Annotated in this window: 209 protein-coding genes and 2 pseudogenes (1 of these 211 running past the window's edge); 138 read left to right on the plus strand and 73 right to left on the minus strand. The window is 42.0% G+C overall.

Features of this window, described 5'->3' with window-relative positions; all coding sequences use genetic code 11:
* The 4 genes from C6348_RS10875 to C6348_RS10890 all read left to right on the plus strand — a co-directional run.
* Positions 1-791 carry the 3' portion of a sucrose-6-phosphate hydrolase gene (locus tag C6348_RS10875; RefSeq protein ID WP_106043032.1) on the plus strand. It extends 667 nt beyond the left edge of the window, so the window shows 791 of its 1,458 coding nt (coding positions 668-1,458); the start codon falls outside the window, past its left edge; its stop codon occupies positions 789-791.
* A gap of 187 nt (positions 792-978) precedes the next feature.
* Positions 979-1,233 (plus strand): hypothetical protein, encoded by a 255-nt coding sequence (locus C6348_RS10880; protein ID WP_008359596.1) that lies wholly within the window; start codon positions 979-981, stop codon positions 1,231-1,233.
* A gap of 247 nt (positions 1,234-1,480) precedes the next feature.
* Positions 1,481-2,071, plus strand: a complete 591-nt coding sequence (locus tag C6348_RS10885; RefSeq protein WP_106030641.1) for a hypothetical protein — start codon at positions 1,481-1,483, stop codon at positions 2,069-2,071.
* A gap of 19 nt (positions 2,072-2,090) precedes the next feature.
* The gene (locus C6348_RS10890; RefSeq protein WP_106043034.1) at positions 2,091-2,573 is read left to right on the plus strand and encodes a hypothetical protein; all 483 of its coding nucleotides are present in this window, start codon (positions 2,091-2,093) and stop codon (positions 2,571-2,573) included.
* 49 nt (positions 2,574-2,622) lie between these two features.
* Here C6348_RS10890 and C6348_RS10895 read toward each other — a convergent pair whose 3' ends face one another.
* Positions 2,623-3,432: a bifunctional hydroxymethylpyrimidine kinase/phosphomethylpyrimidine kinase gene (locus C6348_RS10895; protein ID WP_034660396.1), complete on the minus strand. Its 810-nt coding sequence runs from the start codon at positions 3,430-3,432 to the stop codon at positions 2,623-2,625.
* Between the two features lie 126 nt (positions 3,433-3,558).
* Positions 3,559-3,864 carry a YflT domain-containing protein gene (locus C6348_RS10900; protein ID WP_106043036.1) on the minus strand — a complete coding sequence of 102 codons (306 nt, stop codon included), beginning with the start codon at positions 3,862-3,864 and terminating at the stop codon, positions 3,559-3,561.
* Positions 3,865-3,992: 128 nt separating this feature from the next.
* On the opposite strand from C6348_RS10900, the gene C6348_RS10905 reads away from it, so the two are divergent.
* Together C6348_RS10905 and C6348_RS10910 are read left to right on the plus strand one after the other, a co-directional pair.
* Positions 3,993-4,820, plus strand: coding sequence for a glycosyltransferase family 2 protein (locus C6348_RS10905; RefSeq protein WP_034660394.1), 828 nt, complete (start codon positions 3,993-3,995; stop codon positions 4,818-4,820).
* Positions 4,817-5,497, plus strand: coding sequence for a uracil-DNA glycosylase (locus tag C6348_RS10910; protein ID WP_034660393.1), 681 nt, complete (start codon positions 4,817-4,819; stop codon positions 5,495-5,497). Before C6348_RS10905 ends, C6348_RS10910 begins: the two co-directional genes overlap by 4 nt.
* A 33-nt stretch (positions 5,498-5,530) precedes the next feature.
* Here the strand turns inward: C6348_RS10910 and C6348_RS10915 are convergent, their stop codons facing one another.
* Positions 5,531-6,889: an aldehyde dehydrogenase gene (locus C6348_RS10915; protein WP_106043038.1), complete on the minus strand. Its 1,359-nt coding sequence runs from the start codon at positions 6,887-6,889 to the stop codon at positions 5,531-5,533.
* Positions 6,890-7,059: 170 nt separating this feature from the next.
* Here C6348_RS10915 and C6348_RS10920 point away from each other — a divergent pair, with 170 nt between their 5' ends.
* The 3 genes from C6348_RS10920 (at position 7,060) to C6348_RS10930 (ending at position 9,175) form a co-directional block, all read left to right on the plus strand.
* Positions 7,060-7,392: a YwdI family protein gene (locus C6348_RS10920; RefSeq protein ID WP_034660391.1), complete on the plus strand. Its 333-nt coding sequence runs from the start codon at positions 7,060-7,062 to the stop codon at positions 7,390-7,392.
* 33 nt (positions 7,393-7,425) lie between these two features.
* Positions 7,426-8,733 carry a purine/pyrimidine permease gene (locus C6348_RS10925; protein ID WP_034660390.1) on the plus strand — a complete coding sequence of 436 codons (1,308 nt, stop codon included), beginning with the start codon at positions 7,426-7,428 and terminating at the stop codon, positions 8,731-8,733.
* Between the two features lie 70 nt (positions 8,734-8,803).
* Positions 8,804-9,175 carry a DUF423 domain-containing protein gene (locus C6348_RS10930; RefSeq protein WP_106043040.1) on the plus strand — a complete coding sequence of 124 codons (372 nt, stop codon included), beginning with the start codon at positions 8,804-8,806 and terminating at the stop codon, positions 9,173-9,175.
* Positions 9,176-9,216: 41 nt separating this feature from the next.
* Here C6348_RS10930 and C6348_RS10935 read toward each other — a convergent pair whose 3' ends face one another.
* The 3 genes from C6348_RS10935 to C6348_RS10945 form a co-directional block, all read right to left on the minus strand.
* Positions 9,217-9,834 carry a cupin domain-containing protein gene (locus C6348_RS10935; protein WP_106043042.1) on the minus strand — a complete coding sequence of 206 codons (618 nt, stop codon included), beginning with the start codon at positions 9,832-9,834 and terminating at the stop codon, positions 9,217-9,219.
* A gap of 133 nt (positions 9,835-9,967) precedes the next feature.
* Complete coding sequence (gerQ, locus tag C6348_RS10940; protein ID WP_034660388.1) at positions 9,968-10,510, minus strand: spore coat protein GerQ; 543 nt, start codon at positions 10,508-10,510, stop codon at positions 9,968-9,970.
* Between the two features lie 223 nt (positions 10,511-10,733).
* Entirely contained in the window at positions 10,734-11,399 is a 666-nt protein-coding gene (locus C6348_RS10945) for a YIP1 family protein (RefSeq protein ID WP_223251560.1), read from the minus strand.
* 184 nt (positions 11,400-11,583) lie between these two features.
* Here C6348_RS10945 and C6348_RS10950 point away from each other — a divergent pair, with 184 nt between their 5' ends.
* The 12 genes from C6348_RS10950 (at position 11,584) to C6348_RS11005 (ending at position 22,632) form a co-directional block, all read left to right on the plus strand.
* Entirely contained in the window at positions 11,584-12,354 is a 771-nt protein-coding gene (locus C6348_RS10950) for a glycosyltransferase family 2 protein (protein ID WP_189293916.1), read from the plus strand.
* A gap of 6 nt (positions 12,355-12,360) precedes the next feature.
* A complete protein-coding gene (locus tag C6348_RS10955; protein ID WP_034660386.1) occupies positions 12,361-13,773 on the plus strand; it encodes a capsular polysaccharide export protein, LipB/KpsS family in 1,413 nt (470 codons plus the stop codon).
* A 21-nt stretch (positions 13,774-13,794) separates the two neighbouring features.
* Positions 13,795-14,973 carry a DegT/DnrJ/EryC1/StrS family aminotransferase gene (locus C6348_RS10960; protein WP_106043045.1) on the plus strand — a complete coding sequence of 393 codons (1,179 nt, stop codon included), beginning with the start codon at positions 13,795-13,797 and terminating at the stop codon, positions 14,971-14,973.
* A complete protein-coding gene (locus C6348_RS10965; RefSeq protein WP_106043047.1) occupies positions 14,970-15,845 on the plus strand; it encodes a GNAT family N-acetyltransferase in 876 nt (291 codons plus the stop codon). The genes C6348_RS10960 and C6348_RS10965 overlap by 4 nt, the downstream gene beginning before the upstream one ends.
* A 1-nt stretch (position 15,846) precedes the next feature.
* Complete coding sequence (locus C6348_RS10970) at positions 15,847-16,971, plus strand: N-acetylneuraminate synthase family protein (RefSeq protein WP_106043049.1); 1,125 nt, start codon at positions 15,847-15,849, stop codon at positions 16,969-16,971.
* A complete protein-coding gene (locus C6348_RS10975; protein ID WP_106043051.1) occupies positions 16,961-17,701 on the plus strand; it encodes a cytidylyltransferase domain-containing protein in 741 nt (246 codons plus the stop codon). Before C6348_RS10970 ends, C6348_RS10975 begins: the two co-directional genes overlap by 11 nt.
* Positions 17,698-18,726, plus strand: coding sequence for a PseG/SpsG family protein (locus C6348_RS10980; RefSeq protein WP_106043053.1), 1,029 nt, complete (start codon positions 17,698-17,700; stop codon positions 18,724-18,726). The genes C6348_RS10975 and C6348_RS10980 overlap by 4 nt, the downstream gene beginning before the upstream one ends.
* Positions 18,727-18,728: 2 nt before the next feature.
* A complete protein-coding gene (locus C6348_RS10985) occupies positions 18,729-19,469 on the plus strand; it encodes a sugar phosphate nucleotidyltransferase (protein ID WP_106043055.1) in 741 nt (246 codons plus the stop codon).
* On the plus strand, positions 19,466-20,431 hold the full coding sequence (rfbB, locus tag C6348_RS10990) for a dTDP-glucose 4,6-dehydratase (RefSeq protein WP_106043057.1): 966 nt from the start codon (positions 19,466-19,468) through the stop codon (positions 20,429-20,431). Before C6348_RS10985 ends, rfbB begins: the two co-directional genes overlap by 4 nt.
* Positions 20,432-20,434: 3 nt before the next feature.
* The gene (gene rfbD, locus C6348_RS10995; protein WP_060597528.1) at positions 20,435-21,289 is read left to right on the plus strand and encodes a dTDP-4-dehydrorhamnose reductase; all 855 of its coding nucleotides are present in this window, start codon (positions 20,435-20,437) and stop codon (positions 21,287-21,289) included.
* Complete coding sequence (locus C6348_RS11000) at positions 21,282-21,737, plus strand: dTDP-4-dehydrorhamnose 3,5-epimerase family protein (protein ID WP_106043059.1); 456 nt, start codon at positions 21,282-21,284, stop codon at positions 21,735-21,737. The genes rfbD and C6348_RS11000 overlap by 8 nt, the downstream gene beginning before the upstream one ends.
* Positions 21,738-21,840: 103 nt before the next feature.
* On the plus strand, positions 21,841-22,632 hold the full coding sequence (locus tag C6348_RS11005; RefSeq protein ID WP_317615466.1) for an SDR family oxidoreductase: 792 nt from the start codon (positions 21,841-21,843) through the stop codon (positions 22,630-22,632).
* Between the two features lie 14 nt (positions 22,633-22,646).
* Here C6348_RS11005 and C6348_RS11010 read toward each other — a convergent pair whose 3' ends face one another.
* From C6348_RS11010 to C6348_RS11035, 6 genes are all read right to left on the minus strand, one after another.
* Positions 22,647-23,840 (minus strand): aminotransferase class I/II-fold pyridoxal phosphate-dependent enzyme, encoded by a 1,194-nt coding sequence (locus C6348_RS11010; RefSeq protein ID WP_189293917.1) that lies wholly within the window; start codon positions 23,838-23,840, stop codon positions 22,647-22,649.
* A gap of 17 nt (positions 23,841-23,857) precedes the next feature.
* Positions 23,858-25,279, minus strand: coding sequence for an alanine--anticapsin ligase (bacD, locus tag C6348_RS11015; protein WP_106043065.1), 1,422 nt, complete (start codon positions 25,277-25,279; stop codon positions 23,858-23,860).
* A gap of 15 nt (positions 25,280-25,294) precedes the next feature.
* Entirely contained in the window at positions 25,295-26,056 is a 762-nt protein-coding gene (locus C6348_RS11020) for an SDR family NAD(P)-dependent oxidoreductase (protein WP_060597523.1), read from the minus strand.
* Entirely contained in the window at positions 26,053-26,760 is a 708-nt protein-coding gene (gene bacB / locus C6348_RS11025) for a 3-((4R)-4-hydroxycyclohexa-1,5-dien-1-yl)-2-oxopropanoate isomerase (protein ID WP_060597522.1), read from the minus strand. The genes C6348_RS11020 and bacB overlap by 4 nt, the downstream gene beginning before the upstream one ends.
* A 1-nt stretch (position 26,761) precedes the next feature.
* On the minus strand, positions 26,762-27,364 hold the full coding sequence (locus tag C6348_RS11030; RefSeq protein WP_034660365.1) for a type 2 periplasmic-binding domain-containing protein: 603 nt from the start codon (positions 27,362-27,364) through the stop codon (positions 26,762-26,764).
* A gap of 149 nt (positions 27,365-27,513) precedes the next feature.
* Complete coding sequence (locus C6348_RS11035) at positions 27,514-28,746, minus strand: MFS transporter (protein WP_106043067.1); 1,233 nt, start codon at positions 28,744-28,746, stop codon at positions 27,514-27,516.
* A gap of 145 nt (positions 28,747-28,891) precedes the next feature.
* Between C6348_RS11035 and C6348_RS11040 the strand changes: the two genes are divergently transcribed.
* Both C6348_RS11040 and C6348_RS11050 read left to right on the plus strand, forming a co-directional pair.
* Positions 28,892-29,371, plus strand: coding sequence for an Lrp/AsnC family transcriptional regulator (locus tag C6348_RS11040; protein WP_041816025.1), 480 nt, complete (start codon positions 28,892-28,894; stop codon positions 29,369-29,371).
* A gap of 555 nt (positions 29,372-29,926) precedes the next feature.
* Complete coding sequence (locus C6348_RS11050) at positions 29,927-30,895, plus strand: alpha/beta hydrolase family protein (RefSeq protein ID WP_106043069.1); 969 nt, start codon at positions 29,927-29,929, stop codon at positions 30,893-30,895.
* Positions 30,896-31,127: 232 nt separating this feature from the next.
* On the opposite strand, the gene C6348_RS11055 is transcribed toward C6348_RS11050, so the two are convergent.
* The 3 genes from C6348_RS11055 to C6348_RS11065 all read right to left on the minus strand — a co-directional run bounded on the left by C6348_RS11055 (position 31,128) and on the right by C6348_RS11065 (position 32,319).
* Positions 31,128-31,379, minus strand: a complete 252-nt coding sequence (locus C6348_RS11055; RefSeq protein WP_106043071.1) for a hypothetical protein — start codon at positions 31,377-31,379, stop codon at positions 31,128-31,130.
* Positions 31,380-31,629: 250 nt separating this feature from the next.
* Positions 31,630-31,845 (minus strand): hypothetical protein, encoded by a 216-nt coding sequence (locus tag C6348_RS11060; protein ID WP_106043073.1) that lies wholly within the window; start codon positions 31,843-31,845, stop codon positions 31,630-31,632.
* A gap of 198 nt (positions 31,846-32,043) precedes the next feature.
* Positions 32,044-32,319 carry a hypothetical protein gene (locus C6348_RS11065; protein ID WP_106043075.1) on the minus strand — a complete coding sequence of 92 codons (276 nt, stop codon included), beginning with the start codon at positions 32,317-32,319 and terminating at the stop codon, positions 32,044-32,046.
* A 303-nt stretch (positions 32,320-32,622) separates the two neighbouring features.
* Between C6348_RS11065 and C6348_RS11070 the strand changes: the two genes are divergently transcribed.
* Positions 32,623-33,201 (plus strand): YiiX/YebB-like N1pC/P60 family cysteine hydrolase, encoded by a 579-nt coding sequence (locus C6348_RS11070; protein WP_106043077.1) that lies wholly within the window; start codon positions 32,623-32,625, stop codon positions 33,199-33,201.
* 21 nt (positions 33,202-33,222) lie between these two features.
* Here C6348_RS11070 and C6348_RS11075 read toward each other — a convergent pair whose 3' ends face one another.
* The 4 genes and pseudogenes from C6348_RS11075 to hemQ form a co-directional block, all read right to left on the minus strand.
* Entirely contained in the window at positions 33,223-33,537 is a 315-nt protein-coding gene (locus C6348_RS11075) for a DUF3139 domain-containing protein (RefSeq protein WP_106043079.1), read from the minus strand.
* Between the two features lie 346 nt (positions 33,538-33,883).
* Positions 33,884-34,471: pseudogene (locus tag C6348_RS11080) on the minus strand (recombinase family protein).
* 66 nt (positions 34,472-34,537) lie between these two features.
* Entirely contained in the window at positions 34,538-35,023 is a 486-nt protein-coding gene (locus C6348_RS11085) for an MFS transporter (protein ID WP_223251555.1), read from the minus strand.
* 201 nt (positions 35,024-35,224) lie between these two features.
* Positions 35,225-35,995, minus strand: coding sequence for a hydrogen peroxide-dependent heme synthase (gene hemQ, locus C6348_RS11090; RefSeq protein ID WP_106043081.1), 771 nt, complete (start codon positions 35,993-35,995; stop codon positions 35,225-35,227).
* Positions 35,996-36,235: 240 nt separating this feature from the next.
* On the opposite strand from hemQ, the gene pta reads away from it, so the two are divergent.
* The 8 genes from pta (at position 36,236) to C6348_RS11135 (ending at position 42,574) form a co-directional block, all read left to right on the plus strand.
* Positions 36,236-37,207: a phosphate acetyltransferase gene (gene pta / locus C6348_RS11095; protein ID WP_106043083.1), complete on the plus strand. Its 972-nt coding sequence runs from the start codon at positions 36,236-36,238 to the stop codon at positions 37,205-37,207.
* A 165-nt stretch (positions 37,208-37,372) separates the two neighbouring features.
* Positions 37,373-37,774: a YwqH-like family protein gene (locus C6348_RS11100; protein WP_106043085.1), complete on the plus strand. Its 402-nt coding sequence runs from the start codon at positions 37,373-37,375 to the stop codon at positions 37,772-37,774.
* Between the two features lies 1 nt (position 37,775).
* Positions 37,776-38,054, plus strand: coding sequence for a YwqI/YxiC family protein (locus C6348_RS11105; protein WP_095285665.1), 279 nt, complete (start codon positions 37,776-37,778; stop codon positions 38,052-38,054).
* Between the two features lie 11 nt (positions 38,055-38,065).
* Positions 38,066-39,853 (plus strand): T7SS effector LXG polymorphic toxin, encoded by a 1,788-nt coding sequence (locus C6348_RS11110; protein WP_106043087.1) that lies wholly within the window; start codon positions 38,066-38,068, stop codon positions 39,851-39,853.
* An 8-nt stretch (positions 39,854-39,861) separates the two neighbouring features.
* Positions 39,862-40,299: an SMI1/KNR4 family protein gene (locus tag C6348_RS11115; protein WP_060597516.1), complete on the plus strand. Its 438-nt coding sequence runs from the start codon at positions 39,862-39,864 to the stop codon at positions 40,297-40,299.
* Between the two features lie 544 nt (positions 40,300-40,843).
* On the plus strand, positions 40,844-41,239 hold the full coding sequence (locus C6348_RS11125; RefSeq protein ID WP_106043089.1) for an SMI1/KNR4 family protein: 396 nt from the start codon (positions 40,844-40,846) through the stop codon (positions 41,237-41,239).
* Between the two features lie 236 nt (positions 41,240-41,475).
* Complete coding sequence (gene lipL, locus C6348_RS11130; RefSeq protein ID WP_106043227.1) at positions 41,476-42,321, plus strand: octanoyl-[GcvH]:protein N-octanoyltransferase; 846 nt, start codon at positions 41,476-41,478, stop codon at positions 42,319-42,321.
* Between the two features lie 19 nt (positions 42,322-42,340).
* Positions 42,341-42,574, plus strand: a complete 234-nt coding sequence (locus C6348_RS11135; protein WP_034660341.1) for a DUF5970 family protein — start codon at positions 42,341-42,343, stop codon at positions 42,572-42,574.
* 34 nt (positions 42,575-42,608) lie between these two features.
* Here the strand turns inward: C6348_RS11135 and C6348_RS11140 are convergent, their stop codons facing one another.
* On the minus strand, positions 42,609-43,409 hold the full coding sequence (locus C6348_RS11140) for an RsfA family transcriptional regulator (protein WP_034660339.1): 801 nt from the start codon (positions 43,407-43,409) through the stop codon (positions 42,609-42,611).
* Between the two features lie 238 nt (positions 43,410-43,647).
* Between C6348_RS11140 and C6348_RS11145 the strand changes: the two genes are divergently transcribed.
* The 4 genes from C6348_RS11145 (at position 43,648) to C6348_RS11160 (ending at position 46,908) form a co-directional block, all read left to right on the plus strand.
* Positions 43,648-43,869 carry a YuzB family protein gene (locus C6348_RS11145; RefSeq protein ID WP_003215259.1) on the plus strand — a complete coding sequence of 74 codons (222 nt, stop codon included), beginning with the start codon at positions 43,648-43,650 and terminating at the stop codon, positions 43,867-43,869.
* A gap of 169 nt (positions 43,870-44,038) precedes the next feature.
* Positions 44,039-45,340: an HD domain-containing protein gene (locus C6348_RS11150; RefSeq protein ID WP_007497716.1), complete on the plus strand. Its 1,302-nt coding sequence runs from the start codon at positions 44,039-44,041 to the stop codon at positions 45,338-45,340.
* A gap of 30 nt (positions 45,341-45,370) precedes the next feature.
* Positions 45,371-45,871, plus strand: coding sequence for a YwgA family protein (locus C6348_RS11155; RefSeq protein ID WP_012011603.1), 501 nt, complete (start codon positions 45,371-45,373; stop codon positions 45,869-45,871).
* 224 nt (positions 45,872-46,095) lie between these two features.
* Positions 46,096-46,908 (plus strand): zinc-dependent metalloprotease, encoded by an 813-nt coding sequence (locus tag C6348_RS11160; protein ID WP_106043091.1) that lies wholly within the window; start codon positions 46,096-46,098, stop codon positions 46,906-46,908.
* A gap of 48 nt (positions 46,909-46,956) precedes the next feature.
* Here the strand turns inward: C6348_RS11160 and C6348_RS11165 are convergent, their stop codons facing one another.
* The gene (locus C6348_RS11165) at positions 46,957-47,142 is read right to left on the minus strand and encodes a 2-hydroxymuconate tautomerase (RefSeq protein ID WP_012011601.1); all 186 of its coding nucleotides are present in this window, start codon (positions 47,140-47,142) and stop codon (positions 46,957-46,959) included.
* A gap of 114 nt (positions 47,143-47,256) precedes the next feature.
* On the opposite strand from C6348_RS11165, the gene C6348_RS11170 reads away from it, so the two are divergent.
* Both C6348_RS11170 and C6348_RS11175 read left to right on the plus strand, forming a co-directional pair.
* Complete coding sequence (locus tag C6348_RS11170) at positions 47,257-47,913, plus strand: site-2 protease family protein (RefSeq protein ID WP_223251561.1); 657 nt, start codon at positions 47,257-47,259, stop codon at positions 47,911-47,913.
* A 12-nt stretch (positions 47,914-47,925) separates the two neighbouring features.
* Complete coding sequence (locus tag C6348_RS11175) at positions 47,926-48,444, plus strand: YwhD family protein (protein WP_106043095.1); 519 nt, start codon at positions 47,926-47,928, stop codon at positions 48,442-48,444.
* A 125-nt stretch (positions 48,445-48,569) separates the two neighbouring features.
* Here the strand turns inward: C6348_RS11175 and C6348_RS11180 are convergent, their stop codons facing one another.
* Positions 48,570-50,639, minus strand: a complete 2,070-nt coding sequence (locus tag C6348_RS11180; RefSeq protein WP_106043097.1) for a transglycosylase domain-containing protein — start codon at positions 50,637-50,639, stop codon at positions 48,570-48,572.
* 224 nt (positions 50,640-50,863) lie between these two features.
* On the opposite strand from C6348_RS11180, the gene speE reads away from it, so the two are divergent.
* The 5 genes from speE to argS all read left to right on the plus strand — a co-directional run bounded on the left by speE (position 50,864) and on the right by argS (position 55,270).
* A complete protein-coding gene (gene speE, locus C6348_RS11185) occupies positions 50,864-51,694 on the plus strand; it encodes a spermidine synthase (protein WP_012011597.1) in 831 nt (276 codons plus the stop codon).
* A gap of 69 nt (positions 51,695-51,763) precedes the next feature.
* Positions 51,764-52,636, plus strand: coding sequence for an agmatinase (speB, locus tag C6348_RS11190; protein WP_106043099.1), 873 nt, complete (start codon positions 51,764-51,766; stop codon positions 52,634-52,636).
* A 69-nt stretch (positions 52,637-52,705) separates the two neighbouring features.
* Positions 52,706-53,053 (plus strand): hypothetical protein, encoded by a 348-nt coding sequence (locus C6348_RS11195; protein WP_106043101.1) that lies wholly within the window; start codon positions 52,706-52,708, stop codon positions 53,051-53,053.
* A 124-nt stretch (positions 53,054-53,177) separates the two neighbouring features.
* A complete protein-coding gene (locus C6348_RS11200) occupies positions 53,178-53,600 on the plus strand; it encodes a YwiB family protein (protein WP_106043103.1) in 423 nt (140 codons plus the stop codon).
* Positions 53,597-55,270: an arginine--tRNA ligase gene (argS, locus tag C6348_RS11205; RefSeq protein WP_106043105.1), complete on the plus strand. Its 1,674-nt coding sequence runs from the start codon at positions 53,597-53,599 to the stop codon at positions 55,268-55,270. The genes C6348_RS11200 and argS overlap by 4 nt, the downstream gene beginning before the upstream one ends.
* Positions 55,271-55,795: 525 nt before the next feature.
* Here argS and C6348_RS11215 read toward each other — a convergent pair.
* On the minus strand, positions 55,796-56,767 hold the full coding sequence (locus C6348_RS11215) for a S66 family peptidase (RefSeq protein ID WP_106043107.1): 972 nt from the start codon (positions 56,765-56,767) through the stop codon (positions 55,796-55,798).
* A gap of 157 nt (positions 56,768-56,924) precedes the next feature.
* Between C6348_RS11215 and cls (C6348_RS11220) the strand changes: the two genes are divergently transcribed.
* The 3 genes from cls (C6348_RS11220) (at position 56,925) to C6348_RS11230 (ending at position 61,522) form a co-directional block, all read left to right on the plus strand.
* Entirely contained in the window at positions 56,925-58,427 is a 1,503-nt protein-coding gene (gene cls, locus C6348_RS11220) for a cardiolipin synthase (RefSeq protein WP_223251556.1), read from the plus strand.
* Positions 58,428-58,531: 104 nt separating this feature from the next.
* On the plus strand, positions 58,532-60,247 hold the full coding sequence (locus C6348_RS11225; protein WP_106043109.1) for an ABC transporter ATP-binding protein: 1,716 nt from the start codon (positions 58,532-58,534) through the stop codon (positions 60,245-60,247).
* Between the two features lie 276 nt (positions 60,248-60,523).
* A complete protein-coding gene (locus C6348_RS11230) occupies positions 60,524-61,522 on the plus strand; it encodes a S66 family peptidase (protein ID WP_106043111.1) in 999 nt (332 codons plus the stop codon).
* A gap of 29 nt (positions 61,523-61,551) precedes the next feature.
* Here C6348_RS11230 and C6348_RS11235 read toward each other — a convergent pair whose 3' ends face one another.
* The 3 genes from C6348_RS11235 to cls (C6348_RS11245) form a co-directional block, all read right to left on the minus strand.
* The gene (locus tag C6348_RS11235) at positions 61,552-61,806 is read right to left on the minus strand and encodes a general stress protein (RefSeq protein ID WP_106043113.1); all 255 of its coding nucleotides are present in this window, start codon (positions 61,804-61,806) and stop codon (positions 61,552-61,554) included.
* A gap of 73 nt (positions 61,807-61,879) precedes the next feature.
* Positions 61,880-62,842 carry a UV DNA damage repair endonuclease UvsE gene (gene uvsE / locus C6348_RS11240; protein WP_106038966.1) on the minus strand — a complete coding sequence of 321 codons (963 nt, stop codon included), beginning with the start codon at positions 62,840-62,842 and terminating at the stop codon, positions 61,880-61,882.
* Between the two features lie 12 nt (positions 62,843-62,854).
* Positions 62,855-64,051 (minus strand): cardiolipin synthase, encoded by a 1,197-nt coding sequence (gene cls, locus C6348_RS11245; protein WP_106043115.1) that lies wholly within the window; start codon positions 64,049-64,051, stop codon positions 62,855-62,857.
* A 143-nt stretch (positions 64,052-64,194) separates the two neighbouring features.
* On the opposite strand from cls (C6348_RS11245), the gene C6348_RS11250 reads away from it, so the two are divergent.
* The 8 genes from C6348_RS11250 (at position 64,195) to pyrG (ending at position 73,719) form a co-directional block, all read left to right on the plus strand.
* Entirely contained in the window at positions 64,195-66,306 is a 2,112-nt protein-coding gene (locus C6348_RS11250) for a (Fe-S)-binding protein (protein WP_106043117.1), read from the plus strand.
* A 102-nt stretch (positions 66,307-66,408) separates the two neighbouring features.
* The gene (locus tag C6348_RS11255; RefSeq protein ID WP_106043119.1) at positions 66,409-67,584 is read left to right on the plus strand and encodes an acetyl-CoA C-acetyltransferase; all 1,176 of its coding nucleotides are present in this window, start codon (positions 66,409-66,411) and stop codon (positions 67,582-67,584) included.
* 19 nt (positions 67,585-67,603) lie between these two features.
* Positions 67,604-68,467, plus strand: coding sequence for a 3-hydroxybutyryl-CoA dehydrogenase (locus tag C6348_RS11260; protein ID WP_106038968.1), 864 nt, complete (start codon positions 67,604-67,606; stop codon positions 68,465-68,467).
* Between the two features lie 11 nt (positions 68,468-68,478).
* Positions 68,479-69,591 carry an acyl-CoA dehydrogenase family protein gene (locus C6348_RS11265; protein WP_106043121.1) on the plus strand — a complete coding sequence of 371 codons (1,113 nt, stop codon included), beginning with the start codon at positions 68,479-68,481 and terminating at the stop codon, positions 69,589-69,591.
* 16 nt (positions 69,592-69,607) lie between these two features.
* Positions 69,608-70,750, plus strand: coding sequence for an acyl-CoA dehydrogenase (locus C6348_RS11270; RefSeq protein WP_106043123.1), 1,143 nt, complete (start codon positions 69,608-69,610; stop codon positions 70,748-70,750).
* 145 nt (positions 70,751-70,895) lie between these two features.
* Positions 70,896-71,093, plus strand: coding sequence for a hypothetical protein (locus C6348_RS11275; protein ID WP_034660309.1), 198 nt, complete (start codon positions 70,896-70,898; stop codon positions 71,091-71,093).
* A 237-nt stretch (positions 71,094-71,330) separates the two neighbouring features.
* Positions 71,331-71,873: a DNA-directed RNA polymerase subunit delta gene (gene rpoE / locus C6348_RS11280; protein WP_106043125.1), complete on the plus strand. Its 543-nt coding sequence runs from the start codon at positions 71,331-71,333 to the stop codon at positions 71,871-71,873.
* Positions 71,874-72,111: 238 nt separating this feature from the next.
* The gene (gene pyrG, locus C6348_RS11285; protein ID WP_003215143.1) at positions 72,112-73,719 is read left to right on the plus strand and encodes a glutamine hydrolyzing CTP synthase; all 1,608 of its coding nucleotides are present in this window, start codon (positions 72,112-72,114) and stop codon (positions 73,717-73,719) included.
* Positions 73,720-73,759: 40 nt separating this feature from the next.
* Here pyrG and C6348_RS11290 read toward each other — a convergent pair whose 3' ends face one another.
* The gene (locus tag C6348_RS11290; protein WP_106043127.1) at positions 73,760-74,290 is read right to left on the minus strand and encodes a DUF2529 domain-containing protein; all 531 of its coding nucleotides are present in this window, start codon (positions 74,288-74,290) and stop codon (positions 73,760-73,762) included.
* Between the two features lie 180 nt (positions 74,291-74,470).
* Here C6348_RS11290 and C6348_RS11295 point away from each other — a divergent pair, with 180 nt between their 5' ends.
* From C6348_RS11295 to C6348_RS11340, 10 genes are all read left to right on the plus strand, one after another.
* Positions 74,471-74,845: a response regulator gene (locus C6348_RS11295; RefSeq protein ID WP_003214681.1), complete on the plus strand. Its 375-nt coding sequence runs from the start codon at positions 74,471-74,473 to the stop codon at positions 74,843-74,845.
* Positions 74,846-75,023: 178 nt separating this feature from the next.
* On the plus strand, positions 75,024-75,881 hold the full coding sequence (locus tag C6348_RS11300) for a class II fructose-bisphosphate aldolase (protein ID WP_034660304.1): 858 nt from the start codon (positions 75,024-75,026) through the stop codon (positions 75,879-75,881).
* A 111-nt stretch (positions 75,882-75,992) separates the two neighbouring features.
* Complete coding sequence (fsa, locus tag C6348_RS11305; protein WP_106043129.1) at positions 75,993-76,631, plus strand: fructose-6-phosphate aldolase; 639 nt, start codon at positions 75,993-75,995, stop codon at positions 76,629-76,631.
* 247 nt (positions 76,632-76,878) lie between these two features.
* On the plus strand, positions 76,879-78,168 hold the full coding sequence (locus C6348_RS11310; RefSeq protein WP_034660302.1) for a UDP-N-acetylglucosamine 1-carboxyvinyltransferase: 1,290 nt from the start codon (positions 76,879-76,881) through the stop codon (positions 78,166-78,168).
* Positions 78,169-78,200: 32 nt separating this feature from the next.
* Positions 78,201-79,166: a class II fructose-bisphosphatase gene (glpX, locus tag C6348_RS11315; RefSeq protein ID WP_012011567.1), complete on the plus strand. Its 966-nt coding sequence runs from the start codon at positions 78,201-78,203 to the stop codon at positions 79,164-79,166.
* Positions 79,167-79,530: 364 nt separating this feature from the next.
* Positions 79,531-80,814, plus strand: a complete 1,284-nt coding sequence (gene rho, locus C6348_RS11320) for a transcription termination factor Rho (RefSeq protein WP_003215202.1) — start codon at positions 79,531-79,533, stop codon at positions 80,812-80,814.
* A 130-nt stretch (positions 80,815-80,944) separates the two neighbouring features.
* Entirely contained in the window at positions 80,945-81,145 is a 201-nt protein-coding gene (rpmE, locus tag C6348_RS11325) for a 50S ribosomal protein L31 (protein WP_003215407.1), read from the plus strand.
* An 87-nt stretch (positions 81,146-81,232) separates the two neighbouring features.
* A complete protein-coding gene (locus C6348_RS11330) occupies positions 81,233-81,835 on the plus strand; it encodes a thymidine kinase (protein ID WP_106043131.1) in 603 nt (200 codons plus the stop codon).
* A gap of 279 nt (positions 81,836-82,114) precedes the next feature.
* Entirely contained in the window at positions 82,115-83,815 is a 1,701-nt protein-coding gene (malS, locus tag C6348_RS11335) for an oxaloacetate-decarboxylating malate dehydrogenase (RefSeq protein ID WP_066031615.1), read from the plus strand.
* Between the two features lie 91 nt (positions 83,816-83,906).
* Positions 83,907-84,863, plus strand: coding sequence for an AEC family transporter (locus C6348_RS11340; RefSeq protein WP_060597492.1), 957 nt, complete (start codon positions 83,907-83,909; stop codon positions 84,861-84,863).
* 34 nt (positions 84,864-84,897) lie between these two features.
* Here C6348_RS11340 and racA read toward each other — a convergent pair whose 3' ends face one another.
* Positions 84,898-85,449 carry a chromosome-anchoring protein RacA gene (racA, locus tag C6348_RS11345; RefSeq protein WP_066031616.1) on the minus strand — a complete coding sequence of 184 codons (552 nt, stop codon included), beginning with the start codon at positions 85,447-85,449 and terminating at the stop codon, positions 84,898-84,900.
* Between the two features lie 210 nt (positions 85,450-85,659).
* Between racA and prfA the strand changes: the two genes are divergently transcribed.
* From prfA to C6348_RS11450, 21 genes are all read left to right on the plus strand, one after another.
* Positions 85,660-86,727, plus strand: coding sequence for a peptide chain release factor 1 (gene prfA / locus C6348_RS11350; RefSeq protein ID WP_095285677.1), 1,068 nt, complete (start codon positions 85,660-85,662; stop codon positions 86,725-86,727).
* Positions 86,717-87,601, plus strand: coding sequence for a peptide chain release factor N(5)-glutamine methyltransferase (gene prmC, locus C6348_RS11355; protein ID WP_106043133.1), 885 nt, complete (start codon positions 86,717-86,719; stop codon positions 87,599-87,601). Before prfA ends, prmC begins: the two co-directional genes overlap by 11 nt.
* Before the next feature lie 142 nt (positions 87,602-87,743).
* Positions 87,744-88,223, plus strand: coding sequence for a hypothetical protein (locus C6348_RS11360; RefSeq protein ID WP_034660296.1), 480 nt, complete (start codon positions 87,744-87,746; stop codon positions 88,221-88,223).
* Positions 88,224-88,341: 118 nt separating this feature from the next.
* Positions 88,342-88,998 carry a stage II sporulation protein R gene (spoIIR, locus tag C6348_RS11365; RefSeq protein WP_034660295.1) on the plus strand — a complete coding sequence of 219 codons (657 nt, stop codon included), beginning with the start codon at positions 88,342-88,344 and terminating at the stop codon, positions 88,996-88,998.
* 63 nt (positions 88,999-89,061) lie between these two features.
* On the plus strand, positions 89,062-89,505 hold the full coding sequence (locus C6348_RS11370; RefSeq protein ID WP_034660294.1) for a GNAT family N-acetyltransferase: 444 nt from the start codon (positions 89,062-89,064) through the stop codon (positions 89,503-89,505).
* Between the two features lie 161 nt (positions 89,506-89,666).
* Positions 89,667-90,719 carry an L-threonylcarbamoyladenylate synthase gene (locus C6348_RS11375; protein WP_095285680.1) on the plus strand — a complete coding sequence of 351 codons (1,053 nt, stop codon included), beginning with the start codon at positions 89,667-89,669 and terminating at the stop codon, positions 90,717-90,719.
* Between the two features lie 60 nt (positions 90,720-90,779).
* A complete protein-coding gene (locus C6348_RS11380) occupies positions 90,780-91,334 on the plus strand; it encodes a manganese efflux pump MntP (protein ID WP_034660292.1) in 555 nt (184 codons plus the stop codon).
* Between the two features lie 63 nt (positions 91,335-91,397).
* Positions 91,398-91,856: a low molecular weight protein arginine phosphatase gene (locus C6348_RS11385; protein ID WP_106030612.1), complete on the plus strand. Its 459-nt coding sequence runs from the start codon at positions 91,398-91,400 to the stop codon at positions 91,854-91,856.
* Positions 91,857-91,996: 140 nt separating this feature from the next.
* Entirely contained in the window at positions 91,997-92,446 is a 450-nt protein-coding gene (gene rpiB / locus C6348_RS11390; RefSeq protein WP_106043135.1) for a ribose 5-phosphate isomerase B, read from the plus strand.
* 12 nt (positions 92,447-92,458) lie between these two features.
* Positions 92,459-92,998: a TIGR01440 family protein gene (locus tag C6348_RS11395; protein ID WP_058013477.1), complete on the plus strand. Its 540-nt coding sequence runs from the start codon at positions 92,459-92,461 to the stop codon at positions 92,996-92,998.
* Between the two features lie 177 nt (positions 92,999-93,175).
* Positions 93,176-94,423 (plus strand): serine hydroxymethyltransferase, encoded by a 1,248-nt coding sequence (gene glyA, locus C6348_RS11400; protein WP_012011552.1) that lies wholly within the window; start codon positions 93,176-93,178, stop codon positions 94,421-94,423.
* Between the two features lie 147 nt (positions 94,424-94,570).
* Complete coding sequence (gene upp / locus C6348_RS11405; RefSeq protein WP_003214553.1) at positions 94,571-95,200, plus strand: uracil phosphoribosyltransferase; 630 nt, start codon at positions 94,571-94,573, stop codon at positions 95,198-95,200.
* A 496-nt stretch (positions 95,201-95,696) separates the two neighbouring features.
* The gene (locus tag C6348_RS11410; RefSeq protein WP_024423731.1) at positions 95,697-96,080 is read left to right on the plus strand and encodes an ATP synthase subunit I; all 384 of its coding nucleotides are present in this window, start codon (positions 95,697-95,699) and stop codon (positions 96,078-96,080) included.
* 7 nt (positions 96,081-96,087) lie between these two features.
* Positions 96,088-96,822, plus strand: a complete 735-nt coding sequence (atpB, locus tag C6348_RS11415) for a F0F1 ATP synthase subunit A (RefSeq protein WP_003215198.1) — start codon at positions 96,088-96,090, stop codon at positions 96,820-96,822.
* 48 nt (positions 96,823-96,870) lie between these two features.
* Positions 96,871-97,083, plus strand: a complete 213-nt coding sequence (gene atpE, locus C6348_RS11420) for a F0F1 ATP synthase subunit C (protein WP_003214968.1) — start codon at positions 96,871-96,873, stop codon at positions 97,081-97,083.
* Between the two features lie 120 nt (positions 97,084-97,203).
* Entirely contained in the window at positions 97,204-97,725 is a 522-nt protein-coding gene (gene atpF, locus C6348_RS11425; RefSeq protein ID WP_034660288.1) for a F0F1 ATP synthase subunit B, read from the plus strand.
* The gene (locus tag C6348_RS11430) at positions 97,722-98,267 is read left to right on the plus strand and encodes a F0F1 ATP synthase subunit delta (protein WP_034660287.1); all 546 of its coding nucleotides are present in this window, start codon (positions 97,722-97,724) and stop codon (positions 98,265-98,267) included. The genes atpF and C6348_RS11430 overlap by 4 nt, the downstream gene beginning before the upstream one ends.
* A gap of 16 nt (positions 98,268-98,283) precedes the next feature.
* Positions 98,284-99,792: a F0F1 ATP synthase subunit alpha gene (gene atpA / locus C6348_RS11435; RefSeq protein WP_034660286.1), complete on the plus strand. Its 1,509-nt coding sequence runs from the start codon at positions 98,284-98,286 to the stop codon at positions 99,790-99,792.
* 88 nt (positions 99,793-99,880) lie between these two features.
* Complete coding sequence (locus C6348_RS11440) at positions 99,881-100,747, plus strand: F0F1 ATP synthase subunit gamma (RefSeq protein ID WP_034660284.1); 867 nt, start codon at positions 99,881-99,883, stop codon at positions 100,745-100,747.
* Positions 100,748-100,771: 24 nt separating this feature from the next.
* Positions 100,772-102,193 carry a F0F1 ATP synthase subunit beta gene (gene atpD / locus C6348_RS11445; RefSeq protein WP_106043137.1) on the plus strand — a complete coding sequence of 474 codons (1,422 nt, stop codon included), beginning with the start codon at positions 100,772-100,774 and terminating at the stop codon, positions 102,191-102,193.
* A gap of 24 nt (positions 102,194-102,217) precedes the next feature.
* Positions 102,218-102,613 carry a F0F1 ATP synthase subunit epsilon gene (locus C6348_RS11450; protein WP_034660282.1) on the plus strand — a complete coding sequence of 132 codons (396 nt, stop codon included), beginning with the start codon at positions 102,218-102,220 and terminating at the stop codon, positions 102,611-102,613.
* Between the two features lie 41 nt (positions 102,614-102,654).
* Here C6348_RS11450 and C6348_RS11455 read toward each other — a convergent pair whose 3' ends face one another.
* Positions 102,655-103,161: a hypothetical protein gene (locus tag C6348_RS11455; protein ID WP_374955720.1), complete on the minus strand. Its 507-nt coding sequence runs from the start codon at positions 103,159-103,161 to the stop codon at positions 102,655-102,657.
* A 137-nt stretch (positions 103,162-103,298) separates the two neighbouring features.
* Here C6348_RS11455 and C6348_RS11460 point away from each other — a divergent pair, with 137 nt between their 5' ends.
* From C6348_RS11460 to C6348_RS11485, 6 genes are all read left to right on the plus strand, one after another.
* The gene (locus tag C6348_RS11460; RefSeq protein WP_034660280.1) at positions 103,299-103,529 is read left to right on the plus strand and encodes a DUF1146 family protein; all 231 of its coding nucleotides are present in this window, start codon (positions 103,299-103,301) and stop codon (positions 103,527-103,529) included.
* 128 nt (positions 103,530-103,657) lie between these two features.
* Positions 103,658-104,392 carry a YwmB family TATA-box binding protein gene (locus C6348_RS11465; protein WP_034660279.1) on the plus strand — a complete coding sequence of 245 codons (735 nt, stop codon included), beginning with the start codon at positions 103,658-103,660 and terminating at the stop codon, positions 104,390-104,392.
* Between the two features lie 32 nt (positions 104,393-104,424).
* A complete protein-coding gene (gene murA / locus C6348_RS11470; protein ID WP_034660278.1) occupies positions 104,425-105,732 on the plus strand; it encodes a UDP-N-acetylglucosamine 1-carboxyvinyltransferase in 1,308 nt (435 codons plus the stop codon).
* Between the two features lie 254 nt (positions 105,733-105,986).
* Positions 105,987-107,012: a stage II sporulation protein D gene (spoIID, locus tag C6348_RS11475; protein ID WP_106043139.1), complete on the plus strand. Its 1,026-nt coding sequence runs from the start codon at positions 105,987-105,989 to the stop codon at positions 107,010-107,012.
* A gap of 324 nt (positions 107,013-107,336) precedes the next feature.
* Positions 107,337-108,035: a VWA domain-containing protein gene (locus C6348_RS11480; RefSeq protein WP_080869567.1), complete on the plus strand. Its 699-nt coding sequence runs from the start codon at positions 107,337-107,339 to the stop codon at positions 108,033-108,035.
* 82 nt (positions 108,036-108,117) lie between these two features.
* Positions 108,118-108,792: a VWA domain-containing protein gene (locus C6348_RS11485; RefSeq protein WP_034660275.1), complete on the plus strand. Its 675-nt coding sequence runs from the start codon at positions 108,118-108,120 to the stop codon at positions 108,790-108,792.
* A 52-nt stretch (positions 108,793-108,844) separates the two neighbouring features.
* On the opposite strand, the gene C6348_RS11490 is transcribed toward C6348_RS11485, so the two are convergent.
* Both C6348_RS11490 and C6348_RS11495 read right to left on the minus strand, forming a co-directional pair.
* Entirely contained in the window at positions 108,845-111,193 is a 2,349-nt protein-coding gene (locus C6348_RS11490) for an FdhF/YdeP family oxidoreductase (protein ID WP_106043141.1), read from the minus strand.
* Positions 111,194-111,275: 82 nt separating this feature from the next.
* Positions 111,276-112,541: an L-lactate MFS transporter gene (locus C6348_RS11495; RefSeq protein ID WP_106043143.1), complete on the minus strand. Its 1,266-nt coding sequence runs from the start codon at positions 112,539-112,541 to the stop codon at positions 111,276-111,278.
* A gap of 134 nt (positions 112,542-112,675) precedes the next feature.
* Here C6348_RS11495 and fdhD point away from each other — a divergent pair, with 134 nt between their 5' ends.
* The gene (gene fdhD, locus C6348_RS11500; RefSeq protein ID WP_106030610.1) at positions 112,676-113,464 is read left to right on the plus strand and encodes a formate dehydrogenase accessory sulfurtransferase FdhD; all 789 of its coding nucleotides are present in this window, start codon (positions 112,676-112,678) and stop codon (positions 113,462-113,464) included.
* Between the two features lie 10 nt (positions 113,465-113,474).
* A complete protein-coding gene (gene moaA, locus C6348_RS11505) occupies positions 113,475-114,482 on the plus strand; it encodes a GTP 3',8-cyclase MoaA (protein WP_034660268.1) in 1,008 nt (335 codons plus the stop codon).
* Positions 114,483-114,735: 253 nt separating this feature from the next.
* On the opposite strand, the gene rpsN is transcribed toward moaA, so the two are convergent.
* The 4 genes from rpsN to C6348_RS11525 all read right to left on the minus strand — a co-directional run bounded on the left by rpsN (position 114,736) and on the right by C6348_RS11525 (position 117,015).
* A complete protein-coding gene (gene rpsN, locus C6348_RS11510; protein ID WP_106043145.1) occupies positions 114,736-115,005 on the minus strand; it encodes a 30S ribosomal protein S14 in 270 nt (89 codons plus the stop codon).
* Positions 115,006-115,021: 16 nt separating this feature from the next.
* The gene (locus C6348_RS11515; protein WP_106030733.1) at positions 115,022-116,218 is read right to left on the minus strand and encodes a GTP-binding protein; all 1,197 of its coding nucleotides are present in this window, start codon (positions 116,216-116,218) and stop codon (positions 115,022-115,024) included.
* An 81-nt stretch (positions 116,219-116,299) separates the two neighbouring features.
* Positions 116,300-116,449 carry a 50S ribosomal protein L33 gene (rpmG, locus tag C6348_RS11520; protein WP_003214771.1) on the minus strand — a complete coding sequence of 50 codons (150 nt, stop codon included), beginning with the start codon at positions 116,447-116,449 and terminating at the stop codon, positions 116,300-116,302.
* Positions 116,450-116,592: 143 nt separating this feature from the next.
* Positions 116,593-117,015 (minus strand): DUF5362 family protein, encoded by a 423-nt coding sequence (locus C6348_RS11525; RefSeq protein ID WP_034660265.1) that lies wholly within the window; start codon positions 117,013-117,015, stop codon positions 116,593-116,595.
* Positions 117,016-117,542: 527 nt separating this feature from the next.
* On the opposite strand from C6348_RS11525, the gene C6348_RS11535 reads away from it, so the two are divergent.
* On the plus strand, positions 117,543-117,947 hold the full coding sequence (locus C6348_RS11535) for a hypothetical protein (RefSeq protein ID WP_060597481.1): 405 nt from the start codon (positions 117,543-117,545) through the stop codon (positions 117,945-117,947).
* A 45-nt stretch (positions 117,948-117,992) separates the two neighbouring features.
* Here C6348_RS11535 and C6348_RS11540 read toward each other — a convergent pair whose 3' ends face one another.
* Positions 117,993-118,502, minus strand: a complete 510-nt coding sequence (locus C6348_RS11540; RefSeq protein WP_106030608.1) for a thioredoxin domain-containing protein — start codon at positions 118,500-118,502, stop codon at positions 117,993-117,995.
* A 97-nt stretch (positions 118,503-118,599) separates the two neighbouring features.
* Between C6348_RS11540 and C6348_RS11545 the strand changes: the two genes are divergently transcribed.
* Genes C6348_RS11545 through C6348_RS11555 form a run of 3 tightly spaced genes read left to right on the plus strand, consistent with a single transcriptional unit; the run spans position 118,600 to position 121,482 of the window.
* On the plus strand, positions 118,600-120,399 hold the full coding sequence (locus C6348_RS11545; RefSeq protein WP_106043147.1) for an ABC transporter ATP-binding protein: 1,800 nt from the start codon (positions 118,600-118,602) through the stop codon (positions 120,397-120,399).
* 1 nt (position 120,400) lies between these two features.
* Positions 120,401-120,955, plus strand: a complete 555-nt coding sequence (locus C6348_RS11550) for a MauE/DoxX family redox-associated membrane protein (RefSeq protein ID WP_060597478.1) — start codon at positions 120,401-120,403, stop codon at positions 120,953-120,955.
* Positions 120,952-121,482, plus strand: a complete 531-nt coding sequence (locus C6348_RS11555) for a TlpA family protein disulfide reductase (RefSeq protein WP_060597477.1) — start codon at positions 120,952-120,954, stop codon at positions 121,480-121,482. Before C6348_RS11550 ends, C6348_RS11555 begins: the two co-directional genes overlap by 4 nt.
* Before the next feature lie 32 nt (positions 121,483-121,514).
* Here C6348_RS11555 and C6348_RS11560 read toward each other — a convergent pair whose 3' ends face one another.
* Positions 121,515-122,024, minus strand: coding sequence for a GNAT family N-acetyltransferase (locus C6348_RS11560; protein WP_189288291.1), 510 nt, complete (start codon positions 122,022-122,024; stop codon positions 121,515-121,517).
* A gap of 116 nt (positions 122,025-122,140) precedes the next feature.
* On the opposite strand from C6348_RS11560, the gene spoIIQ reads away from it, so the two are divergent.
* Positions 122,141-123,037 carry a stage II sporulation protein SpoIIQ gene (gene spoIIQ / locus C6348_RS11565; protein WP_003214850.1) on the plus strand — a complete coding sequence of 299 codons (897 nt, stop codon included), beginning with the start codon at positions 122,141-122,143 and terminating at the stop codon, positions 123,035-123,037.
* Between the two features lie 80 nt (positions 123,038-123,117).
* Here the strand turns inward: spoIIQ and C6348_RS11570 are convergent, their stop codons facing one another.
* The 5 genes from C6348_RS11570 to C6348_RS11595 all read right to left on the minus strand — a co-directional run bounded on the left by C6348_RS11570 (position 123,118) and on the right by C6348_RS11595 (position 127,242).
* A complete protein-coding gene (locus C6348_RS11570) occupies positions 123,118-123,465 on the minus strand; it encodes a P-II family nitrogen regulator (protein WP_034660252.1) in 348 nt (115 codons plus the stop codon).
* 18 nt (positions 123,466-123,483) lie between these two features.
* Positions 123,484-124,692 carry an ammonium transporter gene (locus tag C6348_RS11575; protein ID WP_060597474.1) on the minus strand — a complete coding sequence of 403 codons (1,209 nt, stop codon included), beginning with the start codon at positions 124,690-124,692 and terminating at the stop codon, positions 123,484-123,486.
* Between the two features lie 193 nt (positions 124,693-124,885).
* A complete protein-coding gene (locus tag C6348_RS11585) occupies positions 124,886-125,626 on the minus strand; it encodes an amino acid ABC transporter ATP-binding protein (protein WP_060597473.1) in 741 nt (246 codons plus the stop codon).
* A gap of 10 nt (positions 125,627-125,636) precedes the next feature.
* Positions 125,637-126,314, minus strand: a complete 678-nt coding sequence (locus tag C6348_RS11590; protein WP_106038985.1) for an amino acid ABC transporter permease — start codon at positions 126,312-126,314, stop codon at positions 125,637-125,639.
* Positions 126,315-126,354: 40 nt separating this feature from the next.
* A complete protein-coding gene (locus tag C6348_RS11595) occupies positions 126,355-127,242 on the minus strand; it encodes a transporter substrate-binding domain-containing protein (RefSeq protein WP_106043149.1) in 888 nt (295 codons plus the stop codon).
* Between the two features lie 177 nt (positions 127,243-127,419).
* Here C6348_RS11595 and C6348_RS11600 point away from each other — a divergent pair, with 177 nt between their 5' ends.
* Positions 127,420-128,808 (plus strand): MFS transporter, encoded by a 1,389-nt coding sequence (locus tag C6348_RS11600; RefSeq protein ID WP_034660246.1) that lies wholly within the window; start codon positions 127,420-127,422, stop codon positions 128,806-128,808.
* 37 nt (positions 128,809-128,845) lie between these two features.
* Here C6348_RS11600 and C6348_RS11605 read toward each other — a convergent pair whose 3' ends face one another.
* From C6348_RS11605 to C6348_RS11615, 3 genes are all read right to left on the minus strand, one after another.
* On the minus strand, positions 128,846-129,445 hold the full coding sequence (locus tag C6348_RS11605) for an undecaprenyl-diphosphatase (protein ID WP_034660243.1): 600 nt from the start codon (positions 129,443-129,445) through the stop codon (positions 128,846-128,848).
* Positions 129,446-129,549: 104 nt separating this feature from the next.
* The gene (locus C6348_RS11610) at positions 129,550-130,737 is read right to left on the minus strand and encodes an MFS transporter (RefSeq protein ID WP_106043151.1); all 1,188 of its coding nucleotides are present in this window, start codon (positions 130,735-130,737) and stop codon (positions 129,550-129,552) included.
* A 15-nt stretch (positions 130,738-130,752) separates the two neighbouring features.
* The gene (locus C6348_RS11615) at positions 130,753-131,166 is read right to left on the minus strand and encodes a MarR family winged helix-turn-helix transcriptional regulator (RefSeq protein WP_060597470.1); all 414 of its coding nucleotides are present in this window, start codon (positions 131,164-131,166) and stop codon (positions 130,753-130,755) included.
* 339 nt (positions 131,167-131,505) lie between these two features.
* Here C6348_RS11615 and spoIIID point away from each other — a divergent pair, with 339 nt between their 5' ends.
* The 4 genes from spoIIID to C6348_RS11635 all read left to right on the plus strand — a co-directional run bounded on the left by spoIIID (position 131,506) and on the right by C6348_RS11635 (position 134,783).
* Positions 131,506-131,784, plus strand: coding sequence for a sporulation transcriptional regulator SpoIIID (gene spoIIID / locus C6348_RS11620; RefSeq protein WP_008343327.1), 279 nt, complete (start codon positions 131,506-131,508; stop codon positions 131,782-131,784).
* Positions 131,785-131,968: 184 nt separating this feature from the next.
* Positions 131,969-132,970: a cell shape-determining protein Mbl gene (gene mbl, locus C6348_RS11625; protein WP_012011515.1), complete on the plus strand. Its 1,002-nt coding sequence runs from the start codon at positions 131,969-131,971 to the stop codon at positions 132,968-132,970.
* A gap of 124 nt (positions 132,971-133,094) precedes the next feature.
* Positions 133,095-133,934: a flagellar hook-basal body protein gene (locus C6348_RS11630; protein ID WP_003215293.1), complete on the plus strand. Its 840-nt coding sequence runs from the start codon at positions 133,095-133,097 to the stop codon at positions 133,932-133,934.
* Between the two features lie 30 nt (positions 133,935-133,964).
* Positions 133,965-134,783: a flagellar hook-basal body protein gene (locus C6348_RS11635; protein ID WP_003215031.1), complete on the plus strand. Its 819-nt coding sequence runs from the start codon at positions 133,965-133,967 to the stop codon at positions 134,781-134,783.
* 14 nt (positions 134,784-134,797) lie between these two features.
* On the opposite strand, the gene C6348_RS11640 is transcribed toward C6348_RS11635, so the two are convergent.
* Positions 134,798-135,853, minus strand: coding sequence for a tetratricopeptide repeat protein (locus tag C6348_RS11640; protein WP_060597469.1), 1,056 nt, complete (start codon positions 135,851-135,853; stop codon positions 134,798-134,800).
* Between the two features lie 218 nt (positions 135,854-136,071).
* Between C6348_RS11640 and fabZ the strand changes: the two genes are divergently transcribed.
* On the plus strand, positions 136,072-136,506 hold the full coding sequence (gene fabZ, locus C6348_RS11645; protein WP_012011512.1) for a 3-hydroxyacyl-ACP dehydratase FabZ: 435 nt from the start codon (positions 136,072-136,074) through the stop codon (positions 136,504-136,506).
* Between the two features lie 126 nt (positions 136,507-136,632).
* Entirely contained in the window at positions 136,633-137,028 is a 396-nt protein-coding gene (mscL, locus tag C6348_RS11650; protein ID WP_034660234.1) for a large conductance mechanosensitive channel protein MscL, read from the plus strand.
* A 26-nt stretch (positions 137,029-137,054) separates the two neighbouring features.
* Here mscL and C6348_RS11655 read toward each other — a convergent pair whose 3' ends face one another.
* A complete protein-coding gene (locus tag C6348_RS11655; RefSeq protein WP_003215215.1) occupies positions 137,055-137,465 on the minus strand; it encodes a YwpF-like family protein in 411 nt (136 codons plus the stop codon).
* Between the two features lie 117 nt (positions 137,466-137,582).
* On the opposite strand from C6348_RS11655, the gene C6348_RS11660 reads away from it, so the two are divergent.
* From C6348_RS11660 to ytvA, 3 genes and pseudogenes are all read left to right on the plus strand, one after another.
* A complete protein-coding gene (locus C6348_RS11660; protein ID WP_034660233.1) occupies positions 137,583-137,939 on the plus strand; it encodes a hypothetical protein in 357 nt (118 codons plus the stop codon).
* 401 nt (positions 137,940-138,340) lie between these two features.
* A pseudogene (locus tag C6348_RS11665) lies at positions 138,341-139,201 on the plus strand (Cof-type HAD-IIB family hydrolase).
* A 152-nt stretch (positions 139,202-139,353) separates the two neighbouring features.
* Positions 139,354-140,142 carry a YtvA family blue-light photoreceptor gene (ytvA, locus tag C6348_RS11670; protein ID WP_106043153.1) on the plus strand — a complete coding sequence of 263 codons (789 nt, stop codon included), beginning with the start codon at positions 139,354-139,356 and terminating at the stop codon, positions 140,140-140,142.
* A gap of 70 nt (positions 140,143-140,212) precedes the next feature.
* Here the strand turns inward: ytvA and C6348_RS11675 are convergent, their stop codons facing one another.
* Together C6348_RS11675 and C6348_RS11680 are read right to left on the minus strand one after the other, a co-directional pair.
* Positions 140,213-142,990 carry a DEAD/DEAH box helicase gene (locus C6348_RS11675; protein ID WP_106043155.1) on the minus strand — a complete coding sequence of 926 codons (2,778 nt, stop codon included), beginning with the start codon at positions 142,988-142,990 and terminating at the stop codon, positions 140,213-140,215.
* Entirely contained in the window at positions 142,977-144,584 is a 1,608-nt protein-coding gene (locus tag C6348_RS11680; RefSeq protein ID WP_106043157.1) for an SWIM zinc finger family protein, read from the minus strand. The genes C6348_RS11675 and C6348_RS11680 overlap by 14 nt, the downstream gene beginning before the upstream one ends.
* 186 nt (positions 144,585-144,770) lie before the next feature.
* Here C6348_RS11680 and C6348_RS18895 point away from each other — a divergent pair, with 186 nt between their 5' ends.
* Entirely contained in the window at positions 144,771-144,914 is a 144-nt protein-coding gene (locus C6348_RS18895; RefSeq protein WP_003214884.1) for a YwzD family small protein, read from the plus strand.
* Between the two features lie 116 nt (positions 144,915-145,030).
* Positions 145,031-146,350 (plus strand): UDP-glucose dehydrogenase family protein, encoded by a 1,320-nt coding sequence (locus C6348_RS11685; protein ID WP_066031633.1) that lies wholly within the window; start codon positions 145,031-145,033, stop codon positions 146,348-146,350.
* Positions 146,351-146,385: 35 nt separating this feature from the next.
* On the opposite strand, the gene chrA is transcribed toward C6348_RS11685, so the two are convergent.
* From chrA to alsS, 5 genes are all read right to left on the minus strand, one after another.
* Entirely contained in the window at positions 146,386-146,919 is a 534-nt protein-coding gene (gene chrA / locus C6348_RS11690) for a chromate efflux transporter ChrA (protein WP_060597737.1), read from the minus strand.
* Complete coding sequence (gene chrB, locus C6348_RS11695) at positions 146,919-147,509, minus strand: chromate efflux transporter ChrB (RefSeq protein ID WP_189293918.1); 591 nt, start codon at positions 147,507-147,509, stop codon at positions 146,919-146,921. Before chrB ends, chrA begins: the two co-directional genes overlap by 1 nt.
* 7 nt (positions 147,510-147,516) lie before the next feature.
* Positions 147,517-147,993, minus strand: coding sequence for a chromate efflux transcriptional regulator ChrS (chrS, locus tag C6348_RS11700; protein ID WP_106043161.1), 477 nt, complete (start codon positions 147,991-147,993; stop codon positions 147,517-147,519).
* Between the two features lie 153 nt (positions 147,994-148,146).
* On the minus strand, positions 148,147-148,917 hold the full coding sequence (budA, locus tag C6348_RS11705) for an acetolactate decarboxylase (RefSeq protein WP_106043163.1): 771 nt from the start codon (positions 148,915-148,917) through the stop codon (positions 148,147-148,149).
* A 35-nt stretch (positions 148,918-148,952) separates the two neighbouring features.
* A complete protein-coding gene (gene alsS, locus C6348_RS11710; protein WP_106043165.1) occupies positions 148,953-150,653 on the minus strand; it encodes an acetolactate synthase AlsS in 1,701 nt (566 codons plus the stop codon).
* 150 nt (positions 150,654-150,803) lie between these two features.
* Between alsS and alsR the strand changes: the two genes are divergently transcribed.
* Entirely contained in the window at positions 150,804-151,700 is an 897-nt protein-coding gene (alsR, locus tag C6348_RS11715; RefSeq protein ID WP_106043167.1) for an acetoin biosynthesis transcriptional regulator AlsR, read from the plus strand.
* Positions 151,701-151,750: 50 nt separating this feature from the next.
* Positions 151,751-152,368, plus strand: coding sequence for a flavin reductase family protein (locus C6348_RS11720; protein WP_106043169.1), 618 nt, complete (start codon positions 151,751-151,753; stop codon positions 152,366-152,368).
* A gap of 37 nt (positions 152,369-152,405) precedes the next feature.
* Here C6348_RS11720 and rbsB read toward each other — a convergent pair whose 3' ends face one another.
* The 9 genes from rbsB to C6348_RS11765 form a co-directional block, all read right to left on the minus strand.
* Positions 152,406-153,323, minus strand: a complete 918-nt coding sequence (rbsB, locus tag C6348_RS11725; protein ID WP_106043171.1) for a ribose ABC transporter substrate-binding protein RbsB — start codon at positions 153,321-153,323, stop codon at positions 152,406-152,408.
* A gap of 13 nt (positions 153,324-153,336) precedes the next feature.
* Positions 153,337-154,290: a ribose ABC transporter permease RbsC gene (gene rbsC, locus C6348_RS11730; RefSeq protein ID WP_012011497.1), complete on the minus strand. Its 954-nt coding sequence runs from the start codon at positions 154,288-154,290 to the stop codon at positions 153,337-153,339.
* 1 nt (position 154,291) lies between these two features.
* The gene (locus tag C6348_RS11735) at positions 154,292-155,773 is read right to left on the minus strand and encodes a sugar ABC transporter ATP-binding protein (protein WP_106043173.1); all 1,482 of its coding nucleotides are present in this window, start codon (positions 155,771-155,773) and stop codon (positions 154,292-154,294) included.
* Positions 155,774-155,788: 15 nt separating this feature from the next.
* Entirely contained in the window at positions 155,789-156,181 is a 393-nt protein-coding gene (gene rbsD / locus C6348_RS11740; protein WP_060597455.1) for a D-ribose pyranase, read from the minus strand.
* Positions 156,178-157,056 (minus strand): ribokinase, encoded by an 879-nt coding sequence (rbsK, locus tag C6348_RS11745; RefSeq protein ID WP_106043175.1) that lies wholly within the window; start codon positions 157,054-157,056, stop codon positions 156,178-156,180. Before rbsK ends, rbsD begins: the two co-directional genes overlap by 4 nt.
* Positions 157,053-158,039 (minus strand): LacI family DNA-binding transcriptional regulator, encoded by a 987-nt coding sequence (locus C6348_RS11750; protein ID WP_106038991.1) that lies wholly within the window; start codon positions 158,037-158,039, stop codon positions 157,053-157,055. Before C6348_RS11750 ends, rbsK begins: the two co-directional genes overlap by 4 nt.
* Before the next feature lie 117 nt (positions 158,040-158,156).
* Positions 158,157-159,299: a Ger(x)C family spore germination protein gene (locus tag C6348_RS11755; RefSeq protein WP_106038992.1), complete on the minus strand. Its 1,143-nt coding sequence runs from the start codon at positions 159,297-159,299 to the stop codon at positions 158,157-158,159.
* Positions 159,289-160,386, minus strand: coding sequence for a GerAB/ArcD/ProY family transporter (locus tag C6348_RS11760; RefSeq protein WP_060597449.1), 1,098 nt, complete (start codon positions 160,384-160,386; stop codon positions 159,289-159,291). Before C6348_RS11760 ends, C6348_RS11755 begins: the two co-directional genes overlap by 11 nt.
* Positions 160,376-161,857, minus strand: a complete 1,482-nt coding sequence (locus C6348_RS11765) for a spore germination protein (protein ID WP_066031637.1) — start codon at positions 161,855-161,857, stop codon at positions 160,376-160,378. The genes C6348_RS11760 and C6348_RS11765 overlap by 11 nt, the downstream gene beginning before the upstream one ends.
* Before the next feature lie 747 nt (positions 161,858-162,604).
* Between C6348_RS11765 and pgsB the strand changes: the two genes are divergently transcribed.
* The 5 genes from pgsB to C6348_RS11785 all read left to right on the plus strand — a co-directional run bounded on the left by pgsB (position 162,605) and on the right by C6348_RS11785 (position 166,933).
* Complete coding sequence (pgsB, locus tag C6348_RS11770) at positions 162,605-163,786, plus strand: poly-gamma-glutamate synthase PgsB (protein WP_106043177.1); 1,182 nt, start codon at positions 162,605-162,607, stop codon at positions 163,784-163,786.
* Between the two features lie 15 nt (positions 163,787-163,801).
* The gene (gene pgsC, locus C6348_RS11775) at positions 163,802-164,251 is read left to right on the plus strand and encodes a poly-gamma-glutamate biosynthesis protein PgsC (protein WP_012011488.1); all 450 of its coding nucleotides are present in this window, start codon (positions 163,802-163,804) and stop codon (positions 164,249-164,251) included.
* Positions 164,252-164,269: 18 nt separating this feature from the next.
* Entirely contained in the window at positions 164,270-165,436 is a 1,167-nt protein-coding gene (locus C6348_RS11780; RefSeq protein ID WP_034660209.1) for a CapA family protein, read from the plus strand.
* Entirely contained in the window at positions 165,433-165,603 is a 171-nt protein-coding gene (edmS, locus tag C6348_RS18900; RefSeq protein WP_003213661.1) for an extrachromosomal elements maintenance protein EdmS, read from the plus strand. Before C6348_RS11780 ends, edmS begins: the two co-directional genes overlap by 4 nt.
* Before the next feature lie 106 nt (positions 165,604-165,709).
* A complete protein-coding gene (locus tag C6348_RS11785; protein ID WP_106038995.1) occupies positions 165,710-166,933 on the plus strand; it encodes a C40 family peptidase in 1,224 nt (407 codons plus the stop codon).
* 56 nt (positions 166,934-166,989) lie between these two features.
* Here the strand turns inward: C6348_RS11785 and C6348_RS11790 are convergent, their stop codons facing one another.
* Both C6348_RS11790 and C6348_RS11795 read right to left on the minus strand, forming a co-directional pair.
* Positions 166,990-167,871, minus strand: a complete 882-nt coding sequence (locus C6348_RS11790; RefSeq protein ID WP_106038996.1) for a Cof-type HAD-IIB family hydrolase — start codon at positions 167,869-167,871, stop codon at positions 166,990-166,992.
* 400 nt (positions 167,872-168,271) lie between these two features.
* Positions 168,272-169,237: an LCP family protein gene (locus C6348_RS11795; RefSeq protein WP_106043181.1), complete on the minus strand. Its 966-nt coding sequence runs from the start codon at positions 169,235-169,237 to the stop codon at positions 168,272-168,274.
* A gap of 262 nt (positions 169,238-169,499) precedes the next feature.
* Between C6348_RS11795 and C6348_RS11800 the strand changes: the two genes are divergently transcribed.
* Positions 169,500-170,864: a sugar porter family MFS transporter gene (locus tag C6348_RS11800; RefSeq protein ID WP_095285705.1), complete on the plus strand. Its 1,365-nt coding sequence runs from the start codon at positions 169,500-169,502 to the stop codon at positions 170,862-170,864.
* A gap of 137 nt (positions 170,865-171,001) precedes the next feature.
* Positions 171,002-172,399 (plus strand): bifunctional glycosyltransferase family 2 protein/class I SAM-dependent methyltransferase, encoded by a 1,398-nt coding sequence (locus C6348_RS11805; protein WP_106043183.1) that lies wholly within the window; start codon positions 171,002-171,004, stop codon positions 172,397-172,399.
* A 12-nt stretch (positions 172,400-172,411) separates the two neighbouring features.
* Here the strand turns inward: C6348_RS11805 and C6348_RS11810 are convergent, their stop codons facing one another.
* The 5 genes from C6348_RS11810 to kduI form a co-directional block, all read right to left on the minus strand.
* The gene (locus tag C6348_RS11810) at positions 172,412-173,557 is read right to left on the minus strand and encodes a Ger(x)C family spore germination protein (protein WP_106043185.1); all 1,146 of its coding nucleotides are present in this window, start codon (positions 173,555-173,557) and stop codon (positions 172,412-172,414) included.
* Positions 173,554-174,654 carry a GerAB/ArcD/ProY family transporter gene (locus tag C6348_RS11815; RefSeq protein WP_106038999.1) on the minus strand — a complete coding sequence of 367 codons (1,101 nt, stop codon included), beginning with the start codon at positions 174,652-174,654 and terminating at the stop codon, positions 173,554-173,556. Before C6348_RS11815 ends, C6348_RS11810 begins: the two co-directional genes overlap by 4 nt.
* A gap of 3 nt (positions 174,655-174,657) precedes the next feature.
* Positions 174,658-176,124 (minus strand): spore germination protein, encoded by a 1,467-nt coding sequence (locus C6348_RS11820; RefSeq protein ID WP_034660198.1) that lies wholly within the window; start codon positions 176,122-176,124, stop codon positions 174,658-174,660.
* A 105-nt stretch (positions 176,125-176,229) separates the two neighbouring features.
* The gene (gene kduD, locus C6348_RS11825) at positions 176,230-177,003 is read right to left on the minus strand and encodes a 2-dehydro-3-deoxy-D-gluconate 5-dehydrogenase KduD (protein ID WP_034660196.1); all 774 of its coding nucleotides are present in this window, start codon (positions 177,001-177,003) and stop codon (positions 176,230-176,232) included.
* 4 nt (positions 177,004-177,007) lie between these two features.
* The gene (gene kduI / locus C6348_RS11830) at positions 177,008-177,835 is read right to left on the minus strand and encodes a 5-dehydro-4-deoxy-D-glucuronate isomerase (protein WP_106043187.1); all 828 of its coding nucleotides are present in this window, start codon (positions 177,833-177,835) and stop codon (positions 177,008-177,010) included.
* 262 nt (positions 177,836-178,097) lie between these two features.
* Between kduI and C6348_RS11835 the strand changes: the two genes are divergently transcribed.
* The 12 genes from C6348_RS11835 (at position 178,098) to C6348_RS11890 (ending at position 192,337) form a co-directional block, all read left to right on the plus strand.
* Positions 178,098-179,108: a LacI family DNA-binding transcriptional regulator gene (locus tag C6348_RS11835; RefSeq protein WP_095285707.1), complete on the plus strand. Its 1,011-nt coding sequence runs from the start codon at positions 178,098-178,100 to the stop codon at positions 179,106-179,108.
* Between the two features lie 85 nt (positions 179,109-179,193).
* Positions 179,194-180,210 carry a sugar kinase gene (locus tag C6348_RS11840; RefSeq protein WP_106043189.1) on the plus strand — a complete coding sequence of 339 codons (1,017 nt, stop codon included), beginning with the start codon at positions 179,194-179,196 and terminating at the stop codon, positions 180,208-180,210.
* Positions 180,182-180,781, plus strand: coding sequence for a bifunctional 4-hydroxy-2-oxoglutarate aldolase/2-dehydro-3-deoxy-phosphogluconate aldolase (locus tag C6348_RS11845; RefSeq protein WP_106036463.1), 600 nt, complete (start codon positions 180,182-180,184; stop codon positions 180,779-180,781). Before C6348_RS11840 ends, C6348_RS11845 begins: the two co-directional genes overlap by 29 nt.
* A 118-nt stretch (positions 180,782-180,899) precedes the next feature.
* Positions 180,900-181,355, plus strand: coding sequence for a GNAT family N-acetyltransferase (locus C6348_RS11850; protein WP_106043192.1), 456 nt, complete (start codon positions 180,900-180,902; stop codon positions 181,353-181,355).
* A gap of 91 nt (positions 181,356-181,446) precedes the next feature.
* Positions 181,447-182,424 carry a sugar-binding protein gene (locus C6348_RS11855; protein ID WP_106043231.1) on the plus strand — a complete coding sequence of 326 codons (978 nt, stop codon included), beginning with the start codon at positions 181,447-181,449 and terminating at the stop codon, positions 182,422-182,424.
* On the plus strand, positions 182,421-183,863 hold the full coding sequence (locus tag C6348_RS11860) for a sensor histidine kinase (RefSeq protein WP_106043194.1): 1,443 nt from the start codon (positions 182,421-182,423) through the stop codon (positions 183,861-183,863). The genes C6348_RS11855 and C6348_RS11860 overlap by 4 nt, the downstream gene beginning before the upstream one ends.
* A complete protein-coding gene (locus tag C6348_RS11865) occupies positions 183,857-185,275 on the plus strand; it encodes a response regulator (protein WP_106043196.1) in 1,419 nt (472 codons plus the stop codon). The genes C6348_RS11860 and C6348_RS11865 overlap by 7 nt, the downstream gene beginning before the upstream one ends.
* Before the next feature lie 101 nt (positions 185,276-185,376).
* Positions 185,377-186,642 carry an ABC transporter substrate-binding protein gene (locus C6348_RS11870; RefSeq protein ID WP_106043197.1) on the plus strand — a complete coding sequence of 422 codons (1,266 nt, stop codon included), beginning with the start codon at positions 185,377-185,379 and terminating at the stop codon, positions 186,640-186,642.
* A 52-nt stretch (positions 186,643-186,694) separates the two neighbouring features.
* Positions 186,695-187,666: a carbohydrate ABC transporter permease gene (locus tag C6348_RS11875; protein ID WP_106043199.1), complete on the plus strand. Its 972-nt coding sequence runs from the start codon at positions 186,695-186,697 to the stop codon at positions 187,664-187,666.
* On the plus strand, positions 187,663-188,484 hold the full coding sequence (locus C6348_RS11880) for a carbohydrate ABC transporter permease (RefSeq protein WP_050944374.1): 822 nt from the start codon (positions 187,663-187,665) through the stop codon (positions 188,482-188,484). Before C6348_RS11875 ends, C6348_RS11880 begins: the two co-directional genes overlap by 4 nt.
* A 146-nt stretch (positions 188,485-188,630) precedes the next feature.
* The gene (gene manA / locus C6348_RS11885; RefSeq protein ID WP_106043201.1) at positions 188,631-189,581 is read left to right on the plus strand and encodes a mannose-6-phosphate isomerase, class I; all 951 of its coding nucleotides are present in this window, start codon (positions 188,631-188,633) and stop codon (positions 189,579-189,581) included.
* Between the two features lie 125 nt (positions 189,582-189,706).
* A complete protein-coding gene (locus C6348_RS11890) occupies positions 189,707-192,337 on the plus strand; it encodes a glucosaminidase domain-containing protein (RefSeq protein WP_106043203.1) in 2,631 nt (876 codons plus the stop codon).
* Positions 192,338-192,354: 17 nt separating this feature from the next.
* Here the strand turns inward: C6348_RS11890 and C6348_RS11895 are convergent, their stop codons facing one another.
* Positions 192,355-193,542 (minus strand): CDP-glycerol glycerophosphotransferase family protein, encoded by a 1,188-nt coding sequence (locus tag C6348_RS11895; RefSeq protein ID WP_106043205.1) that lies wholly within the window; start codon positions 193,540-193,542, stop codon positions 192,355-192,357.
* A gap of 11 nt (positions 193,543-193,553) precedes the next feature.
* Positions 193,554-194,324 carry a WecB/TagA/CpsF family glycosyltransferase gene (locus C6348_RS11900; RefSeq protein ID WP_034660181.1) on the minus strand — a complete coding sequence of 257 codons (771 nt, stop codon included), beginning with the start codon at positions 194,322-194,324 and terminating at the stop codon, positions 193,554-193,556.
* Positions 194,325-194,695: 371 nt separating this feature from the next.
* On the opposite strand from C6348_RS11900, the gene tagD reads away from it, so the two are divergent.
* From tagD to tagH, 6 genes are all read left to right on the plus strand, one after another.
* Positions 194,696-195,085: a glycerol-3-phosphate cytidylyltransferase gene (tagD, locus tag C6348_RS11905; RefSeq protein ID WP_008343212.1), complete on the plus strand. Its 390-nt coding sequence runs from the start codon at positions 194,696-194,698 to the stop codon at positions 195,083-195,085.
* Between the two features lie 97 nt (positions 195,086-195,182).
* A complete protein-coding gene (locus C6348_RS11910) occupies positions 195,183-196,649 on the plus strand; it encodes an alpha-glucosyltransferase N-terminal domain-containing protein (protein ID WP_106043207.1) in 1,467 nt (488 codons plus the stop codon).
* A 48-nt stretch (positions 196,650-196,697) separates the two neighbouring features.
* Positions 196,698-198,959, plus strand: coding sequence for a CDP-glycerol glycerophosphotransferase family protein (locus C6348_RS11915; protein WP_106043209.1), 2,262 nt, complete (start codon positions 196,698-196,700; stop codon positions 198,957-198,959).
* A 182-nt stretch (positions 198,960-199,141) separates the two neighbouring features.
* Positions 199,142-201,508 (plus strand): CDP-glycerol glycerophosphotransferase family protein, encoded by a 2,367-nt coding sequence (locus C6348_RS11920; protein ID WP_106043211.1) that lies wholly within the window; start codon positions 199,142-199,144, stop codon positions 201,506-201,508.
* Between the two features lie 172 nt (positions 201,509-201,680).
* Positions 201,681-202,508, plus strand: a complete 828-nt coding sequence (locus C6348_RS11925) for an ABC transporter permease (protein ID WP_060597419.1) — start codon at positions 201,681-201,683, stop codon at positions 202,506-202,508.
* 19 nt (positions 202,509-202,527) lie between these two features.
* Positions 202,528-204,132 (plus strand): teichoic acids export ABC transporter ATP-binding subunit TagH, encoded by a 1,605-nt coding sequence (gene tagH / locus C6348_RS11930; RefSeq protein ID WP_106043213.1) that lies wholly within the window; start codon positions 202,528-202,530, stop codon positions 204,130-204,132.
* A gap of 26 nt (positions 204,133-204,158) precedes the next feature.
* On the opposite strand, the gene galU is transcribed toward tagH, so the two are convergent.
* Positions 204,159-205,040, minus strand: coding sequence for a UTP--glucose-1-phosphate uridylyltransferase GalU (galU, locus tag C6348_RS11935; RefSeq protein WP_034660174.1), 882 nt, complete (start codon positions 205,038-205,040; stop codon positions 204,159-204,161).
* Positions 205,041-205,309: 269 nt separating this feature from the next.
* Here galU and wecB point away from each other — a divergent pair, with 269 nt between their 5' ends.
* On the plus strand, positions 205,310-206,449 hold the full coding sequence (gene wecB, locus C6348_RS11940) for a non-hydrolyzing UDP-N-acetylglucosamine 2-epimerase (protein WP_095285720.1): 1,140 nt from the start codon (positions 205,310-205,312) through the stop codon (positions 206,447-206,449).
* Positions 206,450-206,699: the final 250 nt, after the last annotated feature.

Below are 206,699 nucleotides of genomic sequence, written 5' to 3' on the forward strand. Positions count from 1 at the left end.
ATCTATTTGAATTAGATGGCCGGGATGTATTGATTGTGTCGCCGCAAGGGTTAAAGTCGGATGGCTTAAAATATCATAATACACATCAATCAGGCTATTTTGTTGGGAGATTGGATGATCATACCTATCAATATACGCACGGAGCGTTTGAGGAGCTGGACCGCGGCTTTGACTTCTATGCGCAGCAAACCTTTCTAGACGAATCAGGCAGACGTCTTTTAATCGGATGGATGGGGGTGCCTGATCAAGGAGAAGAGCATCATCCAACGATTTCGTATCAATGGATACACTGCCTCACGATCCCGAGAGAGCTGCGTTTAGATGATAACGGACATCTGATTCAAAAACCAGTCACTGAGCTCCAGGCGATGAGAACCAATGAACAAGAGAATGTTTTTCATATCAAACGCTCCGTCCAATCGATTCCTGTAGATGATATTACAAGCGCAGAGGTATTCATTGATCAAATTGACACACAAAAAGGGTTTGAATGCTGTATTCGAGCGGCAGCCCGTATCATTTATGATAAAGATGAAGGGAAACTGACATTAGAGCGAGATCGATTTGAAGATCGATCAAAAGAAGTTCGTGAAGTAGCAATAGAGGAATTACACGATCTTCACATCTTTATCGATGCATCGTCGATTGAGATTTTTGTAAACGGAGGCCGAGAAGTATTTACTGCACGTTACTTTCCTTCCCCGGGAAATAAATCAATCTCGATCAGTGGCAGAAATGAAACAAAGCTGAAACTGAAAACATGGCATTTACAAAGAAAAGCAGATCAATGATCTGCTTTTTCTAGTGAAATCCGCCTGCATCTTAGAACCTATAACATGTATATACAAGGGTGGTCTGAAGCGGTTTGATGACGTTTTACATATATGATAACAAGTGGAATTATGGTATCATTTTAAAATATATACAGCTGAGGCTGACGTTTATCCAAATGCGGTAGGACAAAAAGGGGTTGTTTACTTGAATTCAAAACAGCAGCCGACGACTAGAAAACGCTTGGAGACAATGGCAGATCATGTTGAAGATAAACGTGAAGAATATAAAGAATTGCTCATTCAAGTCCAATCTATTCTCGGTGAACCTTCTCTAGAGCAGGAAGAATTAAAAGAGAAGCTGTCAGATACGTATAAACAAATGAAAGAATATGCCTTATTTGTTGAATCCATTGAAGCCTTTATTCGAAAAATGGCGAAAGAATCTGATCAGCAAAAGTAACGAAATGTGATGTTTTGTTTCATTTTTATTTAAGTTATAGTGTGGAAAAAAATTATTTATAACTATCTTAGCTGTGATTTATCATTAAGATTTTTCATTTTAGTTAGAAAAGAGAGAGAAAGCCCAATTCATAAAATTATATGATTTGGGCTTTTTTTACGAATATGTTAAAATTAATATTTACCTAAAATGGTAGGGAATAATTTGTAGTTTTGTTTTTCACTATTTTAAGAAAGAGGTAGTATTAATGAGAAAAAAAATAGCTGTCGTTCTTTTGTTTACTTTAATGATTTCTTTATTTGCACCTTCTGTTTATCTTAAAGAAAATGATGACTACTCGATGCCGCCATCAAAAATGGCTTTAGTTCTCGGTCAAGAAAATAGTCATTTGGAAATTGGCTATAAAGAAACTGACGCATTTTGGGTGTTAGTCGGTCGTTTAGTATTGCAAGGTGGCTCTAAATTAATTAAAGTAGGAACGAAAACGTTTAAAAAAGCACCTAAGTCAAAAGTTGTAAATAGTTTGAAAAATTATAAAGGTGCTACATATAAAGCAGGATCAAAAACGTATAAGATAACGAAGAGTGATATGAAGCATATGTTAGAAAGGCATCATCCTAAGTATTGGAATGGAACATCTAAAAAGACCCAAACTTTTTTTGATAGTCGACTTTCTGTTAAGGATATAGAACGTATAGCAATTAATGTGGCAAAACAAAATAGAACGAAGTTATCAAAAATAAAAGTTTCAGGACAAGTAGAAGGTAAAGTAGATGGAGTGAAATATGTCCTAGGCGTTTCTAATGGTCATATGCGTCAGTTATATCCTAAATCTTAATGTTAAAGGAGATTATAAGGTGAAAATTAAAACATATATTTATATAGAAAATGAAGAGAGATATGTATCAATTCGTGACATTGAGAGTATCAAGAAATTCGTTGCTAAGAAAGAAGATTTTATGGAACAAGGGTTTACTAATTTAGAAGGGACAATCACGTTCGATCATGGAAAAAAAGGAAGAATTGAGGATTTTGAAAATCCTGATTACATAGAAGAGTTGTGGCATTATTACACAAATATTTTTGAGGAATATGTGGAAGAAGGGTATGGAAAAATATATTATCCGAGTGTTCCATTAGAGATACAGTTAGAAAAAAAATCTGATCATGAAGTGATGTTATCGCTTGAAAATCAAATTTTGATTGCCGATTATAAAGAATTTGTGCGTCATTTCATTGATTCTGGTCGTGAGTTCATTCGCTTTCTAGAAAACATTGCACCACAGGTAGATCATTCTGGTTTCACCAATCAATTGAACGATCTAGAGAAAACATGTTAAAAACAAAACCCGATTCGCCCATTAACAAGGCGAATCGGGTTTTTCTGTTCTATTTGTCAACACGATGAGCAGAATGCTTTGTTGGTCCGATGTATTCGTTTAGCTGGAAAGAGCCTTTGATGGCAGCTGTGATGAATTCTTTTGCTGCATAAATGGCTTCTTTCACGTCTGAGCCGTTTGCTAGTTCAGCTGTGACTGCTGCTGAGAATGTGCAGCCTGCGCCGTGTGTGTATTCTGTGTCGATCTTATCTGTTTCAAGTCGTTCGAAGGTTTGTCCATCATAAAGCAAATCGATCGCTTTATCTTGGCTTAGCTTACCGCCTCCCGTGATGACGACATACTTGGCACCAAGTTCGTGAATGCGTTTTGCTGCTTCTTCCATTTGTTCGATCGTTTTGATCTCACCGATTCCGCTTAATTGACCTGCTTCGAAAAGGTTAGGCGTGATGACGGTTGCCAGTGGCGTAAGCTTTTCGCGTAGTGCTTCAGCGTGCTCCGGATATAGCACTTCGTTCGCACCCTTACAAACCATAACAGGATCAATGACGACATTTTTTAGGTCGTATGTTTTGATAGTGTCAGCTGCAAGTTCGATCACGTCGACCGTTGGGAGCATACCCGTTTTCAGTGCATCTACCCCAATGCCTTCTACAATGGTAGAGAGCTGCGCACGAATCGTCGCCGTATCAATTGGAAACACCTGATGATCCCAATGGTTATGAGGGTCCATTGCAACGACAACGGTTAAAGCTGTCATCCCGTAGACGTTTTTCTCTTGAAACGTTTTTAAATCTGCTTGGATACCTGCACCGCCGCTTGAATCCGAGCCTGCGATGGTGAGTGCTTTATTCATAGACATAGTTGCTGAACCTCCAATGTGATGTGTAACAGTTACTGTTCTATCCCTTATTATAATCAGCTTTTCCATTTATCACAATGAAACGACATAAAAAAGCGTTCCACCCTAGGAGGAACGCCTTTCTCCTTACCTTTTACAAATCACCAATTTTCCTTTTTTCAGTTCGTCTAAAAGTGTTAAGGCTAATTCCTGATCCGCGCCAACCGACATCATTTTGGCCATGAGCTCGTCATCCCGGGTGCGGATGACATTGGCGATTTGATCTAAAATCCCTTGATCGACCGCTGTCATGCTTTTGGCATTCGTATGCTCTGTGACGGTATCAGAGCGTTCTGGATCGTACGCAAAAACAAAAATATCATCCTTTGCTGAATGTAGTTGTTCAATGGTCTGTTTGGCTTCTTTGCTATTTTCTACTGTGAAATATTCCATCGTGATCACTCCTTTTCATCAAAAATTCCCATTTTCCCGTCACATCAAACCGCCTTTTATATCATGAGAAGAACGTCATTTTATGTTTTAATGGAAAAAGACGAATCTATTAAAGGAGTAAGCTGAATATGAAGATTTCCTTATTAATTGTGACACATAACCGGCTCAGCGCACTGTGTGAGCTGCTTGAATCCATTACGAGACAAACTGTACAGCCTTTTGAAATTGTGGTTGTGAATGATGCAGGAGAGCGAGTCGACATCATCCAGGAACTCTACTCTGAACTTCCGATCCGCTTGATCCATTTAGATGAGAATGTCCAGCATGTGAATGCTAGAAACGTGGGGGTGCGGGAGCTGACAGGCGATGTCATCATGCTGAGTGACGACGATGATTACTTTACACCTTGTCATATTGAACGTATGAGTAAGGCGCTGGAGGACGCCGATTTTGTCTTTTCTGATGCAGAAATTGTGTCATTTGAAGAAAAAGGCGCGACCCGTTTCCCGGTGTCGAGACGTTTATTTGCTTATACAGCAGCTATTGAGGATATGCGTGTTTTTTCTACCTATGTTCCTTCCGGCAGTATGTACAAACGCTGTATACACGATGAGATTGGCTATTTTGATCCAGCGATGCATCATTATTGGGACTGGGACTTCTTTTTGCGTGTATCACAGCATGCCCGTGTCAAACGAGTGCCAGCTGCCAGCGTGATCTATGCGTTTTTTGACGGCGGTGGGAATCAGTCTAGTGATCTTGGTGAAACAAGGAAGAACTACTTAGATGATCTAAGTGAAAAGCATGAGCTGGGTGACCTGCCGACAGCTAACTTTGCTGTCTTATTAGAAGAACCAGCGATGAAAAAACGAGAATCAGAGAGTGATATTGTGTGGGACGGAAAACCGATGATCTCCAGACTAACGCAGCAGATAGAAGGAGGAGAACCCCAATGAAGCCATTTTTAAATGATAGCTGGTGGGCTGTGATGAAAAGTGAATTTGAACAGCCGTATTATCAGGAATTACGTGAATGGATGAAGGAAGAATATCGCACGCAGACCGTTTTTCCGAAACCGGATGACGTTTATCGTGCGCTTCATTTGACGTCTTATGAAGAGGTCAAAGTGGTGATTTTGGGACAAGACCCTTATCATGGCCCAGGTCAGGCACATGGATTAAGCTTTTCTGTTCAGCCTGGCGTGAAGCATCCGCCATCATTGAGAAATATTTTTCAGGAGCTAAAGGATGATCTTGGCTGTCCTGTTCCAAATCATGGCTCACTTGTGAGCTGGGCAGAGCAGGGTGTGCTGCTCTTAAACACTGTGCTGACCGTGAGAAAGGGCGAGGCGAACTCGCATAAAGGCAAGGGCTGGGAACGTGTGACAGACCGTGTCATTGATGTGCTGAATGAACGTGATCAGCCCGTCGTTTTTGTGTTATGGGGAAGACATGCTCAAAATAAGAAAGAACGCATTGATCAAAACAAGCATTACATCATTGAGTCACCTCATCCAAGTCCTTTTTCTGCAAGAAACGGCTTTTTTGGCAGTCGTCCGTTTTCAAAGGTAAACGCGTATTTAAAGCAAATGGGGATCGAAGAAATCAACTGGTGTATCCAAGGTATTGAGTGAAAAGAGGACGAGGGGAGAGCCCCTTCGTCCTGTTTATTTTAAAAATTTACGAACCAAGTCTAGTCCGTTTTTCGCATCTGGATAACGGAAGGAAAAATCGAAGCGATTGGTTTGGCGCAGGACGCTTTTTTCATGTGTAAAAGTAAAGAAGCTTTCTTTCCCGTGATATCGTCCCATGCCGCTTTCGCCCACGCCTCCGAATGGCAGGTAAGGAGTAGCGACATGCATGAGCGTGTCATTGATACATCCTCCGCCAAATGAGAGATGGTCTAGGATATAGAATTCTGTTTCTTTACTTGTTGTAAATAAGTAAAGAGCAAGCGGCTTCGGCCTTGTTTTGATCATATGCGCTGCCTCATGCAGAGAATCAAAGGTCATGACAGGCAGAATCGGTCCGAAAATTTCCTCCTGCATGACGGGATCTTCCCATGTGATGTGGTCTAAAATGGTCGGAGCGATTTTGAGCTCGTGTTCATTGCGCTGTCCACCCGTGACAATCGTTCCATTTGAGAGGAATTGTGAGAGTCTGTCAAAATGACGCTGGCTGACATTTTTCCCAAAGTGCGGATGTGTTTCAGGGTGTTCACCATAAAAGTCCCGGATACAAGCTGTCATTTCCCGCAAAAGGTCCTCTTTAATGGACTCATGAACGAGCAAATAGTCTGGCGCAATGCATGTTTGCCCTGCATTGGTGAATTTGCCGAAAGTGATTCGCTTCGCCGCTAGTTTGATGTCTGCATCAGGCATGACGATGCAAGGGCTTTTTCCGCCAAGCTCAAGTGTGACAGGTGTCAAATGCTTTGCGGCGGCTTCCATGACGATTTTGCCGACTGCCACACTTCCTGTAAAGAAGATATAATCAAAGGGCAGTTTCAGCAGCTCTGTACTGACATCTACACCGCCTTCTACGACAGCTGCATGGTCTTCTTGAAATACACGTTCCACCATTGCGCTGATTATTTGTGAGACTTGCGGCGTCAGCTCAGACGGTTTTAAGATGACGGCATTACCCGCAGCAATAGCTCCGACTAATGGAGAAAGAGCCAATTGGAAAGGATAGTTCCAAGGAGCAATGATGAGCACACTGCCGTAAGGTTCCTTGATGATCATGCTTTTCGATCCGATATGAGTCAGAGGTGTTCGCGCGCGTGTTGGCTTTGCCCATTTGTGAAGGTGCTTGATGGTATGATTGATTTCTTCGTATACCATCCCAATCTCTGTTGTATAGGCTTCTTGTTCGGATTTATGTAAATCATGGGCTAAGGCTTGTAAAATATCCTTTTCATGCTGTTTGATTTCTGCTTTTAAGTCTTTAAGGAGACGGATGCGTTCTTGAACCGGCGGCTTTTGAAAGACTTTTTGTTTCTGAAAAAGAGAAGTGAGTTTGTCCATTATTCAATCCTTTCATAGACGATTTTGTTCCTTTTATTATGTGTGAAGGGCTATGACGGGTCAAATAAGAGAGGCGGGAGCGCACTGCTTTGAAAAAATGAACCCATTTCGTTTGTTCATTTGGTAAAATAATGTTGAAAAGAGACTTTTTTAGATTGGAGGGTCTACCCTTGAATATTCATATATCAAGCCTGCTTCAAAAAATGGAGGAAGCGGTTCAAAAGGCGAAACAAAGTGGAAATGATGAAGAGGTGAAACGTCATGTGGCAGCGATTTCTTCACTATGTGAGGTCATTCTCGATGCACCATCACAGGTGCAAATGCCGCAGTCGCCGGTTATCTCGCCACCTTCTTCGATACAGACACCGTCCGCGCCGCCCGTATCCTCAGATCAAGCCATGCTTGAGAAACTGATGGGTGCGAGTGGTGCGAAGAAATTTCAGCATCAAGAAGAGGGGCAAAAAGAGAAGGATGGGAACGGCGACTCTATTTTTGATTTTTAATGGTCTTGTCTCGACAAAGGGAAGGTGATCGGTTTGAAACTATTTTTGGGCGCCATTCAGTGGATGGCATTTTTTATCGCAGCTTCTATTGCCGTACCTATTGCGATTGCACAAGCGTTTGAATTGAACCAAGTGCAGTCAGCGGAGCTGATTCAAAGTACATTCTTTTCACTTGGTCTTGTGGCGATGGTGCAGTGTTTATGCGGCCATATGCTGCCGATCAATGAAAGTCCAGCAGGGCTTTGGTGGGGTGTGTATACCCTTTATGCAGGCATGACAGGAACAATTTTTGCGACGTATCCTGAAACCCTGCAAGCCTTACAGGGGGCTTTAATTTTTAGTGCCGCTTTCTTTTTTATTTTTAGTTTATTTAAAATCATTAATTGGCTCGCGTCTTTATTTACGCCAGTCGTCACAGGCATTTACTTGCTGCTGCTAGTTGTGCAGTTAAGTCAGCCGATCATGAAAGGGCTGATGGGCATCGGCTATCGAGGAAATCAGGTGGACGGGCTTGTCTTTTGCTTATCGATCTTGATTATTATCCTTACCTTCATGATCAGCCGCTCAAAATGGCATTACTTAAGGCAGTTTTCTGTGTTATTTGCCCTTGCAGGAGGCTGGCTGTTATTCGCTCTACTCGGGTTGGCAAAGCCGGTTCGAATTCCAGAAAAAATCATCGAGTTTCCGAAGCTGTTCCCATTCGGCATGCCAGTCTTTGACAGTGGATTGCTTGTCACGTCCTTTTTCATTACGATCTTACTCATTGTGAACATGCTGGCAAGTATTCGAATTGTGGAAAGTTCAGTGAAGGCATTTGGTGAACTGCGTGAGCGGAAGAGAGCTCGGCCGGCTGGTTTTGTCGCAGCATTTGGTCACTTACTGAGCGGATTGATCGGTGCCATTGCGCCTGTACCTATTTCCGGAGCAGCAGGATTTATCCAGACAACGAAAATTCCATCGAGAAAGCCATTTTTCATAGGAAGTCTGCTCATTGTACTCATTAGTTTGTTCCCGCTGCTCATGAGCTTTTTCTCCGCACTGCCATCACCTGTGGGGCTTGCTGTAAACTTTGTGGTGTTCTCCTCGATGATTGGGATTGCGATGTCTGAGTTTGATCAGTATGAGAAAGAAGAAATTCCGCGGATTCGCTTTGTCCTAGGGATTGCCGTTTTAGCAGGTGTAGGGGCGATGTTTGTACCGCAGGGAGCCTTGAAAGGCATGCATCCTGTGCTCATTTCATTATTAAGCAATGGTCTTGTTCTAGGTACACTCATTGCGATCGCGGTCGATCAAGTCCTGTTACGAAAGAAAAAGAAATCCGACAATCTCGTGTCAACGTAAAGGGAAAGTTGAATGTCGTCTGTCACCCGCGCTATGATAAACATAATTGACGAGATAAGGAGAATGACGAATGAAACTATTTTTCATTTTAGGTGCGATTAATGCCATGCTAGCTGTTGGACTCGGAGCCTTCGGTGCGCACGGTCTGGAAGGGAAAATCCCTGAAAAGTATATAGACATATGGAACAAAGGGGTTCAATATCAGATGTTCCATGCGATTGGATTATTTATTGTCGCCTTTCTTGCAGATAAGCTGTCAGGTGTTTCTCTAGTTCCAACTGCTGGCTGGGTGATGTTTGCAGGCATCCTTTTCTTCTCAGGAAGCCTTTACGTGCTGGCATTGACACAGGTGAAGATTCTAGGTGCCATTACCCCAATTGGCGGAGTGGCGTTTATCGCTTCTTGGATCATGCTTGTCATTGCAGCAGCAAAAAATTTATAAGTCAAAAAACCGATCCTCTGAGAGGGGCATCGGTTTTTTTCTTAATTCCAGTAAGGGGCATAATTTGGCGGTGCTTGATAATAAGGGACGTAGTGAGACGGAGGGACAGGATTCGTTTGTGCCTCCTCTTCTCTGTGGCAAAATGGTCCGATAAACACACTCGGCTTCACAGGCTGTGTCGCCTGCTTCCACTGTGTTTCGTTCATGCAATACGTATGTGCCATGATGTGAGCAGGGGTGAGGGTGAGAAGGTCTGAGCCTAGGATCACTTCTGGCGTAGATGCGTTAAAAATGGCTAACAAATGAGTTCTGTCCTGAAGGGCAACTTCGTAGTGCCACCAGCCTTGAGGTACGTTTGCCACCTGTCCAGGGGTGATGGTATAGGTGTGCAGTTTTTTTGTAAATGGATTCAGCATCGAGACGGCAGCAGAACCGGCTATACAATAAACAAGCTCTGCGGCATTTTGATGATAATGAGGCTCTACGACTTTGCTTTTACTCAAATATATATCCAGCAGGGATACTTGATCCAACGAGTTTAATTGTTTTTTTCCTAAAACATTAATCAGATTGTGCTGATCGTACTTCACAAGGGGGCTTTGATTCAGATCGTATGAATATTTAACGTTTGGTGATGTATAATCCAGCTCAACAGTCATTGATGTCACCTCTAGGCGTTTGATAAAAACTACTAGGCATCTTATGACCAGCGCCCTAGAGGTGTGACAAAAACCTAGTCAAAAGAAAAAAGCAAGGGCGCCTGCTCCTTGCTTTTGCTATATGTGGCGTTATCTATCTCGGAGAATACGTGGACATGGAGTATGGATAGTCGTATTGAATTTCCCCATCAAATGTAATGTAATCAAGGTAGATCGTTAATAGTAAGTATCGTGTTCCTGTCTTGTTATCACTAATGATAATGTGGTCACGTCCTGCAGCTTCAATGACGCCTCTAAAAATCTTCGAGTTCCATTCCTTGCTCGCCTCAAATGTCATATAAATCGTGGCTACCTTGCCGCGGTTCAATCGTAAAATATTTTCAATATAGGACTGCTCAATAGGCAGCTGTCCGGTGACATTCTGCTGATAAATCGGTCCAGAAGGAATTTGATATGGCTGCCCGCCGCCCTGCGTTCCTTGGCCTCCTTGTGAAGTGCCGGTAGATGGCATTGGCGAAAACCCCTGCTGCATTTGTCCTTGCATTTGACCCTGCGTTTGGGGAGGGACTGAATAACCCATCTGCTGCGCAGGATACGGATTTGCTCCATATTGCTGCTGGCGAAAATCTTGACCTTCGAAACCCGAACCTTGCCCAAATTGATTTTTCAATTTCATAACGTTCCTCCTCTTTCCTCATGGTGTTCTAAACAGAAGGCGCTTAAGCACCTGTTGTTTCCATAGCATTCTTTCTCTCTTTCACACTATGAGACAGGAGGATGGAATATGTACATTGAACGAAAAAAAGGAACTGCGGTGCAGTTCCTTAGGTGCAGGCAAACCCTCGCGTTCTTTGTCAGGTCTGCGTTTCGTTGCTCACGAATATGATGCTCAACCTTCCTTACATCATCCAATTTACAGCGTGCTGGACATCAAATAAAAGTGTGATGATGACAAAACATACCGCAAGCGGTGTGATCACAATGAAAAAGGCTTGCCATAATCTGAGCTTCATCACAGCGGCAATGCCTAAAACAGTCATTCCAAATATCCACGTCTTTGCATAAGCATCAATCAGTGTCAAAAGATCGAGATAATACCAAACTTCATAATGCTGATCTAAATAAGGTGAGATTTTGACAAACGTATACGGACCAAGCATTCCAATAGTGAAAATCCAACTGAGTGAAAATAAAGCGGAAGGGAAAAAGATCGTCAGCGTGCAGGCTTTGAGCACATCTCGATACGCCGGTTGACTGCCGAAAAAAAGACGCCCTAACCACTTTAGGATGAGTACACCGAAAAATAGAACCAGATTGCCTGCAAGAATACCATATCCCGCTCCTTGTAACAGAATAAAAGGGAACGGAATATGATTGCCCATATACTCGCTAAAATAACCTTCGTAGACCCAGCCTGTACCAGCGATACTTGCAAGGAGCATCATCAGCCAAATTGGAATAGAGGAACGTTGATATGAGCGAATAATCGTTTTTGTTGCGACGAAAATTTTAAAAAATCGAAAATAACCTTTTGCTTCCTCTTCTTGGGAGTGATCATTCTTCATAGATTCCAATGTTCTTTACTCCTTTAATACACATAAATGATTACTTATATTACCAAAAAGTTTGCAATTTTCAAAGGTAGATCGATAAAAAAATACAATTTTATAAAAAATAGGTCATTCTACAGTCTCTTTGAGAGGAGACACATATGATAAACATAGTTTGAAAGAGACCGAGGTGAAAACTTTGACAAAAGTAACTGTCATTATGACGAGCTACAACAAGGCGGCTTACGTCGGCAAATCGATTGAAGCGGTCCTGCATCAGACGCTGTCAGACTTTGAACTATTTATCATGGATGATGGTTCAAACGAAAAAACCCTTGCTGCGATTGAGCCCTTTCGCAAAGATCCCCGTGTTCATTTTATCCAAAGCGGTGTCAAATCGCTGGAGGAGAGAACAGTGAAAACCCGATACGCCGTCCTGATTAATCAAGCATTAGAACTGGCAAAGGGCGAGTATATTTCCTATGCCACAGATGACAATGTCTATGCCCCGGACCGTTTAGAGAAGCTCACTCATTATCTAGATGCACGACCAGGTGAGGATATTGTCTATTCTGCATCGAAAGTAATCTATTTAAATAGCAAAAAAGAGCCAGTAAAGGAAACGATTCGACCTGCGCAAACGGTGCAATGGAATGCACCCTGTGCCATTGATCATTGCTCAGTCGTTCATCGTGCATCTATTTTATCAAAGATTCAAGCTGAATTTGGGTCTTACTGGGACGAGAGTCCGCATTTTTATCGAATAGGAGATGCCCGGTTCTTTTTTCGATTAAATCATTTTTATCCGTTCTATCCCTTTGATGAAGTTTTAGATACAAATTACATCACAGAACAGTCGATTCACTATCAGCTGGCAGAAGAAGAGAAAAGTGCCTTTATTCAAGCACTTCCTGAGCAGTCTACCTGCTGGGAGCTCCGCCACATATTAAAACAAAGACATGGGAGGTGACCTGAAGTGTCGCACTATATTCATCATTATTGGCAGGTGTACTTTGAGTATGTGAATCTCATGAAGGATTTGTCCTATAAACAAATTCCTCTTGGGTTGATCAGCAATTTCTATCAATATATCAGTCCTGAAGTGAGGGAACGCATGGAGGAGGAAGCATTCGGTCAAGAATTGACAACCGATTGTCCATTGCCGGAAGAGATTCAGCCATTTTTTGATCAACATAAGCAGCAGATCAAGCGAATTGCTTATCGTCCGGCGAATGGAAAGGTATTGCTTCACTTTGAACATCTGCGTTTTACTGAACAAAATTACACGCGGTTCCATACGAGTCAAACGGTGGTGCTCGCTCGCTGGAAGAAGGCAGATTATTTCGGTTTACCCGTCATCAGCAAGCCGGAATTAGCCGGAGAGGTTAATAAAGAAGCCCATGCTGAATATATTGAAAAAGCAAATGCTCTCCTTAAACCTTACGCAAAGCACCCCGTCTTTGGCAATGTCTTTTTTAGAGAAAAGCTTCGGAAGGACATTGTGCAATTTATTGATGTGATTGACCAGACAGAAGTTCTATTTCAGATGGAGCCAATTGCAGCCGTCATTGTGGGGACGACGGAGGATGCTTACAGCCGCGTACTGGCACTGCAAACAGTGAAACGCCAGCTCACGAGCATCTGTCTTCAGCACGGCGCACTTATGGGAGACGAAGCCTTTTTGCCGATTTTCACGACGTGTCATGGGGTGTTTGGAAAGTATGAAAAGGACTGGTATGTAGACAAAGGCTGTCAGCCGGAACAGGTGGAGATCACAGGTCATCCGAGGTTTGATTTGGTGAAGGATCGAACGCCGCTTCAACAGGAACTCATCTTTCGTAAATTGAACTTCAATCCTGCCAAAAAGACCGTGCTTGTGGCAACGCAGCCGTTCTCAGAAGCCTTCTATGGTGATGTTCTTAAAACGATTGCAAAACGGAAAGACATTCAGTTGATCATGAAGCCGCATCCGTGGGAAATTGCCCGAAACCGATTAAATGAGTATGTGTCCATTGAACGAGCTGGAAATCATGTGAGATTGATTAAAAAAGATATCGACTTATATGACCTGCTGCCATATATGGATATGGTCATTACGCTCACATCAACCGTCGGTCTTGAAGCAATGCTCTTTGAAAAGAGTGTGCTGATCGGGAAAATGACAGAAGGCAGAAGATACCCTTATTACGAGTCGCTTGGCAGCTATCATATGGAAAACCCTGTTGAACTGGCTGAGAAAGCCATTCGTATTTTGTCGGATGATCAAGAGATGAAGCTGGCAAAGCAGCAAGGAGCTCAATTCATTAAACAACATTATCCGCATGCGCGATCGACCGATGTTCTGCTTTCTCTGCTTAAAACAAAAACAGGTGTGGATTTTCAGAGATGAAGATAGGGGTGTGCAAGCGATATGGAAAAAAAGAGAGCGCAATTTCTTCCTTATGCCCTGCCGTTGATTGAGCAGGAAGAAATTGACGAAGTCATTGGAACATTAAAATCCGGCTGGCTGTCAACCGGACCAAAAGTAAGACAGTTTGAAGAAGAGTTTCGGCAGCTGATCGGTGCAAAACATGCGATCGCTGTCAATTCATGTACGGCTGCTTTATTTTTAGCCTTAAAGGCTAGAGGGATTGGGAATGGGGATGAGGTGATTACAACGCCTCTGACATTCTGCGCAACAGCCAATACGATCATTCATACAGGGGCAGCACCTGTATTTGTCGATATTGACCCAGCGACTCTCAATCTCGATGCAGAGAAACTAGAAGCGGCGATTACACCACATACAAAAGCGATTGTCCCTGTTCATTTTGCTGGTCAATCGTGCGATATGGACCGGATTTTAGCCATTGCCAAAAAGTACGATCTATTTGTGCTCGAGGATGCCGCTCATGCTCTGTATACAACGTACCATGGCCAGCCCATTGGAGCGATTGGTGATGCGACTGCCTTTAGTTTTTATGCGACGAAAAACATAGCGACTGGAGAAGGCGGCATGCTGACGACAAATGATGATGCACTTGCCGCACGAATCAGAAGACTAGCACTCCATGGGATGAGCAAGGGAGCGTGGAATCGTTATGGAGAAAAAGGAACGTGGTACTACGAGGTCGAGGAACCTGGCTATAAAATGAACATGTTTGATGTGCAGGCATCGTTAGGGCTTGTCCAGCTAAGACGTCTGGATGATATGCAGGCACGGAGAGAACAAATTGCGAAAACATACAATCAGGCATTTCAAAAAGAAGCAGGGCTGATTTTGCCGCCTGTCCATCATGAGGGAAGACATGCATGGCATTTGTATGTACTGCAAGTGGATCCAAAAGAAGCATTCATCACACGCGATGAGCTGATTGATCAGCTGCAAAAGGAGTATAAAATCGGCACGAGTGTTCACTTTATCCCTGTTCATTTACATCCATACTATCAACAAACCTACCACTATTCACCAGAGGATTTCCCTGAGTCACTCGCTTACTACAAGCGGACTCTCTCACTGCCTCTTTATCCAAGTATGACCGATGAAGATGTGCAGGATGTCATCACTGCGGTGTTGTCTATTTTAAAAGATCAGAAGGCATCTTCATGAAGGCCGTTCATGCAATAGACGATCAGGTGCTGTCCGCTTGGCTGGAGAAATACGGCCAACAAGCTGAACAAATGAAAGGCTTCAAGCAGTTTGGTCTTGTCAGTGGCGCCCAGCTCAAAGCGGTGCTGTTATTCGACTGGTCAAAATGGGAAAGCGGCATATTTGATCAGCATATTTTTCATGTGAAGTTTGCGGAAGCTGAGTCATCATCTGCTTTTCAAGAATTGATGGAGCGCTTCATCAATTGGATGAGAACAGAAAAATGCGATTTTTTCTTTTTACGTCTTGAAGCGGCTGATCTTGAAAAAAACCGCATCGTCCAAAGGCTGTCACATGTGTACTATGTGGGCGGTCTCACTCGGCTTGAGGCGCCGCCTGTTCACATGGAGGTGCCATTAACAGGTGAAGATGTGGTGATAAGTCTGCCGGATGAAAAGGAATACGATGTGGCGGTTTCACTTGGTCATCAGGCTTTTGTGAAAAGCCGGTATGCACTCGATCCATTTTTAGACCAGAATGTCGTCCAGCATTTCTATCAAGAATGGATGAGAAACAATTTGCTCGGACGTGCAGATATCAATCTCGTGGCAAAGATGAACGATGAAGTCGTGGGCTTGATACAAGGGATGACCAAGGGCGATGAGATGGCGCTTGAGCTGTTTGCGATTAGACCGGATGTTCAAGGAAAAGGGATCGGGAAAAAACTGTTTATCGAGATGATGAAGGTCTCTTATGAGAGAGGGCATCGTTTTATTTCTGCCGGAACACAGCTGCATAACACAACCGCCATTCAGCTTTACGAAAAGATGGGCTTTAGAACAACAAATGGCTTCTTGTATTACCATGTATGGCCGAAAAAAGGAGAGAGATAAGATGGCGCATTTCTATATTGGAGATCGCAAAGTGGGGGATGGTGCGCCTGTCTTTATCATTGCAGAGGCAGGCATTAACCATGATGGAAAGCTGGATCAGGCGCTTGCTTTAATTGATGTGGCAAAAGAAGCAGGTGCCGATGCAGTGAAGTTTCAAATGTTTCAAGCTGATCGGATGTATCAAAAGGAACCGGGATTATACGAAACAGCCAAGGGAGATGAGGTATCCATTTTTTCCTTAGTCGAACAAATGGAGCTGCCGCCAGAATGGCTGCCAGCTTTATTGACGCGCTGCGAGGAAAAAGGGCTGATGTTTTTAAGCACAGTGTGTGACGAAGAATCTGCGGATCTATTGAATCAAACCGATCCGCCGGCTTTCAAACTGGCATCCTATGAAATCAATCATTTGCCTCTTTTGCGTCACACGGCTTCTTTTCAAAAGCCCATCATTTTCTCAACAGCCGGAGCCACTATTGCAGATGTTCATGAAGCATATGAGGCGATTACAAGCGAGCAAAACCATCAAGTCGCCATTATGCATTGCGTAGCAAAGTATCCAGCACCTAGAGCTTATACGAATCTTCGTGTGCTTCAAACCTTAGCCTCGGCTTTTCCTGAGGCAGTCATTGGCTTTTCTGATCATAGTGAGCATCCAACTGAAGCCCCTGTTGCCGCTGTGAAGCTTGGGGCAGCCATGATTGAAAAGCATTTCACGGTAGATAAGACGCTGCCTGGGGCCGATCATTCCTTTGCGCTCGATCCAGAAGAATTAAAGGAAATGGTTCAGCATATTCGAGCGGCGGAAAAGGACCGAAATCAATCAGAAACAGACGCTCATCCTCTGTCAGAGGAGATCCTTGGCAGTTCTTATAAAACGACAGCAGCCATTGAAGGGCAGATTCGTAAATTTGCGTATCGAGGGATTTTTACAACAAAAGGTATTGCAAAGGGCGAGACTTTGACAGCACAAAACATAGCCGTATTACGTCCAGGACAAAAAAGCCAAGGTCTGCATCCGCGGTACATGGAGATTTTACTTGGCGCCAAGGCTGTGAGAGACATCCCAGCCCATACAGGCGTATCGTGGAAAGATGTGCTCATGCAGGAGTCCGAGCATGATCAATGATGTGCTCTTTGTCATACAAGCTAGAATGGGCTCAACAAGGCTGCCAAAAAAGGTGATGAAACCGATCGGCGGTATGGCACTGATCGATTTCATTGTTGAACGGGTAAAGCAATCAGATCATTACAATCACAAAACCCAGAACCTCATGATTGCCACAACAGTCGAGGCAGAGGATGATCTGTTGGCTCAATATTGTTTATCAAAGGGCTATAAGGTATTTCGCGGTAGTGAGATAGATGTACTGCAGCGATTTGCGCAGATTGTCCGTCATTTTGAACCGCAAACCATTGTCCGTTTAACGGGAGATAATCCATTTATAGATCCAGCGCTTTTGTCGAAAATGGTTGAAGAACATAGACAGAAGAGGGCTGATTACACGTATACGACTGGAACGCCACTCGGTATTTCCGGGGAAATGATCGACGCATCAATTTTACGTGAAATCGACAATTTTCCCCTTACGCAGCCGGAGCGTGAGCACGTCACGCTGTATATCCGAAAGCATCCTGAGCGATTTCAACTGCAATTATTCACACCGCCCAAAGAACTTGCATATCCTGCTTATCGATTCACGATTGATACAGAAGAAGATTATGTATTTGCCACCCGTTTACTTGAGAAAGCTGGTGAATCTATTGCTGTGCCTACGGCTGAGCTTATCTCCATTTGTGAACAAGATCCTGATATTGTTCGGTTGAATCAATTTGTTAGACAGAAGGATGCTGAATGAATAAAAAAATCATGATTGTTGTGTACGGTGGTTTTTTAAGAGGGATGGGGCATGTCGCCAGAATGAGACGGCTGGCAAAAGAATTGTTTCAAGAAGGAAACGACTTATATTTCTATACAAATGAACAGATTTGTGTAGAAATGCTCACGCATCCAGCTTGGCACGTTCATTTGATGCAGGAACCAAACGTATTCCTTCAAATGGAGCAGGACATAAAAGAGCTGAATCCTGATCTTCTGCTGATTGATGTGCTTGATTGTGACCTCCAGTTTCTTCGATCGATCAAAGCGTCCTCCGGCTCTGCAAGGCTGGTCTTATTTGAAGAAGAAAGAGCAGAAGCCTGCCAGCTTGCTGATGCTGTCGTGAATGGCATTTATGGTGGTCTGGAAGAAAAGCGTCTGCAAGTAAATGGAACGGACTATTTTTATGGAACACCTTATTTATTGTTAGATCACGAGATCAGCAGATTAAAAGACACATATGAGGTTCGAAAAGAATGCAAAAAGGTGGTTATCAGCCTTGGAGGCAGTGATCCAGGCGGATTGTTATCAAAGGCTGTATCAGCACTCTTCGAAGCTGGCCATTTACACATTATAGCGGTTACAGGAAAAGCCTCTCGCATCGAAGAACAAATCGAGGCTGCGCATATTCAATTCATTCGCCATACGGATCAATTACCTGCCCGTCTTGCAGAAGCCGATCTGGCGATTGTTGCTGGCGGGATGACGTTATATGAGGCAGTTTGTATCGGGGTGCCCAGCATTGTCCTTTCGCAAGTAGACCACCAAGCAGTGACAGCCACTCGTTTTGCGCAAAAGGGAGCCTGCCACCATCTTGGATTAGGTGACCTTGTGGATGAAAAGGATATATGGCGTGCTGTTGAAAGACTATCCGCCAGTTACTTTCTCCGCAGGAGCATTCATCTCAATGGACGGTCACTCATTGATGGAAAAGGAACCGAACGAGTGAAAAACATTCTTATACACCTCATGAATCATCACCAAAAAGAACATAAGGATGTGTAGATGTGAAGGGAGTTATTTTAGCAGGAGGAAAGGGATCACGACTGGCACCTTTAACGAAGATTTTCAATAAACATTTATTGCCGGTTGGTCCATATCCAATGATTTATTGGTCTTTGTTCAAACTGAAAGAAGCAGGGATTTTAGATGTGATGGTCATATCACAAGAAGAACAAATCCCGCTGTTTCAAGAGCTACTTGAAGGCGATCAGGAACTCGGGATGAACATTGTCTATCAGGTACAGCCTGAAGCTTCTGGAATTTCGGACGGTTTATCCTATGCAAAGCCCTTTGTAGAAGAGGAGAAATTTGTGCTGATGCTAGGTGATAATGTATTTGAGGATTCGCTAAGCCCTTTTGTTGAAGCCTTTCAGCAGCAAGAAAGCGGAGCGAAGGTTCTGTTGAAAGAAGTGGCAGATCCAAAGCGGTTTGGCATTGCAGAAATTGATGCCGCTCACCACCGGATTTTATCAATTGAGGAAAAACCGGAGCATCCGCGTTCATCTTACTGCGTCACAGGCATCTATTTTTATGATCAAGAAGTCTTTCAATATATAGAGAAAATCTCGCCGTCAGATCGAGGCGAATTAGAGATTACAGATGTAAACAATCTTTATATCTCAAATAGCCAGCTGACCTATGATATGTTAAAAGGGTGGTGGATTGATGCAGGAACACATGAATCTCTCCACCAAGCATCTACGAAAATGTTTGAAACGATGAAGAAAAAAGAGGGATACGAATGACGAAGTCTTATTTAATTACAGGCGGAGCGGGATTTATTGGACTAAATTTTGTGAAGCTGCTGCTTCAGGAAACCGATGTCCGGCTCACTGTTTTTGACAAGTTAACATATGCCAGTCATCCAGAGGAGATGGATGAATTATTAAAGCTGTCTCATTTTCGTTTTATTCAAGGGGATATCACCCTTCAGCATGAGTTGGATCAAGCATTTGATGAAGTCTATGATGCCATCATTCATTTTGCAGCGGAATCCCATGTTGATCGCAGTATTGAATCGGCTGAGCCCTTTATTCAAACCAATGTGCTCGGCACCTATCGTATGCTGGAGGCAGTCTTAAAAGGAAAGGCGAAAAAACTCATTCATATTTCAACAGACGAAGTATATGGAGATTTGGAGCTGGATGATCCTGCTTTCACAGAACTAACACCACTTTCACCGAATAATCCTTATTCAGCAAGCAAGGCGAGTTCAGATCTGCTTGTGAAATCTTATATCCACACTCACCAATTACCCGCGATGATCACACGATGCAGCAACAACTACGGACCGTATCAGCATGAAGAAAAATTAATACCGACTATTATTAGAAAAGCGATCAATGGTGAAAAGATCCCGATTTATGGAGACGGCCAGCAGATTCGCGATTGGCTGTATGTAGAGGATCATGCGAGAGCTGTAAAGCGGGTCCTTGAAAACGGAACAGCTGGGCAGGTGTACAATATTGGCGGCGGCAACGAGAAAACGAATCTCGATTTGACCAAGACCATTCTGACGCAGCTCGGGATCAGTCATGACCGTATTGCGTTTGTTCAAGATCGAAAAGGGCATGACAGACGGTATGCCATTGATGCCAGTAAGCTGAAACGGGAGCTCGGCTGGACGCAGGAGACGTCATTTGAAGTAGGTATTGAAAAAACGATCAATTGGTATTGTGCCAAATTTGATCAGGGCGAAGAAGGGTGACGGATGAAAGTTTTAATCACCGGTGCAGGCGGGCAACTAGGGAAAGAATTGAGCAGACAGCTCAAGGAAAAAGATATCACCGTCATTGCCTTAACGAGGAGTATGCTCAATATCGCAGACCAGCAAGCAGTCAGACACGCAATGAGACACTTTCAGCCTGATATTGTTGTCAGTGCAGCAGCATATACATCTGTTGATCAATGTGAAACAGAAACGGAAAAGGCGTATCTTGTCAATGGCATTGGCGCCTATTATACAGCGCTGGAGGCAAAGAACGTGGGGGCTGATGTGTTACATGTCAGTACAGATTATGTATTTGACGGGCAAGCAGACAGCCCTTACCAAGTCGATGCACAAGCAGATCCTCAAACCATTTATGGAAAAAGTAAAAAGCTTGGTGAGGAATTGATTCATCTCGTGTCAGACGAAGTGAAAATCATCCGTACATCTTGGCTATACGGACATGAGGGACATAACTTTGTGAATACCATTCTTAGGCTCGCAGAAACAAAGGATCATTTGCGCATCGTGAACGATCAAGTAGGATCACCTACTTATACAAAGGATGTCGCAGAGGCGATCATTCATTTGTTTGATCAAAAAGCAGGGATTTATCATGTCAGTAACCGAGACAGCTGTTCTTGGTTTGACTTTGCGTCAGAAATTGTCGCAAAAAGCGGCCTGTCTACGACCATTGAGCCAATTTCCACGGAAGAGTACGGCTTCCAAACGCCTCGTCCAGCCTATTCTGTGTTAGACCTTCAAGCGATTGAAGCCACAGGCTGGCAACCAAGACATTGGAAGGATGCACTTCACGAATATTTGCAGAAAGAAGGGAGATGGCATCAGCATGATTGATGGTGTACAAACGAAAAAACTCATGAAACATTGTGATGATCGCGGCTTTTTTGCAGAGCTCATTCGAGATGATGAGCCGATGCTGAAACGCTTTGGGCAGGCATCGTGGTCGAAAAGCTTTCCAGGAGTGATCAAAGCCTTTCATTATCATGAAAAGCAAGACGATGTTTGGTTTTTCCCAGCAGGTCATGCCCAGGTCGTTTTATACGATTTGCGTGAGGATTCTCCTACAAAGGGTCAAACCGACGTGTATTATATGGGGGAAGACAATCCAATGCTGCTCCTCATCCCAAAGGGTGTCGCACATGGCTACCGGGTACTAGGCGAGACGCCGCTGCAAATTGTGTATTTCACGACAGAATCCTATGACCCGAAAAACCCAGATGAAAAGAGAATCGCTTGGAATGATGAGACGATCGGATTTGATTGGGAAACGACATTTAAATAAAGAACAGAGGCCTTTCGCAGGAGAAAGGTCTTTTTTTGTTGAAATACATTCTATATGTGTCATTTTATGTATGTTTACTAAGTTGAGTAGAAAAGGGATGTGGATGAGTTTGTCTAAAAGAATTGCATTTGTCACAGGGGCAAGTACCGGGATTGGAAAGGCAATTGCTATAAAGCTTGCCGCCCAGGACCATGTAAAAGTCATCATCAATTCCAGAAATCAATCCTCACTAGAAGATGCGCAGCAGCACATTGGGCGTATGGCAGAAACAAAAGAGCCGGTGTCTCTTTTCTGTGGCGATATGTCGCATGAAGGAGTGCGAGCTGAGGCCTTTGCGGCAATAGAAAAAGAGTTTGGCAGACTGGATGTGTTGATTAATAACATTCCAGGAGGGAAGCCAGATACTTTTGATTCATGTGAAAGTGAGCAGATGCTCGCAGCATTTTCTCAGAAAGCCATTGCGTACATTGATACGATGAAACGTGCGGCAGCGATGATGAAAAGACATGAATACGGCCGGATCATTCAAATTGTCGGGAACCTCTGGAAGGAACCTGGTGACCAAATGTTTACGAACAGTATGATGAATGCAGCGATTATCAATGCTAGTAAAAATGCAGCCACACAGCTTGCGCCCTCAGGAATCACAGTGAATTGTTTAAACCCAGGATTTATTGCTACAGATCGGTATGAACAATTTATCGGAAACATGATGCGTCAACAGTCATTATCACGCGAAGAAGCTGTACAGGCTGTTGCGTCAGGAATCCCGATGCAAAGAGTAGGTTCAGCGAGTGAAATGGCTTCATTGGCCGCTTTTATCGCATCAGAGGAAGCCTCCTATGTCACCGGACAGCAAATATCTGTCGATGGTGGTTCGATGAAAAGTATATAAATATGAAAAACCCGCTATATGCGGGTTTTTTGATGAAAACGAATCGGCAGTATATGGAGCCGATTGATAAAAAGGGCAAGCTGTTCAATTGGCGCCACCATTGAGATGCGGACATGACGTCTTCCATGTGCTCCAAATACACCCCCAGGCGTCACGACGACATCTGCATGCTCGAGTAAATAGTCGGCAAAAGCATGAGAATCCTCGAAATCATCAGGGATCGAAGCCCATAAATAAAAGGCGCCGGCTGGACGTTCAATGGTCCATCCAAGCTGCTTCTCCGCTTGACGGATGAAGAAATTCATTCGTTCAAGGTAGACTTCTTTCAAGGATTGAATATGACAGTCATCACTTTGTAAGGCAATGGTGGCAGCTTGTTGAAATCCGCCATACATACTGACAAACACATGATCTTGGAAGGCGTTTATGGCATGAATGATGTCCTCATTCCCTACAGCAAAAGCGACTCTCCATCCTGCCATATTGAATGTTTTGGATAAAGAATATAATTCCACGCCTACTTTTTTTCCAAGAGGTGCCTTTAGAAAGCTTACTGGTTTTTGCTCATAATGAAATGAACCATAGGCAAAATCATGAATCACATGCAGACCGTGAGCTGAGGCAAATTCCGCAGCCTCTTCAAAAAATGCTTCATTTGCCACAGCACCTGTAGGGTTATTCGGATAATTTAAGAAAAGAACCTTTGCCTTTTTTAACACGTCTGGATCAATTGACGGGAAATTCGGCAAATAGCCATTTTCCTCTTCCAGTCGGATGCAGTATGGCTTTGCGTCCGCCATCAAGATGCCTGAATGATATTCTGGGTATCCAGGATCGGGGACGAGGGCAATGTCCCCTGGATCAAGCAGGCACTGACTCATCACATAAAGGCCTGTTTTCCCTCCATTGAAAAGGGCAATCTCCTTCTGCGGGTCAACCTCAATGCCGAATTCCTTTCTGTAGAAATCTGCAATGGCTTGCTTGAAAAAGTCAAAGCCTCTAAAAGGAGCATATTGCTGAAATTGCAAAGTGCCTGCTGCCTCTTGAAGGGCGCTCACAATATGGGCAGGAGTAGGAAGATCGGGATTTCCCTGACCAAGGTTCACAATGTTCGCTCCGTTTTGTGTTTTATGTGCAATTTTCTCAAATACGGTTCCAAATTTTTGTTCTGGCAGCCGTTCAATCATGTTAGATGGTAAGATCTTCACCACGTTACCCTCTCTTTCTATCCCTTCACTAGTTCATCCATTAACTGAATGGCTGCCTGCTTCTGAATGTTACGGATGGATGCGGCAACATCCTGAGAAGACGAGCCTTTTAATTCAAGAGACACGATGCCATTAAATGCTTCAAATAAAGATAGGTCCACAAAGGTCCCTTTAGGTGGGACGGATTCACTGATGATGACAGTATCTCCAACTAAAGTGTCCTGCGGAATATGAACATGATCAACGGTGATATATGTGACCTCAGGCGAAATGTGTCCGCTCTCTTTGAAATGCTGAGGGTATAAATGACAGTCTGCTAAATAATGCGTATGTCCAGAAAGCAGTTCTTTTGGCAAATCAGCCTTTTTTCCATCGACTAATACATCAATCAGCAGCTTGGCCATATCTACCCCAAAGACCTTTTTGATATTCGGAATCATATTCCAGCCAGCAAATCTAGCTGCTGATTCGATTAATCCGGTTTCTCGATTTTTCATGAGCTTGATTTCTGTATGAGTGGCACAGTTTTCAAGACCTAGCCCTTCATTTGCCTTCTTTGCTGCCTCAATGATGAGTTGCTGGGCTTCATTGTCTAGAATCGACGGAGTAATATGAGCCGTTTCTGTAAAACCGATTTGAGGGGTCTTATCATGAATGACAAAAGGGATATATTCACCCTCAACGACTAACCCTTCAACACTGACATAATCAGCGTAGCCGTCCTCTTGATACCAATCCTCGTAAGCACCCTCTAAGTATGTTTCAGCGACAAACGGAGCTTCATACGTCACAGCGTTTGGAACGGGAATGGTTTGCAAATAGGATTGTACGTTTAAAAAGAGATCATCACTGCCGGCTCGGTCATGAAAAAGGGTCACGCCAATGGAGCTTGCTAAATATGTAGGCTTTAAAATAAGCGGTGTCCCGATATGTTCAATGGCTTGCTGGAAATCAGCTAAAGTAGTGACAGGCTGAGTTTTTACTGCTTTGACCCCAGCCGCGTTGAATGCAGCCCTCATTTGACTTTTATCACGCGCTAATTCAGCTGCCTTTACCCCAGCGCCGCGCAGTCCAAGACGCTCAGCGGCTTTTGCCATTGGTGCAATGAATAATTCATTATTGGTGGTGATCGCATCCGCTTTGAAAAAGGAAGCCACACGAACTAGGTCGTCCACCACCTCTTCCTCGGATTTCAGATAATCGTCATGTGCCCAGTAAATAGAATCTGGATGTTCAAAAGAAGGGTTTGTGTCAAAATAATCTCGATCTTTGATGACGGCAATGGAGTATTTTTCGATTAGCTCAGCGTGTCCCTTTGTAATAGCAAAGGGTCTCGGGATATAAGAAACGATATGATACGATGCAGCCACGCTTTCGTAAAACATATGGGGCGGGCATCCTCCCAGATCAGCAATGATAAGTACGGTTTTTTTACTCAATGAAAGCACTCCTTTTTATCTAGCGGTGTAACCGCCATCTGCTGTGACAACACTTCCAGTCATATAACTGGATAGATCAGAGGCGAGAAACAGCATGACGCCCGCAATTTCTTCGGGTTTTCCGAGACGAAGTAATGGGTTCACCTTTGCTTTTTCTTTTTTGACAACCTCAAGACTTTCTGAATGATTGTCTAAAAAGGATTTTTCATTTAATGGCGTATCAATAATGCCCGGGGCGATACAGTTCACCCTGATTTGATGGGCGGCATAGTCGACCGCCATGGATTTGGTTAGCTGGATGACACCGCCCTTTGTTGCGTTATATGCAGGGATGTCAGGCCAGCCGACAAGACCTCCGACAGATCCTGTATTGATAATACTTCCGCTTTTCTTTTCAAGCATATGCGGCAATGCATGCTTACTCATAAGAAATACACCCGTCAGGTTGACCTGTAAAATGTGGTTCCAATCCTCCAGCGTCATCTCGTGAACGGGGGAGACAATTTCGATGCCTGCATTGTTAATCAAAACATCAATTGTTCCAAAACGGTTCAGCACGAACTGAACGGTTTTTTGACAGTCAGACTCATTCGTAATATCTGTTTTGAAAAACGCAAGATGCTCGTGCGGCAATGATTCGACGAGTTGTTTGCCGCTCTGTTCATTGATGTCAGCCACTGCTACTTTTGCACCATGCTCAAGGAAAAGCTTGACTGCGGCAAGCCCAATCCCTGATGCACCTCCTGTAATCAGGACGACTTTTCCGTCGAGGTTCATTTCTTCACCTTAGACGCTTTTGGCTTCAACCGATTATAGCGGGGAGGGAAGAAGAGATTAATAGACTTTGATGCTTCCGGCTTTGGATTTATCGCACCATGATCTTCCTTTGGATCACAGAAATAAGTGGTGCCAAATTCCATTTTCTCTGTAAAGCCTTCAATGGTCATATCATAACCTCCGCTGATGCAAATGCCGATTTGTTCATTGCGGTGTTTATGAAAAGGCATTTCACCGCCATTTCCAGGAATGTTGGCAATCATGAGCTCCATCCAATCCTCTACAAAAAAGGTCACTTCCATGCCAGGGAGTAAATCCCGTGTTTTGAAAATATCTAAGAAATAAGTAGGAGGAGCCGTATATTCCTCGCCATCTTTTAATCTCTTAATATCAATGGCGATCGCTTCCTCATCTGTCAGGTTAGATGCGCCGTGAGGGACAAAAGGTGGTGCGATATAGGCTGATTCTAAAGGGGTGAGCAATTGGGTCGATGGGCCGACCGTCATTTGAAGCTCGCCTTTTAATACGATGCCGATTTGTGCTTCGGGATGCTCGTGAGGTTCTATGATCGTGTGAGGAGGGACGTATGAAATTAACACTTCCGTATCACCTCTGACCGTGGAATATTGTGTGACACCATTCTCCCATTCTACTTTTTTGGCTTGAGGAAAATATCGTTCTTGCGTCTTTTGTTCAGTTTGCATATTATATCTCTCCTTTTCCGAATATGGACCAGCTCATTGGGATGCTTTTAAACGTTCGAATGAAGGTGAGGCCGTATGTGGCTCTGGCCACTTCATTGGTTAAAGCGAAATCAAATTCGCCGTCTCTTACTTTTTGTGCGGCAGTACTTGTCGAATTGACCAGCTCAAATTCAGCATTTTGGTGAATGAAATATTGAATCAAATTGACAGGTGCAGGGTGAGAGACAATTTTTAAATGGTGGAGCATTTGTTCTTGAAATGGGAAATCTGGTCTGACAGCCAAACCATACATGGGTGTGTCACATCTGAAAATTTGTAAAAGCTGCAGGTCAGGTCTCATGTAGAAGTGTTTGATTCCTTCGTATGCGTGTGGAACGAGAGTGTATTGGAGTGCGTTAGAGAGAGTATGTTCAATGCAAGTTTCGAACGTGTCGTAAAGGGATAGTTTCGTATGAGTGCCGAGTGTAGTGGTGGAATGAGAGATGAAATGTTTTGCTGCATATTCACTGCTTGTCCCCTCAGGGCCTAGTGTATTGACTGTAAACATCTTAGGTGAAACGATGGGCTCTTCTTTGAAATGAAAAACATCATTCTTTAAGATCATGTTTACCATCCAATCTTTTTCAAATTTTTACTAGATTATAAAAAATAAAATTGGCAATTGTCAACAAAATTTATAAAAAATGTATTTTATGATGATATTAAAAATTGATCTAAAAAACTGCACATACCTAGATGTGCAGTGAATTGAGCTTACGTTTCAAATGTGTTTTTATGTTTCTGCTGTAAGGTTCGTTCACGTTTATAGCTGACGAAGCTAATAAGAAAACCAACAAGCGTAATGAGTGCACATACAAGCCCTACCGTATGATAGCCGAAATGGACATAGACAGGTCCCATAAGTGCGGAACCAAGCATAACGGCAAGGTTGGACGCAAGACTGTAAAAAGCCATCACTTTGCCTCGGTGGGTTTGGGAGCAGTCACTTAGAACAGTGCTCAAAAGCGTGACGGATAAACTTTGCATGGCACCCCAAATAAATAGGGCAAAAATCAGCAATGTCCATGAGAAAGGAGCATAAGGAAGTAAGGCGAGAACGAGCGTAATGCCGCCCAGCACAAAGAAAAGAGTACGTGTTTTGCCAAACCAGTCTGCTAATTTCCCTGTAAATACACTCATGGAAAAGCCGACGCCGTAAGCCATGATCAGAAGTCCCGCCGTCGATTGCCCTCCAGAAAACAGACTTTGCAGATAAGCTCCTAAGAACGAGTACATGCCATAAAATCCTAGCATATTACAAAATGTCACGGTCAAATAGGCGGGGACACGATCAATTTTCAAAGCTCCCCATAAAGAGCCAGTTTTCTCCCTAGCTTGAGGTGTTCCTGTATTCGCTGTGGCGGTTTGTTTGCGTGCTTCAAGGATGACGAGCAGCAGGACAACGAGACTCATGATGGCGAAGATCCAAAATGTCCAGCGCCAGTTCAAACTCTGACCGATAAAGGCGCCAATTGGTACACCAAGGACAAGAGAAAGAGACCAGCTCGACACAATGAGTCCCATCACCTTGCCTCGATATTCGTAAGGAACCCGGTCGCCTACAAGAGCATAGGCTGTTGGCACAAATACACCGGTCGCCAGCCCAGAAATGGCACGGCCAGCAAAAAACACTGCCAAATTCGGGGCAGCCGCACACATCACGGTTCCAATCAAAAAGAAAGAAAGCCCGATGATCAAACACAGTTCCCTTGAATACCGGTCCCCTAAAGGAACGAGCAGCGGGGCTCCAACCAGCACAGCTAACCCATAAATGCTGATGGAAAGGGCGAGAATATCAAGAGACTGCTGAAAGGAGTTTGATAAATCAGGCAGCAGTGGTGAAATCACCAGTTCTTCCGATCCCGCCGCAAAGACGCCAAGTGTGAGCGCGATGGCAAGTGTGATGGGAAACGTTTTAGAAGCCTTGCTGTCTAAAGATTCTTTCATCAGGTGATCCCTCCATACTTGCTTTTTCATTCAATTCCGTTAAAATAAATTCTACCATTATTTAGTTTTATTTTACATTTCGAATCATAAGTATTATCATAAAATACTTTTCAAATGGAACGACTTTCGGATAGGAGAGGTACGAATGAAAATCACCGATGTTGATGTGCATATTTTAAATGAATTGAAAGAAGATGCCCGCTTGTCTATGAGGGAATTGTCCAAACGAGTCAATTTATCCGCACCTGCGGTAGCAGAAAGAGTGCGTAAATTAGAGGATGCAGGAATTATTGAAGGGTATTCGGTTCAGGTTAACTATAAAAAATTAGGGCTTATGATTGACTGCCTGCTGGAAGTCACAGTGCTAAACGGGGAGTATCAACGTTTTGTGGCTTTTATGAATCAGCACCCACGCGCTTTTTTTGCTTATCGAGTGGCAGGACAGTCATGCTTTTTCATTAAGCTGTCAGTCGCTTCTCTTGAAGAAATTGAAGCCTTTATTCAGGCAGTGTCTGGGTTTACAAAAACCGTATCTCATATCGTCTTATCCGAGCACTCCTTTTCCCATCCAGTTCAGGAACGTGTGAAACAAATAGAAGAGCCAGAAATGACCGTGATGAAATAAAAAAGGACCTGACTCAGGTCCTTTTTGTTCGACTATCTGACTGATAGCTCATGATCGTAATGATGAGTCCAATGAAGGTTACAGCTGCAGCAAATAACGGTACAAGCTGCAAGACTGTCAAGCGCTGCACCGCCGGCATTCCCGATATTAAAGGCAGAATGGCTGAGGGCATATATAGAAAATAAAATTCTGTATTACAAGATATCTTAAACAGACTAAATGTATTTATAAAAATGTGAATTGTTAATAAGGTATTATTGCTGATGTGAGTTTGTTGATTGTGGATTTATATTAATCTTTAAAATCTCTCAACCTATTGATATATATGCATCGATAAGGTTTTTTATGATTTCCCTTATATTTTTTGTCTTTTTATTTTTATTGTTTACCTTTATATTAATTGTTTCTTTAATATATCTTGTTTATTACACATCATTGGCTTACTAATTAGCTTTCATTCATCAATTTATTTATTTAATTTGTTTCCAAAAAAATAACCTTTTTATGCTAAAATATTCGCAAAGTAATAATTTGAGATTAAAGGAGTTAATTCTTTTGAAGCTTTTAAAAGTAATAGATTACGCAGCATTAATGGATATGCACAGAACAAGAAGCAAAGAAAGTCACTATAATAATTTACCTATTGACGTAGGTAATAGGGATCGTTTTTTTAGTGCTCAGCCAATTGATTTAGAATTTCACATCGATAACCATACAGCAAACTTAAAAAGTGGGATATTTTCTTTTAATTCAAGCATCAGATCTGATGTAGATAAGAATGACAAGGTTTCTGGGGAAATGTTTTTGCGTAAAGAGTCTAAGCACAAGCCCAATGTAATCTTCGTACATGGATGGCGCATGGATTCATACGACAGAATTAAGAAGATTTATCACGATAAAATCGTTAAAAATTATGATTGGAATATGTATTACTACACGCTGCCTTATCATTTCGATAGGGAACCACAAAATTCAACATATTCTGGTGAACACATGATTAGCGCCAATATAAGTCGAACAGTGCAATCCTCCCAGCAAGCTATTGTTGAACTTAGAGGGCTGATTAAATGGATCAAGGAAAACGAAGGTGGAGAAATAATAGTAATTGGCATTAGTTTAGGAGGGTGGCTAACAAACTTATTAGCAACAGTCGAGAAAGACGTGAATATTGTTGTATCAGCTTTTTATGCGAATAATATTGCGCATTCCATCTGGAACACTCTTCCTGGGAAGTATATACGAAGAGATCTGGAGGAACATGGAACAACGTATGAAGAACTCGACAAAGCTTGGGATATTATGAACCCTAGTAAAGCAAAACTTCTCGTAGACAAAGAAAATGTACTCTTAATATCAGGAAAATATGACATGTATATCGACATAAACGATGCTGATACTCTGTGGAATAGCTGGAATCAACCTAAAAGGCACGTATACAGTTGTGGGCATGCTGGAATTGTTCTATCTAGAAATAGAATAGCAGCTGACACACTTCAATTTATTGAAAGTAGGCTAAAGAAATAAAATGATGTTCATCCTAACTGCATTGTTGTGGGCCATGAGTTTAGTTTTGTTTCTTACTTATCCTGAAAATGAAAAAACAAGATGGGGCAGTTTTATTGGTTTTTTTTGGGGATTTGGTGGTTTAAGTGTAATTTTATCTTATTACTTGGATGGTTCATCTAGCCAGCTACAGCTGATCCATTACATTACATCACACCCGTTAGTTTAAGTACATGGTCAATTAAGTGAATTTTCATAGTGAATTTCTTATCATTCCAGTTGTTTTTTGCGCAGTACCTGAGATTACCTCGATCCTATACTCCTTACCTTTTTCCATCCAATAATCTTGCGTAGCTTCGCCACCCTCTTCCAAGATTAAACCAGCAGATCCACCCATAGTTATCCAGTTATTTTCGGTCTTTTCTTGCACCGATAAACCTGCAATCCCAGTAGAATAAAGCTTTATTTTACTATACTGACCTTTACCAACCACAGCTCCTGACACTGCTTTCCCTTTAGGCGGACTTATAGTAATACTTGATGAATCTGCATATGCACTTAAATCCATATATGGGGTAGATAGTTCGTTACTTGCTGAAGTTAGTTGGCTTTCAGCATATCCTGATGCAGCAAAAGTTGGAATAGCAGAACCACCTACAATACTAGATATTGAGACAGAATTAAAATCATGATCAAAGAACTTTTTAGAATTTGTTACGTGTCAAATTCAATATAATGAAGCAGTGAGCCTGCTATCATTCATATACATAACAAACGCCATTTGTTACTGTTACACAATCAAAATCGTCCCAATAAGAATATCCTGCACTGTCTCTAAAGTAAACTCTCACTTTTGCATTACCAAGCCATTTGTACTCTTCAACCTTGTCATCAAATTTTTTGTTTCGAATTGGAACTAAAGTTCCTGGTTTAGTTGCTGCATCAGCAACATGTACCCCAGATACTAGCATTGCTCCAACAATTGCTACGTTCCTAAAAGTTTTTTAGTTTTACTTTTAATCATTTGAATATCCCCCTTGTAATTTTGTTGTTTACTAGATACCATCTAATATACAAAACTATCCTATCACTCCGAGGATAAGAAAAACGTCATATTTTGCCGTATTGGTTTAAAATTACAAAAAAGTACATATATGGAAAGTGAATAATCATTTTTGTAGTTCCAATGCTTGCTTAATAATTGTGACATAAAATAGTCTTTTGCAGTCGAGATTTCTCCCTTTTGAAAGTTTGCCATTTTTCAAAACTTTAATACATAGATAATGCGGTGAATCATTGTTGTCAATAATCTCCCAAACTCCCAAAAGATTTTTTTGGGAACCATCATTTATTGTAAATCTTTGTCCAACTTCGAAAATTGGATCTTCTTTTAAAACCTTTTGACTCCATCCCATAGACGTATACAGATCTTTAGATGCATTCATATTTAAAAACCACCCTCTAATTGGTGTCAGTCAGTTAGATTTAAAATCATCCATATACAATATAACTCATCTATTATAAGGGCATTAGGTCAGTAAAAGTTTTGGATAGTTTAATAACCACTATTGAGACCCCATATTATAGGAATGTGATTACCTGTTTCTTATTCCTTAGTTTAACCTTAAAATTACATAAATTTTAGGCTGTTTTCGTAGTTTTTCCCATCAAAAATAATATAAAATTAAAAAAATAAACCTATATTAGTAATACAGGTGAAAAATTGAAAACAGAAAGGATAGTATAAAATGCAACTTCGTAAATTAATAACAGCAACATTAATAACAATTATCGCTACAACTTTTATCTTTTCACCAAAAACAGAGGCAGCTGCCCCTAAAGTCAAATCTGGTGATATCTTAGTAACTCCAGTTGGACCAGTAGCAAAACTTGTAGGCCATACAGGTATAGTTGCGAACGATGGAAAAAGTGTTATTCACATTGCAGGACCAGGATATCATCCAAGAAAGATAAGTCTGAAATCTTGGAAATCAAGATTCCCCAAAACAAAGATTGTACGATACAAAAATGCAAGTAAAGCAAAACAAGCAGCACTATGGGCTGACAAGAACTTCATAAAAGGAAAATATAAAAAAATAAAATATTTTATTTCAAGCGGTCCATACCATTTTAGGTCAACATATTGTTCGAAATTAGTGTGGCAAGCCTATTATAAGGGTGCAAACGTTAAATTTAAAGATTGGTATGTAGCTGGTGGTCCATATTTATCAGTGACCGTTTTTGACGTCCCTGAAATAATTCAACCATATATGTTTTTAAGAAACGGTGACTTTAACGGCCTCAAAACAATTGGTAGAATAAATTAAAAAACATCCGAATGAGTTAACTCATTCGGATGTAATTCCTACTTTTTCAACTGCTGTTCTTTCTTTATCAACCCAACTATAAATAAAAACATCCTCTTTATCTTTTATCTTCACATAAGCTTCATAAGGAATAGAACCCCCCTTAATAAAGTTATATTTTATATCAATATCAATAATATCCTTCTCAGAATAATCTTCTTTAACAAGTTCAAAAATAGTATCTCTCAACAATTCTTCTCGAGACATCATATCTCCATTAGCTAGCCGGTTATATATAGAAAAACAAGAAAATAAGAAAAGAATAGAAAATAAGATTATAAAAACAAACTTCTTCATAATATCAACACCTCATTAAATATACTTTTTAATCCCAACATGCCAATGGGGCATGACCTCAAACGTTTCATTGGCTGCAACATCATCATCTTCAATCTTGATCAGGTATGATTACTGTTGCACCTAGGGAATATTTTCCATTCCAAAAGCTAAACCTTCTTTAAAAATTTATGTATAGTTCATCATAGCATAGGAAAGAATTTTTCCAACAAATTATTAATGTACTTATTTAAAGAATATCAGGAAAATTTTATCGGTCAGATTTGCGAGATGCCAATTTTGGTGGTGCTGATCAGTCCACCAGTATGTATTTTTGACCCAAATGCAAATTAATTCGGCTAAAGATTTATTGCGTATTCAACTTACTTTTCTCTTTCTGATACTCTCTCCATCGACGATAAAAAGTGGCTTCACTTATATTAGTGATCTTACAGATCTCCTTTACGGGTTTATTCGTAGTCTCATGTAATTCCATCGCTGTTTGACACCTTCATGATTTAAAGTGAACTTCTGTTTTTTTTCCTTTGTACGTTCCTTTCCTTTTCGCAATTGCAATGCCAGCTTGTTGCTTTTCTTTGATCATCGTGCGATCCAGCTCACTAAACGCAGACATAACCGTTAAAATGAATTTTCCTGAAGAAGTTCTAGTATCCATCCGAAGGTTCAATATCACCAAATGAATACCGCGTCCTTCTAATTCTTCAATAAGTTCTAACAACTGCTTCGTATCTCTTCTCAAACGGTCCATCCTTGTAACGATAAGTTTATCGCCTTTAACTAATCGATTCAATAATTGTTGTAATTCCTCTTTTTGATTTTGTACGCATGACACTTTCTCCTGAACAATTTGATCTACGTTTGCGTTTCGCAATTGTTCAATTTGTGAATCTAAGTTCTGATCTAACGAAGAGACACGTGCATACCCAAAAATCATAAAATCCCTCCAAAAAATATTAAATCAAAAGACAAGTGTATCTGATAGTTGAATTGTACAGTGAAATCAACACTTGAACAAGCTATCAGTAGGATATAACCTATTGATAGCTAAGTGAATAATTTTAAATAATTCTGTTTTTAGGAAAAAAATAAAAAGGGTAATTGACATTAGTTCTGTAACTGCTTGTGTCGTCGATGCGAGTGTCGGTGCTTCATGTGCCATGTTCATCGTGCGGTATTGCAAGGTAGGAACAAGAATAAATGAAATGATTCCCCACACAAAAATGGTCAGCACAGCAGGCACTTTGAATTCGGAAGTGATTGTAAACAATAACAGGACAGCCATCAGCAGGATCAGTAACACGATAATACTTGGCATCAGCTTCCAGTCGGCAAGCTTTCCACCAACTAAATTCCTAATGGTGACCCCAAGTCCGAAGAGAACAAGGATGAGCGTCACCCCATTTTCCTGAAAACCAGTCACTTGCAGCAGGATCGGGCTGATATACGTAAAGGCTGTAAACACACTTGCAAAACCAAAGATCGTCATTGCAAAGTTGACGAGCACTTATACATGAAGGTCGTTAGCAACGTTTGGCAAAAGTCCCATAATGACAAAATCAGTCATGCCAATTGAAAACGCACCGAGCGTTAAAGCGAAAATAGCGATGGGGAAGTTTTTCATGATGTGATCACCTTTCTAAAAAATACATAAAAAGGCTTCGGAAAGATCCGAAGCCTTAAGAGTTTATCATACATGAAAATAAGACGGCAGCTGCTCGTTTGCTAATCGGTTTCCGACAAAGAAGGAACCAAATTCGCCGTAGCGTGCACTGACTTCATCAAAGCGCATTTCATAAACCAATTTTTTAAATTGAAGCACATCGTCAGAGAAAAGAGTGACGCCCCACTCATAATCATCAAAACCGACGGAGCCTGTAATGATCTGCTTTACTTTCCCAGCATAACTGCGGCCAATTAAGCCGTGGCTTCTCATGAGTGATTTACGCTCATCCATAGAGAGCATGTACCAGTTGTCATTGCCGGAACGTCTCTTATCCATTGGATAGAAGCACACGTATTGAGAAGAAGGGAGCTCTGGGTATAGACGTGCACGTACATGCGGGTTCTCGTAAGGATCTCCGCCATCTCCGCTTCCTGCTAAGTAGTTGCTGAGTTCGACAACTGAAACGTACGAATAAGCTGGGATCGTAAACTCTGCTAGTCGTGTCTTGTTGAATTCAAGTTCAATTTCACCCAGTTCTTCCATGGTTGGACGCAAAATCATGAGCATAATATCTGCTTTTTGGCCGACAATACTATAGATTGTTTGGCTTCCAGCCTTATCGTGCTCAGCTGTTTTCCATTTTTCTAATAGACCTGTGAACTCATGAAGAATCGCTTGGCGCTCATCACTTGTCAGCAGCTTCCAAGCTGTCCAGTCAAAGGTTCTAAAATCATGCAGTGCATACCAGCCGTCTAGTGTTTGAGCTGCTTCATTGGTTGTATGTTGTTCGCTCATTTATTTCACTCCTATTTACAGTTTTCCATCTGTTCCAACTATAACATAGTTTGTCCAAATGAAGATGTGATCAAAACTTGAACGACGAAGTCAGCTTTTATGGAAATTGATTAAATTAGTTTGAAAAATAAGAATTTAATTTGTAAGCGCTATAATGTAAGTTGGTAGTTTGAATTTATGTAGAAGAAGAGTATGCTTAAAAGAGAACGCTTTTTTTGTAAAATCAAGGAGGGTATATAAGTGGCAGATATTTTTTCAACAGTTCAGGAAAAGGTTGCAGGTAAAGGAGTAAAGATCGTTTTTCCTGAGGGAATGGACGAACGCATTCTAACAGCCGTTCAAAAACTAGCAGATGGCAAAGTATTGCAGCCAATTGTTGTAGGTAAAAAACAAGAAGTTGAAGCAAAAGCAAAAGAATTAGGTCTTACACTTGATGGTGTTGACGTGTATGATCCTCATATATATGAAGGTTTTGAAGAGCTTGTACAAGCTTTCGTAGAAAGACGTAAAGGCAAAGCAACAGAAGAGCAGGCAAGAAAAACATTACTAGATGAAAACTACTTCGGTACAATGCTTGTGTACAAAGGTCTTGCAGACGGACTTGTGAGCGGTGCAGCACACTCAACTGCTGACACAGTGCGCCCAGCACTTCAAATCATTAAAACAAAAGAAGGCGTAAAGAAAACATCTGGCGTCTTCATCATGGCTCGCGGCGAAGAGCAATATGTGTTTGCTGATTGTGCGATCAACATTGCACCAGACAGCCAAGATCTAGCTGAAATTGCGATCGAAAGTGCAAACACAGCCAAAATGTTTGACATCGAACCACGTGTGGCAATGCTTAGCTTCTCTACAAAAGGCTCAGCAAAATCAGACGAAACAGAAAAAGTATCTGAAGCAGTTCGTATTGCAAAAGAAAAGGCACCTGAGCTTGTACTTGATGGAGAATTCCAATTCGATGCAGCTTTCGTTCCTTCAGTAGCAGCGAAAAAAGCGCCAGATTCCGTCATCAAAGGTGATGCGAGCGTATTTGTTTTCCCTAGCCTCGAAGCTGGAAACATCGGCTACAAAATTGCACAGCGCTTAGGTAACTTTGAAGCTGTAGGTCCAATCCTGCAAGGCTTAAACCAGCCAGTAAACGATCTTTCAAGAGGCTGTAATGCCGAAGACGTTTACAACCTTGCGCTCATCACAGCAGCTCAAGCACGATAATAGTAACGATCAAAAAAGCTAGTTTCGTTTTCACACGAAGCTAGCTTTTTTTGCGTGTAATGCATACGATTCATTTTTTATTGAATTCGTTTTCAATCATATGCCTCTTGTGCTAGGAAATGGTAACATAACGGAGGACTATTTGAGGAATAGAGGTGTTTGACGATGTCTGGAGCTATCATCGGTTATACAACAGCCTTGTATTCGTTAAAGGCAGACATATCCATAAAAAAAGAACAAATCATCGAACTGAGCATATGTCGAAAAGAAGTGAAAGAGGCAAAAATGGCCTTGTCAGATGCGAGCAAGAACATCACGCGTCCAGACCTTACTTCACATACATGGTTTGGCCACTTGGCAGATACGTTTGATAGCCTTAGGGAAGAGATGAAATCGGTTAGTCAAGAGATAAAGGATGCACAGCTCACCAATCTATTGAATCGAATTGATGAAAAAATCAATGACTTGACAGCAGATATCCATTCATTAGAACGTGATATTCATACAGTTGAAAGAAAGATAGAAAAAGAGAATCAAAAACAACTGGAAGAAAAACGAGGAAAATAAAATGAGCAAAGAAATTAAAATAGATGCCAGTGAGGCGAAAAAAGCATTAAAAAATGTAAAACAAGCAGGCGCTCATGTCCATTCAACACTTCCAAAAACCATCAAAGGGAAAAATGAGCTCTCCACCACAGAACAGATAGAAAAGATCAACCAGCAATTGAATGAACTAAGTACATCCTATATAGAGATACTTCAGAAACAGCTTGTACAAACAGAACAAGCCGTGAGCACCATGATTGAAACGGACAAATCGCTTGCTTCTAGTCATAAAAGAAAATAAAGGAGAACGGAATGAAAACCCTTGACGCCTTTGCGCTAATCAATGGAATTGACCAAACACTGAATTCGTTAAAGCAGCAATCACAAAACATCAGCTCACTAGAAAAACAAATCGACCACATCATCTCACTTGATGATGCACTAAAGGGAGAGGCAGGGCAAGCCATTCGAGCATTTTATACAGAATGCCATATTCCTTTCTTGCAATTCTTTCAGGTTGTCATTGAGGAATACAGTTCTGCACTCAAAAAAACAAAGCAGGCACTTCATGCCCTTGAATCAAATCAACACGGTTTTATTTCACAAACATTTATTGAACACGAACTTGATTCAGGTTTAAAAAAAGCGGAGCGAGCGATTTCTGACATCGTATCAGATGTAAGCCAGGCGATCGGCAGGGTCAGTCATATCGTTCACTTGCCTCATGTAGACGAGTCTGCGTTTCAACAGAGCTATCAAAAAGCGTGGCTTGAGACATCCAGAACCATTGGACTGCTCCATGCCTTTGACAGAGAACAAACAAGTGCTATGAATGAAACAACAAGTGCATTGCAAACAATGAAACAATACATAAACACCTTAAGCACCATGTTCACCGGCCCAAAAATCGAGATCACCAGCTATCAAAAGGGATCTATTTTCAAAGACACAAAAGAAGAAAAAGTAAGAAGCACGACCAGTGGATTGAATGACAAAATAGACAACCCGAAAGACAATCCGATGATGATCATGCTGAAGAAATTGGGTGAGAAAGAACAGGCAAATGTGAGGACGGTGGTTCATAGAGACACCCTCCGAAACGTCAACAAGCAAGTCAAAGCAAACGATCCATGGCTTACGACATTACAAAAAGAAGTTGTGAGCGGGAAAAGTAAGATTCTTAGAGACATCAGGGTCGTAAATGGTAAACTATATAACGTAAAAGGCATCAAAAAGCTAAAAGAATTCGACATCGCTGATGAAGTAATCACAGATCCGTCGGACATTGATTTTATAGGCGGGAGATACACCGTTTATGCCAATAAACAAATCATTCGAACGTATATCGCAAACGACGAAGTAAGAATAGAAGAAGTCGACAACATCCCAGAAAGCCGCAGCCACGGAAATGCCAAACGCATACTAGACGGTGAAGTTGTCTCAACCGCCGAAAACATCATTTTAGAATACAGCGGCATCTATGACGGATACCGAGCGGTTACTGGTAAAGACCCAGAAACTAGCGAAAATATTAGTAGCACAGATCAAGCCCTATCCGCAGCCTCTATCATCCCATTTATGAAAATCATTAAAGGCGGGAAATATGTCTTTAAGATTGATCAAGGGAAGAATGTGGTAAAGAGGGTTGAGAAGACGGCTAAAGGTGCGGGTGAACTTAATAAGGATTTAGCAAAAGCTTATCTTAGGGATATAGAGGCTAAAACTGGACGTAAGGTTAATAAAGATCAAATTCATCTTATTAAAGAAGCCTTAAGAAACAAAAACTATGAAAAATTGACACCAAAAGAGACTGCTAAGCATAGAAGCAAATTTACATCGAGCTTGAAAGATAAATTAATTGCAGAGTGGGAAGAAAAAACCAAACAAAAGTGGCCAAGATATACAGAAGAAGTACTTGATAAGAATGGAGAGGTTGCTCGGAGGGTTGGTCAACCGTATGATGCTCATCATATCATAGAGAACAACTTTGGTGGCGCCCATGAGTGGTGGAATATTCATCCGGCTAAATATCCTAACGAACATCAATCAGGGATACATGGAAAGGGAGCTCCATCAGGTAAACTATTTCCAAGGAGGTAAAATAGCATATGGCTAATTTTAAATTTATTAATGAACTAGAAAATAAAACTTATAAGGTATCTGAAGATGACATTTTAAAAGCTGAACAAAGAATGGACATAAGTTTTCCAAATGATTTAAGACAATTATATTTAGAAATTGGCTATGGTTTTATTAAAGGTCAAAGTGCTAACTCAATAAATAGAATTATGGGACCAGGGACAGTAGCAGATATTAGATTAAGAGAAGGTGTTTTTGAATTTGATCCAGATTTAGATGGACTTTTTGATGATGAAAATAAACTTATTTTTTTTGAAGTAAACGAAGGTGTTTATATTTCATTAGATTTAAAATTAGTTAATAATCCAGTATATTATTTTGATACTCAAATAGCTGAATCGTTAGAGGATTTTTTCAAAAAGTTTCTCAATAATAATGAATATTATCTAGATTTAATTGAGGATTAGACTTAATCGGAATAAATAGTGAAAATCAATTGACCTTGAATGGCTATGACTTGCTTTTCAAGGTTTTTTACTTTATTTTAATCAACTACTTTACGCGAATAATATCACTTTGCATGGCAATAAATAAAGAACTGTTGTCATAGATAGAACTGCTGTCTATTGTTCTAGAAAAAGGTGAAATAGGTCTGATATCTAGAGGAATAAGGAAATATCAAGTTTTGTAGTAGGTAGTAAAACAGGGAAAGGAATGCATATGGAACATAAACAACACAAAAACAAAAAAACATTTAACTGGCTATTAAGTATCAGGTTTTCTTCTTGTCATTGGGACAGCTTTGATGAGAGGAGTTTCATTCTCAGATGCCGAATATCGAGGTTTCCCCATTGATTGGCTAGTTCTACACTCACATCATGCCTTTGAATTTCTGTGGTTAGGTTTTATACTCGATGTGGCTATTTTCTATTTCATATTAAAGTTGCTCCTTCGGATGTATAAAAGTGTCATGAAAAAATTAGCCGCTTAAAATATAGGAGGCTTTCAAAAATGATCAATCTATTTCAAATCCAAAATCTGAACATGAAAGAGCCAGCAAGTGAGATACATATCAAAGAGGCAGAAGCTGAACTAAATTTGATTTTCCCCTATGTCTATAAGACCTTACTAAAACAATCAAATGGATGTTCCATAGGCGGCGACCTGCTTCTATACGGAACTGAGGACATAGTGGAACGCAATGCAACGTGGGAAGTTCATCATTATGCCAGCTGCTATGTAGCCATTGGTGACGATGGCGGCGGGCAAGTATTTCTTATGCGGCAGGAAGAAGAGGAGAAAACAGTGTGGATTGTCGATGCTGCTGTGATAGACCCTCAGCATGCGGAATTGGTGGCTGAAGACTTGTTGAGTTGGGTCAGTGAGGGCTGTTACATAGAAGTTTAGTCTATTAAGGAGATGATCGATTTGCCGTGGAACACATTGATCGCTGCATGCCTCGTGGTTGGGATTCCTGTCGTTTTGATTGCAACTGTTTATTTCATCGCAAAAAGGAAGAACAAGAAAACCAAAGCATCCAGTTGAAAAACTCTGTGACGTTCCTTGTCATAGAGCTTTTTTCTCTCTCATTCTCCCCCCATGTTATAATAAACACAGTTTATGAACGAGAGGATATGCAGGACATGAAAAATGAACCTATTGAGTTACTGACACAGCCGAAATGGCGAATCATAGATCAATCGAGCCTCGGTCTTTATGTGGACCCGAAGCAATCCTTTGCGATGGATGATACGCTTTGTGCGTCGGTTGGGAAGGGTCTCTCACCAGCGACAGCGCGTTCTTGGGTACATCACAATACGATTGTGCTTGGGATTCAGGATACAAGACTTCCATTTCTGCAAGATGGCGTGAAACTGCTTGAGGAAGAGGGCTATCGCGTCATTGTACGCAATTCAGGCGGCCTTGCTGTGGTGCTGGATGAAGGTGTCTTGAATGTATCGTTAATTTTTGCGGAACAAAAGAAGGGCATTGATATTGACCGCGGGTATGATGCGATGGTGGAATTGGTCCGCCGGATGCTGTCTAAGTATGAGGTGGACATTGAAGCTTATGAGATTGTCGGCTCTTATTGTCCGGGCAGCTACGATCTAAGCATCAATGGAAAGAAATTTGCAGGCATTTCTCAGCGTAGATTACGCGGTGGAGTCGCTGTGCAAATTTATTTGTGTGCAGATGGAAGCGGGCGGGAACGTGCCGACTTGATCCGCCGTTTTTATGACGCCGCCTTAAAAGACAAACGAGAAGAAGTGAAGGCCGTATTTCCTGATATACATCCAGATACGATGGCGTCTTTATCAGAATTAACTGGAGAACCAATTGATTGCGCGCTTCTTATGCGTCTTTTACTAGAAGAGCTTCAAATGCTCAGTGATCAGCTGACAGCGTCAGGACTGAACGCAGAAGAACAACTGGAATTTGAGAAAAACATGACGCGGATGATTGAGCGGAATGAAAAGGTGTTTTCGTAAAAAGAAAGGAAGGGTTCTGGTGAAATCCAAAAACGGCGGTTACCTCTATTTACTATGGCTTCCTGTCATCATGGGAGCCGGCTACGGCATTTCGCTTTTGGTGCCGTTTCTTCAGCCTGTACTGACACTTGGCATCGCAGGCCTTTATCTTTTTATATTTGGTGATTTTCAGGTGAGACAAGTCAGGTATATTTTTATGTTCGTCTTTTTGATTAATGTCCTTTTTAGTGTGATGCTATTTTTGGGCATTTAAAAAAGTGCTGCCCGCAGATGGGGAGCACTTTTGGTTATTCTGCCATTTTTTCGAGGTTGCCGTTCCGGTCCATTTTAAAGGTTGGAGCGGCAGTGTCGTCCTCTTCAAACAAAACTAGTTTTCTTGCACGGTTCATGATTTTGACAAGTGTTTCATAATCTTCTTGAATGGTGAGCTGATCCTTTTCAAGCTTTTTCACTTCCGCTTCTAGCTGCGTGACTTTATGTGAAAGTTCGTTATTTTCTCGTTTTAACCGGCTGTTTTCCATGCGTAAGGCAGATGATTGCTGTCCATCGCCTTCATAGCGGCGCAAGAAATCAATGACATCTTCGATGGTTAAATCCTGTTGCTGCCTAAAAGGGTTGGCTTCTGGCTTTTTCTCTACGACATGAGAAGCCTGTGACAATAAATGTGATAAACTAGCTAACTCTTCATTGTAGCTTTGATCCACAAACTGGAGCTGCTCGGCTGTTTCAGATGCTGGTGCAAACGTTTCTTCCTGCGCTGGTTCCAGCTCCTGTGAGAATTCCTCTTGCGTGACCGTTTCTTCTACTTGCGGCTGATAGAGTAATCGTTTCTTTGCAGGCTGGCCATTGCCGAGTGCGCGCATCCGTTGTTTTCGCTGCTTTTTGGCAAGGGCTAACGCTTTTTCATATTGATGCCTCACAACAGCATTCCATCTAAAACCGCATGCCGCTGAGGTACGGTTCAGTTTGTCTCCTACTTCTTCAAACGCATTCAGCTGTGTACTGCCCTCTCTGACGTGACGTAAGACGGTTTCTGCCAAGAGGAGATCATCTTCCTCTGACCAAGCATCTTGTCTTTGTTTTGACATGTTTAAACCCCCATATGATTTGATGGTATTAGATTAGCCAAGTTCAAGAAAGTTTATACAAGTTTGCTAAAAGGATAGTGGAAAATACTAGCTTTTATGTAAGCACGTATCGGCGGTTACAATGCGTCTTGCAAGTCCAGCCGCTTCGATGTACAATGTTGGGTGGTATATTATGACTCTTGGTTGTCCAACTGTTTCATATAGAATGAAGTTCATCATTGAAAGGAAGCGTAAGACCATGGCTAATGAGTTTCGCGTATGTGACGATTGTGATGCGACGAACCTAAAGACGTTGCTGCCTCGACTCAAATCGGTTGACCCTGATGCAAAAATTGAGATTGGCTGTCAATCCTATTGTGGTCCAGGACGAAAAAAGGCTTTTGCGTTTGTAAACAATCGCCCATTATCCGCACCAACAGAAGATGAGTTACTCGAAAAGGTTCAAAAAAAAGTCAAATAAAGTCACTGAATGTGTTCAGTCGACCTAAAAAGAGGTCCGTCCCTGTCAGGTCGGGCTTTTTACGTCCGTGCAATCTTTGAGAACACATTCACCAGCAAATTCAAGGATGTTTTCGGGGAAAGTTACCCGATATAATAGAAACACGTCTTAAAAAAAGAGGGACGAAACGATGGCGTATCCAAAAGGGAAATTATCTGAGGAAAAGGTATTTAAAGATCCTGTGCACCGTTATGTTCACGTACGGGACGCATTAATATGGGATTTAATAGGAACAAGAGAATTTCAGCGCCTGCGACGAATTAAACAGCTAGGAACCACTTACTTGACGTTTCATGGTGCAGAACACAGCCGTTTCAATCATTCACTCGGTGTATACGAGATTGTGAGACGGATTGTGGATGATGTATTCAAAGGTCGGCCGGAATGGGATGAGGGAGAACGCGAGCTTGTACTGAGTGCAGCCTTGCTTCATGACCTCGGACATGGTCCATTTTCTCATTCCTTTGAAAAGGTCTTCCACTTAGACCATGAATCGTTTACAAGAGATATTATTTTAGGGCAAACCGAAGTCAATGAAGTGCTTCGCCGGGTTAGTGATGATTTCCCGAAGCATGTGGCAGAAGTGATTGCCAAAACGTATCAAAACAAACAGGTGGTCAGTTTGATCTCAAGTCAAATTGACGCCGACCGTATGGACTATTTGCAGCGTGATGCCTACTATACAGGCGTCAGCTACGGCCATTTTGATATGGAACGTATTTTGCGCGTGATGCGTCCGAGAGAAGATCAGATTGTGATGAAGCAGAGCGGGATGCATGCGGTCGAGGATTATATTATGAGCCGCTATCAAATGTACTGGCAAGTTTATTTCCACCCAGTGACACGCAGTGCGGAAGTCATTTTAACGAAAATTCTCCATCGTGCAAAAGAGCTGCATGAAACGGGCTATATTTTCACACATGCCCCTGTTCATTTTTATTCGATCTTTGAGGGGAATGTCACCACAGAGGACTATATTAAGCTGGATGAATCCATTGTCTTATTTTATTTTCAGGCGTGGGAAGACGAAGAAGATCACGTGCTGGCTGATTTGTGCCGCCGTTTTATGAACCGCCGATTGTTCCAATATACAGAGTTTAATCCGAATGAAGAAATGACGAAATATTTCAAGCTGACCGCCTTGTTCAAGGAGGCAGGCATTGATCCTGACTATTATTTAGTCGTCGACTCTTCCTCTGACTTGCCCTACGACTTCTACAGACCAGGGGAGGAAGAAGAGAGACTGCCGATCCACCTTTTGACGCAAAGTGGTCATATTAAAGAGCTGTCGAGACAGTCAGATATTGTTGATGCCATTTCCGGTAAACGAAGAACCGATCATAAACTTTATTTCCCGATGGACTTAATTGTAGATATGTCGGAAAAAGCTGAAGAAAAGAAGGCGATCATGAAGCTGCTTGGATTGGGATAAGGAAGTACTGAAAAAGGAGATGTCGGGAATTTGTTGAAAGAGCATGCAAAGTTGATGAAGGTATTCTCTGAATCAGGGGAAATCGTTGGACGGAAGAAGCTGCAAAAGATGATTTACATAGCAAAAAAGCTAGATTTGCCTTTTTATGAGAAATACGATTTTCATTTTTATGGCCCCTATTCAGAGGAGTTGACGCTCAGAATTGAAGAGCTGTGCAACCTTGGATTCTTGGACGAAATGAAGGAAAAAAAGGGCGGATACTATCAATATCGCTATTCGCTGACGGACAATGGGAAAGAGTTTCTCGATCAGTGTGAAGTGGACATGCCTGACCTCAAAGTACTGACGCAGCAGATGAACGAGCAGTCGTCTCGTTTCCTAGAGCTCGTCTCCACAATTTTATACTTTGATGACCTGCCAGAAGATGAGGTAAAGGAAAAGGTCTTCACTATTAAAAGCAAGCAGCGCTATACGGACGAAGAATTTGAGGATGCTCTTGCTTATATTGATCAATTGAAGGAATTGAACTAGTTTCGCAAAAGCCCAGCATTTAGGGCTTTTTTTGTTTTGTAAGACCCAGACCAAAAGCGCTATTTTCCGATGAAATGAGTGCTGAAATATCCGAAAAATTAGTGAATATGACGTATTTCGACTTTTTTTCTGTGTATCCAATTCCCTGTTTTTGACTGAATAGAAGGAAAATGGTGAATTTTCAGTGAATATATAACCTTGTGAAAATCAAAGGAGGGATAGGAATGAAAAAGCGTTCAGTCTTTTTGTCATTTTTATTGGTAGGTAGTTTGTTACCGGGAGTAAGTTCAGCTTCAGCACCAGTCGCGAGTGCTGGTCATGGGCATGATCATGGTCATGCGCCGTTCGAAACACATATTAGTGAGGGGTTGCCAAAGGCAAACGATTTTAAAGATTTGACGAAAGCACCTCCAATTGAACGAGATGTGAAAACAAAGGTATTAGATGAGTCTGGTAAGCAGGTAGGCTCTAGAACCTTTAAGGCGAATACAGGAGATTCTATTTCAACAAAGGCAAGTACAGGCAGTCAGAAAGTAACGGTCTATGCTGTAGCAGATGCGCAGTATCGTGCGAAATATAGTGACTGGCAGACGCGGATTGTCAGCATCATTGAGCAAGCAGACGTGACCTTTAACCGTGATCATGATGTGGACTTTGTCGTACAAGCCGTAGGATCTTGGACGTCTTCAGGATCAAATGCAGAGCAAATTTTATCTAACCTTTCGCGCAGCTTTGATGGCAGAGGATACGATTTTGTCACAGGATTTACAGCAAATCCAAACTTTGATGCGGGCGGAATCGCATATGTATACAATAGTGCACCGCGCGGAAGTGCATTTGCCGTCAACCTTGATCAAGGAACAGCGAATACAGCAAAAGCGGCTACGCATGAATACGGCCATAACTTTGGCTTACCGCATGACCCTCAAGGCAGCGGCATTGTCTGCTTAATGAATTATGATTATTCCTACACAGTCGATTTCTTTGATGCGGCTCATAAAAATCAAGTGAACCGTAACAAAGCGTGGTACAGATAAAATAAGAGACAAAAGGACAAACACCTATGTGCTTGTCCTTTTTTATGCTTACAGGTCGCTGATGCGTTTTCCTGCTACGGCATAGTGTTCTTTTTTCATTTCTTCAATAATGACAGAGACTTTTTCTGCACCTGCGCCTGTTGTTTCAACAACAGCATCAGTGACTTTCTCCACAAGAGCTCTTTTCTGCTCGTCTGTTCTTCCTTCTAGCATTTGAACGGTGACAATCGGCAATGCGAAAACCTCCTTTTTCCTTTTCGTGCTACGCTTCCCTTTAGTTTAAGGGACTTCTTATAGTATACTGAATGAAGTAAATCATTGTATAGAAAGAAAGAGGGATTCATGCCTTTGAACCAATTTCTTGTGTATCCATTAGAACTGATTCCATATGTCGCCATCACACTTGTTGTTGCATTTACGATGCACGAGCTGGCGCATGCATATGTTGCGTATCGTTTCGGAGACCCGACAGCTAAGAATCAAGGGAGACTCACGTTAAATCCACTGAAGCATCTCGATATATTCGGGACGATTTTAATCTTTGTCGCCGGGTTTGGCTGGGCGAGACCTGTGCCGGTGAATCGTTATCATTTTAAAAAACCGCGCTTAGCAGGAATCTGCGTCTCGATTGCAGGCCCTTTAAGTAACTTGGTGTTGGCGTTTCTAGGCTTTTTCGTGTATGTACTTCTTCAGAAATTTGGCGGGGAGTGGATCATGCGCTTTGAGCCGGGAGTCGATAATTTCTTCCGGATCTTTATTAACTTGAACGTCATTTTGTTCCTATTTAACTTATTGCCACTTCCGCCGCTGGATGGGTATCGTATTATTGAGGACGTTGTCAGCCCTGGTATCCGGGCGAAAATGACGCAATTTGAACAATATGGGATCATCATTTTTCTCATATTCGTGATCACGCCGCTAGGACAGTTTGTTTTTGGTCCATTGATCGGAATGCGGGATCAAATCATATACTGGTTTAATCTTATTTTGAAACCGCTGCTTTAGGAGGTCTAATGAATGGAAGGTAAAAAAAAGAAACCAATTGGTTTTAACATCATTAAAAAAACAGATGCAACCGACGGACACGGGGGCTTTGGAGCGGGTGCGCTCAGCCTTGATAACATTTCGCCAGTGATCATTGACGTAGAGGAAAAGGAAGCTGTCATTGATATTGGTGCGATGCATGCAAGAAGTGCCGTGGAAAAAGGAATTAAATTCTTGAAAAGCAAAGAAGAGGTGCCGAACGGAAAGCCGTATTGGCTCGTATGGGTGACCATTGACCGCAGAGAAGATGGCCCTTATTATGCGGGTGTGACGGCTTGTGAAATGACCGTCGACCGTTCAATCCGCCGCGGGTATAAGTCGCTTCCAGAGCATGTGAATTTAATGGATAAATCGATGAAGCGAAAAATCGTCGTCAGTCATATGGATGACGTATCGAAAAAGGTGCTGGCTGATTTCTTGAAGAGTCATAATGAAGCACTATGGGAAGCATCCACAGATGAATTAAAAGAAGGATTGTCTGTCTCTGAATAATTGTGAAATTTTTGTGAAGAATGGCGGATCGCTACCAATTCCAGCTGTTTTTTGAGTAAACTGGTATTAAAGCTAGGACATGGAGAATCCCGAGATGCAGATCTCGGGGTTTTTCATGTCCTTTTTTAACGTTTCAGCCACTTTTCCCACCATTTCTTTGGTTTTTGATCTTGAACCGGATCTTGTTCAGAGGCTTTGTCCTCAGCACCGTAGCAGACACCTGTCGGCTCCGTTCCTTCTATAAAATAGGTGAATACCTTTGATTCACATCCTGGGCCTGCCAGATCGCCGGTTTTTGGATTGATATACACACCTTTTACGCCGTCTGGCGGCATGAAGGAGGAGGCTGGCTGCTTCGAGAGGGCTGATTCCATAAAGGATGCCCATATCTTTTTTGCATAGGCTGTTTCTTCGACCGAGTCAATGGTGCGCCCTTTGTCATAGCCCGTCCACACACCCGCGACGAGCTGGGGAGAGAAGCCGATCATCCAGCTGTCGGCTCCTGTCGTTCCCGATTTTCCTCCGTATGTTCGCGTTAGATCCTTCATAATGGTGCGGCCAGTGACACTCGTATAGCCGTTTAACTGATCATTGAACATTCCTGACATCATATCGGTGGTAACAAATGCTGCCTTTTCATCTAGGACTTGCTCTCGTTTTTGTTTTTCTTCATAAAGCACGTTGCCTTTTGCGTCCGTTACTTTCGTAATAAAGGTTGGTTTGACGCGTTTTCCGCCGTTGACCAGCATGGCGTAAGCATTGGTCATTTCAATTGGTTTGACAGGGGACGTGCCAAGGGCAAGTGATGGCACTTGATCTAGTTTTTCGTTGATTCCAAATGTTTTGCCAGCACGTACAAGCTGCTCCATTCCTAAAAATAGATGGGTTTTCACGGCATAAATATTATCAGACAGCGCCAAGGCTTGAAGCATGGTAATGCCGTCATTGGCGTAATAGCCATGATAATTGCTTGGTGAATAAGCAGCACCGCTTCCTTGATCATCGAGCTCAAAAACCGTTTCTTCACTGCGCATGACGGTTGCTGGTGTAAACCCATTCTGCAAGGCAATGTAATAGAGGAGAGGTTTCATTGTTGAACCGGGCTGTCTTTTCGCCTGTGTCACCCGATTGAATGGACTTTTCTCATAATCTCTTCCCCCGATGAGGGCGAGTACATGACCTGTTTGGGGATGGATAGCGGTAAAGCCGATTTGGATGTCTGATTTCGAATATATTGTGTTTTTTAACGTCTTCTCTGCGATTTTCTGTAACTCTGGATTTAAAGTCGTTTGGATATGAAGTCCATAGGTTTCAATCTGTTCCTCAGTTAACCCCAAGCTTTGTTTCAACTCACGAATCACATCATCATAAAAATACGGGGCTTGCTTTGCTTGCAGCTGCTTCTGCTGCAAAGGGCGATAGGACAGTTTTTCTTTCGCGGCTTCAGCGGCTGCCTTTTTCGTAATCATGCCGTCCTCTTGCATTTGCCTCAGAATCATATTCTTTCTTGCGCCGGCTTTCTCTTCATTCACATAAGGGGAATAGAGAGAAGGGCCCTTTGGGATACCGGCAAGTAAGGCAGATTCGGCGAGGGTCAAATTCTTCGCTTTTTTCCCGAAATACAGACGGGACGCCGCTTCCACGCCGTACGCTCCGTGACCATAATAAATGGTGTTCAAGTATCCTTCTAAAATCTCATCTTTTGTATAGTTTTGTTCTAAGCGGATCGTGTAAAAGGCTTCATTCCACTTCCGCTTCCACGTTTTATCATGATCTAAATACAGGTTTCGTGCATATTGCTGGGTGATCGTGCTGGCTCCTTGTACCTTAGCCATGGCACGAATATCAGCCACTGCAGCACCTGCCATCCGTTTCACATCAAAGCCATGATGCTCATAAAAAGTTTTATCCTCAACAGCTACAGCTGCCTGCCTGATATGAGAGGACATGTCCTTTAATGGCACCCAATATCTCTTTTCTCCAAAGCTGGATTCTCCAAGCTTTGAACCATCGGCTGCATAAATGGTCGTGGATTGGGGAACTTGAACAGAAGGGGCACCTTGCCATTTGGCAAGTAAAAGAATCGTCAAAAAGACAGTGCCTGCAAATAGAAAAGCGAGCAAGCCGATAAAAAAACAGGCTCGAATCGTTTTCACGGTCATGCGGATTTTTTTATTACTCATGATTGTGTCCATGCAAAGCCCCCATTTTGACGGTTTTTTATCAGTATGGAACAAAGAAAACCGTTTTAAACAAATGATTGCAAGAGCGTGCATTAAAATTGAAGAGAACTCATGCGGTTCTTTACAATTTGATATGAATCCACTATACTTTTTTCTTGGACAATCGATATAGTCATAGCCGATAAAGGCGCTAACAATAGATGTTTGTTTATTATTGGATGAGAGGAAGATGGACAATGAGCGAACTTTGGTATACAGAGAAGCAAACGAAGAATTTTGGTATTACATTGAAGGTGAACAAAACCCTTCACACAGAACAAACAGATTTTCAGCATTTAGAAATGGTGGAAACAGAAGAGTTTGGCAATATGCTGTTTTTAGACGGTATGGTGATGACATCTGAGAAAGATGAGTTTGTATACCACGAAATGGTGGCACATGTTCCTCTTTTCACTCATCCAAATCCGGAAAATGTTCTTGTCGTAGGTGGAGGAGACGGCGGTGTCATTCGTGAAATCCTGAAGCATCCAAGTGTGAAGAAAGCGACACTTGTTGATATTGATGGAAAAGTCATCGAATACTCGAAGAAATTCCTTCCTTCTATTGCTGGAAAACTAGACGATCCTCGTGTGGATGTCAAAGTCGGAGACGGCTTTATGCACATTGCTGAAGCTGACAATGAGTATGATGTCATCATGGTGGACTCAACTGAACCAGTTGGGCCAGCTGTGAACCTGTTCTCTAAAGGATTTTACGCAGGAATCTCAAAAGCACTTAAAGAAGACGGTATTTTCGTGGCACAAACGGACAACCCTTGGTTCACACCTGAGCTGATTACAAATGTACAGCGTGATGTGAAAGAAATTTTCCCAATCACGAAGCTTTACACAGCGAATATTCCAACGTATCCAAGTGGTCTTTGGACATTTACCATCGGTTCTAAAAAATATGATCCACTTGCTGTAGAAGACAGCCGTTTCTTTGATATTGAAACTAAATATTACACAAAAGAATTGCACAAAGCGGCATTCGTTCTGCCGAAATTTGTGAGCGACTTAATCAAATAAATCAAGCGGAATGGACATGCGCAAATGACGGTTTGCGCATTTTTTGAGGCGTAAAAGGAGGAATCTTGCATGAGATTCGACGAGGCTTATTCAGGAAAAGTGTTTATTGGAAGTCATCCGGCATGGGAAGATGCAAAAGTCATTTTATACGGTATGCCGATGGACTGGACCGTCAGTTACCGGCCAGGCTCACGTTTTGGCCCAAACCGTATTCGTGAAGTTTCGATTGGTTTAGAGGAATACAGCCCTTATTTAGATCGTGAGCTGCACGAGGTGCCATTCTTTGATGCCGGTGATATTCCACTTCCTTTTGGAAATGCACAGAAAAGCTTAGACTTAATTGAAGAATATGTCGACAGCATTTTAGAAAAAGGGAAGTTTCCATTAGGAATGGGCGGCGAGCATCTTGTATCTTGGCCGGTTTTCCGTGCGATGCATAAGAAATACCCTGATTTAGCGATCATCCATATGGACGCACATACGGATCTTCGTGAGGAATACGAGGGTGAGCCGCTGTCTCATTCAACACCGATTCGTAAAGTAGCAGGACTCATTGGACCTGAAAATGTGTTCTCTTTCGGGATTCGTTCTGGAATGAAAGAAGAATTCGAATGGGCAAAAGAAGCGGGCATGCACATTTCTAAATTTGAAGTGCTGGAGCCATTGAAGCAAGTATTGCCAAAGCTGAAGGGGCGTCCAGTTTATGTGACGATCGACATTGATGTATTAGACCCGGCTCATGCACCTGGTACAGGCACGGTGGATGCTGGCGGTATTACATCAAAAGAGCTGCTTGCATCTATCCATGCGATTGCAGGATCTGATGTCCAAGTAGTCGGTGCAGACCTTGTTGAGGTAGCACCTGTATATGATCATTCTGACCAAACAGCGAATACAGCGAGCAAGCTTTTACGCGAAATGCTGCTTGGATTTGTGAAATAACACCTTGATAGAGGAGCTTGTCATCTCATGTGGACAAGCTCTTTTTTTACATGGAAAAGGAGGCAGTTCATGTTTTCTTCTATATTGATGGTGCTTCTCGCTTTATGTGTGTTAGCGGCAGGCATTCTCACGCTGAAACGAGAGCTCAAAGCTGAGCCGCCCGTTTTTGCTTCGAAAAAGGAAGCAAAGGAAAAGATGATGGGGCTGTTTCAGGATCGAGGCTTTTTCTATCTGACGGCCATTGCGTTATTCATGCAGGTGGTATGTAAGCAGACGCAAATCGTGCCATTTGATTTTTTTCAGGTATTTTTGGCAAGTTCAGGCATACAAGCTCTTTTTTATTTAATCAACAGAAAAGACTTGGGCGTAAAGGCTGGATTGGTGGTATTAGTGAGTGTCCTGTTTCTTTTTTTCTAAAGGGATGGCGGAAGATCAAAAACGAAGTTTAATCGCCGTGAAGAAGAGAAATGATGGTATGATAGGCGATCATGAATATGGTATACTATTTTAGTTAAACGGGTCTTAGCAAAGGAAGTGCAAAATGACACAAAACCAAATTTCAATTCATGTCAAGTCAGTGATGAAACCAGAGACGGAGCCGGCTGAAACGATCGAATTCCGCACGACTGGAACGTATCAAGAGAAGAATGACAAAACGTATCTCACTTACCATGAAGAACATGAAATGGGTCAAGTAAAAACCGTTGTGAAAATGAGTGAAAAAGAAATTTTTGTCATGAGATCAGGTGCCATTCAAATGAAGCAGCGCTTTCTCATCGGAGAAACGACCGTCACACATTACACCATGCCCTTCGGTACACTACAGCTTGATGTACACACACATGGCATTGATCTAGATGTGGACAAGGGACTGCTGCACATTACGTACAATATGCTGACAGGGGAAGATCAAAAGCATTTACATACATTATCGATTTCGTATAAGGAGGATTTACGTTCATGAATATCGCAGAACAGGTCAAAGATGCGTTAAAAGAAGAAATCATTGCGGCAGTCGTCAAAGCAGGACTTGCTGATGAAAGCCAGGTACCAGATGTCCTTTTAGAAGTGCCGAAAGACAAAACTCACGGTGATTACTCCACCAACATGGCGATGCAGCTTGCCCGCATTGCGAAAAAAGCACCTCGCCAAATCGCAGAGGACATTGTCAATGCGTTTGATAAAGGGAAAGCTTCTATTGAAAAACTGGATATCGCAGGTCCAGGGTTCATTAACTTTTATATGAACAATCAGTATTTAACAAAGCTCATCCCAGCTGTCCTTGAAGCAAAAGAGGCATATGGCGAAACGAATACAGGCGGCGGCCAAAAGGTGCAAGTCGAATTCGTCTCAGCCAATCCGACAGGTGACCTTCACCTTGGACATGCCCGCGGAGCAGCTGTAGGTGATTCTCTTTGCAACATCCTTGATAAAGCAGGGTTCGAGGTGAGCCGTGAATACTATATCAACGATGCAGGGAATCAAATCAATAACCTCGCTTTATCTGTAGAAGTACGTTACTTTGAGGCACTAGGTCTTGAAAAAGAAATGCCTGAAGACGGCTACAGAGGAGAAGACATCAAAGGCATCGGGCAAAAACTGGCAGATGAATTTGGTGACCGTTTCGTGCATGAGCCAGAAGAAGACCGGATGATGTTCTTCCGTGAATACGGCTTGAAATACGAATTAGAGAAATTACGTGTAGACCTTGAGAATTTCCGTGTCCCATTTGATGTATGGTATTCAGAAACCTCTTTATATGAAAACGGAAAAATCGAACCAGCGCTGGAAACCCTTCGTGAAAAAGGCTATGTCTTTGAAGAAGATGGCGCAACGTGGCTGCGTTCAACTGATTTTGGCGATGACAAGGACCGCGTGCTGATTAAAAAAGACGGCAGCTTCACTTACTTGCTTCCAGACATCGCATATCATAAAGACAAACTAGACAGAGGCTTTGATCAGCTCATTAACATTTGGGGAGCAGACCATCACGGCTATATCCCTCGAATGAAAGCGGCGATTCAAGCACTTGGATATCCAGCTGGCAAGCTCGAAGTAGAAATCATTCAACTCGTTCACCTTTACAAAAACGGTGAAAAGATGAAAATGAGTAAGCGTACAGGAAAAGCTGTCACCATGCGTGACCTGATTGAAGAAGTAGGCTTAGATGCCACTCGTTATTTCTTTGCGATGAGAAGTGCGGCGACACACATGGACTTTGACCTAGACTTAGCCATCTCTACGTCTAACGAAAACCCTGTGTACTACGCACAATATGCACATGCGAGAATTTGCAGCATGCTGCGTCAAGGTGAAGAAAAGGGCTACGAGCCGAGCCTTGAAAAAGCAGATTTCTCTCACATTCAATCGGAAAAAGAGTACGATCTTCTCAAAATCATTGGCAGCTTCCCAGAAGTTGTAGCAGAAGCAGCTGAAAAGCGTATTCCGCACCGTGTAACGAACTATATTTATGACCTTGCATCAGCCCTTCACAGCTTCTACAATGCCGAGAAGGTCATTGATGTAGAAAACGAAACAAAAACAACAGCACGCCTATCACTGATGAAGGCGACACAAATTACACTAGCCAACGCATTAAAACTCATTGGCGTATCTGCACCGGAAAAAATGTAATGCAAAAAGCCCCGCTCTATTTTATGAGCGGGGCTTCTTTATATAAAAAACCCGCTATTCTCGAGAGATAGCGGGTTTTGAAAATTAACCAAGCGTATTAATAATGTTAGAAATAGAATCGAATAATTGACTAAGTACATCAGAGAACATGAGCGTATCCTCCTTTCAGAAAGCATGTAGTATGTGCGTGTCATTGGAATTACCCAAGTGTATTAATAATGTTAGAAATAGAATCGAATAATTGGCTAAGTACATCAGAAAACATAGTTTGTATCCTCCCTTCGGTAAGCATGTAGTATGTGTGCGTTAATTAGAATTATCCAAGTGTATTAATAATGTTAGAAATAGAATCGAATAATTGGTTAAGTACATCAGAGAACATGTTTTTGCCTCCTCTCTTTTCTTTTTACATCTACTTAACGAAGGGGTTGGAGGGTTGGATCACTTTTTCTAAAAAATTTTTAAAAAAGATGGTGGCATAGAAAAAAGCACCACATATTCGGGTGCTTTTTTAGCCTTTATTAGTTATGAATGAATGCGCAGCTTCACGTCTCCATCTTTACACGCTAGCTTTACATTTCCACCAATCGGTAAGGTGAAAACCGGCTGCGTATGTCCAATATCGACATCGTAAATCACTGGAATGTGTTTGAGCATTGGGTGCTTATCTAGAATGAATCTTAAATGTTCCTCTGTCATCTCGGATTTCTTCTGAAAGCGTCCGATGATCAGTCCTTTGATTGATTCTGCATGCTGCAAGAGGGATGTGAGGTCTCTGGCGAACATTTCAGGGAAAACCAACTCATCATCCTCCACAAATAAGATGGCATCTTTGATATGAGGTATAAACGACGTCCCTTGCAGTAAGTTCAGTGTACAAAGGTTTCCGCCAAACAAGGTGCCTTCAGCTGTTCCTTCCTGATACATTTTCCATTTCGTCGGATGAAACTGCCTGTTCGCTTGATCGAGATACCACGCATCATCACTCCACTTTGTCGAAGGGATCACATCAAATGGCTCACCGCCGCTCATCAAGCAGGCTTGAAACATAGCGGACTGCTCCTCTTGCCCCTGCTCCATTTGGAAGCTGGAGAAATGAGGGCCAGAGTATGTCACCATATCACATTTGGCGGTAATGGCGCTTGCGAGTGCGGTGATATCACTGTAGCCGCAAAGAACTTTAGGATGCTGACGAATCAAGTCGTAATCAATGTAAGGCAAGAGTTCATTGCAATTGAAGCCTCCGATGGCTGTCAAAATACCGTCGACTTCATCATCTGTGAACGCCTCATGCAGATCAGACAAGCGGTGTTCAATGGATAACGAGGAATGAAGATCACATTCAAACGCGTGTTTTCCAAAAGAGACAGTGAAACCTAAGGTCTCTAAACGTTTTTTTGATTGAGAGATTCCATCTTCTGATAAAATGCTGGCACTTCGGCTTGGAGCAATGACACGAATATGATCGCCCTTTTTTAAAGGAGAGGGTGTATGCATAAACAAATCTTCCTTTCCATCACATATTTCTCCATTATATCGGATCAAATGGCCCAAGTCTGTAAAAGCTAGGAGAAAGGCATAGGCCGTGCGTTTCATACAAGCTGTGCAAAGGGTATGGAAGAGAAAAAGACAGAAACGAATGAGGGCGGAGAATGTGAAAAAGAGGAGACTGGAATTTTTATTTTTATATTTTATGATATTCGGGGCATATGTGGTGTATTGGTGGCCTGTGCCAGCGTGGAGCATTCAGCTGTACGCGGCAGTTTATATCGCCATTATTTTATTTAGTATCATCTCACTCATGCTAGAGAACCGTACATCACAGCACACGTTGTTATGGATGTATGTGCTGATCTTTTTCCCGATCATTGGCTATATGTTTTATTTGTTCTCAGGACAGCTCTATGTGAAAGGTCATTTATTCAAATCAAAGAGAATGTACAACCGTGAAAAGTTACGCAGAATATCTGAGCTTGAGAGCAAGCCGGATGAATCGCGTCTAACCGAAAATCAGCGAACTTTTTTTCATTACACAGAAAAAGCAACAGGCATGCATGTGAACACAAATAGTGATATGGACATTTTAAAGAATGGGGAGGAGACTTTTCCCCGTATATTTGAAGAATTAAAAAAGGCAAAATCGTTCATCCATATAGAATACTACATGTTCAAATCAGATTTCCTCGGGCACCGGATGATGGAGATTCTGATAGAAAAAGCGAAAGAAGGGGTAGAGGTTCGCTTCATCTATGATGCGGCTGGCAGCATTCGCTTCTCCCGAAAAGATATTAAACGCTTGAAGCAGGAAGGAGTAAAGGTCGCTCCTTTTCTGCCTTTAAAATATGGTTTTTTTAATCAAAAATTCAATTTCCGAAATCACCGCAAAATCGTGATAATTGATGGGAAGACAGGGTTTGTCGGCGGGTTAAATGTCGGAAAAGAATATGTCGGACGTGATGAAAATATCGGTTTTTGGCGTGATACGCATACCATGTTAAAGGGTGAGGCTGTTCAGACCCTTCACTCTGTTTTTATGCTCGACTGGGAGTATGTATCAGATGAAGTATTAATTGAGGATCCGAAGTATCATACGCCGCATCCTGTGACGGGAGAGGATGTCATTCAGGTTGTACCGACTGGACCCGATATGAAAGAAAGTATGAGTGATTTATATGATGCACTCATCTCAAATGCGAAACAATTTGTCTGGATTGCAACACCTTATTTTGTCCCAAATGAATCCCTTCGTACAGCATTAAAAATTGCTGCTACAAGAGGGGTGGATGTACGGGTGATGGTACCGGAGATCAATGACGGCTTTCTCACACAATACGCCACACGATCCTATTTTTCTGAGCTCCTAAAAGAGGGCATCAAGGTGTATCACTATCAAAAGGGCTTCATGCATCAAAAAGTGATGATCGCAGATGGAGAACTTGCCTCTGTCGGTACCGCAAATGTGGATATGCGAAGCTTTCAGCTCAATTTTGAGGTCAATGTCTTTACAGCCGCGAAAAAGCCCATTGAGCAACTGATGGCCCATTATGAAGAAGATATGAAAGAATGTGAGCAAATGGGACCTGTCCATTTTTATAAAAGAAGCTTAAAAGAGCGCTTAAAGGAATCCTTTGCCCGGTTGTTTTCTGGCGTGTTATGAGGATTTCCAGTCAAAGAAATCATTTCCTGATCTAGTATTTTGAAGAGGATTCCTCTATAATTGAAAATGATTATCAATTATAGAGAAATGAGGTTCTTTTACATATGCTAAAACGCTTTTTCGCCTATTACAGGCCCTATCGAGGTCTGTTCTTTTTAGATTTCTTTTGCGCTGTCGCCGTTGGATTGATGGAACTGGGTTTCCCGCTTATCGTGAACTACTTCATTGATACATTATTGCCAACAGGAAACTGGTCGGTCATTGGCTGGACCGCACTTGCGCTGTTTGTCATTTATGCACTCAGCTCGGTTATGCAATTTATTGTGTCGTACTGGGGGCATATGCTTGGAATTAATATTGAAACAGATATGAGGAAGAAGCTGTTTGATCACTTTCAGCGCCTATCCTTTAAATTCTTTGACAACAACAAAACGGGTAAGCTCATGTCACGGATGACAAACGACCTCATGTACATTGGAGAAGTGGCGCATCACGGTCCTGAAGATTTGTTTATAGCGATTATGACAATTCTTGGTGCCTTTGCTGTCATGCTGATGATTAACTGGCAGCTGGCTATTTTAACCTTCCTGATCATGCCTGTCATCATCTGGCTTGCCCTTCATTTTAATAAGAAAATGACGCATGCGATTACACAGCTAAACAATGACATTGGAGACTTTCATGCAAGGGTTGAAAACAATATCGGCGGTATTCGTCTTGTTCAAGCCTTTGCCAATGAACATTTTGAGAAAAAACGCTTTGCTGAAAACAACAACCGTTTTCGGAAGGCGAAGCTTCTTTCCTATAAAATTATGTCGGTCAATGGATCGATCAGCTATATTCTGACACGTCTTGTGACACTGTTTGTCCTTCTCGCAGGTACATGGTTTGTCCTGCAAGGTCAATTAACGGCAGGTGGCTTTATCGCGTTTGTTCTGATCACAAATGTTTTATTTAGACCGATTGATAAAATCAACACGGTCATTGAAATGTATCCAAAAGGCATTGCGGGCTTTAAAAGCTATGTCGATTTACTAGAAACAGAGCCGGATGTGAAGGATACAGAGGGAGCACGTGATGTATACGGACTGAAAGGTGAAATTGAATATCGAAACGTGACATTTGGCTACGATGAACACAGCCATGTGCTGAAGGATATCGATTTAAAGATCAAACAAGGAGAAACGGTTGCGTTTGTCGGGCCTTCAGGAGCGGGGAAATCAACCATTTGCAGTCTGCTGCCTCGTTTTTATGATGTGGATGAAGGGGAGATCACGATTGATGGTGTAAGCACAAAGTCTATGACATTGTCTTCTTTAAGGCAGCAGATCGGTATTGTGCAGCAGGATGTCTTTTTATTCTCGGGCACCATTCGTGAAAACATTGCGTACGGCAACCTAGAAGCCAGTGATGCAGAGATTTGGGAGGCTGTAAGAAGTGCGCATTTAGAGGAACTCGTTCAGCGTTTCCCAGAAGGGTTAAATACCGTGATAGGTGAGCGCGGCGTCAAACTGTCAGGTGGTCAAAAGCAGCGTCTGTCGATTGCGCGGATGTTCCTGAAAAACCCGTCCATTCTCATTCTAGATGAAGCCACATCAGCACTTGATACAGAAACAGAAAAAGCCATACAGGATGCATTGAGCGAACTGGCTGTCGGACGGACAACGCTCGTCATTGCCCACCGCCTTGCGACAATTAAACACGCCGACCGTATCATCGTCGTGACAGAGGAAGGCATTCAAGAACAAGGCCGCCACCAAGACTTAATCCAAATGGGCGGCGTATACAGCAGACTGCACGAAGCGCAGTTTGGTCATTAAGAAGAAAGAGAAAGCCCTTTTGATAAAGGGCTTTCAGCGTGTAGACAAACCCTCGCATTCGTTGTCAGTCCTGCGCTCTGGTGCTCACGAATGTTCAATTCGCTCCGCTCCAGTGCTCGTCCTTCCTAGACTGCAAAGGTTTTCTATCACGCTGAAAAAAGATAAAGGACTAAAATAAAGATCATTATAGCCCTTTGTCAAAAATCTGAAAGCCCTTTTGATAAAGGGCTTTTTTTGTTAGGATAGAAAAAACTCGTGTAGGAAGGATCTGATGGAATGAAGGGGCTTCGGCGATTACAAAAGGGAGATAAGATCGGTATTTTTTCACCTTCAAGTCCTGCATCAGCGACCTCGCCTCTTAGGTATCAGCGGGCGAAGAAGTGGCTTGAGCAAAAAGGATTCATTGTGGTACCAGGATCATTAACAGGGAAAGAGGATCACTATCGTTCAGGTACAATTCAAGAACGAGCCGATGAGCTGAATGAGCTAATGGCTAGAGAGGACTTGGCGTGTGTTATGTCAATGATTGGCGGGACAAATTCAAATAGTTTGCTGCCTTATCTTGATTTTGAGCTGCTGAATCAACATCCGAAAATCATGATCGGTTATTCAGATGCGACAGCGATTCTTTTAGCAGCCTACGAAAAAACGGGACTGCCTGTATTCTACGGACCGGCGCTTGTCCCGTCTTTTGGAGAGTTTGAACCGTTCGTCGCTTATACATATCAGTCGTTCGAAGACATCCTGATGCAGCCTCAAACCATTCCTTATCAGGTCAAAAAACCACCTTTTTGGACGGATGAACGAATCAATTGGGAAGAAAAGACGTGTGATAAAAAGCAGCGTCCAAACGATTGGCTGTGCGTCATAGAGGGACAGGCAGAAGGCAGGTTGATTGGCGGGAATCTGAATGCCATGTACGGCATATGGGGAAGTGAGTTCATGCCAGCCATTCAAAACGGAGACGTCCTCCTTATTGAAGATTGCATGAAAACCGCTTCGGTTGTAGAAAAAAACTTCTCTTTATTGAAAGTAAATGGAGTGTTTGAGCGGGTATCAGGTATTCTTTTGGGAAAACATGAGCTGTTTGATGATGAGGGAACGGGAAAAGAACCTTACGAGATTTTACTTGAGGTGCTTGGAGAGACAAAGAGACCGCTCATCGCAGATTTTGACTGTGCCCATACACACCCGATGCTTACGATGCCAATCGGGGCACAAGTGAAATTGGATGCAGCTTCAAAACAAGTTTGGTTGACAAAAGAGTGGATATAACAAAAGAGCGGCCTGAGGGCTGCTCTTTTTTATGAAATCTTCTCTTTTTCAAATGGCTGCAAGAGATCTTGCGCTTTTTTTCCCTCTACGACAATTAAGTAATCAGACTCTAAATGAGTGAGCCTGAAGGTTTCAAGCTCTACGATGTTCTTGATGTTGCACATTGTTTTTTTAGAATACACATATAGACGATGTTGAGCCTGATGGCATTTTTCATAAAGAGAAATAAGCTTATGTAAATTCAATGCTTTCGCAGCGATTTGGATTGAATAGATTTGAGACATCTTCATATCCTCCTGTTAATTACTTTCTCACAATAGCTTTGTTACCCTTGTTTGCATAGGGATAAACCTTTCTCTATGATTTCCACTCAATGGTTCCTCCGCCTGTTCGCTTGTTGCCTCTTATCGCAGACAGCTCTTCGACAAGTCGGAGCAGTGCCTGATCCTTTAACTTCGCCTCAATCATAAAATCTACATCACGCCCATACGGTTTTAATGCATGAAAAAGCGGTAAGACAAAGGACATATCTACACCATCTGCATGACTGCGTATGGCTTTTTCTGATTTCGGTGAGGATAAATGGATTTTAGGCGGAATGCCAGTGCTCGTCCAAGTGTCGAACATTCTTGGCAGAATGTCTTCAAGCGCGGCATCGTCATCTTTATTGGCCACGTGATGATGGTAATCAAAAACAAATGGAATACCGTGCTTTTCACATACACCAAGGGTTTCTAACGACGTATACGTTTTGTCATCATTCTCAAGCGTCATTCTCGCCTTGATATGCGCCGGAAGCTTTTTGATATTGTCATCAAAACGTTGAAGCGCCGATTCTTTATCACCGTACGCACCGCCCACATGAATGTTCATATAGCCTTCCTTTTCGAGCTTCATCGCCTCAAGCATTTGATAATGGTACGTCATATCGATCACGGCATTTTCTGTGATTGAAGGCTTTGGGCTAGTAAACAAGGTAAATTGATTAGGGTGAAAGCTCACACGCAGCCCATGCCGTTTCACCAACTCGCCAATTTCAAGAAACTCCTTTTGAAAAGGTGTCACAAAGTCCCAGCGCACATCGGGATGGGTCGCGAGCGGGACGATCGAACTTGAAAAACGGTAAAGCGGGATATCATGGGCAATGGCGAAATAGAGCGTTCTTAATGTATTCACGAGATTGGCTTTCGTTGTTCGCAATAAAGCCTCTTCTCTCTCTTCCTTTGAGAGCTTACTGTATCTTGCAAAGGTCAGCGACTTGGCAGGAGAAGCTTCCCACAAGGTGACGGCATTGGATACATAACCAAATCGATAGCGCATAGGTCATCTCCTTTATAAAAAGTACGAGAACATGGCGCCAACCCATTCCAGCGGACGTGACAAAAGCGGACGCTGGGTCAATTTCTCCTCTGTCATAAGCTCAGACACTTCCATGTGCTCCCGAATTTTTTCCTCTACGTGTGCAGTAAAGTCGGCATCATCAATGGCGACGTCTACTTCCTCATTTAGAAACAAGCTGCGTTTATCAAAATTTGCCGTGCTAATCATACAGCGTCTCTGGTCAATTAGAATGGCTTTCGCATGATAAAATCCTTTATAAAAACGATACACAAGGCAGCCAGAGGCAATGAGGTCTTTCAAATAATGAAATCCAGCCTCTTTGACAAGTGGATGATCCGCTTTCATTGGGATGATGATTTCAACCGTGACACCTCGCTCTCGTGCATCAAGCAGTGCACTCAGAAGAGGGGCAGATGGAATAAAGTAAGGCGTACAGATGATGATCTGCTTTCTCGCCTGCTGAATATCTTTGAGAAACAAAGCTTCTAAAGAAAAACCAGCAGTCGCGCGTGTTGTGCATTGTAGTGTTCCCGGTTCCAAAGCAGGAAAAACCTCATATTGCAGCTGATGAATGCCAGATGACCGGTATAAATCATTCAAAAACACATGCTGGAGATCTGCGACAACTTGCCCTGTCATGCGCAAATGATAATCTTTCCAAATGCCAAACTGGCCATTTTTCCCAACATATTCATCGCCAATATTAAACCCGCCAATATAGCCAATCTTTCCATCAATCACCGTAATTTTACGATGATTTCTCATGTTTAACCGATAAATCAAAAAAGGGAAACGAGGCTTATTTAAAAAGTAAAATTGGATACCGCTTTTTTCTAGCATATCAATGGACTTTTGATCAAACGGATAGGACCCTAGTCGATCGGTCAGCAAAAAGACTGAAACCCCTTGTTCCGCTTTGGCTTTCAGTGCTTGTAAGACCCTTTGGCCAATCTTGTCGTTCTTTACAATAAAGAACATCATATGAATAGAAGAAGAGGCCTGTTGAATATCCGCGAGCAGCTGATCAAAAAATGGTTCGCCATCATGATAAAAGACGGCATCACCGCTTGTTTTATCAAAAGACCGTTCAAAAGCGTGGGTAGAAAAATATTTCTTTCCCATATAAAGGTCTACCATCACGAGAAAAACGATGGCAATGAGTACGAGTAGGATGATCAATGCGATCATGAAGCTTCCTCCTTTTTTGCATATTTCAATAGTGTACCCAAACGTGTAAAAAATATTGACTGAATGCTCATTCATTATTTATGATAGAGGTACAACATAGAAACGGAACAAAGTGGTTTTTGGGGAATGAAAGGGGGAGCAAGATGAATAGCCTTTTAATAATGAACTTGATCGCATTTGCGGCGGTGACCGCTTACGCTGTGTATTTGTTTATTTATCTCATTCGAACACGAGCGGCGTATATTCGTCTTGGTAAAAAAGAAGAATTTCAACAAGACATGAAGAGACGCTTAGAGCGTGTTTGGGTCAATGTGTTTGGGCAAAAGAAGCTGTTAAAGGACAAGAAGAGCGGCATCATTCATGTGCTGTTTTTCTACGGGTTTATTCTTGTACAGTTCGGAGCCCTTGATTTTATTATGAAGGGACTTGTTCCGGGCAGCGGACTCCCTTTAGGTCCGCTGTACGGTGTCTTTACCTTTTTCCAAGAGGTGGTCACACTTCTCATTTTAGTAGCCGTTGTTTGGGCATTCCATAGAAGGTATGTGGAGAAGCTTGTCCGTTTAAAACGAGGCTTTAAATCAGGTCTAGTGCTTTTATTTATTGGCGGCTTGATGCTGACAGTCTTACTGGGGAACGGGATGAACATCATTTGGCATGGACCCTCTCTATCACCAACTGAGCCAATCGCCTCCAGTATTGCTTTCTTGCTGGGCGGAATTTCACCTCTTGCAGCAACGGTCGTTTTTTATGTCGCATGGTGGGTGCATCTCCTTATTTTGCTGACATTCTTAGTATATGTCCCGCAGTCAAAGCACGCTCACCTCATTGCAGGACCGGTGAATGTATTTGCCAGCAGATTAGACCCGCCAGGCAAGCTGCAAAAAATTGATTTTGAAGATGAGACACAAGAGACCTTCGGTGTGGGAAAAATTGAAGACTTCCGTCAGTCACAGCTGATCGACCTTTACGCCTGTGTGGAATGCGGGCGCTGCACAAATATGTGCCCGGCAACAGGAACAGGGAAGATGCTGTCTCCAATGGATTTAATTTTAAGGTTAAGAGATCATTTAACAAATAAAGGGGCCGCCATTACATCGAAGACACCATGGGTCCCGCAGCTTGCCTTTAGGCAGACAACAGGAAATCAGCTGGCGCTGCAGGCGAGAGGAGCAGGTGCAGAGGAATCGGCGGCCAGCTCAATGTATCATCCTTCTCTCATTGGTGAGGTCATTACAGAAGAAGAAATTTGGGCATGTACGACGTGCCGAAACTGTGAAGACCAATGCCCTGTCTTGAATGAACACGTTGACAAGATTATTGATATGCGCAGATATCTTGTGCTGACCGAAGGGAAAATGGATGCAGATGCACAGCGTGCCATGACAAGCATTGAGCGCCAAGGGAACCCGTGGGGATTGAACCGGAAAGAAAGAGAAAATTGGCGTGAACTGAGAGAAGATGTGCATGTGCCGACAGTAAAAGAGCTGAAAAAAGCAGATCAAACCTTCGATTATTTATTCTGGGTTGGTTCAATGGGGGCATATGACAATCGAAGCCAAAAAATTGCGCTTGCCTTTGCAAAGCTCCTCAACGAAGCAGGGGTCTCCTTTGCCATCCTAGGCAATAAAGAGAAAAACTCAGGCGATACACCAAGAAGACTTGGAAACGAATTTTTATTCCAAGAGCTTGCTGCAAAAAATATTGAAGAATTCCAGAAAAACGGGGTCACAAAGATCGTCACGATTGATCCGCACGCCTACAATTTATTTAAAAATGAGTATCCAGACTTCGGACTTGAGGCAGAAGTGTACCATCATACAGAATTACTGGCAGAGCTAGTGAAAGAAGGGAAAATAACGCCTGTACATGAAGTGAACGAAGTGATTACCTTCCACGACTCTTGCTACCTAGGCAGATATAACGAAGTGTATGATCCGCCGAGAGACATTTTAAAAGCCATCCCTGGTGTGACGCTGAGAGAAATGGAGCGTCATCGTGAAACCGGTATGTGCTGCGGTGCAGGCGGGGGCTTAATGTGGATGGAAGAAGAGACAGGTACCCGGATTAACACTGCCCGAACGGAGCAGGCGTTACAGGTGCAGCCGTCCATCATCAGCTCAGGATGCCCTTATTGCCTCACCATGCTGGGAGATGGCACGAAGGCGAAGGAAGTAGAGGAGCAGGTAGGCACATTTGATGTCGCAGAACTTCTTGAAAAATCAGTGTTTGGTGAGGCTGGAAAGCAGGTTTCGTAAACAAAACAGGCCGATGAATAGGATATTCATCTGCTTATACATGGCGCTGTACATCAGCTGCCTAGATAATATGTAAGCGGTAACAAACGGGAGGGGACATACATGAGTAAGACGGTCATTGTATCTGGAGCAAGAACACCATTTGGAAAACTAGGCGGTGCTTTCAGTGGGTTGACTGCCGCAGAACTAGGCGGAATAGCGATCAAAGCTGCGCTGGAAAGAGTACGGGATTCACATTTTGTGGATGAGGTCATCATGGGAAGTGTTTTACAGGGAGGACAAGGTCAGATTCCTTCAAGGCAAGCAGCAAGAAATGCTGATCTTCCATGGTCCGTTCCGACGCAAACTATCAATAAAGTCTGTGCATCAGGAATGCGCAGTGTGAGCACAGCAGATCAAATCATTCGAGCTGGAGATGCTGAGGTCATCGTAGCGGGCGGTATGGAATCCATGTCACACGCCCCTTATTTGCTAAAAAAAGCGCGATGGGGCTACAAAATGGGAGATGGTGCGGTACAAGATGCGATGATTTTAGATGGATTAACCTGTTCATTTACAGGCGTTCATATGGGTGAGTATGGGAGCATGGCTGCAAAGGAGCTTGGTATCACGCGGGAAGAGCAAGACCTTTGGGCACTAAGAAGTCATGAACGGGCCATCGAAGCGCAGAAAAACGGCTTTTTTCAACAGGAAATCACCCCAGTCACCGTCAAGACGAAAACGGGAGAGCGGCTGATCACAGAAGATGAATCCCCGCGGCGTGATACGTCATATGAACGACTGTCAAAGCTCATGCCTGTTTTTGATCAAACGGGTACCATTACCGCTGGAAATGCACCAGGTGTCAATGATGGAGCAAGTACGCTTCTTTTAATGAAAGACACATATGCGGAGCAGCATGACGTAAAGCCAATGGCAGTCGTGCTTGGGCATACGCAGGTAGCCGTAGAGGCAAAGGATTTTCCGAAAACACCAGCCTTTGCCATCGAGAAGATTTTACAGAAAACAGGCAAGCGTCTAGAGGATATCGATCTCTTTGAAATCAATGAGGCCTTCTCAGCTGTGGCGCTGGCATGTGAAAAAATAACCGGGCTGGACCGGCGGAAAATGAATATCAATGGTGGTGCAGTAGCGCTTGGTCATCCCATTGGGGCAAGCGGAACACGTATCATATTGACCTTGATTCATGCATTGAGACAAAGAGGCGGAGGCATTGGCATCGCGGCGATTTGCAGTGGAGGCGGTCAAGGAGATGCCATCATGATAAAGGTAGATTAAAAGGGAGGCGTTCATCGTCATGAGTACAGAAGAGACCGTCATGGTCGTTGGAGCAGGTCAAATGGGATCAGGCATTGCCCAAGTTTTTGCTCAGTCAGGCTACACAGTCCTGCTGCATGATGCATCTGAAAAGCAGATTCATCGAGCCATTTCCTCCATGACCAAACAACTGACGAAACGAGCAGAAAAAGGAAAGCTGGCCCATCAGGCAGTCCGAGATATTACGCAGCGGCTTGCCGTTTCCACAGATTTAAAGGACGTGCAGCAGGCTCATTTAGTGATTGAAGCTGCATCTGAACAAATGAGTGTGAAGAAACAAATCTTTGAAACACTTGATCAATTTGCAGAGGCGAAGACGATATTTGCAACAAACACATCTTCCTTGTCAATCACAGAATTAGCAGCTGTTACGGGGAGACCGGAGCAAGTGATTGGCATGCATTTTATGAATCCGGTGCCTGTCATGAAACTGGTTGAGGTCATTCGAGCGCTGCAAACAAGTGACGACACGTATCAAATCGTTTATGAAACAGCAAAGACATTAAACAAAACCCCAATTGAAGTGGAAGACTTCCCAGGGTTTGTATCAAATCGCATATTGATGCCAATGATCAATGAAGCCATTTACACCCTTTATGAAGGCGTGGCAGATGCAGAAAGCATTGACGGGGTCATGACGCTTGGAATGAATCACCCAATGGGGCCGCTTCGTCTCGCTGATTTCATCGGACTAGATACATGTTTATTTATTATGAATACCCTTCATGAAGGACTTGGGGATAGCAAATACCGACCTTGTCCTCTTTTGAAAAAATACGTAAATGCAGGCTGGCTGGGCAAAAAGACAATGAGAGGTTTTTACACATACCACGACCACTCATAGGGGGAGTCAAGATGGATGTTTTGCTTACGGATCAACAGCGTCTCTGGAGAGAACAGGCAGCAGAATTTGCAAGACAGCGTGTATTCCCTGAAGTGGAAGCCATGGAACAAGGTCAGTTCCCAAGAACACTTTTAGCTGAAATGGGACGCCAAGGCTTTCTAGGAATTCCAATACCAGCTTCGTATCAAGGCTTAGGAGCAGATTTTACAACATATATCATTGCGATTCATGAATTATCCAAAGTGAGTGCGACTATCGGTGTCATTGTGTCCGTTCATACATCTGTTGTGACGATGCCTATTTTGGTTTTTGGAACGAATGAGCAAAAAAAATCCTATGTTCCGCTGCTTGCATCCGGGCAGAAACTGGGGGCATTTTGCCTGACTGAACCCAAGGCTGGCTCAGATGCCTCCAGTATTCAGTTAAGAGCGGAGCGGGCAGGTGACCACTATGTGTTAAATGGTACGAAAATGTTTATTACAAGCGGCGGGGAAGCAGAACTGTATCTTGTCTTTGCAGTGACAGACCCTGCCTCTGCGAAAAAAAATATATCGGCGTTCATTGTCGAAAAAGATACACCAGGATTTACGATCGGAAAAGATGAGAAAAAGATGGGACTGCACGGGTCAAAAACAGTAACGCTTCATTTTGATGGTGTGCGGATTCCAAAGCAGCAGCTGCTCGGTGCAGAAGGAGAGGGCTTTCACATAGCCATGTCTAGTTTAAATGCGGGGAGAATCGGTATCTCGGCTCAAAGCCTCGGCATTGCAGAAGCCGCTTTAACTGAAGCAGTCACGTATTTAAAGCAGCACCCAGCAGGTCTAGAAACGACCATTCGGCTGGGTGATTTGGCGGCGAAGCTTGAAGCAGCCAAGCTGCTCGTTTATCAAGCGGCTTCTTATAAAGAGGCGAATCGTCCGGTCACAAAGGAAGCATCAATGGCAAAGCTATTTGCGTCAAAAACGGCAGTTGAGATCAGTACAGAAGCGATCCATTTGCTCGGCATGGATGGTTATACGAATCGCTATCAAACAGAACGTTACTTTCGTGATGCGAAAGTTTGTGAAATCTACGAAGGAACAAGTGAAATTCAAAGGCTGGTCATTTGTAAACAGCTAATATGAAACGAGGTGGCTCATGATGCAGTTTCAATTAAGTGATGAACATGAAATGATCCGAAAAATGGTGAGAGATTTTGCGAAAAATGAAGTAGAGCCAACAGCAGCAGAGCGGGACGAGACAGAAACGTATGATCCAGCTATTTTTCGCCAGATGGCGGAGCTCGGTTTAACGGGTATCCCTTGGCCGGAAGAGGTAGGCGGGATCGGCAGTGACTATTTAGCCTACGTCATCGCAGTTGAGGAGCTTTCAAGAGTGTGCGCCTCTACAGGCGTCACCCTCTCCGCTCATACCTCTCTCGCCTCGTGGCCCATCTATACTTTCGGAACAGATGAACAAAAGGGGACCTATTTAAAGCCGCTTGCAGAAGGACAGAAGGTAGGGGCATATGCACTCACTGAGAGCGGTTCAGGTTCAGATGCCGGTGGAATGAAGACAACGGCAGTAAAGGCAGGCAGTGAATACGTCCTGAACGGTGCGAAAATCTTTATTACAAATGGCGGCATTGCGGATTATTATATTGTGTTTGCCGTGACAGACCAAGAAGCTGCATCTCGAAATACAACCGCCTTTATTGTAGAAAAAGAGACCCCCGGGTTCTCGGTTGGCAAAAAGGAAAGCAAACTGGGCATCCGCTCATCGCCAACGACTGAAATTCGATTTGAAGATTGCCGGATTCATGAAAGGAACCGGCTCGGACAAGAAGGAGAAGGATTCAAAATAGCCATGATGACGCTCGATGGCGGTAGAAACGGTATTGCTGCTCAGGCTGTTGGGATTGCACAAGGCGCTCTTGATGCGGCGGTCCATTATGCGAAGGAGCGCAAGCAATTTGGCAAACCAATCATACAGCAGCAAGGGATCGCTTTTAAGCTGGCAGATATGGCAACTGCAATTGAAGCCTCCAGGCTGCTTACTTATCAGGCAGCATGGCTTGAAACGAAAGGGTTTCCGTATGGAAAGGAATCAGCTATGTCAAAGCTCTTTGCTGGAGATACAGCCATGAAAGTAACAACAGAAGCCGTTCAAATCTTCGGCGGCTACGGTTATACAAAGGATTACCCAGTCGAACGATACATGCGTGATGCGAAAATCACTCAAATTTATGAAGGCACACAAGAAATCCAGCGCCTAGTCATCTCGCGCAAACTGCTAGATATGTAGAAACCAAGCAAAGACCACCTGACGTGAGGTGGTCTGTTTTGGTGCGATAATCAGTTCTTAAATGTGAAATCATTTCCAATATTGTCCCATGCTACCTTATCAATATGATAAAATGTGCAAAAGTATCAATATGGAGGTTATCATGATGAACACAACATTTATGGGTATTTTAGGATTAGTCACGATGATCATATGGATTATGGTCTCCACAGAGCTTTCAAAGTCTCCAAAAAAGAAGGAAGAAAAAGAAAACAGCCGCAGAAAACTATTTGTCCTCATGCCTGCGGGAATGGTATGTACGATTGCTATCGTTATCTTATTCATTCAGAGAATCCAGTTTTAAAATAGAGATGAACAAACTAAAAGACAAAAAGCATACCGTACACAAAAGCCAGACCAATTTCACGCAGATGGTGCGCCCCATGAGAAAAAATCAAAAATTAACATGATTAAAGGTGGCATAAACTCCTCTAATTTGTTTATAATGAGAGGTATGGTTTGTCGTAAAAATAAGGGATAAACACTTATTATTTCACTGATAAATGGATACATACATGTAATAGAAAGGGAGTGTCTGACCTTGAGTTTGAAAGAATACTCACAGGAGCAGCTCAAGCACATGTCTTTAGTTGAACTTGCATATGAAATTTTCAGAGACAGCAAAACACCGATTACGTTTTCCGAGTTAATAGATGAAATGGTCCGTTTACAAGGGATACAAAAATCTGATCTTGATGATCGACTTGCTCAATTTTATACAGACTTAAATATAGATGGCCGCTTTATTTCGTTAGGTGATCAGAGATGGGGACTTCGCAGCTGGTATCCAGTTGATCAAATCGAAGAAGAAGTTCAGCCAGCTGTGAAAACAAAAGCGAAAAAGAAAAAAACAAAAGCAGCTGTCGTTGAAGAAGACTTCGATGAAATTGAAGAGGAAGAAGAAATCGAAGAGCTTGAAGAAGATCTTGATCTTGTTGAAGACGACGATGATCTCGACCTAGACGATGATGAGGAAATTGACGAAGATATAGAAAACTTCGACGAAGACGATGACGACGAAGATGATGACGGCTTAACAGAAATTGACGAAGACGATTTAGACGATAATAAGGAAGAAAAATAACCCTCACAAACCGGTCCTCAAAACAGGACAAAACCGTCTTGACTTTCGAGAGCGAACTATGTAGTATGTATTTTGGGCTCTCTAAAAAGAGTACGTAAAGATACGTTCATTTACGCTCCCTTTCATTTATTTGAAAGGGAGCTTTCTTATTTTTCAAGAGATTTAGGGATACACTCTAAAAAGGATGAAGCTGTGCATGTCTAGTCATGCAAGGGTAAAAAAGAGAGGAGCATACGAAATGACAAAGTATATTTTTGTAACAGGAGGAGTTGTTTCCTCACTTGGAAAAGGGATCACGGCTGCATCGTTAGGCCGCCTTCTGAAAAATAGAGGGATGGATGTCACCATTCAAAAATTCGATCCATATATCAACGTAGACCCAGGGACGATGAGTCCATATCAGCACGGTGAGGTCTTCGTCACAGATGACGGTGCTGAAACAGACCTTGACTTAGGTCACTACGAGCGCTTCATTGATATTAACTTAAATAAGTACAGCAACGTCACAACGGGTAAAATCTACTCTACTGTTCTGAAGAAAGAGCGCCGAGGCGACTATTTAGGCGGAACCGTACAGGTTATTCCCCATATTACAAATGAAATCAAAGACCGCGTGTACCGTGCCGGAAAAGAAACAGGTGCAGATGTGGTCATTACAGAAATCGGCGGAACAGTAGGAGACATCGAATCCCTTCCTTTCCTTGAAGCGATTCGTCAAATGAAGAGTGACATTGGCCGTGAAAACGTGATGTACATTCATTGTACCCTTGTTCCTTACATCCGAGCAGCAGGTGAACTGAAAACAAAACCAACACAGCATAGTGTAAAAGAACTTCGCAGCCTTGGTATCCAGCCAAACGTTATTGTGGTCAGAACTGAAATGCCAATGACCCAAGACATGAAGGACAAAATTGCGTTATTCTGTGATATTGATACAAAAGCTGTTATCGAATGTCAGGATGCAGACACGCTGTACTCTATTCCGCTTGATTTACAAAAACAAGGACTAGACAAGCTTGTATGTGAACATATGAAACTTGACTGCCAAGATGCGGACATGACGGAGTGGACAGCGCTAGTCGATAAAGTACAAAATCTCTCAAAACAAGTCACAATTGGTCTAGTAGGAAAATATGTTGAACTGCAAGATGCATACATTTCTGTCGTTGAATCACTTCGCCATGCTGGTTATGCATTTGATGCAGACGTTCAAATCAAATGGATCAATGCAGAAGAAGTGACAGCAGAAAATATGGCTGATTTCGCGCAAGATGTAGACGGAATCATCGTTCCTGGAGGCTTCGGAGACCGCGGAGTGGAAGGGAAAATCATTGCTACACAATATGCCCGTGAAAACAAAGTGCCATTCTTCGGAATCTGCTTAGGAATGCAAGTTGCGTCGATCGAATATGCGAGAAACGTACTAGGCCTTGAGGGAGCTCATTCAGCGGAAATTGATCCTGAAACAGCATTCCCAATCATTGACCTTCTCCCAGAACAGAAGGATGTAGATGATCTAGGCGGAACACTTCGTCTTGGTCTGTATCCATGTAAATTAAATGAAGACTCAAAAGCATTTGCTGCATACAATGACGAAGTGGTCTACGAACGCCACCGTCATCGCTATGAGTTTAATAATGAATTCAGACAGCAAATGGAAGCCGCAGGCTTTGTCTTCTCTGGTACAAGCCCAGACGGACGTCTTGTTGAAATTATCGAGCTGAAGGATCATCCTTGGTTCCTTGCTTCTCAGTTCCACCCAGAATTCGTCTCAAGACCGACAAGACCACAGCCATTATTTAGAGATTTCGTTGGTGCTTCACTGCAAGCATCTGAATCAAAATAAATCAAAAACTGCCGAGAATATGATCTTCTCGGCAGTTTTTTTATTCATATTCCTCAACGATTTCTTTCACAGTAAACGATAGAGCGTGGTAGACGTATAAGCATGTCATTAAAGCAGGATAACCGAACCTTGTTCCGTCATCAGCGGGCACAAGCGGTTTCTTGAGCTGAAAATCAATGTGGACATCACAATGCTCTTCAATCATGGACGGCTCCTTTTGTGCTGGACCGACACCAACAATGGGCGTCCCTTGCGCGTGCAGCTCTTTTACAAGAGATTGAATCTCCTCGTCTTCTGGGTTTGAATAAAATAGCAGCACCCTGTCACTTGGATGAAGCAAGCTGCGCTCCGTTTGATCAAGCGGCAGTACTTTCGCACATGGAAATGGCTCCTTGCTTTCAGTTGCCTCTAGGGCTACAGCAGCCAATTCATTCTTTCCGTGAAAATAAACAGCATGTCCACTGACAACGGCTTGTGCAAGAAGGCGTGCACCATCCTCGATCGCTTCAGCCTGCTTTTCTCCAATACGTGAAAAAATACCTGATAACTGGGTCGTGAAAATTTTTAACAAGACTGATTTCCTCCTTCGGTCAGATCATTTTATAATAGAATATAAAGAGAATATTAGGAAAAATGCTCAGAAAATGTCGTAAAGTAAACTATTATAAATAAAGGAAATGTGAAAATCAAACAGAATTATTTAACAACAGCTCTTTTTATGGCGAAAAATGAAAGCAATGGGGTGTAACAGATGAATGAGAAAATTTTAATTGTCGATGATCAATACGGTATTAGAATATTATTGAATGAAGTGTTTCATAAAGAAGGCTATCAAACCTTCCAAGCAGCCAATGGACTTCAGGCGTTAGATATTGTGAAAAATCATAGACCAAACCTTGTCCTGCTTGATATGAAGATTCCCGGAATGGATGGTATTGAAATTTTAAAACGCATGAAATTAATTGATGAAGACATCCGTGTCATCATTATGACAGCCTATGGCGAATTAGACATGATCCAAGAATCAAAAGAACTCGGTGCATTGACGCACTTTGCGAAACCATTTGATATTGATGAAATCCGAGATGCTGTTAAAGAATACTTGCCGCTCGAAACAAATGGTTAGATGGAAATGATTGAATCGAGTCATTCTGTTGCCGATTTGTCGAATAATTGGTATCCTAGATAAGAAGAAGAAAGCGATCTGACTTTGAAAGTTTACATATGGCGAGAAATTCTGGTCATGCTAGGGTGGAGAGCTTTTTTTAGTAAGCAAATTAGCTACATAGGGAGGATTTTTCATCATGCCTTTAGTTTCAATGACAGAAATGTTGAAAGACGCAAAGGAAAAAGGTTACGCTGTTGGTCAGTTTAACTTAAATAATTTAGAATTCACGCAAGCGATTTTACAAGCTGCTGAAGAAGAGAAATCTCCAGTTATCTTAGGAGTATCTGAAGGAGCAGGACGCTACATGGGCGGCTTCAAAACAGTTGTCGCAATGGTAAAAGCGTTAATCGAAGAATATAATGTAACAGTTCCTGTTGCGATTCATTTAGATCACGGTTCAAGCTTTGAATCTTGTGCAAAAGCAATCCATGCAGGATTTACTTCTGTCATGATCGACGCTTCTCACCACCCATTCGATGAGAACGTAGCAACAACTGCGAAAGTAGTTGAGCTTGCACATTTCCACGGTGTATCTGTAGAAGCTGAGCTTGGAACTGTTGGCGGACAAGAAGACGACGTCATCGCTGAGGGCGTTATTTATGCTGATCCAAAAGAATGCCAAGAGCTTGTAGAACGCACTGGCATTGACTGCCTTGCACCTGCACTAGGTTCAGTTCATGGTCCATACAAAGGTGAACCAAACCTTGGTTTCGCTGAAATGGAAGAAATTGGTAAAATGACAGGCCTTCCACTTGTTCTTCACGGCGGAACAGGTATCCCAACTGCTGACATCAAGCGTTCAATTTCACTTGGTACAGCAAAAATCAATGTAAACACTGAAAACCAAATTGCTTCTGCGAAAGCAGTACGCGAAACACTTGCTGCAAAAACAGAAGAGTATGATCCACGTAAATATCTTGGACCAGCTCGTGACGCAATTAAAGCGACTGTTATCGGCAAAATGCGCGAATTTGGTTCTTCTAACCAAGCATAATTTGATGAGAACCGAAAGCCGCCTGAGTCACAGGCGGTTTTCTCCATATCTTGAGAAAGCGCAATCAAAATTTACATTTCAGACAATTATTGATAGGAGAGTGGCACGGTTATGTTATTTTTCGTAGATACAGCGAATATCGCAGACATCAAAGAGGCGCACGAGCTTGGCATTTTAGCAGGCGTCACAACAAACCCTAGTTTAGTAGCGAAAGAAAAGGACGTATCATTCCACGACCGTCTTCGCGAAATCACTGACGTCGTATCAGGTTCTGTCAGTGCAGAAGTGATTTCCCTTAAAGCAGAGGAAATGATTGAAGAAGGAAAAGAGCTTGCTGCCATCGCACCTAATATCACGGTCAAAGTACCGATGACAATAGATGGCCTTAAAGCTGTCAAAGCGTTAACAGACCTTGGTATTAAAACAAACGTCACTTTGATTTTTAGTGCAAACCAGGCATTGCTTGCAGCTAGAGCTGGTGCAACGTATGTGTCTCCATTCCTCGGCCGCTTAGATGACATTGGCCAAAATGGTCTCGATCTCATCAGCGAAGTGAAAACCATTTTTGATGTTCACGGATTAGATACACAAATCATTGCTGCATCCATTCGTCACCCGCAGCACGTGACAGAAGCTGCGCTTAGAGGTGCTCATATCGGCACAATGCCGCTGAAAGTCATCAAGCAGCTGACAAAACACCCGTTAACGGATGCAGGCATTGAGCAATTTTTAGCAGACTGGAATAAATAAGTGATTGTGGCAGGCGGGATTGTCTCCCGTTTGCCGCAGTTTTCCTTAAAAACGCTAAGAAATGTTTTGTGCAAAGAAGAGAACATCACAGCCTCGCAAAGCTTCGATTATTTTTCTTCCGACAAATTTCGTTTAACCTGTATTCTTTCTCTTGATATTGGCTAAATTTTGGACAAGACCTTTTAAAGCGCGACATCCACAAACAGTATAACTCCAACAGTGATCTTCTTTAAGAAGGGAGACAAATATGGAAAAGTTAAACATTGCCGGCGGTGACCCTTTGCGCGGGACCGTACATATTAGTGGTGCGAAAAATAGTGCAGTGGCACTGATTCCTGCCACGATTCTCGCTGATTCTCCAGTAACCATTGAGGGCCTTCCGCATATTTCAGATATTGACACATTACGAGATCTGTTAGAAGAGATTGGCGGAAAGGTTACGTTTGAAAAAGGTGAAATGATCGTCAATCCTTCTTCCATGATCAGTATGCCGCTTCCTAATGGAAAGGTGAAGAAACTGCGTGCATCCTATTATTTAATGGGAGCCATGCTCGGCAGGTTCAAGCAGGCTGTCATCGGACTGCCAGGAGGATGTCACTTAGGACCTAGGCCGATCGATCAGCATATCAAAGGCTTTGAAGCACTTGGTGCCGAGGTGACAAACGAGCAGGGTGCGATTTATTTGCGCGCTGAAAAATTAGTCGGAGCTCGTATTTACCTTGATGTTGTCAGTGTAGGTGCGACCATCAATATCATGCTGGCAGCCGTACTGGCTGAAGGAAAAACGGTGATTGAAAATGCCGCAAAAGAACCCGAAATTATTGATGTAGCGACACTGCTTGCAAGCATGGGAGCCAAAATCAAAGGTGCGGGTACTGATGTGATTCGAATCGAAGGTGTAGAATCTCTTCATGGCTGTAAGCATTCCATCATCCCTGACCGCATAGAAGCAGGCACATTTTTAATTGCTGGTGCTGCGATGGGAGATGAAGTTGTTCTTGATAATGTGATCCCAACTCATTTAGAATCAATTACGGCGAAACTTAGAGAAATGGGGTTCACCATTGAAACGAGCAACGATCAGATGCTGATCGTTGGCAGAAACGAAGGACTCAAGCCTGTCGATATCAAAACCCTTGTGTATCCGGGCTTTCCGACTGACCTTCAGCAGCCGATGACGGCGCTCTTAACAAAGGCGAAAGGCACGAGTGTGGTCACAGATACGATCTACTCAGCCCGCTTTAAGCACATTGACGAATTGCGTCGAATGGGTGCAAACATGAAGGTCGAAGGTAGATCTGCCATTATAACTGGGCAAACGCAGCTTCAAGGAGCAAAGGTCAAAGCAAGTGACCTTCGTGCAGGTGCTTGTCTCGTCGTTGCAGGGTTAATGGCAGACGGTGTGACCGAAATCACAGGGCTTGAACATATAGACAGAGGATATAGTTTGCTTGAGAAGAAGCTTGAAGGCTTGGGTGCAACCATCTGGCGTGAAAAGCTGAATGACCAAGAAATAGAAGAACTTCAAAATTCGTAAGGCTTTGACTGTGAGAGGAGATTTGGACAAAAATGGAAAGAAGTTTATCGATGGAACTAGTACGGGTGACAGAAGCAGCCGCATTAAAATCTGCCCGTTGGATGGGAAGAGGATTAAAAGACGAAGCAGATGATGCTGCAACAAGTGCAATGCGTGATGTATTTGATACCATTCCGATGAAAGGAACAGTGGTCATTGGCGAGGGAGAAATGGACGAAGCACCAATGCTTTATATTGGGGAAAAGCTTGGGAACGGATACGGACCCCGCGTGGATGTTGCTGTTGATCCGTTAGAAGGAACAAATATTGTGGCAAGCGGCGGCTGGAATGCCTTAGCTGTTATTGCGGTTGCAGATCATGGCAACCTGCTGAATGCACCTGATATGTACATGGATAAGATCGCAGTAGGTCCAGAAGCAGTAGGCTGCATCGACATCGAAGCGCCTGTCATTGATAATCTTCGCGCTGTGGCAAAAGCAAAAAACAAAGATATTGAAGATGTCGTTGCAACGATTTTAAACAGAGATCGACATGAGAAAATTATTGCTGAACTGAGAGAAGCAGGAGCAAGAATTAAACTGATCGATGATGGTGACGTTGCAGGAGCTATTAATACAGCATTTGATCACACAGGTGTTGATATTCTATTTGGTTCAGGCGGAGCGCCAGAAGGTGTCCTTTCTGCTGTTGCGTTAAAGGCACTTGGTGGTGAAATCCACGGAAAGCTTCTTCCTCAAAGTGAAGAAGAACTAAGACGCTGTGAGAAAATGGGGCTGGATGTTGGCAAAGTCCTAAGAATGGAAGACCTTGTAAAAGGTGATGATGCCATTTTTGCAGCGACTGGTGTAACAGACGGCGAGCTATTAAAAGGTGTTCAATTCAAAGGCTCTGTTGGAACAACACATAGTGTTGTTATGCGTGCGAAATCGGGTACAGTTCGTTTCGTAGACGGCAGACACAGCTTAAAGAAAAAACCGAATCTTGTCATTCGTCCGTAATCTGAAAGCGGGTATTCATTACCCGCTTTTCATATAGGTGTCAAATGTATATCATTTTCTTTTTAAAGTTGAATATTCTCTGCAAATGAGGTAAAACTAAAGAGTGCTGCGAAATTTTCTGCGAATTTACTTCTTTTAAGCTTCAACAAGTTTAAAACTGCCGCATCATGACGATATACTCATTATCCTTCTCTATGTTGACAAAGCTCAATTTCACATTGTTCCTATCTTTTAAGATAAAACGAGTGGGAGCGTTACCATGAGAGCGAGGTCATTCCAACAAAAACGGAATTAAAAGCTAATCAAATACATTGGTCATGCATTTGTAATGAAATACATTGACTAGAAAAGTGTGGTGTCCATATTGAAAGATGTTTCGATTTCATCTTTGGAAAATATGAAATTAAAAGAGCTGTATGAGTTAGCAAAAAAATACAAAATCTCTTATTACAGCAAACTAACAAAAAAAGAATTAATTTTTGCCATCTTAAAGGCGAACGCTGAGCAAGAGGATCTCTTATTTATGGAAGGGGTTCTTGAAATTATTCAGTCTGAGGGATTTGGTTTCTTAAGACCAATTAACTACTCTCCAAGTTCTGAAGACATTTATATTTCAGCTTCACAAATCAGACGCTTTGATTTACGCAACGGAGATAAGGTGTCTGGAAAGGTACGACCTCCAAAAGAGAATGAACGCTACTATGGCCTCCTTCATGTAGAAGCGGTAAATGGGGACGACCCAGAATCAGCTAAGGAACGTGTTCACTTTCCTGCACTCACGCCGCTATTCCCTGATCGTCAAATGATTCTTGAAACACAGCCTAATCACCTGTCTACTAGAATTATGGATATGATGGCGCCAGTTGGATTTGGGCAGCGTGGTTTAATTGTTGCACCGCCTAAGGCTGGGAAAACCATTTTGCTCAAAGAAATTGCCAACAGCATTTCTGAAAATCACCCAGAGTCAGAGCTGATTGTCCTTTTGATTGACGAACGCCCGGAGGAAGTAACAGATATCGAACGTTCTGTTGCAGGGGATGTTGTTAGTTCAACCTTTGACGAAGTACCGGAAAACCACATTAAAGTAGCAGAGCTTGTATTAGAGCGTGCCATGCGTCTTGTTGAACATAAGAAAGATGTCATCATCTTAATGGACAGCATCACAAGGCTTGCTCGTGCATACAACCTTGTCATCCCGCCAAGCGGCCGAACGCTTTCCGGCGGTATTGATCCAGCGGCCTTCCACCGTCCAAAACGCTTCTTTGGTGCTGCGCGTAACATTGAAGAAGGCGGAAGCTTGACGATTTTAGCCACTGCGCTTGTGGATACGGGATCACGTATGGATGATGTGATTTATGAGGAGTTTAAGGGAACGGGGAACATGGAGCTTCATTTGGACCGCTCTCTTGCAGAAAGAAGAATTTTCCCAGCGATCGACATTCGTCGTTCTGGTACGAGAAAAGAAGAACTGCTTGTACCAAAAGAGCATCTTGACCGTCTATGGGCGATGAGAAAATCGATGTCAGATACACCTGACTTTGCTGAGAAGTTCATGCGCAAAATGAGAAAAACAAAGACAAACCAAGAATTTTTCGATATTTTAACGCAAGAATGGAAACAAGCGAACATGTCTGCATCAAGAAGATAGCTTGTTGAAAAAATACATTTGCAATCATAGACTCACACTGTTATAATTTCATCATGTGCGTTTCAGAATTTATTCTGAGATATTAACTCTGTTTCCGAATTGGATTCAGGGCGGAAGGAGATGACAGTAGATGAAAACAGGAATTCATCCTAACTACAAAAAAGCTACAGTCAAATGCGCTTGTGGAAATGAGTTTGAAACTGGATCAGTAAAAGAAGAGGTACGCATCGAGATTTGCTCTGAGTGCCATCCTTTCTATACAGGCCGTCAAAAATTCGCTTCTGCTGATGGACGTGTTGACCGCTTTAACAAAAAATACGGTCTTAAGTAATAATAGATACAATAAACAGGCAGGAATCCGTTCTTGCCTGTTTTTTTACGTGGATTGATGGAACTTTAAAACGGGGGAGAAGACCTTATGTATGTGATGAAACAAAGCGGTTGGCTTGAAGTCATCTGCGGAAGTATGTTTTCTGGAAAGTCGGAAGAATTGATTCGGAGAGCCAAAAGAGCCACCTTTGCCAAACAAGAAGTAAAAATATTCAAACCAGCGATTGATAACCGATATAGTACAAGCTCAGTTGTCTCACATAACGGTTCATCAGTCGATGGGATTGCAGTACCCTCACCAAAAGACATAATAACGCACATATCAGAAAGAACCGATGTCATTGGCATTGATGAGGTGCAATTTTTTGATGAGACAATCATTGACATTGTCACTCAATTGGCTGATAAAGGTTACCGAGTCATTGTTGCAGGCCTTGATCAAGATTTCAGAGGAGAGCCATTTGGTGTTGTTCCGCATTTAATGGCATGTGCAGAGCTTGTAACAAAACTTCAAGCAGTTTGTTCGGTATGCGGCTCCCCAGCGAGTAGAACACAACGCTTGATCGACGGTAAACCCGCATCCTATGATGATCCCATTATTTTAGTAGGTGCGCAGGAATCATACGAAGCACGATGCAGACATCACCATGAAGTACCAAGACTTGACGTTGGTACAACACTTGACAATTAAAAAAATAGCAAATGCCGCTGTGTTTCGTTTTTCGAGATTTTGGCTGAACACCCATCATTTGTACTTAAATAAATTAAATAACGCTACGAAAAAATTATCTAATTTTCAACGCTTGCGTTTTAGCATAAGCAGGCATAAAATGACTAACTGTAGTGTAAAGCATTTTAACGAAAAGTTCGATTTCTTGTCATAATTTTTTTGATTAAGGATTTTCCTCCTTAATCGTTCTTTAAATTAATAGTTCACTTTATTTATATTTTAGAAAGAGGGTAGTTTTTGATGAACAACGTGAAGAAAACAAAAGAAGGGTACCTCGAAACCACTTTGACAGGTAAAGATGTATTATCGATTCCAACGTTGAACAAAGGCGTTGCTTTCTCTGAAGAAGAAAGACAAGAGCTTGGACTAGAAGGTTTACTTCCTCCAACTGTTCTCACTCTAGAACAACAAGCGGAGAGAGCGTACAAGCAATTTCTGGCACAGCCAGATCGTCTTCGTCAAAACGTATACTTAAGTGATTTGCAAAACCGTAACGAAGTATTGTTCTATAAGCTTCTAACAGACAAGCTTCGTGAAATGCTTCCTGTTGTGTACACACCAACTGTTGGTGAAGCGATTCAAGAATACAGCCATGAATACAGAAGACCTCATGGTGTCTATCTTTCAATCGACAACATTGACGGCATTGAGAAAGCATTTGAAAACTTACATGCAACAGCAGGAGATATTGACCTTATCGTTGCAACTGACTCTGAGAGCATTCTTGGAATTGGTGACTGGGGTGTTGGTGGTATCAACATCGCAATCGGTAAATTAGCTGTTTACACGGCTGCAGCAGGTATTGATCCAAGCCGCGTGATTCCAGTCGTATTAGATGTTGGCACAAACAATGAAAAATTATTGAATGATCCATTATACATCGGAAACCATCACAAACGTGTACAAGGTGAAAAATACGAAGAATTCATTGATGCTTATGTAAAAGCAGCGCTTAAATTCTTCCCGAAAGCCTTACTTCACTGGGAAGACCTTGGAAACAAAAATGCGCGTAACATCATGAAAAAATACAATGATAACATCTTAACGTTCAATGATGATATTCAAGGTACTGGTGCCATTACTTTAGCGGGTGTTCTTGCAGCTGTCAAGAAAACTGGTACTCAATTGAAAGATCACCGTGTTGTCATTTTCGGAGCTGGATCAGCTGGTATCGGAATCGCAGATCAAGTGCGTGACGCAATGGTCCTTGAAGGTCTAACGGAAGAAGAAGCAAACAATGCATTCTGGACATTAGACTACAGAGGTTTGCTAACAGATCAATTTGAAGATGAAGTGCTTGATTTCCAAAAACCATACCTTCGTTCTTCTGCTGAAGTAGAAGGCTGGGCACGCGATGAAAAAGGACAAATCTCATTTGCTGAAACTGTTCGCCAAGCGAAGCCAACAATCCTTATCGGTACATCAGGTCAAGGCGGTGCATTCACTGAAGAAATCATTAAAGAAATGGCAGCTCATACAGAGCGTCCAGTGATCATGCCAATGTCTAATCCAACACCACTTGCTGAAGCAGTGCCAGAGGATCTATTCAAATGGACAGACGGCCGTGCACTGATTGCGACAGGAAGCCCGTTCGAAAACGTTGAGTATAACGGAATCGAATATGAAATCGGACAATCAAACAATGCGTTCGTTTTCCCTGGACTTGGTCTTGGTTCGATCGTAACAGAATCAAAAATCATCACAAAAGCCATGTTCGTCGCTTCTGCGAATGCAATTGCTGAAATGGTTGATCATGAGAAACCAGGTGCTGGTCTACTGCCAAGCATTGATAAATTGCAAGAAGTGTCAATCCATGTGGCTGTTGAAGTAGCGAAAGCAGCTATTGAAGATGGTGTCGCAAGAAAAACGCCTGACAACATCGAACAAGCTGTGAAAGATGCAATGTGGATTCCTGAATATAAAAAAATAGTAAGAGCATAATAAAAAGTGTAACGCGGCATTGTTTCGGGTAATCTAAGCAATGCCGCAATAAAATAAGAGGCATGTAAAAGATTCAAGGAGGAATAGTAAGATGGACTTTTTAAATATTTTGATCCTCCTAGCACCGATTTTTTTCGTTATCGCGCTGGGTTGGTTCGCAGGGAACTTCGGCAGCTATGACGCTAAATCTGCAAAAGGTGTAAGTACACTTGTTACAAAGTATGCTTTGCCAGCGCACTTTATCGCCAGCATTCTGTCAACACCAAAAGATAAATTCTATAGTCAAATTCCATTTTTCATTGCATTGATTTTCGGAATCGTTGGTTTTTATATTATTATCCTTTTAGTTACGAAATTTGCTTTTAAATATGATTTAACAGATTCATCTGTTTTCTCGTTAAACTCAGCACAACCGACCTTTGCATTTATGGGGATTCCGGTCTTGGGCAGTTTATTTGGGGCTCAAGAAGTTGCAATTCCGATTGCTATTACCGGAATAGTTGTAAATGCATTGCTTGATCCAATTGCCATTATTGTGTCAACTGTCGGTGAAAAAACAAAAGGAAAAGCCAAAGACGGCGAAAGTTTCCTAAAAATGACAACAAAAGCGATTTTGCACGGTTTATCAGAGCCGCTTGCACTTGCACCGCTAGCAAGTATCATTCTTGTACTTTTAGGATTTAAACTTCCTGAAATCGGACATGAAATGTTAGAGGAAATCGGAAGTGTGACATCAGGGGTTGCGCTATTCGCAGTCGGTGTCACTGTAGGTATTCGAAAAATTAAACTAAGCTTACCAGCATTTAGTATTGCACTATTAAAAGTAGCTGTACAACCGCTACTTATGTATCTTATTGCCGTTCTTATGGGTCTTTCGGCTGACGAAATTACAAAAGCTGTATTGCTTGTTGCCTTCCCAGGTTCAGCTGTTGCAGCGATGATCGCCACACGATTTGAGAAACAAGAGGCAGAAACTGCATCCGCATTTGTGATCAGTGCCATCATGTCACTCATTACATTACCGATCATTATTGCACTTACCGTATAATATAGTAGAAGGCTGCCTCATGAGGCAGCCTTTCTTAGCGAAATGAATGAAACAGAGGGAAGAGCACACGCTTTTTTTTGATGTCAGGGTGTGTGATTTCCTTTTTTTCTTCTATTTGAGAGGGTTGTTTCAAGCTCGCAGCAAGACGCTCAAGTTTAGTGGTGAGATCTTCAATTTCTCTGCGGTGCTGAAGCAGCTGGTATGATACACCTTCATCTGCTTTTTTAGCCAGTTTCCGTTCGAGTTCTTGGAGTCGATTTTCTACATCAGTAGTGACATGCAATTGCTGCTGAATGAGCTGTTTCACTTGCTTTTCTAATGCTTCAATCCGCTTTGTGGAGGCATCAGTTTCTGCAGCAGGTGATAACTGTTGAACGGTTTCCTCGTGGATTGGCAGTCGAATGTCTTGGAGGATCACACCTTCACTCATTTGGTGTTTGACTTCTTTGAGCAGCTGTACAATATCTTCATGAAATTCATAATGTCCAAGTTCATTCCGGGCGACAGGGATGTTGAGCTGTTTAACCCAACGCTGAATCGTTTTTGAAGAAACACCAATTTCTTTTGCAACCTCATTTGTATTCAAACCAAATGCCCTCCCTTTTTTCAATTATAAGTACCATTCTCTTCAAGGAGGACCTGTTCCTTCACGTTAGACAAAACAAGTAACCAATCGCCAAAGATCGTGTTTTCTAGCGAAAAATTGCAGAAAATCAATTGTTTTGGAAATTTTTTTGACTGTCATACCCCGCTATACTATAATTAGACTGTTACGCACAAAACAGAGGTGAAGACCATGTTAGACCGTTTAAAATCAATTGAAGAACGCTATGAAAAGCTAAATGAATATTTAAGTGATCCTGAAGTGGTGAACGACCCTAAGAAGCTTCGTGAATATTCGAAGGAACAATCTGATATTCAAGAAACTGTTGAGGTATATAGACAATATCGTGCGGCATACGACCAGTTGAGTGAAGCGAAAGCAATGCTGGAAGATAAGCTGGATGCCGAGATGCGCGACATGGTCAAAGAAGAAATTTCAGAGCTCACAGAGGAAACGGAACGTTTAGAAGACGAGCTGAAAATCTTGCTGATCCCGAAAGATCCGAATGACAACAAAAACGTTATTGTGGAGGTTCGTGGTGCAGCGGGAGGAGAAGAGGCCGCGCTTTTTGCTGGTAATCTTTACCGTATGTACAGCCGTTATGCTGAAATGCAAGGCTGGAAAACGGAAGTGATGGAAGCGAGTGTCACTGGCACAGGCGGTTATAAGGAGATTATCTTTATGATCAGCGGGAAAGGCGCATACTCCAAACTAAAGTTTGAAAACGGCGCACACCGCGTGCAGCGTGTTCCGGAAACAGAATCAGGCGGACGGATTCATACATCAACAGCGACAGTTGCTGTCTTGCCTGAGGCTGAAGAAGTTGAAATTGATATCCATGAAAAAGACATCCGTGTAGATACTTTCACATCAAGCGGACCTGGCGGACAAAGTGTCAATACGACCATGTCTGCTGTTCGATTAACTCACCTTCCAACAGGTGTGGTTGTATCCTGTCAGGATGAGAAGTCGCAAATCAAAAACAAAGAAAAAGCCATGAAAGTGTTACGTGCGAGAATTTATGATAAATTCCAGCGTGAAGCACAGGCTGAATATGATCAAACGCGTAAATCTGCTGTTGGAACAGGGGATCGTTCAGAGCGTATCCGTACGTACAATTTCCCGCAAAACCGTGTAACGGACCACCGCATCGGATTGACGATTCAAAAGCTTGATCAAATTTTAGAAGGAAAACTTGACGAGGTCATAGATGCATTAATTATGGAAGACCAAGCAAGAAAGCTTCAAAATGCAAAATAATCAGCGAACCATCTTTGAAGCCCTTAAATGGGCTTCTTCTTTGTTAACGGAAGCCGGTAGAGACCAAAACGCAGCAGAGCTCCTTTTGATGCATGTAATGGGCCTAAGCAGAAGTGAACTTCTTGCACGTTTTCATGATCTGCTGCCAGAGGAGCAAGATCGGTTGTTCAGCGAGTTTGTCACGCAGCATAAGAAAGGCGTGCCTGTTCAGCATCTAACGGGTATTGAATTCTTTTACGGCCGTCCCTTCGAGGTGAACAAACATGTTCTCATTCCTCGTCCTGAAACGGAAGAGGTCGTTTTGGCGGCGCTGAATCTGGTGAGTGACGTCTTCCCGCACGATCAGCCGCTCAAAGCAGTGGACGTTGGCACAGGAAGCGGGGCAATTGCGATTACGCTGGCTCTTGAAAAAGAAACATTATCTGTCACAGCAACGGATATTTCACATGAAGCACTTGCGGTAGCAAAGCGGAATCAACAAGCGCTTGGTGCAGACGTCCATTTTTTACAAGGCGACTTACTCGAACCTATCATGGATCAAGGCATCAAAGTGGATCTGTTTATTTCCAATCCACCTTATATTGCAGCAGAAGAAATGGACAGTTTGTCAGAGGTGGTTACGAAGCATGAGCCAGTGAATGCGCTGACAGATGGACGTGATGGTCTGTGGTTTTACAAGCGTCTCATTCGTGATCTTCACTGGGTACTTCATGAGCAGGCGGTCGTTGTCTTTGAAATTGGACATACGCAAGGGCAAGATGTAAAAGCACTTCTCTTGCAGTCATTTCCCGCGGCAGATGTCCGCATCGTCAAGGACATAAACGGGAAAGACCGAGCTGTTTGCGCACACATTCAAAACGGAAAGTCCGGCTGAAAAAAGTCGGACTATTTTATTATGTAAAGATGAAACTTATGGTAAAAGAGAAACGTATATATAGAAGAATGAACATTCTGATCATGATTTTTTTACATAAATTTGTTTTGAAGGAGCGAATGGTGTGAACAGAAGGTATGCGATGGTGTTGGTCATCGTCAGTGTACTATTGATTGTGAGTGCTTGTGGTAAACCGAGCTTTAAAAAAGAAGCAGCAGCATTTGGAGAAAGCTATAAAAAAGCACAATACACAGTGAATCGAACAGATGACCTAACTGACATGAAGGAGAAGCTGAAGTTTTATTTAACTGAGCATGAATATCAAGAATATACACAAGACAGCATGTTCCCGAGCGTGTTAGAAGCAGCAAAGGATCAAGATTGTCAAATTAAGCTGAAGAAAATTACGTTTACGCCTTCAGATGAAAGCGATGACAGAATTGAATTTGACTATGAAATGATGATTCAATTTATTGATCAAAAAGGAAAGGTTAAAAAAGAAATCAAGAAAAAAGGAGCAATGACTGTCATCAAAACAGAATCAGGGTTAAAAATCAGCCGAGATTGGGATGGGAGACTGTACCCTTCCGATTACCAATCCTCACTCCAAAGCCGTTCTTAATGGGACGGCTTTTTTGATTTGACTTATAATCTATTAAAAAAATCATTTTGTCTGTTTATGAGATGGGTTTCCTGGACACAATGTTTGTAGCGAAGAGAAAAAGTGGGGGGAACACATCATGTTTAAAAGTAAAATGATGATTTGTCTTTATATGTTTCTATTATTATGCGGTGCTTTTGCAAACCTTGGAAGGGAGGAGACAGCGGCTGCTTCTGCAAATCAGCCTGTTGTGATACCAGACGAAGCGATCCGCTTACGCATTTTAGCAAATAGTGATCGTTCAGCGGATCAGGATGTGAAAAGAAGCATTCGTGACGAGGTCAATGCCAATATGACAGAGTGGGTTAAAGACCTCACGTCCATTGAAGAAGCAAGACGTGTAATTCGGACCAAGCTGCCAGAAATCAATCGTATTGCCAAAGCGAAATTGAAGGAACAGCACATTGATCAATCCGTCTCAGTCAGCTTTCAAAAAGCCTCATTTCCAACAAAGCTATATGGGAATTTCGTGTATCCTGCAGGGGAATATGAAGCCATTTTAATTACACTTGGAGAAGGGGATGGAGCCAATTGGTGGTGTGTGTTATTCCCGCCGCTCTGCTTTATCGATTTTTCAAATGGAGAAGCCATCGCATCGCCAGAGGGGGATGAGGATAACCAAGTGACAGCGCAGCAAACAGATGAGTCTGTTAATGAAGTGGTGAAAGAAGAGAAAGAAGAGACCGGTGAAGTGAAATTCTTTTTATTCGAATGGGTCTCTAGTCTTTTCTCCTAAAAAAGGTATAAATCTGTTTTTGCCTCATAGAGTTGAAGTAAGAGATCAAAAAGAGGTGAAAGCATGTATTATCAATTAAGAATAGCCACAGAAGAAGATGCCCCAGCGATCAATGCTTTTCTTGAAAAGGGACAAGCGAAAGGCGGCGTCACGCTTGCAGAGCGTACGACATTTGTTGTCATGGAAGATGCGGACGGTCAGCTGGCGGGGTGTTTAGGTCTTGAACAGCTTAGTGAACAAGAGGGCTTGCTGCGGTCCCTTGTCATATCAGATAAACTAGGTCAGGGACACATCGTGTCTTTGTTCCAAAGTGTTCAAACGCTCGGAGGAAAAATAGGTGTGGATACTTTTTATGTCGTCGCAAACCACTCCTCCTCACATGACTTTTTGGCATTGATGGGCTTCACGCCATTAGAGGACATTCCAGAAAGCATGTGGGTATCTGCACATGCAAAAGAGATATTGGCGAAAGAACAAGCTGTGGTTCTTCATAAAAAAGGAAGTTAATCACAACATACTGGACTTATACACATACTTATCCACTGTTAAACAAGCGTTATCCACAAATTGTGGACAACGCTTGTTTTATTGATCATCATCTTTTATACTTTCAAAAGGATAATTGAGATATATCAACAGTTTTATCTTTTTTAAAAGGAGTTTGTATGATGTTAAATACAAAAAGGTGGTCTGTGGATTTAGAAAAGAGTTTATCCACATACTATCCACAAATTGAACAGGCAGCTGTGTTATTGCAGCAAAACGAAGTTGTCGCTTTTCCGACTGAGACTGTTTACGGACTAGGGGCAAATGCGAAAGAGACAGAAGCTGTCATGAAAATATATGAAGCGAAAGGGCGTCCAAGTGATAATCCATTGATTGTCCACATTGCGGAGGTTCAGCAGCTTCACGAATTTGCGCAAATAGAAAGTGAAAAAGCAAAGGCGCTGATGGAAGCCTTTTGGCCGGGCGCTTTAACCATTGTTCTTCCATGTAAGCCGGGTGCTTTATCAAAGCAGGTCACAGCAGGTTTATCCACGGTCGGTGTGAGAATGCCTGACCATCCGATTGCGCTTGAGCTCATCCGAGCAGCTGGTCTGCCGATTGCCGCACCAAGTGCCAACCGTTCAGGCAAACCTTCACCGACACAAGCTGACCATGTAGCGAGTGATCTCGATGGAAGAATCGCTGGGATTGTCGATGGCGGTTCAACTGGAATTGGCGTTGAGTCAACGGTTGTATCCTGTGTCGACGAGATTCCAGTGATCTTAAGGCCTGGCGGGATTACAAAAGAAGCTTTAGAAGAGGTAGTTGGAGCGGTCAGTATCGACCCGGGGCTGACAAAAAAGGACGAAGCGCCTGTATCGCCAGGAATGAAATACACACACTATGCACCTGAAGCTCAAATGTATCTTTTTTCTGGAAGTGATGAAGAGATGCAGCATCACATTCAAACATACCAGGCAGAAGGTCTAAAAGTGGGCGTGCTGACAACAGAAGAAAAGAAATCGTTGTTTGCGGCAGATGTTGTTTTCAGCTGTGGATGGAGAGGGAAACCTGAAACGATTGCGGCAAACTTATATCGTGTACTGAGACAATTTGATGAGACAGATGTAGATGTCATTATTTCAGAAGCCTTTTCAGAGCAGGGAGTGGGTTCAGCGATCATGAACCGTCTGCAAAAAGCGGCAGGAGGGCGTACCCTCTCTTCGTTCAAATAGTTCTAACCCTTCTTGGACAAACATAGGTTAAAGGAGAATGCGTGTCCAAGGGGGATTTACATGTACGAACTAGCTGGCGAATTGCTGACGCTCAGCATCATGGCTTTTGCACTGGGAATGGATGCTTTTTCGGTTGGACTTGGCATGGGGATGGTTCAGCTGAGGTTCCGCCAGATCATTTATATTGGACTTGTCATTGGGATATTTCATATGTTTATGCCGCTTTTTGGTATGCTGACAGGTCAGCTCCTATCAGGCTGGCTCGGTCTCCTTGCCACCTATATCGGCGGGGCGCTGCTTTTGGTGCTCGGGCTGCAAATGATCGTTGCGTCTATTCGCAAAGAGGATAAACCATTTATCGCACCTGTTGGGGCTGGTCTCGTTCTTTTTGCAACAAGTGTCAGCTTAGACAGTTTTTCCGTTGGTTTAAGTCTCGGAATTTACGGTTCTCACGTGTGGATGACCATTTTATTGTTTGGTTTTTTTAGTATGATCCTCACATGGCTTGGATTATTACTCGGTAAACAGGTTCGATCATGGGTTGGATCATATAGCGGGGCGCTTGGCGGAATCATTTTACTAGCCTTTGGTATCAAATTATTATTTCCGCTCTAGTCAGTCTCCTTACATAACATGTAGAATGAAATGCTATATAATAGAAGAAAAGGAGGGCGAAAGATGAAAATCTTATTTGTTTGTACGGGAAATACATGCAGAAGTCCTATGGCTCAAGCCCTTTTTGCTTCAATTGCACATGATAAAGGTTTAGAGGTCACTGTTAAATCAGCGGGCATTTTTGCCTCAGATGCTGGGAAGGCTTCTCCTCAAGCGGTCGAAGCATTATTTGAGAAAAGCATTCCACTGAACCATTCTTCATCAAAACTGACAGAGGATCTTCTGCGAGAAGCAGATTACGTCTTCACCATGACCATGCAGCATAAACAGTTGATTGTGGAGCAATATGCGCATGCAAAAGACAAGATCTTCACTCTAAAGGAATTTGCGACAGGAACAGAAGGCGATGTATCCGATCCGTTTGGAGGAAGTCTGTCTGTTTATCAGGAAACACGTGATGAACTTGAAGCATTGCTCTTTCAACTGGCTGAGAGATTGAAAAAAGATCAGACATCCTCATAATGGACAACCTGTAAAACCGTTGCGTCAACGGTTTTTCTGCTTTTGTTTGCAAATGACTAGGCGGAGGTTAAAATATAACTATAAATAAAGAATAAATGTAAGGCATGACAGATCAACTCACCCTTAGGAGGAATTGCCCGATGAAAGTAGCCATTGCATCCGATCACGGCGGAACGAATATTCGTGAAGAAATCAAACAACTGATGGATGAATTGAAGATTGAATACATTGATATGGGTTGTGAATGTGGATCAGGTTCTGTAGACTACCCAGATTATGCTTTTCCTGTAGCTAATATGGTGGCAAACGGAGAAGTCGACCGCGGCATTTTAATTTGCGGGACAGGCATCGGTATGAGCATCTCAGCAAACAAAGTGAAAGGAATTCGCTGTGCGCTGGCGCATGATACATTTAGTGCGAAAGCGACTAGAGAACATAATGATACAAACGTCCTTGCGATGGGAGAGCGAGTTATTGGACCTGGATTAGCACGTGAGATTGCGCACATTTGGCTGACAACAGAATTTACGGCAGGACGACATGCTGTGCGGATTGGTAAAATCACTGATTACGAAGAAAAGCACCTATAAGGAGCGCTTAACATGAACATTGGTCAAGATTGGCTTGAAATGTTAAAAGAGTTTCATCAAATGGTCGAACTGCGTGCTGGACAAATTTTAGTCATCGGCTGCAGTACATCGGAAGTGGCTGGCGAGCATATTGGTACAGCAGGAAGTGAGCAAATTGCTGCGTCTATCTATCAAGAATTGGATCAGCTAAGACGAGAGACTGGCATTGAGCTCGCTTTCCAGTGCTGTGAGCATCTGAATCGTGCTCTTGTTGTGGAAGAAGAAGTGGCTTTCCGGCTTAACCTAGAGATTGTAGCGGCAGTACCTGTCCGAAAGGCGGGTGGTTCGATGGCGGCTCATGCGTATCAGCACATGGAACATCCTGTGTTAGTTGAATCCATCGAGGCGCATGCTGGAATCGATATCGGTGATACATTGATTGGGATGCATCTAAAGAGAGTCGCTGTACCTGTTCGCCTCAGTCGTCATCAATTAGGACATGCACATGTGACGTTTGCGAAAACGCGTCCGAAGCTGATTGGCGGAGAACGAGCGGTTTATACAAGATCATAGCTTAGATATATTTCTAATATAATGTTGAATGATGAAGACGCTTCACCGCTTGAATATTCGGTTTTTCGCAAAAAGAGAAGTCGATTTCCCAAAAAAACTTTTACATTTCACTCAAAAACCGTGTACAATGAGATGGTGAAAACATCGAATGGAAATAGATTGGAGAGGATTTCGCTGATGAAACATTTACCTGAGCAAGACGCACAAGTATTCAAGGCAATTCAACTAGAGCGGAAACGCCAGCAGGACAAAATCGAATTAATTGCATCAGAAAACTTTGTAAGCGAAGCAGTCATGGAAGCACAGGGCTCTGTATTAACAAACAAATATGCAGAGGGCTACCCTGGTAAACGCTACTATGGCGGCTGTGAACATGTAGACGTTGTAGAAGATATCGCACGTGACCGCGCAAAAGAAATTTTTGGCGCTGAGTATGTGAACGTACAGCCTCACTCAGGTGCTCAAGCGAATATGGCTGTATACTTTACCATTCTTGAGCATGGCGATACAGTGCTAGGTATGAACTTATCACATGGCGGGCATTTAACGCACGGAAGCCCTGTCAACTTTAGTGGTGTACAGTACAACTTTGTAGAATATGGTGTCGATAAAGAAACGCAGCATATCGACTACCAAGATGTACTTGAAAAAGCACGTGAACATAAGCCAAAGCTAATTGTTGCGGGTGCAAGTGCATACCCACGTCAAATTGATTTCAAAAAGTTCCGTGAGATTGCGGATGAAGTCGGTGCTTACTTTATGGTCGACATGGCTCACATTGCAGGTCTTGTTGCAGTAGGTCTTCATCCAAATCCAGTTCCTTATGCAGATTTTGTGACAACGACAACTCACAAAACATTGCGTGGACCTCGCGGCGGAATGATTCTATGCCGTGAAGAGTTTGGTAAAAAGATCGACAAATCGATCTTCCCTGGTATTCAAGGTGGACCACTGATGCATGTCATCTCTGCAAAAGCTGTTTCTTTCGGTGAAGTATTGAACGGAGATTTTAAAACATATGCACAAAACGTCATTGATAATGCAAAGCAACTAGCTGAAACCCTGTTATCTGAAGATATTCAGCTTGTATCTGGTGGAACGGATAACCATCTTGTTCTCATCGACTTGCGTTCTCTTGGCATCACAGGAAAAATTGCAGAAAATGTTCTTGATGAAATCGGTATTACAGTGAACAAAAATGCGATTCCTTATGATCCAGAAAAACCTTTTGTCACAAGTGGTGTACGTGTTGGTACAGCAGCAGTGACAAGCCGCGGTTTCGATCAAGAGGCGATGAAAGAAGTCGGTTCCATTATTGCGCTTGCTCTAAAACATCATGAAGATGAAGCGAAATTAGAAGAAGCGAAAAAGCGTGTATCTGATCTAACTGCCCGCTTCCCTCTATATAACGAATTAGATTATTAAAAAGCAGACCCATTTGCCTATTATTGGCATGTGGGTTTTTTTTGTAGGATTTGCGAATCATATTGAAAGATGACGTCTTTTTATGTAGAATTGTAGGAAGTGTGCAAAGTTCACCGGAAGATGACAGAAAAGGAGTTGTAGCAAGCAATGGCAAAGGTTTATGTATTTGATCACCCGCTTATTCAGCACAAACTTACATATATTCGTGACGTTCATACAGGAACAAAAGAATTTAGAGAGCTAGTGGATGAAGTCGCAACATTAATGGCATTTGAAATCACAAGAGACTTACCGCTTGAAGAGGTGGATGTAGAAACACCTGTACAAGTAGCCAAATCAAACGTGATCTCAGGGAAGAAACTCGGTGTTGTGCCAATTTTAAGAGCAGGTCTTGGAATGGTGGACGGGATTTTGAAACTCATTCCAGCTGCTAAAGTGGGACATGTCGGTTTATACCGTGATCCGAAAACATTAAAGCCTGTTGAATATTATGTGAAGCTTCCATCTGATGTGGAAGAGCGTGAATTTATCGTAGTAGATCCAATGCTTGCAACTGGCGGTTCAGCAGTCGAAGCATTGAACAGCTTGAAAAAACGCGGGGCGAAAAACATTCGCTTCATGTGTCTGATTGCTGCCCCTGAAGGTGTAGAAGAAATGCAAAAGCATCATCCTGACGTTGATATCTACATTGCAGCATTAGACGAGAAATTGAACGAAAAAGGCTACATTATCCCAGGCCTTGGTGATGCTGGTGACCGTATGTATGGGACGAAATAACATGTTTTAATAAAAGCCCACATGCAAACGTGCATGTGGGCTTTTTGAAATATATGACAAACGGTTGATATCGTTCTTAGAAAAATCAATGTATACTGAACATTAGCTGTTTTTTTGACTGAATGTCACGTGTCTCCTAAAGTTTGATGAAATTGTGAACATTTTGTGTGCTCTATCACTATAGAAAAGTTTTTTAACTTTCAACGGATTGACACATCATAGACGCTATTGTATGCTAAACGAGGGTATTATGGTAAGGTTTTCATAGCCTATAGCACTCTACTAATCCTCATTGTGAACCCTTTAATTATCAGGGTTTGTATCAGCGAATGAAGCAGCATCCCATAGATCTTTAGATTTCAAGTCTGATTGTGCAATTAGACCGATGGGTGATTGATTTTTTTCGAACAGGACTGCTTATCATAAGCGTCTTCTACGCAGTTTTCATCACCAATTATCACCTTTTTTACAATATTTTTCATCGGGAGTCAGATGAATGAACGATCCAAACGCGATTTTCCGCAGACAGAGTAAATATATGTTCTATCTATTGGCAATTTTTGTGTTTGGCTATGCCATGCCTGGTTTTAAACCACTGTTTCTTGGTTTCATTATCGGCACAATTTTTGCTTTCTTTAATTTATTCCTACTTATACGGAGAATGCACGCTTTTGATCGAGCGGTTAAAAAAGGAAAATCCATTCGTTCAATGGGAAGTACAGCCAGGTGGGCCAACGCAATTCTCGCAGTAGCGATTGCTTGGCGTTACCCTAATGAAGTTCATCTGGCAGGTGTTGTTATAGGATTAATGACAATATATCCTGTCATTATGATAGATTCCTTCATTCAACTTAAACGTTCTACTATGGAAGAGAGGTGAATACTCTTTGGGTCACAGTTCAAAAACTACAGAATTTTTAGGGTTAACGTTCAACTTATCCAATGTTCTCATGATTACGATTGCTAGTATCATCGTTCTTCTCATAGCGGTGCTGACTACTCGTGTTCTGTCTATTCGTCCGACAAAGGCGCAGAACTTCATGGAATGGATTGTTGATTTTGTTCGAAATATCATAGGTAGTTCGATGGACATGAAAACAGGAGCCCCATTTCTAGCGCTTGGCGTTACATTACTCATGTACATATTTGTTTCAAACATGCTTGGACTGCCATTCTCGATTACGGTCGATCACAACTTGTGGTGGAAATCACCAACAGCAGACCCTGCAATCACAATGACACTAGCGATTATGGTCATGGGATTGACACATTACTACGGTGTCAAGGCAAAAGGAGTCAAGGAATATACGAAAGACTACTTCAGACCAATTCCGCTTTTAGTACCATTGAAACTTATTGAAGAATTTGCAAACACGCTAACACTTGGTTTGCGTCTTTATGGAAACATTTTTGCTGGAGAGATTCTTCTTGGTTTGCTTGCAGGACTTGCGACCAATTTCTACACGCAAAACATTGCACTTGGTATCGTTGGTACATTAGGTGCCATCGTGCCGATGATTGTATGGCAGGCATTCAGTTTGTTTGTCGGAACAATCCAAGCATTTATCTTCACCATGCTGACAATGGTGTACATTTCCCATAAAGTCAGCGATGAACACTAAAAAATTGAGAGTCCAAAAAGGACGTTATTTTAAAGGAGGAGCTTTTTAATGAATTTAATAGCAGCAGCAATTGCAATCGGTTTGGGAGCACTAGGAGCAGGTATTGGTAACGGTCTAATCGTATCTAAAACAGTTGAAGGAATCGCTCGTCAGCCAGAAGCTGGTAGAGAACTAAGAACACTTATGTTCATCGGGGTCGCTTTAGTTGAGGCACTTCCAATTATCGCTGTCGTTATCGCATTCTTGGCATTCTTTGGTTAATATGTGAGAAGCGTTCTAATATGAATTTTAATGGCGAAGATCAGATTAGTTCGAAACTTCGCCATTCCTTTATGTTTTGTTTCTTAACATATTATTTAAAGAAGGGAGTTGCCGTACTAAATGTCTCAGTTACCAGTGGTTTTAGGAGCAGGTGGCTTAAGTTTCAACGCCGGGGATATGTTATTCCAGCTTATCGCTATGCTCATCCTGCTTGCACTTTTAAAGAAATTTGCGCTTAAACCTTTATTAGGTATTATGAAGCAGCGTGAAGATTATATAGGAAATGAAATTTCAAGTGCTGAACAAAAGCACGTTCAAGCTGAAAAGCTTCTTGAAGAACAACGTGTCTTATTGAAAGAAGCACGCGAAGAATCACATACACTCATCGAAAATGCGAAAAAGATTGGTGAGAAACAAAAAGAAGAGATCATTCAAGCAGCACGTCAAGAGTCAGAGCGCTTGAAAGAGTCTGCTAGAACTGAAATCGTGAAAGAAAAAGAACAAGCTGTGGCTGCACTGCGCGAGCAGGTTGCATCACTATCTGTACTCATTGCATCTAAAGTGATTGAAAGAGAACTTGATGAGCAAGCACAAGAGAAATTGATTCAAGAGTATCTTAAAGAGGCAGGCGAAAGCCGATGAGCGTGACTATTGTCTCTAAGCGTTACGCTTCTGCTCTTTTTGACATCGTTCTTGCTTCTTCGGCAGTAGACGAAACTGAAAAAGAGCTGAATGAGATCAAAAAAGTTCTAAAGGCTGACCAAGAATTGAATGACTTTCTTGTTCATCCAAAGATTACGGCAGATAAAAAGAAACATTTGATTGCAGAAGCTTTCAAAGGTGTTTCGACACATGTATTGCACACAATGTATTTATTGATTGACCGCGGACGCACGAATATTTTCTCTGAAATGACGTCTGAGTTTGTGAAACTTGCAAACCGCACGAAACAAATAGACGATGCGGTCGTGTATTCAGTGAAACCGCTGAGCGGCGCTGAAATTCAATCTTTATCTGAAGTATTTGCCAAAAAAGCCGGAGTCACATCACTGCGTGTTGAAAATGTGATTGACAAGGATCTAATAGGCGGAGTGAAAATCCGTATCGGAAACCGCATTTATGACGGCAGTGTCAGCGGAAAGCTTTCCCGCATTGAACGTCAGCTTGCAGGCGAAAATCGTTAGAAGGGGTGAAACCTTAGTGAGTATCAAAGCTGAAGAGATTAGCGCGCTGATAAAGCAGCAAATCCAAAACTATCAATCTGAAATTGAAGTAAAAGATGTCGGTACAGTCATTCAAGTAGGGGACGGTATCGCGCGTGTACATGGCCTTGACAACATTATGGCAGGAGAGCTGGTTGAGTTCTCTAATGGTGTAATGGGTATGGCTCAAAACCTTGAGGAGTCTAACGTAGGTATCGTGATTTTAGGACCTTACAAAGATATCCGCGAAGGTGACGATGTAAAACGTACAGGTCGTATCATGGAGGTTCCAGTAGGTGAAGAATTAATCGGACGTATTGTGAACCCACTTGGTCAGCCTGTTGATGGACTAGGTCCAATCTTAACGAGCAAAACTCGTCCAATCGAAAGTGAAGCACCAGGCGTTATGGATCGTAAATCTGTACATGAGCCGCTTCAAACAGGGATTAAAGCAATTGATGCCTTGATTCCAATCGGACGCGGACAGCGTGAATTGATCATTGGTGACCGTCAAACAGGTAAAACATCTGTTGCAATTGATACGATCCTAAACCAAAAAGATCAAGACATGATCTGTATTTATGTAGCGATCGGACAAAAGGAATCAACGGTTCGTGGTGTTGTTGAAACACTTCGTAAGCATGGTGCGCTTGATTACACAATCGTAGTCACAGCTTCTGCATCACAGCCAGCCCCGCTTCTTTACCTTGCTCCTTATGCAGGTGTAACGATGGGTGAGGAATTCATGTATAACGGCAAGCACGTACTTGTTGTATATGATGACCTTTCTAAACAAGCGGCAGCTTACCGTGAGCTTTCATTATTGCTTCGCCGTCCTCCAGGTCGTGAGGCATTCCCTGGTGATGTTTTCTATCTTCACTCTCGTTTATTAGAGCGTGCAGCGAAGCTTAGTGACGAAAAGGGTGGCGGTTCTATCACAGCATTGCCTTTCGTAGAAACGCAAGCTGGCGATATCTCTGCATATATCCCAACAAACGTTATTTCAATCACAGATGGACAGATTTTCTTACAATCTGATCTCTTCTTCTCAGGCGTACGTCCAGCAGTAAACGCAGGATTGTCTGTATCTCGTGTAGGTGGTTCTGCACAAATCAAAGCGATGAAAAAGGTAGCAGGTACACTTCGTCTGGATCTTGCTTCTTATCGTGAGCTTGAAGCATTCGCTCAGTTTGGATCTGATCTAGACCAAGCGACTCAAGCAAAATTAAACCGTGGTGCTAGAACAGTTGAAGTCTTAAAACAAGACTTGAACAAACCGCTTAAAGTTGAAAAACAAGTAGCGATTCTTTATGCACTTACAAGAGGATACTTAGACGATGTCGCGATTGCTGATGTCAAACGTTTTGAAGCTGAGTTATTCATGTACATTGAAGAAAACCATAAAGACTTGTTTGACACCATCTCTCAAACAGGAAACATGCCTGCTGATGAAGAGTGGAATACAGCAATCGAAGGCTTTAAACGTACGTTTGCACCAAGCAACTAATTAGTAATCTTTCCGAGAGAAAAAGATTCTCTTTTTCTCTCTTTTCACGTAAATGAACACGGATTCCTGAAAAAAGGTGGTGAAATCTTTGGCCTCATTACGCGATATAAAGTCAAGGATCACGTCAACGAAAAAATCGAGTCAGATCACAAAAGCGATGCAAATGGTATCAGCTGCGAAACTGAATCGTGCTGAAAACAATGCGAAGTCTTTTGTTCCTTACATGGAGAAAATCCAGGAAGTGGTTGCTGCAATCGCAACTGGAACAAGTGCTAAGCACCCAATGCTTCTTTCAAGACCTGTCAAGAAAACAGGGTATCTCGTCATTACATCTGATCGGGGGCTTGCAGGACCTTTTAACAGCTCGATTTTGCGTGCCGCTTACCAAACCATTCAATCTCGTCATCAATCCGCTGATGAATATGCGGTGATTGTGATTGGTAAAATCGGACGCGACTTCTTCAAAAAGCGCGGTATTCCAGTTATTTCTGAAGTAACAGGGCTTGGAGACGAAGTAGCGTTTGCTGATATTAAAGAATTAGCAAGCAGTACAGTTCAAATGTTCTCTGATGAAGCGTTTGACGAACTTTACATGTTCTACAACCACTTTGTCAGTGCCATTTCACAAGAAGTAACAGAGAAGAAATTATTGCCGCTAACGGACCTTTCGGCCGCAGCGACACCAAATAAACGTTCCGCATCTTATGAGTTTGAGCCTTCTGAAGAAGAAATTCTTGAAGTTCTCCTTCCTCAATATGCAGAGAGTTTGATTTTCGGTGCGCTTCTTGACAGCAAAGCAAGTGAACATGCTGCAAGGATGACAGCAATGAAGAGTGCAACAGACAACGCAAAAGAATTGATCGACAACCTGACACTCTCTTATAACCGTGCTCGTCAAGCAGCGATTACACAAGAGATTACAGAAATTGTCGGCGGAGCAGCTGCCTTAGAATAGAAATAATTGTCAGGAGGGAATGCAATGAAAACAGGACGCATCAGTCAGATCATGGGACCAGTCGTAGACGTTCATTTTGAAGACGGTCACTTGCCTGAGATTTATAATGCGATCAGAGTTTCGCATAAAGCGGAAAGCGAAAGTGAAGTTACTATCGACTTAACTTTAGAAGTAGCACTACATTTAGGTGATAATACAGTCAGAACCATCGCGATGGCATCAACAGACGGTGTGAAGCGCGGTATGGAAGCTGTAGACCTTGGAAAACCAATTTCAGTACCAGTTGGTAACGTAACACTTGGACGTGTATTCAACGTACTGGGAGATAACATTGACTTAGATGAGCCACTTGGTGTGGAAGCTCAAAGAGATCCAATCCACAGACAAGCGCCTTCTTTTGATCAACTTTCTACAGAAGTTGAAATTCTTGAAACGGGTATTAAAGTTGTTGACCTTCTTGCTCCTTACATCAAGGGTGGAAAGATCGGTCTATTCGGTGGAGCCGGTGTAGGTAAAACCGTTCTGATTCAAGAATTGATCAACAACATCGCACAAGAACACGGCGGTATTTCTGTATTCGCTGGTGTTGGAGAGCGTACACGTGAAGGAAACGACCTTTACTACGAAATGAAAGATTCTGGCGTTATCGAAAAAACAGCCATGGTCTTCGGCCAAATGAACGAGCCGCCAGGTGCACGTATGCGTGTTGCCCTAACTGGTTTGACAATGGCAGAGCATTTCCGTGATGAACTAGGTCAAGACGTATTGTTCTTCATCGATAACATCTATCGTTTTACCCAAGCAGGTTCTGAAGTATCAGCCCTTCTTGGACGTATGCCTTCAGCGGTAGGTTATCAGCCGACACTTGCAACAGAAATGGGTCAGCTGCAAGAGCGTATCACGTCTACAAACGTAGGATCGGTTACATCGATTCAAGCGATCTATGTACCTGCGGATGACTATACGGATCCAGCTCCAGCAACAACGTTCGCTCACCTTGATGCAACGACAAACCTTGAGCGTAAGCTGACTGAAATGGGTATTTACCCAGCGGTTGATCCTCTTGCTTCAACATCTCGTGCACTTGCACCTGAGATCGTTGGTGAAGAGCATTATGCCATTGCGCGTGAAGTGCAGCAAACATTGCAGCGTTATAAAGAACTACAAGATATCATTGCCATTTTAGGTATGGATGAATTATCTGAGGACGATAAGCTTGTGGTACACAGAGCGCGTCGTGTTCAATTCTTCCTATCTCAAAACTTCCACGTAGCAGAGCAGTTCACTGGCCAAAAGGGTTCTTATGTGCCATTGGAAGAAACTGTTAAAGGCTTCAAGGAAATCTTATCTGGTAAATACGATCACCTTCCAGAAGATGCATTCCGCTTAGTTGGACGCATTGAAGAAGTGGTTGAAAAAGCCAAAGAGATGGGTGTAGAGGCCTAATCTGGTCCTTAGGAGGGTAAAAGCATGAAGACCGTTCAAGTCAATATCGTTACTCCCGACGGCCCAGTGTATGAAGCGGATGTGGAAATGGTCAGTGTCAGAGCAGAAAGCGGTGAGCTTGGTATTTTAGCTGGCCACGTTCCAATGGTTGCTCCGCTAAAAATCGGTGCAGTTCGCTTAAAACATAGTGGATCAACTGAATTGGTTGCAGTAAGTGGCGGATTTGTTGAAGTTCGCCCTGAACAAGTAACCATTCTTGCTCAGGCCGCTGAAACATCAGATAAAGTTGATGTCGATCGTGCTAAATCAGCGAAACAGCGTGCTGAAGAGCATTTGAACCACCCGAATGAAAGTGATGTACGCCGGGCGGAACTCGCATTAAAACGGGCGTTAAACCGTTTAAATGTAGCAGGGAAATAAAACAGAAAATCCTTCTTATCATTGTGATAAGAAGGATTTTTTTAGAATGACATGAGAGATTGGTACATCGACACATATGGGTGAGAATCCTGTTTTTCAAGATATAAGTGCTCGCAAAACTGCGTACTATGCCACGTTTTATTGTGCCGGCGCAAACCAAGCGTATATTGATGCGGAGAGTCCATATAAGGCCGTACTACCCAGTCAGCATCTGAATGATGACGGAGGACAACCTCTCCCATATACACACTCATCATCGCTTCTAATGCATCTATTGGCATTTTCCACTCAGCAAACAGCTGCTTGGTAAATGCATCAAAGTATAGTGATTCTAACTGATACAGGCTTTCCTCAGAATAATCCAAAGAAATGTTATGAAAATGACACAATTGCGCTAATTCTTCTAGCTGTGTCTGTCTATAATCAAAGTAGAAAGCAATGGCCTCCCATTCATGATCAAATGAGGGAACCAGTTCTCCGTACAAATCAACAAAGTCAGGAAAAGAATCTTTCAATGTGTTCAGCTCCTTCCACACGCAGTATATCATCTCCCTGGCACCAGGATAAGAGGGGATTTACTCTAAATATAGCTCTTTTTTCCAAATGATTCATCTTTCCAATTTTCGAGGATATAATGAAAGGGAGTTTTCCTTTACAGAAATAAATAAAAGGAGGATTCAACTGTATGGAAGACGTAGGACAACAAGCCATCGTGAGTATTGTGATCCACCTGTTTTTTATTGCGGTTACATGGTGGGCATTGCTTGCCGTAAATATTGATCCACTGATTAAAAAAGGGAAAATCGTTCAGGCAAGATTGCTGATGATGCTCATTACCATTGCCATCGCATCTGCAGTCAGCAATTTCTTCCTTGATTACTTAAATTTCTCTAGACAAATTCCTTATATGTTCTAACATAAAAGGTTTGGTCACTGCCTTATGCGGGAACGTAAAAAGAAGCGTCAAAAGTATGGTCTTTGATGACTTTTCCACGTATGCATAGACCTCCTTGCGGCAACACTTGTAGCAAGGGGGAATGACAAGTGAGAAAGTATGTAAAAGGTTGGCCATTATTTGCGTTTATTCTTTTTTTTGTTCTGATGATTCAAGGTGTTCGTGCGGAAGAATCTTCTCCGCTCGCCCAAATAGCAGAAGGTCTGAAAAACCAGCAAATTGAAGTAGATGGATGGACCCTTCACGCCAAAACAAATGTAGACATTTCATCCGAACAATTTTCAAAAAAAGTGCAACGTTTGAAAGACGAACTACGACAGTATGAGTGGACCGAAAAAGAAGAGAAACATGTCACCAAAGTCACAGGAATTTACAAAGATGAAAAAAATGATACTTTATCGAAAATTTTACTCGTGAAGACCGACACAAAATCCAATCAAAAGTCGTATTTATTATATGAGCAAAAAGGTGCTCGCCCACTGAATACCTGGGAGCATACATATGATCAGTTCGTACGTCATGCAAAAAGCATATTACAAGAGAAATTTGTAATTTTTACTTGTCTCGATGGTCATGTAAATGGTATGATGGATGTTGTTTTGCAAAAAAAAGCTGAAACGTTAGCAAATGAATTTCAAGCAAAACCAGTTGAGTATCTCGTTGAGTCTAATTTTGTGTCGCTTTCCGCTTACACAGATAAGTGGGAACAGTTCATTATGACTTCAAATGATAAAATGAATGTTCAAATTGCCATCAGAAGTTCGGAAATGAACGAAAATCATACGATTACGGTTGGCACACCAATCGTAACGACTGAATATTAATATAGAGAATTTGGGACGCGGAGGGGAAGACCTTGGAAAAAATCATCGTCCGCGGCGGTCAAAAGTTAAACGGCACAGTTAAAGTAGAAGGCGCAAAAAATGCCGTTTTACCAGTTATCGCTGCATCTTTGTTAGCAAGTACAGAAAAAAGCGTAATTTGTGATGTACCTACGCTCTCCGATGTATATACAATCAATGAAGTGTTACGTCATTTAGGAGCAGAAGTACATTTTGAAAATAACGAAGTATCAGTGGATGCATCTCATGCACTAGAAACTGAGGCTCCGTTTGAGTATGTCCGTAAAATGCGAGCGTCTGTGCTCGTCATGGGACCACTTTTAGCAAGAACAGGTCATGCAAGAGTTGCATTACCTGGAGGCTGTGCGATTGGTTCAAGACCAATTGACCAGCATTTAAAAGGCTTTGAAGCAATGGGAGCTAAAATTCAAGTAGGAAATGGTTTCATCGAGGCTGAAGTAAAAGGCCGTTTAAAAGGTGCGAAAATCTATTTGGATTTCCCAAGTGTCGGTGCAACTGAAAACATCATCATGGCAGCAGCATTAGCTGAAGGAACAACGATTTTAGAAAACGTAGCAAAAGAACCTGAAATTGTTGATTTGGCAAACTACATCAATGCCATGGGCGGTAAGGTTCGCGGAGCTGGTACTGGTACAATCAAAATCGAAGGTGTGGAAACACTTCACGGTGCAAAACACAACATCATCCCTGACAGAATTGAAGCAGGTACTTTCATGGTGGCAGCAGCTATTACAGAAGGAAATGTTCTTGTAAAGGGCGCAGTGCCAGAGCACATGACATCACTTGTAGCAAAAATGGAAGAAATGGGTATTCAGATCATTGAAGAAGAAGAAGGTTTAAGAGTCATTGGACCATCTGAGCTCAAGCCAATCGATCTAAAAACAATGCCACATCCTGGTTTCCCAACGGATATGCAATCTCAGATGATGGCGCTATTGCTTCGTGCGAACGGAACAAGCATGATTACAGAAACGGTGTTTGAAAACCGCTTTATGCATGCTGAAGAATTCCGCCGCATGAATGGCGATATTAAAATTGAGGGTCGCTCTGTGATTATCAACGGGCCGGTTCAACTTCAAGGTGCTGAAGTATCAGCGACTGATTTAAGAGCAGGAGCAGCACTTGTACTTGCTGGATTAGTAGCAGAAGGTCATACACGTGTCACGGAGTTGAAGCATATCGATCGTGGTTATGTGAACTTCCACCAGAAGCTTGCAGCAATCGGTGCAGATATTGAAAGAGTAAACGATGAAACAGCAGATGTGACACAAGAACAAGTTGTATCAGATCTGAACGCGTAATCATAAAGAAATCAGTGTGTCCATGGGGCATGCTGATTTCTTTTAGAATCATAGAATGCTTTATTTTTAAAGCTTATCATTAGTGTATCCAACCATCTTAAATTTTATTCATAAAGACGAACAGTAAAATCAGTTGATAAACAGCCTCATATCTTCATCAAAAGACTTGTCCACTGAATGAAAGAAGCTGTCATATTAGCTTGTCCCCGCCCATAGGATAAAAGAGATTCAATGACAAATGGGGGCAGCCAAATATGAAACCAATGATATGGACAATCGCAGGAATATGCATCATTATTTTAATGATTCCAACTTTACTTGTGTTGCCGACGTTTCAAGGGAAACCGGAGGTAAGCCAGCATGTATCAGCGGAGCCATCAGTTAAAAAAGAAGTGAAGGGTACAGTCAAATTGAAGCAATCACCCGTCGCTATCCCCGTCTATCGTTCAGCTCATCAGCAGGTAGAAAACATCCCCTTAGAAGAGTATGTGATCGGTGTCGTAGCGTCTGAAATGCCAGCTGATTTTGAAATGGAAGCACTCAAGGCACAGGCACTCGCTGCAAGAACGTATATCGTCAGACAAATGATCATCGATAAGACCGTCAAATCACCAAAGGGCTCTCTTGTAGATGACACCCAAATGTTCCAAGTTTATAAAAACAAGCAGGAACTCAAGAAAATTTGGGGGAAAGCGTACAATTGGAAGTTAAAAAAAGTCACAGAAGCTGTCGCCAGCACACAAGGAAAAGTGCTGACTTATGACGAGAGACCAATTGATGCCTCATTCTTTTCAACAAGTAACGGAAAAACGGAAAATGCTGAAGCTTATTGGAAAAACGAAATCCCATATTTGAAAAGTGTCTCAAGTAAATGGGACGAAAAATCGCCAAAATTTCAAAACAAGAAAACCATCCCAGTTAGTGAATTTCAGCAAAAATTAGGTGTGACGCTCACTCAGCAGGCTCAGGTAGGACAGATAGTAGAACGGACGCCAGGAAATCAAGTAGCGAAAGCCGTAATAAACGGTAAAACACTGACAGGCAGAGACATTCGAGAGTCACTAGGACTTCATTCAGCGGACTTTACATGGGAACGACAGGGCCAGCAAATTATCATTACGACAAAAGGGTATGGCCATGGGGTTGGAATGAGTCAGTATGGTGCGCACTATATGGCACAGTCAGGCAAAAAAGTAGAGGCTATCGTGAAACATTATTATAAAGGGATTCAAATTGAATCAGCTGAACGTTTTCTCAACACGTATATGGCTAAAAAATAAAGCAAAAGATGCCTCAGAAATGGGGCATCTTTTTTTGTGTTCCAAGAGGTTTGAACAGAATGTGTCAATTTGCGACTTAAGACGCACCTCAGGAAATCTTAAACATTTACGTCCCGACAAGAACCGATGGCCGATACAAAGCCCCTCGAAAGAAGGAGAAAACAAAAGAAAAAATGATGTGTTAGGTGAATATATCTAGACAACTGACAGATTTTTAGTGATTTTGATGAAAGAGAAAAAGGGACCGAGTCCTATACCATTCCAAGACAGAATATTTTACGATTAAGATGTTTCAATTAAATACATAAGGAGGAAGGAAAAATGATGTTGAAAAAAGTATTTACACTCGTAACCTTAGCTGTATTGACATTATCTATGTCAATCTCTTCACCAGTATTTGCAAAAGCATCTACAGTCAAAAAACATAACAAAGATGTAAGAGTTACTATCTTACTTGATGCAAGTGGAAGCATGGCAAGAAAAGTAGAGGGAGAACGCAAATTTGACCTCGCAAAACAAGAGGTATTTAAATTTGCTCAGTCACTTCCAAAAGACGCTAAAATTCGTATGAGCTTGTTTGGCTCTGAAGGAAACAACAAAAATTCAGGTAAAGCTCAATCATGTGAAGTCATTAGAGGCGTTTATGGCGTACAGCCTTACGAAAAAGAAAGCTTTGAAAACTCTTTAAACGGACTTGGACCAAATGGCTGGACACCGATTGCTCGTGCTCTTGAAAATGCAAAGCAAACGGATGAACAGCTTAATGGTGGAACAAAACATATTGTGTACCTAATCACTGATGGTGAAGAAACTTGTGGCGGAGATCCAGTAAAAGTAGCAAAAGAATTGCATAACTCAAAAGGATCGACTGTTGTTAATGTGATCGGATTAGACTTTAACGACGGCTATGAAGGTCAATTGAAGCAAGTAGCCAAAGCGGGTAAAGGCCAATACTACCAAGCAAGCACTGGTAAAGAAATGGGTTCTATCTTGTCGGCAGAATCATTAAAACTACACGAATAACTTGCTGAACAAAAGGGAAACGATTGATGTATGCTATCGTTTCTCTTTTTCTGTACAAATGTAAAAAGGGAGGTTTTTATGAATGAAACGAAATATTGTATTAACCATTTTGGCTAGTCTTGTCCTGCTTCTTTCTTCACCAGCTCATGCTGTGACAAAACAGGAGCCTGCTCATGTGGTGATATTACTTGATTTAAGCGGCAGCATGGCACAATCAGTTGAAGGCGAAAAGAAAATCGATATCGCCAAACGTTCTATTCAAAGCTTCGCAAGTATTTTATCAGAAGATACACAAGTCCTGCTACGTGTGTTTGGTCATGAAGGAACCAATAAAAATGCAGGAAAAGCAGTTTCTTGTGGAAGCTCTGAAGCCGTTTACGGATTTGGATCATATGAGCCATCAACATTTCAGCAAGCACTGAATGTGTATAAGCCGACCGGCTGGACACCACTTGCAAAAGCATTAACAGATACGAAACAAGATTTTGAAGATCACCAGGCTGAAGGAAAAAATATTGTCTATGTCGTCAGTGATGGTAAAGAAACTTGTGGAGGAAGCCCTTCACAAGCAGCAAAGGAATTACATGAAGACGGAATTGACACCATCGTCAATATCATCGGCTTTGACGTGAATGAAAAAGAAGCAAAAAGTCTAAAGTCTGTTGCAAAAGCGGGTGGTGGACAATATCAACCGGCTGCGAATGCCGAAGAATTGAATCACATTCTACAAAATGAAGCGAGCGCTTTTGGTCAGTAGGATATGAATGGGAGCTGGGGATTGTTTTCCCCAGCTGTTTTTTAGTTGAAGATCAATTCAAAGTGGTTTCTAATTCATCAATGCGTTTCTCCACGTAGTGCTGATCTTTTCTTGCATGAAAAGTTTCGGCTTTTTCTAATATGGCCGCCGTATTATATTCGGGAATCTGTGAGTAGCTCTCATACACACCCTTTGGAATTAAAACGTTCCCTTCAGGCCAATAAACAGCGATATTGCCACGTTTCAACTCCCCGAATTGAGCCACTCCTTGATAGGACCCATATTGATTAAACAAAACAACTGGATCACCTTCTTGAACATAAAGTTCTTTTGCATCTTCGTCATTCATCAAGATAGAATGACGCTTCCCACCATTAAAGGCATCCTTTTCGCTATAGATCATGGAATTGAATTGCTTCCCTCTTCTTGTCGTGATATTAAAATGTCCCTCGGTTTTTCGGTATTGAGGCAGCTGGGCAGGAAGAAGATGTCCTTTGCCGTCCGGTGTTGGACACTCCCCGTCTTCACATAGCCAGGCGCCACCCCATTGAAAAACGTCTCCTTTATGACGCAAATACTGGATGCCGTCATAGTTTCGATTTGCGACCGCAATCTCACGGCGAATGTCTTCAGCCGTTTCGAAATGAATCAGCTCAGCATCTTCTGGCCGGACTCTTTTTGCAAGATCAATATAAATGTCCCATTCTGCTCTGGCTTCCTCAATACGAGGTCCTTCAATTTCTGGACTGAAATATACCATGCGTTCCGTACTAGTTGATGTACCGCCGCCTGGCTGTTCATATCTTGTCATAGCAGGCAGAACAATTACCGTCTCTTCTGCCTCTACAAGTGTAGAGGTATTCAAAATGATATCTTGATGGACACGGAGTTCAAGCTCAGATAAAGCTTTTTCGATCGCATCTGGATTTGGCATCGTTTCTAAAAAGTTTCCGCCGCTCGTAAACAGCATTTTGAGTTTTTGCGGATGTTCTTTTGGGAGAGCCATTTTCTCAAAGGATTGCCCAATGGTGTCACCATGCCATTTCGGAATGTCAAACCCCCAAATTTTTTCGATTCTTTCAATATTCTCTTCATCAAAATCACTGCCCGGCAAAACGAATGGATCAGCACCCATTTCACCAGAACCTTGAACGCCGCTATGCCCTCGAATTGGCATGACACCACAATGTTTCCTGCCAATAAATCCACGTAACATAGCAAGGTTGGCGACCTGTGATATATTATCAGTTGCAAAGCGGTGCTGGGTAAGACCCATACTCCAAATAAAAACGCCTGAATTGGCATTGGCAAGGAGGATCGCAAATTCCTTCATTCTTTCTTTTGATAAGCCTGATGATGCTTCTAGGTCCTCCCACTTCAACTGTGCGGCATGCTGCTTTAAATCCTGTATGCCGGTAGTATGGGCTTGAATAAATTCATGATCAAGAGCGGAATGGGGAGCATGCTGCTCCATGTCAAACCAATGTTTGATGACGCCGTTCATAAACGCAATATCGCCGCCTATATTGACTTGATAGAAATCATCCGCGATTTTTGTGCCGAATAGAGCACTTTCTGGAATAGAGGGAACCCAGTACTTTTCCATGGCAGGCTCTTTGTACGGATTGATGACAATAATTTTGGTTCCTTTCTTTTTCGCCGCATACATATATTTAGTGGAAACGGGCTGATTGTTTGCTGCGACAGATCCCCAAAAAATTAAGACATCCGTTCCGATCCAATCGTTGTAATTACAGCTGGAGGCTCCTATACCAAGGGATCGTTTAAGAGCGGTTTTGCTCGGTGAATGACAAATGCGAGACGCATTATCAATATGATTTGTCCCGATAAAGCGAGCTGCCTTCGCAGCGGTATAATAGACTTCATTTGTAATTCCTCTAGCCGTTAAATAGAAAGCGAGCTGCCGTTTATCAATTGATTTGATTTTAGCTGCGATTTGATCTAATGCATCATCCCAGGAAATACGCGTAAAAGCATTGTCACCTTTTTTTCGAATCAGTGGATAAGGAATACGGCCAAGTTTGCGAAGAGAGGTGCTGTCCATTTGTTTGAGCTGTTGAATATCTTCGAACCATTTTGGATCAATAGCTGGCATTGTATTAAGACGAAGTACATTTAGTCTTGTGGTGCATATATGAGGTCCTGCGAGCGTTTGGTCATATAACCCTGAAACACCCAGGGCACAGCCATCACACACGCCCTGCGTTAAAATACGATATGCATAGGGGAGATTATCCTTGTTTTCCCATGCCACTTTCATCGTATCTCGAATGTGTTTCGGTTTTACTTTTCCAAGCCCCATAGGCGCAAAAGAGGCCCATAGCTTTGGTGAGGGTTTTTTATTAAGCTTAATAGGCCCCTTATGTTTTGTTTTCCCCATGATATCATCACCCTCCTATTACTTTATGAAGCGTTTTCATATCTAAAAATTACCTTTAGATTGTGATTCTGTCAAATTCAAATTAAGGTCGGGCTGAGACAGAAGAAGTAGCAGTAAGGTTTGTTTCTCTAAGCTGTTGAATATCTTTCCGTATGAGAAGAGATATGATAAAAGCGATGAAAAATAAGCCAGAGGACACCATCAGACTTTGCGTGTAGTTACCTGTTATATCTCGAATAAAGGATGAAAATAAAGGTCCAGCTAAACCAGCAGCGGCCCAGGCAGTCAGAATATAACCGTGTATGGCACCAAGTTGTTTCGTGCCAAATAAATCCCCAATATAGGCTGGAATTGAAGCAAACCCTCCTCCATAGCACGTATAAATGATCGCCATCACGATTGAAAAGACGAGCGGTTCTTTTAAATAGGGGAGTAAAGGAAAGGCAATGAGCTGGATACTAAAGAAGATTGTATACGTATTCGGCCTTCCGATATAATCTGAGAAGGATGCCCAGCCAATCCGCCCTAAACCATTAAAAGCACCTAAAATACCAACAAGGGTAGCTGCAGCACCTGCAGTGAATCCAACACTTTCTTGTGCAAGAGGCGATGCAACTGAAATAATGGCAATTCCGCATGTGATATTAATAAAGAGCATGAGCCACAAATAATAAAAACGTCGTGTTTTGATCGCTTCATTTGCTGTAAGCTGTGATAAATCCTGAGGGATTTTTCTTTGATTTGTTTTTAACACGTCAAACTGTTTGACGTCTTCAGATGTTGGTGGTGATAAATAAAGAGATGAGATCACCATGATCATAAAATAGGAAATTCCAAGAATGTAAAAGGTATTTGCGATGTTCACTTTTTCAATGAGATATTGGATAATTGGGCTGCAAATAAGAGAAGCAAATCCAAAACCCATAATAGCTAAGCCGGTTGCAAGTCCTCTTCGGTCCGGAAACCATTTCACTAAAGTTGATACAGGTGCAATGTAACCTACTCCTAATCCTATCCCAGCGAGTACACCATAAAATAAATAGAGGAGAGGGAGTGAGGACATGTGGACAGCGAACCCTGATCCTGTCATTCCGATACCGAAGAAAATGGCTGAGAAAAGCCCCGATGCTCTTGGACCATACCTTTCAACGAAATGCCCCATGAAAGCAGCAGATAATCCTAAAAATAAAATAGCAATACTGAAGGTCAAGCTTATTTCTGTCAATGACCACTGAAAAGCTTGATGTAAAGGATTCGTAAAAACACTCCAAGCATAAACAGACCCAATAGATAAATGAATTCCTACAGCACTTGTTGCAATGAGCCAGCGATTTTTCGATTTGTTCATTTTGTTCCCCCCATATAAAGCAATCAAAAAGTTTGATAAGATAGGAATATGTTACAATTTTATGACTTTTTAAAATAATATCATAATTTGATTGGATCATATAACTAAATTTGTGCTGAAAGGAAGATCATACAATGAATCCTTCTGTTAAAAAGAAACGAGTCATACACCAATACAGTGAAGGCCAATTTACTTGCAAAACAGATGAAGTTGTAGAAGAATTCCCTTTAACTGTGATCGTGAATGGAGAGGAATTTGTGACACTTGTTTGTTCACCAGATCATTTGAAAGAATTGGTTATCGGTTTTTTAGCTTCAGAAGGAGTCATTCGATTTGAAAATGAGATTAAAAGGTTTACAATAGATGAAAGTATGGGCTTTGCATATGTTGATTTAGTTCACCCAAGCGGATTTCAGTCATCAGATTTTACAAAGCGAGTGATTGGTTCTTGTTGTGGGAAAGGGAGACACTTTTATTTTCTCCAAGATGTGAAAACGGCAAAAACAGCCATTGATCGAATCAACATTTCTGCTGAAACCTGTATGCATCTAATGAAGTGTTTACAAGAAGAAAGCCAATTATTTCAACATACTGGTGGTGTGCATAATGCTGGACTGTGTGACACAGAGAAGCTATTCATCACTAGAACTGATATAGGAAGACATAATGCTTTAGATAAAATCTATGGATACTGTTTACTTCATCGAATTCCACTTAGAGATAAAATCCTTGTGTTTAGCGGCCGGATATCGTCAGAAGTTTTATTGAAGGCAGCAAAACTAGGAGTGTCGATCGTCATCTCAAAATCAGCACCTACTGAGCTGGCGCTTAATATGGCAGAAGAATTAAATATCACGACAGTTGGATTCGTCAGAGGAAAATCTTTTAATATCTACACTCACCATCAGCGTATTACAGAATAGGAGGCAAAGTATGGACAGTATATTGGATAAGAGACATCGACCATTGCGCGATTTAAGAATATCAGTAACAGATCGCTGTAACTTTAGATGTACGTACTGTATGCCTGCTGAAATTTTTGGACCAGATTATCCTTTTTTGAATAAAGAAGAACTGCTTAGTTTCGAAGAAATTGAACAGCTTGCTACCCTTTTTGCAAAGGACTTAGGTGTGGTGAAAATACGCATCACGGGTGGTGAACCTTTAATGCGAAAAGATTTGCCTATCTTAATAGAAAAGCTCTCAAAAATTCCAGGAATCGAAGACATTGCTATGACAACCAATGGAACGCTTTTACCTTTATATGCTGATAAGTTAAAGAAAGCAGGTCTTCAGAGAGTCACCATTAGTTTGGATTCATTAAATCCTGACCGTTTTATGCAAATGAACGGAAGGAATATTTCTATCCAAAAAGTGTTTGATGGGATTGAGGCTGCAAAAAAAGCTGGACTTGCTATTAAGATCAATATGGTTGTTCAAAAAGGTGTGAATGATCAGGATGTTTTACCAATGGCAGCTTACTTTAAAAAAGAAGGACATGTTCTCAGATTTATCGAGTTTATGGATGTTGGAAATACGAACAAATGGAATCTAGAGCATGTCATGACAAAGAAAGAGATCATTGGTCTAATTGATTCAACATTTCCTATCAAACCAGAACCTCCTCAATATCCAGGTGAAGTAGCCAACCGATTCTTTTATAAAGATGGTTCAGGAGAGATAGGCATTATTTCTTCTGTTTCAGATGCTTTTTGTGGAACATGTAACAGAGCGAGGCTTTCTGCTCGCGGTGAATTGTTTACATGTCTTTTTGCATCGTCGGGTTTTGATCTGAAACGGGTGATTCGCTCGGCTAAAGATAATGAAGATATAAAGAATATATTGAAGGAACTATGGTCGAATAGACATGATCAATATTCAGCCGAGAGAGAACAGAAGAAAGATCAGAAAAAAGTTGAAATGTCATACATCGGTGGGTAGTGACAACAAAGTATCATGATCATGTATTTTTGAAAAGAAGAGAAAAAGTCATAATCATTGTTGACAATCTTTTTTTGAAATAGGTCTATTCATCTTATGAATCCAGTCATTATAAAAAACCAGCAGAAACTCTGCTGGTTTTTAAAATGTTATTTTGTAGCTCAAAAAGGTTTAGAAATGCCTGGAAAATAGAATTTTAAACATTTTTTGCTACTTTACTTTTATGAGAGCTGTGATAAGATCAACTCAATCTTTACCAGCTCGATTTTTTTACTCCTGGGATGTGGCCCTTATAGGCAAGCTCACGAAAAGCAATTCTAGACATTTTAAATTTTCGTAAGTAACCTCTAGGGCGGCCGGTTAATTCACAGCGGTTTTTTAAACGGGTAGGGGAAGAGTCTCTAGGTAATTTCCGTAAAGCTTCATAGTCACCTTTTTCTTTTAACTCTTTTCTTAATTCTGCATATCTCAATACAAGCTGCTGCCGCTTTTTTTCTTTAGCAATCTTAGATTTCTTTGCCACTTAAAACCCTCCTTTTTTAATGTTGGATTTTCCATTGAAAGGGGTCTTCAAATGTAGTCCAATCTTGATCAAATTCTTCAGGTGTGAGTAAGCATTGATCTAGTGTGCGAATGATATCTGCTTTAGGCAAATCTACGCCGATAAACACAAGTTTTGTATGCCGATCACCAAATTCTGCGTCCCACTCTTCAAGAAGCTCTGGTTCTTGCTTTAATATCCGTGCCTTATCTTGCTCAGGCAAGGCAGCAATCCAGTATGCAATTGGTTCAATCGCAACAGATTTTCCGGCCTGTGAAATTAAAATGGTTAAATCATGATGTGTGGCAAGCCATGTAAATCCTTTAGCGCGAACTATTTGCTCTGGCATCTGATCTAACCAATTATTTAACCTGCCAGTATGGAAGGGGAGTCTTCTTTCATAAACAAAAGATGAGATTTGGTATTCTTCTGTTTCCGGCGTATGCTGAGAATGCCCGGCGTTGATTTCTTTGATCCAGCCAGCAGAAGCACTGGATTTTTCAAAGTCAAATAAACCAGTATTCAAAATGTCACTTGGCTGTACTTTACCTTTTGAGGTTCTGATGATAGATGCTTCTGGTTGAAGTGTGGTCAGCACGCGCTCAAGTCGATCTAATTCTGAGTTTGATACTAGATCACATTTATTTATAATCAGCACGTCACAAAATTCAATTTGATCAATAAGTAAATCGGAAATTTCTCGTTCGTCATCATCGGAAACGGCTTGTTTACGGTCTAATAAACTTTCTCCTGACTGGAAGTCGGTCCAGAAACGATTCGCATCTACAACAGTGACCATCGTGTCTAACCGGCAAAAGCGTGTCAAATCTATTCCCATTTCTTCATCAATATAAGAGAAAGTTTGCGCGACTGGAATTGGTTCACTAATACCTGTTGACTCAATGACAATATAATCGATATGACCAGTCTTACACAGGCGTTCTACTTCGATTAACAAATCTTCTCTCAATGTGCAGCAAATACAACCATTAGACAATTCAACTAGCTTCTCATCTGATCGAGAGAGCTCACCGCCTTGTTTGACTAGTTCTGCATCAATATTAATTTCGCTCATGTCATTGACGATCACAGCTACTTTTAACCCTTTACGATTTTGTAGGACATGATTTAATATTGTTGTTTTTCCTGCACCTAAAAAACCGCTTAATACTGTAACAGGTATTCGCTTATTCATTTCTTTCTGTCCTTTTAACCATACTCATTTTGATTTCCGCCTCACTTAAAAAGTAATGATTACGATTTAAAATCTAAAAAATTATTTTGTTTCTCTATGAAGGGTATATTTCTTTAGCCGAGGAGAATATTTTTTTAACTCCAGTCGGTCCGGGTTCGTTCTTTTATTCTTTGTTGTGATATAGTTTCTGTCACCCGTTTCAGTACAGGCTAAGGTAATTTTTACGCGCATCAGTAATAGGATCCTCCTTTAATTCGTAATGGTTACGATTTGTATTTTAAAATGATCAAGGCGGAATGTCAAGCTTAGTAGGATGAACAATGCCAAATGATCAAACAAAAGGGGTATCGAATGTTCATTGATACCCCTCTCCATTAATAAAAGTCTCCAAGCTCTTGTTCGTATTCACCTTCGTATTGCTGGACGTCACTAGGAATTTCTTGAAGAAAGGCTAGGCCACCTAATATCAGCATCAAGATAATGGCGATGAATGAGAGAATGACTGTGACAATACTTGATATGGCAAATAGCGTCTGCATTTTCATCATCTTAGCATATTGTTCTAATAACTCTTCATAAGAAGTATCAGGAGCTTGAATTAATTGTTCAGCTGCGTTTACAGATTTTTGTACATGGATTCCCATCATAATGAGGAAGACGCCAAGGGCAGCAGGAAGAACAAGCCAAAAACCAATAAGAATAGCTAGGCCGCCTGAAATATAGAGAAATATACTACCAACTTTCCCCCACTTTGTGATCGAATGAAGAGATTGAATGATTTTCTCAGTTTGTTGCAATGGTGTTCACTCCTTTATGTATTCACTCTTTATCATACTTGAGCAAGTAGTACTTTAGGAAGAGTGAATGTAGAGCAATTAAAAAATATTTCTATCTTCACTTTACTATTTATGGATAAATAAATTATCTTCAAATAAGAAAAAAGTAACATTTACTATAAATTTTAACGACAGTTTATGTCATAAATAAGATTAGTAGTTAAAAATAATTAGTAAATTTATCAAAATATGTTGTTAGTTGTCTTGTAATTGGTTATTATTGTGTTGTATTACCATAAAAATTGGAAGGTGGAATTCATATGTTAGATCGTTTCTTAAACAAAATGACCAATGTTCAACCTGCAGCTTCAAGATGTATTTTACAAAAATTAGTCACTTCATGTAAATCAGCGCCAACTTGTTTCCTTCAAGGTGTTGGAACTTTCCGTTACTACGTGGATCGTGATACAGGTGAGATATGTACTAGCCAAGAACGCGTTAGATGTGGCTGCTAAATTCAAGGATTTTATTTAATAGGATGTGAACGCATGAGCATATCTTCAATTTCATTTTTAACAAATGCTGTGCAGATGTCAAACAGTCGTCAAGCGGGTCAAACATCAAATTCTTTTTTAAACCAAGCTGCGAAAATTGTTCAAGGCGACCATTCTCCAGAAGAGAGAAAGGCATTATTTCAACAACTGACTCTAGTTCAGCAAGGGAAAGATTTGGAGCTTCATGTGTCTAAATTAAAGGAACTAGAGAAAGAGGTTCAAAAAGAATCGTCTTCTTCGTCTGTTACTGTGAATCAGCATGGTGACCAAGTAGACATTTCAAATGAGGCTCGCAGTGAGTTTGAACAAGCTGAGGAACAAGCGGCAGCTTCAAGTGAAGCAGGTGAAATTGCCGCAAGGGAAAAGGATCAGGATGTTCAGGCAGATCCACACCAATAAAAAAACGAGGCGTGTGTTTGTTGTCTTCACATGCCTCATTTATCTTTATTTTGCAGGAATCCTTGAATAAAGACCATCCGGAAAAGGGGCTGCATATGAGATTGTTTCATCTTCTTCTACCATGATGTAATATGGAAACTCTTCAATCTGGAAGGCGCCTATCATTTGTTCGTCCACTGAGATAACTTGCATGATGGTTTGGCTATCACGATATAATTCTTGATCCTCTTCTTGCCCATTCTTTAGCAAAATACTAAAAGAAATGTCTAATTGACGCTGCCTTTTCGTTTCTAGGAATTGTTCCAGTGATGGGATGCAGTGCGGACATGCTGTGTCAGTGAATATAAGCAGCTGTTGCTTGTGATTGGTTTGCAGCAAATCATTCATTTGAATAGGTGATGGTTTTTCAATTAGCGGATGAACAAGTTTTTGTCCGACATGCTGGATCGGTAAGATGATTAATTCCATCTGGTGTTTTAAATAGATGATGATTCCGATCGTCAATAAAAGACTGCAAAGAATAAGAGTGAGCTGTAAAAGTAAGATTGAATTCATCGTTATCGTCCTCTCAGAATGAAGTTACGCAGAGCTATCATAATATAAATATCAAAAATATGTCAATTATACTAAATGGTGTAAGGTGGAGCGTTTGATGAGTACAGTGAACCATTGTTTATATGCAATCTCCTATACTTGGAAAAGAAGTCGATCATATCTTCTGTTAACTCTATTGATCCAAGTGATCGTTGGTTTTATGCCTTTGGCTAGTGTCTGGATTATTCAAACATTGATTAATGAAATTATTTTATTCATGACTTCTTCAGGAGACATTCAAAAGGTCTTAAGGTTATTTGGGTTGCAAATGGTCATTGTGGTTTTAGGATATGGGCTTCAATTCATTCTTCAACTTAGTCAGCAAAAAGCGACAAATTTGATTGGTTTGCATTTGAAGGGTGAATTGCTTCAAAAGGCAATCAGGCTGCCATATATTACATTTGAACATCCGTCTTTTTATAATGAAAGTCAACGTGTGATGAACAGTCATCAGCATGTTCTGAGTATGGTTAGAAGTATTTTTACAATCATGAGCGCATTGATTACTGTTGTATCACTTCTCATTTATATGATCGGTATCCATTGGGGTTTGGCGGCCATTCTGATCTTATTTACCCTGCCTGTCTTGTGGATTGAGCTCTTCTTTGGAGGCGCACGGTATCAACTAAACCGCATGTTAACTGCTAACGATCGAAGAGAAATGTATGTGTCCGACCTTGTTGCACAGCGAGATTCATTGAAGGAAATCCGTTTATATGGAATAGGACATTATCTTCTTCAAAAATGGAAAGGTCATTATGTAAAAAGTGCAGATGAAAAATATAAATTACTAAAACGGCAGGTTCGCTGGGAGATGGCGGGCGGATTGCTTATGACATTTGCCTATGTGTGCTGCGGTCTTTTTATTGTCTTTCTTATCTTTCAAAAAAAATTAGCAGCGGGTACGTTTGTCGCTGTGCTCCAAGCTGTGCAAAATATTCAAAGTGGTTTTCAAGACTTAACGAGGGAATGTTCTAGTTTATATGAAACGAGTCTCTATATTAATGAAATGAGAACTTTTCAAAAGAGAGAAGAAGAAATTGATGAACAGACAGAGAAAGGGGCATCGCTTCGGAGGATTGAGTGTATTCAGTCCATTACGCTAGAAAACCTCTCTTTTACCTATCCGAATATGAAAACGCCTGCTATTGAGCATATACATTTTCATATCAATAAAGGTGAACGCATTGCATTGGTGGGGGATAACGGATCAGGTAAGACGACCTTGATTAAATGTTTGACCGGTTTATATGATCCAGACAAGCCGAATATGCAAAAGGTCAATGGTGAGTCTATTTCGACCATTTATAAAAAATCATATCATGCGAGAATGGCTGTCCTTTTTCAAGATTTTATGAAGTACGAATTCACTGTGAAAGAAAACATTGGATTTGGCCGTATCGACGAAATAGATGAGGAAGAGCGCATGGTGTCAGCTGCGCGGCAAGCAGGCATAGAGAAAAGAATTCATCAAATGGAAGAAACATACGATGCGCAGCTTGGCCGGTTTTTTGAAGAAGGTCATGAACTGTCTGGCGGACAATGGCAAAAGCTTGCGATGGCGAGAACCTTCTTTAGAGAAAGTGATTTTATCATTTTAGATGAACCGACTTCTGCTCTTGATCCGCTATCGGAGATTTCACTCATTCGAAAGCTATTCGATCATACGCAGGATCAAGGGGTCTTGTTTATCACACACCGTATGGGAGCGGCCCGCTTAGCAGACCGCATTATCGTGATGAAAGATGGTGCTTTCGTTGAAGAAGGGAACCATGAAGAGCTGATGGCGCTAGGTGGAGAGTACAAAAGGCTTTATGAGGCACAATCTCAACTATTTCAACAAAAGGAGATGGCGTAAGGTGAGTGTCTTTTATTTTATAGGTGTCTATTTCTTAGGAATCATCTTTGCAGGTGCATGGCTTGATAAAGTGAGAAAACAAACGGCGCATATGCAACAGATGAATGCTTATCGGCTGCTGCCTTCTGCGCTCACGGCGCCAATGTTTTATTTGTTTTTGACTATTGAATTGGCTTGTACTGGTCTATTGTTCGTATGGAACATGTCTCTTGTACCTGCGATTGGTCTTACAGCACTTTTATGTACCTATACTGGAGCGGTCACTTTCAATTTATTGAGAGGACATCGTAACATTTCATGCGGCTGTGGAGGTTTACTTGAAAATGACCGTCTTCACTGGGGAATTGTGATTCGTAATGTGTCGATGCTGGCTCTTGTGATTGGCTTGTTTTATGTGCATCCCTATGTAGAAACAATTCCATGGCAATTTCACATTATTTGTTTTCTGATTGCAGTGGCTGTCTGTTTCATTATAGCGGTGGGAAAAGACATCATGATGTTCAAAAGAAAGTGGAATCAATTTGAATCATTTATAGAAGGAGACCAAGTGAAATGACAGATATTCTACTGATTATTGTGTTATTCATTGTCATTGCTCAGCTGGCTGTGGTGTTTTTGCTTGCCCGCTTTATCGGAAAATTTATGAATAAAATCAAAACTCTTGATGGGATTGAATTAAAGGAAGCGGATGTTGGTGATGCGGCGCCGTTATTTCGAAGCTATACACATTTAGGGGATAAGGTCATTTTAAAGGAATATTTGCAGAGCGGAAGAGCCGTGATGCTGTTATTTGTGAACTCTACTTGTATGACATGCAAAAGCATTTTGTCTGATATGAAGCAGCACATCTCTAGCGACGATACTCAATTCATTTTGATCAATGGAGATGAACAAGGAGATGATGCATCGCTTCTTCAATTGCTGCCTGATCAAGCTGTGTATGTGCGCTCTTCGCAAATCATGGAGCTGTATGGGGTAACTGTTGTTCCGCAAGCGATTCTGATGGATGAACATGGCATCATCCTGCAAAGAAAATCTCTTCAAAATGCGAAACAGTTTGAACAGCTGTTACATGCTTCATAAAAAAGCGTCTCTTTGTTGGAGAGACGCTCGTTTTATAATTCTTTTCCTAGAATATCTAAATCGTACCTGCTGCCGTCCATTTCTGCGATACGTGGCAGGTGACCCCATGTCTCAAAGCCGTGCTTTTTAAATAATTGAATGCTGGCTTCGTTGTGCCCGAAAATAAAGGCAAGTAACGTTCGAATGCCTAATGAAGGTGCCAACTCAATGGCCTCTTGTAAGAAAAGTGACCCTAAGCCTTTCCCTCGATCGTCTTGGTTTAAGTAAATACTCATTTCAACGGTCCCGTTGTATGCAGGTCTTCCGTAAAACGTTTCAAAGCTGAGCCAGCCGTAGATATGTCCATCCTCATCTGTTTTCACATAGAGAGGTCTTTTCTCTGAATGATTCAAAAACCATTGCCGGCGGTCTTCAACTGAAACTGGTTCTATGTCGGCGGTTACTTCTCTTGAAGCAATGGTTGAATTGTAAATATCAACGATCGCTTTGAGATCATCTTCTGTTGCTATGCGGTTGAAAGTTTTCACAATAAAGTCCCCCATCTTTTTTTCATTCATCATACATATTATTGGTGCGATTGCGCAAAATAAAAAGAAAAATGATTTCGTGTGTATATATTTTTTGAAAAGTGTTCAGAATGTTGCTGAGGTGATGAAAAATGAGAGAGGAAGAAAAGAAACGTACTTCCAAAATCACAAAAGTTCAGCAATTTTTCCGTAAGCGCTGGGTATTCCCTGCTATTTACTTGGTCAGCGCAGCGGTCGTGTTAACAGCCGTTCTTTGGTACCAAGCTGTATCAAAAGATGTGAAAGACCAACTATCTGATGGAAATCAAACAGGGCAAGAACAGCGTGATGATGCCGTTGAAGTTGGAAAGCCAATTGAAAATGTTGCAATGCCGGTCCAGAATTCTGATAATGTTTCTGTCGTGAAAAAGTTCTATGAAGCAGATGCTGATCAAAAAGAAAAAGAAGCAGCACTTGTAAACTATAATAACACCTATACCTTGAGCAAAGGTATTGATCTTGCAGATAAAGATGGCAAAGTGTTTGATGTCACAGCTGCTCTTAGTGGAACAGTGGTTCAAGCGAAAAAAGATCCAGTTCTCGGTCACGTCGTTGAAATTGAACATGAAGATGGATTATCGACTGTTTATCAATCGTTGTCACAAGTGAGTGTCAAAGAAGGCGATGAAGTGAAGCAGAATGATGTCATCGGTGCTTCTGGTAAAAATCTTTATGGTGCTGAAAGCGGCAACCATGTGCATTTTGAAATTCGTATGGAAGGTTTAGCGCTTAATCCACTTAGCTTCATTGACAAGCCTGTTTCGACTATTGAAAAGGCCGCGCAAGAAGTGACGGAAGAAGCAAAAGAACCTGCTCAGCCAAAAGCTGATGAAAAAACGAAGGAACCTGCTGCTGAAGATAAGGCCAAAGAGCCTGCTGGAGAAAAATCTGAAGAAAAGTCTGATGAGAAGGGGAAATCCTCTGATCAAGAAAAGTCTTCTGATTCCTCTAAAGACAGCAGTCAATCTGAAGAAACAAAACAATCTTAAAGCCTTGCAACCTCTGTGTATGAATTATGCAGAGGTTTTTTCTGTCTTAAAAAAATCCTCCGCACTTGGCGGAGGATGGTTTATAGGGCGGCAGGCCCTTCTTCACCTGTCCGAATGTTGATTGTATTTTCTATCTCATATATAAAAATTTTCCCATCCCCTGGTTCGCCTGTACGAAGTACCTTTTGAGCTGTTTCTACGACCAGTTCGACAGGTACTTTGCTTAGGACGATTTCAATCTTTAATCGTTCGTACACATTGCTTTCCTTTTTGACGCCGCGGTATAGCTCTGTATGTCCCTTTTGTAGGCCGCAACCGTGCACATTCGAAAAGGTAATTGAGGTGACACCAATCTTTCCAAGCTCCACCTTTAATGTTTCAAAATTGGCTGGACGTGTGACAATCTCCACTTTATACATTTTGCTCATCGAGACACCCCTTTTTCTTTAATCTTGATAGGCTTTTTCACCGTGCATGGTTAAATCAAGGCCCACTGATTCTTCTTCTTCGGTTGCACGAATCTTGAAGAAGAGATTGACCACTTTGATGATCACGTATGTCACAACGGCTACAAAGGCGTAGGTGGCAACAATAGCGACTACTTGCTTCCAAAGTAAGCTGGCATCTCCGTAAAATAAGCCATTGGCTCCGCCGTCATTGACAGAGGTTGTTGCGAAAAGTCCAGTTGCAATACCTCCCCAAGTCCCGCCAATTCCGTGAAGCCCGAATGCATCCAGTGCATCATCATAGCCAAATTTGGCTTTGAGTGAGAAGACTCCCCAGAAACACACGATCCCGCCGATGATTCCGATGATAATAGAAGCAAATGGGGTGACAAAACCTGCGGCAGGTGTAATCGCGACAAGACCTGCGATGGCTCCAGAAATCGCGCCGAGCATGGTCGGCTTTTTGTTGATCATCCACTCTACTAACAGCCAGCCGATGATTCCTGCAGCAGCAGCTGTATTAGTGTTAATAAAGGCATACATCGCGACACTGTCTAATGTAAGGGCACTTCCAACGTTAAAGCCAAACCATCCAAACCAAATGACAGCTCCGCCAAGAAGGGTGTAGATCAAATTATGAGGAGAAGAGTTTGCTGCTTCTTTACGCTTCCCGAGCACAATCGCCACGACTAGACCCGCAACACCAGATGAAATGTGAACCACGTTTCCTCCAGCGAAGTCAAGTGCACCCATTTCGCCAATCCAACCGCCGCCCCATACCCAGTGTGCGACTGGCGCGTATACAAATGTGACCCAAAGGAGTGTAAACACGACGACCGCTGAGTAGCGAATTCGTTCAGCAAAGGCACCTGAGATGATGGCTGTTGTTAAGACGGCAAAGGTCATTTGGAACATCATGAACAATGAATGTGGAATGGTCTCACTGTAGGAACCAGGTTCAAAGCCAACGCCTTTTAGTCCAATCCAGTCTAAGCCTCCGATCCATGCATTGCCTGGCGCAAAAGCCAAGGAATAGCCAAACATGATCCATACGATGGAGACGATTGCTAGTGAAGTTAAGCTGTGCATGGTTGTGCTTAAGACGTTTTTACTTCTCACGAGTCCTCCGTAGAATAAGGCTAAACCCGGTGTCATTAACCACACGAGTAGTGCGCAGAAGAACATAAATACTGTATCACCCATTTGCATGCTGCATTCCCCCTGAATCATTCAGAATTAATTGATTTCTTAATTCTTCATTATAGAGAGAAAAGTCATATATAACATAACCGTGTAAGTTAATCTTACATAGTTTTTGGTTATATTCAATATAAATGGATGAAAAGTTCGTAAAAAAAGAGAAAAAACGTGCATTGAGCACGAAAAATAAAGGGCGTTTGACCTATAAAATGGAGCTGAGAAACAGCTTGGTTCGTTCCTCTTGAGGAGAATCGAACAATTCTGATGGGATGCCTTCTTCGACGATGCGGCCTTCGTGCATATAGACGACACGATCGGCGACTTCTTTCGCAAAGCCCATTTCATGTGTGACAATGACCATCGTCATGCCTTCTTTTGCGAGACTTTTCATTGTTTGCAGTACCTCGCCTACAAGCTCTGGATCGAGGGCCGACGTAGGTTCGTCAAATAACATGACATCTGGCTTCATGGCGAGAGCTCTTGCAATGGCCACACGCTGCTTTTGACCACCTGATAATTTAGAAGGATATACGTTGGCCTTATCCGCAAGTCCGACCTTTTCCAACAGGACGTTGGCTTCTGATACAGCTTGAGCCTTTTTTGTTTTTCTCACCATGACAGGCGCTTCGATGATGTTTTCAAGCACAGTTTTATGCGGGAAGAGATTAAAATGCTGAAACACCATGCCTATTTTTTGCCGCATCTCGTTTAATTGATCGCGTTTTGGGTGAACAGGGCTGCCATCAATGATGATTTCTCCATCATTTTTGATTTCTAAAAAGTTCATACAGCGGAGCAAGGTGCTTTTTCCAGAGCCACTGGCTCCAATTAAGACGACCACATCATTTTCATAAACAGTGAGATCGATATCCTTTAAAACATGCAGTTCTCCGAAGTGTTTATTGAGTTTTTCAACACGAATGAGTTCCTTTGATTCTGTCATGTTTCTCCTCCTAATGGTCACTGACTGATAATTTCTTCTCAAAGGTTTGGACAGCAAATGTTAATAGCAAGACAAGAACTAAGTAATAGACGGCTACAACAAGTAAATAGGTCATATTGTCAAAGCTGTTTGAGCCTTGGGTCGTGGCGACGTTAAATAGTTCATTGACGCTGATAAAGGCGGCGAGTGATGAATCTTTTAAGCCGATAATGAACTGGTTGCCAAGAGGGGGGAGGGCGCGCCGCATCGCTTGCGGGAGAATGATGCGTCTCATTGTTAGAAAACGTCCCATGCCAAGAGAGCGTCCAGCCTCTTTTTGCCCATGATCGATTGATTGGATGGCACCTCTGAATATTTCTGCTATATACGCTCCGTTATGAAAGGCGAGCGCAATGGAAGCGGCCCAGAAGTCGGGGATATTTAATTCTGTCAGTCCAAAATATAGGATGAAAATTTGAACAATCAGAGGTGTGCCGCGTACAAGGAAGATATAGGCGTTGGCGATATAACCGAAAACAGCCACACGTGATATTTTCAATAAAGCAAAGAAGAGCCCGATGAACATGCCGATGAAGATGCTGATCACAGTGAGCTGTAAGGTGAGCAGCATTCCTTCTAAAAAAATACCTCTTGAATCAATCAGCGTCTGAAAAAAATGTGATAGGGTAGGCAAAACAATCATCTCCATTTGAAGAAAGTGCGCCTAAAAAAGGCGCACAATCGTGGTTTTAATTTTGTTTGACCGTGATGTCTTCATCAAAGTATTTCTCGCTAATTTGTTTTAATGTTCCGTCTTTTTTTAGTGCGTCAATCGCATCGTTGATCTCTTTTATGAGCTGTTCATTTTCTTTAGATACAGCGATTGCCTGCTCACTTTGTCCGAGTCTTTCCTGCGCTTCGATCTTTAATTTTTTCTTCATGGCTTCTGCACCTGTGGCAAAATCCGTCACGACTGCATCGTGTTTTCCGTTGGCTAGTGCTTCTAAAGCGACTACATCACTGTCGTAATATTTTGGTTCCTGCCCGCTATGTTTCTTTGCGATATCAGCGTAGGACGAGCCTTTAGATACAGCGATTTCTTTGCCTTTTAAATCATCAGCATATTGAATGTCTGCTCCAGGTCTTGTGAAAATTTGCGGACCAGAGTAGTAGTAGGGCTTAGAAAGAAGGACGTGTTTTTTTCGTTCCTCATTGATGGTATGACTTGCAACTGCTGCATCAAATTTTCCTGATTTCACACCTTCGACGATGCCTGCGAATTTATATTTCTTCTGTATAGGCTCGAGGCCTAGTTTGTCACTAATCGCATTGCCTACATCGATATCAAAGCCTGACATCTGATTTCCATCCATGTAACTGAACGGGTGAAATTCACCTGATGCTGCAAATATAAATTTTCCATCCTCTAAAATTGGCGACCCTTTCGCTGTAGAATTACGTTTATCTCCGTTCCCATTTGTTTCATTTGAACCACACGAAGACAGAAGTAATACTGCAACCGAGAAAAGGGCTGGGACCCAAAACCGTCTTTTTTTAATAATAAGCTTCTCCTCCTTTTCAGCCGTTCTCCATATAAGGAGAAAGTAGGCTTTTAAATATGTGTAGCATCTTACCATTTGTTCCTCATATTCTCAATTTTATATGTGTTTTTCCAACACTCGCCCTTTTTAAAATGTATGTCTTGCTTTTCCGAGAGAGAACTTGAATTGATTAGGGTAAAAAAGGGAAATGAATCTCATAATAACGGAAGGATTGGCAAAAAACATGCCAGATCACAAAAAGGGGGTCGGTGTATGAACAAGTGGAGAGACAGCCGAAAGGTTTTTTTAACTGCTATTGCCTTTGGAACGATGTTAAATCCACTGAATTCCTCGATGATTTCTTTGGCCTTGCATCAAATTCAGCATGAATTCGGTTTGTCATTTACGACTGTATCTTGGCTTATTTCGTCTTTTTATTTAGCAAGTGCGGTGACGCAGCCGGTGAGCGGCCGGATTGGGGATCATGTGATGAGCCGGAGAACATTATTTTTATTCGGGCTAGGTCTTGTGGCGGTGTCAGCCATCTGTGCGCCGTTTGCCCCAACGTTTGCAGTGCTGATTGTGATCCGGCTGCTGCAGGCGATTGGGAGCAGTGCCATTTATCCTTCTGGTGTCGGACTCATTCGGGATCATATTCAGGAAAAGCAGGCTTCGGCGTTAGCGGTATTGTCCATTTTTGCTTCGGCGATGACGGCACTTGGACCGACGCTTGGCGGCTTTTTGATGACAATCGGCGGCTGGCCGGCTATCTTTTTAGTGAACCTGCCTTTTATTTTGATCAGCTTCTTTCTTGGACTAACTTTGTTTCCAAAGGAGCAGAAAAAGAGAAAGCTTCGTATAGGTGAAACGGTACGGAAGCTCGATTTGCCAGGGATGCTTCTTTTTACAGTTTGTATTGTCCTTCTGCTTTCGTTTTTATTATCACTAGGTGATGGGATTCAATATGTACAGGGGATTCTTTGTCTCGTGAGTGCAGGCGCTTTTATCTGGTGGGAGTATCAGGTGGATGAACCGTTTATTCAAATTCGAATGTTCAGACAGGAGCAGCGGCTGTCACTTGTGTATGTGCAATTTATCATTTTAAATATATTTTTCTATTGTCTTTTCTTTGGTTTGCCGAGCTATTTCCAGGATGAATTAGGCTGGCGTGTGGAAATGACGGGTCTTTTTATGCTGTGCATGTCTGGGGTGAGCATCATTGTGTCGCCGCTAACAGGAAAGTGGGTGGACCGCGGGGATGAACGTCATCCAGTATTAGCCAGTGCGGTATTGATGCTGGCTGGAGCGTCTGCGATGACCTTCTTTTTTATTCCGGCACCATTATGGGGAAAAGGGGTGGTTCTAGCGCTGCTTGGACTGAGTTACGGGATTGGGAATGTTGCGCTGCAAGCTGCGATGCTCAAGGCAAGTCCTCAGCATATGATTGGCACGTCCTCTGGGCTTTTTCAAACATGCCGTTACCTTGGTTCCATTCTGTCGTCTGCTGTCCTCGGTATGCTGTTTGGGGATGAAATTGCTGGTCCTCATTTTGAGCAGTTAGGCTGGACGTTGATCATGATTTCCCTTACCGGCATCGGTGTCAGTCTTTATTTTTCGAACAAGGTCAGAGGAGGACAGCCAATAAAAAAAGCGGCGCGATAAGTGGAAGAAGATTCTTCATCACATTATCGCAAGCCGCTTAAGAGTTAGACAGGTCAGAGCCCTGATCCTTTTGCTTCCTTCTGAATATTTTCCCTACAATTGTCTCATAGAAAGTGACAATGCGGTCAATTGGAGAGTCAAAGAACTTCCATAATTTATTCATGATAAAGACAACCACGATCGATACGACTAAGCTGCCTAAGACATCTAATGGATAATGGTGACCGACCCAGATGCGGGAGAATCCTGTGAGTAATCCAAAGACGAGCAAGATGTTGCCAAGCTTTTTATTACGAGATCGAATGGCAAGTGAAAGAGCCAGTGCACCTGTTGTATGGTCACTTGGGAAGGAAGCGTCTGCTGAGTGCGGAATGAGTGTGTCGACTTTATGCGCCACAAACGGCCGCTCCTCATAATGAAACAGTGTAATCGCAAAATTGACGATAAGTGCCGCGATACCCGTTACACCCGAAAAGAAGACATGCTTCTTAAATTTGTGATTACCTAAAAACCAGCAAATCAATAAGACAAGGGCATACACAAGAATGGCCTTTTTCGTAATGAAAATCATGGCCTGATCTAAAAACTCAGAATGATGAGCCATCCCGTGTATGACTTTAAACAATTCGTAATTCAAAACATCACCTATACCTTCGCTTAATGCCAACTATTTTTCAAATAATCGTCTATTTGAAATATCCTATATTTTAGCATGTTTCCGATGAAGTTTAAAATAGTATCCTATTCTGATAGGGAGACCTTCTGTGCTTTTGCTTCTTGGGGCTTTCGTTCGCTCCAATAAAAAACAATCATACTGAGCAAGACAACAATACCTGCAATGAGATATACATTTGAAAAGTCGGTGAAGCTGACAAGAAGACCAAATACAAATGAGCCAGCAGCAATCCCCGTATCATATAAAGTGAAGAAAGTAGCCGTCGCATAGCCTGTACGGTGAGCTGGTGAGTGCTGAATGGCAAGTGTTTGTAAACATGGTACTAGCGATCCATAGCCAAGTCCAATGACACCACCTGATAAAAGAAGCATTGTCGCTGAATGTGTAGCTGTCAGCATCCATAAACCAATCGCAAAAAGAGCAATGGAAGGATAGATCACAATGTGAGGTCCTACTCGGTCAAAAAGTCTGCCTGTAAATGGACGTGATCCAAGCATCGCTGCCGCAAACACAATAAAGAAATAACTGCTTGCACCCATCAAGTGAAGGGAATTGGCATAGACTGAAATAAATGAAATGATCGGCGAATAACAGAAGGAAATAATGATGCCGACTGCCGCTGTTTTTAATGCGCCTTTTTCAAACAGGTGGGAAAAAGTAAATCGGAAGACGATGCTTCCCCCGTTTTCAGGCTCCGGCTGTCTAATCAGCATCGTAAAAGCAGCCCCGATGGTAACGATAATGGAAAAGAGAAGGAATAAGGAATGGAATCCTACTTTTCCTACTTGATTCAATGCAATAAATGGACCGATAACCACAGCAAGGTTCATGGACATGACAAAGTAGCCGAGTCCTTCCCCGCGTTTATGTTTTGGAATCATATCTGCCGCAATGGCACTGGCTACTGTCGTCAAAATGCTAAAAAAGATGCCCTGCACGAAACGCAGCATGAGAAGCGTATGGAATTGATCAATCGGAATGTATAAATAAGTGAGTAAGGCAAATGCCGTTGACGAGAAAATCGCCATCCGTTTTTTGCCGAATTTCTCAATAATGGCTCCAGAAAACGGTCTTGTCACAATAGCAGACAATAAGAAAACCGTCACAAGAAGGCCACCCTGTGATTCTGTTCCATTTAGTTCATCCATTGTGTAAATAGGCAGCAAGGTCAAAAGGGCATAAAAAGAGGTGAACGTAAATAAATTCACCAGGACAATCATGATAAAGTCTCTTGTCCAAATGCGTTCGTTCATGATGTATGTCACTTCCTATTCAGTTGATAATTTGTGTAAAAGTGTATGGAGGAGTTGTTTTTCTTCGTGGGTGAAATCTGAAAGACATTCTTCTTCAAATTGTTCCATCGTACGTTTGATTTCTTCAAATCGGGCCTTAGCATCATCTGTCATCACGATCAGATTTTCACGTTTGTCTTTTCCTTGTACACGTTTCACCCAGCCATTAGCTTCTAGACGGGTTACGGTTCGGGTAATGGTTGGGGCTTCGACGTTCAAATATGTCCAAATGTCTTTTTGGGTTTTCGGGCCGAATGTATCCAAACAAAAAAGTACAGTCCATTGGGACATGTACAAGTCATAAGCAACAAGCGCTTCGTTCGCCTTTTTAGACAGCAACCTGGCGCTTTGGTGTATTTGATGTAAACACTCTCTATTTAACGTATCCATATGCTCACCTTTTTTTAAATATTTAGCTAGGTAAATAAAATCACCTTTCCTATTTTACGTGCTCGACCCATTCTTGTAAAGTGAAAATTTTCGCCACTCGAAATGATTGCATTTTCTGATAAATCCCTTGTCCCATCTTCATTTTTAGCATATTCCCTATGCAATGCTAATACACTGTTACAAACCTGACAAAGAGAGTGTTTGAGGTGAGGGATCGTGTTTGGCATTTACTACCTAATGGATGAGAAATTAAGACGAACAAGCGCCCCTGAAAATGGATAATATTGATACGGATCTCATTTCACACTTCTCACATCCATTTTAGGGAGGTCGAGTGGTGTGCACGATTACATCAAAGAGCGAACAATCAAGATAGGAAAGTATATCGTGGAGACAAAGAAAACCGTTCGTGTAATTGCGAAAGAATTTGGAGTCTCTAAAAGTACTGTACACAAGGATCTAACAGAAAGACTGCCAGAAATTAATCCAGATCTGGCTAATGAAGTGAAGGAGATACTGGATTATCATAAATCAATCCGCCACTTGCGAGGAGGAGAAGCCACTAAATTAAAGTATAAAAAAGAAGAAATTTTAGAAGGCGAGCCTGTGAAACAGTAAGCTTAGTTCTTTGTTCATAAACATGACATATATATCTTCCTCATATCGGTAGTTTCTAACCACAAATTTTGTAAAGACTTTTGTAAAGAAATATCTTTTTTTCTGCAAATTATGATAGAATATATAATTAGGGCAGAATGTGGTATTTGCTATGGAAACAGATTTTCAAGGAGGATATATATAGATGTTTGCTAGGGATATTGGAATTGATCTTGGTACTGCCAATGTACTGATTCATGTCAAAGGAAAAGGAATTGTGTTAAATGAACCATCTGTTGTAGCTCTTGACAAAAACAGCGGGAAAGTTTTGGCTGTTGGAGAAGAGGCTAGACGTATGGTTGGACGTACGCCTGGGAATATTGTTGCGATTCGTCCATTAAAAGATGGCGTAATCGCTGATTTTGAAGTAACTGAAGCGATGCTCAAGCATTTTATTAATTCATTAAATGTGAAAGGGCTGTTCTCTAAGCCGCGTATGCTCATCTGCTGCCCGACAAACATTACATCTGTGGAGCAGAAGGCGATCAAAGAAGCTGCTGAAAAAAGCGGCGGTAAGCATGTATTTCTTGAAGAAGAGCCAAAAGTAGCAGCTATTGGTGCTGGTATGGATATTTTTCAGCCAAGTGGAAACATGGTCGTAGATATTGGAGGCGGAACGACAGATATCGCTGTCATCTCAATGGGTGACATTGTAACCGCCTCTTCTATTAAAATGGCTGGAGACAAATTTGATCTGGAAATTCTCAACTACATTAAAAAAGAGTACAAGCTGTTGATCGGTGAACGCACGGCTGAGGATATTAAGATCCAAGTTGCAACGGTATTCCCAGACGCACGTCACGAAGAGATTTCAATTCGTGGACGAGACATGGTGACAGGATTACCAAGAACGATTACCGTCACAAGCAAAGAAGTAGAAGAAGCATTGCGTGAATCTGTATCTGCGATTGTTCAGGCTGCGAAGCAAGTTCTTGAGAGAACACCGCCTGAATTATCAGCTGATATTATTGATCGCGGCGTCATCATTACAGGTGGCGGAGCTCTTCTAAACGGGCTTGATCAATTGCTTGCAGAAGAGCTGAAAGTACCAGTTTTCGTTGCCGAGAATCCGATGGATTGTGTAGCTGTTGGTACTGGCGTCATGCTTGATAATATGGACAAGCTGCCAAAGCGTAAACTCAGCTAATGATGTCCCTCATTCTTTTTCGAAAGAATGGGGGATTTTTATTAAAGAACCCTGCAAATATGCCGATATATTTCATAGAAGATTGTGTTTAGGTCATGTGAAAGAATTTTAATGAGGTGAGCACGTGTTAAAAGGACTATACACCGCAACATCTGCCATGATCGCTCAAGAGCGGCGGACAGAAATGCTTTCAAATAATATCGCAAATGCGAATACGCCAGGATATAAAGCGGATGAGGGGACCATGCGGGCATTTCCAGAAATGCTGCTAAGCCGAATGGAGTCAGGACGTTTTCAAACTTCCTCAGGAAAAGGTTTTAGTGTTCCGCAGCAAACGCCGATTGGCGGCATTAATACGGGAACATATATGCAGGAACTAATCCCTCAATTTACACAAGGAACTTTAAAAACAACAGATCAAACAACGGATGTAGCACTAGTCGAAAATAATGTGCCGATCAATCCGGAGACCAATCAGAAATCAGCGCTCTTTTATGCGGTCAATACCCCAGAAGGCGTTCGTTATACGAAAAGCAGCTCAATTACAATGAACGCACAAAATCAGTTGACTATCAATGGGCGTGCCCTTCTTTCTGTGACAGGTCAGCCAATCACGGTTCAGAGTGAGAATTTCAAAGTGAACGCAGATGGAACTGTGAGTGAAAATGGACAAAATCTCGGGCAAATTGATGTACGTGTTGCGATGGATACAAGGAACTTAGCGAGAGAAGGAAATGATTTATACCGTACAGCTGATAACCAGCCCCTGCCAAGCGCAGTCAATAACGGTCAAATGTCCTATACGTTAAGTCAAGGTGTATCGGAGCTGTCGAACGTGGATGTGACAAAATCATATACAGAAATGACAACCGCCTATCGAGCATTTGAAACAAACCAAAAAGTGGTTCAGGCGTATGATAAAAGCTTAGAAAAAGCAGTAAATGAAATTGGCAGAGTGTACTAATCAAGAAATGACAAAGAAAGGAGGATTCTCATGCTTAGAACGATGATCAATGCAGCTGTATCAATGAACGAAGTGCAAAAGCAGCTTGATATTATCAGTAATAACATCGCGAACAGTGAAACAACAGGGTACCGTGCGAAAAATACCCGTTTCTCAGAGCTGATCAGACAACAGTTCAACCAGGTGGATGAAAAAAATGCGCAGGTGGCAAACAGTCGTCTGACACCTGATGGACTAAGGCTTGGTACGGGTACGATGGTCAATGCGTCCATTAACTCGCTGCAAGGCTCGATTAAAGAAACAGGCCGTGATCTTGATGTTGCATTTGGAGCGCCATCTCAGTATATGCAGGTCAATGTCGGCGGTAATATTCGTTATACAAGAGATGGTTCTCTTTACTTACAGCCAGGCAATAATCGTAATCAAGTGCAGCTTGTCACTAGCGAAGGCCATCCGATTCTTGATGAAAACGGAAATGAAATCGTCTTAAATGCGAATTTCCGTGATATTTCAATTGATAAAAATGGACGTCTGACAGCCATTTCAAGAGATAATCAACCGAATCAGCAAGTGAATCTAGGTGTTGTACAAGTCAATAACTCTTCAGCACTTGTCTCTGAAGGAGATAATTTGTTCTCAGTTGACGGTACTTATCAAGGTGCATTAACGGCACTAAATGGAGCAAACCGCCAAGCGATTCAACTTCAGCAAGGTGCACTTGAAACGTCGAATGTGGACATGTCTAAAGAATTAACAGATCTCATGACAACACAGCGCTCCTATCAGATGAACTCAAGAACGATTACGATGGGTGATCAGATGCTTGGATTAGTGAATACAATTCGATAATGAGCAGGTTGACATCAGCCTCTCATGATAAAAAAGGCGGCTCGCTCAAAGTCGCCCTTTTTTTTATAAAAATCTGAGACATCGGCAAGCAGATCCTCAAGATCAATCCAAGCTTCTTTTCGTTCAAGACATGTGACGAGCCTTGCGATCTGCTCATCTGCCTTTGGCGTTTGGCTGTAGAGAAGAAATAAGATTTGGAACTTGATTCTTAAAATATCAAACTGAGAAACAACGGCTTCTTTTAATCCTTTTTGAATATACTTCATTCCTTCATCGGTTAAATTTTCTTTATAACAAGAACGCACCGTTTCGTAGAGGCACGATATATAGGAGTGTGCGGACTTCCGGTATGCTGGGAGACGAAGTGCTTTTTTAAAGTATTCCAGCGCTTTCTTGTGACGATTTTGTCTCGACTGAATAAATCCAGCGTCATAATAAACGATACCGAGCAATTCTTGATCATCAATGATTTTCACGTATTCGATGATCTCAATAAAAATAGCTTCTGCTTCCTCATATTTTTTTTGATCGCTATAATTAAGGCCGAGCACAATTTTACAACGATAGAGGCTATGATCATCCCCATGCTTTGCAAAGATATCCATGGCTTTTTGAACATGACGAATTGATAACAACGAATAGCGGTTGTTATAATAAACACCACTTGTTCGGAAATGGAACTCTGCTTCCTCCAGCTCATCGTTAAGGAATGACAGGCGTTCTTCCGCCTTTTCGAGATAGTAGATCGCATCATTTTGATCGCTGTTTAAAGCTTCGTAGAGCCCTAGAAAGAAGTAAAAGTAATAGGCCAGTTCTTCGTTCATATCATCTTTGTGCTGCATCAGTTCATGTTTGATTTTTTCTAGGTCCTCTGTCTGATTCATCCAGAGCTGATGGCGAAAAAGCATCAGCTGATAATGTAAATAGAGTTCCTGTTTTTTTGATATTTTACGTTTATGCTTTAATAGAGTTGTTTTGATTTCTTCAGCCTTCGAAAAATGTCGATGCTTCAGCATTGTATACCACGAATGGAGAAGTTTTTTAATGGATTTATCACTCATAAAATTCATTTTTACCCTCTTATTCAATCAATGATGTAATATATATTACCATATTTGTGAAAAAACAATGAGTGTAGTGTGGATTATATTTGATGACAATAGGTAATGATATATTCTATTTTTTACCATATATGCAGAGCGGACGTTGAAAAATACGAGCATTCATAATATACTTCTATAGGAATCAAATGAAGATCATCGATATAGAAAAAAGGAGAGATCAAGATATGCTTGATGCTCAGCAAATTCAAGACATTATTCCACACCGTTATCCATTCTTATTGGTCGACCGTATTTTAGAGGTTGAGGGAGAGAAAAGAGCGGTTGGGATTAAAAATGTCACAGTGAACGAAGAATTTTTTAATGGTCATTTCCCAGGATACCCAGTCATGCCGGGTGTGCTTATTGTAGAAGCACTTGCACAGGTGTTTGGGGTGATTATGTTAGGTAAAGAAGAAAACAAAGGGAAAATTGGTTTGTTTGCAGGAATTGACGGCTGCCGTTTCAAAAGACAGGTGAAGCCTGGCGATCAGCTTCGTTTAGAGGTAGAAGTGACGCGTCTCCGAGGTCCGGTTGCAAAAGGAAAAGCAGTAGCTACAGTAGATGGCGAAGTTGCATGTGAAGCAGAACTAACATTTTCTATCGGTCCTAAAGTATCATGATTTGCCTGGCGGTTCATCAAGGATGAATCGCTTTTTATATGGAAACGACCAGCCTGAACGGATCAGGACTTGCATTTTTGACAAAAAAACGTCATATTAGACAAAAAAAGATGAAGGTGATAAAAGATGCTGAAAGAATTTAGAGAATTTGCAGTCAAGGGAAATGTCATTGACTTGGCTGTAGGTGTCATCATTGGGGGAGCATTTGGCAAAATTGTCACTTCTCTTGTGAATGATTTGATCATGCCGCTCGTCGGTATTATTATTGGGGGACATGATTTTAGCAGTCTATCTATTAAGATTGGATCTGCTCAAATTTTATATGGGAGCTTCATTCAAACAGTGATTGATTTCTTGATTATCTCGTTTTCCATTTTTATCTTTATTCGTTATTTGAATAAATTAAAACGGAAAAAGGTAGAGGAAGAAGAGGTTGTAGAAACGCCGGATCAAACGGAAGTTTTACTAACTGAAATTAGAGATCTATTGAAAAATCAAAGCCAATCGAAAGATGTGCAATAGAAAAAGAGCGGCAATCCCGCTCTTTTTTATGTGTTTTGTTTAAATGCATCCAGCAGTTTTTCTCCGGAAAGCCCCTCTTTGACGAGGTCTTTTAGTACTTCTTCGGTTTCTGTTCTGTAACGGTTTGTAATCATTTTACCATCGAGCAGCACAGAAATGTTTTCTTCTAAAGCAACAATGTTTTTGACTTGGACAGATAGATGAACAGGGCGGTTGTTTTCTTTTGTGATCGTCACAAGAATCTTCACTTCAGTGTGCTGCTGAAAAAGCACCTCAAACACCTGTCTATGTTTCTTTGGAATGAGTGCCTCGATCATCCAGTGATTTTCACCATCTTCTTTATTAATGATTAAACCGTCACGAAGGGGAATGCTGGACATTTTATCTTGCTTTGGATCAAGTTCGATTTTTAAATCAATCAGCCTAAAGGTTTTCATATTTATCACCTCACAAGCGTTCATTATTCGTAAGTATTATTATAGCATACAACATCTGTATAAATGAAACCGCTGCCTGCTTAGAACGAGCTGTATATGAGTGAAAGGAGATGTTTTATGGAGTCCTATCAATTGCGAAACATACATATTGGCGAGGAGAAGGCAAAGAGCACAATGCGCGTTTATTCGTGGGGAGACATTCTTTCATTTTGTGATGTGTACATGGAAGAAGGCGAGTCACTCACGTTTCAATACGTCACCGAGGATCAAATGGACTGCTTTGAATTTCAATTGTCGATTCATGACGGGCAGCTTTGTTTTTATTGGTTTGCGTGGGACGGTTCTGATTATATTCACATGCCTTCTAGTAATTGGATTCATTCAGACGTTTTTTATCAATTTATGAAAAATAAGTTTTTCATCAAACAAAACAAGATGATGTTTTATACTCAAGCAGTAAAAAACAGAAATTAAAGAGGAAATAGAGAATTTGAGAGATCATTTTGTCATTTTCATGTTTTGTCACATACGACCTTTCTCAGTAGACTAAGGGCAGTTGAAAGGAAAGGAGGTACGGTCTGAAATAAAAGGTAACGTCTAGCATCTGACAGCCCCCCTCTAGCTAAAGCTGATAGACGCTGCCTTGTGCATAAGAACACTGCGTAATAGAACCATAGCTTCTTTGTATAGGTCATGTGTCCCCTGTAAATCCCCTTGTGTGTATCCGGTCATGTAGCTTGGCCGGGTACCCTTTTATTCACTGATAAACCGATCACCTCTTGCAAATAGTGGATACTCATTTCATAATGATGATGGATTTTATCAGCGGTATGATAGCCGAAAATGGAGACAAAAAGGAGAGAACGATGACAAACATTCAATTGATCGCAACGGATTTAGACGGAACTTTATTGAACAGTGAACACAAAGTGAGTCGGGAAAATGAGCAGGCATTAAAGGAAGCAGCGGCGAATGGAATGGAAGTTGTCGTTTCAACAGGAAGAGCGTATTTTGATGTGAGGTCTATTTTTGATCAGCTTGGTATGAATACATAGGTGATTAGTGCCAATGGAGCTGTGATTCATGATCCGGCTGGACAAGTGTACCATTCAGCTGTTTTACACGAAGAAAAGGCCAAACATATATTGTCATGGCTTGAAGAACGTGACTATTATTATGAAGTTTTTACAAACGAAGCCATTTTCACACCGAATCGCGGTAGAGAGCTTCTTGCGATTGAAATGGACCGCTTAAAAAGTGCTAATCCAAAAACGGATCGAAATATTTTAAAACAAGCGGCAGAAGTTCAATACAGTCAGTCAGGTTTTTCTTATATTGATACATATAAAGAATTGTTCCGTGAGGATCGAAAGCTTTCATTCTACAATATCTTAGGTTTCTCTTTCTTTGAAGACAGATTGAAGGCAGGATGGGATATGTTTGGTGATGATTCAGATGTCACAATGGTTAGTTCAGCCGATCATAACTTTGAAATTGGTTCAAAGGAAGCATCTAAAGGGCAGGCATTAACAAGGCTGGCAGAACGACTTGGTATTCCTTTAAGCCAGACAGCGGCTGTAGGAGACAGTTTAAATGACGAATCGATGCTTCTAGCAGCTGGTGTTGGGGTTGCGATGGGCAATGCGAGACAGGATATGAAGGAAATCGCTGATCATGTCACGTTAACAAATGATGAACATGGTGTGGCGCATATGATTCGACACCTTTTGAAATAGATGAATCGGATGTCGTTGTATAAATCACATAGGATAAAGCGCATTCTACAAAAGAGGAATTCAGAACTACTTCTATTTACACCTGATGTGGAACATCATATAATTTAATTATGAACATAACCCGCTTGTAAGAAATTAAGGAGAGTAAACGAATGGCGCTGGAATCTTATAAGTCCGAAAATCTGCATTTAATCAAGGAAGCCTTAGATTATACTCAGGTTGGCCTGACGGTGACGGACCCGTCTTTACCTGATAATCCTTTAATATATGTGAACAAGGGCTTTTTAGATATGACAGGCTATCAAGAACCCGAGGTATTGGGGAAGAATTGTCGTTTCCTTCAAGGAAATGAAACCGAGCAAATCGCTCTCAATCAAATTAGAACAGCTACTGAGAACAAAGAGGCTGTCACTGTTCAGCTGAAAAATTATAAAAAATCTGGACAGATGTTTTGGAATGAGTTAAGTGTGGCTCCTCTTTGGATTGACGAAAATGAAGGAAAACGTCTTTATTTCGTTGGTCTGCAAAAAGATGTCACGAAAGAGAAGGAACAGCAGGAGCTTCTTGAGCAATCGATTGATGAAGTGCTGAATATTTCTGTTCCAATTGTTCCTGTGAAAGATGGTATTTCTGTGTTACCGATCATTGGTACGTTAACAGCGCAAAGATTTCATAAAATTATCTCAACAGTCTCCACCTATATCTCTCAATCCAAGGACGATTATTTTATTGTCGATCTGTCTGGTTTATTAGAAGTGGATTCATTTGTGGCAGATGCAATTTTTAAGCTGAACGATTTAATTTTAATGACTGGTACTGAACTCATTGTGACAGGAATTAAACCGAATCTTGCGATGAAAATGGGAGAAATGAGAGAGGACTTCCGTGAATTGAATACGTATATGAACGTGAAATCTGCATTGAAAAAGCTGCACATTTAACCTATGTTCATATGAAATGAAAAAAGAGGACTTTTCATCATGTTTGAGAAAAGTCCTCTTTTTGCTGGGATTAAGATGATTGAGCGGCCGCACTTAATGTGAATAAATCTTCTAGTTCGTTCGTCGATAGCTCAGTAATCCAACTTTCACTTTGGATAATTTGATCATTTAACGTTTGTTTTGTTTCGAGCATTTGATCGATTTTTTCCTCAATCGTGCCCGTTGTGATCATCTTATGGACGTGAACAAATCGTTTTTGTCCGATCCGATAAGCACGGTCTGTCGCTTGGTTTTCCACAGCAGGATTCCACCATCTGTCGTAGTGAATGACATGGTTTGCGGCAGTTAGGTTAAGTCCTGTTCCTCCTGCTTTTAAAGAGAGAATTAAGATGTTGAATTCTTTCTTCTGGAAGCGATCCACCATTTTATCCCGCTCCTGTTTTGACAGGCTGCCATTTAAAAATTGAACTGGTTCTCCAAACATCTTTTCCGCCAGCTGCTTGATCATGTTCCCCATTCCAATATACTGCGTAAAGATGAGGCAGCTTTCTCCTTGCTCATGTATTGCTTTTAACAGCTCTGCGAGTTTATCCATTTTTAATGAACGTTTCAGCAGTTTCACATCTGTTCCACTCTCTTTTAAATAGAGAGCCGGATGATCGCAAATCTGTTTGAGTCTGCCGAGCATACTTAAAATAATGGCTTTCCGCTGCATTCCTGTTAACGAAGCCATGTGTTCGAATGTATCCTTCACGAGCTGTTCATATAAAGAAGCCTGCTCAGCGGATAGCGGAATGAAATCTTTTTCTTCGAGTTTCTCAGGCAGGTTCAGGGCGACCTCTTCATCTTGCTTTGTTCTTCTTAATAGGAAGGGCTTTATCAGCTGCTGCAGCTGTTCAATTCTTTTTTCATCACGGTCTTTTTCAATCGGCAGGACGAACTTCTTATGAAAGTTCGTCAGGCTGCCGAGATATCCTTTGTTGACGAAGTCGAAAATGGACCAAAGCTCTGTCAAACGGTTTTCCATAGGTGTCCCGCTAAGGGCAATATGATGCTGCCCTTTGAGCTGTCTGATCGCTCTCGATTGTTTCGTATGGGCGTTTTTGATGTTTTGGGCTTCGTCTAAACAAATCGTATCCCACTTTGCTGACGTTAATTCATCACGATCAGAATGTGAGAGTCCATAAGACGTCAGGACAATATCTGTTGACTCGTATGCCTTTGTAAAGTGTTCCCCTTGAGGGCGCGATGGCCCGTAATGCAGAGCGACATTCAAATGTGGTGCGAAGGTTTCAAGCTCTCGCTGCCAGTTTCCTAAAACAGAGGTCGGCGCAATGATGAGAGATGGAGCGGCATTTTGCTTCTGCTCTTTCAGATATGTGAAATACGCAATCATTTGAATCGTTTTTCCAAGGCCCATATCATCTGCTAAACAAGCCCCGAATCCATGAGATCTTAAAAATAACAGCCAGTTGACACCATGCTGCTGATATGGCCTTAGTGTGCCTTTGAAGGACTCACTCATTTCGTAGGAAGGCAGCTCATGCGTATCATTTAACTGATGGACAAGTCCTCTTAATTGAGACGAAAGTTCAAATTGAATATGTGCAAATGCTGAGCTGTCTAGCAGTTCTGGTATCGATTCAGAGGATGCTTCTTGATCTGCCAGCTCGCGTGACAAAATATCAGACATGTGCAGCCCTTCATTTTCGGCGCGCTCCATCCATTTTTTCATTTGCTGGATGAAGGTTGGATCGATTTTGATCCATTGCCCTCGAATGTTGACAAGGCGCCGTTTACTTTGGACAAGATCGTTGAACTCATCTTCTGTCAGTTCGATGCCGTTTGTAGCAAAGCGCCAATTAAAGTCCATCAAGGCATCCATTCCGACATGCGACTCGCCTCGCGGGGTAGAGGAAATCCTTGCTTTTAGCATCATGGTGCTTTCTTTGACGATTTGCCACCACGATGGGAGCAGGATCTCAATGCCCATATTCACAAGTGTTTCACTTGCTTCAGACAGGAAGAGCCATGCTTCGTCTTCTGACATGAGCGTGGTGCCAGATGTGAAAGAGAGCCAAGGTACAATTTGACTGAATCGCTCCAGCTCTCTTGAGATTTTATCTTGATACGGATGCCAAGACCTTTTCAATGAACGGATACCCTCAAAAAAGTGAAGGTCGCTGTTTTTCTTATCACGCAAAAACAATTCGATTTTCCAATCATCTCCGTCGAAATCCGGTTCATTTAAGCGCAAGCCGACAGTGAAAGGCGTCTCGTCATCAATCCAGCCAATCGTCTCCAAGAAATCCTGCTCATCTAAAAAGCGTCCTTGGAAGGATGAGAGCGCAGGCGATTGTGCTGTCATGCGGTTCCATTTGTGCTGCAAGGCATCATCATATTGAATGTAATCCTGTACGGCAAAGGAGAACCAATCAGCCGTATAGCCATCTAATAGTCCTTCTTTGTCTTTAAACCGAAGCACACCTTCTGTCCACGCCTCGTAATCGGGAACGAAATCTTCGTCCTCGATGAATTCGTAAATGGTGGAGGCTGTCTTCATCAGTGGTTCTGTTTCATCCGTTAATGTCACATGACTAAAGGTATTAAATGAATTTTTTCCTAGCAATTCAACGGTCATCCAAGGGCTTAACAGGAAGGCAGGTGTGCCAATAAAGCTCACATCTTCTAAAAATGTTCCGTAAAAAGACGATTCGTGCCATTGGAAAAGCTGCCTCTTCATTTCATTAAGTGGAACAGGGAGTCCGTCCTCTGTTTGCGCTGAAATGGTGAAAGAGAAATCTTCTGTTTGTTCTGCATGAATGACAATTTGTTTATGGCGTGTCATCAATTAATTTTCCTTTCTTCATTTCCTCTTGGAACGCACGCAGCCGTTTCGTTGAATCCTGCAGCTGCTTGACATATCTTTCCCAAATCGCGGTTTTTTTCGTTTTATGATAAAGGGTGCGCAGTTTTTTTAGCATTTTCACAGATTCTCGATAAGCACTTCGATTCTTTTGATCGAGAAGCAGTGAGATTTCACGGTGGTACGATGGAATGAGCGCTTCAGGCTCCTCTTTTGCAATTTGTTTGATCAGATCCTTCTCCAGTTCACTGATGGAGAAACCAACAAGGCTGTGAATCTCAATCCATTCTGCATAACGCTGCTGTGCATATAATAGCTGACTATATTCAGTAAACGCATAGGGCATGCAGATTTGGAGGTAGCGTTCATATAAATGATGATCCTTCGTCTGCTTAAAGTATGCGTCTAAATAAAAGAAGAAATCACTGACGGCTCCTCGCAGTTCTCTATAGGAAAGGTCGAGCTGGCAATATTCCTCTAAAATATAGGTAATCTCATGATACCAGAGCTTGAGCCGCTTCCAGTCCTTGCGGTTTGTGAGATCCTTCAGCCAATTGAGCACATTTGGCAGCATATCTGCATTGAGCAGCTGTAATTGCTGAAAGAGGCTTTCGTCTTCTTTCTGTAAATAATCCATGTGCATCAGCCCGATGGTACGTTCAACCGTTTGTTCTTGCTGCTGAGCGTTCTTCAGTAATTCTGTTTCTTTTTTAACCCATTTCCCTCTATTTAATATGGTGCCCCAAATCTCCATAAAGACCGCTACTCGTTCATGCTGGAAAGGTCCGTTTATTTGAAGAAGTGCCCGAACGGCAGTTGGTGTGTTTTCAAGAAACGGATCGAGGGAAAAGGAAAGGGCGTATGTCTTCAAGTGATCCACTGAATCGAAAATGGTGTTCATGAGCTGTTCTACATATGGATTCATGGTATAAAAGTCCTTCTCGGCATCAAGCCGGCCGAGGTCGATCAATTCATGAATCCTTAACCACACATCGATTGAGGTATGAATCGCATACAAACTCTTGAATTCAGGTGAATGAGGTGCGTGTTTTTTTAGGATTGATAAATAGCCGTAATACAAATGCTGCGGTGTTTGCTGGTGCTTTGGTGTCCGTTTCAGCCAGAGGTTAAATTCCTCTTGGAAAAAATTCATCCAGCTTTGGAGTGATTGTTCGTCTGGGCGCTTCACTTGGAAGTGCTGGCGAATCAATTCTTTGCTGCGTTGTAATTCATCCTTTTCTGACCAATTTTCTGTAAATCCGGTCACACTCTCTACTTGAGCGTATAGCGAAAAGAAGACAGCGAGAATGTGTTTACAAAGTCCATCTGCCGGACATGAGCAGCTGCTTCTCACAGGAAACAGCACATGAAGGTGGACTCTTGCTGCCACGACATCATGTACATAAGCTGACCATTCCGTATCAGATTCTTGCTTGAGACGATATACACTGTCCTGTCTATAAGTAATCAATGCTTTTTTGATGAGTTGTTTGTTTTCATCTGTTGCAGGAAGAAGTTCTTTGAGCTGTTCGGCTGTTTGTTTGATTTCTTCTTCGTTGATGTTGTGCTGAAGCATTTGATCCGCTCCTAACCAAGTAAAAGATTCCAATTCTTTTATTATAGCTCAATGGTGATTTATAAAAAAGTTTTTCATGAAAATGGTCATAAATTTCAAAAGCTGTCGAATGATGTATTAGAGTATTGCATAAACCAACCATACAGCATATAATAATGAAATTAGTGGAATCGAAAGGATACAGACATGGACAATAAGGGTTTAAATCAAGAAGAGTTTTTAAAAATTTTGATGTACGCTCATGATATTGGTGAGAATTCAAATGATGTCACCACAAAAGAAATGCTTGAAAATCTGATTGCTCATATTCGAAATGGTCTTGTTTCATAAAAGTGACCCCCTGCTAGTGATGGCAGGGGGTTTTTGTATGCTTTTATGAATGGAACGAAAGCTCCCGGCATACGATGTCATTACAAGCATAAGGCGTATGGGGAGCTGATGGTGTCATGAATATTGCAATTGCAGGCTGTGGATATGTGGGGCTGGTCACAGGTGTGTGTTTAGCGGAGGCAGGGCACAATGTGGCGTGTATTGATATTGACCGGAAAAAGGTCATGCAGCTGAAACAAGGACATCCACCAATGTATGAGCCAGGATTAAAAGAATTGCTGAAACGCAATCTTGAGCAAGGAAGAATTCAATTTTACATAAATGGAGCGGCAGCCTACCCGCGGGCTGATGTGTTAATGATTGCGGTCGGCACCCCGCAGCAGGCAGACGGCCAAGCTGATTTACAGTATGTGTTTCGGGCTGCAAAGGAGATGGGCACAAAAGCGAAATCAGGTGCGGTTCTTGTGGTGAAAAGTACGGTGCCTGTCGGAACGGGTGATCAAATCGATCAGATGATACATCAAGAATTAGGACGGAATGAGCCGTTATCTATTGCATCTAACCCAGAATTTTTACGGGAAGGCTCTGCCATTTCAGATACTTTGAGGGCAGATCGGCTTGTCATTGGGGCTGAAACAAAAGCCGTATTAGACCAGCTAGAGGAGATGTATGCTGATTTCCACCTGCCAGTGGTCAAAACAGACCGAAAAAGTGCCGAAATGATCAAGTATGCATCAAATGCTTTTCTTGCGACTAAAATCAGCTTTATGAATGAGATTGCTTCCATTTGTGAAAAAACAGGTGCTGATGTTGAATGGGTTGCGCGGGGAATGGGGCTCGATCAGCGGATCGGTTCTTCGTTTCTCAAGGCGGGGATTGGCTACGGAGGTTCTTGTTTTCCAAAGGATACAAATGCACTTGTCCAAATCGCAGGGCATGTGTCCCACGATTTTGAGCTGCTAAAGGCTGTCATTAAAGTAAACAATGAGCAGCGAGCTGGTTTTATCCGAAGCATTCAGGAGAGACTGGGGGCAAATCTTGAAGGGAAGCGAATTGCGCTTCTTGGCCTGTCCTTTAAACCGAATACAGACGATATGAGGGAGGCGCCGTCGGTTCCGATCGCTCATGAACTCCATCAATTAGGCGCGGAGCTTGTGGCTTATGATCCTGTTGCTACACGTCATGCCGCTCGTGAACTGCCGGATCAAGTCTTGTTTGCTCAAACGATTGAAGAAGCGATAAAGGATGTCCATGCAGTTTGTATATTAACAGAGTGGACGGAGATTCAGACGTTTCCGCTCACGTCCTACAAGGAATGGATGAGACAGCCGCTTATTTTTGATGGGCGAAACTGTCACACGCTTGAAGCGGCAGAACAAGCAGGGATCGAGTATCATTCGATTGGGCGCAGACCGGTTTCTCCAATTTATATGTAAAAGAAAACCGATAACAGGCCATGTTATCGGTTTTTTTAATGCGGCAGAATGAATCCGCCATATAAAAAGGCAGCCACAATGAGAAAGGCGGGGTGCATTTTGAATTTGGTCATAAAGAAAAAGGAGATCGCGGCAATGGCGAATGATTGCGTCCAGCCGATGGCTTTCACTGCATCTCCGCCGATTTCCCATGTTAATAAAAGCATCATCATCGCAATGACGGGCTGTACGGATAAGGTCATGCCTTTTACGACAGGGGATTGGCGAAAGCGGTCAATCAGCTTGAGCAATAAAATCAATCCAATGGCTGATGGCAGTACAGTTGCAAGCAGTGCCACGATAAAGCCCGGCCAGCCCATGACGTCATAGCCTACATATGCCGCGATCTTCGTAGCAATTGGTCCTGGCAGTGCATTGGCTAATGCAAGCATATTGGAGAACCCTTCGTTCGTCATCCAATGAAAATGATTGACGATTTCTTCATAATTGAGCGGGATGGATGCAGGTCCTCCGCCATATCCTAATAGATTGGACAAGAAGAATGCCCAGAATAAAAAGAGAATCAGCATCATGAAGACACTCCTTTCTCTTTATTTGTTCGATTCCAGCGTTGTTTCAGTTTGAAATGAAAGGCGCCATAGAATAAAAAGATGATGACAATGATTCCTGGATGAATGGACAGCACCTGCAGTCCGATAAAGGCAAGAAGGAATAGAGCGATACCGAAGATCGTTCCGAAGCCTTTCAGCGTTTTTTGTCCAAACTCATATGCCATGATGCCTAGCAGAACGGCAATAACTGGTGTTACGGCGCCAATCATATTTTGAATGATTTGTGAGGAGCTTAAGACGCTGACAAGTGTGACGAGTGCCACCATGGCGAGACATGTTGGTAAAATATGAGCAGCTGTTGCGACAATTGCGCCGGATACGCCCTTCAATCGATAGCCGAGATATGCAGACATTTTGGTCGCGATCGGACCTGGTAATGCATTGGCGATGGCGAGTGTTTCTCCAAACTCGTCATCATTGATCCAGTGATATTTCACCACCGCCTCATGGCGAATGAGCGGTATGACGGAAGGGCCTCCGCCAAAACCGAGAATACCGGTTCGCACCATAGCGATGATGAGTTCAATATATGATTGCAAGTGCTTCAACTCCTGTCTACAATTTCATGCCTATTCGGCTTTTGTATCGTTTAATGAGCATTTGGCAGTCCACACTCACGACGCCTTCTAGCGGGTATAGCTTTTTTGTCAGGAATGTCTCCATTTCCTGTTCATTTTGAAAAATGCCATGCATATGCAGCTTGCTTGGCCCTGTCATGTGATAAAGGCTTGTGACAGCTGTTTCCTGCTCAAGCTGAAGGGCTACTGCTTCTAAAAATTTCGGCTCCACTTCTACATTAAAGAAGACAGAGACGTGAATGCCGATCTTAGCAGGGTTAATCACTGTAGTGAATCGTTCAATGACGCCTGCTTCAATCAGCTGCTGAATGCGGGCTTGTACGGCAACACGTGAAAGACCGACTTGTTTCCCGAGATCTGTATAGGACATACGCCCGTCCTCGTGTAATAGAGATAAAATTTGTTTATCCCTTTCATCTAATGTTAGGTTCGGAATGCTATAGTCGTTGGACATCATATGACCACCTTTCTTCTGTTGGTATTTTATCATATTTCATTACGAATAGAATGAATGAATTTCAATTTACTAGCGAAATGAAATATCATGGAGTGATAAATAATCTTTTTGCATAAAAAGACACCCCGGAATCAACGGGGTGTCTTCATTTTATTGATCTGGGCTGCTTTCCGCACTGGCAATTTGTTGTGCAAGGTCAGCTCGATCAATGTCTGCTTGGAAGAACTCCTGCGTATTTGGCAAGTGTAAATTCATATGACGTTTTTGAGAAATGCGGATGGTCACTTGATCAACGGTGTAATCAAATACGTGTCCGCCGACACTCCGATCGTCATCAATGAAATGAAGATGATATCCACTCACCGCAATACCATGTGCGTATTGCGGTGTACGGAAACCAGCGATCGTTCCTTGAATATCCTCGAAATCGAAGATGGGCTGTGACTTGACTGCTTCCACCATCGGAACGTAAGGTTTTTTCTGTTTTTCGACCGTACGTGTTTGAACCTTTTTGAATGATCCATCAATGCGGATCGCATAAAAAACATTCTTACTAGGTAAAATGCGGTCGATTTCTTCTTCTAGCTCTTTGGACGTCATGGTTGCATCAATTCGATGAACGATATCTGTTTCAAAGAATGCTAGAGAGCAGAATGGTGAATAGTCTTGATCGGTAACTGGTGTCGCTGTTCCATCCGAGCGCAGTCGATAAAATGCGCCGTCAAAGCCGATCAGCTCTCCATCTAATTGATTGAATGTACCAATGCCGAAATCACCGTGCTTGGGAATATGTGCAAGGGAGAAATCTCCATCATATACGGCTTCCAGCAAAGAGGTCATCGTCGATACTTGATAAACCTCTTGCTGTTTGTCATGTTGTCTTGTGTCGTTCTGTTGATTCATTGGGTGCATCATACCCATATCCGCTCACTCCTTTGATGTAATGTATGGACATCTTATCTGACGTTCAATGTGTGTTTTTCACGAAAGACTTCTGGCCATTTTTGACTGGCGAGGTCTGGGTTGTCTTGATAGTCAATCGGAATATCAATAATAACGGGTCCTTCTATGTTTATACCCTTTTGAAGGACAGTTGAAAGCTCTTCAGGTGAGTTAACCCGTAATCCAGTCGCTCCAAAGCTTTCCGCATATTTCACTAAGTCGATCTGTCCGAATTCAACGCAGGATGTGCGGTCATATTTCATTTCCTGCTGAAACGCCACCATGTCGTATGTGCTGTCATTCCAAACAAGGTGAACGAGATTTGTTTTCATGCGGACGGCTGTTTCAAGCTCCATTGCAGAGAAGAGAAAACCGCCATCACCTGAGACCGAAATGATCTTTTCATCTGGATTCAGTATGGAAGCCGCAATTGCCCATGGTAAGGCGACGCCTAATGTTTGCATTCCGTTGCTCACCAGGAATGTGTTCGGCTCATAGACGCGGAAGTGACGCGACATCCAAATCGCGTGAGATCCGATATCACACGTGACCTTCGTGTCATCAGGAATCAGGCGTCTTAATGTATGAATGACATTCAGCGGGTGAGATAGATGACTGTCTCTTTCTGGTGCTTTTTCAATGTCGCTTAACAGCTCCTGTAATTCAGTGACTAAATCAATTTGTTCTTTGCATAGAGAAAGTGGAACACTGTCATGGGCTAGATGTTTAACGGTTTCAGCTATATTGCCTACAAGCTCAAGCGCTGGCTCATAAAAATGATCAATATCTGCCTGCATGTCATCCACATGGATGATCTGGCGCTGCTGCGGCTGAATATTCCAATGCTTCGGATCATATTCGATTGGATCAAAGCCGATGGTCAAAATGACATCTGCTTGTTCAATGAGTAGATCCCCCGGCTGATTCCGGAATAAGCCGATTCTGCCTACATATTGAGACTCAAGCTCTCTTGAGAGAACGCCGGCTCCTTGGTACGTTTCGACAAATGGAATCCCAAGTGTTTTCAATAATGTTCTAGTGGCGTTTGCAGCAGCTGGACGACTTGCTTTCATTCCCACAATCGCAACAGGTAAGTGTGCATTTTGAATTTTGGCGATGGCCGAACTGATGAGAGCATCCGGTGCAGGACCTAGTTCTGGAGAAGGGTGAGCAGACACTGGTGTTTGTGTGGTGTGTTCTGTCACGACATCTTGTGGAAAGCTGATAAATGCTGCTCCAGCCTGCCCCTTTTGTGCCGCGCGAAAAGCATTTGTTAAGGCTTCAGGTATATTATGAACGTCTTGTACTTCAACACTGTATTTTGTGACTGGTTTGAATAATGCCGCATTGTCGAGTGATTGATGTGTTCGTTTCAGCCGATCCGCACGAATGACGTTTCCAGCGATTGCGACAACAGGGTCACCTTCTGTATTGGCTGTTAATAGACCTGTTGCTAAATTAGATGCGCCAGGACCTGATGTGACGAGACAAACACCTGGTTTGCCGGTTAAGCGGCCGACAGCAGCTGCCATAAAGGCTGCATTTTGTTCGTGTCTGCATAGGACAAGTTCTGGACCTCTGTCTTTTAATACATCAAATACGGCATCAATTTTTGCACCTGGAATCGCAAAAATATGGGTCACACCTTGAGCAATCAGCGTATCGACAATCAATTCTGCTCCTCGTCTTGTTAGGGGTTGTGCTTGAGAATTCATTTACCCCGCACTCCTTTCGGCAAGTAAAATTTTTTATGAAAATATATTTTCATGATATGATTTACTATACATTTCAAAAAGAAAATTTTCCAATATATGTTTAACGTGGTTTTAATATGTTTCACGAATAAGTGTGCGAGGAGTGAAAGGATGGAACTGAGACATTTGCAGTATTTTGTCACAGTAGCGGAGGAGCTGCATTTTGGCAGAGCAGCCGCACGGTTGAATATGACACAGCCTCCACTTAGTCAGCAAATTAAGCAGTTTGAAGAAGAATTGGGGTTTCCTTTGTTTCACCGGTCGAAGCGAGTGGTGGAGTTAACAGCTGCTGGAAAGGTCTTTTTACATGAGGTGCGTGGTGTGCTGCATCAGCTTGATAAAGCCGTTGATCATGCCCGGCATACAGCAAGAGGAGAGCTGGGGAAAATCATCATAGGGTTTGTTGGAACAGCGACGTATGATATTCTGCCGCCAGTTGTACGCGAATTCAGAGCGCTGTATCCCTCTGTCAGTATTGAGCTGAAGCAGCTTTCTGTTCCGCAGCAGCTAGGGGCGCTTTTAAATGGGGAGATTGATATCGGTTTTTTACATCCTACATCTCCGCATGAAGAACTTGTCAGCCGTTTGATGAAGCAAAGTGAATGTATTTTTGCGATTCCGAAAAATCATCCGCTGGCGAAAAAAGAGGCGGTCACGATCGAAGATATCCGTCATGAACCGATCATTTCTTTATCAAAGGAATCATGGCCGTCCCTTTATCAACACTTTGTCCTGCTATGTGAAAAGTACGGATTTTCTCCGAATATTGTGCAGGAAGCAGCGGAATATCAAATGGTTATTGGCCTTGTCACAGCTGGTATCGGTATTGCGGTCATTCCAAAATCAGCCCGGCGTTTATTTAATCTAGATGTTGTGTATCGGTCCATTGAAGGTGAACAGCTTCTGGCGGAATGGACGATTTCCTATAGACGAGAGAATCATAATCCTGCTTTATTTCATCTTGTCCACCATATCCTGCATCGCACCGAGCCGGAATCAGAGGCATAGAAAAAGGGGTATGGTATGATGTCGTTACACTAAAAGGAGGCGTGTCTGAATTGATTACGTTGCAAATGGATCAGCTGTCACGAAAAGAAGCATATAAATTATTATCTGGCTCTATAGTTCCAAGACCGATTGCGTTTATTACAAGTCTGTCTAAAGACGATGTTGTCAATGCCGCACCATTTAGTTTCTTTAATGTCATCAGCGGACATCCGCCGCTCATCGCAGTTTCCATCGGACGGCGTCAAGGAGAGATGAAAGATACAGCAAAACATATCATCGACAGGGAAGAATTTGTTGTCCATGTGAGTGATGAAGCGATGATTGAAGATATTAATGAAACAGCTGCTACTTTGCCAGAGGAAGAGAGTGAGCTGAATCGCACCGGTCTTCATCAAGTGAAGAGCAGTGTGGTCTCAGTGCCGGGAATCAAGGAAGCACGCATTCGCTTTGAATGTCAGCTGGAAAAACATCTGACCTTTCAAAATGATGAAGGGGAGATCACAGTCGATCATATCATTGGCCGGGTTGTGTGTGCGCATTTAGATGAGGCTGTTTATGATGCGGAAAAAGGATATGTTTCTTCTCATGAATTGAAGCCAATCGCACGTTTAGCGGGAAATGATTATGCCCATTTAGGGACGTCATTTGTGCTGAAAAGACCAGAATAATAGGAAAAACCCCCGAGGGAAATCGGGGGTTTTGTGTTTATTTTTTCTGTTCTAGTTTCAGTGGAGCTGCGATGTTCTTTTCTACTTTTTTCCCTTTTAGGACGTCGTTTGCAGCGCCGACTGCCATTTTTCCGATCAGCTTTGGCTGCTGGGCGACTGTGGCAGATAGTTTTCCTGCTTTGATCGAGTTGAGTGCATCTTCGTTTCCATCAAAGCCAACGACGAGAATGTCTTTTCCAGAGCTTTGAATTGCTTCTAGAGCGCCAAGTGCCATTTCATCATTGTGGGCAAAAACGGCTTTGATGTCAGGGTTTCCTTGAAGTAGGTTTTCCATGACGTTGAGTCCTTTTGTCCGGTCGAAGTCAGCCGCTTGTTTGGCTGTCACTTTTAGATCTTTATCTGCTATTTGATGGAATCCTTTTCCGCGCTCACGTGTAGCAGAAGCGCCTGGTACACCTTCTAATTCAGCGACTTTTGCTCCTTTACCGACCTTGTCGATGATAAAGTTGGCTGCCATTTCGCCGCCTTTGACGTTATCTGAGGCAACAAGTGCTTCTACTTTTCCGCTTTCAGCTGAGCGGTCTAATGTGATGACAGGAATATCAGAAGCATTTGCTGATTCAACAGCAGTTGATATGGCAGATGAATCCGCTGGGTTGATGAGTAATGCGTCGACTCCTTGCTGAATTAAATCTTCTACGTCACTTGTTTGTTTCGCTGAATCATTTTGTGCATCTGCAATGACCACTTCGATGCCGAGCTTTTTCGCTTCTTTCGTCACACCGTTTTTGAGAGAAACGAAGAATGGGTTGTTTAAGGTCGAGATCGAGAGCCCGATTTTGATGTCTTTTTTCTTCCCATCTTTTGTTGATTTGGCCCACTCTGGCGGTTCTAGCGAGCAGGCAGAAAGCATGAATAATGAGAGAGTCAGAATGAGAACGAGATATTTTTTCATAGCAGCTGCCTCCTTAAGCAGATTTCTTTCTGTCTAGTAGGACTGCAATCAAGATGACAATCCCTTTCACAACAGATTGATAGAATGATGATACACCAAGTAAGTTCATACCATTGTTCAGGACACCGATGATGAGCACCCCGATCAGTGTGCCGACAATTCGCCCTCTTCCGCCAGACAGGCTTGTCCCGCCAAGTACAACAGCAGCAATCGCATCAAGCTCATAGGATGTGCCAGCTGTTGGCTGAGCTGAGTTTAGGCGAGAAGTCAAAATGGCACCCGCTAAAGCAGACATGAAACCTGCCAATGAATAGATCATAATTTTTACGCGTGGTACTTTGATTCCTGAAATAAGCGCAGCTTTTTCATTTCCGCCGATGGCATACGTTCTTCTGCCGAAAGGTGTTTTATGAAGAAGCACCCAAAGTACGATAAAGGTGAGAAGCATTGTGATTGCTGGAACAGGAATGCCTAAGAAATACCCGCGGCCGAATAACTGAAAGGCGTAGTTCGAGCCGAGTCCTGTAATCGGGTTTCCGTCTGTATAAACAAGTGTTAACCCTCTAAAAATCGTCATCGTGGCAAGTGTTGCGATAAAAGGAGCCATTTTTCCTTTTGTGATTAAAAGACCGTTGACCATCCCAAGAATAGCGCCGATGATACTGCCAACGATAATAGCTAAAATCGGGTCCATACCAGACACGATAAATCCGGCAGTCAGCGCACTAGAAAGTGCTAAAATGGCACCGACAGACAAATCAATTCCTCCGGTTAAAATAACAAACGTCATTCCAAAGGCAATGAGGGCATTAATGGAGATTTGTCTCAGTAAGTTTAAGATGTTTAATGGCTCTAAAAAGGCTGGGTTTAAAATAGAAACAATGGCGACAAGGATGATGAGACCTAAGAATGGCCCAAGCTTTTGCATGATGTTGTCAAATCGTCCATTTGAAGTAAGTGGTTTCATGTTACTTCCCTCCTGTAGCTAGTGTCATAATTCGTTCTTGTGTTGCGTCTGCTTTATTTAATTCTCCGCTGATGGTTCCTTCATGAATGACAAGCACTCGATCGCTCATCCCTAGAATTTCTGGGAGCTCAGAGGAGACCATTAAAATGGCAACACCTCGATCAGTCAGTTCATTCATTAACTGGTAGATTTCTCGTTTCGCTCCGACATCGACACCTCTTGTCGGTTCATCTAAAATTAAGACCTTCGGCTGGATGCCGATCCATTTGGCGATGACGACTTTTTGTTGATTTCCACCAGAGAGACTTCGAGCAGAGATTTCAGAGGAAGCCGTTTTAATCGTCAGTCTTTTGATGAGCAGGTCGACAAAATCCTGTTCGTTTTTCTTATCAATCAGTCCTTTTGGAGAGAAGCTTTCTAAGTTTGGCAGACCAATGTTTTCTCGGATGGATGCATCCAGCATGAGTCCTTCATCTTTGCGATCCTCTGTGATAAAGCCGATGCCGAGCTTGACGGCATCACTTGGTTTTTTAATGACAGCCTTTTTCCCATGGACCCAGATTTCACCTTGATCAAGAGGATCAAGACCAAACAGCGACCGCATCATTTCGGTTCTGCCAGCGCCCATTAAGCCTGCAACACCGACGATTTCTCCAGCTTTGACTGAGAAACTGATATCATGAAATTGTCCTTTTCTTGTCGCTTGCTTCACCTCAAGGACAATATCTCCTAGAGAAGGCGATCTCTCAGGGTATCGATCTGTTAATTCGCGGCCGACCATTTTTTTGACGACCTCATGGAAATTCGTTTCAGGTATGGCTTTCGTATCGACTGTTTTCCCATCGCGCATGATGGTAATCCGGTCACAGATCGCAAAGATTTCCTCCATACGGTGAGAAATATAGACAATGGATACGCCTTCTTTTTTGAGAGATTCAATGACCTGAAAGAGCTTTTCAATCTCACGGTCTGTTAGAGCTGCTGTTGGCTCATCCATGATGATCACCTTCGCATCAGTCATTAATGCCTTTGCAATCTCAATCATCTGTTTTTGTCCAACAGAGCAGCTGCCTGCCTCTTGATCAAGCGAGAGGTTCACAGACAATCGGTCCAGCTGGCTTTGGGCAAGAACCTTCATTTTCTTTGTGTCTAGCAATCCAAACTTCGTATAGATTTCTTTCCCGATGAATAGGTTTTCCAAGACGGTCATATCCGGCCATATGTTGAGCTCCTGATGAATAAAGGCGATGCCGTGTTGTTCCGCTTCCTTCGGATTTTTGAAAGCGGTTTCTTTTCCGTCGATTTGAATCGTTCCTTGATCTAATGAATAAAGACCTGTGAGCAGGTTCATTAAAGTTGATTTTCCCGCGCCATTTTCGCCCATGAGCGCGTGGACCTCACCTGTGACGAGGTCAAAGGAGACCCCGGAAAGAACGGTGTTTTTTCCAAAGGCCTTATGGATGTTATGCATCTCAATGTTCATATCTGGCTCCTCCTTTTAAAAGATGACACCGGCATGAAGAATGCAGTTTGCGTATGGGGTGGCTTCACCCGTGCGAATGACTGCTTTTGCCTGTTTGGTCATGTTTTTGAACGTCTCGTGGTCTACATCATGTAATGGCTGTGAGAACGCTTTCTTTAGAAATAGATGATCTCGTTCATTGGCTTCTTTGATTTCACTAGCCACAGTAATGTGTTCAACCGCCATTTCCTGAAGAAGGAGGGAGGTGACCTCCTGAAAGGACGGTGTGCCGATTGATAACGCCAGGTCGATTTTGACTGGACCTTCTGGAATAGGAAGACCGCAGTCTGCGATGACGATTGTATCTGTATGACCAAGGTCAGCAAGTACCTTGGCGATATGACTGTTTAAGATGCCGTTTTTTTTCATTTCTTTTTCTCCAGTTCTTCTCTTGTTGGCATGCCGCCTTGTGCACCGAACTTTGTGACAGACATTGATGCTGCAAGGTTGGCATAGGCAAGTGCGTCATAGAGAGATTTGCCCTCTGTTAAGGCTACAGCCAAGGCTCCGTTAAAGGTATCGCCTGCTCCTGTTGTATCAACTGCTTCAACAGGAAAGCCTGGAACTAGCACTTCTTTCAATCCGTCAAAAAATCGAACCCCATTTTTCCCTTCTGTGATGAGTAATTTGTTAGGGTATTGACGCAAGGCGTCTTCAATTGGGAGTCCATCAAACATGAGAACAGCTTCGTGCTCATTCGGTGTAATATAGGCAGCCTGGTCTAAAACCTGCTGCGATACTTTGCGGGCAGGTGCAGGGTTTAAAATCACAGGGATTTCTTTGTCGCTGCAAATGGCGCAGACAGCTTCGACTGTTTCTTCAGGTATTTCCTGCTGAATGAGAACTATCCCAATATCATCTATTGTAGAAATTGCCTCTCTAACATAGTCAGGAGTGACCTCGTCATTTGCTCCTTTGACCACGACAATGCTGTTATCACCTTCTGCTAAAATGATATGAGCGGTGCCGCTTTCCATTTCGGTAACCGGTTTCATATATGGGGTGCGGACCCCTTGATCTTGTAGATTGCTGACAATATCCTGACCATAAGCGTCATCACCGACCCGGCCGACCATGTATACATCTGCACCGAGTCTGGCACTTGCGACTGCTTGATTGGCGCCTTTTCCCCCTGGGACGGTTTTAAATGATTCGCCTAACACCGTTTCACCGGCATTTGGCCGTTTATCCGATGTGACGACTAAATCCATAGAACAGCTTCCTACTACGACAATATGACTCATTGTGAATCCACCTTTCTTGTGGTCTCTCGTTCAATAAAAGAGACGGGCATTTGGATAACTGGTTGATCTATAGGTTGTTTCTGAATCGCTTTGATTAACAGCTGTGCCGCTTCTTTTCCCATCTCATAGGCAGGCTGCCTAATCGTAGATAAGGAAGGGAAGAGCAGCTCGCTTTGCGGAATATCATCAAACCCAATGATTTGAACATCATCTGGAATGGCTTTTCCGATCCGAAGCGCTTCGTGTATGACCGCTGTTGCGACGATGTCATTGCTGGCAATGATGCCATCTGTTTCAGGGTACAGCTGGAAAAGAGCCTTGGCACTCTTACGGGCTTCTTGAAAGGAAAATGAAGCATTAGACATCACATGGAAGTCGACGCCTTTTTCGGTTAGTACATCGAGTGCACCTTTGAATCGCTGCCTCGCTGTTTGAAGGTGGGCAGGTCCTTTCAGCAGTGTGATCTGCCGGCTGCCGCGCCTGATTAATTCCATCGCGGCCATTTTCCCGCCAGCTGCAGCATCTGCAAACACAGAAGGTGCATGTGGAACGGTTCGATCTAAGAACACAACCGGTAATTCATTATCATTGTATATATCTGATTCAGGTTCGTTTGTGACAGCGATGACACCGACCACTTGATTTTGTTTAAAGGTTTGTAAATAGGCCATTTCCTTCTCTCGATCTTCATCACTGTTTCCGAATAATAACCGAAAACCATGCGCATGAATTTCGTCCTCAACGCCTCTAGCGAGCTGAGGGAAGAAGGGATTCGTAATATCAGGTAAAATCAAACCGATTAAGCGTGATTCTCTTTTGAAAAGGGATCTAGCCACTTCATTGGGAAAGTAGTTCAGCTCCTGCATCGCTTGTGTCACGCGGGTTTTCGTATCTGTATGGACATATCCAGTATCGTTAAGCACGCGTGAAACAGTGGCAACAGACACTTGTGCAGCTTTTGCAACATCTTTAATTGTAGCCAATGGAGTGCCTCCCTTCGTGAATGTGTAACCGTTTACACAGATAGATTATCATGAAAGCATTAAAATGACAATCTTAAAAAAATAAAAAAATAAAAGAAAGATGCTATCTTCCTTTTATTAACTAGTAATCCCTGTTTCTGTAATATTCACTTTGATTTTTGGGATGATTTTTACATTTGGATAATCAGTTTTCCAATTCATTTTTACATATTCATCATAATTTTTAACGCGATACTTTCTTCCAAGACTTAACACGTCGGAGTTTGATTTCTGCAAAACAGAGATTACTTTTTCTGCTTCCTTTGTGAAAATAGCTGATAATCGTTTGTTTAGTTCATCGATCTTTTTCGTACTATCTAAATTGTCTTTCGGATATTCAACGACAGCTGTTTTGAATTCGAAATCTAGCCCAATTGTCACGTTGCGATGATCAGAATTGAGAATACGAATATCTCGTTTTAAGTCGGTGACTTGGATGGTAATATAGTTATTTCCCTTCAACTCCATATCATTTCTGATCTTTTTAGTGAAATTTGCATATTTCCCGATTTTATTATTCATGAGATTGAGAAGCATGGCATCTTGACCATAAAGCTCACCTGTTTTTTTCTCATTATCGAATAAAGCCACACCTGCTACTTTGATTAGTTGTTTAGACTGATCAAATACAATTAAAGGCAGGGTAAAGTCTTCTCCTGTTTGGAGCATCTTTGAGCGTATGCTTTGAATATTTCCAGCGGTCACTTGTGAACCTCTTGAGGCAGTTGTAATGAGATTGTTTAAATAGTCACTGACAATGAGCTGTTCTTTTAGTAATTTGTTGATGACATCAATACTTGAACCGCCTTTCACAACGGCTAAATTGGCAAGCAAAGGACTTTTCGGATCGCGATAGAACATGTCTAAGTAGGGAAGAAGTTGATTTTGAGAGAATTCATCACCGATCAGTAAAATCCTCATTTTTGACATATCAATCTTTTGGTCAACCATTCGGCCGAAGTCTGTTCCCGCTTTACGTAAAGTTGGAGCATTGGTTGTCAATACAGTGGTTGAATAAGTACCTGAACTTCCTTGCTGCACACTTTGAGACTGTTGTACTTTTCGGTAGGTAATCGATACTTTTGCGTTATCATCTTCCCCTTGATCAATGGCGGAAGTAAGGACAAGGGAGATGTTTTTTAATAGGTTTTGATCCCAGCAGCCAGGCATCATGGTGAGAGACACGCACATGAGGAGAGTCAGGACATATTTATGACGCATGTGATTTCACCTTCTTTTTACGTTGTTTGATAAAGATAACGATCGCCATGAATGCTGGAAGTGTGTAAATGAACGAATACTGAGCAATCGTTGTAAAATCATTGAAACGCTGAATGCGAAAGTTATCGACTGCCAAAAAACAGCTAGACGCATATATCAGAATGGCGAAACAATAAACATATTTTTTGTGATCCTTTTTCTTCAGTAAACTGGAAATGCCATTTGCACAAAAGTACAGATAGTTACTCAATGTGGCAAGAATAATAAACACCCAGAAGCTAAGAAAAATTAAATCTGTCCGCTCAATGATACCGAAGGAAATGGTTTTTAATAAGTAAAGAACAGGGTTGGGAATCACATCAAGCTCAATTGGACTAAAAAACATAAAACAAATCAATGTAATAAATAGGTAGTAAAGCGTCGTGCATATATTTGAAATGGTCATGATTTTATACCGTTCCTTAATCGTGCCTTTCATAAAGGGAGAAAGAATAAGGATCATCTCAAATCCATTCATCGATAGGACGACGTCCTTCAGCCCAAGCTGAAACTGAGAAATGTCTGTTTGAAAAAAAGGCATCAGATAATCGATATTGGTCCCTTTTAATGAATAGAACATCAGCAAGGAAAGCAAAAGGAGAAGGGGAGTTAAGATAAAGTTAAACCTGACAATGGCTGTAATTTGCTCCTTCGCAATATAAACAATGGAAGTAATGAGTAATAGATTGATGACCCAGTTTGGCGTCAGCGGCAGAACCCACATACCAATAATTCTGGTGAAAATGGATAAAACGACAATACAGACGGAGGCAAAATACAGTATATACAGTGCAATCAGTAATTTCCCAATCCATTGACCAAATACATCAATTAATGCTTGGAAGAATGATGTTTCTGGATATTTATGAATGATGTAAATGAAAATTGTATTGATGATTTGGATAAAAAAACAGGCGACAATGATCGCCATCCAGCCATCGTGTCCCATGTCTTTCATCAAAAAGTGGGGGAGCGATAAAATACCGACACCAATTTGAGATTGAATGAGAAAAAAGACAGCTTGAGGTGGAGATATTTTATTTTTCATTTTTCTTTTTCCATCCTCTCAAATGTTCAATTTGCTTTTTCTTTTGCGGATTTAAATAAACAGGGCGATTTTTGTACATCCACATTGGGAGGCGAATTACAGTATCTTTTAAATCCTGCCAGTTAAATGGAGTAACAGGTGATAAGTATGGTACCCCTAGTGATTCAAGGCGGCATAAATTCATGAGAATGATGGATAATCCAAATGAAATGCCAATAAAACCAAACATTGATGCCATGAACATGAGCGGGAAACGCAGCATCCTAATGGTGGCCGTCATTTCAAATGATGGAAGGACAAAGGAAGCGACAGCGGTCACGGCGACCACGATGACAAGAACATTTGAGATGAGTCCTGCTTGTACAACAGCATCCCCAATGACCAAACCACCTACGATACCAATGGTTTGACCAATTGGTCTAGGTAGACGCACCCCTGCCTCACGAATGAGTTCAATGGTGATTTCCATTAGCATCGCTTCTATCAAAGGAGGAAATGGGATACCGATAATTGAATTTTTCATCGTTATGGCTAATTCATCTGGGACGACCTCATAATGAAAGCCAATGACAGCGATATAAAAAGATGGCAAAATGACTGCGATGATACAGGCAAGATAGCGGAGAACACGGATAAACGTAGCCGGAATCCAGCGGCTATTATAATCATCAGGTGATTGAAAGAAGCTAAAGAAGGTGACAGGAAGAATGATGGCCATCGGACTGCCATCCATCATCACCACAATTCGCCCTTCAAGGATTGCAGATCTCACCTTATCAGGGCGTTCTGTATCAATAAGCTGCGGGAAAATAGAAAATGAATCATCCTCAATCGCCTCAACAATAGAGCCAGGACTTAGCAGCGTGTCTACTTTAATAGAAGAAATCCGTTTGTTTACCTCTTCTACCTTTTCTTGATTAGCGATATCAGATATATAAACAGTCGCAAGCTTTGTTTCAGATTTTGTACCAATCTTATGATACTGAATGGCGAGCTTTCGATCATTTAAATGCGAACGCAGTAAGTAGATGTTGGTATCAAGACTTTCAACAAATCCGTCATGTGCTCCAGCAATAATACTTTCAGATGAAGGTTCAGAAATAGAGCGCAGCGGCGGCTGACCGACAGAAAACAATTTGATCTGTGAGGAATTTTCATCAAGAAACGCAATGCTTCCAGCAATAATACTGTCTGTAATCAGCGTCAAGTCACCAGTTTCGAGTGTACTGAGAGATTTCGTATATTCCTGCTTTCCAGGAGGTCCTAACAAGTTGCCGATTATGAAATCATTTAATTTGCCTTCATCTACTCTTGTTTTAATAAAAAACAGGACAGATTTCGTTTCATTCACCATTAACTCTCGGTATTCAAAATCCCCGCTTTGCTGAAATGTCTTTTTCAGAATCCGGATTTTTTCCTCGAAGCTGCCTGATAAAAAATGCAACCGTGTTTGCTCATTGCTGTTTGGCATCTTTAGCCTCCTCTCACAGATTTTTTAACCTTAGTGTAAGCGGAGAAGCTGATTTTATTCGTCATCTTTGGGGAAAGCATGACATGAATTGACAACTTTCAACTAAAATCATATTAAAAATGTTAAGAAATGATGAATCTTGATAAAAACAAATGAATAATGTTTCATTGTTTAGGTCATAAGGAGCGAATATCGTAAAAAGCAGGTATTCCGAAATGATCAATAGTTTACATCTTATCCCAATTTTTTGTGACCCGAAAATAAGCATATGACTTGATTTTTTTAGAGGTGACCTTTGTCATAGGTCAACGCGTAGCATTCTGACCGATGAGGATGACTTTCTAACCTGTTCCTTCAAAAATCGAAAACATTCCAAAACACGCACTATTCATTTAAAGCGCTGATATGACTGATGTTATAGAGTTTAAAGGGCTTTAAAACATTGATTCAAAATACATCTTAATAATTGTCAAAAAATTTAGGGAGAAAAGGACAAAAGATTTTCCGATGCTTGATGGTAACGCTTTCTCTTGATTGAAGCTGAAATTCATACCAATTTTTGTCCGCCTTTTGGCCTTTTCATTTAAAGAAGAGCTAGGCAAATCCGCCTTCTGATTAGAGGAATTTGGCATACGAGGAAGTGAAAGATTATGTTACATAATACCGATTGTGATTTTATGCTGAACATATATACTGTTGATTGAATTTACATATCACACTCATAAAAAAAGGAGATGTAGATAAGCGATGTGGTTAATCGTTATAGCCTGTGTCATCATGTTAGGGATTGGCTTTATTGAAAAGAAGCGTCACCAGAAAAATATCGATGCCTTGCCGGTGCGCGTCAATATTAATGGTATTCGCGGAAAGTCTACCGTTACAAGATTGACAACCGGTATCTTAATGGAGGCAGGTTATAAAACTGTCGGCAAAACAACGGGAACAGATGCAAGAATGATTTATTGGGATACGCCAGAGGAGAAACCGATTAAAAGGAAACCGCAAGGACCAAATATCGGTGAGCAGAAGGAAGTTATGAGAGAAACCGTTGAAAGAGGAGCAAATGCCATCGTCAGTGAATGTATGGCAGTAAATCCAGATTACCAAATTATCTTTCAGGAAGAGCTGCTTCAAGCGAATATTGGCGTGATCGTAAACGTTCTTGAAGATCATATGGACGTAATGGGGCCGACACTTGATGAAATAGCAGAAGCCTTTACAGCGACAATTCCTTACAATGGACACTTGGTTATTACGGATAGTGAATATACGGAATTCTTTAAAGAGATTGCGAAAAAACGCAACACAGAAGTCATTGTTGCAGATAATTCCAAGATTTCTGATGAGTATTTACGGAAATTTGAGTACATGGTCTTCCCAGATAATGCCTCACTTGCACTTGGTGTTGCACAGGCATTAGGAATTGATGAAGATACGGCATTCAGAGGAATGTTAAATGCGCCACCTGATCCAGGAGCGATGAGAATTCTTCCATTAATGGACGCGAAAACACCTGGACACTTTGTAAATGGTTTTGCGGCAAATGACGCATCATCTACATTGAACATTTGGAAGCGTGTGAAAGAGATTGGATATCCAACAGATGAACCGATTATTATCATGAACTGCCGTGCGGATCGTGTAGATAGAACGATCCAGTTTGCGGAGGATGTACTTCCTTATATTGAAGCAAGTGATCTTGTCTTGATTGGTGAAACAACAGATCCAATTGTGAAGGCATATGAGGATGGGAAAATTCCGGCTGACCACTTACACAACCTTGAATATCAATCTACAGGAGAAATTATGAATATGCTTGAGAAAAAGCTTCATAATCGAGTGGTTTATGGAGTCGGCAATATTCATGGTGCCGCTGAACCGTTAATCGAAAAAATTCAAGAATACAAAATTAAGCAGCTTGTCAGCTAGGAGGAAATATAGAAAATGTTCGGATCAGATCTTTATATCTCGTTAATTTTAGGTGTTCTACTTAGTTTAATCTTTGCAGAAAAAACAGGAATCGTACCAGCTGGACTTGTTGTCCCAGGTTATCTGGCGCTTGTATTTAACCAGCCAGTCTTTATTTTAGTCGTCTTATCTGTCAGCTTGCTTACGTATGTCATCGTTCGCTTTGGTCTATCGAAATTTATGATTTTATACGGACGCAGAAAGTTTGCTGCGATGCTAATTACAGGGATCGCCTTAAAGCTTGTATTTGATTTCTTCTATCCAGTGGTTCCATTTGAAATAGCAGAATTCCGCGGAATCGGTATTATCGTTCCTGGATTGATTGCAAATACGATTCAAAAGCAGGGTCTTACGATTACCCTTGGAAGCACGTTACTTCTAAGTGGTGCAACATTTGCCATCATGTATGTTTACTATCTATTTTAAGATAAGGTGTGTCCAATGATGAATAAAAAATTGAGCTTTCAGGAAAAGCTGCTGAAAATCACAAAGAACCAAAAGAAAAAGACGAATAAACACGTACTGATTGCTTTACCGATTGTCATTGCTTGTACATTTCTATTTACGTTTATCGGGAAAGCACAAGTGCCAACTGTACAAAAGAATCCAGAAAACATCCTGACCGCTTCGTTTGTCGGTGACATTATGTTTGGAAGAAACGTAGAGAAAGTAACAGACCGTTATGGAAAACAGCATCTCTTTCGTTACGCCAAGCCATATTTTGATGTGTCAGATTATGTGACTGGTAACTTTGAGCATCCAGTCGCATCAGATAAAGAACAAGCGGCACAAAAGAATATTCATTTGAAAACAGACGAAGATTCTGTCAAAGCATTGAAGGATTTGAATTTCTCTGTATTAAACTTTGCGAATAACCATGCGGCAGACTATGGTGAAAAAGGGCTGAACAACACGATTGATGCCTTTGAACATGCTGGCATGGATTATACAGGCGCAGGCCGTAACCTTCAGGATGCGAAGCAGAACATTTCGTACAAAGAAGTAAATGGTGTCAAAATCGCTACACTTGGTTTTACTGATGTGTATGGGAAAGATTTTAAAGCAACGAATCGCCAGGCGGGTATCTTGCCAGCCGATCCATCTATCTTTATTCCGATGATCTCGCAGGCTGCTGAAAAGGCAGATATCGTCGTTGTTCATGCTCACTGGGGACAGGAGTACAACAATGAGGTAAACGATAGACAAAGAGAATTGGCAAGAGCGATGTCAAAAGCTGGTGCTGATATCATTATCGGTGCTCATCCGCACGTTCTTGAGCCAATGGAAGTCTATAACGGCACGGCGATCTTCTATAGCTTAGGGAACTTTATTTTTGACCAAGGCTGGTCAAGAACACGTGATTCTGCACTTGTTCAGTATCATCTGAATGAAGATGGAAAAGCGACATTTGAAGTTGTCCCAATGTACATCAAGGAAGCAACACCTGCTCCGGTTAAAGCAGGATCTTTTGAATCAAAATCCATTATCCGTATGCTGACAAATGGTACGAATGCGGATTGGAAAGAAAAAGACGGACACATTTTCTTTGAAGTAGATCACGCTGATAAAGTTAAACACTTAAAAGAAAACGGAGGGAAAGAGAAGAAATGAAATTCCTAAAAGCAAGCTGGCCGTTTGTTGCGTTAATTTTAGTCTTTGTCTTTATGTCTGCTTTTAAATTTAGTGACAGCCTCACAGATCATGAAAAACAAAAGATCTCGGTTGAAATGCAGAAAATCGAACAGCAAAAGCAGTCAAAAACGGAAGCAAGTAAATAATTTTAAAGAGCATAGAGGGCGCGCATTGCGTGCTCTTTTTTGTCGAAAAAAGGTGTAAAATGAAAGGTGTCATGCCGAAACTATAGAAGAAAGGAGGGGAAAGATCATGAAATGGAAAGAAATATTGATTGGTGGGTGTGCGCTCGTAGGGCTGATGTTCATGTCTCAATCAGAAGTATCTGCTCAAACAGCGTCTCCTTTGGAGCAAGCGGAAAAGCTGATCGGAACACCTTATCATAAAGGAGGAACCGATCCAAAAACGGGCTTTGACGCATCTGGATTGATTCAATATGTGTACAAGACATCAGGAGCATTTGATTTGCCGCGGAAGGTGATCGACCAATATCAGATTGGAAAAAAGGTATCATGGGACAAAGCGCAGCCCGGTGACCTTGTATATTTCCGCAGCCTTGAAGAAACAAAGGATATCCCGACACATGTGGCGTTGTACGCTGGTAACGATCAGGTCATCCACATCACGCTCAGTCAAGGTGTGGTGAAAACAGATGTCAGCAAAAGCAAATACTGGACAGACCGATTTTATGCAGTCAAACGACTGCCCGGTACACCGGAAATCTCTGATGACCGTCTTGTGAAAGATGCGATGAAATATTTAGGTATTCCTTATGTATTTGGTGCAGCAGACCCTAAGGTTGGCTTTGATTGTTCAGGCTTTTTACAATATTTATTTGAAAAATCACTAGGGATTTATTTACCTCGAAGTGCTGAACAGCAGTGGATGGTTGGAGAAAAAGTGGCATTAGCGGATATACGTCCAGGGGATTTTGTCTTTTTTAGCAACACATATAAGCCAGGTATTTCTCATGTAGGGATGTATATTGGGGGCGATCGTTTTATTCATGCGAGCCGTTCGGAAAGTGTCACGATTTCTTATTTGTCTGAATCGTATTGGCGCGAGAAATGGACAGGTGCGAAACGATTAACGGATCTGAAATTATCAAAAGAAGATCCGGTTGTCTCAAAAGCGGCAACGTATATTGGGGAAGTCCCTTATGTCAAAGGCGGGACGAATCCAGAAGAGGGATTTGACACAGCAGGGTTCACACAATACGTGTATCGAGAAGTGCTTGGTATTGATCTGCCTCGCTATGCGTCAGGTCAAGTCAAGACAGGTACGCCTGTGAAACGTTCGGAGCTGAAGCCGGGAGATCTCGTTTTCTTTAGTGGAACGTCATTGATGCCGGCGATTTATGCAGGGTCAAATCAAGTCATTCATGTGACCGTCTCAAATGGTGTCGTGCTTACGAATATGAAAACAAGTACGTACTGGAAGGATAAGTATGAGACGGCTGTTAGAATCAAAAAATAAAGAAAAAGCCCGATCCACGCTCGTATCGGACTTCTAGACTTCTCTCTAGGCGCTGATCAGACTAGCGTCTTTTTTTCGTGGAATTGATTTTGTATAAGCAGATCAATAAAGTAAGCAACACCGTCTTCATGATTGCCTTTTGTGATGTAGGTGCTCTTTTCTTTAATAACATCTACGGCATTCCCCATTGCAATGCGGTGGCCTGCTTCCTCAAACATGGATAGATCGTTGGGGCTGTCGCCAATCGCATAAATATGTGAGCGGTCTACGCCATAATGAGCTGCGAGCTTTTTGAGAGCATGTCCTTTCCCAGACTCTTTTGGCAGTACCTCAATGATATGTTTTCCAGAAGAGGTCAATGAAAGCTCAGGCATTTCCGCGAGAAGATCTCGTGCTTCCTGTAGTTTGTTCATATCAAATGAGAAGCAGAGTAATTTATAGGTCGCTTCATTCGACTCAAAAATCTGGCGAATATCATCTACTGGTTTGATGCCAAATTGTTTGAATTGAGTCATCGCTCCTTCCCATAAATCAGCTACATCTTCATTTGGGTTCGCACTTTTGATCACATCAAATTCTGCTTTCAGCTTCTCTTTTCCATCAAAAGGAGAGAGGAGCGCATCGTCCGTATAGACCTCAAAGTAAATGTTTCGTTCTACTAATGCCTTAGCCGCTCGTTTTCCTGCTTCTTGGTCAAGTGTGATACGGCTGAAAAGTTCGTATCCTTCGGTATGAACGGTTCCGCCGTTTGCTGCAATAATGGGGATGTCCAAATCGCCAAGCAGTTCCTTTACATCAAAAGTCGCCCGCCCTGTACAGATGGTGACAATATATCCCGCTTCCTTCGCACGAATCAATGCCTCCCGGTTTTGAGCAGATATTTCACTTTTTGTATTTAAAAGTGTACCGTCTAAATCAATCGCAATCATTTTTTTCATCGCTGTCAAATCCTCCTTCATGCATGCAATAGCCTTTTTAAAGTATGTACGATTTCCTTCATTCTCATGAGCAATGGGATGCTTGTTCCTCTCTATCAAGGCTAAACAAAAATGATCGAATGATCAAGGGAATAAGCCAAAGGGTTAAAATCTACATCATCGTCAACAAGTAGAAAAGCGCCCCCTTAGGGACGCTTTCAGCGTGTAGACAAACCCTTGCATTCTTTGTCAGTCCTGCGCGCTGGTGCTCACGAATGTCAAATTCGCTCCGCGCCAGTGCTCGTCCTTCCTAGAATTCAAAGGTTTTCAATCACGCTGAAAAGAAGACAAAGAGCTAAAATAAAAACCATTTTAGCCCTTTGTCAACAAACAGAAAGCGCCCCTTAGGGACGCTTTCTGTTTATGATAATTCAAGCTGCTTCTTCAATTCAGTCTTCACTTCGTTTAGCTGGTTTTGATCCAATTGGTAATAATAAACTCCGTTTGGCTGGTAATCAGAGCCTTTCAGCTGAATGGTATCCACCGATTTCAATGACGTCAGAAGCGGGAACAGCCCGACTAGTTCTTTCATCGAAAGGTTGGTCGCGACATTATCACCAAGTGTATCAATGATATTGTCATATGACGGAATAGACGTTAACGATTTTGATTTATCAAAAATGGCTTTTAATACTTCCATTTGACGCTGTCCGCGCATTAAATCACTATCTGCCTTTCTTGTTCTCACATATGCGAGAGCTTGATCACCGTCTAGTGTATGAGTTCCTGTTTGAAGCTGTACCTTGCCCTTTGTATCTTTTAGAACCTGTTTGACCACATATTCATCCTTGACGTTAATAGAGACTCCGTTTAGTTCATTGACGATCTCTTTAAATGCTTTGAAATTACTTTGGATCACAAAATCAACCGGAATATCTAGTAAATCTTCGACTGTACTTAAGGTTAAATCTGCACCGCCAAATGCGTGTGCATGTGTAATTTTGTCATAGCCATGCCCTGGAATATTCACATATGAGTCCCTTGGAATGCTTAATAATTTTACGGTTTTATTTGTACGATTGACTGTTGCTAAGACCATTGCGTCGCTTCGTGCCTGTTTCACTGTTTCGCCCGGTCTGCTGTCAATGCCAAGCAGCAAGACAGAAAAGCTGTCTTTCCCGGGATCGAATGCTTCAATCCGTTTCACAGATTGTGCACCGCGATCCAGAGATACTTGCGCTTTTTTGGCAGCGCTTGTCACTTTGTAGTAGGCATAGCCTGTGACAGAAGCGGTTGTCAGTAAAAGAATACCGATGATAAACAGAGTGACTTTCACCCATGGCTTTAAACGCTTTTTTCCTTTGCGTTTCGTTCTTGATTGATCCATATATTTTAAACCCTCGCTATGATTTTTATAGTAAAGATGTCCTTCTTTTTGCTTACAAACTAAAACAAATATACCTTAAAACGGGATATAGTGCGACATTTTTTTCACTAACGCTTAATTGACGTTTTCTTATCTTAAAAAGTTTCAATGATACGCAAATGAAATATATTTGTCATAAAACATCGAAATGTTTGAAATGACAGGAAGTGAGGAAAATGATTTTCCATAGAGAAACATCCAGTACAAAAGAGGGGTTATGAACATGAAAAATCGGAATGGATGGCTTTATTTCTTCGGCGCACTTGGCGGCGCTTTATATGGCTATGATACAGGTGTCATTTCTGGCGCCATCTTATTTATGAAAGAGGATTTAGGGTTAAACGCGTTTACAGAGGGACTTGTTGTCAGCTCGATTTTAATCGGGGCGATGCTCGGTTCCTCTCTTTCTGGAAAGCTGACAGACCAATTCGGGCGGAAAAAAGCCATCATCGCCGCAGCGATTTTGTTTATTATCGGTGGATTTGGTACAGCCCTTGCTCCGAATACGGAAGTGATGGTCTTATTCCGAATTGTACTAGGGCTTGCTGTCGGTTGCTCGACAACGATTGTTCCATTATATTTATCTGAACTTGCTCCAAAGGAATCTCGAGGTGCACTGTCCTCATTAAACCAGCTCATGATCACATTTGGTATTCTTCTCGCCTATATTGTGAACTACGCTTTAGCGGATGCAGAGGCATGGCGCCTGATGCTTGGAATTGCGGTCGTGCCTTCTGTGCTTTTATTATGTGGGATTTTGTTTATGCCGGAAAGTCCCCGCTGGCTGTTTGTCCATGGACAGGCAGACCGTGCGAAAGAGATATTATCTAAACTCAGAAAGAGTAAGCAAGAAGTTGAAGAAGAAATTTCAGATATTCAACAGGCAGAAAGTGAAGAAAAAGGCGGTTTTAAGGAATTATTTGAGCCATGGGTACGCCCAGCATTAATTGCTGGTGTCGGTCTTGCCTTTCTGCAGCAGTTTATCGGAACCAATACAATTATTTACTATGCACCAAAAACATTCACAAGCGTTGGCTTTGGTAATTCAGCGGCAATTTTAGGAACCGTCGGAATTGGGGCAGTGAATGTCGTCATGACGTTTGTGGCGATTAAAATCATTGACCGTGTAGGGCGTAAAGCGCTGCTCTTATTTGGAAATGCTGGCATGGTCCTAAGTTTAATTGTCCTGTCAGTGGTCAATCGATTTTTCGAGGGGTCAACAGCTGCAGGATGGACAACCATTATATGTTTAGGACTCTTCATCGTCATCTTTGCTGTCAGCTGGGGTCCAGTCGTTTGGGTGATGCTTCCGGAGCTGTTCCCGGTACATGTAAGAGGAATCGGTACAGGCGTCTCTACTTTCCTCCTTCATACAGGGAATTTAATCATCTCGCTTACATTCCCAGCTCTATTAAGCGCGATGGGTATCAGTAATCTTTTTCTCATTTACGCGGTCATCGGCGTAGGCGCCTTCTTGTTTGTGAAATATATGGTGACTGAAACGAAAGGGAAAAGTCTTGAAGAAATTGAAGAAGATTTAAAAAAGAGGAACCGTGCCGTCACAGGTGAGGAAGGAAAAACGGTGTGAACAACGACCAGCTGCCCGCATGCAGCTGGTTTTTCTTTGTTAAACAAACGTTTAATCAAGAAAGGACAATCTCTCATCTTCTGAACGTGCTGTATATGACATACATATGGAACAGGCGAGCGAAAGGTGGAAATGAGATGAAAGGGAAAACGAGCATTGTCATGCTGACGTACAATGAACTGCATTTAACGAAAAAATGTATCGACAGCATCAAGCACCATACCCGAAGTGACCAATATGAACTCATCATCGTTGATAATGCGTCAACCGACGGTACGAAGGAATATGTGAGAGAACTGAAAGATGTGATTTTCATTGAAAACACAGAGAATCAAGGCTTTGCAAAGGGATGTAATCAAGGAGCGAAAAAAGCGACAGGAGATAGCATTCTCTTTTTAAATAACGACACGATCGTAACGGAAAACTGGCTTTCTCCATTAAAAGAGGCGTTATTTGCATCAGAACGTATTGGGATGGTAGGACCAGTCTCCAATTATGTGAGCGGTCCTCAAATGGTCGAGCCATCGTATACAGATGTGAAGGAGCTCCCAGTATTTGCGAAGAATTATACGGCTGCGAAAAAAGGTCAGAGAACTTATGTACATCGGCTTGTGGGGTTTTGTCTGCTTGTGAAAAGAGAGCTCATTGAAGAGGTGGGGTTATTTGATGAGCGGTTCGTGTATGGATCTTTTGAGGATGACGATCTTTGTTTGAGATCCTTGCTAAAGGGATATCAGCTGCAAATCGTCCACGATTCATTTGTGCATCATCACGGTCATGCAACCTTTCGTGCGAATCAAGAAACGAACATCTCTACACTGTTTGCTGAGAACAGGCTTCGGTTTTTAGATAAATGGGGCATTGATCTCAATCTGATGACCCCCCATCCGTACTTTGCGGCTCTGCTGCCTGAAGACGCTGCATGTGTGCTTGATGTGGGATGCGGTGCAGGGGCAACAGGGCTTGAACTAATGAATCGGCAGTCTGTTGACATGTACGGGGTAGAGAAAGATCCATTAAAAGCAGCCATTGCAAAGGCATATTATGAAGAAGTCATCGAGGCAAAAGCAGATGAATACCCGTGGTTAGAGAAAAAAGCTTTTTTTGATGCGATTATTTTTTCTGATGTTTTAGAGCATGTGTCAGATCCTTGGCACATCATTGAACAAGCGCACGCATCTTTAAAACCGGGCGGTGTGGTCATTTGCTGCCTGCCAAACATGATGCATGCGGAGGTGCTTCTCCCGTTAATGACAGGGGATTTTACGTATCAAGATGCAGGGATTTTAGACCGAGGCCACCTGAGGTTCTTCACACTAAACACGATGCGTGCACTTTTCCCAGACTATTTGTTTGAACGGGTGATCGAGCAGCGGATCAATGTTCAGATTGATCAAAACGTCCAATTGTTTTTTGACGAGGTGGCGAGAGTAGGAGCGTCACTTGGCTTTCAAACAAAAGCGTTGTCTGATCAAGTGACTCTATATCAGCTTTTAATTGTCGTGCGTAAAAAAGGCGGCTCCCCTTCGGGATAACCGCCTTTTGCATTACCATTTGAAGCTTTTTGTTGCGCCTTCTGCCCCAAAGTTTAAAATGCTGACTTTGACATCATATTCGATATCCGCTTCTTGAAAGAGCGTATCCCACTCGTTTCGATGCTTTTCCCAATAGTCAGGGTATTTAATACGGAAATGCTTGTTTAAAAAGATAGGATCAACGCCTACTTCATTTTGCATATGAGTCACTGCTTTTTGAATGCGTTCTTTTATTTTCTTAGAGAAAATCCGCTCAAATCGTTTGATGTACTGCTCATCGTATGAATTTTCAGGAGGGTATTGATCCTCTGATAATTTTCCATTTGTTTGTATGCAAATTTTAAAGGAAATTTTCCCATTGTTCAGATAGGGTTCAACCTTGGTTTTGGCTTTCTTAATTTCATACGTGATCGGAAAATCTTTGTAGGTGGCAGGTACAACACCGCCTGATATCCGATCCATCACCCAGTTTAAAGATTGGACATCCTTCGAAGGGATGAAGCCAATCAGTTTTCGTGTTTTTCCATCTATAATTCCTGCCCCATCATAAATAAGTTCACCGTTTATCGCATCTACACTTTGTACAAGGAAGCTAATGCCCATCTGAAAGTAATCGGACGCCCGGCCAATACGTGTTGGCAGCAAAATTTTCCCATTAAAGCTTCGGTTTTTAGATGTTTCAAAGATATGCTCAACCGGAACCTTTTGCTGAGATTTCAATTTTTGGTTGATCACTTTTGACGCATCATTTCGTGACACGAGAAGATAGCTGCTTCGCCGAACCTCATCATCTCGTATAAAGTGATTGAGCGTTCCTTGAATATCGTGATGCTCTGCCTGATTTTTGCCGAACAAGAAGATTTTCAGATGATCACTATAGATCGGCGGGTCCTTTAAGGCGACATTACTGACAGCCTCCAGCACATTTTTCCCTTTTGAGACGACATTCACATAGCCAGGAGAATCGGCTTCTTGTGTTCCGCCTGTTTTCGGTACAAGGTTTTGGTAGGTCAGCTTAACTCCATTCTCATCTTCCTCATCAATACCAACACCGCGTACAAACGATAGTTTTTCAATATCCTTTAAATCCCAGCACCCTGATGATAAAAGGATAAGACAGCAGGATAAAAAGATGAACAATACACGCCTTCCTCTCATGCAGAACGACCTCCCCATTTTTTACGTATCATCAGCAGAACAGCTGTAATAAAAGGAATGGCTAAAACCGCGAACAATGCGTAGCCGAGTAAAGTAGAGAAGTAAAAGACTTCATTGATATTTCTCGGAAATAAAGAGAGGGCAGAGGTAATCAAAAACAGCAGCCAAAGCAGTCTCGTAACATTGGTCGTCTTAAAGACTGTGTGGCACCCTTTAATGGCAAATTGGAAAAAGCCAAGCATACAAATGAACTGCTGGCAAGTCCAGATCGTCAGTAAAAAAATATCAAACCGTTCAATGAAGACCCCTTCAAGTTCTAGTGCTTGAATGAGGGAGACAGTGGGCCAGGTGAGGGATTTCGTTTCTCCAACGGTCATGGAACCAATCACAATAAAGAGCGTGAGAGAATAGATAAGTGAGGTAATTCCGACCCCGATCGCAGCGGCCCATTTCGCCTTCGACCATTTGTCTTTATAAATGAGTGGTACAACAAACAAAATGACCTCAAAGCCTGTAAATTGAATAAATGTTTGAGAGAACAAATTACTGAAATCTTTAAACCCGTTCGCCATCACCGGGCGTAAGTAATCAAAATCGAATATTTTCAAACTAAACAGCATGAGCCCAATATAAATGATCATCGTCATCGGATATATGTATGTCACCATTTTCACTATTGGAAAGATACCACTTTTCAAATGATAGATCGCCACAAGAAGAAAAATCATCACAATCACTGCCATAGGAGTCGATTCCAGCAGGAAAAATTGGACCACTTCCCCGAGGACACGCGCTTCAAAGCCGACAATGCCTAGTAAATAAGCGATCAGCATTAAATTAAAGATCGTGCCAAAGAATGCACCGGCTCCTTTTTTATTTGACTCAAAAATGGTGTCCGGCGCATTTTTTTCAGCAATCCATCCTAACAAAAAAGCAACGAAAGCAAAGATGACTCCCTGTATTAATACAATGATCCAGCCATCAGGGAACCCTGAATTGGCAGAACTGCGTGGAATGGTTAAAATTCCAGCGCCTATCATTGTAGAGCTGCACAGAATGGTGACTTGTAACAATGATAGCTTCTCAGCTCTGTACATCGTTTAATCTCCTTGTCTTTTGAGATTTTTTATTTTTGCTGTTTTCGGTCTCGATTTAAATAGCCCAATTGGTAAACGTACGTACGTATCCTTTAAATCTGAAAACGGTGAAGATAAAACAGGTGTGAAATAGTCAAAACCAAAGGTCTTTAATTGCATCAGGTGACAAAGCACAAATAAATAACACATGATCAAGCCGTATAACCCAAGCATCGCTGAACTGAAAATGGCCATAAAGCGCAAGATGCGCAGCGGGAAACTAAAGTCATACGAAGGGGCAGTGAAATCGGCCAATGCGGTCAGCGACACGATAATCACCATTAACGCACTGACGATATTGGCTTGGACAGCCGCCTGACCAATGATGACGCCGCCAATGAGCCCAATCGTCTGCCCGATGGCTCTAGGAAGCCGAAGTCCAGCTTCTCGCAGCAGCTCAATCGTAAAAGACATAAGAATCGCCTCGACAACAGGAGGAAACGGAACATTCTGCCGGCTGCCTGCAATGGTGAGTGCCATTCGTGTTGGTAATAAACCGGGGTGATATGAGACAAGAGCGATGTAGAGCCCTGGTAAAAAAATCGTTAACAGTACGGCAAAATAACGGAGTAGGCGCAAAAGAGTCGCACTTGTCCATCTTTGATAATAATCCTCCGGTGATTGCATCAAGGCTGTAAGTGTCATAGGCATGATGAGGGCAAAAGGTGTGCCGTCGAGCAAAATGGAGACTTTGCCTTCAAGCACAGATGCAATCACCCTGTCTGGACGTTCTGTATTTTGAATCTGCGGAAAAATGGAGATATGGCTGTCCTCAATCAGCTGTTCAATATAGCCGGTTTCAGGGATGTCATCCATTTTGATTTCGGTCATGCGTGATAAAATATCTTCTACTAATTTGGGATCAACAATATCACGAACGTACACAAGGGCAGCAGACTTTTTATTGCGAGTACCTACATTTATCTTTTGAATGACAAGGTTAGGGTCGTTTGCCCGCTCACGGATTAAAGCTGTGTTTTTTTCAAGATTTTCAATAAAACCGATCCGCGGCCCTCTTACAAGGACTTCCGATTGCGGCTCTTCTACTTCTCTAAATTGAAAAAGGTTCGTTTGGAGCGCAAGTGCTTGTGTTGCCCCATTTACAAATAAAATAGCCCTGCCGTTATATAACTGCTCGATGGCAAGGTTCATATCTTCCAGCACGTCATTTTGAATGCCAAAGAACGTTTTAGACAGGGACGGAAGCGTAGTAGAATCAACCTCGGTGATGTCCAGTTCCTTTTGCATGGGTGAAATGATTTGCTTGGAAAGCATCTCAAATTCTGTGAGTCCTTCAACGTACATGAGACATGCAGAGATAGCAGAAGGGCCAAATGAAAATGAGTGGAACACGATATCATCACTTTTCCCGGCAAAGCTTTTGACACGCTTGATGACGGACGCTATATCTTGTTCAATACGACTTTTCATAATACCTCACCCTCATGTCATGTTTTTTATAGAGTGACTCGATAGGAGGAGAATTATGCAAATAGAAAAAAGAGAATCCCTGCAAATAGGAATTCTCTCGTGTGTTTATCTGGCAAGCCAGCCGCCATCAACAGCTAAAATATGACCGTTCATATAATCAGAGGCTGGTGAGCTAAGGAAAACAGCAGCGCCGGCTAGATCCTCGGGCTTACCCCAGCGCCCGGCGGGGATTCGTTTGAGTATCTCTTCATTTCGATTTCCATCGTCTCGAATGGCTTGCGTGTTATTGGTCGCAATGTAACCAGGAGCGATCGCATTCACTTGTATATGCTGGTTCGCCCATTCGTTTGCAAAGGCCTTCGTCAGCCCTGCGACTGCGTGTTTACTTGCTGTATAAGCGGGGACAAAGACGCCGCCTTGAAACGAAAGAAGGGAGGCGATATTGACAATTTTCCCTTGCCTGTTTTTCAGCATCTGCTGTCCAACCCTTTGGGTGAGGAAAAAGAGACTATTGATATTCACATCCATGACCGTATGCCAATCTTCCTCTGAATAATGAGCGGCCTGCTCTCTTTTAATGGTGCCAGCATTATTGATTAAAATATCGATCGTATGCTTTTGTAACATGGCATCGACAGCCTGCTTTGCCGTTTGAGGGTCGGAAAAGTCAACCTGAACCGCATGAAATGAGCGGCCCGCCTGTTCGACTAGCGCTTTCGTTTCCTCAAGCGGTGTGTGGTGGTATGTGCCGATAATATCTGCGCCTGATCTGGCAAGCGCCACAGCAATGCCTTGCCCAATGCCGGTTCCAGGACCTGTCACAAGGGCTGTTTTGCCTTCAAGAGAAAAGAGGGACGCTACATAGGATGCTGACGTCATCACATTACCTCAGCTGGTCCATTGGGACAAAGTCCATATCTTTGAACGTATAGTTCTCGCCTGCCATCGCCCAAATAAATGAATAATTCGCTGTACCTGATCCTGAATGAATGGACCAGGCAGGAGAAATGACCGCTTCCTCATTGGCGACAACGAGATGTCTTGTTTCAGATGGCTCTCCCATAAAATGAAAGACACGAGCATCCTCTTCGATATCAAGATATAAGTACACTTCCATACGCCGATCATGAATATGAGCGGGCATCGTATTCCACGTGTTATTGGTTTCCAGCTGAGTGATTCCCATCATGAGCTGACAGCTTTGGATGCCGTTTGCGTGGATGACTTGATACAGGTTTCGTACATTTGAAGCAGACGCTTCCCCTAAGTGATTCGGTGTTAATTCAGCGATGGCTGCTTTTTGTGTAGGGTACGCTTGATGAGCCGTGGCTGATACAAGATAGAACTTGGCCTCTTCGCCTGATGAACTAGCAAACTGTACATCTTGGTGTCCAAGCCCAATATATAAGAAATCTTTATGCTCCAGCATAAAAGACTCACCATCGACAGTGACCGTTCCTTGACCGCCGACATTCACAATGCCGATCTCTCGTCTTTCAAGGAAATATTCCGTACGTAAAAAGTCTCCGGCATCTAATTTGAGCGGCTCTGCTGCCGGCATGACTCCGCCAATCACCACGCGATCCTCATGCGAATAGTAGAGCTTTAATTCACCACTGACGAATAGCGTAGGAATATGAAAATGACGACGAAGTTCCTCTGTTGTAAAACGTTTGACCTGCTCAGGGTGTACAGCATAACGATTTTCCATTTGAGATAAGCCTCCCTTTCCATCTGAAACAAAATATTGATGTTTTATTTGGTATCGGTTTCAAGGAAAATTCTAGAGGAAAAAGAGAACGCCGTCAACCGTTATTTTGAAATCGTTTTCTTTTTATTTATTTAGATGATTTTTTGCCCTCTTCATGCAAAAAAATCTTCTGGAATACAAGAAATTATGATATGCTCTTTTTAAGTTATTTGAAATCGGTTTCGAAACAAATGAGAAGATATCGATTGTGGGAGTTTTTTGAATGAAAGAGAAAAAGCAAACGAAAGTCACCATCAACGAAGTGGCCGCTTATGCAGGTGTTTCAAAATCAACTGTATCTAGATATATCAATGGCAGAACAAATGAAATTTCTGCTGATAAGGTAAAAAAAATCAAGAAAGCCATTGAGGAACTCCATTATCGTCCGAGTCAGCTCGCTCAAGGATTGAAAGTAAGAAAAAGCAAGGTCATTGGGTTTATTGTAGCCGACATTACGAATCCATTCTCTGTAGCGACACTTCGCGGTGTCGAAGAAATTTGTGATGAATATGGATACAGCATCATGGTGTGCAACACAGATAACCGTCCAGAAAAAGAACGAGAAATGCTCCTCAAGCTGAATGCGCATTATATTGAAGGGCTCATCATCAATACGACAGGCCAGAACAATGACATTCTGCAGGATTTTAAGAAAAACGGTGTACCGATTGTCCTTGTTGACCGGAAGTTACCTGAACTAAAAGTCGACACAGTGACAACGAATAACCGTGATATCACGATCCGGCTGCTTCAACAAATGTATGAGAAAGGCTATGAGCACATCGCCTTCTTTACTGAGCCGGTCGATGGAATCAGTCCTCGTGAAGAACGAAAAGAAGCATATGAACAGACAGCTATGAGTAAACATAAGCCGTCCATTATTGCAGAAATTGATTTGAAGAAAAAGGAGCAATTGCGAGAAGAGCTTGTCCGTTTTGTACAACTAAACCAACAGAAAAAAGCGATTTTAGCAGCCAATGGATTACTCATGCTGAAGCTGATAAGTGAACTTGTAGAGCTTGGGATAAAGATTCCAGAGGAGATAGGCATTGCAGGGTTTGATGATACAGAATGGTATAAGCTGATTGGGCCTGGAATTACAACGGTTGCCCAGCCATCTCATGAAATGGGGAAAGCCGCAATGCAAAAAATCAAGACACGGCTTGAAGGGGATGAAAGTGCGCCCCAAACCATTCAGCTTGATGGAGAAATCATCGTAAGAAAATCTTTATAAACGATAGAAGAGAAGAGTATACATACGTGCATGCTCTCTCTTTTTCAGCTGATTTGAAACCGGTACCAAGAGAGGGGAGAAATGAGTGAAAGCATTGGATGCAGTCACATTTGGGGAATCAATGGCGATGTTTTACGCAAAAGAAGCCGGAGAGCTTCATCAAGTGCAGACATTTCAAAAGGCGCTTGCTGGTGCCGAAAGTAACGTGGCAGTCGGTTTGGCAAGGCTTGGCTTTGATGTGGGATGGATGAGCAAAGTCGGAGCAGATTCACTTGGCACATTTATTTTAGAAGAGCTTCAAAAAGAAGGGGTCGATACAAGTGCAGTGATCCGTTCAAATGATGGGTCTCAAACAGGGATTTTACTTAAATCAAAAGTGATGGATGGAGACCCTGACGTCACGTATTATCGTAAAGGCTCTGCTGCGAGCACAATGAGTCCAAGCGACTTTCCCGCCAGCTATTTCAAACAGGCAGGACACCTCCATATGACAGGCATTCCGCCTGCATTATCCAGTGAAATGAGAGCGTTTTCTTTTTGTGCTCTTCAAAAAATGAAAGAAGCAGGCAAAACCATTTCATTTGATCCAAACCTTCGGCTGCAGCTATGGGAAGAGGAGGAAGATATGATCCATACGGTGAATCAAATGGCTTTTCAAGTGGATTGGTTTTTTCCGGGGCTTGCAGAAGGGCAAAGGCTCACAGGCTGTCACGAGCCGGAAGAGATTGCCGATGTTTATTTGCAAAAAGGCGTCAAGCTTGTGGTCATGAAGCTCGGTGCAGAAGGTGCCTTTTATAAAAGTGCAGCCAGCCAGGGGATTGTGAGCGGATTTTATGTGCCAGATGTCGTTGATACAGTCGGTGCCGGTGATGGATTTGCCGTGGGGGTCATCAGCGGCTTATTGGACGGTTTATCATATGAAAAATCTGTGACAAGAGGCAATGCTGTAGGGGCTCTTGCGGTGATGTCTCCTGGCGATAAAGACGGACTGCCTACTCGGGAAGAGCTTCAGGCTTTTATGAAAGAAGCCAAACGATATCACAGACGAGAATATATGAAGGGAGATGAAGGATATGGGCAAGTCAGCAAGTTTGAGCGTTAAAGAGCAGCTCGCGGCTTGTAAGCTGATCGCAGTGGTGAGAGCGGGGAGTGAAGCAGAAGGCATTGAGACCATTGAGCGTTTAAAGAAAAAAGGCGTTCGAGCCATTGAAGTGACGTATACCACGCCTAATGCTGAACACATCATCGCGTCCTTTCAGCGTGAGCAAGATCTGATTGTAGGAGCAGGCACAATCACAACCCTTGAGCAGGCACAATCAGCCATTGACGCAGGCTCACAATTTATTGTCAGTCCAGGATATCTCCCTGTGATCGGAGAGCATCTCTCATTTCACGACACACTCTATGTACCAGGTGTCCTCACCCCAAGTGAAATCATGCAGGCAAAAGCAGATGGCTACTGCTTGCTCAAGCTTTTTCCAAGCGGTTCCTTCGGTTTATCCTATATGAAAAACTTACAAGGTCCGTTTCCAGAGATTGAATTTATTCCAACGGGCGGTATTCATCCAGCCGATGTGCCAAAATGGCTGAAAGCTGGTGCAGTGGCAGTAGGAGTCGGAAGTCAGCTTGAAAGCAGTACAGCAGAAGAGTTACAAGCGGTACTTTCTTCATAAATAGTTGATATCAAACGAACAACTGGCGGATGGAGGCCGGTTGTTTGTTCGTTTATCTGACATAACAGCAGGTGAATGCTGACTCTTCACGTACAATGATCGTGAAGGAGTGATAGACATGTACATTCAACAAGATACACTCACGGATGGACAAATAGAGCAGCTGATTACCGCTCATATAGAAGAAATGAAAGAGCATTCCCCGCCAGAAAGCATTCATGCCCTTCCGTTAGCTGATTTGAAAAAGCAAGATGTCACAGTGTGGAGTGTGCGGAAAGGAGAGGAGCTTCTTGGCTGCGGAGCGTTAAAGGAGCTGTCAAGTGATCACGGCGAAATCAAATCAATGAGGACCGCAGCTCTCCATATGCGAAAAGGTGTAGCAAGGTATATGCTGAACCATCTTCTCCAAGAGGCGAAAAGGCGCGGTTATTCACGTGTCAGCTTAGAGACAGGTGCGATGTCTTTCTTTGAGCCAGCAAGAAAACTATATGAGAGTGTTGGTTTTTATATTTGCCCGCCTTTCGATTCATATCAAGAAGATCCAAACAGTTTATTTATGACAAAGGAATTATAGAGGTCGAGAGAGTATGCTTATAAGCAGCTCTTTTTTTATGCGCAATATTTGAAAGGGGGAGGATGTGGTGAAAAGATTAAAGTGGATCGGGATGGGCGCCTTTCTCACTTTTTGTGTCGTATCTGTTATTTTTTTAACATTATTAGGTCAAGATTTATTTAAAATTGAAAGCGCTTCCGAAAAAGCGTCATCAACCTATCAATATCACTTTGTCCTTGTACCGGAGGAACTTGATAATGAATATTGGCAGCTGGTACAAAGGGGAGCTGCTGATGCGGCAGCCGTTCATCGCGTGTATCTAGAATATTTGGGTCCGAAGCAAGCAGATATAGACGATCATCTGAAAACCATTGATATGGCGATCGCAGGGCATGTCGATGGCATTATGACGCAGGGACTTGATGCGAAAAAATACAAACCGCTTTTTCAGAAGGCGAGGGAAAAAGGCATTGATGTTGTCACCGTCGATACGGATGCAGAGGGGAGCAAGCGTCAAGTGTATGTAGGCACGGACAATTATTATTCAGGCTTTATCGCAGGACAGGCACTCATCGCAGATACAAAAGGCGAACAGTATGTAGGAATTGTCACAGGCAGGCTTGATGCCGTTCATCAAAAGCAGCGTGTCAAAGGATTTCGAGATGCCGTCGCCGCTGAAAAACGTATTCATATTGCTGGAATAGAAGAATCAGCCATTACGAAGTCAGGGGCCTCCGGTGCCGCGTATAAACTATTAAACGATCATGCGAAGCTCACCGCATTTTACGGCACGAGTGCATTAGATGGTGCAGGTATCATTCAAGCAACAGCACAATATCGATCGTCCACAGATTTTTATGTGCTCGCATTTGACACATTACCAGATACGATTCAGGCGCTCGATGATGGAAAGATTGATGCAGTGGTTGTTCAGCACCCTTATGAAATGGGCTATCAAGCAGTGGAATCGCTTGTACGTTTGCAGAAAGGTGAAAAAGAAGAACCACTCCAGTACACAGGAACGAGTGTGATTCGGCGCGAGGATCTGCCTCTGCAGCAAACAGACAGAAGGCAGGGGGTGCAGCCATGAGAAGGATTCGAAGTAAATTGTTATTGGCATTTTTAATCCTTGTGTTCCTTGGCAACGTGGCCGCTTTTTTCGTCTATTGGAGCAGCTCGAACATCACATCAGAATATAGCAGAAGCTTTCGTTCCTTTCTCCTGCTCAATGATATATCGACCGAGGCAAAAACGATGTATGAAAAGGTCAATGCGTATGCGATTGAAAAGGATCGGCAGTTTGCCAAAGAATATCTGGCCTCAAAACAGAAAATGAAATCCTATGATCAGGCATTGCGAAAGGATGCCGGGCTTCATGCGGCGATTCCTTCTATTGAAAAATACCAATATATGATGCGGACGCTCATCAATGAAAGTGATGCGACCATGACACATGTAAAAGAAGGGAAAATCAAAGAATATGCAGCAAGTGTAAAGGAGGTGAGAACCGTCTCCTCCTACATACAAGAGCAAACGATGACCCTGCTTGATGATGAATTGTCTGAGTATCAAGTACTCTATCAATCTCTGCAAAAAAGACACCAAACCTATGCACTCTTTACCTTATGTTTGTTTACGCTGTCCATTGGGGTCGCATTATGGATGGCGTATATGATTGCTGGAGGGATATCAAAGCCGATCGTCCATCTGTCTCGAAGCGTAAAGGAAGTATCAGAAGGGAATTTTGATGGAGCGGACTTGCATGTCACCTCAAAGGATGAAATTTCTGTATTAAATGAGGCCTTTCAGCGAATGCGTCAAGAGATGAAAATGATGATTGAAGAGATGAAACAAAAGGCAGCCTTAGATCAAAAAATCAAAGACATGAAGCTGAAAACGCTGCAAAACCAAATGAATCCACATTTTTTATTTAATACATTAAACATCGTCTCACGCATGGCTTACTTAGAATCAGCGGATGCCACATCGAGGTTGATCCAATCCGTTTCCACGTTGATGCGGTATTCGCTGTCAGCTCTGAGTGCATCTGTTACGTTGGAGCAAGAAGTAAAAGTGGTCAAAGAATATTTTCATATACAAGAAACAAGATTTGCCGATCGTATTACATGCAAAACGACCATAGATGAATCATGTTTATCTGTACATATCCCAAGTCTCACCTTACAGCCGCTTGTCGAAAATGCCTTTATTCATGGCGTTGAACCAAAGGAGGAAGACGGGCTTGTCGAACTCTCGATCTATCAAGAAGGCGGCTATGTGATGATTCGGATTCGGGACAATGGGATGGGGATCAAAGAACAAGAGATAAGGAGATTGCTATCAGAAAAAGAAGAGGAAAGTCCAAACACCTTGAGTAAAGGGCACTCGACAGGGATCGGTCTTCGAAATGTGATGTCAAGGCTGCATTTGTTTTACGGGGTAAAAGATGCCCTACAAATTGACTCAAAGCCAAACGAAGGCACCACCATTCAATTGGCTATTCCGATGAAGGAGGGATCGGCATGCTGAACGTGCTGATTGTGGATGATGAAAAAATAGAACGACTAGCGATGCGGAAATTCATGACCGATTGGCTTCCAGAGTGTCATATATCAGGAGAAGCTGAAAATGGAAAGAAGGCGGTTGAATTCGTGCGAACTGAGCCCGTTCATCTTGTGCTCATGGATATTCAGATGCCTGGAATGGACGGATTGACAGCGATCAAGCAGATCAAAGCGAGCAGTCCTCATACAAAATTCATTATGCTGACAGCGTACGATACGTTCGATTATGCCAAGCAAGCGATGCAGGAAGGGGTGAAGCAATATCTCGTTAAACCGGCTGACAAAGATGAAACCATCGCCGCCATTCGAACGGTTGCGGCAGAGATTCAGCAGGAGGCGTCTCAGCGGCAGGCGGTGGCGGCCGGTCAGCAGTCAAAGTGGCTCGAAGCTCATGTCATAAATGGTCAGTCTTATACCTCCATGGAGTTTCAACAAATGTTTCACGAATATGAAGCAGGTCTTGTCATCGCTGTTCAGCGGACAATCGGGGATCAGCTGTTGATTGATTTACAGACATCTCCCCTTTTTCATACGGTGCCGATTCAGGTGAGTGGTGAGCTGTTTACATGTCTCATTTATCGCCACCAAGCGCCTGGTCAGTTAAAAGCAGATGTCCTACAGGTGATTCGAACTGCCACAACAAACGATCAGCCTTCACCTGTCGTTGGCATGGGACACCCGGTCTCAAACCCGCTTTATCTTCAGAAAAGTGCAGCAGAGGCGAAGCTTTCCTATTATCAGCGGAAAAAGAGTCCCGGCGTTGTTCGTTATGGTTTTTACCAAACAGAAGAACAGTCCCATCCATTGATCCATCTGCCGGAGCTTGCAGACGATATGATGCAGGCACTGGAAGAAGGGAGAAGAGAGGATGCGCTGGCTTTATTCGATGCCTTTGAACTGGAGGGAGCGACCATTTCACAACTAAAAGAGCTGCTGATTTTATTTAAATCACGGCTCCGAGCAGACTGGCCAATATTAACGATCAGCACCGCAGCTGAATGCCGTGAGTGCTGTGAACATTTATTTGATGTGTATGAAGCGAGAACCCAGACCGTGAATGATATTGAGCGGGCAAAACGCTACATCAAAACGCATTTTTGTGAACAGATCACGCTTGAGCAGACTGCCGCCTATGTTGATTTAAGTCCAACCTATTTCACAAAGCGCTTTAAAGACGAGACAGGGCTGACATTTAAAGAGTATGTGACAACCTGCCGGCTGGATAAAATCAAAAAGCTTCTCAAAGACAGCTCGCTTAGTTTAAAAGAAATTACCTATCAGGCAGGATATACAGACCCCAATTACGTCAGCCGTGTGTTTAAGAAGATGGTCGGCTGTTCACCGAAGGAATATCGAAAACAAACCGTAAAAAAGTGAAGAATTTCATAAAAAAGTGAAGAAGTTTGCTGAAAAAAAGCGAGGATCTGCCATTATACTTATTTTGATAACGCTTACAAAATAGGGATGGGGGATCAATCATGAAGTTCAAATTAGGTTTTACGCTGTTAGCGCTCTGTATGCTTATCGTCACTGCCTGTAGTTCATCGACCAACTCAGATGCAAAAAAAGAGGGCGGAGCAGAGAAACTAGACATTTTCTCTTGGTGGACTGGAGCAGGTGAGGAGGACGGACTGAAAGCACTCATTCAATTGTTTGAAGAGAAAAATAAAGACATCCCAATTGAAAATGCAGCCGTCGCAGGTGGTGCTGGTACAAATGCAAAGGCTGTTCTGACTAGCCGGATGCAAGGGAATGACCCGCCAGCTACGTTCCAAGTACATGGCGGAGCGGAGCTGAATGAGAGCTGGGTCGCAGCAGGCAAAATGGAGCCGCTGGATGATCTATATGAAAAAGAAGGCTGGAAGGACAAATTTCCGGAATCACTCATCGACCTTGTCAGCAAAGATGGGAAAATCTATTCAGTACCAGTGAATATTCACCGAGGCAATGTGCTTTGGTATAACAAGAAGGTATTTGATGATGCAGGCTTAGAGCCGCCAACGACCTTTGATGAATTTTTCAAAACAGCAGATGCCTTAAAGAAAAAAGGCATTACACCGCTTGCACTTGGGGATAAAGAGCCTTGGGCAGCGACGCATTTGTTTGAGAGTGTGCTGCTCGGCGTTTTAGGCGCTGGCGGATATCAAAAACTTTGGGCTGGCGACATGAAAATGGATGACGCAAAAGTGAAGGAAGCGGCAGACATCTTTGGGCGTATGCTCGAATACGTCAATGATGATCACAGCTCCCGTAACTGGCAGGATGCCTCGCAGCTCGTGGCAAAAGGGGAAGCAGCAATGAATGTCATGGGCGACTGGGCAAAGGGGTACTTTGTGAATGATCTCGATCTGAAGGTGAATCAAGACTTTGGATACGCGGCGACTCCTGGAACCGAGGGAAGCTTTATGGTGATCACCGATACATTCGGACTGCCAAAGGGCGTGAAACAGCCAGAAAACGTGAAGAAATTCTTATCTGTTTTAGGATCTGTGGAAGGACAGGATGCATTTAATCCGCTAAAGGGATCGATTCCGGCACGTGTGGATGCAGATGTTTCTAAATATGATGAATACGGAAAATCGGCGATGAAGGCATTTAAAGAATCAAAGCTGGCGCCGTCTCTCGCACATGGTTCAGCTGCTGAAGAAGGGTTTGTGACAAAAGCGAATCAAGCCGTGAATATCTTCGTCACGCAAAAAGACAGCAGCCAGTTTGTTTCATCTTTAAAAGATTCAATGAAATAAAGACGAGGAGGCGGCTAAGCACCGCCTCTTTTTTGAAAAGGAGTGTAGCTTCATGCGCATGGACACATCGCCGTTCACAAAAGCAGCAACACCTAAAGTCAAACGTGTTCGGAAAAAATGGAATGGGGATCAGCTGCTTGCGCTGCTATTTTTAGCCCCGTCGGCTGTTTTATTATTCATCTTTGTTTACGGCTTTATTGGCTGGACAGGGTATGTGTCATTATCAAACTGGACCTCGCTTGTTCCGAATTTCTCTTTTGCAGGTCTTCAAAATTATATCATGCTGTTTCAAGATTTCCGCTTTCAGTCAGATCTTCGAAATACGGTCTTTTTTACTCTATTTTTTATTGGAGCCGTCATTGCCTCTGGACTCGCACTTGCGATTTTACTAGATCAGAAGATCAAGGGTGAATCTCTATTTCGGAATTTATTTTTCTTTCCGATGGCCCTTTCCTTCGTTGTGACAGGGGTCGTCTGGCAATGGATTTTAAACCCGTCAACTGGGGTGAATCTGTTTTTAAAAACGCTTGGTATCCAGCCTAAGTGGTACACGGATACGAATATTTTAGCCGGATTTGTCTGGGGGAAAATTGAGTTTGGTGTCCCTGCGGCAATGATTGCAGTCGTGATTGCAGCGGTTTGGCAGATGGCTGGATTTTCTCTAGCGATGTATTTGGCGGGTTTGAGAGGAATTCCAGAGGAAGTAAGAGAGGCTGCTAGAATGGATGGCGCAACCGAATGGCAGATTTACCGGAAGATTATTTTTCCTCTATTGAAACCGATTACTGCAAGTGTCATTATTATCATGGCTCATATTTCATTAAAGATTTTCGATTTGATTTACTCGATGACAGGACCGGGTGCAAACTTTGTCACAGATGTTCCGGGCGTTTACATGTTTGAAATGACCTTTAGAGGAAACCATTATGCAGGCGGTGCCGCCATTGCGATTGTTATGCTGATCTCTGTTGCTGTCTTTATCGTGCCGTATCTCCTGTCGAGCCGGAAGGGGGCGTCATCATGACAGCTAGATGGTTTGTCCGTCCAGTCCTTTATGCTTTATTGATTTTGTGCAGTCTTTTTTTTCTGATGCCAGTCTATGTCATGCTCGTCACAAGCTTGAAGCCATTAGGTGAAGTGACCCTTGAGAAAATGTGGGCGCTGCCATCAACACTCGATTTTTCAAGCTATCAAATCGCATTTGAAAAGCTAGCGCCCAATTTAATGAATTCACTTTATCTTGTCATTCCGGCTACCTTATTGTCAGCTGTACTAGGAGCGATGAATGGCTATGTCCTATCAAAATGGCGTTTCAAAGGGTCAGAAGTGGTCTTTACGCTGATGCTGTTTGGGATGTTTATTCCATATCAAAGTATCCTCATACCACTCATTCAATTTTTGCGTGAAGTCGGATTGTATAATTCGATTCCAGGTCTGGTGCTTGTCCATGTCGTATATGGACTCCCGATCACAACGCTCATGTTCCGAAACTTCTATGTGAGCATCCCTGATGAAATGATTGAATCGGCAAAAATGGATGGCGCAGGGTTTATCGGGATTTTCAGACATATGATTCTTCCGCTTTCGATCACTGGGTTTGTTGTGGTCGCCATTTGGCAGTTCACAAATGTGTGGAATGAGTTCTTATTTGCAGTCACGATGACCACTGCGGAGCATCAGCCGGTGATGGTCGCCTTGCAAAATCTATCAGGCAGTCAAATTGTGCAATGGAACGTCCAAATGGCAGGGGCGATATTGGCCGCACTGCCGACACTTTTGGTCTATATTCTGCTCGGAAAATACTTTGTCAAAGGGCTTCTCGCAGGCTCTGTCAAAGGATGAAATATTTTTGTGTTATCGTTTTCATTTGGTGTACTGAAAGGATTGACTTCTCTTTAGATAGCGTCATAATAAAAGTTGAGACTTGCTAGTTTTCATCAAGCTTGGCAAGGATTATCAAAGGGTAGCAAAGGGAGGAGTCATCCTGAATGAAGCAGTCACCAATTTTTTTACTGCCTGAATTGAAGGAGAGAATATGGGGAGGTACAGCCTTAAGGGATCAATTTGGCTATGATATTCCTTCTGATCAAACGGGAGAATGCTGGGCAATTTCTGCTCATCCAAACGGACCAAGTGTCGTGCAAGACGGTCCATATAAAGGGAAAACGCTGATCGAACTATGGGACAATCACAGAGAATTGTTCGGGGGAATAGAAGGCGATCGATTCCCGCTGTTAACCAAAATTTTAGATGCAAACCAAGACTTGTCCGTTCAAGTTCATCCGGATGATGATTACGCGGAAAGACATGAAAATGGCGAGCTTGGAAAAACAGAGTGCTGGTATATCATTGACTGCAAAGAAGGAGCAGAAATGATCTATGGGCACAATGCAAGAACAAGAACTGAGCTTGTGACCATGATGAACAGTGGAGATTGGGAAGGTCTTTTGCGAAGGGTGAAGATTAAGCCTGGTGATTTTTATTATGTGCCAAGCGGAACCATTCATGCGCTCTGCGAAGGGACGCTTGTCCTTGAAACGCAGCAAAGCTCAGACACAACCTATCGGGTATATGATTATGAACGAAAAGATCAGGATGGCAATGAACGTGAACTTCATTTTGTGCAAGCCATTGATGTCACAACGGTTCCTCATGTAGACGGTTATACAGATGAATCAGTTGAAACACGCCGTGGGCTGACCATTCGAACTTTTGTTGAAGCAGAGTATTTCTCTGTGTATAAATGGGAAATTGATCAAACAGTAGAGCTTTCGCAAGATTATCCGTTTTTGCTGTGCAGTGTGATTGATGGAGAAGGGTCTTTAACGCATGATGGACATACATATCCACTGTCTAAAGGAGCTCATTTTATCCTGCCGGCTGAAACAGGGAGCTTCTCAATTGAAGGAACTTGTGAACTGATTGTGTCGCATATATAAAGGAAAAGAGGACTTCGAAGGGGTCCTCTATTTTTCTATTGCATAAATGACTTGAAAGAGTACTTGTTTTTGTCGATAAAGAGATTAGTAGACTATTATGCAAAGTTAAGAGAGGGACAGGGAACGTGAAAAAAACCATCAAGATTATGTTACTCGCAGCTGCCTTTGGTATGACAGTACAGACGGGCAAAGAAGCGCAAGCAGCCTCCTATGTCGATCAATCCATTTATACGATGAACACCTCAAAGGTATTTACAACAGAATCAGAAGTGAAAAAAGCAGTGGAAACATTGAAGAAGGACAAAAAGTGGACAGCCACTTATCAAACCTCAGGAAACACGTCGACCTATCAGCTCACTGCCTCAGGATATGAGTCGCAAACAGCAGCGAGTGCAAGTGCAGCTGCATTAAAAAAAGAGACGGGCATGAGCGGTACGGTGTCTCCAGTAGGTGACCGCCTTCCTTTACAAAAGGTCGTATCTGACCCAGTCAATGATGAAGCTCAGGCAAAAAAGCTCTCGCTCGAGCTAACGAAAACATCAGGGCTCAATAGCACCTATGAAGTCATCAATCAAAGCAGACCTTCTTATCAGGTCATATCAGGAACCATTGATTCTGAAACGAAAGTCAAAAATATTCAAACCGAATTACAAAAGCAGGCCGGTGTCACCAGTACATACCAAACTGAAAACAAAGCTGGCACTGTGTATCAGCTGATTTCAGGCGGTATCGTTGGACAAAGTAAAGCGAATACCATCCTGCAAGGCTTTCAAAAGGAGTCTGGTTTAAAAGCAGTGCTTCAAACGGTGACAGCAGGCAAGCCATATTACATCGTCACATCAGCTGCACAAGCCAGCCAGTCAAAAGCACAGACGCTCCTTACCCAGCTGCAAAGAGAAGCAAAGATCAGCGGGAAGATTCAAAAGACAGGCGCTTTAAAAAATGTTTATCGCTTGGAATCAGGCTATTTCAAAGACAACAAACAAGCATCCTCAGCTGCGGCTCAGATCAAGAAACAAACCGGCGCTGCAGGGACTGTGCAGCGAGTGGGAAAAACAAAAAATTATATCGTGAAACTCAATCAACTGAACGATACAGCATACGGAAAAACGGTAGCCTTTTTCAAGAAAAAGAAATGGCGCTACACATCCAAAAAGATCTCTTCTACACAGCCATATCAAGTAGTGACTGGAAACCTTTTAGGAGATGACCAAGCGAAAAAAGCAGCGGCTTTCTTCCAAAAGAAAAAAGTATCTGCGACAACGAAAAAAACTGGCAAGGTCTCAGACAGCACGTATCGACTCGTCGTCAATCAAGCAGTAGACCAAGCGAAAGTGAATAAAGGGGCCGCCTACTTAAAAACGCAGAAGCTGACAAGCAGCATCAAGGCAAGTAAAGGACAAGCTGTCAGCAAAACGTATAGTCTCAAGACAACACCTGTATATGAACAAAGTAAAGTGAAACAGGCTCAAGAGATCATCAAGAAAAATGGCGTTGCCAGCAGTACAAAAACGCTGACAGAAGCGGTTAAGCAATACCGGATCACGACAGAGCCGACGGTGAATCAGACAAAACTGAATCAAGCGTTAAACTATTTAACGAAACAAAAAATGAAAGCAGCTGCTCAAAAAACAGGAACAACTGATTATGGTCAATATCAGATTAAAACCGGTGTCATTTCCACAGCTGCATTGCGCGACCAAGGCCTGGCATTTTTCAAAAAACGGAATGAACCAGCTGCTTATAAAACAACAACGAAACCAACCTACAAAATCAACATTACGCAGCAATTCACAGGATTACCAACTGTAAATGCGGCGATTGCTTTTGTGAAAAGCCAATATGGCTGGACAGCCACAGCCGTAAAAATCAAAAATGGCCCAATGGTCATGCAAACGAACTACAACCTCACTGTCAATGAGATGGTGAACAAGCAAATGAAGGTGTCACCACAGACAGACGGTGCAGCCTATGTCTATGCAGCATATGTAGACCCGGCGACGTCAACTGTGAATACAGACGGCTTAAATGTTCGTTCTACACCTGATTCGAGCTCTGCAAGCAACATCGTGGCGCAGCTGAACAAAGGAACAAAAGTAAGACAGCTTGGGAAAGAAGGAAACTGGATCAAGATCAGCTTGGGCTGGAGAAATGCAAGTTCAGCAGAGGTGCAAAAATATGTAGACCCAGCCAATATTGCTGAGGGCACTCAATCTTATTTTCAATTTCTGAAACTCTCTGAAGCTGCGAATCTCAATCCGGCAGAAGTCAATTCCAAAATTCTAGCAGGTAAAGGGATTCTTGCAGGTAAAGGACAAGCCTTTATTACGGCAGCGAAAACGTATCATATCAACGAAATTTATCTCATTTCTCATGCGTTGCTTGAAACGGGTAACGGAAGTTCGATTTTAGCGAATGGTACGATGTTTAATGGAAAGAAAGTATATAATATGTATGGCATTGGCGCATACGACAGCAATCCGAATTACCTCGGTGCAAAATATGCGTATGAACAACAATGGTTCACGCCAGAGGCAGCGATTATTGGCGGGGCAAAATTCATTGGCAACAGCTATATCAATCACGCCACATATAAGCAAGATACGATTTATAAAATGCGCTGGTCTAGTGCAGCGACTCATCAATATGCAACAGATATTGGCTGGGCTTATAAGCAAGTCACTCGTATGTATAGCTTGTATAACTTACTTGATAACTATACGCTGTATTACGACATCCCGGTTTATAACAAATAAAAAAACGTCCGTGCTTCCTAATGAGAAGCCGGACGTTTTTTGTGTAAGAGCTGCTGTTCAATAAATGATAGAAGCTGCTGACTAGACTCGCCCTTTGAATATTGGTTCCATTCCTCAGCGAAGGTTTTGATTCGTTCTCTGTGATCTGATTCGTTTAGATGAAGCAGCTCCTTCAAGAGCATGTCTTGAGTGACGCAAGCCTTTCCAGGAATGATGTCCTCATACCGATCGACTAAGCCGCGTTTCGCTCGATAAGTGTCTAAGTCATAAGTGAAGAACAAAACAGGCTTTTCAAGCAGCGCAAATTCAAACACAATCGACGAATAATCTGTCATGAGTACATCGCAAGTACAAAGCAATGGATAGAGCGGCTGATCGGACACATCAAATATCCATTCACCGTCTGTTTCCGCCTTTGCTAAATGTTTGACCGCAGGATGAAGCTTGACGAGCAGAATATAGTCTCCATTTAGCTCTGTTTGCAATTGCTCTTTTGAAAAAGGCAGGACAAGATCGTCCATTGCAAAGTCTCGATAGGTCGGTGCATAAAGTAGGAGCTTTTTCCCTTTAGGAAAATCATATGGCCTCAAGGAAGGCAGGCACTGATCATAGTACACATCCGTCATCGGTACACCTGTTGGTAAAAAACGTTTATCATTGACCCCAAACGAAGACTTAAAAATCTCGCGCATGTGATCTGAGCCTGTAACGATATAATCGAAAGACGCATAGACTCGTTTGAAGCGTTCGATATCACGTGGACTTCGTTCCGAATTTGATGCATCTTCAAGACCGAATTTTTTCAACGCCCCATTGGCATGCCATACTTGAATACATGTGGTAGAAGGCCGTTTTCTGAGTACACTTGTCATGAGAAAGTAATTATCTGTCACGACAACCTTGCTTTTAAACATTGTATAAATACATTGAATGAGATGGAGAGGATTTTTTTCATGAAAATAGCGAAATGACAGATGAGACCCGTCCTTTTCTATCGCAGAAGCATGCTTCGTATAGAGGACTGTAAGCTTCATCGTCATGTTCGCCTGTTGTTGATAAGTATCAATGAGAGCAGCTGCATTCTCTTGAAATGAAACAAGCAGCGTCACCTGGTTTTCACGCGGTTTCACGCCGCTCATCAGCCATCCAATTAAAGAAACGAAAGCTGCATAGCATGAAATGATCATTGAGCGTATATTCATCATTGGTCAGTCTCTCACAGCTGCTTCGTCTGATCCTTTACTTGCTCAGGATAGTAACGTTTTTTTCCTTTGTTTTCTTTCAATACGGCAAAAGCGTATTTAGGAATGTTCAGCATTCGTTTCCATCTCCACGGATTCACAATCAGTCTGTACAGCCATTCTGTATTTGTCTTAATCATCCATCGTGGTGCACGCTTCACCGTTCCGCTAAATACATCAAAGCTTCCGCCTAAACCGATGCAAACAGCCTGCGGGAATAAATGACGGTATTCATAAATAAAGTTCTCCTGATTTGGATAACCTAAAGCAACGAACACCATATCTGCTTTCGAGCGGGCGATTTGCTTCGCTACGAAACGTTTATCGGCTTGATAGCCGTCACAGCTGCCCGCGATGACCACATTTGGATATTCCGTATCAATTCGCTGTTTAACAGCCTCAAGCACTTCTTTTTTCGCTCCATATAAAAAGATACTTTTAGACTGCTTGTTTGCTAGATCAAGCATAGACATGAAGACATCAAAGCCAGCAATTCTTGACTTCAGCGGACTTTGTGTCAAACGTGACATCAAGACGACGCCTACACCATCCGGCAGAACATAATCCGCAGAAGAGACGACTTGATGGTACGCATGATCCTTCATAACAGCATAGCCAATCTCTGGATTGACAGTCGCAATCATGGCGCCTCTTCTTTGAGAAATATGATGGTGATTCATATAGCTGATAAATTCATCTAGGTCGCCGTTTACATAAGAAAGGTTAGAGACCACTTCTGTTTGCATTGTTTAGACCTCCTTTTTCATCTTGTTATCTATGAACGTTCACTGTAAATTCATTCTTCGTCTACTCATCATTTTATCACAGATACTCCATGAAATATTAACAATAACTTTACAAACCTTTAAATTTCATGACATTTTCATCAATTCATAAGGAGGATGCTGCGAGAAACATTGATTCTTCGGACTTTCCCTTCTGCGCCCAATAAATTGGAAATAGTTTGTCTTTACATCTGCTTAACGTTTGATGGGCGCTGTGATATAATGAGGTTCCGAAGAGCGAAAAAATACGAACGATGATAATAGGATTACGGATAAACATTACTGCATGAAAGCAGTTGAATAAGGAATGAAGAAAGGAGTTCATGTTTGCAATGAAGAAAGTTATTACTTACGGTACATTTGATTTATTACACTGGGGGCACATTAAGCTGCTCGAACGTGCAAAGCAGCTTGGAGATTACTTAGTGGTGGCCATTTCGACAGATGAGTTTAACTTACAAAAATCAAAAAAGGCTTATCATAGCTACGAGCATCGAAAGCTGATTCTTGAAACGATTCGTTATGTAGACGAAGTCATTCCAGAAAACAGCTGGGATCAAAAAGTCCGTGACGTGCAGGAGCACGATATTGATGTGTTTGTCATGGGAGATGACTGGGAAGGTAAATTCGATTTCTTAAAAGAGCATTGCGAAGTCGTGTACTTGAAGAGAACAGAAGGCATCTCGACAACACAAATTAAGGAAGAAATTGCTGGACTTTAATAGATCGAAAAAAAGTACTTCTTATCTTTTGGTGAGAAGTACTTTTTCATGTAAAATACAATGAGCAAGTTATCATTATTTTTAAGGAGAGCTTCCTTTGTTTCAAAATTGGATGAAGAAAAAAGTTGAACACACATTGGATCAACCTCAACAACATGAAACAATGACATCAGTTGACATGCCTGATATGGACTACTACTTTATCATGGGTGATGTACCAAAACAGGATGAGAGCTCAACGAAGTCTTTAAAAGCGAGATTAAAGCCATTGGCTGACAAACATAAACGTAATGCCATTTTAACTTTGAATTATGATGCAAATGTGAAAGAACATATTCATAGCATGGAGGAGACCTTTCTTCGCCAAGTTGACATCTTGAATGTATTTGAACACTATATTCTACCAGAAAGCGGAAGTAAAAGACGTTACTCGGAATTTATCATCGGTACATCATTTCATTCGATCAATGAAGCAGTGATGCCAGTAGATGAATCAATGATACAGGTGACGAGATATGAACTGCCTTCTTCCCCTATTTGTTATATTGATCAATATAATGAAGAGCAGCAATTAGTGAAGAGGGAAGAATACAATTGGCAGGGCGTTTTGTGCAGAGTACAAAGCTTTGTTCCTCATACAGGTGCTCTATACTTGGAGGAACTAATCAATGACGATGGCGGCATTTATATGGAGATCATCTACTCAGGAGATGCAAAAAAGAATCCAGTTCGGCATATTAATTGGTATAAAAAAACAGGAATTCAAACTTTTACAAAGAAAACGGATATAAAGCAACTATGGTTATCCAGTATTCAAACACAAAATGACCGTTTGAAACTAATGATCACAGAAGACCGGGATCAGGACCGCCACCTGTTTAAAATCGATCAGCCTGAAACAACGTATTACGCTGCATTTGTACATGACGCACATTATGAAGAAGATCCGCATCAACTCTATTCTCATTACGGAGAATTATTTAAACAAATAAGAAAACAGCAAGTGGATGCCGTCTTCTTTGGAGATACTAAGCATAAGGTAGATGTTGAGAAGGTATTGGGAGAACAAACCTATTTTTATCTTGTGCCTTCTGATGAAATGTCTCTTTGGAATACAGCACTTCATCATATGCTCGAAAATCGTGAGCGAAAAGATGAACTGAGAAGGATCGTGGACCGTACGAAATGGGTTTTGCGTGATCTAAGCTCTAAACATCATGTTCTTCATCTTCAGCTTGAGTTGAAGGACGAAATGAGCCATGCGGATCATGTGCAAATCGATTTCGCAGGATATGATCGAGGCAATGGAGCTGAAATCATATCTCAAACAATCGATGAAAACCATCAAGTCAGCTTTCCAATTGGTCATTTTCAAACAAAGAAAAACATTGAAACCAACCAAACAAAATACGTTGATTTTTACATTCGTTTTAAAACAGAAGAACTTCAGGAAGTTTTGCAGCGTCTAGAAGTAGAGGGAGAGCTGCTCACCAATAAACCATCGTCAATCGATGGGTGGTCGTATCAAACGAAACAAGGAAACTATTCTTGGAAAGTGAAATAACGTGACAACACAACGGTAAGATTTCTGAACAGAGGAGATTAACGATTAATGATTGAAGAGGGAATTCATAAGAAGAGTGTCGTTGAAGGGTTAAAAAATCATCATGAGAAACTAGAAATGCTTATTCGCATCGACGATGACATGCCATTAAAAGATAGAGAATTTTATTTGTTTATGAGGGAAAGGGTATCAAAACAAGAGCTTTTCCTTCCGCTTGTTCATCAAGAAGAGAATCTATTCAAGTTCGTATTGAGTGAATCATCGCTGCCGCTTGCATTAGAGCAGGGCCAGACATATAACCTGTATGTCACAGACTATCTCAGCGCAAACAAAGAAGAGGATGAAGACGAGCTTGAGGACTCAGCCTATGATTCTGATACAGAAGAAGAGGAAGACGAATTAAAAGAAACGGATAACGCCGAAGTAGAAGAGAAGACGCCATACTATAAACGCCGTTTAAAAATGGAAATAGACAAGCCAGAGCTGACTTTTTTAGAAAATAAAGATGCGATGCTGTATGTCATCCCGTATCGTACGGATAAAGGGAATGCATCGTTTAAAATCAAGCGTGAGCTAAAGGTTGTGAAATTCAATCATATCGAGCTCAACAAAGAATGTACGTTATCTTTAACTGGGTATACAGGCGTTCTCAGTGCAGAGCATCCTTATGAGATCAAAGAAGTAAAGCTTCTATTGAAGAGAAATGGTGAAGAACCAATTGAGCATCGCTTTCCGGTAAATATGACCCCAATAAAAGATGAAGTGGTCAAATACCGTGATGATCAACAAGTACCACAGCTCTATCAATTTCTAGCAGAAGTTCCTTTAAAGGAATTGACCTATTCGTTAAACAACCGCCTTGTATATCGCTTCTATCTTGAATTTATTTGTGATGTAGATGGAGTAGAGGAGACTTTAACGACCGCTTCTTTAGTGCTTGGAGATCGCTCGAACAAACTCAAAGGACTTGTTCAAATTCATAAACGAAACGATGTACCCATTCGATATGAAGTGTATCGAAAGAAAAAAAGACAAACGCTTGGCATTCGAATTAATGATTATACAATGAAAACACGAGCGAAGTACTACGTCAAAAGCAAGTGGAAGAAGTTCAAAAAGAAAATCGGCAAAATAAAAAAAGTCCGTAACCGCCTTGTAACAAGGACCTTCCAAACGACCTTTCAGCTGGCAAGTAAGCTGTCTGTGAAAAAGAAAACGGTTGTTTTTGAAAGCTTTAATGGAAAACAATTCAGCTGTAATCCGCGTGGGATCTATGAGTATATGAAAGAAAATCATCCTGAATATACGTTGATCTGGAGTGTGAAAAAAGGGCATGAAGCACCGTTCAAGGAAAAGGACATCTACTATATCAACCGTCTATCATTGAAATGGATTTTTGCGATGGCAAGAGCCGAGTATTGGGTCGTCAACAGCCGTTTGCCGCTATGGATTCCAAAACCAGAGCATACAACATACTTGCAGACATGGCACGGTACGCCGTTAAAACGACTTGCGATGGATATGGACGAGGTGCATATGCCTGGAACAAACACGAAGAAATACAAAAAGAATTTCACGAAAGAAGCATCGAATTGGGACTATCTCATTTCTCCAAATGCTTACTCGACTGAAATCTTTACACGTGCATTCCAATTTCAAAAGACCATGATTGAGTCAGGATATCCGAGAAATGACTTCCTTCATAATCAAAACAATGAAGAAACGATGAGAGCACTCAAACAAAAAATGAACTTGCCGCTTGATAAAAAATTGATCTTATACGCACCGACATGGAGAGACGATCAATTTTATAAAAAAGGGCAGTACAAATTTGATTTAGACCTTGATCTGCATGAGCTAAGAGCAGCTATCGGAGACGAATATATCATCATTTTGCGTATGCACTATCTAGTCGCTGAAAACTTTGATTTAGGACCATATGAAGGCTTTGCCTATGACTTCTCTCATTACGAAGACATTAGAGACCTGTATATGATATCTGATCTGCTCATCACTGACTACTCATCTGTGTTCTTTGATTATGCAAACCTTAAACGTCCGATGCTGTTCTATGTACCAGACATCGAAACATATCGTGACAAGCTGAGAGGCTTCTACTTCGACTTTGAACAAGAAGCACCTGGACCTCTTGTGAAAGAAACAGCCAGCGTCATTGACTGGGTAAGAGAAACAGAACAGCCAACCTTTACTTTGCCAGCGTCATTCGCACCGTTTTATGAAAAATTCTGCTATTTAGAGAGCGGGGAGTCTTCGAAGCGAGTGGTGGAAGTAGTGTTTTCTGAAAAATAGTTTAAAAAGTACCGTTCTTCGCCTTTTGAACGGTACTTTTTTGTGTTTTTTATTCCATTGTACACATATTTAAAAGTTATGGTAAAAATAAAAAAACATAGAAATTTAACATTAAACATGCTAAATTTAGATAAGATTATCCGGTAATGTAAATTTGCTGAAAATAATATAGAGGTGCTTCAATGTACAAACTTTATCATAATTTTTTAGAAATTCTTAATTTAGATGAACACAAGTTAGTTTTATATATTGATAACATAGAGAAATTGTGCACTTATGAATTTAAAGAGCTAAATGTAAATGAATCAAAGTGGATTTGTGAAATTAATGTAAAGGATCAGATGATTTTTGAATCCACAATAGACAATTCTAATGAAATGATCTATCTCTATGCTAAGGATCATAACTTATATATTGTCAAAGAAAGCTCAGACATGATCCAGCCAGATCAAGTACTTCCCATTGAAATTAATAATCAATTTGATGATATCTATGTCAAGCAATTAGGGTTAGATCGCTTTGGCTTATACAGCGGCGAAGAGGAACTGTTATTATTTTCAGGGCTGCTGAATGTAGATGAGATCAATCGGAATTATAAAATAGATTTGCCCATTAAAAAGGTAGGTAGACGATTTGTGGATATCTCCTTTATTAAATACAGTGCTTTCCACTTTGTTATTACCTATGATTGTCAGAATAAGGAACTAAATGTGAGGAAAATTTTGTTTGATGTGATGCAGGAACATAAAGATATTGAAGTGACTGTGAATAATCGTAATCAAATCAAAATTTTAAATAAAGTGACGGATCAAAAGAAAATCGTCAACTTTAGACTCGTTCCTAGATATCAGCCGCTTAAAGTTTTTGGTAAAGATACCTTGGAGCAGTTCAAAGATGACAATATTCTCAATATCTTGGTGATTAATAAACAAAGATATTACATCTATGTCAGAACGAATGGCGTTTACTTAGTAAGAGGAAACCCATATCTCGTTACAAAACATACGTCGAGATTACGCATCTTTAGTTTGTTTAATAGTTTTTATGTTTATGGAAGATTGACGCATTATGCGTATAATTCAGATCAAAAATATGAATATCTTTACATTAGAAATTCTGAGCACCAGCTGGCGAAATTTATAAGACCATTTAGGAAGATTAAATTCTTGAAAAGATACGGTTTCTTTAAAATTTCGTTAAATGATCTTGATTTAGACAGCAGAATCCACAATAACTTGTTCGTAGGAAATGATCACCGAATTATCCATAGTTTAAGGTTGAAAAAAAAGGATAAAAAGGTCAAAACATATATCACGAAAAAGAATGGGGACAAGCTTCAAGTACTAAGAACAAATCTATTTGGGAATGTGACATCGACCATTATTCCTTATTCACAGGAATATTCTTTATTTAGTAAAGTGAAAATAAAAATAGCGAGTATCCTATCATCATTCTATAAAGACAAAAATTATGGTGTGAATTTGTTTTTTGAGAAAAAGAGTGATAAAGCAGATGAATCAGCTATTAGAGTGTATAACTACGTACAAGACAATTGTCAAACAGGCTCAAAAAATTACTTTATTCTTAATAAGAAATCAAGCGCATATCCAGCATTGAAAGCGAAATATGGAAAGGGTATCATACCGAAATATAGTCTCAGACATTATTTAAGTATCTTTAATGCCAGTTATTTTATATCAAGTGAATTATCTAACCATGTTCTGAATGATAGATTATATATTGATCATCTCAGAGAGAGAATCATGAGTGTTCCACTCGTCTTTTTACAGCATGGAATTATGTTTGCTAAACCGGTTGATAATCCAATGGCCTTTGGATTCCATAAAGACAAGAACCAATATAATATTTATAAATCAGTCATCAGCTCTGAACTAGAGGCTGGTGAATTCTACAAAATGAAATATGATCGTGAGGATTTGATTTTGACAGGGCTAGCAACCTTTGATCATGCCAAATTAGTAGACGGTGCAGATAAGATCGCCTTTATGCCAACTTACCGATATTGGGAAGAGGGTCTTATTTATACGAATAGAATTGAAGAAACATCTTACTATAAAGTTCTGATCAAAATCATCAAAAGCTTTGAAGAAGCAGGTCTTCTTGATCGTCTGTTAATTGTACCGCATAACAAATTTTCGCAGTACGTTTATCAAAACCTGCCTCAGTATAAACATCTTATTTCTGATAACCCATCGGAAGCGCTAAAAGTGTCAAAAGTGTTTATCACTGATTATTCTTCTGCTATTTATGATGCACAATATAGAGGTGCCTATCCTATTTTTTATTGGGAAGAAAAAGATTACTTGATTAGACAGTATAAGGCGATTCCTCCTGTAAACGATGAAAATGCACCAGGACCGATAGCATATAATACACAAGAGCTGATTCGGATTGTTAAACATGCGATCGATCGTCAGTATGTTGTGGAAGATGAATATAAAGAAAAATATCTGAAAATCAACAGCTTTAACGATAATCAGAATACGAAAAGAATTACGGATTTCTTAAAAGAACATCAAATTATCTAATATGTTAGGACCCCCTGAATCAACGATTGAAAGGATTCAGGGGTTTTTTGTCTTCTAGTTTGACGTGCATGACTTTTGTTATAAGGTGAAATGTGCATCGTTATCTGTTACAATTATGAGCGGTGCTTTTTAAAAAAGTAATCCCAAAAACTTATATCTAAGGAAGATTAGAATGAACGCAATGTTGACGATATTAAAGGAGCAAATTAGCTCATTTCCGCTGATTATGCGACTTGCTGTTTATGAAACAAAATCAAAATATCAGATGAATTATTTAGGTGTTTTATGGCAGTTTTTAAATCCATTGATTCAAATGCTGGCTTACTGGTTTGTTTTTGGTCTGGGAATTCGCGGAGGACAGCCAATTGTCATTGGAGGGATGGAAGTTCCATTTATCATCTGGATGCTTGCCGGATTAATCCCTTGGTTCTTCATTAGTCCGACGATACTTGATGGATCAAACAGTGTGTTTAAACGCATTAATATGGTATCGAAAATGAACTTTCCGATTAGTGCGCTGCCGTCTGTAGTGATAATGTCCAACTTGTTCAGCTACTTTGTCATGATGGGTGTCTATCTGATTGTGCTCATTTCCTATGGCATATATCCTGATGCGCACTGGCTGCAATATATATACTATCTTATTTGTATGATCGCGTTTATGTTTTCGTTTAGTTTGTTTAATTCCACGATTAGCGTACTCGTGAGAGACTATCAATTTCTTTTACAATCAGTGACACGTTTACTTTTCTTTTTGCTGCCGATTTTTTGGAATATCTCAGAGAAGCTCACTGGAGACAAAGCTTGGATCGGGGATATATTAAGATTGAATCCTCTTTTCTACATTATTGATGGTTTTAGAAATAGCTTGTTAAAGGGAGAATGGTTCTTCCATGATGTGAAATATACGCTTTATTTTTGGCTGATCACGCTTCTTCTTTTAACAGTCGGTTCATTGCTTCATATGAAATTTAGGGATAAATTTGTCGATTTTCTTTAAAAAGTAAGGAGATTATACGATGAAACTAAAAGTTTCGTTTCGAAACGTATCCAAGCAATACGTCCTATATAAAAAACAGTCAGATAAGATTAAAGGGCTGTTTTTTCCTAATAAAAATGAAAAAGGTTTCTTTGCTGTTCGTGATGTGTCCTTTGATGTATATGAAGGCGAGACGATTGGTTTTGTAGGGATCAACGGATCTGGAAAATCAACGATGTCAAACCTTCTAGCGAAAATCATTCCACCGACAAGTGGTGAAATTGATATGGACGGACAGCCTTCGTTAATTGCCATTGCGGCAGGGCTGAACAACCAATTAAGCGGGAAGGACAACATTCGCCTCAAGTGCTTAATGATGGGGCTGACGAATAAAGAGATAGACGAGCTTTATGAAAAAATCGTAGAGTTTGCGGATATTGGTGACTTTATTGATCAGCCTGTAAAGAGCTACTCAAGCGGAATGAAATCACGCCTTGGCTTCGCCATTTCAGCGCATATCGATCCAGATATCTTGATTATTGATGAAGCATTGTCTGTTGGTGACCAAACCTTCTATCAAAAATGCGTGGATCGAATCACAGAATTCAAAGAACAAGGGAAGACGATCTTTTTTGTCAGCCATTCCATTAGCCAAATTCAAAAAATCTGTGACCGGGTGGCTTGGATGCATTATGGTGAGCTTCGTATGTTTGATGATACGAAGAAGGTCGTGAAAGAGTATAAGGAGTTTGTTGAATGGTTTAACAAGCTTTCTAAAAAAGAAAAAAAAGAATATCAATTGAAACACAAAGAAGGGCGTAAAGGCGTACAAAAAAAGACAGAAAAGGTGTCTCGATATGATGAGAACGGAAAACGACGTTCATTTTTTGGACCAGCCTTTCAAGTGACGATAATAGCTGTTTTAACTATTTTACTTGCCTTATCGATGTTTTCGGATCGCCCGCTTCGTACACTGGCGACGTTTGGCGCCATCCCATCAGATAAGACAGAATCGCTTCAGTCAAAGAACCCGCTATCGAAAGGGGCGCCTGATATGAAAAAGGTGGATCGACAGGCAATTGTCACGGCAGATCCACTCACGGTGTACAAAGATCAAGCCATGAAAAAGAAGGCAGATGTCACTTTGCCATTTGGACAAGAAGTACAAGCTGTCGCTGAAAATAAACAAACCGTTCAAATCAAAACAGCATCAGAGACGTATTTTGTCAAAGCTGATGGGCTTCAACATGCAGAAGAATTAAAGTCATTATCCATTGGACCAGGTCAGTTCAATTCCTATGTATCGCCCGCATCTGCAGGCTCGTATGAGTATTTACTTTCTTTCCTTGGAAAAGAAGAATCTGTGCTTAAGCAAAGAATGCAAACGCTGAGCTCGATCAAAAGTAATCAAGGCGGAATGATTGAACGCTTGACCACAGAGAAAGCCGACTATGTCATTCAAAATGGTCAAGCGAATACGATGGTATTCCGTGAGATCATGTCAATCTCTCCTTCAACACTTGGGCTGACAGAACAGAACGTTTGGATGAATGAGAAACAAACGAAATTCGCAGTGAAGGGCGAAAACAACTTGTTTGTCATTGATAATGAACAGCATACACTGACGATTTCAGTGATCAAATAAAAAGCTGCCGATCCCGGCAGCTTTTTTTAATTCACTTCTTCTTTTTCGAGAAGCTGTTTCATAAATGGAATGAGTTTCTTTTTCAGATCCTCATCTTGAAGGGCGAACTCTAGAGTCGTCTCGATGAAGCCTTGCTTTTCACCGACATCGTATCGTTTTCCTTCGAAATCATAGGCGAATACGCGCTGAATGTCATTCAGCTTTTGGATGGCATCTGTCAGTTGAATTTCTCCGCCTGCACCAATTTCTTGCTGATCAAGGTACATAAAGATCTCTGGTGTGAAAATGTATCGCCCTAAGATGGCGAGATTGGATGGTGCTGTTCCTTGCGGCGGCTTTTCAACAAAGTTTTTCACTTGGTAGCGGCGTCCTTCTTGTGTCAGAGGGTCGATGATTCCGTAGCGATGCGTATCGCTGTCTGCCACCTGCTGAACACCGATCACAGAGGAAAGCGTTTTTTCGTATTCATCCATCAGCTGGCGAAGTCCAGGTGTTTCGGCTTGAACAATGTCATCACCTAATAAAACGGCGAAAGGTTCATCACCGATAAAGTTGCGTGCGCACCAAACGGCGTGTCCAAGTCCTTTAGGTTCCTTTTGACGTATGTAATGAATGTCAGCAATGTTAGAGGATTTTCTCACCTTTTCTAAAAGCTCGCTCTTCCCTTTTTCCTCCAGGTTGCGCTCTAGCTCTGGTGCAAAATCAAAATGATCCTCAATGGCTCTTTTCCCTTTTCCAGTGACGATAATAATGTCTTCAATTCCTGATTCAACAGCTTCTTCAATAATATATTGAATGGTTGGTTTATCAACGATTGGCAGCATTTCTTTAGGCATAGCTTTTGTTGCAGGGAGGAAACGTGTCCCAAGACCTGCTGCTGGTATAATGGCTTTACGTACTTTTTTCAATGAACTTTGCACCTTCCTTACATAGATAACCGATTTAATTATTCAATGTTTGTTCTTGGTCGTCTGTTTAAAGTGTAACTTACAAATCATAGGAAAGACAAATGATTTCACTAAAATGAATTTTAGATAATTCATATTTTATATGTTAAATGTAAAGGAAAGAGAAATTTAACGTTAATTCAATGTAAATTTCTTTTTTTATATCATTAAATTTATCCTCCAAATTGTGTATAATTGAAAGTACTATACTAGGAAAGAGGATTAAACAAGTGAAAAAACTAAATGTAATGACTATTTTCGGTACTAGACCTGAAGCGATCAAAATGGCACCACTTGTCCTTGAATTAAATAAACATCCACAGATAAATTCAATTGTCACTGTAACAGCCCAGCATAGAGAAATGCTTGATCAAGTTCTTGAGGCTTTTTCGATTACGCCAGATCATGATTTAAACATCATGAAGCAGCGCCAGACATTATCTGAAATTACATCAAATGCACTGTTAAAGCTAGATCAATTATTCCTAGAAGAAAAACCTGATATTGTCCTTGTCCATGGTGACACAACAACAACCTTTGCAGGAAGCTTGGCTGCATTTTATCACCAAATTTCAGTCGGTCACGTCGAAGCTGGATTGAGAACACACAATAAGTACTCGCCGTTCCCAGAGGAATTGAACCGTCAAATGACAGGCACTATTGCCGATATTCATTTTGCACCTACAGACGAAGCGAAGCAGAATCTTTTAATTGAAAATAAAAAAGAAGAGACCATTTGTGTGACAGGGAATACAGCGATTGACGCCCTGCAAACAACGGTTACTGAGCAGTATCAGCACCCTATTTTAGAGAAAATAGGCACGGATAAAATGATCTTGTTAACGGCTCATCGCAGAGAGAATCTCGGACAGCCGATGAAAAACATGTTTAGAGCCATTAGACGTGTTGTAGAAGAGTTTGAAGATGTTCAGGTCGTTTATCCTGTTCATTTAAACCCTGCTGTACGTGATGCAGCTCAGACAGAATTTAGCGGTCTCGATCGGGTACACTTAATTGAACCGCTTGAAGTCGTTGATTTCCATAACTTTGCTGCCGCTTCACACTTTATCTTAACGGATTCTGGCGGTGTACAAGAGGAGGCGCCTTCTCTAGGGAAGCCAGTATTAGTGCTGCGTGATACAACAGAACGTCCAGAAGGCGTGAAAGCCGGCACGCTTAAGCTTGCAGGTACAGATGAAGAGACCATTTACAAAATGGCAAAAGAGCTGCTAGTAGATCAGAAAGAGTATGACAATATGTCGAAGGCGTCTAACCCTTATGGTGACGGACAAGCCTCGAGACGAATTGTCGAAGAGCTCCTCCATCGATTTGGATTAAGTGAAGAAAAACCTGCCCCATTCAAATCATAAAAAAAGAAGACTACAGTCATGTAGTCTTCTCAGGCTGTCGAGAAAATCTCGACAGCTTTATTTTTTCCTTAAACTTTCCATCTCCTCATTTTATAATAGAGAAAAACCCACTTAAGGAAGGTGTTTTTCTCATGTTCCACACTAGAAATTCTTCTCAGCACGAAGCCGAATTTGTATTGCTAGATCAACTGGTCGAAGAGGATCACCTGCTTCGTAAAATTGATCAGTACATTGATTTTTCATTTATCGT

This window comes from Bacillus sp. YBWC18 (assembly GCF_002998775.1).
GTDB lineage: Bacteria > Bacillota > Bacilli > Bacillales > Bacillaceae > Bacillus.

Coding starts and splice junctions, on each gene's coding strand:
- C6348_RS10885 (WP_106030641.1), top strand. CDS start 1,481: ATGAGAAAAAAAATAGCTGTCGTTCTTTTGTTTACTTTAATGATTTCT.
- C6348_RS10895 (WP_034660396.1), bottom strand. CDS start 3,432: ATGTCTATGAATAAAGCACTCACCATCGCAGGCTCGGATTCAAGCGGC.
- C6348_RS10900 (WP_106043036.1), bottom strand. CDS start 3,864: ATGGAATATTTCACAGTAGAAAATAGCAAAGAAGCCAAACAGACCATT.
- C6348_RS10905 (WP_034660394.1), top strand. CDS start 3,993: ATGAAGATTTCCTTATTAATTGTGACACATAACCGGCTCAGCGCACTG.
- C6348_RS10910 (WP_034660393.1), top strand. CDS start 4,817: ATGAAGCCATTTTTAAATGATAGCTGGTGGGCTGTGATGAAAAGTGAA.
- C6348_RS10915 (WP_106043038.1), bottom strand. CDS start 6,889: ATGGACAAACTCACTTCTCTTTTTCAGAAACAAAAAGTCTTTCAAAAG.
- C6348_RS10930 (WP_106043040.1), top strand. CDS start 8,804: ATGAAACTATTTTTCATTTTAGGTGCGATTAATGCCATGCTAGCTGTT.
- C6348_RS10935 (WP_106043042.1), bottom strand. CDS start 9,834: ATGACTGTTGAGCTGGATTATACATCACCAAACGTTAAATATTCATAC.
- gerQ (WP_034660388.1), bottom strand. CDS start 10,510: ATGAAATTGAAAAATCAATTTGGGCAAGGTTCGGGTTTCGAAGGTCAA.
- C6348_RS10945 (WP_223251560.1), bottom strand. CDS start 11,399: ATGAAGAATGATCACTCCCAAGAAGAGGAAGCAAAAGGTTATTTTCGA.
- C6348_RS10960 (WP_106043045.1), top strand. CDS start 13,795: ATGGAAAAAAAGAGAGCGCAATTTCTTCCTTATGCCCTGCCGTTGATT.
- C6348_RS10965 (WP_106043047.1), top strand. CDS start 14,970: ATGAAGGCCGTTCATGCAATAGACGATCAGGTGCTGTCCGCTTGGCTG.
- C6348_RS10970 (WP_106043049.1), top strand. CDS start 15,847: ATGGCGCATTTCTATATTGGAGATCGCAAAGTGGGGGATGGTGCGCCT.
- C6348_RS10975 (WP_106043051.1), top strand. CDS start 16,961: ATGATCAATGATGTGCTCTTTGTCATACAAGCTAGAATGGGCTCAACA.
- C6348_RS10980 (WP_106043053.1), top strand. CDS start 17,698: ATGAATAAAAAAATCATGATTGTTGTGTACGGTGGTTTTTTAAGAGGG.
- rfbB (WP_106043057.1), top strand. CDS start 19,466: ATGACGAAGTCTTATTTAATTACAGGCGGAGCGGGATTTATTGGACTA.
- rfbD (WP_060597528.1), top strand. CDS start 20,435: ATGAAAGTTTTAATCACCGGTGCAGGCGGGCAACTAGGGAAAGAATTG.
- C6348_RS11000 (WP_106043059.1), top strand. CDS start 21,282: ATGATTGATGGTGTACAAACGAAAAAACTCATGAAACATTGTGATGAT.
- C6348_RS11005 (WP_317615466.1), top strand. CDS start 21,841: ATGAGTTTGTCTAAAAGAATTGCATTTGTCACAGGGGCAAGTACCGGG.
- C6348_RS11020 (WP_060597523.1), bottom strand. CDS start 26,056: ATGAACCTCGACGGAAAAGTCGTCCTGATTACAGGAGGTGCATCAGGG.
- bacB (WP_060597522.1), bottom strand. CDS start 26,760: ATGCAAACTGAACAAAAGACGCAAGAACGATATTTTCCTCAAGCCAAA.
- C6348_RS11030 (WP_034660365.1), bottom strand. CDS start 27,364: ATGATCTTAAAGAATGATGTTTTTCATTTCAAAGAAGAGCCCATCGTT.
- C6348_RS11035 (WP_106043067.1), bottom strand. CDS start 28,746: ATGAAAGAATCTTTAGACAGCAAGGCTTCTAAAACGTTTCCCATCACA.
- C6348_RS11040 (WP_041816025.1), top strand. CDS start 28,892: ATGAAAATCACCGATGTTGATGTGCATATTTTAAATGAATTGAAAGAA.
- C6348_RS11060 (WP_106043073.1), bottom strand. CDS start 31,845: ATGCTAGTATCTGGGGTACATGTTGCTGATGCAGCAACTAAACCAGGA.
- C6348_RS11065 (WP_106043075.1), bottom strand. CDS start 32,319: ATGAATGCATCTAAAGATCTGTATACGTCTATGGGATGGAGTCAAAAG.
- C6348_RS11070 (WP_106043077.1), top strand. CDS start 32,623: ATGCAACTTCGTAAATTAATAACAGCAACATTAATAACAATTATCGCT.
- C6348_RS11075 (WP_106043079.1), bottom strand. CDS start 33,537: ATGAAGAAGTTTGTTTTTATAATCTTATTTTCTATTCTTTTCTTATTT.
- C6348_RS11085 (WP_223251555.1), bottom strand. CDS start 35,023: ATGACGATCTTTGGTTTTGCAAGTGTGTTTACAGCCTTTACGTATATC.
- hemQ (WP_106043081.1), bottom strand. CDS start 35,995: ATGAGCGAACAACATACAACCAATGAAGCAGCTCAAACACTAGACGGC.
- C6348_RS11100 (WP_106043085.1), top strand. CDS start 37,373: ATGTCTGGAGCTATCATCGGTTATACAACAGCCTTGTATTCGTTAAAG.
- C6348_RS11105 (WP_095285665.1), top strand. CDS start 37,776: ATGAGCAAAGAAATTAAAATAGATGCCAGTGAGGCGAAAAAAGCATTA.
- C6348_RS11110 (WP_106043087.1), top strand. CDS start 38,066: ATGAAAACCCTTGACGCCTTTGCGCTAATCAATGGAATTGACCAAACA.
- C6348_RS11115 (WP_060597516.1), top strand. CDS start 39,862: ATGGCTAATTTTAAATTTATTAATGAACTAGAAAATAAAACTTATAAG.
- C6348_RS11125 (WP_106043089.1), top strand. CDS start 40,844: ATGATCAATCTATTTCAAATCCAAAATCTGAACATGAAAGAGCCAGCA.
- lipL (WP_106043227.1), top strand. CDS start 41,476: ATGAAAAATGAACCTATTGAGTTACTGACACAGCCGAAATGGCGAATC.
- C6348_RS11140 (WP_034660339.1), bottom strand. CDS start 43,409: ATGTCAAAACAAAGACAAGATGCTTGGTCAGAGGAAGATGATCTCCTC.
- C6348_RS11145 (WP_003215259.1), top strand. CDS start 43,648: ATGGCTAATGAGTTTCGCGTATGTGACGATTGTGATGCGACGAACCTA.
- C6348_RS11150 (WP_007497716.1), top strand. CDS start 44,039: ATGGCGTATCCAAAAGGGAAATTATCTGAGGAAAAGGTATTTAAAGAT.
- C6348_RS11160 (WP_106043091.1), top strand. CDS start 46,096: ATGAAAAAGCGTTCAGTCTTTTTGTCATTTTTATTGGTAGGTAGTTTG.
- C6348_RS11175 (WP_106043095.1), top strand. CDS start 47,926: ATGGAAGGTAAAAAAAAGAAACCAATTGGTTTTAACATCATTAAAAAA.
- C6348_RS11180 (WP_106043097.1), bottom strand. CDS start 50,639: ATGGACACAATCATGAGTAATAAAAAAATCCGCATGACCGTGAAAACG.
- speE (WP_012011597.1), top strand. CDS start 50,864: ATGAGCGAACTTTGGTATACAGAGAAGCAAACGAAGAATTTTGGTATT.
- speB (WP_106043099.1), top strand. CDS start 51,764: ATGAGATTCGACGAGGCTTATTCAGGAAAAGTGTTTATTGGAAGTCAT.
- C6348_RS11195 (WP_106043101.1), top strand. CDS start 52,706: ATGTTTTCTTCTATATTGATGGTGCTTCTCGCTTTATGTGTGTTAGCG.
- C6348_RS11200 (WP_106043103.1), top strand. CDS start 53,178: ATGACACAAAACCAAATTTCAATTCATGTCAAGTCAGTGATGAAACCA.
- argS (WP_106043105.1), top strand. CDS start 53,597: ATGAATATCGCAGAACAGGTCAAAGATGCGTTAAAAGAAGAAATCATT.
- C6348_RS11215 (WP_106043107.1), bottom strand. CDS start 56,767: ATGCATACACCCTCTCCTTTAAAAAAGGGCGATCATATTCGTGTCATT.
- C6348_RS11225 (WP_106043109.1), top strand. CDS start 58,532: ATGCTAAAACGCTTTTTCGCCTATTACAGGCCCTATCGAGGTCTGTTC.
- C6348_RS11230 (WP_106043111.1), top strand. CDS start 60,524: ATGAAGGGGCTTCGGCGATTACAAAAGGGAGATAAGATCGGTATTTTT.
- C6348_RS11235 (WP_106043113.1), bottom strand. CDS start 61,806: ATGTCTCAAATCTATTCAATCCAAATCGCTGCGAAAGCATTGAATTTA.
- uvsE (WP_106038966.1), bottom strand. CDS start 62,842: ATGCGCTATCGATTTGGTTATGTATCCAATGCCGTCACCTTGTGGGAA.
- cls (WP_106043115.1), bottom strand. CDS start 64,051: ATGATCGCATTGATCATCCTACTCGTACTCATTGCCATCGTTTTTCTC.
- C6348_RS11250 (WP_106043117.1), top strand. CDS start 64,195: ATGAATAGCCTTTTAATAATGAACTTGATCGCATTTGCGGCGGTGACC.
- C6348_RS11255 (WP_106043119.1), top strand. CDS start 66,409: ATGAGTAAGACGGTCATTGTATCTGGAGCAAGAACACCATTTGGAAAA.
- C6348_RS11260 (WP_106038968.1), top strand. CDS start 67,604: ATGAGTACAGAAGAGACCGTCATGGTCGTTGGAGCAGGTCAAATGGGA.
- C6348_RS11265 (WP_106043121.1), top strand. CDS start 68,479: ATGGATGTTTTGCTTACGGATCAACAGCGTCTCTGGAGAGAACAGGCA.
- C6348_RS11270 (WP_106043123.1), top strand. CDS start 69,608: ATGCAGTTTCAATTAAGTGATGAACATGAAATGATCCGAAAAATGGTG.
- C6348_RS11275 (WP_034660309.1), top strand. CDS start 70,896: ATGAACACAACATTTATGGGTATTTTAGGATTAGTCACGATGATCATA.
- pyrG (WP_003215143.1), top strand. CDS start 72,112: ATGACAAAGTATATTTTTGTAACAGGAGGAGTTGTTTCCTCACTTGGA.
- C6348_RS11295 (WP_003214681.1), top strand. CDS start 74,471: ATGAATGAGAAAATTTTAATTGTCGATGATCAATACGGTATTAGAATA.
- C6348_RS11300 (WP_034660304.1), top strand. CDS start 75,024: ATGCCTTTAGTTTCAATGACAGAAATGTTGAAAGACGCAAAGGAAAAA.
- fsa (WP_106043129.1), top strand. CDS start 75,993: ATGTTATTTTTCGTAGATACAGCGAATATCGCAGACATCAAAGAGGCG.
- C6348_RS11310 (WP_034660302.1), top strand. CDS start 76,879: ATGGAAAAGTTAAACATTGCCGGCGGTGACCCTTTGCGCGGGACCGTA.
- glpX (WP_012011567.1), top strand. CDS start 78,201: ATGGAAAGAAGTTTATCGATGGAACTAGTACGGGTGACAGAAGCAGCC.
- rpmE (WP_003215407.1), top strand. CDS start 80,945: ATGAAAACAGGAATTCATCCTAACTACAAAAAAGCTACAGTCAAATGC.
- C6348_RS11330 (WP_106043131.1), top strand. CDS start 81,233: ATGTATGTGATGAAACAAAGCGGTTGGCTTGAAGTCATCTGCGGAAGT.
- malS (WP_066031615.1), top strand. CDS start 82,115: ATGAACAACGTGAAGAAAACAAAAGAAGGGTACCTCGAAACCACTTTG.
- C6348_RS11340 (WP_060597492.1), top strand. CDS start 83,907: ATGGACTTTTTAAATATTTTGATCCTCCTAGCACCGATTTTTTTCGTT.
- prfA (WP_095285677.1), top strand. CDS start 85,660: ATGTTAGACCGTTTAAAATCAATTGAAGAACGCTATGAAAAGCTAAAT.
- prmC (WP_106043133.1), top strand. CDS start 86,717: ATGCAAAATAATCAGCGAACCATCTTTGAAGCCCTTAAATGGGCTTCT.
- C6348_RS11360 (WP_034660296.1), top strand. CDS start 87,744: ATGGTGTTGGTCATCGTCAGTGTACTATTGATTGTGAGTGCTTGTGGT.
- spoIIR (WP_034660295.1), top strand. CDS start 88,342: ATGTTTAAAAGTAAAATGATGATTTGTCTTTATATGTTTCTATTATTA.
- C6348_RS11370 (WP_034660294.1), top strand. CDS start 89,062: ATGTATTATCAATTAAGAATAGCCACAGAAGAAGATGCCCCAGCGATC.
- C6348_RS11375 (WP_095285680.1), top strand. CDS start 89,667: ATGTTAAATACAAAAAGGTGGTCTGTGGATTTAGAAAAGAGTTTATCC.
- C6348_RS11380 (WP_034660292.1), top strand. CDS start 90,780: ATGTACGAACTAGCTGGCGAATTGCTGACGCTCAGCATCATGGCTTTT.
- C6348_RS11385 (WP_106030612.1), top strand. CDS start 91,398: ATGAAAATCTTATTTGTTTGTACGGGAAATACATGCAGAAGTCCTATG.
- rpiB (WP_106043135.1), top strand. CDS start 91,997: ATGAAAGTAGCCATTGCATCCGATCACGGCGGAACGAATATTCGTGAA.
- C6348_RS11395 (WP_058013477.1), top strand. CDS start 92,459: ATGAACATTGGTCAAGATTGGCTTGAAATGTTAAAAGAGTTTCATCAA.
- glyA (WP_012011552.1), top strand. CDS start 93,176: ATGAAACATTTACCTGAGCAAGACGCACAAGTATTCAAGGCAATTCAA.
- upp (WP_003214553.1), top strand. CDS start 94,571: ATGGCAAAGGTTTATGTATTTGATCACCCGCTTATTCAGCACAAACTT.
- C6348_RS11410 (WP_024423731.1), top strand. CDS start 95,697: ATGAACGATCCAAACGCGATTTTCCGCAGACAGAGTAAATATATGTTC.
- atpE (WP_003214968.1), top strand. CDS start 96,871: ATGAATTTAATAGCAGCAGCAATTGCAATCGGTTTGGGAGCACTAGGA.
- atpF (WP_034660288.1), top strand. CDS start 97,204: ATGTCTCAGTTACCAGTGGTTTTAGGAGCAGGTGGCTTAAGTTTCAAC.
- C6348_RS11430 (WP_034660287.1), top strand. CDS start 97,722: ATGAGCGTGACTATTGTCTCTAAGCGTTACGCTTCTGCTCTTTTTGAC.
- atpD (WP_106043137.1), top strand. CDS start 100,772: ATGAAAACAGGACGCATCAGTCAGATCATGGGACCAGTCGTAGACGTT.
- C6348_RS11450 (WP_034660282.1), top strand. CDS start 102,218: ATGAAGACCGTTCAAGTCAATATCGTTACTCCCGACGGCCCAGTGTAT.
- C6348_RS11455 (WP_374955720.1), bottom strand. CDS start 103,161: ATGATATACTGCGTGTGGAAGGAGCTGAACACATTGAAAGATTCTTTT.
- C6348_RS11460 (WP_034660280.1), top strand. CDS start 103,299: ATGGAAGACGTAGGACAACAAGCCATCGTGAGTATTGTGATCCACCTG.
- spoIID (WP_106043139.1), top strand. CDS start 105,987: ATGAAACCAATGATATGGACAATCGCAGGAATATGCATCATTATTTTA.
- C6348_RS11480 (WP_080869567.1), top strand. CDS start 107,337: ATGTTGAAAAAAGTATTTACACTCGTAACCTTAGCTGTATTGACATTA.
- C6348_RS11485 (WP_034660275.1), top strand. CDS start 108,118: ATGAAACGAAATATTGTATTAACCATTTTGGCTAGTCTTGTCCTGCTT.
- C6348_RS11490 (WP_106043141.1), bottom strand. CDS start 111,193: ATGGGGAAAACAAAACATAAGGGGCCTATTAAGCTTAATAAAAAACCC.
- C6348_RS11495 (WP_106043143.1), bottom strand. CDS start 112,541: ATGAACAAATCGAAAAATCGCTGGCTCATTGCAACAAGTGCTGTAGGA.
- fdhD (WP_106030610.1), top strand. CDS start 112,676: ATGAATCCTTCTGTTAAAAAGAAACGAGTCATACACCAATACAGTGAA.
- moaA (WP_034660268.1), top strand. CDS start 113,475: ATGGACAGTATATTGGATAAGAGACATCGACCATTGCGCGATTTAAGA.
- C6348_RS11515 (WP_106030733.1), bottom strand. CDS start 116,218: ATGAATAAGCGAATACCTGTTACAGTATTAAGCGGTTTTTTAGGTGCA.
- rpmG (WP_003214771.1), bottom strand. CDS start 116,449: ATGCGCGTAAAAATTACCTTAGCCTGTACTGAAACGGGTGACAGAAAC.
- C6348_RS11535 (WP_060597481.1), top strand. CDS start 117,543: ATGAGCATATCTTCAATTTCATTTTTAACAAATGCTGTGCAGATGTCA.
- C6348_RS11540 (WP_106030608.1), bottom strand. CDS start 118,502: ATGAATTCAATCTTACTTTTACAGCTCACTCTTATTCTTTGCAGTCTT.
- C6348_RS11545 (WP_106043147.1), top strand. CDS start 118,600: ATGAGTACAGTGAACCATTGTTTATATGCAATCTCCTATACTTGGAAA.
- C6348_RS11555 (WP_060597477.1), top strand. CDS start 120,952: ATGACAGATATTCTACTGATTATTGTGTTATTCATTGTCATTGCTCAG.
- C6348_RS11560 (WP_189288291.1), bottom strand. CDS start 122,024: ATGGGGGACTTTATTGTGAAAACTTTCAACCGCATAGCAACAGAAGAT.
- spoIIQ (WP_003214850.1), top strand. CDS start 122,141: ATGAGAGAGGAAGAAAAGAAACGTACTTCCAAAATCACAAAAGTTCAG.
- C6348_RS11570 (WP_034660252.1), bottom strand. CDS start 123,465: ATGAGCAAAATGTATAAAGTGGAGATTGTCACACGTCCAGCCAATTTT.
- C6348_RS11575 (WP_060597474.1), bottom strand. CDS start 124,692: ATGCAAATGGGTGATACAGTATTTATGTTCTTCTGCGCACTACTCGTG.
- C6348_RS11585 (WP_060597473.1), bottom strand. CDS start 125,626: ATGACAGAATCAAAGGAACTCATTCGTGTTGAAAAACTCAATAAACAC.
- C6348_RS11590 (WP_106038985.1), bottom strand. CDS start 126,314: ATGGAGATGATTGTTTTGCCTACCCTATCACATTTTTTTCAGACGCTG.
- C6348_RS11595 (WP_106043149.1), bottom strand. CDS start 127,242: ATGGTAAGATGCTACACATATTTAAAAGCCTACTTTCTCCTTATATGG.
- C6348_RS11600 (WP_034660246.1), top strand. CDS start 127,420: ATGAACAAGTGGAGAGACAGCCGAAAGGTTTTTTTAACTGCTATTGCC.
- C6348_RS11610 (WP_106043151.1), bottom strand. CDS start 130,737: ATGAACGAACGCATTTGGACAAGAGACTTTATCATGATTGTCCTGGTG.
- C6348_RS11615 (WP_060597470.1), bottom strand. CDS start 131,166: ATGGATACGTTAAATAGAGAGTGTTTACATCAAATACACCAAAGCGCC.
- mbl (WP_012011515.1), top strand. CDS start 131,969: ATGTTTGCTAGGGATATTGGAATTGATCTTGGTACTGCCAATGTACTG.
- C6348_RS11635 (WP_003215031.1), top strand. CDS start 133,965: ATGCTTAGAACGATGATCAATGCAGCTGTATCAATGAACGAAGTGCAA.
- C6348_RS11640 (WP_060597469.1), bottom strand. CDS start 135,853: ATGAATTTTATGAGTGATAAATCCATTAAAAAACTTCTCCATTCGTGG.
- fabZ (WP_012011512.1), top strand. CDS start 136,072: ATGCTTGATGCTCAGCAAATTCAAGACATTATTCCACACCGTTATCCA.
- mscL (WP_034660234.1), top strand. CDS start 136,633: ATGCTGAAAGAATTTAGAGAATTTGCAGTCAAGGGAAATGTCATTGAC.
- C6348_RS11655 (WP_003215215.1), bottom strand. CDS start 137,465: ATGAAAACCTTTAGGCTGATTGATTTAAAAATCGAACTTGATCCAAAG.
- C6348_RS11660 (WP_034660233.1), top strand. CDS start 137,583: ATGGAGTCCTATCAATTGCGAAACATACATATTGGCGAGGAGAAGGCA.
- ytvA (WP_106043153.1), top strand. CDS start 139,354: ATGGCGCTGGAATCTTATAAGTCCGAAAATCTGCATTTAATCAAGGAA.
- C6348_RS11675 (WP_106043155.1), bottom strand. CDS start 142,990: ATGACACGCCATAAACAAATTGTCATTCATGCAGAACAAACAGAAGAT.
- C6348_RS11680 (WP_106043157.1), bottom strand. CDS start 144,584: ATGCTTCAGCACAACATCAACGAAGAAGAAATCAAACAAACAGCCGAA.
- C6348_RS18895 (WP_003214884.1), top strand. CDS start 144,771: ATGGACAATAAGGGTTTAAATCAAGAAGAGTTTTTAAAAATTTTGATG.
- C6348_RS11685 (WP_066031633.1), top strand. CDS start 145,031: ATGAATATTGCAATTGCAGGCTGTGGATATGTGGGGCTGGTCACAGGT.
- chrA (WP_060597737.1), bottom strand. CDS start 146,919: ATGCTGATTCTCTTTTTATTCTGGGCATTCTTCTTGTCCAATCTATTA.
- chrS (WP_106043161.1), bottom strand. CDS start 147,993: ATGTCCAACGACTATAGCATTCCGAACCTAACATTAGATGAAAGGGAT.
- budA (WP_106043163.1), bottom strand. CDS start 148,917: ATGGGTATGATGCACCCAATGAATCAACAGAACGACACAAGACAACAT.
- alsS (WP_106043165.1), bottom strand. CDS start 150,653: ATGAATTCTCAAGCACAACCCCTAACAAGACGAGGAGCAGAATTGATT.
- alsR (WP_106043167.1), top strand. CDS start 150,804: ATGGAACTGAGACATTTGCAGTATTTTGTCACAGTAGCGGAGGAGCTG.
- rbsB (WP_106043171.1), bottom strand. CDS start 153,323: ATGAAAAAATATCTCGTTCTCATTCTGACTCTCTCATTATTCATGCTT.
- rbsC (WP_012011497.1), bottom strand. CDS start 154,290: ATGAAACCACTTACTTCAAATGGACGATTTGACAACATCATGCAAAAG.
- C6348_RS11735 (WP_106043173.1), bottom strand. CDS start 155,773: ATGAACATTGAGATGCATAACATCCATAAGGCCTTTGGAAAAAACACC.
- rbsD (WP_060597455.1), bottom strand. CDS start 156,181: ATGAAAAAAAACGGCATCTTAAACAGTCATATCGCCAAGGTACTTGCT.
- rbsK (WP_106043175.1), bottom strand. CDS start 157,056: ATGAGTCATATTGTCGTAGTAGGAAGCTGTTCTATGGATTTAGTCGTC.
- C6348_RS11755 (WP_106038992.1), bottom strand. CDS start 159,299: ATGCGTCATAAATATGTCCTGACTCTCCTCATGTGCGTGTCTCTCACC.
- C6348_RS11760 (WP_060597449.1), bottom strand. CDS start 160,386: ATGAAAAATAAAATATCTCCACCTCAAGCTGTCTTTTTTCTCATTCAA.
- C6348_RS11765 (WP_066031637.1), bottom strand. CDS start 161,857: ATGCCAAACAGCAATGAGCAAACACGGTTGCATTTTTTATCAGGCAGC.
- pgsB (WP_106043177.1), top strand. CDS start 162,605: ATGTGGTTAATCGTTATAGCCTGTGTCATCATGTTAGGGATTGGCTTT.
- pgsC (WP_012011488.1), top strand. CDS start 163,802: ATGTTCGGATCAGATCTTTATATCTCGTTAATTTTAGGTGTTCTACTT.
- C6348_RS11780 (WP_034660209.1), top strand. CDS start 164,270: ATGAATAAAAAATTGAGCTTTCAGGAAAAGCTGCTGAAAATCACAAAG.
- edmS (WP_003213661.1), top strand. CDS start 165,433: ATGAAATTCCTAAAAGCAAGCTGGCCGTTTGTTGCGTTAATTTTAGTC.
- C6348_RS11785 (WP_106038995.1), top strand. CDS start 165,710: ATGAAATGGAAAGAAATATTGATTGGTGGGTGTGCGCTCGTAGGGCTG.
- C6348_RS11790 (WP_106038996.1), bottom strand. CDS start 167,871: ATGAAAAAAATGATTGCGATTGATTTAGACGGTACACTTTTAAATACA.
- C6348_RS11795 (WP_106043181.1), bottom strand. CDS start 169,237: ATGGATCAATCAAGAACGAAACGCAAAGGAAAAAAGCGTTTAAAGCCA.
- C6348_RS11800 (WP_095285705.1), top strand. CDS start 169,500: ATGAAAAATCGGAATGGATGGCTTTATTTCTTCGGCGCACTTGGCGGC.
- C6348_RS11805 (WP_106043183.1), top strand. CDS start 171,002: ATGAAAGGGAAAACGAGCATTGTCATGCTGACGTACAATGAACTGCAT.
- C6348_RS11810 (WP_106043185.1), bottom strand. CDS start 173,557: ATGAGAGGAAGGCGTGTATTGTTCATCTTTTTATCCTGCTGTCTTATC.
- C6348_RS11815 (WP_106038999.1), bottom strand. CDS start 174,654: ATGTACAGAGCTGAGAAGCTATCATTGTTACAAGTCACCATTCTGTGC.
- C6348_RS11820 (WP_034660198.1), bottom strand. CDS start 176,124: ATGAAAAGTCGTATTGAACAAGATATAGCGTCCGTCATCAAGCGTGTC.
- kduD (WP_034660196.1), bottom strand. CDS start 177,003: ATGACGTCAGCATCCTATGTAGCGTCCCTCTTTTCTCTTGAAGGCAAA.
- kduI (WP_106043187.1), bottom strand. CDS start 177,835: ATGGAAAATCGTTATGCTGTACACCCTGAGCAGGTCAAACGTTTTACA.
- C6348_RS11835 (WP_095285707.1), top strand. CDS start 178,098: ATGAAAGAGAAAAAGCAAACGAAAGTCACCATCAACGAAGTGGCCGCT.
- C6348_RS11845 (WP_106036463.1), top strand. CDS start 180,182: ATGGGCAAGTCAGCAAGTTTGAGCGTTAAAGAGCAGCTCGCGGCTTGT.
- C6348_RS11850 (WP_106043192.1), top strand. CDS start 180,900: ATGTACATTCAACAAGATACACTCACGGATGGACAAATAGAGCAGCTG.
- C6348_RS11855 (WP_106043231.1), top strand. CDS start 181,447: ATGGGCGCCTTTCTCACTTTTTGTGTCGTATCTGTTATTTTTTTAACA.
- C6348_RS11860 (WP_106043194.1), top strand. CDS start 182,421: ATGAGAAGGATTCGAAGTAAATTGTTATTGGCATTTTTAATCCTTGTG.
- C6348_RS11865 (WP_106043196.1), top strand. CDS start 183,857: ATGCTGAACGTGCTGATTGTGGATGATGAAAAAATAGAACGACTAGCG.
- C6348_RS11870 (WP_106043197.1), top strand. CDS start 185,377: ATGAAGTTCAAATTAGGTTTTACGCTGTTAGCGCTCTGTATGCTTATC.
- C6348_RS11875 (WP_106043199.1), top strand. CDS start 186,695: ATGCGCATGGACACATCGCCGTTCACAAAAGCAGCAACACCTAAAGTC.
- C6348_RS11880 (WP_050944374.1), top strand. CDS start 187,663: ATGACAGCTAGATGGTTTGTCCGTCCAGTCCTTTATGCTTTATTGATT.
- manA (WP_106043201.1), top strand. CDS start 188,631: ATGAAGCAGTCACCAATTTTTTTACTGCCTGAATTGAAGGAGAGAATA.
- C6348_RS11895 (WP_106043205.1), bottom strand. CDS start 193,542: ATGATGAATATACGCTCAATGATCATTTCATGCTATGCAGCTTTCGTT.
- C6348_RS11900 (WP_034660181.1), bottom strand. CDS start 194,324: ATGCAAACAGAAGTGGTCTCTAACCTTTCTTATGTAAACGGCGACCTA.
- tagD (WP_008343212.1), top strand. CDS start 194,696: ATGAAGAAAGTTATTACTTACGGTACATTTGATTTATTACACTGGGGG.
- C6348_RS11915 (WP_106043209.1), top strand. CDS start 196,698: ATGATTGAAGAGGGAATTCATAAGAAGAGTGTCGTTGAAGGGTTAAAA.
- C6348_RS11920 (WP_106043211.1), top strand. CDS start 199,142: ATGTACAAACTTTATCATAATTTTTTAGAAATTCTTAATTTAGATGAA.
- C6348_RS11925 (WP_060597419.1), top strand. CDS start 201,681: ATGAACGCAATGTTGACGATATTAAAGGAGCAAATTAGCTCATTTCCG.
- tagH (WP_106043213.1), top strand. CDS start 202,528: ATGAAACTAAAAGTTTCGTTTCGAAACGTATCCAAGCAATACGTCCTA.